This window comes from Streptomyces sp. CBMA291 (assembly GCF_014596525.1).
Lineage (GTDB): Bacteria > Actinomycetota > Actinomycetes > Streptomycetales > Streptomycetaceae > Streptomyces.
Window position 1 is genome coordinate 1 of sequence record NZ_MSJP01000115.1, and the last position, 191,179, is coordinate 191,179.

The following is a 191,179-nucleotide window of genomic DNA, read 5'->3' on the forward strand; positions in this document are numbered from 1 at the left end:
GGATCTGCGGTCGCGGCTGGCCCGCTGGACGCTCGCGGAGGCGGAGCTGCTGGGGCTCACGGGGCGGGGGGCGCTCTCGGGTCCGGCGCGGGCGCTGCTGAACCTGCCGTTGGCGGAGGCGGCGGCACCGGACGAGCCGGGCGGCGGGGTGGAGCTGTCGGTGGCGGCGGGCCGGGCGGCGACGCTGCTCGCGCCGCTGCTGCCGGAGGCGGTGGACGAGGTGCTGTTGCAGGCGGATCTGACGGCGGTGGCGCCGGGTCCGCTGCGGCGCCCGCTCGCGGACGCGCTCGCGGTGCTCGCGGATGTGGAGTCCAAGGGGGGCGCGACGGTCTACCGCTTCACGCCGGGGTCGGTGCGCCGGGCGCTCGACTCGGGCCGGACGGCGTCCGACCTGCATGAATTCCTGCGGACGCATTCCCGTACGCCGGTGCCGCAGCCGCTGTCGTATCTGGTGGACGATGTGGCACGGCGGCATGGGCGGCTGCGGGTGGGGGCGGCTTCGGCGTATGTCCGCTGCGACGACGACGCGCTTCTCGGGGAGATCCTGGCGGACCGCAGATCGGCCTCGCTGGGGCTGCGGCGGCTGGCGCCGACGGTCCTCGCGGCGCAGGCGGACCCGGCGTCGCTGCTCGACGGGCTGCGGGCGATGGGGTACGCGCCCGCTGCGGAGTCGGCGGACGGCGATGTGCTGATCACCCGCGCGGACGCGTACCGCACGGGCAGGCGGACGCCTCCGACCCCGGTCCCCGAAGGCCCGCCGGCCCCGGACGCGACGCTGCTCGGCGCGGCGGTCCGGGCGATCAGGGCGGGCGACCGGGCGGCGACGGCGGTACGCAAGGAACCGTCGGCCCCCACGACACCGGGCGCGCTGCCCCGCACGTCGGCGGCGGAGACCCTGGCGACGGTGCAGGCGGCGGTGATGACGGGCTCGGCGGTCTGGATCGGCTACGTGAACGCGGAGGGCGGCGCGAGCCAACGGGTCCTGGCCCCGGTCCGCGTGGAGGGCGGCTTCGTGACGGGCTACGACCACACGGCGGACGAGGTCCGCACGTATCCGCTGCACCGGATCACGGGGGTGGCGGAGCTGGCGGACGACCAGGTGTGAGGGGCTCGCCGTTCCGCGCTCGCGCGCCCGTCAGTGGCCTTCGGGGTGGCGGCGCAGGCAGGCGTTGCAGTCGGTCACGGTCGTCCCGTCGCCCACCAGACGGGAACGGTCGGGCTCGGTCACGGCATGGGCGTCCCTTTGCGGCCCGCCTGTGGCCCGTGACGTAGGGAAGAAGCGTGGCTGAGGAGGTACCGGGTTCCCCCGTTCACCTCCTGCGGGGCAGCAGATGAGCGGGGGATTCCGACGAGCCGGGGCGGCGGCAGGGGTTACGCGGCCAGAGCGGCGATTCGCTCCGAGACGTGCCGTACCTTCGGTTCACTCTTGACTGGGCGAAAGGCGCGACGGACATCCTCCAGTCGCTCCACCCCGCGACGAGAGTGAATACCGTCTTCGATGAGATCGGCCGCCTTGTGGGTGGCGTCGAGAGCGCCGTCCAGGTCGCCTGCCTCCTGATAGGCCAGCGCCAAGGTCCCATAGCGGACCGCCTTGTCCCGTGGCGCGGCTTCGGCAACGGAGCGCTCCAGGGCCGCTATGGCCTTTTCCGCCTGCCCTGCGGCGAGGAGAAAACGGCCCTCGGTGGAGCGGAGCTGAGCCTCCCCGAACCAAGCCAGGCAGGACGGCGTATCCGCAGCATCGACGTGCCCGAGGGTCTCGAACGCGCGGTTGAGCGCCTCAGCGGCTTTCCGCTTCTCACCGGCCTTGTAGTACACGGTGGTCTGGTGCGCGGCGAGCGAGGCCCGCATGATGGCGGGGACCCGGCCTCGGGCTGCTGCGGCGGTCTCCATCAGCCCGACGGCGGCGAGCTGTTCACAGTGATTGGCCGCCTGAGTGGCCATGAAGCACAGGGTGTGCGCCCCCAGCGTGTCGTCGCCGGCGGTCTTGGCCGAACGGAGAGCTGCTGTGTAGTGCTGCTGAGCGGCGCTGTGAAGGCTGGCGTCGTAGCTCATCCACCCCAGGAGACAGCACACCTCGGCGGCGAGGGCGTAGAGACTCTTCGCCGTCTGCTCCGTGTAGCGGCCGTTCTCCAGCATGCGTGTGATCAACCGAAGATCCGTCCGGGCAGACTCCAGGAATTCGCCCCCGCCCGTCACCTGCTCCATGCCGCGCAAGGATTCCACCCTGCCGCGCATGTGATCCACAGTGGCCGAGGTGACCCTGTCACCGGCCGCGGCAGCGGCGACAGCCGGATCAGCCGTCGCCCACTGGGCGCCGATGCCCACGAGCGCCATGCCGCCGATTCCGAGAAATGCCCTCCGGTCCATGGGTCCACTCCCAGCAAGTGAGGTCAGGGACTTCAGCGTAGCCTCCTGCGTCCAAGGCACAGCGAGGTCGAAGGTGTTGTCCCCCGTGAGCAACCAACGTGGCCAGGGCGCCGACCTGCGCGTGGCATCGGAGATCCGAAGCACCCGTCCAATGACCATCTGGGTGATGTCGTCCGGCGCATGGTCACCACGTTCCCACTTGAACACCGTCGAGCGAGTGGTTCCCAGGTTGTGGCCCAGTACCCGTCCTTCAAGGCGGATCAGCTGAGCGAACTTGGTCTTGCCCAGCCGGGCCTCGACCCGCGCGCAGGAAAGAGGATGGTGCAGCAGGTCAGTCGAGTGCCCGGTCATCAGGTGCTCCTGTCAGCCTGGATACGCGCTCAACATACTGCCGCAGACGCTTCCTCGCGCATGGGCGAGAGCCCTTGAAACCCCTTGAAACCTTACGAGTTGAGCGCTCGCGGGTGGATGTTTCCCCTTGTCCGGAGTCCCCGGACAGCGCTGGACAAGGGAGGTGGCGATCCACCATGCCGGGAGGGCATTCCTCGCCGATGTCGTACGGATTCCAGGTGGCACCCGCTCACGGATCGGTCACCGAAGCCCGGCGGAGAATCGCGGAAGGGATACGTCTGTGGCCCCCGATTTCGGAAAGCGGGAGAGGCATGTGGATCGTCGCGGAGTCGGCGAACGCCTGGGGCACAAAGCGGGGCCCGGTCGGAAAAGTGGTCTGGTTCGAGATCGCGGGCGGTGTTTCACCGGATAGTGCGGACCTACGGCCCTCGTCACTCGAACGCCCGGATCCCGTGCGAAGTCCGCTCGACCACGACAAGTCGACACACCGACCGGGACCCCGGGGAGGTCCGCAATAGCGGACACCCGTCCCGCCGGGCACGAGAAGGAAGGGGCCCAATGGTTCGCCAGAGCCCCTTTCCCTCTCCCCCTCCCCCTCCCATGACGAAGGACGGAGAGACACGTGATCGATCACCCCGCTTTACGGAACATCACCAGGGAAGTTCCCACCCACGTCGCAATGGACCGGACCCTCCGCATCAAGGTCATCGACGCCTGCGGCATGACCTGCACGTTCTGCCACAACGAAGGCACACCGGTCACCTCGGACAATCACGCGGACCATGTCGGAGAGTTCGTGGCGGCAGGCCGCTCCGGACGCGTCTCGATCTACCTCGCCACCAACGGTGCTCGTTTCATCACCGCCCCCGTGTTCCCGGACCACACGTTTCGTTCCGCGCTCGCACAGCTCCGAGACGCCCTGGACTTCGACGAGATCCACCTGACCGGCGGGGAACCGACGCTTCACCCCCACCTGGCCCAGATCGTGGCCGTCTCCCGGTCCGTCGGCTGCAAGGTCAGCGTCACGTCGAACGGGGAGAACGGCGCGCGTATCCTCCCCGGGTGCGCAGCAGCCGGGGAGGACCACGTGAACTTCTCCATCTTCGGAACCACAGCCGAAGAACTCGCCCAGGTCCAGAACTCCCGTTACGGATCACGCTCTTTGGCGGGACGTAAGATCGATGCGCTGGAGGATTCGATCACCCTTTCGCTCGACCTCGGACTTGACGCGCGGGCGAACGTCGTCATCCCGAACCGGCACCACGTCCGGCGCGTACACCGGCTCTTGGAGAAGCACTCACCGAAACTCTCGGTCCGCGTTCTTTCCTCCCTCGCCGACGGACAGGAGTCGCTTGACGCCATCGAACTCCTCCTGGACGAAATGCAAGCCCGGCCAACCGAGGTGAGACTGATCGCCGGTACGTCGGGGTTCAGGATCGGCTACCAACTACCGGACAGCCGCACACTGTTCGTGAAGCACATACGATCGCTGCGGCTACCGGAGACATGTGCCGGCTGCCAGTTCGGCAAGGGGACTGACTGCCACGAGGGCTACTACGGTGTGAGGCTCTACCGTGACGCTCGCGGAACGTTCCACGTTGGTGTTTGCATCCAGCGCATGGACCTGTGCCTGCCGCTTGAAGAGTTCATCACCAGCAATGTGTGCGGCGAGATCAGGAAGCTGCGCGAGCAGGACCACCGCGACCTCACTGCATAGATCACGACCAGGAGGAGAAATGGCACAGCACGAGTACGAGGCCAAGTTCCTGGGTGTCGACGTCGATACCTTGCGTGACCGTCTGAAGGGTGCCGGCGCAGAGCAGGTGTTTCCCAAGACCATGTTCACACGTCTGATCTTCGAGAACGACGCCGTTCGAGGGGAGCAGTGGCTGCGGCTGCGCGACGAGGGGGGCAAGACGACGCTGACGCTGAAGCAGGTCACCGACGCCAGCCACATCAACGGCACCACGGAGATCGAGGTCGAGGTCGACGACCTGGAGAGGACCGCCGAACTCCTCAAGGCCCTCGGCCTCCGCCAGGTGCGCTACCAGCAGAACTACCGGGAAGAATGGCAGCTCGACGGCGTCACCTACGATCTCGACACCTGGCCCGACCTGCCCACCTTCCTGGAGATCGAGGGCCCATCGGAGCAGGCGGTGCGCGAAGCGGCAGCCACGTTCGGCTTCGACTACACCGAAGCCCGCTTCGGCAGCATCGACCTGATCTACAAGAGCGAGACCGCCAGGGACATCCTCGCCGAGCCCACCCTCCTGTTCACCTGATCCTTCCTCGCCCCTCGACGTCCACGGTGTATCCGGCAAGCAGCGGGACGAGGCCGGTCTCCTCGGTCGGCGCCTCGCGTGCGCGGTGTTCCAGGTCACAGGCTCCTGGTACGCCGCGTCCACGGTAGATCGCCACTCCCCTCGGAAAACCGTCCCCCAGGCACTCCACCCCCGCATGCGGCACACTGGACGATTGGCCGTTACGGGAACGGCACGGTGTCGGAAGGACCTGATCACGTGAGTGGACCGCTCATCGTCCAGAGTGACAAGACGCTGCTCCTTGAGGTCGATCACGAGCTCGCGGAGGCGTGTCGGCGGGCGATCGCGCCCTTCGCGGAGCTGGAGCGGGCGCCGGAGCACATCCACACCTACCGGGTGACTCCGCTGGGTCTGTGGAACGCTCGGGCCGCCGGGCACGACGCCGAGCAGGTCGTCGACGCGCTCGTCGCGTACTCGCGCTACCCCGTGCCCCACGCCCTGCTCGTGGACATCGCCGAGACCATGGACCGGTACGGGCGGCTCACGCTCTCCAAGCACCCCACCCACGGGCTCGTCCTGACCTCGACCGACCGGCCGGTCCTTGAGGAGATCCTGCGGTCGAAGAAGGTGCAGCCGCTCGTCGGGGAGCGGATCGACGCCGACACCGTCGTCGTCCACCCCTCCGAGCGGGGGCAGATCAAGCAGACGCTGCTCAAGCTGGGCTGGCCCGCCGAGGACCTCGCCGGTTACGTCGACGGCGAGGCGCACCGGATCGACCTGGCCGAGGACGGCTGGTCCCTGCGCCCGTACCAGAAGCAGGCCGTCGACGGCTTCTGGCACGGCGGCTCCGGTGTCGTCGTCCTGCCCTGCGGCGCCGGAAAGACGCTGGTCGGAGCGGGTGCGATGGCGCAGGCCAAGGCCACCACCCTGATCCTCGTCACCAACACCGTCTCCGCCCGCCAGTGGAAGCACGAGCTGGTGAAGCGGACCTCCCTCACCGAGGACGAGATCGGCGAGTACAGCGGGACGAAGAAGGAGATCCGGCCCGTCACCATCGCCACCTACCAGGTGCTCACCACCCGCAGGAAGGGCGTCTACCCGCACCTGGAGCTGTTCGACTCCCGCGACTGGGGTCTGATCGTCTACGACGAAGTGCACCTGCTTCCCGCGCCCGTCTTCAAGTTCACCGCCGACCTCCAGGCCCGCCGCCGCCTCGGGCTCACCGCCACGCTCGTACGCGAGGATGGGCGCGAGTCCGACGTCTTCTCGCTCATCGGGCCCAAGCGCTTCGACGCTCCCTGGAAGGAGATCGAGGCCCAGGGGTACATCGCGCCCGCCGACTGCGTCGAGGTCCGCGTCAACCTCACCGACTCCGAGCGGCTCGCCTACGCCACCGCCGAGCCCGAGGAGAAGTACCGCTTCTGCGCCACCACCGCGACGAAGCGGAAGGTCACCGAGGCGCTGGTGAAGAAGTTCGAGGGCCAGCAGATCCTCGTCATCGGCCAGTACATCGACCAGCTCGACGAGCTGGGCGAGCACCTGGACGCCCCCGTCATCAAGGGCGAGACCTCGAACGCGCAGCGGGAGAAGCTCTTCGACGCCTTCCGCAGCGGCGAGATCAGCGTGCTCGTCGTGTCGAAGGTCGCCAACTTCTCCATCGACCTGCCCGAGGCCACCGTCGCCATCCAGGTGTCGGGCACCTTCGGCTCCCGCCAGGAGGAGGCGCAGCGCCTCGGCCGGGTCCTGCGGCCCAAGGCCGACGGGCACCAGGCGCACTTCTACTCGGTCGTCGCCCGCGACACCATCGACCAGGACTTCGCCGCCCACCGGCAGCGGTTCCTGGCCGAGCAGGGATACGCGTACCGGATCGTCGACGCGGACGAGCTGCTGGCGCCGTAGGGGGCGGGGGCGGAGGCCGGGGGAAAGGTCCCTTTGGGGCCCTAGGGGTCCTTAGGCTAGGGGTCCTTAGGGGCCTTCCCCCGCTTCCGCAGTCGCCGACGCGTCTACCAGGGGCGCGGGTCGCCGATCCGGTAACCGACCGCGTTGGCGAAGCAGTTGGCCAGCCGGAGGTTGCCGATGTTGCGTGCGGCCTGGGTGACGACCGCGGGCACGAACGGCTTGGCGTTCTCCGCCAGGTCGCCTTCCAGCTCCGCGCACACCTGGTAGGGGGAGTGGAACAGCAGGTGGCCGGGGTTGGTGTCGTAGCGGTCGAACTGGCCGAACTCGTACGCGCTCACTCCGTGGAAGTAGTAGTAGTCGCACTGGCCATTGCTACAGCCGCCGATGTGGCCGGTCTGGAAATTGTGCTTGTACTGCCAGTGGTGCCAGGACTCGTGGAGCATGACCGAGGCGCGGTTGCCTGCCGAGTCCGAGGGGGAACCGAGATTGAACAGCGGGCAGTGCAGATTCGTCCGGTCCCTGGCCGCGAAGCGTCCGGTCTCAGAATCCGCTTCGCTGGATCCGTTGTACTGGATGAATCGCTGATAGAAAGGACCGTGGAAGCGATTGTCCGCCGCCCGGGACGAACTCTGATAGTCCTCTGTGGAATGCCACTGAGAATTATAGTTGTCCGTGAGGCAGTAATTGATCAGATAGGCACTGTTGACGACCTTGCCGAAAGGAAGCGTCACATTGCAGGCATCGCTGATGCCCGCGGGATTCCAGGAGTCGTCCGTCAGCGCGTACGCCTGCCACACCCAGTTGAAGAGATCCGGCCAGCAGCCGTAGAGGGACTGTGTCGCCGTTTCCTCCGCGTTGGCTCCGTCGTTGCACATCGGGCCCGCCTCCTAGGTCCCCTGGTTGCTCTCGTGCCCGCGAGGTGAGGGGGGTTCCTCGCGCGCACCGGCCTCGGGGCCGCCGTGGGGCACCGGTGGGCGCTCCTCCGGATAGCGTTCGTAGAAGGCGTTCACACGCCGTTCGAACTCGGCGGGGTCCATGTCCCCCTTGAGCCGCGTCAGACCGACCAGCTGCCGGTCCTCGGGCCGCACGACCGCCATCACCTCCTGCACCGCCTCGGCACTGTCGCCGTGGTTGAACAGGTGCGCGTCGATCGCGGCGGCGCGCACCGCGCGCTCCGGATGATCGGCCGCGATACGGAGGGTGGCGCGCGCGGCCTCCTCGGTGTCCAGATACGAGAGCATCTCCGCCGCCCGCGCCTGGAGCAGGGCGTCGAAGTTCAGCAGCGAGTCCTCACCCTCGGCCTCGTTCGCCCGTGGGAACAGCTTCGCCCGCGACCAGACGAACGACTCCAGGCGAGGAGCCGCGCTCGCGTCGCCCAGCTCGCCGATCGTCGACAGCAGCATGAGATGCCGTCCGACATCGGGCACCGGCTGTTCCTCCAACGCCCTGAACAGGCCGTCGGTCAGAGCCTTGTCCTTCACGCGCGACCTCGTTCCGGAAATGCAGCGGCGTATCTCTCCCGCCTCGGCGTGGGGAACCTGCGCGGCCCATTCCAGGAATTCGTTGATATTTCCACTGTCAAGAGCCATGGGCTCGGCGGCTGCGCGCGGAGCCAGGCTACGCCGGAATGGAGCTCTTCCGGGGGGTGGAGAATCGGCACTCTTCGGTGAACCGTCTTCGTTATAATTCCTCATACTCATGAGCCTAGGGCCGATTTGCCGCCCTCGCACATCAGGGTGACAATGCGGGACCGATCTCCATTCACGGGGGTGCGGGATCGGCGGCCCCGGGGCCTCACACCGGTGATCGCCCGCCCCCGGGCCGGAGGCGTTCGCCTTCCTCCCCCCTCCGGAGCTACACTCGCCAGCTTCCCCGCCTCCCTCCGTGGAGAGCCGCCGTCCGGTCGGAAACCGGGCGGTCATCTCGACGTGTCCGCGCATCCACGCATCCGCGTGTCCGACCCGGAGGCTTCACCGTGTCCTTGCCCGTATCCGACGATCCCCTCGCGCGCGAACGCGCCCATCTGGCCGCCTCGCGCTCCGCCCTGCGTGCGATGCGCGAGGACGTGGAGGCGCTCGACATCAAGGACGTCACCGCCAACTGGGTCAACTCCGTCGTCCTCGAACGTCAGATCGAGGACCGGATCAAGGCGCTGGCCGACCTCTCGCACACGCCGTTGTTCTTCGGCAGGCTCGACTATCTGCACACCACGCAGGAGGGGCAGCGGTTCTACATCGGGCGGCGGCACGTGCACGACGCCGGTGGCGACCCGATGGTGATCGACTGGCGTGCGCCGGTCTCCCAGCCGTACTACCAGGCGTCCCGGAAGGACCCCCGGGACGTCGGGCTGCGGCGCCGCTTCGGCTACACGGGCGGCGAGCTGACCGCGTACGAGGACGAGCACCTGTCCGACCCGGCGGAGGCGGAGACCACCAGCCGACTGCTCCAGGCGGAGATCGAACGGCCCCGTGTCGGTCCCATGCGGGACATCGTCGCCACCATCCAGCCGGAGCAGGACGGCATCGTCCGCTCCGACCTGTCGGGGACGGTCTGTGTGCAGGGCGGGCCCGGCACCGGCAAGACCGCCGTGGGTCTGCACCGTGTCGCCTATCTGCTCTACGCCCACCGGGAGCGGCTGGCCAGGACCGGCGCCCTCGTCATCGGGCCGAACCGCTCCTTCCTCCACTACATCGAGCAGGTGCTGCCCGCGCTCGGCGAGCTGGAGGTGAAGCAGGCGACCGTCGACGACCTCGTCGCCCATGTCGAGGTGCGGGGCACCGACGAGGCGGCGACCGCCGTGGTCAAGGGCGACGCCAGGATGGCGGAGCTGCTGCGACGGGCGCTGCGCTCGCACATCGCGCTGCCGACCGAGCCCCTGATGGTGATCCGCGGCTCGCGCCGCTGGCGGGTTCCGGTGCACGAACTAGAGGAGATCGTACGGGAGTTGACGGCCCGTGAGATCCGTTACGGGGCGGCCCGAGAGGCGCTTCCGCAGCGGGTCGCGCACGCCGTCCTGGTCCGGATGGAGCAGGCGGGCGAGTCGCCCGACGACCGGGTGCAGAACGCCGTCGCCCGCAACACCGCCGTGAAGGCGCTCGTCAACGCCTGCTGGCCCGCCGTGGACCCGGCGAAGCTGGTGCTGCGGCTCCTCGGCGACGCGGAGTTCCTCGCCGAGCACGCCGAGGGCCTGTTCTCCGAGGACGAGCGGAAGCTGCTCCTGTGGGCGAAGCCCGCCCGCAGCGTGAAGACGGCGAAGTGGTCGGCGGCGGACGCGGTCCTCGTCGACGAGGCGCGGGACCTGGTGGAGCGGACGCACTCGCTCGGCCATGTCGTCATCGACGAGGCGCAGGACCTGTCCCCCATGCAGTACCGGGCGGTGGGCCGCCGCTGCACGACCGGTTCGGCGACGGTCCTCGGCGACCTCGCGCAGGGCACCACCCCGTGGGCGACGGAGAGCTGGGCGCAGGCGCTCGCGCACCTGGGCAAGCCGGAGGCGCACGTGGAGGAGCTGACCGCCGGTTTCCGTGTGCCGCGCGAGGTCATCGCGTACGCCTCCCGGCTCCTTCCGCACATGTCGCCGGGGCTCGCCCCGGTGGAGTCCGTACGGGAGAACCCCGGTTCCCTTGAGGTGCGCCCCGGCTCCGACCTGGACGCGGACGTGGTCGCCGCCTGCCGGGAGTCCCTCGCGTTCGAGGGGTCGATCGGGCTGATCGCGGCGGACGCGCGGATCGAGCCGCTCGCGCGGGCGCTGACGGACGCCGGGCTCGCGTATCTCGCCCCCGGCGAGGAGACGACCGCCGAGTCCCGCCTGACGCTGGTCCCCGCCTCGCTGGCGAAGGGCCTGGAGTACGACTACGTGGTCCTGGACGAACCGGCGGCGGTCGTCGACGGCGAGCCCGACGAGCGGACCGGTCTGCGGCGCCTCTACGTGGCCCTGACCCGCGCCGTCTCCGGGCTGACGGTCGTTCACTCCGCCCCCGTGCCACACCAGTTGGGGGAGCTTTGAGCCCCGCCGTCGGCAGTCTGCACCACATCGAGGTGTGGGTGGCGGACCTGGCGCGCGCCGAGGAGAGCTTCGGCCGGCTGCTCGGCGCGCTCGGCTACCGCCCGTTCCAGCGCTGGGAGGGCGGCCGGAGCTGGGCCCTCGGCTCCTGCTACCTCGTCGTCGAGCAGTCCCCCGCGCTCTCCTCCGACCGTCACGACCGGCTGCGGCCCGGCGTCAACCACCTGGCCTTCCACGCCGGGGACCGGGCCGCCGTCGACGCCCTGACGGCCGACGCCCAGGCGCACGGCTGGCGGCTCATGTACGCCGACCGGCATCCGTACGCGGGCGGCGAGGGCGTCTACGCGGCCTATCTGGAGAACGCGGACGGCTTCGAGGTGGAGCTGGTGGCCGACGCGCCAGGCGAGGAGCGATGATTTTCCGGGCGGGGGCCCGTCTGTCAGGGTGAGGTGCTGCGGCACGCAGCGCTCGTGAACCCGACGGGAGAACCCGGATGCGCACCCTGATCAGTACGGCCTTCGTCTCGCTCGACGGCGTCATGGAAGCCCCCGGCGGCGAGCCCGGCTACCGGAACGCGGGCTGGACCTTCAAGGACGTCGAGTTCGTCCCGGAGGCGTACACGATCAAGGGCGCGGAGCAGGAGGAGGCCACCGCGCTGCTCCTCGGCCGGGTCAGCTACGAGGCGTTCGCCGAGGTCTGGCCCGACATGGCGGACTTCACGGGCTACAAGGCCATGCCGAAGTACGTCGTGTCGACCACGCTCACCGAGGACGACCTGGTGGACGGCTGGGGCGAGACCACGATCCTGCGCTCGCTCGACGAGGTCGCCGCGCTGAAGGAGACCGAGGGCGGGCCGATCATCGTGCACGGCAGCGCGAGCCTGAACCATGCGCTGTCGGACGCCGGGCTGATCGACCGCTACCACCTGCTCGTCTTCCCGCTGCTCCTCGGCGCGGGCAAGCGCCTGTTCTCCACGTCGGACGTCGACGCGCGCAAGCTGCGGCTCGTGGAGCACGAGGCGTACGCGAACGGCATCCAGAAGAACGTGTTCGAGGTCGTGCGCTGAGCGCCTGAACGGTTCGCTCGGGGGGCCGCTCAGGAGACCGCGTACTCCTTGAGCGCCTCGACGCGGGTGCGGCGGGCGACGGAGGCGAGGATCCGGTTCGTGTCCCGGTAGTACGCCTCGGTGACCAGGCCCCAGGCCAGGGCCCAGCCGCGCCCGCGCGCCCAGCTCGCGTCGTCGGCGCGGGACGCCTCGCGGAAGAGCGGGCGGGTCTCCGGGGTGAGCAGGGTCCAGGCGGGCATCAGGTCGCAGGCGGGGTCGCCGGTGCCGAGACCGCCGAAGTCGATGACGGCGGTGAGCCTGCCCGCGCGGCCCAGGAGGTTGCCGGGGAGCAGGTCGCCGTGGACCCAGACGGGCGGCCCGTCCCACGCCGGAAGCCGCAGGACCCGCTCCCACGCCTCGGTCGCGAGGTCCGCGTCGTCCGCGTCGGCCAGACCGTGGGCCGCGAGGGCCCGTACGGCGCCCGGGAGGTGCCCCTCCTCCCAGTCGGTGACGGGCCCGCCCCGGAAGGAGGGGGGTCCGCCGCTCGCGTCGACGGCGCGCAGGGCGGTGCCGAAGCGGCCCAGGGCCTCGGCGGCGTGGGCGAGGTCGGTGAGCGGCACGGTGTGGGCGTCGTCGCCGTCGAGCCAGCGGTAGACCGACCAGGGCAGCGGAAAGTCGTCGTCGGCCTCGGCCCGGCCGACCGGGACGGGCACGTCGAGCGGCAGATGCGGGGCGAGCCGGGGCAGCCAGCGCTGCTCCTTCTCGACGTGGTGCGCGGCGTACGCGACCCGGGGCAGCCGGACGACCAGCTCATCACCCAGCCGGAACATCAGATTGTCGGTCCCGGCCGACGGCACGGCCCGCACGGAAAGCCCGCCCCACTCAGGAAACCGCCGGGAGACGAGCCGCCGGACGAGGGTGGTGTCGGGGTGAGCCGGGATGGTGTCGGGCTGTTCGGGGGTGGTGTCGGTCTCCGCCATGCGCTTCAGGCTAACGAAGGGGGCGGTTCCGGACGAAGGAGTTTCGGGGGGGGGTACGGGGCCTGCCGCCGGGCGCGGCGGAAGGCGAGGACACCAGACCCGGCCGCGGGTGAAGACGCCGGGCCCGGCGGAAGGCGAAGGCACCCGCACCGGGCCCGTACCGAAGAACCGGGCCCGTGCCGAAGAACCAGCCCGCGCCCAAGAACCGGCCCCGCGGCGAAATACCAGGCCCCTCCCCCACCCCGCCCACGGAAGAGCCCCCCGGTGGGCACCAAGCGGGCGGGCCCCGTGTTTCGCCCCGTACGGTCGCCGTCAGCTCGGCCGTACCCCGTCCCGTGGTGCCCCCGGAGGGCGGTTTCTCGGGTGGCCTCAGGCGTCCAGGGCTTCGCGCCAGGTGCGGACGGCGTCCGCCGAGACCGGGGCGGTCCAGCCCTGGGGGCGGGCCGCGCCGCCGATGTGGAAGGCGTCGAGGCCCGCCGCGCGCAGTTCGGGGAGGTGGTCGAGGCGCAGTCCGCCGCCGACCAGGATCGTGGCCTCGTAGCCGGGCTCGCCCTTGCGGGCGGCTTCGGCCTTGAGGGTGGCCAGGCCGTCGTCGACGCCGCCCGCCGCGCCCGCGGTGAGGTAGGTGTCGAGGCCGGGCAGGTCGGCGAGGTTCTTGCGGAGTCCGTCGCGGTCGGCGGCGCGGTCGATGGCCCGGTGGAAGGTCCACCGGCAGCCGTCGAGGACGGCGATGAGCCGTTCGACGGCGACCAGGTCGGGCCGGCCGTCGGCGGTGAGGAAGCCGAGAACGAATTCGTCCGCCCCGGCCTCGCGGAGTTCGGTGGCGCGGGCCACCAGGGCTTCGGTGCCCTCGGGGCCGCCCGCCGAGAATCCGTCGGCGAGGCGGAGCATGACGCGCAACGGGATGTCGACGGCGGCGCGGATGGCGGCGAAGTCGGCCCGGGACGGGGTGAGTCCGTCGGCCGCCATGTCGGTGACGAGTTCGAGCCTGTCGGCTCCACCGGTCTGGGCGGCGACCGCGTCTTCCTGGTCGAGGGCGATCACCTCAAGGACTGCACGGTTGCTCATCGAGCCCATTCCTCCATGAATGACGGCTATAGGTCTAGTCCAATGACCAGCCTAGCCGTGCGCGTGCCCTCCCGCATCGTGCACGGCATCACCCGTGACAGGCGGTTGCGACACGGCGGGCGCGCCCGAGCCGCCCGCCGTGACGGTGAAGGAGGCCGTGCGGACCTTGCCCTCGTGCTGGAAGTCCAGGAAGAGACGGTACGTCCCCGCGCTGGGTGCCGTCGCGGTGAAGGAGATGTCCGGCCCCGCCGCGCCCTCGTTGGGGTGCACATGGAGGTAGGCGAGGTCGCCGTCGCGGAGGGCGACGAGGTGCCCGTACGCGCCGAGGTAGGGCTGGAGGTCGGTGACGGGCTTGCCGCCCTTGGTGACGGTGAGCCGCAGTTCACCGGCCTTGCCGGGGTCGAGGGTGCCGCCGAGTCGGACCTGGTAGCCGTCGACGGTGGAGGTCGGGACGGCGGCGGGCAGCGGCTTCGGCGCGTACGCCCCCGGCACCGCGAGGTCGGCGCCGAGGGTGACGCCCTGGGCGCCGGGCGCGGCGGGCCTGAAGTCGGCGAAGACCTTGTAGCCGCCGGCGGCGGGCAGGTCGACGGGGGTCGTCCAGGTGCCGTCGGCCGCCCTCACGGGGTGCAGATGACGGAAGGTGCCGAGGTCGCGGGAGGCGACGATGAAGTGCAGTTCCTTGCCGTGCTCGGTGCTGAAGGCGGTGACCTTGCGGCCCTGCGCGTCCTTGACGGAGAACTTGAGGACGCTCTTCCCCGCGGGGGTGACGGGGGTCTCCAGGGCGAGGGTGTAGCCGCCTTGGGAGATCTGGAGGCCGCCGGGGAGGTTCGCACCGGCTCCCGCGCCCGCGCCTTCCCCGTGACCCGCGCCTTCCCCGTGCCCCGCGTGCCCGCCGGGCGCCCGCTCGTCCCCCGGCGCCGGGTCGGCGGTCGCGTGGTCGCCGTGCTCGGTCTTCTTCGGCTCCTCGACGGGGCCGATGCCCTTGCCGACCCCGTACGCGGTCCCGAAGGTCGCGGCGAGCGCGGCGGCAAAGGCGGTGATCTTCACTCCGGTGTTCATGGCTGCTCTCCCGTACATGGGGTGGGTGGTGGGCCGTCCAACGTCTTCACCATACCCCTGGGGGGTATCAAGTCAAGAAGGGGTCCCTGCTTGCGTCCGATACCACAGGGGGGTATACATGGACTCACAACCGAATACCCCCCGAGGGTATCCCGGGACCGGAACCGACCAAGGAGGAAGCCATGGGCTCCTGCTGCACCCCCGACCACAGCTGCTCGACCACCGACGCCACCGAGTCCACCGAGACCGCCGGATCCACCGCCGTCGCCGTCGCCGTCGCCGAAAGCACCGCCACCGTCTACGCCGTCTCCGGCATGACCTGCGGCCACTGCGAGAGCGCGATCACCCAGGCCGTCGGCGCCCTGGACGGGGTCCTCGCCGTGGACGTCGACCTCGCCGGCGGTCTGGTGACCGTCACCACGGGCGGCGAGCCCGACGACGCCGCCGTCACCGCGGCGGTCGACGACGCGGGCTACGAGCTGACCGGCCGCGCCTGACCTCAAGCCCCCTCGGCCGCCGGGGCCCGCCCGAACCGACTCGGGCCCCGGCCCCCGAAACCCCCCGCCAGATACCCAGGCCCCACCCCGTACGCACGAGGAGCGGACGCATGACAACGACGACACCGGGCACCGCCCAGGTCGAGCTCGCCATCGGCGGCATGACCTGCGCCTCGTGTGCGGCCCGCATCGAGAAGAAGCTCAACCGGATGGACGGGGTCGAGGCCACCGTCAACTACGCCACCGAGAAGGCGAAGGTCACCTTCGGCGCGGACGTCGACGTCGCCGACCTGATCGCCACCGTCGAGGCCACCGGCTACACCGCCGCCGAGCCCGCGCCCCCGAAGTCCGCGGCCCCGGGCGCCGAGGGCCCCTCCGACGAGGAGAAGGCCGACGAGGAGCTGCGGCCGCTGCGGCAGCGCCTGATCACCGCCGTCTCGCTCGCCGTACCGGTCATCGCGATGGCGATGGTCCCCGCGTTCCAGTTCGAGTACTGGCAGTGGCTGAGCCTCACGCTCGCCGCGCCGGTCGTCGTCTACGCCGCCTGGCCCTTCCACAAGGCCGCCTGGACCAACGCCAGGCACGGCGCGGCCACCATGGACACCCTGATCTCGGTCGGCACGATCGCCGCCTTCCTCTGGTCCCTGTGGGCGCTGTTCTTCGGCACCGCCGGTACGCCCGGCATGACGCACCCCTTCGAGTTCACCATCGCCCGTACCGACGGCGCCGGGAACATCTACCTGGAGGCCGCGGCGGGCGTCACCGCCTTCATCCTCGCGGGCCGCTACTTCGAGGCCCGCTCGAAGCGGAAGGCGGGCGCGGCGCTCAAGGCGCTGATGCAGCTCGGCGCCAAGGAGGTCACCGTGCTGCGCGGCGGCCGGGAGGTCACCGTGCCGACGGCCGACCTCCAGGTCGGCGACCGTTTCCTGGTCCGCCCCGGCGAGAAGATCGCCACCGACGGCACCGTCGTCGAGGGCTCCTCCGCCGTGGACGCCTCCATGCTCACCGGCGAGTCCGTCCCGGTCGAGGTCGCCGTCGGCGACTCCGTCACCGGCGCCACCCTCAACGCGGGCGGCCGGCTCGTCGTCGAGGCCACCCGGGTCGGCTCGGACACCCAGCTCGCCCGGATGGCGAAGCTCGTCGAGGACGCCCAGAACGGCAAGGCCGCCGCCCAGCGCCTCGCCGACCGGATCTCCGCCGTCTTCGTCCCCGTGGTGATCGCCCTCGCGCTCGGCACCCTCGGCTTCTGGCTCGGCACCGGGCAGGGCCTCACCGCCGCCTTCACCGCCGCCGTCGCCGTACTGATCATCGCCTGCCCCTGCGCCCTGGGCCTGGCCACCCCGACCGCCCTCATGGTCGGCACCGGCCGGGGCGCGCAGCTCGGCATCCTGATCAAGGGGCCCGAGGTCCTGGAGACCACCCGCAAGGTCGACACGATCGTCCTCGACAAGACCGGCACCGTCACCACCGGCCGGATGACCCTCCTCCGTACGCACACGGCGCCGGGCGTCGACGAGCGGGACGTCCTGCGGCTCGCGGGCGCCCTCGAACACTCCTCGGAGCACCCGATCGCCCAGGCGGTCGCGACCGGCGCCGCCGCCAAGGTCGGGACGCTGCCGACCCCCGAGGACTTCGCCAACGTCCCCGGTCTCGGCGTCCAGGGCGTCGTCGAAGGACACGCCGTCCTCGTCGGCCGGGAGAAGCTCCTCGAAGAGTGGGCGATGGAGCTTCCGGCCTCGCTCAAGTCCGCGAAGGAGACCGCCGAGGCGGCGGGCAGGACGGCCATCGCGGTGGCCTGGGACGGCGAGGCCCGCGCCGTCCTCGAAGTCGCCGACGCCGTCAAGGAGACCAGCGCCGAGGCCATCCGGCGGCTGCGCGCCCTCGGGCTCACGCCGATCCTGCTGACCGGCGACAACAAGGCGGTCGCCGAGGCCGTCGCCGCCGAGGTCGGCATCGACGAGGTCATCGCGGAGGTCATGCCGCAGGACAAGGTCGACGTCGTCAAGAGGCTCCAGGGCGAGGGCCGTTCGGTCGCCATGGTCGGCGACGGGGTCAACGACGCCGCCGCGCTCGCCCAGGCCGATCTGGGGCTCGCGATGGGCACCGGCACGGACGCCGCCATCGAGGCGGGCGATCTGACCCTGGTCCGGGGCGACCTGCGGGCCGCCGCCGACGCCATCCGGCTCTCCCGCCGGACGCTCGGCACGATCCGGTCCAACCTCTTCTGGGCCTTCGCCTACAACGTGGCCGCGCTGCCGCTGGCCGCCGCCGGACTGCTCAACCCGATGATCGCGGGCGCGGCCATGGCCTTCTCCTCGGTCTTCGTGGTCGGCAACAGCCTGCGGCTCCGCGGCTTCCAGCCCCTCGACCGCTGACCCTCCCCCCTTCCCTTCCCTCCGAGGAGCCTGTCGTGGCCGGTTACGGACAGCACAAGGAAGACATCATCAGGCGGCTGCGCCGGATCGAGGGGCAGGTCAGGGGGGTGCAGCGGATGGTGGACGAGGACGTCTACTGCATCGACGTCCTCACCCAGGTCTCGGCGATCAACGCGGCCCTCCAGTCCTGCGCGGTGGCCCTGCTCGACGAGCACCTGAGCTGCTGCGTCACCGAGGCCATCGCCCAGGGCGGGGACCAGGCGAAGGAGAAGGTGAGCGAGGCGTCGAAGGCCATCGCCCGACTGATCAGGACGTGAGGGACCCGGAAGGGGAGATACGAGGACGGGGAGGGGGACGGGTACGGGTACGGACGCCGGAACAGGTACGGGTGCGGGTACGGGTGCGGGTGCGGGTAAGCGATCCGCACCCGCGCCCTTTTCTCGCGTACGGACCCGCTCGGCCCACCGGACCGCGTACGGCATCGCCAGTCCCGCGAGGACGAGGACGCGGCCGAGGGTCCACCGGCCGGGAACACCCCAGGTGATGCAGAGCGGGCCCGGAACCGGCGGGGCCAGGGAACGGGCCACGCCGACGCCGGTGGCGTTCGGGCCGGAGTACCGGCCGTTCGGGCCGGAGCACCGGCCCTGCGCGTCGGCGGGTGCCGGTCCGGGGCCCAGCTCGAACGAGGCCCCGCGCGCCTCCCCGTACCGGCCGCCCCTGCGAGCGCCCCCGCACGCCTCCCGCCTCCCCGTACCGGCGCATGCGAACGACCCGCCCCGGAGGCGGTGGCCTCCGAAGCGGGTCGCGGTGATTCAGCCGATGGGACTCGGCCGGTGCCGGTCAGGCTGGGTCAGCAGGCGCCCAGGTCCTGCCAGACGCCCCACTCGCCGGTGGTGCCGGGCTCCTCGCCCGTCGTCCACCACTTGGCCTTCCAGGTGTGGCCCTTGTGGGAGACGGTCTGGCCGCCGGTGTAGACCGAGGAGGAGGCCCACGCGCCGGCGGTGCACTGGGTGGCGCCGCCGTTGACCGTCAGGGAGATGACCGCCGCGTGACCCGCGGAGGCGCTCGCGCCGTTGACGGCGATCTGGTAAGTGCCGGAGACCGTGGTCGTCGCGGTGTTCAGGGTGAGCGTGGAGGAACCGCCGGCCGTCACCGAGGTGGGGCTGAGGGTGGCGGTGACGCCCGCGGGCAGGCCGCTGACCGAGAGGTTCACCGTCTCGGCGGAACCGGCGGTGACGGCGGTGCTGACCGTGGCGGTGGTGGAGCCGCCGGCCGTGACGGTCGCGGCGGCCGGGGTGGCCTTCACCGAGAAGTCGTTGGCGGGGGCGGTGGTGCCGCTGGTGAACGGCGCGAAGATGTGGGAGAAGTCCCAGGTGTTCTGCGCGATGCCGGAGCAGTTGTCGGCGGCGGCGCCACCGGCGCAGCTGCCGTTGTCACGCTGGAGCGCCCAGAAGGAAAGGGTGTTGATGCCCTTCGAGACCGCCCAGTCGTAGACCGTACGGGCGTTGGCCAGGCTGAAGGTCTCGGCGGGGCCGAAGTCGTCGACGCCGATCATCTCGATGATGCCGACCATCGCCCACAGCTGCTGCTGCGTCTTCGTGGGGTAGATCTTGGCGAGCTGGTCGACCAGACCCTGGGCCGCGGTCTTGGTGTCGTTGGCCATGTCGTGGGCCGCGTTGTCGTAGTAGTCGAAGGTCATCAGGTTGACGACATCGACACGAACGCCGTTGGCCGCGGCGTTCTTGAGCAGCGCGGTGCCGTTGGCGGCCGGGCCCCGGGTGGTCGTCGGCAGGGTGTACGAGATCTCGATGTTGCGCCCGTTGGCGGCGCCCCAGTCCTGGACGATCTTGATCGCCTTGTTGCGGCGGTCGATGCCCGCGGTGTTGTCGAGCGAGTCGATCTCGATGTCCATGTCGAGACGGCTGACGTCGTAGGTCGTGATGACCTTCTGGTAGACGGCAGCGATCTGGTTGACATCGGTACAGCTGTCGGCGATCTCGGTGCCGGTGGTGTCGGCCGTGTAGCCGCCGAAGGACGGGATGGCGTCCCCGCCGCGCTGCTGCATGGTCTTGATGTCGGCGCCGAAGGTCGACTGCGCGAGCGGCATGCTCGTGTCGCCGTTCCAGTACGCCGTGCACGAGCCCTTCGTGGCGGTCTGGATGAACCCCATCGTCAGGTGCTTGGCACCCGACGCGGCGCTGAGGGCGGCGGGGCTCTCGCCGGTCCAGGCCTCGAAGTAGGGGGCGAAGACGTGGGCGGGGGTGGGGGTGGCCGCCTGGGCGGGGGCGGTGGTGGTGGCCGCCAGGCCCAGCGCGGCGACGGCGGTCGCGGCAGCGGTGAGGGCGGAGCGGAGCGTCCTCATGCGTCTCATCATGGCCATCCAATGAGTGTGGGGGGGTGCGGGGGTGCGGCAACGCCGTTGTCGCGCACGGCTGTCGGGATACGGAAACCCCCAGGCCCCGGCCGCGTCAACGTCTTGGACGGCACTTGAACAAAAGTTGGACTAGACCAATTACGGGCACCCGCGCGTGTCATGCCCACTGAAGGCGGGCCCTTCCTGGGGCGTTGCGGAGCGTGCTTGGACTGGTCCAATCGCCGCGAGAGGGAGGGAGGTTGGGGCTACCGGAGGAGAGGAACGGATTACTCCTTCGGCGCGTCGGGCACGTAACGGACATGTCAAAAGGGTGGCGTTGGTTTCTGCTTGCGGCGTTCGTCGTCTGGACCGTCTTCGCACTCCAGTGGACCCATGTCGGCTGCGACTACCCGGAGGCGTACCTCGCCGTCCTCCGCTTCGGCACCCCCGAGGGACTGGAGTTCCTTCCGGCGTGTGCGGGGTAGCGGACGGGAACGGAAGGGCCGGCCGACGCCGTCGGCACGGGGCGGCACCCCCTCGCTCCTCCGGAGCCGGGAGTTCGACGGCGGTAGGCTCGCCGTTCAACCGGCCCAAGGAAGCAGCGATGAACGTGACCCGGCCCCGGATGGGGGTCGCCGTGCTGACGCAGGGCGACCGGATGCCCGAACTGCTGGCCCTGCTCGCCTCGGTGGCCGCGCAGGACGAGGCCGCGACCAGGATCGTGGTGGTCGGGAACGGGACGCCCCTGACCGGTCTGCCCGAGGGCGTGACCACGGTGGAACTGCCGGAGAACCGGGGGGTCTCCGGCGGCCGGAACGTCGCCTGGCGGCACCTGCGGGAGTTCGGGGACGTGGACGTCCTGGTGGACCTGGACGACGACGGGCTGCTCCCCGGCACCGACGTCTTCCGGCGGCTCGCCGACCTGTACGAGGCCGACCGGCGCCTCGGCATCGTCTCCTTCCGCATCGCGGACGAGACGGGGGCCACCCAGCGGCGGCACATCCCGCGCCTGCGGGGCGACGGTCCGCTGCGGCGGGGTCTGGTGACGACGTTCCTCGGCGGCGGGCACGCCCTGGCGATGCCGATGCTGGAGGAGACCGGCGGGTGGCCCGAAGCCTTCTTCTTTACCCACGAGGAGACCGACCTGGCCTGGCGGGCCCTCGACCGAGGCTGGGACATCCGCTACGAGCCACGGCTGGTGCTCCAGCACCCGAAGACCTCCCCCGCCCGGCACGCGGTGTACTACCGGATGACGGCCCGCAACCGGGTCTGGCTGGCGAAGCGGCACCTGCCCGCCGCCCTGATCCCGGTGTACCTGACGTCCTGGGCGGCGTACACCCTGCTCCAACGCCCGCCGCTGACCGGGCTGCGAGCCTGGTGGGCGGGCTTCTTCGAGGGCGTACGGGTCCCTTGCCCGCCGCGCCGCCCCCTGCGGTGGAGCACGGTCTGGCGTATGACACGGCTGGGCAGACCACCCGTCGTCTAGGCCGTCTCGCGAGGAGCGCGTACGCCCCGTAGGCCGTGGCGACGCCGAGGGCCGCGCCCGCTCTGGTACGCCACCCGGCCCGCGCCGTGACGGCCACCGGATGCGCGCCGACCGCGCCGACCGGGATCGCGATGCCGTAGCCCGCGAGCAGCCCGGCAGCCACCGCCCCGGTCACGCGACGGAGGTGATCGCGCCTCCGGGGACGTCGGGCCGCTGCTGTCGGCGGTACGCGGAGCCGTCCTTCGTACGGGTCAGGAAACCGCCGACGACGAGGGCCCTGCGGAGCGCGGGGAAGTCCTCGTGCACGCCCTTGAGCGCCTCGTTCACCTCGGGTTCGCGATAGTCGCGCCCGGTCTCGAAGAGGGTCGCGGTCAGGTGCGCGAGCAGCGCCTCCCGACGGGCCGGGCGGCGCGGGATCGCCCGCAGCCGCCCGTCGGCGGCGAAGAGGTCGGCGACGGAGCGGTCCGGGCGCGCGGCGGGGGCGGGGAGATCCGGGCTCGCGGCAGGGGCGGCAGGCGCGGCGGGGGCCGGTGGATGACTGGTCATGGCCGAGTAGCCTGACGCCCACGAACCGGCCCCCGCAAAGGGTTTTCGGCGCGGAGGGGCTTCGGTACGGAGGGGCTTCGGCGCGCCGAGGGTGCCGCGCGGAGGGGCTTCGGCGCGGAGGGGTGCCGTGCGGTGACGGGCCCGGACGGGCGAGGTCTCCCGCCGTCGCGCCTCGCGCGGGCCCCCTCCCGCCTCACCCGGCCGTCGTCACTCCCCCTCCGCCACCCGGCGTACGAAGGACACCGCGAGCCCCATCGGCTCCTCATGCCAACTCTTCTTCTCCGCCCCCGGGTTGAAGAAGCCGTGCGGCGCCCCCTCGTACGTGACGAGTTCGCACCCGTTGCCCGACGCCCGCATCGCGTCCCGGAAGCGCCGGGCGTCCCCGATGAGGACGATCGTGTCGGCCGTGCCGTGGAAGACGATCGCGGGCGGCGCCCCCGGGCGTACCAGATGGAGGGGGCACACGGCCTCGGCGCGGGCCGCGTCCAGACCGGCCGTCTCCCGCAGCAGCTCTCCCGCCGGGCCGGCCGCGCAGAGATCCACGACGGGGTTGAACAGCAGAAGGCCTGCGATCCGGAGACCGCCGTCCAGGGCTTCCCTCAGGGCGAGTTGGCCGCCCGCCGAGCCACCGCCCACGAACAGCGGTACTCCGGGCGCGAGTCGCCTTACGTGCTCCACGGCGGCGCGGGCGTCGGCCGCGCACCCCTCGATGCCGGTGGAGTCCCGGCCGATCAGCCCGTAGCCCGCGCTCGCCGCGAGGACTCCCGCCGAGGCGAGGCGACGGCACTGGGGCACGAGCTGCTCGGGGAAGCCCGCACGCCAGCCACCTCCGTGGAAGAGGACCACGGCGGCGGACGGCACGCCGACGGGCCGATGCAGCAGCAGCGCCCGATCCCCCCGGCCAGGGCTCTCGTAGGCGGCGCTCTCCTCGACGTACTCCACGGCGTGCTTCCCTGCGTACTCCACGACGCTCTCCTCGGACGGGTGGCTCACGGGTATTCCTCTCGACTGACGTCACCGCGTCTCACCGGTTCATCTCCACCCGTCGCAGCTCCAGTTCGCTCCGCATGCGTTCGGCGTCCCGCCCGTACGTGCGGTGCAGGAGGGACAGGAAGAGGCCGTTGACCAGCATGAGCAGGACGAGGGCCACGAGGAAGACCGGGCGCAGGCCGATCCTGTCTCCGAGGAACCCGGCGCCGAGGCCGAAGACCGCCCACGCGGCTGCCTCGAAGTAGGACACGTAGATCGTGAAGGCGGCGGACCTCAGCCCCGGCGGCACCACGGCCATCACCATCGGCCGGTTGATCCCCGGGTTGAGGCCCTGCGCCAGCCCCATGAACCCGAAGAACAGCGCGTACAAGCCGATCCCGCCGTACGAGAACTGCGTGCCGAAGAAGGCGAAGACGGCGAAGAGGATCTGCGCGATCTGGAGCAGCGCGGGCAGTCCGTGGGCGGGGCTGCGGCGGGTGGCGCGGTCGCCGAGGAAGCCGCCGAGGAGGTTGCCCGTGAAGATGCCGACGCCGCCGGGCAGCAGCACCAGGGACGCGGTCTGCGTGGTGAAGCCGTACACGTCCACCAGGTAGACCACGCCGAACGACAGGACCAGCAGGTGTCCCGAGAGGAGCCGGGAGACCAGCAGCACCCGGAACGTCGGGATCTTCAGGAGGGCCATGGCCTTCCCCCAGGTCAGCCGGGACGCGGCTTCCCGTTCGGCCCGGTCGAGCCCGGCCAGTTCGGGCTCGGATGCGCCGCGCCCCGGGTCGCGCAGACCCCGCCACAGGACGAGCCCGTAACCGATGCCGAGGACGCCGAGCACCCACAGGCCCCAGCGCCAGCCGTCCTCCACGCCCGCGAGCTGCCCCTTGAGGACGGCGACCAGGGACGAGGCCAGCGCGATCACCCCGTAGAACAGTCCGACCGCCCGTCCCCGGCTGCGGGTGTCGAAGAGGTCGCTGATGATTTCGGTGACGATCGGGGTCGCGCCGACGAATCCGGCGGAGAGGATCGTCGAGAAGATCAGAAGCTGGGCGAAGTTCTGGGAGAAGCCGAGGGCGATGCTCCAGACGCCCCACAGTCCGGCGCAGATCACGAGGACGCCCTTGCGCGACCAGCGCGTGGCCGCCCACACCCACAGCGGGGTGGTGACCACGCCGACGAGCTTGCCCGCCGCCGTCAGGACGCCGAGCGCGCCGAGCGAGAGGCCGAGGGCCTGCTTGATCACCGGGAAGAGCCCGGAGATGATCCCGGCCTCGGTGTTGTCCACGAGCTGGGACCCGCCGAGGAGGGAGAGCTGCCGCCAGCGCCCCTCGACCTTCGGAGGGTGGGCTGTGGGGGTGGTCGCGGGACCGTCGATAAGCTCGGACATCGCGCCGTCCTTTCATCGCGTCGTTTCTTCGCGGGAGCCGTGCGGGAAGGGCAGGTGTGCGGGCCGGTGACGGGGCGGCCACCCTGTCACCGGCCGAACTGCGTGCCGGGGTGAGGCCGGAATGAGGCCGGGATGCGGCCGAACACTGTGCTGGGACCGGGGCCGGGGTGCGGCTGGGTAGCCCGGAGGGGGCCGGGTGCGGCCTGAGTGAAGAGGGGAAGGAAGACGGAGGGGTCCGGGGAGGACCGGCGAGGACCGGGAAGTCCTGGGGAGTCCTGGGGAGGGGAACGGGAAGGGGTTCCCTTCGAGGTTCGAAGAGATCCGAAGGAGGCCAGGTCAGGTCAGGGGTACGCCTGACGGAGACCGGAAGGATCCAAGAGGGTTCAAGAGGGTCCTAGAAGGCCCAGGAGGGTCCGGGCGAAGCCCGGGAGATCCCAGGTGGGGGCCTGGCGGGACCCCCGAAGCGGACGACGCTCATGACACCGACGGCAACGCCGACAGCGGCGACACCGGCAGCACCGGGACCGGGGCCAACACCGACACCGACACCGGCGAGGTCAAGTCGGCTGGAGGCACGGCGGGTTGCGCCGTACGGCCCCAACCAGCCTCAGACCGTGGCGAGTTCGTCCGCGATCGAGCGGAGCGCGGTCGCCGGGACCTGGCCGCCCGAGATGCCGGCGACGTCGATGAGGGACATTCCGGCGAGGAACTGGAGGAGTTCGGTGGCGAGGAGCGCGGGCAGGTGCTTGCGCAGGATCTCCCCGGCGACCGGGTCGGCGATCAGGGTGCGGACGGGTGTCCGCAGGGACAGGCGGCCGGTCGGGTAGTCCTCCGGGCGCGGCAGCGGCTCGGCGAAGGACTCGGCGCGTTCGCGCTGGGCGCGGACGAGGAGGTGTTCCTCGGTGACGGGTCCGGTCTCGGGAAGGCCGAGGCGGGCGTACTGGCTCGGCGGGGCCTCGGAGGCGCGGAGGGTGTCGACGAGGAGGGTCGCCATGCGCAGTTCGGCGGCGTCGTCGACGAGCGGGGACAGCTGGTGGGGGTCGTTCTCCAGATCGAAGAGGAGGGTGCCCTGGTGGTAGGGGTTGAGGAGGGGGCGGGCGGGGGTGCGGAGGGTCTGGATGCCCTTGGTGAAGCCGAAGGGTCCGGCGAGTTCGGCGTGGGCGAGTTCGGCGGGTGAGAAGCGGCCGCGCATATGGGTGGGCATGAGGGTGTGCTCGTACAACGGAGAGTTGTCGGTGGTGAGGGGCGCGCGCATATAGACGTACCGGCCGTCGGTGACGTTGACGTGTCCGCCGTGGGCGCCGAAGAGTCCGGCTTCGCGGACGGGGGTGTCGTCGGCGACGGGCAGCGGAGAGCCCTGCATGTCGGCGGGGCGGGCGACGCCGAAGTGGTCGAGGAGGGTGGGGGCGATGTCGATGGTCTGGACGAGGGATGCGCGCCGTTCGCCTGCGGTCCCGGGGTGGCGGGGGTCCCAGACGAAGAGGGGGAGGTGGACGAGTTCGTTGAACCAGGGCTGGACCGCCTTGGCCCACCAGCCCTTCTCGCCGAGGAGGAAGCCGTGGTCGGTGTTGACGATGAGGAGGGTGTCGTCCCAGAGCCCGTGCTCGTCCATGGCGTCGAGGACCCGGCCGAGGGAGCGGTCGCACATGGAGAGCAGGGCGGCGTACTCGAAGCGGGCGTGGGCCACCTGGTCGTCGGTCTCGGTGACGCGGGTGTAGTCGGGCCAGTCGAAGTGCGGCCCTTCGTAGTCGTGCGGGTAGAGGTCCTTGTACCGCTGGTGGGTGAAGAAGGGCTCGTGCGGGTCGAAGGTCTCTATCTGGAGGAACCAGCGGTCGGAGTCCTTGTTGGTACGGATGAAGTCGAGGCCCGCGTCGAAGGTGAGGGTCTGCGGGTGCCGGTCCTCGGTGGCCATGTACTGGCGGTTGATCCAGTCCTGCCGGTAGCTCTCGTGGCGCATGCGGCGGAGGGACTCGGGGGTCTCGGGGTCGGCGACGTGCCCCTTCCAGGGATCACCCTCCTGGCCCCGGGAGAACTCCCAGGTGTTGTAGCGGCCGTGGTAGGTGGCGCCGCCGTCCTCCCAGTAGTGCGGGTGGTCGCTGGACAGGTGGGTGTAGACGCCGTTCTGCTTGAGCAGCTCGGGGGTGGAGTCGTCGAAGGGTTCGAGGGGACCCCAGCTGCGGTGCAGGAAGTTGTAGCGGCCGGTGTGCAGTTCGCGGCGGGCCGGCATGCAGGGCATGGAACCGGCGTAGGCGTTGTCGAAGGTGACGGCCCGCTCGGCGAGCCGGGCGAAGTTGGGGGCGTGGGTCCAGTCGGCGCCGTAGGGCGGCAGCATGTGCCGGTTGAGGCTGTCGAACATGACCATGATGGCCTTCATACGGGATTACCCTTCCCTGCTCGGACGGTCTTCCAGGCGGTGCAGCATCTGCTCAAGCCAGGCGATCCACTCGTCGAGTCCATCGGCTCCTCGCTGGTGGAGCTCGTCGAAGACCTCTTGCGCGAAGGCGGTGTCCATCTCGGGGATCGGGTCCTCGAAGACGAGCGTGCGGTCGCGGTGGCGGTTGCGGGCGATGTGGTCGCGGCGGAAGGCGATCTCGGTCCGGATGAGCCGGGCGGCCGCCTCCGGGTCGAGCGGAGCGGCGAAGGCGAACCGGGCGAGGAAGTCCGGGTCGTGGTAGCGGCTGGTCGGCTGGTACGGCGACCGCACCCAGACGAGCAGGGCGTCCCGCCCGTCGGGCGTGATCCGGTACACCTTGGCGTCGGGCCGCCCGTCGCGCGGGTCGACCTCGTACTCGGCCCAGCCGTTCCCTTCCAGACGGGCCAGGAGCCGGTAGATCTGACTGTGGTGCGCCCGGGAGCGCAGGAACTGCCCCTCGGTCTCCAGCCACCGCCCGAGATCGAACCCACTCCGGGGACGCCCGGCGAGCAGCGCGAGGAGCACGTACTCGAACTTGACCATGACGAGCCGCCTTGCCTATGTGCACTTTCACCTATGTCATCAGTGTTATAGGTCGGGCGCGGGGCGGAGTCAATGGTTCCGGGGGTGGGGGGTTTGGGCGGAGAGGGGGGAGAACGGCCGCGCGCTGCTACGGTCGGGCGCCATGAGCTGGCTTCCCGACGACTTCGTCCACCCCGTCCTGGTACCGCTGCCGGGCGGTGGTCATCATCTGCGGCCGGTCCGGGAGACGGACGCCCCGCTCGACTATCCGGCCGTGATGGGTTCGCGCGAACGGCTGTGGTCCCTCTTCGGCCCGGCCTGGGGCTGGCCTGCGGACACCATGACCTACGAGGCCGACCAGGCCGACCTTCTGCGGCACGAGAAGGAGATCGCCGCGCACCAGTCCTTCAACTACGCGCTGTTCGACGCGGCGGAAACGGTTCTGCTCGGCTGCGTCTACATCGACCCGCCGGAGAGGGCCGGCGCGGACGGCGAGATCGCCTGGTGGGTGGTGGACGAACTGGTGGGTACCGAGGTCGAGCAGGCCTTCGACACGCTGGTGCCGCAGTGGATCGCCGCCGACTGGCCGTTCGAGCAGCCGCGCTTCCTCGGCCGTGAGATCTCCTGGCCGGACTGGCTTGCCCTGCCCCGGCATCCCGACAGGTAGGCGGTGGTCACCCGCACTGGTCTCGAAGGCGTGGAGGCGGAGCCTTCCGGCAGTGCGGGTGATCCCCGGAGGCCGTGGTGCCGGTGGCCGTGGTGCCGGTGGCACGCTTGTTCTGCGGGGCGACGAGACCGGCGCCCTGCATCGGCCGCAGCCACCCGGTACGGAAAGGCTCAGACCCCCCGCGCCCCCGCGAACGCGGTGAACTCCGACCACGCCCCCCGCGCCGCCGTCAGCTCGCCCTTCGCGTGGTCCTTCGTGTCCCGGATGCGGATGGTCGCGAGGTTGACGGCGACCTCCACGCAGGCGTCGTTGGTGTTGCCGCTGTACGAGCTCTTGTGCCAGTGGGGAACTGTCTCAGTCATCGTGTTCCTTCGCGATCGAACGCATCAGTTCCAGGGACGCCCGGACACCCAACGCACCCTGCTGGAGCAGATCATAGACACGCTGAAACCGCATGACCTCTGACGGTTCCTCCGTGTACTTGCCCGTCTCGTACCCCTCCGTATACGCCCCACGCTGGCCTTTCGGAAGCGTCAGGAGAGACACGGAACCGGCTACCGGCGCTCCCTTCATGGGAAGTACCTGGATGTTCACGTTGGGCCGCTCGCACATGGCCACCAAGTGCTCGATCTGCTCTCTCATCACCTGGCCACCGCCCATGTCCCGACGCAGACACGCCTCGTCGAGCACGGTCACCATCCAGGGCGGATCAGGCTGGTCCAGCACCGCTTGGCGTTCCAGTCGCCGCCGTACGTATTCGCCTATCTGGGTCGCGTCGCCCGCGAGACCCGCTTCCATCGCCGCGCGTGCGTAACCGGCCGTCTGCAACAGACCCGGCACCACGATGGAGAACTCGTGAATGGCCGTCGCGTCGAGCTGCCGTCGCATGTACGTCTGCGCGTAGTCCCGCACGTTCTGCACCGTCAGGATCTTGACCAGATCCGTCAACGTGCCGGACGGGAGGCTCAGTACGATCTCCAGCTTCTCCGCCAAGCGGCGGTCCGGCGGGTCCTCCCCCCGCTCGATCTCCGAGATCCGCGACTTGCTGCTGAACGTCTTCGTCGCCACGAGTGTCTGGGTCCACTCGCGGCCCAGCGCCAGGCGCGCCTCGCGCACCTTGTTTCCGAGGTACTGCTCGATGCTGTCCCCGGGGTCCAGCTCCTTTGCCCCTGGCATATGCCCCGTTCCTCACCTGCTGCTGGGAACACAACTACTGGTGAGCGTAGGTCCGTCCCCGTCATCGTGAAGTCGATCCGGAGCAGATCCATCAGAAGGAGTTCTCCATGCGTCCGCCCCTCCACACACCCCCCGTCCGCCCCGTCTCCGAGCCCGAAGCCGCGCGGGTCTTCCGGGAACTCAAGGCGGCCATGGACCGCGCCGGGCTGCCCACCAGCGGGCTCTACCGGGATGTGATCCGCTCCCGTGGCGGGGACGTGCACCGGTACGGGCTCGGGGTCGTCGGGGTCGCCGGGGCCAAGCGGCTCACCGTGATCCTGGCGTCCGACCCGGCGCGGACCGGCCGATGAGGTACCGCGTCGGGGACATCGTCACGGACGGGCAGCGGGCGCTGACCGGGCAGGTCAGGGACGTTCACGGGAATCTGCTCAGCCTGGTCCGGCCCAGCGGGTACCTGTGGGAGGCGCCCGTCGACCAGTGCTGGGCGGCGAGCCCCGAGGAGCGCGAGGCGCTGACCCCGCGCGGAGCCCTCCGCATCATCAGTACGACGCCCGACCGGCCCTCGTACTGATACCGGCACCGGAACCGGCGTGCGTACCGGTACCCATACCCGTGCTCGTACCGTCAGGTCGGCTGGACCTCGTCGAAGACCGCGAGGGCTTGGGCCGGGTCCGGGCCGACCAGACGGTTCAAGCCGTCGAGGGTGGTCTGCGCCCGTCGGGCGGCCCTCGCCCACATCCGTTCCTCGAAGGCGGGGGCTCGACCCAACGGGAGGGGAATGGGGGGGGCGGTCAGGCCTCGATGGGGTGCCAGACCGAGCGGCCGGCCTCGTCGCGGACCGTGCCGAAGGGGTGGGGGAAGTGGATGCCGAAGCCGATCGTGTCGGGTTCGGCGAGTTCGCCGACGAGGTCGCGGCGGAGGGCGGTGGCCTGCCGGTGGTCGTGGTCGATGACGTTCTCCCACAGCGGGTGGGTGATCTGGAGCGGGGTGTGGAAGGCGTCGCCGAAGGCGATCACCCGCTTCCCGCCCGCGTGGATGACATAGGCGGCGTGCCCGTGGCTGTGGCCCGGGGAGAACCTGACCCGGACGCCGGGGAAGATCTCCTCGCCGTCGGCCACCGTGCGCACCTGCGGCTCCATGGGCTTGACCAGGTCGCCCAGCGTGACCCGCTCGGCCAGGCCCGGGATCTCGTGGTCGTGACGGCCCCGCCACTCGGATTCGGTGAGCACGACGGACGCCTCGGTGAAGGGGGGCCGGTCGCCGCCGGGGGCGGGGTGCCAGGCCCACCCGGAATGGTCGGGGTGCAGATGGGTGAGGGCGACGACCTCGATGTCCTCGGGGCTGCGGCCGAGCGCGGCGAGGTTGTCCAGCATCGTGCCGCCGGTGATGACGCCCACGTGCGGCAGCGTCACCTCCGTGGGGCCCATTCCGGCGTCGATCAGCATCGCGCGCCCGTCGCGTTCCACGAGCAGCGCCCCGAGCCCGGCCACCAGGTGCCCGTCGTCGTCGAGGTACGCGGCGTGCTCCGCCCAGTACGCCTCGGTGGCCGCCGCGAGCAGGACTCGGGCGGTGAGGTTGGCCTGACCATCGGGTACGTAGGTGAGCCTGGTGTCGCCAAGGGTGAGGGTCCGGATGCCGGAGGGGGTCCGGAACCGCTCGTCCAGGGGTGATGCCGTGTCTGTCACGGGTGTGATCTCCATGCGCGGTGCTCAGCGCCTAGTGCCTAGTGCCTGCTGTACTTACATGCTTAGTACTTACACCTTGAAAGGTTATTTACATAACTATCATGGGTTTAAGGGCGTTGATAATCTGGAGGCATGACGACATCGGGCGCGGAGACTCCAGGCCAGTGGTGGGAGCTGGCCGCGCTGGTGCACGGGCTGGACATCCACAACAACGCGCTTCTGCGGGAGCGGGCGACCAAGGTGGGGCTCACGGTCATGCAGGCTTCGACGCTGCGTGCGCTGACCGGCCCGATGACGCTGAGTGAACTGGCCGGGCTGATGAGCTGCGAGCCGTCGAACGTCATCGTCGTGATCGACAAGCTGGAGAAGCAGGGCCTGATCGAGCGCCGCCCCCACCCCACCGACCGCCGGGCCAAGCAGCTGCACCTCACCCCCGAGGGCACCGAACGCCGAGCCAAGCTGCTGGAGACCCTGAACGAGAAGCCCTTCTCGACGGGCCTGACCGAGCAGGAGCAGGACGCACTCCGCAGCCTGCTGCGTCAGGCCATCGCCGCCGCCGGATCCGCCGAGGCGTAGGGGCGCGGGGGCACCGGAGCCACCGTCCACGGCGGGGAGGATCAGCGACGGCGATGGCCAACCGCCTTTCCATAAGGCGTCGTTGCTCACGTTCCTCCCGCACCCGCCCCGACGGCAGGCGCAGAAGGGCAGGGCTTGAGGCGCGGGGATAGAATCGACCCAGGAGAACACCACCCTTCCGGGGTCCGTGACTCTCCCGCCCCCGACGGGCTGGGGCGGTCCTACCGCTCCGCGTCGGCATTCCTCCCGGACCGGCCCGGACATCCGGTCCGCGAGACCTCGCCGGACGGGCCGGAGCGGCTCCGATGCCCAACTCGCCGCCGTACGTACGCACATCGGCCGCGCGGGACCCACCGCGTACGGAGAACATCCGAGTCCACACGCTCCGAAGAGGTCTCGCCATGACCAACCCGCAGCAAACGGAACCCTCCCCAGCCGTACGCCTCATCTTCGAATACGAGGGCGATACCGTACGCCTCGTCTCGCAGCAATCGGTCGACACCGTCGTCAGCGACGTCGACACCGGAGAAAGCGGCATCGAAACCGACCTCAGGGCGCGCCCCGGCGACTACGTCGTGGAGACGCGGGACGGCCACGGGAACCGCCTCGCCCGCGTTCCCGCACGGGGTGCCTTCCAGGAAAGCGCCGAGGTCTTTCCCGAGGACCATACGGAGCCGATCGTCCGGATGAACGTGCCCATGCGCGGCGCCTTCACCGTGCTCGTTCCCGCGCCGCTCGATGCCGCCGAGGTCGCCGTGGTCCGCGTCGAACCTCCGGAATTCGAGGCATTGCCCGAGGAGACCGCCGGTCCGCCCGCAGGAGCGAGACGCGATCTCGACCTCGCCACCTTCCGGCTTGAGCGATAAGCACCAGGGGACCGCGATGACCACCTCCGACGGCTCTGTCCAAGGCCATACACAGATACACGGAACAGCGCCGCGCAACCGGGCTTTCACCCTCGTGCTGCTCGGCGACGGATTCACCACCACACAGCAGACCGCTTTCAACACCGCCTGCACCGACTTCGTCAGCGCACTGACGAGCACCCCGCCGTTCGACCGGAGCGGGCGGTCGGTCAACATCTGGCGGGTCAACGTCACGTCCACCGACTCGGGCGCGGACGACCCGGCCAGCGCCGGCGGCACGGGGGCGACGGCGCGCACCTACTTCGACTCGACGTTCGGCGCCAACGGCATCAGACGACTCCTCGTCTGCGACAACACGACGGTCCTCCAGACCGCAGCCGCGCAGGTCCCGGAGTTCACCGCCGCGATCGTCGTCGTGAATTCCACGGTCTACGGGGGGAGCGGCGGCTCGGTCGGCACGTACTCCCTCGCGAGCGGGGCGACCGAGATCGCCATTCACGAACTCGGCCACACCGCTTACGGATTCGCCGACGAGTACCCGTACTACGCGGGCGGCAACGAGACCGGGCACGACCACCACCCTGCGGGCGAACCGGGCGAGCCGAACGTCACGCTGAACTCCAACAGGGCGACCCTGAAGTGGGGTTGGGCGGTCGATCCGGCCACCGCCCTGCCGACCATGTCCAACCCGAACTGTGCGACGGTGGACGCCCGGCCGAGCACGGCTCCCGACGGAACGGTCGGCTGTTTCGAAGGCGCCCACTACTACCACTGCGGGGCCTTCCGTCCCGAATACGACTGCAAGATGCGGGAGTTGGGAGTTCCCTTCTGCCATGTGTGCCGCCAGGTGATCCGGGCCCGGACGAAGGTCACCAGGAACATCTGCGCGCTGACTCCGTCGAGGAACGCCGTGTACCGGTACGACGGTTCGGGCACGGCATGGACGAAGATCGGTGGCCCGGCAGGGCAGTTGTACGCGGGCGGCTGGGGTCTCGTCGCCACGAATCCCAGTTCCGGCGACCTCTACCGCTTCCTCGGCACGCCCGAAAGCTGGCAGCTCATCGGCAGCGCGGGCGCCGAGTTCGCCGTCACCAACGACACCGTCTACGGACTGACTCCCTCGCGGAACGCCGTCTACCGCTACGACGGCACGGGAACCTCCTGGACGAGGATCGGCGGCGCTGCTGGACATGTGTACGCGGGTGCCTGGGGGCTCGTCGCCACGAATCCCAGTTCCGGCGACCTCTACCGCTTCCTCGGCACACCCGACAACTGGCAGCACATCGGCAGCGCGGGCGCGGAATTCGCCGTCACCAACGACACCGTCTACGGACTGACTCCCTCGCGGAACGCCGTCTACCGCTACGACGGCACCGGAACCTCCTGGACGAAGATCGGCGGACCGGCAGGACACCTCTACGCCGGGGACTGGGGGTACGGGCTCCTCGCCACGAATCCCAGCTCAGGCGATCTGTACGCCTACCTCGGCAAGCCCGACAGCTGGCGCCTCACCGGAAGCGCCGGCGCGTCGTTCGCCGTCGCCACCGACACGGTCTACGGGCTGACCCCGTCGCGTAACGCCGTCTACCGCTTCGACGGCTTCGGAACCGCCTGGACCAGAATCGGCGACGCCGCGTACTCCTTCGCCGCGGGTGACATCTAGCCTGGTCAGGCTGGTTTACGGCAGGGCCTCCGAGGGGGAGCCTGACGGCGTTTCGAAACGCTCAGCTCTCTTCGTACGCGTGCGCGGAAAGCGTCAACTCCGCTCCCACTCCGCAACACCGGGGGAACCGTCTACCAACTCCCCCTCATCCTCCCTCACTTCACCCATCCGAGCGTATTTCACCCACTTCACCCGGGTGGCCAGGTTTAAAGCCGGTAGCGTCAAGAAAAACGGCCCTCGGGGTGACTGCAATCACCGATCCGAGGGCCTCAACCACTAGTGGAAAGCCGCCGTCCACCGTGATCTGCCGCCACTTTATCGCGCCCTCGCGCGGCTTCTCACAGTTCTCCAACGAACTGATCCGGCACCCCCGGCTCACCTCCGACGCCACCCGACTGCTGACCTGGCAGCTCTCGCTGACCGGCGACGCCGAAGAAACCCTCTCCCGTACGGCTGAACGGGCCGGGATCAAGGCGACCGCCTTCACCCGCGCCAAGCGACAGCTCATCGCGGAGGGGTATGTCCACGTGCGGCGCGTCCAGGGACCCGACGGCCACTGGAACACCCAACACCTCGTCTCCAGCGTCCCGTTGCGCCCTGCGGAGGCCGCCGCGATCCTCGGCAAGGCACCCACCGCCCCCACCAGCACTTCTTCCGGATCGCCGCAGGTCGCACCGAGTACCCCGAATCCGACGGTCGGTGAGCCGACCCCCCGGCTCACCGACGGCTATCCAAAACACCCCCGAAGGGAAACACCTTCCAACCTTCCGCCGCACTCGGCGGAGGGGGCAGAGGCTGGGGCTGGGGCGGGCGAGGCCCGCCTGCCGGTGGCGGGAAGGACGGGCGACGGCCCGCCGGGGGCGGGGGCGAGGGCCCAGGTGCGGGCAGAGGGGTGGGCCCAGATGGGAGCCCGGGTGGGGGCCGAGGGGGGAGCCGAGGCGGGGGCGCAGGTGAGGGCCGAGGCGGGGGCCCAGGCAGGGGCCCAGCCGGGGACCGAGGCGGGGGCCGAGGGGGGAGCCCAGGCAGGGGCCCAGCCGGGGACCGAGGCGGGAGCCCAGGCGTGGGCCCAGGCAGGGGCCGAAGCGGGCGGTGGCGTACCGGCTACGTCCACCGGCGCCGCCCTCACCCTCATCCGGTCCCTCCCCGACCTCTCGCCCCTCCTCCGGAACATCCCGCCCGGCATGCGCGACGAGCTGACCCGACTCGCCGCCGCCTGGCTCGACGCCGGACACACCCCCGCCGACATCCGCGCCCACGTCCTGCGCGGACTGCCCTCCAACGGCACCCCCGTCCACCGGCCCGGCGGACTCGTCCGGTACCTGCTCCGCGAGGTCGCGCCCCGGGAGCTGCCTTCGCCGCCGGTCGCCGCGCCGAAGGCGGGGAAGACCCTCTCCACCCGCCTGAAGGGCACCCGGGAGTGCGCCAACGAGGCGGCACACGCCCACCCGATGCTGTTCCGGCCCGCAGGCGACGAGACGCTGTGCCCCAAGTGCGCGGAGGCGCCACCCGCCTCGGCCGATCCGCCGCCAGCCTCGGAGGATCCGCCGTCTCCCGCCACCATCCGCCAAGCGCTCGCATCGGCCGATCTGCCGCCCGCCTCGGAGGATCCACTGCCGACCTCGGACGATCCGCCGTCCTCCGTCACCATCCGCCAAGCGCTCGCGTCGGCCCGTGAGGCCGCCCGTAGCCGCGCAGCCGCGTACCGTCGGCCATCGCTCACGGAAGCCCCGGCGCTCTCGGCGTACCTGGCACCCCCGGTGCCACCGGCATCCTCGGCACCCCCGGCGCCGTCGGCACACCCGGCGCACCCGGTACCCCCGGCGCCACCGGACGAGAGCCGGGCCGGGGCCGGGGTCCGTCGCTCCCCCGTCGCCGACGGGCAGAATGCCCTCATGACCGCAGACCAGGACCCCGGCCAGGACCCCGCGCTGCTCCGGCGCTGGAACGCCACCCTGCTCGCTGCCCGCGCCGGCCGCGAGGGACCCGACCCCGCCCCGTACGGCCACAACCTCCTCGAACGCTGGGCCGAACCGCAGCGCCGCTACCACACGGTCGAGCATCTGCGCGCGGTCCTCGACCGCATCGACGAACTGGCGGACCAGGGCGGGGAGGGCGGAGAGCTGGAACTCGTACGGCTCGCCGCCTGGTTCCACGACGCGGTCTACCGTCCCGACCGCTCGGAGAACGAGGAACGCTCGGCGGCACTGTCCGAGAAGGCGCTCACGGAGGCGGGCCTCACCCCGCACGAGGTCGCCGAAGTGGCCCGGCTCGTACGCCTGACCACGACACACGACCCCGCGGAAGGCGACCTCAACGGCGAAACCCTCTGCGACGCGGACCTCGCGATCCTGGCGAGCGACCCGGACACGTACCAGCGGTACACGGTGGCGATCCGCGAGGAGTACGCCTTCGTCCCGCCCGCCGACTTCCGCGAAGGGCGTACGAAGGTCCTCCGGCACCTCCTCGCCCTCCCCCGCCTCTTCCGCACCCCCTACGGGGCGGCCGTGTGGGAGGAGAAGGCGAGGGAGAACGTGGAGCGGGAACTGAGGGAACTGAGGGAACTGGGAGAGCTGGGAGAGCTGGGGGAATCCGCGCGGGAGACGGCGTAGCCCCCCCGGCCCCTTCCCTCGGCCTCTCCCCCGGCCCCTCCCCGGACTCAGACGGCGAGCCTGCCGAACAGGTGGTTGGCAGGCGCGCCCGGGTCGTCGCCGTAGAAGAACTCCGCTACGGCCTGGTGGAATTCCGCACGGTCCAGCGCTCCGGAGCCGTCCCGGTCCAAGGCGGCGAAGACGTCGGCGCATTCCTCGCCGGGAACGCCCGCGATGGAGCCAAACATCTGCTCGAACTCGCTTTGGTCGATCTTGCCGTCCCCGTTGAGGTCGACCAGCTCGAAGAAGCAGTCGGTCAGCGGCTCGATCTGCCTCGGATAGAGGGCGGGGTCGACCAGGGCTCGTGTGAACCCTTCGGTCATCTCCCGCAGATCGACCTTGCCGTCACCGTCCTGATCCATCGGGGCGATCACATTCGCCCAGAACGCGTCCATCCCCTCGGTGAGCAGACGGGCGGTCGCGGAGTCCGGCGCGGCGCCACGGGCGGCGATATAGCGCTCGCTCATCAGCCGGACATCCCGCCGGGTGATGAATCCGTCGCCGTCGACGTCGGCTCCCCTGAACCACTGGCCGTATTTGAGGTCTTGAAGTGCAGTCACAGCTACGCACGGTATTCATGTCATTACGCAGACGCAAAGGGCACAGGAATCCTCCGCATCAACGTTCGAGGTCGGGCGGGGTGAAAGCGAGCACCTCGGGAAGGGGACCGTCGTACGGCTCGATCTCGACCAGGGCGCTCAGAGCGCTCGGTCCCTGGGACAGGCGCGAACACGGCCGGTCCGCCGTGAGGGCGTTCGGATTGCCGTGCCGGTCCAAGGTCCCGCTCAGACCCGGCTCGACCGGATCCCACCACGCGCCCGTGGCCAACTGCACGACGCCCGGCATGACGTCATCCGACAGGACCGCGCCCGCGAGACAGCTGCCCCGGTCGTTGTGGACGCGTACGACCATGCCGTTCCCGATACCGCGCGAAGCGGCGTCCGACGGGTTGATCGTCACGGGCTCCCGGCCACGGATCTTCGAGCCGAGGCTGCGGTCACCATTGTCGTACTGGCTGTGCAGACGCGAGGCGGGCTGGTTCGAGATCAGGTGCAGCGGGAACCGGTCCGCGAGATCGGCACCGAGCCACTCCACCGGTTCGAACCACGTCGGATGCCCGGCGCAGTCGTCGTAACCGAACGAATCGATCTCCTCGGAGAAGATCTCTATTCGGCCCGAAGGTGTCGGCAGCGGAAATCGTCGCGGATCCGAGCGGAGCGCCTCGAAACCGCCGGGAACCGGCCCGCTCGACGCGGGCAGCTCGACGGTGGAGTCACGCCAGAACGCGTCGAATCCCGGTAAGGCGGCATCGGCGCCGAGTTCGGCCCTGGTCCGCTCGTAAAGGTGCCGTATCCAGGCGAACTCGGAACGCGACTCGGTGAATTCCCGCTCGTATCCGAGCCGGGCGGCCAACGCGGCGAAAATCCGGTGATCGGTGCGGGACTCACCCGCCGGCTCGCGGACCTTCGGCATCGCGACGAGGTGCGGATCCGAGAACCCGGCGGCGAAGTCGTCGCGCTCCAGACTGGTCGCGACGGGGAGGACGATGTCCGCGAACTTGGCCGTGGTGTTCCACCAGGCTTCGTGCACCACCACCGTGTCGGGGGTCTGCCAGGCTCGCGTCAGCCGGTGCAGATCCTGATGGTGGTGGAACGGGTTCCCGCCACACCAGTAGACCAGGCGAAGCTCGGGCAGGGTGAGACGCCGACCGTCGTAGTCGATGGTCCGCCCCGGACCCAGCAGGGTGTCGGCGATCCTGGCCACCGGGATGAAGTCCGGGACCGGGTTGGGAACCCCGGGAACCGACGCCACGGGAGGGCGCCCCCGGGCCACGCCGGTCGCGTCCATCGTCGCGTAGCCCGCGCCCCAGCCGCAGCCGGGCCGACCCATCGAGCCCGCCATCGCGGCCAGCACGACGGACATCCAGATCGGCTGTTCGCCGTGGTCCGCCCGCTGCACCGCGTAGTTGACCATGACGAGGGAACGCTGTGAGCTGAGACGGCGAGCGAGGTCGACGATCGTTTCACGGCTGATTCCCGTGATCCTCGCCGCCCAGGCGGCGTCCTTGGGGACACCGTCGATTTCGCCGGTCACGTAGGAGGCGAAGCGGTCGAACCCCACGCAGCACCGGCTCAGGAAGTCCTCGTCGTGCCACCCGTTGACCAGCATCGTGTGGGCCATGCCGAGCATCGCGGCGGTGTCGGTGTTGGGGACGACCGGCAGCCACTCGGCGTCGAGGAAACCGGCGACGTCGCTGCGGAGGGGGCTGACGTTCACGAACCGCACCCCCGCTTCACGGCACTCGCGCTGGAGATCCCGCGTCTGGTGCCTGGCCAGGCCACCGGGGTTGATCTGGCTGTTCTTCAAGGCCAACCCGCCGAACGCCACCACGAGTTCACAGCCCTCGGCGATCTCGTCCCACATCGGCATCCGGGACTGATAGCTCCACGGATGCCCGCCGATCACATGCGGCAGGATGACCTCCAACGCCGCTGTGCTGTACGTGTTACGGGAGTCGGTGTACCCCCCGCCCAACGCCAGGAACCGGTGCAGCTGCCCCTGCGCGTTGTGGAACCCGCCCGCACTCGCCCACCCGTAGGACCCGCCGAACACCGCGCTGTCCCCATGCCGAGAACGTACCCGCCGAAGCTCATCGCTCACCAGCGTGATCGCGTCGTCCCAGCCCACCTCCACGAAGGCGTCCGAGCCTCTGGCCCTGCCACCGACACGCGGCAGACCGTCCAGCCACCCCCTGCGCACCGCCGGACGCAACACACGGGCACCGTCCTCGGCGGCGGCCACCATCCCGGGACCGATGGGCGAAGGCGCGGGATCATCCCCCCTCGGCTCGATACGCACCAACCGCCCGGAGTCCACCACGGCGACGAAACTGCCCCAATGCGTCGCGACCGACATACGACGCTCCACCATGCGTCGACTCCCTTCCGTCCCCCGAGCCCTTCCGTGCCCTCGAACCCCTCTGCCTGCCGATTGCCGACTGCCGGCTGCCGATTGCTGGCTGCTGGCTGCTGGCTGCTGGCTGCTGGCTGCCGTCGCCACGGGGGCTCCGCTTCAGCCGACGGCCGGAGGGACCGAGGGACTGAGACTGCCCTTATGGGGCGGAGGGCAATCCTGGTGGTGAGTGTGACGGGGGCGCGGCGTTCGCAGGGGGCCTCGGGGGCTCGACTCAGGGGCCCGGTTGAGGCGCTCGGCTCGGGAGGGCGATCAGGGATCCGGCTCGGGGATCCGGCTCAGGCGCTTGGCTCGGGGGCTCGGCTCAGGGGCTCGGCTCGGGCGCTTGGCTCAGGGGCTTGGCTCGGGCGCTTGGCTCAGGGGCTTGGCTCGGGCGCTCGCGAGCAGTTCGTACTCGATCATCCCGTCCCGTGGCCCGAGCCGGGTGAACCCCGCCTTGGCGAGGACCCGGCCGGACGCCGGATCGCCGGGGCGTCCTCGGGCGTCAGCTCCCGGAGCCGGGTCATCGGGTGAGCAGCCCAACGAGGGCGGCGGCCGTGGGGCGGTCGCCCGGCGCGGGCTCCAGACACGCGGCGATCACGTCCTCGAACTCCGGGAACGGCCAAGGCCGGGCCTCCGGCAGTGACACGGTCCCGCCCCGGGCGATGGCGGCCAGTTTCTCCCGGCGGTCCTCGCCGTCCTCGTAGAAGACGGGGCGGCGGCCCGTCCAGCACCAGAAGAGCGAGGCGCCGAGACCCCAGACGTCCGCTTCCGGCCCTGCCTGGAGATGGACGTCGGCGGGGGTGGAGAGGAGCGCGTCGGCGATCTCGGGGGCCGTGGTGTGGGTGAGCGCGCCCCGGTAGGGCAGCCGCCGACCACCACCGGGACCACAGGCGAGGGCGTAGTCGACGAGCACCGCCCGGCCGTCGTCGGTGACCAGCGTGTTCGTGGGCTGGACGTCCGCGTGCACCCACCCGACGGCATGCATACGGGCCAGATGCCCGGCCCAGGTACGGGCCACGCCCAGGATCCAGGGTCGACGAAGCGGGTCGCCGGGACGCGGGTCGCCGGGGTGGGTGCCGGGTGGGGCCGGTTGCGGGGAGGCGGGGTGGGCACCGTGTGGAGCCGGGTGCGGGGAGGCGGGGTGGTTCGGTAGCGCGGAGGTGTCCGCGACCGGGTGCCCGGCGGTCCGTGGGGCCGGATGCCCGCCCCCACGGACCGCCGGGCCTCCCCCACCCCGTACTCCCTCGTCCCGTACTCCTCCGAACGCGTTCCACACCGGACGCCCGTCCACCCATCGCACCGCGAGCCACCGGCCGCCCCGCCATGCTCCCGCTCCGACCCGGTACCCGGGGTCCAGCGCGCCCGCGTCGACGAGCCGGACGAGGTGTTCGTCCTCCTGCGCCATCTCGGCGGCCTTGTACCGCGCGGCCTCAACGGTCCCAGCGGCCTCAGTGATCCCGGCGGTCCCGGCGTGGGGCGCGTTCGTCTTCAGTGCGACGGTGCCCCGGGGGCCCTGGACCCGCCAGGCCCGCGAGCCGCGCCGGTCGCTCAGGAGGCGGGTCGTGAGGGGGTCGCCGATCCGGCTGCCGAGCCACTCGACGGCTTCGCCGGGGGGAGGGAGCGCTTCGTCCATGTGCGGATCTCCTGCCAGTCGTGGGGGGCGTGCGCGAGAACGTCACGGCCGTCGTCGACGGCGACGGCGAGCGCGGCGGCCAGACCGGGAGTGGCCTGAAGGAGCCGTGGATCGCGCCGACGGACGGCGGCCCGCACCGCGAGGAACGAGACGGGAGCGGGCGGTACGGGCACCCCCGCCCGCGTGGCCTCCTCCTCGCCCGCGTGGAACTTGCCGACCATGATCCCCACCGGGCCGTACAGGTTCTTGAGGGCCCAGTGCGGCCACTCCAGCAGTTCGGGGTGCCCGACACCGGGGACGGCACCGAGAAGTGCGACGTTCTCGCAGTGCAGAAGGCCATGGGGCCGGGAGAGCAGGGCCGCAGCCGCTCGGCGGCCCGGACCCCCGCGTGGAACAGTTCGGCCTCCACCGCGTCCGGGTCGCCGTCCGCGTGGTAGACGGTCCAGGTGGTCAGCCCTCGCGCGACGGAGGGGGCCAGATGGGGGCAGAGCGCCGTCATCCGCTCCACGTACCCGACGGTGTCGACGGACCGGGGCCTGACGGTGGCGGCCTCGACGAGGCGGAGCGCCCCGGCGGTCGGCCGGGACGGTCCGCCGGGGCAGGCGGGGGTCACCGGCCGCCGGGCACGGCGTCGTCGCCGTCGGCATCACCGGTGGTCGGAACGCAGTCCCACTCGGCCACGACCGTGCCGGTCTCCCGGTAGCGGGCGAACGCGGCCCGGTCCACGACACCTCTCTCGTCGGCGAACCAGACCTCGGGCAGCGGCCCGTACGCCTCTTCGTACGCGCCCACCCAGCCGACCACGCCGGAGCCCCTCACCGCCCGGTGCCCGAGAACGGCTCCCGCGTGCTCGACGCCGAACGCCACGCCCTCGGAGGTCCCGAGCATCCGATGCCACACGGCGTCCACGGCCCGCGAGAACATCCCGGAAACCCCTTCCCCCCGCTCCAACCGCCGCCCCGCGACAGCCAGAAACCGGCCGAGTTCACGACGCTCGACGGGGAGGGCGGGGAGGGTGGGGGTGTTCACGGTGGGGGCGTTCGTGGCAGGGGCGTTCGTGGCGGAGGTGCTCATGGTGGTACTCCTCTCGACGGTGTTCCGGGTCTTTGAAGCCGCCTCCGGCAGAGGTCTCCCGAAGAACCCCGGGCTTCGGACGGGCACTCGCCAAGCTAGGGAATCCGGTATGCGCCGCTCAACGCGATTGCGATTTATTGCGCGGGTTCATCCCAGTGCGCTGATCGCCGTGTGAATCAGCGCCCGCGCTTGGTCGCCATGGACCGCCATCCTCGAAAGGCGCTCGAACGCTCTTGCGTAGTCGTTGATTTCGCGGGGCTGGACGATGCCTATCCTGGCGGTGAGCGTCTCCACAGCGACGTACTCATCGTCGTAGAGGTAGAACGCCTCAAGAGGCCATACCGTCCGGCTCGCGGTGAAGGGGATCACACCGAGGGAGACGCTCGCCAACGGCATCACAGTGAGCAGATGCCGGAGTTGGCCGACCATCGCCTCGGGATCTCCGACACGATGACGCAGAACCGCCTCCTCAAGCACGACGGCGAAGCGGTGGCCGCCTTCGTACAGGAAGCGCGAGCGGGCGATCCGTGATGCGACGGCTTCGGAAACATCGTCGGGCGTACCCTGGAATGCCGTGATGGATTCCAGAAGCGCCGTGGCGTATCCCGGGGTCTGGAAGAAGCCCGGCACGACATTGGAGGCGTACACCCGCTGGTGTGCCGCTCCCGCAGCAGTCGAGTTCACCCTTTCCTGAAGCCGCCGCATGCCGTTGCGGTGCAGGCTGCGCCATTCCTGGTACATCGAGTCGACCGCTCGGGCGGTCGCGATCAGATCCGCAGCCTGTTCTTCTGCCGAGCAGGCAGCACACCACGCACGGATGTCGGCCTCGCTCGGCATCACCTTGGCGCCCTGGATACGGGAGGTCTTGGCCGGATGCCAGCCGCACCGGGCAGACAGCTCGTCCCCCGTGAGTCCCGCGTCCCTGCGCAGATGGGAGAGGCGCACGGCGAGAGCCTCGCGGGCGGCCTGGGCGCTGGATGAAGGGGAGACGGTCATGGGCTGGCTGTCCGGCAGGGGTCAGACGGAGTACTTCTCGTGGTCGACGGCGCGCTCCCACACGGTCTCGAATGCAGAACCGCACAGCGCGACGACTGCGGGGTCCTCGCTGAACTCCTTCGGCGAATCGGCCCAGGCCCCGTCACCCGTAAAGATGTTGAACTGCACGAGGCGGTCGTCGAAAAGCCAGAAATCGGCCCCCGGCAGGGCGATATCCACCGCCTGCCTCCGTGGCAGCCAGCGGACCAGCTCGCCTGCCCCGAGGTTCAGCGCGGTCGAGGCGTGCTCCCACCGGATGTAGTCCGTCACCGGTTCGGAGACGATGCGGGCCCTGCGCATCACGACACCCCGGCCGACGGCTTCGCGCACCATACCCAGCCAGCCAGGCCACCACCGGGCGGTCGGGTCGAGCTCAAGGCTTCCGGTGTGCTTGAACCGCTCGAACTCCTCGGCCTCGTCGACGACGGCGTACAGGTCGCGCATCTCCAGGTGCACCGCGCTGTGGTGTGTACCGGCCAGGAGATCAGCGAAGCTCGGCACGGGCTTCTGCGACATCGCACGCCTTCCTCAGGAGGGGAATCATGCGGGTCGGGATACGGATCACGGTCTCGTGCTCCGGGACGCCGACCCTGTGGCCGACGACCCACTCCGTACCCCCGATGAGCTCCTCCAGATCGCCTTCCGCCTTGATGCCCTGGAGCACCAGGTCGGCCGTCTCTTCCTCGACCCAGATCGTCGGCGATCCCTCGCCACCCGTCTCCGGGTCGATCCCTACGAACTGTAATCCCACAACACGCTCCCCAAGTAACTTGGTTGCGGTTTCTTGCCGTTGACGTTCCTCTCCCTCCCTCCAAGGGTCAAGAGCGCATCCACCGTCGGCGGATCCCCCACCCCTGAAACCCTCCGGCGACTCCCCGGAGCCCGCGAGGTGACGCGCCCCCGTCCCCATCTCGTATCCCGAAAAGTTCCCACCCCCCGGAATGACAGGGACAAACCCCCCGTTGACGCATGTCATGTCGTCGACCCCCGCCGAACCCTCCCCGGCCCCCGCCCAGCCCTCCCCAGCCCCAGCCTCTGCCCCAGCCGCCTCTGCCTCTGCCTCGGCCTCCGTCGAGTCCTCCCCGGCCACCGTCGCCCCCACCGTCGCCCCGGACCCCACCGACCCCGCTCCCACCGCCCCCGCCGCTCCCCGTATGCCCCTCGCCGTCTACATCCTCGGGCTATCCGTCTTCGCGCTCGGGACCAGTGAGTTCATGCTCTCCGGGCTGCTGCCGCCCATCGCCGAGGACATGGGGGTCTCCATTCCCCGGGCCGGGCTGCTCATCTCCGCGTTCGCCGTCGGGATGGTCGTCGGGGCGCCGCTGCTCGCCGTCGCCACCCTTCGGCTGCCCCGGAAGACCACCCTCATCGCGCTCATCACCGTCTTCGGGATCGGGCAGGTCGCGGGAGCGCTCGCGCCCGACTACGCCGTGCTCTTCGTCTCCCGGGTCGTGAGCGCCCTCGCCTGCGCCGGGTTCTGGGCCGTCGGCGCCGCCGTCGCCATCGCCATGGTCCCGGTCGGCTCCCGGGCCCGCGCCATGGCCGTGATGATCGGCGGGCTCTCCATAGCCAACGTCCTCGGCGTCCCCGCCGGTGCCTTCCTCGGCGAGCACCTCGGCTGGCGTTCCGCCTTCTGGGCCGTCGCGGTGGCCTCCGCCTTCGCCCTCGTCGGCGTGCTGACCCGTATCCCGCACATCCCGCTCCCCGCGGCCAGACCCCGCCTCAAGAACGAACTCGGCATCTACCGCGACCGTCAGGTCCTGCTCTCCATCGCCGTCACCGCGCTCGCCGCGGGCGGCGTCTTCTGCGCCTTCTCCTACCTCGCCCCGCTCCTCACCGACGTCTCCGGGCTCGGCGAAAGCTGGGTCTCCGGCGTCCTCGCCCTCTTCGGCATCGGCGCCGTCATCGGCACCACCATCGGCGGGCGGGTCGCCGACGCACACCCCTTCGGCGTCCTCCTCGGCGGCATCACCGCCTCCACCGTCTTCCTCGTCGCCCTCGCCCTCCTCGCGTCGAGCCCCGCCGCCACCATCGCCCTGGCCTTCCTCCTCGGCGTCTCCTCCTTCTTCACCGCCCCCGCCCTCAACGCCCGTATGTTCAACGTCGCCGGAGCCGCCCCCACCCTCGCGGGCGCCACCACCACCGCCGCCTTCAACCTCGGCAACACCAGCGGCCCCTGGCTCGGCGGCGCCGTCATCGACGCGGACCTCGGCTACGCCTCCACCGCCTGGGCGGGCGCCGCCATGACCGCCCTCGGCCTGGCCGCGGTGGTCCTCTCCCTCCGGCTGACCAGGAGCGAGTCCCGTGTCGTCGCCCGGGGCACCCGCCCCGCCGACCTCCCCGCCCGCCCCGCCGACCGCGACGAGTGCGCCTCAAGCCGGTGACGCCCGAAACCCGCTTCCCGGTGCCTGGCCCCGCCTCTAGAGTGACCCGGATGACCCCACGGATGATCATCCTCAACGGCGCTTCCAGCTCCGGGAAGTCCGGGATCGCACGGTGTCTCCAGACCGTGCTGCCCGAGCCGTGGCTGACCTTCGGGATCGACTCGCTCATCGACGCCATGCCCGCCTCGATGCAGTCCGCCGACGACGGCATCGGTCTCGGCGACGACGGCGGCGTCCACATCGGCGACACCTTCCGCCGACTCGAAGCCGCCTGGGCCGAAGGTCTCGTCACCATGGCCCGCGCCGGCGCCCGGATCATCGTCGACGACGTGTTCCTCGGCGCCGCCACCGCGCAGGAACGGTGGCGCACCCACCTCGGCGACCTCGACGTCCTCTGGGCCGGAGTCCACTGCGACCCCGCCGTCGCCACCTCCCGCGAGACCGCCCGGGGCGACCGGATCCCCGGCATGGCCGCCCGCCAGGCCCACCTCGTCCACCAGGGCGTCCGCTACGACATCGAGGTCGACACCACCCGTACGGAAGCACTCGACTGCGCCCGCGCCATCGCCGCGCGCGTCCGCTGAGCCGGGGCTCCGAGATCCCGCTCAGTACGCCGGGCGGCCCTTCGGGCGGCGCAGACCCGCTTCCGTGAGGCGGCGCAGCAGTTCCTTGGAGCCGACCTCGACCGCGCCGCCCGCCACCGCGTCCGCGTACCGGTCCGACGGGACGTCGTAGTGGTCGCGCTCGAAGGCGCGCGGCGGGGCGCCGATGCCGGCGGCGAACGCGTGCAGCTCCTCGAACGAGACATCGCTGACCAGGTGGGACCACATACGCCCATGGCCGGGCCAGGTCGGCGGGTCGATGTAGAGGGTCATGTGAGACCGCCGACCGGCGCCACGACCACGCCCTGCTTGCCGCAGACCCAGTGCGGGTCCGGGCCCAGCTCGGGCTCGACGTCGAGGGCGTGCGGGTCGCCGGTGGAGCAGACCGGGCAGAGCGGCCAGCGTCCGTACCGTTCCAGCAGGGCGTCCTGGACGTCCTGGGCGACGAGACCGGCGACGTACGAGACCCCGTCCGGCCACTGCTCGACCCACCAGCGCCGGTGGGTCACCGCGTCCTCCACCATCGACACGACCTCGGCGGCGGCGACGTCCCTGGCCACCAGATCGGCCAGTACCAGCGCCCGAGCGGTGTGCAGCGCCTGTTCCACGGAGTCGATGTCGTCCATGCACTCATTGTCGCCCGTCTGCCGGGGAAGGCGGAGACCGGAACGGAGGTCCGTGCTCCTCCCGGGGCTCCGGAGACGCCGGGGGTCTTGTCGAGCCACCCGGCCGAAAGTATCTTTCACGGGTGACCAATGATGTGAAGGAAAGTTTCACAACTGAGGTGTCCCCAGCCTCGGCCACCTCCGCCACCCCCACGACGCCGGGCCTCCCCAGCCCGGCCACCCCCGCTCCCACCCCCGCTCCCACCCCCGGCTCCCGCACCACCCCGGCCATCCCCGCACAGGCCCCCGCCCCCCTCTCCCCCGCCCCCGCCGCCCTCGCCGCCAAGGTCAGGACCCTCGCGCCCTCCATGACCCGCTCCATGCAGCGGGTCGCCGAAGCCGTCGCCGGAGACCCCGCCGGGTGCGCCGCGCTCACCGTCACCGGGCTCGCCGAGCTGACCGGCACCAGCGAGGCGACCGTCGTCCGCACCGCCCGGCTCCTCGGCTACCCCGGCTACCGCGATCTGCGGCTCGCCCTCGCCGGACTCGCCGCCCAGCAGCAGTCGGGGCGCGCGCCCGTCGTCACCGCCGACATCGCCGTCGACGACCCCATCGCCGACGTCGTCGCCAAGCTCGCCTACGACGAACAGCAGACCCTCGCCGACACCGCCGCCGGACTCGACACCATCCAGCTCGGCGCCGCCGTCGCCGCCCTCGCCACCGCCCGCCGCATCGACATCTACGGCGTCGGCGCCTCCGGACTCGTCGCCCAGGACCTCGGCCAGAAACTCCTGCGCATAGGGCTTCTCGCCCACGCCCACAGCGATCCGCACCTCGCCGTCACCAACGCCGTACAGCTGCGCTCCGGCGACGTCGCCATCGCCATCACCCACTCCGGCTCCACCGGCGACGTCATCGAGCCGCTCCGGGTGGCCTTCGACCACGGCGCCACCACCGTCGCCGTCACCGGGCGCCCCGACGGGCCCGTCACCCAGTACGCCGACCACGTCCTGACCACCTCGACCGCCCGCGAGAGCGAACTGCGCCCCGCGGCCATGTCCTCCCGGACCAGTCAACTCCTGGTCGTGGACTGCCTGTTCACCTGCGTCACCCAGCGTACGTACGAGACGGCGGCGCCCGCCCTCGCCGCCTCGTACGAAGCACTCGCCCACCGGCACTCGCCCCGCAGCCGCTGAACCACGAAAGAGCCGCACCGTGTCGACCACGTACGACGAACTCCGCGCCCAGCTGGCCACCCTCACCACCGAGGCGTTCCGTCCGGAACTGGCCGAGATCGACCGGCTTCCCACCGCCGAACTCGCCGCGCTCATGAACGGCGAGGACGCCACCGTGCCCGCCGCCGTCGCCCGGCAGCTGCCCGCCATCGCCGCCGCGATCGACGCGACCGCCGCCCGGATGGCCCGCGGCGGCCGGCTCGTCTACATGGGGGCGGGCACGGCGGGGCGCCTCGGCGTCCTCGACGCCAGCGAGTGCCCGCCCACCTTCAACACCGACCCCTCCCGGGTCGTCGGCCTCATCGCGGGCGGCCCCTCCGCCATGGTCGAAGCCGTCGAGGGCGCCGAGGACTCCAGGGAACTGGCCGCCGCCGACCTCGACGCCCTCGGCATCACCCCCGACGACACCGTCGTCGGCATCTCCGCCTCCGGCCGCACCCCGTACGCCGTCGGCGCCGTCGTACACGCCCGCGCCGCCGGAGCCCTCACCATCGGCCTCTCCTGCAACCCGGACAGCGCGCTCGCCGCCGCCGCCGAACACGGCATCGAGGTCGTCCCCGGGCCCGAACTGCTCACCGGCTCCACCCGCTTGAAGGCGGGCACCGCCCAGAAGCTCGTCCTCAACATGATCTCGACCATCACCATGATCCGGCTGGGCAAGACCTACGGAAACCTCATGGTCGACGTCCGCGCCTCCAACGAGAAGCTCCAGGCCCGCTCCCGGCGGATCGTCGCCCTCGCCACCGGCGCCCCGGACGAGCAGATCGAGAACGCCCTCAGCGCCGCCGACGGCGAGGTGAAGAACGCGATCCTGATGATCCTCGCCGGGATCGACGCCCCCACAGCCGCCGACCGCCTCACCACCTCCCGGGGCCACCTCCGCGCCGCCCTCCACCCGAGCGACCTGAGCGACGCGAGTGACGTGAGTGACCCGAGCGATGTGAGCGACGCGAGTGACGTGAGCGACCCGAGTGATGTGAGTGGTTCCGCGTGACCCGGTGGCCTGAGTGCCCCATGCCCCCAGTGGGCTGAACGGGCCGAGTGACCCGGTGGGCCGACCGCCGCCCTCGTGGGCTGCGTACGGCGCCGAACGCGCCGGTGAAACGCCCGAGGGCGGCACCCCCAGTGGGAGTGCCGCCCTCGGTCTCGTTCTTCGCGTCAGCGACGAACCACCGATCCCGGAGGATCAGAAGTCCATGTCGCCGCCCGGCATGCCGCCACCGGCGGGCGCGGCGGCCTTCTCCGGCTTGTCGGCGATGACGGCCTCGGTGGTGAGGAACAGCGCGGCGATCGACGCGGCGTTCTGGAGCGCGGAGCGCGTCACCTTCGCCGGGTCGATGATGCCCTCGGCGATGAGGTCGACGTACTCGTTGGTCGCGGCGTTCAGACCGTGGCCGACGGGCAGGTTGCGGACCTTCTCCGCCACGACGCCACCCTCAAGGCCGGCGTTGACGGCGATCTGCTTCAGCGGGGCCTCAAGGGCCAGCTTCACGATGTTCGCACCCGTGGCCTCGTCACCCGCGAGGTCGGCCTCAAGCTTCTCGAAGACCGAGGAAGCCTGGAGCAGGGCCACGCCACCACCGGCGACGATGCCCTCCTCGACGGCGGCCTTCGCGTTGCGGACGGCGTCCTCGATGCGGTGCTTGCGCTCCTTCAGCTCGACCTCGGTGGCGGCACCGGCCTTGATGACGGCCACGCCGCCGGCCAGCTTCGCCAGACGCTCCTGGAGCTTCTCGCGGTCGTAGTCCGAGTCGCTGTTCTCGATCTCGGCGCGGATCTGGTTCACGCGACCGGCGACCTGGTCGCTGTCACCGGCACCGTCGACGATGGTCGTCTCGTCCTTGGTGATGACGACCTTGCGGGCGCGGCCGAGCAGGTCGAGGCCCGCGTTCTCCAGCTTGAGGCCGACCTCCTCGGAGATGACCGTGCCGCCGGTGAGGATGGCGATGTCGTTCAGCATGGCCTTGCGGCGGTCGCCGAAGCCCGGAGCCTTGACCGCGACGGACTTGAAGGTGCCGCGGATCTTGTTGACGACCAGGGTCGACAGGGCCTCGCCCTCGACGTCCTCGGCGATGATCAGCAGCGGCTTGCCCGACTGCATGACCTTCTCCAGGAGCGGGAGGAGGTCCTTCACCGAGGAGATCTTCGAGTTGACGATGAGGAGGTAGGGGTCGTCGAGCGACGCCTCCATGCGCTCCATGTCGGTGGCGAAGTACGCCGAGATGTAGCCCTTGTCGAAGCGCATGCCCTCGGTGAGCTCAAGCTCAAGACCGAAGGTCTGCGACTCCTCGACGGTGATGACGCCTTCCTTGCCGACCTTGTCCATCGCCTCGGCGATCAGCTCGCCGATCTGGGTGTCGGCGGCGGAGATGGAGGCCGTGGAAGCGATCTGCTCCTTGGTCTCGACATCCTTCGCCTGCTCGAGGAGGGCGCCGGAGACGGCCTCGACGGCCTTCTCGATGCCGCGCTTGAGGGCCATCGGGTTGGCACCCGCGGCGACGTTGCGCAGACCCTCGCGGACGAGCGCCTGGGCGAGAACGGTGGCGGTGGTCGTACCGTCGCCGGCGACGTCGTCCGTCTTCTTGGCGACTTCCTTGACCAGCTCGGCGCCGATCTTCTCGTACGGGTCCTCGAGCTCGATCTCCTTGGCGATGGAGACACCATCGTTGGTGATCGTGGGGGCGCCCCACTTCTTCTCGAGGACGACGTTGCGGCCCTTGGGGCCGAGGGTGACCTTGACGGCGTCAGCGAGCTGGTTCATGCCGCGCTCGAGACCGCGCCGGGCCTCCTCGTCGAACGCGATGATCTTGGCCATGTGAAGTGGTCCTCCCGGACATGGGGTGGATAACGCTCCAGGACCGCGCCGACGCCCGCGACGGACGGCCTCCGCAGCTCCGAGCGGTTCCTTGCCCCACCCGGACGGCGACCTCGTCTGCCCGATCCTCGTAGCACTCTCACCTTCCGAGTGCTAACGCCAATGATTAGCACTCGCCCTATGAGAGTGCAAGCCGTTCCGGAGGAACGGGGGTGTCTTCAGGGGTGTCCCCGCGGACTCTCCGGGGGCGTCTCCGGGGCGTCTACGGGGATGCCGTACGGGGGCGCCTCGGGGATGCGTACAGGGATGCCGTACGGGGATGCGTACGAGAGTCGCCCCAGGAGCGTCCGCGGGGCGCCGGGGAACGGCCGAGGGGGCCGCATCCCCTGGGGATGCGGCCCCCTCGACGGCGTTGCGTCGTTGGCCGATCGCGCCGCGCTCAGACGGCGAGCTTGACCATGTCAGCCTGCGGACCCTTCTGGCCCTGCGAGATCTCGAACTCGACTCGCTGTCCCTCTTCGAGGCTGCGGTAGCCATCCATCTGGATCGCGCTGTAGTGGACGAAAACATCCGCACCACCGTCGACCGCGATGAAGCCGTAGCCCTTCTCCGCGTTGAACCACTTGACGGTGCCCTGAGCCATGCCTAACTCCCCTATTACTGGCCCTTGCGCGGGCCCGCACTTCACGGACCCGGGTCAGACCCTGCGTTGGAACGCGTCGACCGCGGCTGAATGTATCTGTCCAACTGCCCTCTGCAACAGGTCAATCGAGCGAGAATTCTGGGCGCGGCTGAAAGGAGAATTAGGGATATCCACCCGGGTTACGGGGCAAGTCGGGCCCGGCAAAGTGCGCAGAAGGTGCACATCGCACACACACTTTGGCTGTTTCTTGTCGCGCGGGGACGCATTCTCGTATGCGTTCGGCGGGAACGAGGGCGGGGACTTCCCCAACTCTACCCCGTTCAACCATACAGAATTACCCCTTCCGCTTATGGGCGCGGAAGGGGCAATTCGAGAAAATGGGATCAGCGGATCGACGGGCGTACGGATCGACGCGTGCGCGGCTCGATGGACGTACGGATCCGGCGGCGCGCGGAGTCGGCGATCAGCCGCCCGCGACGGCCGGAATGATCGAGATGCCGGCGCCCTCGGGGGTGGCGGTCTCCAGACCCTGCTCGAAGCGCACGTCGTCGTCGTTGACGTAGACGTTGACGAAGCGGCGCAGCTTGCCCTGGTCGTCCAGGACGCGGGCGGCGATGCCCGTGTGGTTCTTCTCCAGGTCCGCGATGACCTCGGCGAGGGTCGCGCCCTCCGCCTGGACCTCGGACTGCCCGCCCGTGTAGGTGCGGAGGATGGTGGGGATGCGGACGTTCACGGCCATGTCTTCGTAACCTTTCAGAGCGCCAGACCGGCGTCGCGGAACGCGTCCAGGCTGGGGCGGATGGTGGCGGTCGCCTGAGAGGTGTCGGCCACCGCGTCCAGGGTCTTGAGCCCGTCACCGGTGTTGAGGACGACGGTGGTCAGGTTCGGGTCGATCAGGCCGTTCTCGACGAGCTTGCGGGCCACGCCGACGGTCACGCCGCCCGCGGTCTCCGCGAAGATGCCCTCGGTGCGGGCGAGCAGCTTGATGGCGTCCACGACCTGCTCGTCGTTCACGTCCTCCACGGCGCCGCCGGTGCGGCGGGCGATGTCGAGGACATAGGGGCCGTCCGCCGGGTTGCCGATGGCGAGGGACTTGGCGATCGTGTTCGGCTTCTGTGGGCGGACGACGTCGTGGCCCGCCTTGAAGGCGGCGGAGACCGGGGAGCAGCCCTCTGCCTGGGCGCCGAAGATCTTGTACGGCTTGTCCTCGACGAGGCCCAGCTTGATCAGCTCCTGGAGACCCTTGTCGATCTTCGTGAGCTGGGAGCCGGAGGCGATCGGGATGACCAGCTGGTCGGGGATGACCCAGCCGAGCTGCTCGCAGATCTCGTACGCGAGCGTCTTGGAGCCCTCGCCGTAGTAGGGGCGCAGGTTGACGTTGACGAAGCCCCAGCCCTCGCCGAGCGGGTCGCCGATCAGCTCCGAGCAGAAGCGGTTCACGTCGTCGTAGTTGCCCTCGATGGCGACGAGGTCACCGCCGTAGACACCGGCCATGACGACCTTGCCCTGCTCCAGGTCGTGCGGGATGAAGACGCAGGAGCGGAATCCGGCGCGGGCGGCGGCGGCGCCGACGGCGCCGGCCAGGTTGCCCGTGGAGGAGCAGGAGAGGGTGGTGAAGCCGAAGGCGCGGGCGGCTTCGATGGCCTGGGCGACGACCCGGTCCTTGAAGGAGTGGGTCGGGTTGCCCGAGTCGTCCTTGACGAAGAGCTTGCCGGGGGCGACGCCGATCTCGCGGGCGAGGTTGTCCGCCTTCACGAGTGCGGTCCAGCCCGGGTTCAGGTTGGGCTTCTCGGCGACGTCGGCGGGGACGGGCAGCAGCGGAGCGTAACGCCAGATGCTGGCGGGGCCGGCCTCGATCTGCTTGCGCAGCGCCTCGGGGTCGCCGGCGGGGAGGTCGTACGCCACTTCGAGCGGTCCGAAACACAGCTCGCAGGCGAAGATGGGGCCGAGTGCGAAGACTTCACCACATTCGCGACACGAGAGTCCGGAAGCGGGACCGAGGTCGACGGTGGTGGGGGTAACGGTCTGTACAGCCATGGAGGCGAGGCCCTTTCTCCTCATCTTTCCCATGACGAATTTTTCGCCATGAGACGGATTTGGCACCTTCCCTAGTCGGGGACCTCGCTTGAGAACGAGAACCGACTGGAGGGTTGCCGGGGCTTCAACGGGCCGTTTCCCTCTGCCCCTCTGGATGAGCGGTATTCGATTGTGAGGCGCGGGAAGCTTCGTTCCTGCGCTCCAACGCGGGCGGCACCCCGACGTGCATCGGGCATCCGCGTTGTTCAAGACTGTAACCGAAGGCCCGGACGCTTGGACCGGCCGTCCGTACCGCGAGATGGAGATCACGTGCTGGAAGAAGTGGAGCGGTGGCTGGACCGGCGGTCCTGGTCCCTGGCGGACCGGCCGCTGGAACGGATCCTCGCCGCGAAGCGCGGGACGCGGGTCAGCGTGGTGCTGCCGGCGCTGAACGAGGAGGCGACGGTCGGTGACATCGTCGCGGTCATCCGGCGCGAGTTGATGTCGGAGGCGGTGCCGCTGGTCGACGAGCTGGTGGTGCTCGACTCGGGCTCCACGGACCGCACGGCGGAGGTGGCGGCGGCGGCCGGGGCGCGGGTGGTCGCGCGGGACGAGGTGCTGCCCCGGATACCGGCGGCGCCGGGCAAGGGCGAGGTCCTGTGGCGGTCACTGATGGTGACGAGCGGGGACGTGATCTGTTTCGTGGACGCGGATCTGCGGGACTTCTCGGCGGACTTCGTGACGGGGATCGTGGGCCCGCTGCTCACCGACCCCGAGGTGGACTTCGTGAAGGCGATGTACGACCGCCCGCTGGGCGACGCGCCCGGTCAGGGCGGCCGGGTGACGGAGCTGGTGGCCCGGCCGCTGCTGAATCTGCACTGGCCGCAGCTGGCCGGTTTCGTACAGCCCCTGGGCGGCGAGTACGCGGCCCGGCGCTCGCTCCTGGAGCGGCTACCCTTCCCGGTCGGTTACGGAGTGGAGCTGGGGCTCCTCGTGGACGCCCTGCACACGGTGGGCCTGGACGCCCTCGCGCAGGTCGACGTGGGGGTGCGCAAGCACCGGCACCAGGACGGTCTGGCCCTCGGCCGGATGGCGGCGGCGATCTACCGCACGGCTCAACTGCGCCTCTCCCGTGGGCACTTGGTACGGCCGAGGCTGACGCAGTTCGAGCGGGGGGAGGCGGGCTTCGAGCCGCGGACGTACGCGGTCGACACCGAGGAACGGCCGCCGATGGCGGAGATCGAGGAGTACCGGACCCGCCGGGTGGCGTAACCGCCCGTCATCACCACGTCCTCGGGTCCCTCCACCCCGACAACCCTCGGTGGCCGAATCCCTCCGTCTCGTATACGTACGTTTGAGCGTTTACGGGACGGGCTAGGTACGCCCCATGGCTACTGTGCTTGTGGCATCCAATCGGGGCCCCGTCTCGTACGCGCGCGGCGAGGACGGCGGGCTCACGGCCCGCAGGGGCGGCGGTGGCCTGATCAGCGGGCTGAGCGCCGTCGCCTCGCCGGACAGCCGGTGGGTCTGCGCGGCGCTCGGCGAAGGCGACCGGGAGGCCGTACGGCGCGGGATCGCCGAGCCGGGCGTCAGGATGCTGGACATCGACCCGGAGGTGTACGCCGACGCGTACAACGGCATCGCCAACTCCGTGCTGTGGTTCCTCCACCACCATCTGTACGACGTGCCGCGCGCGCCCGTCTTCGACGCGGAGTTCCGGCGCTGCTGGGACGCGTACCGCGCCTACAACCGGACGTTCGCGGAAGCCCTCGCGCAGGAGGCGGACCCCGGGGCGGCGGTCCTCGTGCAGGACTACCACCTGGCGCTCGTCCCCGGTCTGCTCCGCGCGCTCCGCCCCGACCTGCGGATCGCCCACTTCACGCACACCCCGTGGGCCGACCCTTCGTACTTCCGGATGCTCCCCGGGGACCCGCGCGAGGAGCTGCTGCGGGGGATGCTCGGCGCCGACGAACTGGGCTTCCACACGCGCGCGTGGGCGACGGCGTTCGAGGAGTGCGCGGGCGGACCCGCCGCCCTCGGCCGCACCCGGATCGCACTGCACCCGCTCGGCGTCGACGGCGAGGAACTGCGGTCGCTCGCGTACCGCCCGGAGGTCGACGAGAAACTGGCCCGGCTGCGGGAGGAGACCGGCGGTCGCAGGACCATCGTCCGCGTCGACCGTACGGAACTCTCCAAGAACATCCTGCGCGGCCTGCTCGCCTACCGCGAACTCCTCACCGCCCACCCCGAATGGCGGGACCGCGTCGTCCACCTGGCCTCGGCGTACCCCTCCCGGCAGGACCTGGAGTCGTACCGCGCGTACACCGCGTCCGTACGGGAGCTGGCAGAGGCGATCAACACCGAATTCGGCACCCCCGACTGGCAGCCGGTCCTGGTCTCGCTCGAAGACGACTTCCCCCGCTCCCTCGCCGCCTACCGCCTCGCGGACGTGGCCCTGGTCAACCCGGTCCGCGACGGCATGAACCTGGTCGCGAAGGAGATACCGGTGGTCTCGGAGGAAGGCTGCGCCCTGGTCCTCTCGACGGGCGCGGGCGCGTACGAGGAACTGAAGGCGGACGCGCTGACGGTGAACCCGTACGACGTGACGGAAACAGCGGAGGCCCTCCACCAGGCGCTGACGATGCCCCCCTCGGAACGCGCGGACCGCACGAAACACCTGGCGGAGGCGGCGACGGCCCTTCCGCCGAGGGAGTGGTTCCTGGGGCAGTTGGACTCGTTGAGGGGGTAGGGGTCAGCGTCTTCCAATCCCTGGACCAGCTCAACTCCCGGAAGGAGCAAGCAAGTCGACACGGAGCGAGCCGATGAACCGGAGACGGCCCCCGAGGCACCCGCACGCCCCCGGCTCCAGCGCTACACCGGCGCCCCCGAAGACCTCGCGCGGGTCGTCGCGCCCCTGCTCGCCGTGTACGCGCGCGTGCGCGAGCCGCTGCTGCATCTGCCGAACTACGCCTTGTCGGTCTTCGCCGAGCGGCTCGAACGGCACGGTGGGGAGCCGGGGTTCGAGGCGGTCCTCGCGTTCGACGGCGAGGAGCGGGCGGTGGGGTACGCGTACGGCAACACCGTCGAGAGCGGGGACCGGTGGTGGCGGCGGATGGACGACGTGGACCCTGTCTTCACCCGCGCTCCGGCCCTGGCCCTCAAGGAGATCGGCGTGACACCGGCCCACCGGGGCACGGGGCTCGCCCGGCGCGTCCACGACACGCTCCTCGCCGGGCGCCCCGAACCGTACGTCTCCCTCATGGTCAACGCCTCCGCCGGTGACGGCAAGGTCCGGCGGGTCTACGAGTCCTGGGGCTACGAACCCATCGGCACCAGCCGCCCGTCGCCGGAGTCACCCCTGCTCACCGCGATGATCCGCCCGATCGGAGGCGGGGGCGCCTGACGGCTACGCGTTTCCGTCGTTTCCGTCTTCCTTCGATGACGGTCGGGCCGGCGCCCAGGGCTGCCGTCCGCCCCCGTCGCTCCGTCTTCGACAGGTTGGCGCACCCGGCGTACGGGAGTCCCTGGCCCCGTCCCGGTCGGCCGGCCCGCCGTCTGGGCCGGCTTTCGGGGGCCGGGGGCCAGTGGGGGCCGGTGTCCGTCGGGGCCGGTGTCCGTCGGGCAGGGGCTAGCCGTTGAGTGACCTCGCCGGGAAGCCGTGCGCGCGGGCTCCGACCGTGGCCGTCAGCGCGGCGGCCAGCAGGACGAGCGCGGTCCACGGAAGCCAGGAGGCGCCGGTCGTGCCGAGCAGGAGGCCGCCGAACAGTCCACCGGCGGCGATCCCCAGGTTCCAGCAGGTCACGATCAGCGACTGGGCGACGTCGCCCGCCTCTCCCGCGGCTTCCGCCGAGGCGGTCTGGAGGAGCGTGGCCGCCCCGCCGAACGCGAGACCCCAGACCGCGGCGCTGACGTACACCAGCACCGGCGCGTCGGTGACCAGACCGAGCAGCAGAACAGCCGCCGCGAACAGGGCGCAGCTGGTGATCATCAGCACCCGCAGGCGCCGGTCGATCAGGGCGCCCGTGACCCAGATGCTCACCAGCGAGAGCAGCCCGAAGGTGAGCAGGACCGCGTCGACCTGCCCGTCCATGCCCAGCCGGTCGAGGATCGGGGCGATGTAGGTGTACAGAAGGCTGTGCGCGAGGACGTAGACCAGCGTCACGAACAGGATCGGGGCGACTCCGGGTATGCGGAACGTGCGCGCCAGCGGCAGTCGCTCCTCCTTGCCCTGGCCGGGGAAGTCGGGCACGGCGGCGAGCACCCAGACGATCAGCAGGAGGGTGAGTGCCGTCATGATCCCGAACGCGATCCGCCACTGGAGGACGCGGGCGAGGAAGGCTCCCGCCGGGACGCCGATCGACAGGGCGATCGGCGCGCCCGCCATGGCGACGGCCATCGCCCGGCCACGCTGGTGCGCCGGGACCATGCGCGTGGCGTATCCGGCGAGGATCGCCCAGAGCAGACCGGAGACCACACCCGCAAGAAGCCGGGAGCCGAGGGTGAGGACGTAATTGTCCGAGATCGCGGTGACGGTGTTCGCCACGGCGAAGCCCGCGATGGCGAGGAGCAGCAGGCGCCGCCGCGGCCAGCCCATCGTGGCCTTGGTCAGGGGTACCGCCGCGATCACCGATCCGATCGCGTACACGGTGACGGTCTGCCCCACGGCCGACTCCGTGACCCCGAGGTCACGGCTCATCGCGGGAAGGACTCCCGCGGGAAGGGTCTCCGTCAGAAGCGTGATGAAGCCGGCCGTCGCGAGGGCCAGAAGCCCGGCCAGGGGGAACCTGTCCTGCTTCCGGGTGCGTGGTTGTGTCTCGTCGAGCTGAGTCATAGCCTTCACACTGATGGTTGACATCAGTGTGAAGGTCAAGTCGGCTCCGACGAGAGGCGTCCTGTGAGGATCGGCGAACTGTCCCGGCGTACGAACGCCCCCGCGCGCCTTCTGCGGTACTACGAGGAGCAGGGGCTGATCGAACCGGAGCGCCTGCCCAACGGTTACCGCGACTACGACGAGTACCTCGTCGACCGGGTCATCCAGATCCGGGGGCTGCTCGACGTGGGCCTGCCGACCCGGATCATCAAGCAGATCCTCCCGTGCCTGGACAAGCCGCGCACCATCCACATGCCCTACGCGACCCCCGACATGATCGCCACGCTCGAACACGAGCGGGACCTGATGAACGAGAAGATCGGGTGCCTGACGAAGAACCGCGACGCGATCGACGCCTATCTGGCCCTGGTGCCGCTCGGTCCTCCGGAGCCGGGGTCGGGGTCGGGGTCGGGGCCGGTCTCAGAGCCGGAGCCGGAGCCGGGGCCGGTCTCGGAGCCGGGGCCAGGACCGGTCTCAGGGCCGAGGTCGGCGCCGGGGCCGGTCGCGGAGCCGGTCACAGCCACGGTCACGGAGTCAGAGCCTGTCCCGGTTCCCGAGGGTGACCGGGAAGCGGCGGGCATCGGCGCCTGAGTCCGGACTGAGGGTCCGGCTGGGATCCGGCCGGGGCCCGGCTAAGGCACGGCCGGGGCCCAGCTATGGCACGGCCAGGGCACGGCTAAGGCCCGGCCGAACGATGTGGCGCTCACGCTCCCCGTATCGCCTCCGCCAGGGACGTCAGCAGGGCCACCACCCCTCCCGGGCCGTCCACCGACAGGTCCGCCCGGTCGGACAGTTCCGGGACTTCCGTGGAGCCGCTGCACACCAGGAGGCCCGGGACGCCGTCGGAGCGGAGTTTCTCGACGGCGGCGAAGGCCGGCAGGTCGCCCAGGTCGTCGCCCGCGTACAGGACCGAGCCCGCGCCCGTCTCCCGTACGTACTCCGCGAGCGCGACCCCCTTGTCCATGCCCGGCGGGCGCAGCTCCAGGACCATCCGGCCCGGCTCCAGGACGAGGCCGTGATCGGCCGCCAGCTCCCCCAGCGGGCCCTTCAGTGCTTCGAAGGCGGTCTCGGGGTCCTGGGCGCGGCGCGTGTGGACCGCCACCGCCCGGCCCTTCTCCTCTATCCAGACGCCCGGCCAGGCTCCGGCCCGGTCGAGGAAGCCGGGAAGCTCGGCCCGTACGGAGGCGACCCCGGGGTGCGGTGCGGGCGCCCGCACCGTGCCGGTCACCGCGTCCCAGCGCTCGGCGCCGTAGTGGCCGAGGACCACGAGGTGTTCCAGTCCGGGGACCCCGGCGAAGCCGCCGTAGCGGACCGCGACCCCGGCGGGGCGGCCGGTCACGACGGCGATCGAGGCGACCTCGGGGGCGAGCGCGGCGAGCGCGGCGACGGCGTCGGGGTGGGCGCGGGCCCGCTCGGGGTCGGGGACGATCTCGGCGAGCGTGCCGTCGAAGTCGAGGGCGACGACGGCTTGCGCGGGCCGCGCGAGGAGCGCGGCCAGACCGTCGCGGCCGGCGGGTGTGGTCGGGTGCGGGAGGCTGCTGACCATGTCCCCGACCCTACCGACGCGGGACGCCCGCGTCAGGGGGGCGAGCACCCTCGGTCTTCCCTGGTTCCCCCCTGACCTCTCCCCTGATATCCCCGTCGACCTCTCCCGTACGGGACGGTCGCGTTCCTTGTCTCACGGGACGGCCGCGTCCCTTGTCTCGTGGGGCGGCCTCACCATCCATGCCTCATGGGACGGCCTCGCCCCTCAGCGCTTCCCCCGGCGCTCCGTCCTGATCCTGCGCAGGCGGTTGACCGTCACCGGGTCGTGGACGAGGGCGCGCGGGTCGTCCAGGAGGGCGTTGAGCAGTTGGTAGTAGCGGGTCGGGGAGAGGCCGAGGCGCTCGCGGACCGCTCGTTCCTTCGCGCCTGGGCCAGGCCAGGAGCGGCGCTCGACGGCGAGGACGGCCCGTTCACGCGCGCCGAGACCACTCGCGTCCTCGGGCGGCGTGTCCACGTCGGGGGGCGTGCCCTCGTCAGGCGGCGTGTCCACGTCGGGGGGCGAGTCGACCTCCGGCGACGCGCCCTCGGCCGTCATGTCGGCCCCCGCCCCCGCGTCGTCCCCCGCCCCCTCGTTCTCCGTCATCCCGCCAACCTAGCCAACCGGCGGCCTACTCCGCGCTCTCCGCCGCCGTCGCCACCCGGCCGATCTTCGCGAGGATGTCGGCCGGGTGGCCGTCCGGGGTGACCGCCTTGCCGATGTTCTGCTTGACGTTCTCGCTGACCTTCGCCCAGGACGTCTTGCCGACCGGCGGGAGCTGGCTGTCCGGGAGCGTCTTGAGGAAGACGCGCAGGTTGGCGTGGTCGGGCTCGGTCTCCATGCGGGTGGAGGCGGTGACGGTGACGGGCAGGAGGTCGTTGTCCCCGGCGAACTTCAGGACGTTCTCGTCGCTGAAGACGAAGTTGAGGAAGTCGCCGATCTCCTTGCGGTGCCCGTTCTGCTTGAAGCCCATGATCCAGTCGGCGACACCCATCGCCGCCTTCGCCGGGCCCTCGGAGCCGGGCAGCGGGACCTGGCCGACCTCGACGCCCTTCTTCGCGGCTTCCTTCAGGAGCGAGGGGTGGCCGTTGAGCATGCCGACCTCCCCGCGCGCGAAGGCGGCGAACGCGGCCTTGCGGTTGAGCTTGCCGGGGGCGATGGGGCCGGTGAGTCCCTTGCCGACGAGCTTCTTCTTGAGCCACTCGAAGGTACGGATGTTGGCCTCGGAGTCCACCGTGTAGTGGTCGGTGCCGTCGGTCCAGCCCCCGCCGCCGCTGAGCAGCCACATCAGCGCCTCCGCCTGGGCCTCCTCGGGGCCGAGGGGCAGGGCGAAGGGGGTGCGGACGCCGTTCTCCTTGAGCTTCTCCGCCGCCTCCGCCAGCTCGTCCCAGCTGGTGGGGGGCTTGACGTCGGCCTCTTCGAAGAGCTTGGTGTTGTAGAAGAGCGGGCGGGTGGAGGCGACGAACGGCAGCCCGTACTGGGTGCGCTTGTGCTCTCCCGCGGCGACGAGCGGAGCGAGGAAGTTGGCCTGGACGGGGATGGAGAGCAGCTCGTCGGCGGCGTAGAGCTGTCCGGCGGCGGCGTAGTCGGCGTAGGCGCCGATCTGGGCGATATCGGGGGACTTGCCCGCCTTGACCATCTCGGCGACCTTGCGGTCGACGTCGTCCCAGGACTCGACCCGCAACTCGACCTTGACCCCGGGGTGCTTCGCCTCGAAGGCGGCGACGAGGTTCTTCCAGTACTTCTTGGTGGTGTCCCCGCCGGTGAGGTCGTAGTCGGCGGCGACCAGCCGGAGTGTGACGTTCCCGGGTTCCCCGCCGAGGGAGTCGCAGCCGGTGACCGCGGCGGTCATACCGAGGGCTGCGGCCGTGGTCAGTCCAAGGAATCGTCGCCGCTGCACGGATTCATCCACCTTTGGCTCGTCGTTTGCGCTGCGCCGAGCCCCACGTTCGCTCTGAGCAGGGCCGTAAGTCTCCCGTGATGGCAGGCATGAGGTCTACACCACCTGGGTATCACTTCCGCAACGCCACAGGGACCTTGGACCTCAGAAGCCTTCGAATTTGTATCCGTACGCAACAATCCTGCCCAGTGGACTAGACCTTTTGGGTGCTCGCGCGCCAAACTGTCCCTCGTGAGACACGTCATCGCCCTGGATGTGGGCGGCACCGGCATGAAAGCCGCCCTCGTCGGGGCGGACGGCACACTGCTCCACGAGACCCGCCGCGCCACCGGGCGCGACCGCGGCCCCGAGGCCGTGGTGGAGACGATCCTCGACTTCGCCGAGGAGCTGCACACCCTCGGCGTCGAGCGGTTCGGACAACCCGCCGCGGCCGCCGGAGTAGCCGTCCCCGGAATCGTCGACGCGGAGAACGGCGTCGCCGTCTACGCCGCCAACCTGGGCTGGCGTGATGTTCCCTTGCGCGAACTGCTCAGCCGACGGCTCGACGGCATCCCCGTCGCCCTCGGCCACGACGTGCGCACCGGCGGCCTCGCCGAAGGCCGGATCGGCGCGGGCAACGGCGCCGACCGCTTCCTCTTCGTGCCCCTCGGCACCGGCATCGCGGGCGCCATCGGCATCGGCGACCGCATCGAGGCGGGCGCCCACGGCTACGCGGGCGAGATAGGGCACATCGTCGTCCGCCCCGGCGGCACCGCCTGCGGCTGCGGCCAGCGCGGCTGCCTTGAGCGGTACGCCTCCGCCTCCGCCGTCTCCCAGGCCTGGGCCGAGGCCAGCGGCGACCGCAAGGCCGACGCCGCCGACTGCGCCAAGGCCGTCGAATCCGGCGACCCCACGGCCCGCAGGATCTGGCAGGACGCCGTCGACGCCCTCGCCGACGGTCTGGTCACCGCGCTCACCCTGCTGGACCCCCGCACGCTCATCATCGGTGGCGGACTCGCCGAGGCCGGGGAAACCTTGTTCACACCACTTCGGGCCGCGGTGGAGGAGCGAGTCACGTTCCAGAAGCTGCCCGCCATCGTCCCGGCGGCCCTCGGGGACACCGCCGGTTGCCTGGGCGCGGGCCTCCTCGCCTGGGACCTGCTCGCCGAACAGCGCCCCACCGACTCGGAGGTATCCGCCTGATGGCCGATCACAAGGTTCTCGCCGGCGCACGCGTCGTGCTGCCCACCGGGATCGTCGAGAACGGACGCGTGATCGTCGACGGCGACCGCATCGCGGGCAGCACCCCCGAGGGCGCCCCCACCGTCGACCTGAGCGGGCACTGGATCGTCCCCGGCTTCGTCGACATGCACAACCACGGCGGCGGCGGCGCCTCCTTCACCTCCGGCACGGTCGACGACGTCCTCAAGGGCGTCCACACCCACCGGCTGCACGGCACCACCACCGTCGTCGCCTCCTTCGTCACCGGCGAGATGGACTTCCTGACCCAGCGGGCCGGGCTCCTCTCCGAGCTGGCCGAGCAGGGCGACCTGGCCGGTCTGCACTTCGAGGGCCCGTTCATCTCCCCCTGCCGCAAGGGCGCCCACGACGAGACGCTGCTGCGCGACCCCGACCCGGCCGAGGTCCGCAAGCTCATCGACGCGGCGCGCGGCCAGGCCAAGATGGTCACCCTCGCCACCGAGCTGCCCGGCGGCCTGGACTCCGTACGACTGCTTGCCGAGCACGGTGTGATCGCCGCGATCGGGCACACCGACGCCAGCTACGAGCAGACCGTCGAGGCCATCGACGCGGGCGCCACCGTCGCCACCCACCTCTACAACGCGATGCCCGCCCTCGGCCACCGCGCCCCCGGGCCGATCGCCGCCCTCCTGGAGGACGAGCGGATCACCGTCGAGCTGATCAACGACGGCACCCATCTGCACCCGGCCGCCCTGGAACTGGCCTTCCACCACGCGGGTCCCGAGCGGGTCGCCTTCATCACCGACGCGATGGACGCGGCGGGCTTCGGCGACGGCCTCTACATGCTCGGCCCGCTGGAGGTCGAGGTGAAGGACAGCGTCGCCCGGCTCGTCGAGGGCGGCTCCATCGCCGGTTCCACGCTCACCCTGGACCGGGCGTTCAAGCGTGCCGCCACGATCGACGGCCTCCCCGTCGAGTCGGTCGTGGCGGCCATCTCCGCCAACCCGGCGCGGCTGCTCGGCGTGTACGACCGCGTCGGCTCCCTCGAACCCGGCAAGGACGCCGACCTCGTCGTCCTCGACGCCGACTTCGACGTCAAGGGCGTCATGCGCAAGGGCGAGTGGATCGTCGACCCGACGGCGACGACCTCCGCCTGACCGGAGAGCACCGGTCAACACCGGTCTCCGCCGGTCAACACCGGTCGGCGCCAGTCAACACCGGTCGGCACCGGCATCGGCACCGGCATACGCACCGGCACAAGCACCAGCCGGTACGGGCACGAACCGGGCGCACCGGGCACACACCCGGTACGCGCCGGAGAGCACACGAGAAGGCGGCGGGCCGGGGTCTGGGCCTGCCGCCTTTCGTTTGGCATGATCAGGCCCCGTCGGAGTGTGTTCCACAGGACTTCACACGGAGTACGGAGTACGGGGGTCGGTCGGATGATTCTCACGGTCACCCTCAACACGGCGCTCGACCTGACCTACCGGGTCCCCGCCCTCGTCCCGCACGCCAGCCACCGGGTCACCCAGGTGGTAGAGCGGCCCGGCGGCAAGGGCCTGAACGTGGCCCGGGTCCTCGCCGCCCTCGGACACGAGGCCGTCGCCACCGGCTTCGCGGGCGGCACGACCGGCGCCGACCTGCGGGTCCGGCTCGCCGCCACCCCGGTACGGGACGAACTCGTGGAGACCGCGGGCGCCACCCGCAGGACCGTCGCCGTCGTCGACGCGGCCAGCGGGGACACCACCCAGCTCAACGAACCGGGGCCGACCGTCACCCCCGCCGAGTGGGTCGCCTTCCGCACCCGTTTCCTCGCGCTCCTCGACGGCGCTGCGGCGGTCGCCCTCTGCGGCAGCCTCCCGCCGGGCATCCATGTGGGGGCGTACGCGGAACTCGTCCGGCTGGCCCGCGCCGCCGGGGTCCCGGTCCTCCTCGACACCAGCGGCGAACCGCTCCGGCGGGGCATCGCCGCCCGCCCGGACCTGGTCAAGCCCAACGCCGACGAACTCGCGCAGCTCACCGGCGCCCGCGACCCGGGGCGCGCGACCCGCGAGACCCGCAGGCGCGGCGCCCGCGCGGTCGTCGCCTCGCTCGGCCCTGACGGTCTGCTCGCCGCGACCCCGGAGGGCCTGTGGCGGGCGACCCCGCCCGCCGCCGTGCGGGGCAACCCGACGGGCGCGGGCGACTCGGCGGTGGCGGGCCTCCTGTCGGCCCTCGCGGAGGGCGCGCCCTGGCCGGACCGCCTGAGACGAGCGGTGGCCCTGTCGGCGGCGACGGTGCTCTCCCCCGTGGCGGGCGAGTTCGACGCGACGGCTTACGCGGAACTGCTGCCGAGGGTGACGGTCACGGAGATCCCGGCCGGCTCGTAGCTTTCCCCGGAAGGACGATCAGCCCGGAACCTGGGTGACTTCCAGCCAGTCGAGCAGCACGTCGCACTGATTGCCGTCCTCGCACGAGATCTTGATCTCGTTCTCGCCCTTCTGGAGGGTGACCGGCGCCCAGGTGGTCTGCCAGTTCTTCTCCAGGTTCGGGTCCGAGGAGTGGATGAAGTTCTTCAGGCCTATCGGCAGCGAGTTCGGCTTGCCGTTGACGGTGAGGGTGGCGAAGGCGTCCACGGCGGGGATGGCGTAGCGCACGGTCAGCCGGTACTTGCCGTCGCCCGGCATGTCCGCCTTCCAGGTCACCGAGGAGCCGACCTGGTTGAAGCCCGAGACGTACGTGCCGTCCGAGCCCTCGGCGCCCTGGACGTCCTTGGCGAGTGCCGCCGTGCCGCCCAGCTTCAGCGTCGCCGCGTCCTGCTTGGGGAGTTCCGCCGGGGTCTTCTCGGTGGTCGGTTCACCGGTGGGCTCTTGCGAGGGCTTCGCGGTGGCCGTCGCGGGCGCGCCGGTGCCCGCCTGCGGGTCCTTGTCCTTCTCGCTGCCCGCGTTGTTGATCACGGCGGCGGCGATGCCGGCGACGACGACCGCCACGATCGCGACCGCGCCGATCAGCAGGCCCTTGGTGTTGGGCCCGCGTCCGCCGCCCCGCTGCTGCTGCGGCGGCGGGGGCACCCGGGTGGGCGGGCCGCCGTACGTCTCGGGGGCCGCGTACTGCGCCTGCGGCTGACCGTACGGGGCCTGCTGCTGCTGCGGCGGTACGTAGGGCTGCTGCTGGCCGTACTGGCGCTCGCCGACGGTCCTGACCTGGTTGTACGAGGTGCGGGGCACGCCCGGCTGAGCGGGTGCGGGGCCCGGGTAGCCGTAACCGCCGCCTTGCGGAGCCTGGGCACCGGCCGCCTGTCCGTCCGCGTACAGGTAGCCGAACGGATCGTCGTTCTCGGGCGTGTTCGCGCCGTCGTTACCGGCAGCCATCCGGGTTCCTCTCCATGCTCGCCAGCCGTCGCCGACCCGGCGAGCCTACCCCGAACGGCTCAGCCCCCGAAGCGGGACCGGACGCCTCGCGCGCCTCACCCGGCGCGGCGGTGAACCTTGGCCCGGGAGCGCTTCTCCACGTACATCCGCTGGTCAGCGGAGTTCAGGACCTCTTCCACCGTCATCCCGCACTCCGCCCAGCCGATGCCGAAACTCGCCCCGACACGCACGGCCCGCCCGTCCACCCGGATCGGCGGAATGATCGCGTTGCGCAGCCGTACGGCCAGATCGGCGGCGTCGGCGGCGCCCAGACCGTCGGCGAGGACGACGAACTCGTCACCGCCGAGCCGGGCCACGGTGTCCCCGTCGCGGACGCCGGTGGTGAGTCTGCGGGCCACCTCGATGAGGACCGCGTCCCCGGTGTGGTGCCCGAAGCGGTCGTTGATCGACTTGAAGCCGTCGAGGTCGCAGAAGAGGACCGCGAGCCCCTTCGTACCGTCGTCGACGTCCCCGCCCGAGGGCGCCACGATGTGCACATGGTGGTCGTACGGGCCCGCCCCGGCCGGCTCGAAGCCGAAGCCGTGCTCGTGTTCGTGCTCGTACGGCGACTCGTAGCCGCCGCCCGCCGCGGGACCCCCGGGTTGGGCGGCCGTGCCGTCGCCGGAGTCGTACCCCTCGTAGGCCGGGGCGCCGTAGCCCTCGTAGCCCGGCCGGTCGCTCTCGTAACCGAAACCGGCGTACTCCGTGCCCTGCCCCTCCCCCGCGTACGCCGTCGGGCGCTCGCAGATCCGGGCGGAGAGCCGGGAGCGCAGCTCGGCACTGTTGGGGAGGCCGGTGAGGGCGTCGTGGGAGGCGCGGTGGGCGAGTTGCAGCTCATGCCGCTTGCGCTCCTCGATGTCCTCCACATGAGTGAGGAGGAACCGGGGGCCGTCGGCGGTGTCGGCGACCACCGAGTTGCGCAGCGACACCCAGACGTACGTGCCGTCCCGGCGGCCCAGGCGCAGCTCGGCCCGCCCGCCCTCGGCGGAGGTCCGCAGCAGCGTCCCGATGTCCTCGGGGTGGACGAGGTCGGCGAAGGAGTAGCGCCGCATGACGGAGGCGGGGCGGCCGAGCAGCCGGCACAGGGCGTCGTTGGTGCGGAGCAGCCGCCCGTGCTGGTCGCCGCCCATCTCGGCGATGGCCATGCCGGACGGCGCGTACTCGAACGCCTGCCGGAACGACTCCTCGCTGGCGCGCAGTGCCTGCTGTTCGCGTTCGAGCCGGACCAGGGCCCGCTGCATGTTGGCCCGCAGACGTGCGTTGCTGATGGCGATGGCCGACTGGGAGGCGTACATCTGGAGCGCCTCCTGACCCCACGGGCCGGGGTGCCGTCCGTTGCGCGGGCGGTCGACGGATATGACGCCGAGCAGCTCCCGGACCGGGCCCGCCGGGTCGCCTCCCGCGCGCGCGGACGCGGGCGTGGGCGCGTACATGGGGGCGTAGAGGCGGTCGTGGGGGTGCCACTCGTCCTCGAAGCGGGGCGCGGGGCCGTCGGTGTACCACTGGGGGACGTCGTCCTCCATGAGGACCCAGCCCTCGGTGTGCGGGATGAACCGCAGGTCGCCCCAGGCCGTGCCCATGTTCAGGCGCCGGTCCCAGGAGGCGCGGGAGCCGACCCTGCCGGTGATCAGCGCCTCGGCGGCGGAGCTTCCGGCGAAGGCGGCGACGACCAGGTCACCATCGGGGCGTACGAGGTTGACGCAGGCCAGCTCGTAGTTGAGACCGGCGACCACACCGTCGGCGACGGTCTGGAGGGTGTCCGCCAGGCTGCGCGCGGTACTGAGGTCCGCCACGACCTGGTGCAGCTGCCGCAGGGTCGAGAGACGGACGTACGGCTCCGACTCGGTCTCCATCGCTCGCTCTCCCCGAGACCTCGACAGCAAACTCCAGGGTTCTCATCGGCTTCGCGTTGCACGTTCACCATTCAATGTGCACTGTCCTCGCCACTGAATCACAGCGAGCTGCGCACCCGGTACACAGGGTCAGCAAATACTCGCCTCTGTGACTCAAGTCACAGTTGTGCGTGGCGGGTCGTGTACAGGGGGGAACCCAGGGGAGTCCAGGGCCTGCGGGTACCCCTGAGGGGGGTCCTAGGACCCCCGGGGGGTGGCGGACTGGTCCCCCCGCCCGATGCGGCGCGCCGAAGGCCCGGACTAGCGTGCGGGTGTGCTTCAGAAGACCCCCGACTCTCCCCCTGTGACCGATTTGACGATCCCCCATGCTGAGGGGGTGAGCAACGACGAGTTCCGGGCGGCGATGTCCCGCTTCGCCGCCGGGGTGGTCCTGGTGACCGCGCACGATCCCGACGACGGGCCGCGCGGCGAGGACGTCGGCATGACCGCCACGGCCTTCATGTCGGTCTCCCTCGATCCGCCCCTGGTCCTGATCGGTCTCCGCGCCGGCTCCCGTATGGACGACCTGCTCGCCGAGGTGCCGGTGTGGGCGGTGTCGCTGCTCGCGGAGGACCAGCGGCAGGTGGCGGGGCGCTTCGCGATGAAGAACCGGGTCAGCGACCGGCTGCTCTTCGCCGACCTGCCGCACACCCGGGGCGCGGAGAGCGGCGCCCCGCTGGTGGACGACGCGCTCGCGGTCCTGGAATGCCGTACGGAGAACAGGGTGGTGGCCGGTGACCACACGCTCGTGGTGGGCCGCGTCCTGACCGCCGCGAGCCGCACGACGGAGGACGGCCCCCTGACGTACTTCCGGGGGAGGTACCGGGGGCTGGACTGACCTTGAGGGGTCTCTGCGGGGGGGCCTCACTGGGGGGCCCTCACAGGGGGGTTGCCCTTACGGGGAGGGTTGCCCCGTAAGGGGAAAGGTGCCCCGTAGGGGGAGGGCTGCCCCTTACGGGTAGGGGTGCCTTTACGGGGAGGGACACCCTTGCGAGTAGGGGCGCCATCTACGGCGGGGGTGTGTCCTCGCGGCCAGGGGGTGCCCCCCTACGGCTGGGGTTGCCCCTACGGGTAGCGGTGCCCCTACGGCTGGGGGGCTTGCCCGTACGGGCGAGGAGCCTCGGCCGTACGGGCCAAGAACCTCGGCCGTACGGGCGGAGAGCCCCGGTCAGCTCCAGTCGCGGGAGTTGCGGGTGCGCTTCGTCTCCGAGCGCTGTTTCTTCTCCCGCAGCCGACGCTCGTTGATGCCACGCGGGATCTTCGTCGCCCTGCGCGGCTTCGGCGGCGGGGCCGTCGCCTCGGCGAGGAGGGCGGCGAGCCGGACCGCCGCCGTCTCCCGGTTACGCCACTGGGAGCGGTGCTCCGAAGCCCGTACCGACACGACCCCGCCGACCAGACGGCTCGCGAGCCGCTCAAGGGCCCGCGCCTTCCACACCTCGGGAAGCGCCTCCGTCGCGGCGAGGTCGAACCGCAGCTCGACCTGCGAATCCGAGGTGTTGACATGCTGTCCGCCCGGACCTGACGAACGCGAGAAACGCCACTGGAGCTCGGCCTCGGGAAGCGAGACGGAGCCACGGATGGGATAAGGACCGGACATGCCCACCATTTTCCCTGGGATGGGCCATCGGAGTCATCCTGATTTTCAACCGGGCCCGACGGGGAACCCCTGACGACAAGCGACGGGAACCGTCGGAGGCGCACACGCGTTTCTCCAGGCGAAGACATCACGATGAAAGGGACTTTCCATGGCTGTGAGCCTGTCCAAGGGCGGCAACGTCTCCCTGACCAAGGAGGCCCCGGGCCTCGCCGCCGTCACTGTGGGCCTCGGCTGGGACGTCCGCTCGACCACCGGCACGGACTTCGACCTCGACGCCTCCGCGATCGGCGTGGACGCCGCCGGAAAGGTCGCCTCCGACGCGCACTTCGTCTTCTTCAACAACAAGTCGACGCCCGACCAGACCATCGTCCACACCGGTGACAACCGCACCGGCGAGGGCGGCGGCGACGACGAGCAGATCAACGTCAACCTGGCGGCCCTCCCGCCGCACGTCGACAAGATCGTCTTCCCGGTCTCCATCTACGACGCGGTGAACCGCTCGCAGAACTTCGGCCAGGTGCGCAACGCGTACATCCGCATCGTCAACCAGTCGGGCGGCACCGAGCTGGCCCGCTACGACCTCTCCGAGGACGCCGCCGTCGAGACCGCCATGGTCTTCGGCGAGCTGTACCGCAACGGCGCCGAGTGGAAGTTCCGTGCCGTCGGCCAGGGCTACGCCTCGGGCCTCGAAGGCATCGCCCGCGACTTCGGCGTGAGCATCTGATCGGACCGGCACCGGGTGCCGACCGGCACCCGAGCCCGCCGGCCCTCACGGGTCGGCGGCGTGTCCTCGGAGCCCCGGCGGGGAAACCCCGCCGGGGCTCTACCCTTTCCGCGTGATCGTCGAAGCCCTCACGCCCAAGGCCCTGGAGGACGGTGCGGCCCTCCCCGGCCCACTGCTCACCGAACTCACCGCGCTGTACGCGTCCGACGAGGAGTTCCAGCAGCTCAGCGGGGACTTCCCGGACCCCGCCGACATCCGGCCCGCGCAGGTCGCCGCCGCGCTCGCCGAGGAGTTCGCGCGGCCCGGCGTGGAGGTGCTGCTCGCCCGCTCGGGCGGCCGGCTCGTCGCCGTGGCCGTGACCCTCGACCGCCATCCCGACCCGGCCGACCCCGATCCCTGGCTGGGACTTCTGCTGGTCCACGCGGACGCGCGGCGCGCGGGCCACGGGCGTCGCCTCGCCGCGTACGTCGAGGACCGCTTCCGGGCCGGGGGACGCACCGGGCTCCGGCTCGCCGTCCTGGAGAACAACCCGAAGGCGCTGGCCTTCTGGACCTCCCTCGGTTACGGGGAGATCGCGCGCCGCCCGGACCTCGCGCACGGACGCCCGTGCCTGGTGCTGCGGAAACCGCTGGCCCCTCAGGGGGAGTCCGGTCTGCCGTCGCCGTAGAGCCACACCTTCCACAGGGGGCCGAGGTCGCGACCTGCCACGCTCTCGGCGTACTCCGTGAAGTCGGCGGTGGTGGCGTTGCCGTACCGGTACTTCGTGGGCCAGCCGCGCAGGATCTCGTCGAAGACGCGGTCCCCGACGGTCTGGCGCAGCTTGTACAGGACCATCGCGCCGCGCTGGTAGACGGGCGCGTCGAAGAGATGGGCGGCGGCGGGCGGACGCGCGGGCGGGAAGGCCCAGTTGGCGTCCTGGGCGAAGGCCTCGTCGAAGCGCGTCCGCGCGGGAACGTGCTCGGTCTCCTCCGCGTAGAGCCACTCGGCGTAGGTGGCGAAGCCCTCGCTCAGCCAGAGATCGCCCCAGGTCGCGGGCGTCACCGAGTTCCCGAACCACTGGTGGGCCAGCTCGTGGACGAGGGTCCTCCGGTCGAAGGCGGCGGCAGGGAAGACGGGCCGGGTCTGGGTCTCCAGGGCGTAGCCGAGGGTGTCCCCGGCGGTGACGATCGCCCCGGCGGCGGAGAAGGGATACGGCCCGAACCGACGCGCCTGCCGCCCGAGAACGGCCGCCACCTCACCCCGGAGCCCGGCGGTACTCGCGGCGAGGGACCGCTCGGCGGCGGTGAGGAGCCGGGGGGAGACGGTGGGGGCGGGGGAACCGGTGGGGGCGGGGGGACCCGTAGGGGCCGTAGGGCCAGTAGGGGATGGGGTGCCCGTAGGGCCAGTACGGGCCGTAGGGGTCACGGGGCCCGTAGGGGACGGGGAGCCCGTAGGGGACGGGCTTCCCGTACGGGGCGTAGGGGCCCTGGGGACCGGCGGAGTCAACGGGGTCGCCGGGTCCGTAGGGGTCGCCGGGTCCGTCGTGTAGTGGCCGATCACCACCGTGGCCAGATAGCTCGCCATCGGTTCCGGTACGTGCCAGACGCTGGTGACGTGGCCGCCCGGGGCCGTCCTGCGGGCGGTCCTGACCCCGTTCGAGAGGGCTTCGAGACCGGCGGGGACGGTGACGGTGATGTCGTACGCGGCCTTGTCGGAGGGGTGGTGGTTGCCCGGGAACCAGGTCATGGAGCCGACGGGTTCGCCGACCGCGACCGCCCCGTCGGCGGTCCGCAGCCAGCCCTCCCGGGAGCCGTCCGCGTCGACGACCGGCTCGGGCACCCCCGCGTACACGACGACCGCGCGGAACTCGGCGCCCTTCCGGATCTCCTCGCGCGGACGGATCGTCAGCTCGTTGCCCGCCCGGTTGAAGGCGGCGGGCGCGCCGTCGACGCTCGTGGTGCCGACGCCGAGCCCGGCCAGATCGAGGTTGAAGGCGCTCAGGTCCTGGGTGGCGCGGGCGGTGATCGCGGCGGTGCCGGAGAGCCGCCCGGTCGCCGGGTCGTACGCGAGGTCCAGGGCGTAGTGCCGTACGTCGTAACCGCCGTTGCCGAGCCGGGGGAAGTACGGGTCGCGCAGCCCGGCCGCGCCGGGGGTGCCCCGGACTCCGCCGCCGGTCCCCGTACAACCCCCGGCGAGCAGGGCGAGGGCGGTGAGGGCGGCGGCGAGACCGCCCGCTGCGGCTCCGGTCCGGTGGCGCTGTGTCACGAACCGATCCTAAGCAGGACGGAGGGAGAATCCCGTAAGGGCAGACCCCCGGAGGGATCCCGTAAGGGCAGACCCCGGGACGACGGTGAGGGCGCCCGGCGGGGGATCCGGGCGCCCTCACCTGCCTGAGGAGGCGTCAGCGGCCGAGCGAGGCCACGCCTGCCTGGGCGAACTTCTCGTCGAGGTCGCCGGAGGGGGCGCCCGCGACGCCGATGCCCGCGATGGGCGCGCCCTTGGCGGTCACGGGGGCGCCACCGGCGAGGAAGAGGGTGCCGGGGATGTCCTTCAGGGTCGGGGCGTTGGCGAGGCGGCCCGCGAGGACGGAGGTCGGGGCGTTCCAGGAGACGGCGGTGTACGCCTTGCGGACGGCCGACTCGTAGGACTGCGGGCCCGCGCCGTCGCCACGGAGGGTGACGATGGTGGTGCCGTTGCGGTCGACGACGGCGACGGAGACGCGCTGGTTCTCCTTCTCGGCGGCCTTCAGGGTCGCCTGCGCGGCCTTGGTCGCGGCCTCGACCGTCAGGTGCGTCGACTGCTGGAGGTGGTGGTTTCCGGCGTCGGCGCGGACGGCGACGGCGGGGGCGGCGGCCGGGGCGGAGGCCGGGGCGGAGGCGTTCGCGGAGACCACGCCGAAGGTGCCGGCGGCGAGGACGGCGGCGGCGGTGGCGCCGAGGAAGATCTTCTTCTTCATGGGGAACTCCGTGGGATGAGGTACGGGAGGAAGCGGCCGAGCCGTCGGGGCGGTGGGCCGCTCCCGCGCTCTGCCTCCATCCTGGGAGCGGAACCCGCGCCTCCCGGTCCACGGACCGGCTGCCCTCCTCGCGCACACTGGAGGACGCCGGGGTCATCCGATCGGCCGATGCCGGGATGGCCCTCCCGGGTCAGGATGGAGAGATATCCCCAGGTCAGACAGGGCCGAACGGAACGGGGACCAGGGAGCGAGACGAGGAGGACGGGACGGTGACCCACCCGGAGCCCCTGAACCACGAGGGCCACCCGAACCGCTCGGAGCCCCCAGGCCACCGGGGCCACCCGAACCGCTCGGAGCCCCCAGGCCACCGGGACCACCCGGGCCGTCTGGACCCCGGCGCCGGCCCGGAGCCCTTGGCCCCCGGCACCCATCCGGAGCCTCTGGCCCACTCCGGCCACTCCACCCACTCCGGCCACCCCGGCCACTCCGAACCCTCGGAGCCCTCGGAGCCCTCGGGGCCCTCCGACCACTCCGCCTACTCCGACCGCTCAGGGCCCTCGGGCCGCCGGGACCGCCTGGACCCGGCGGAGCCCCGGGACCGCCGGGACCACCCGGGAGACCGCCCGGCCCCTGGCACCCGCCCGGACCACCCCGCAGGGGGCACCCGCCCGGACCACCCCGCAAGGGGCGCCCGCCCGGACCCCGAGCGCCCCTCACAGGGTCGGCCCCCGGAGACGGCGTCCTCCCCCGACCAGGACCCCGACGCCCCCTGGCTCGCGCGGGTCATGCACATCGCGTTCTTCCTGCTGCTCGGGTCCTCCCTCGCGCGGTTTCTGCTGCGTCACTCCTGGGAGGGCCGCAGCCCCTGGATCATCGCGCTCTCCGGGGCCCTCGCCTCCCTGTATCTCCTCGGGCCCGTCGTCGGGACGCGGGCCGCGCCGCGCCGGACCGCCTGGCTCGGCACCGTCGTCGCCGTCTGGATGCTGCTCGTCGTCCTCGCGCCCAGCTTCGCGTGGTGCGCGGTGCCGCTCTTCTACACGGGCCTGCGCACGCTCCCCGCGCGCGCCGCGCTCGGGCTGGTCACGCTGCTCACCGCGTTCGTGGTCTTCGCGCAGGTGCAGCTCGCGCACGGCGGCTGGGACCCGAACCTGATCGTCGCCCCGCCCGCCGTCGCCGCCCTCGCGACCGGGGTCTCCGTCTACGCCGACCGGCAGGCGGCCCGGCAGCGGGCCCTCATCGACGACCTCCTGCGCACCCGGCGCGAACTCGCCGCGACCGAGCGCCGCGAAGGCACCCTCGCCGAACGCCAGCGGCTCGCCATGGAGATCCACGACACCCTGGCACAGGGCCTCTCCAGCCAGCAGATGCTGCTCCAGGCGGCCGACCGCACCTGGGACGCCGACCCGGACACCGCCCGCCGCCATGTCCGTACGGCCGCGTCCATCGCGGAGCGCGACCTCGCCGAGGCGCGCCGCTTCGTCCACGATCTGGCGCCCGCCGACCTCGCCGAGGGCGGCGGTCTTGAGGAGGCGCTGCGGGGGCTCGCGGCCCGGGAGTCGGCGGCGTTCCGGGTCGACGGGACGGCCGTGCCGCTGCCCGAGCGGGTGCAGTCGGCGCTGCTGCGGATCGCGCAGGGCGCCCTCGCGAACATCCGCGAGCACGCCGGAGCCGACTCCGCCGCCCTCACCCTGACGTACCTCGACGACCAGGTCGTCCTGGACGTCGCCGACGACGGCCGGGGCTTCGACCCGGTGGAGAAGCCGGGCGGGGTGCGCGGTCACGGACTGCCCGCGATGCGCGTACGGGCGCGGCAGCTCGGCGGCACCCTGACCGTCGAGTCCGCCCCGGGCGAGGGCACCGTGCTCTCGGCCGCGATCCCGCTCTCCCTGGAGTCCTGATGTCCGTACGGATCCTCCTCTGCGACGACCACGCCGTCGTCCGCGCCGGACTGCTGGCCCTGCTCGGCAGCACCCCCGACATCGAGGTCGTCGGCGAGGCGGGCAGCGGCGAGGAGGCGGTGGCGATGGCGGCGAAGCTGACGCCGGACGTCGTCCTGATGGACCTCCAGCTGGGCGCGGGCATCGACGGGGTGGAGGCGACCCGGCGGATCGCGCCCACGGGCGTCCACGTCCTCGTCCTCACCACGTACGACACGGACGCGGACATCACTCGGGCGATCGAGGCGGGCGCCACCGGCTATCTGCTGAAGGCAGAGCGGCCGGAGGAGCTGTTCGCCGCGATCCACGCGGCGGCGCAGGGCCGCACGGCGCTCTCCCCACCGGTCGCCAGCCGGGTGATGGACCGGATGCGGGGCGCGGCGGGCCCCACCCTCACCGACCGGGAACGGGACATCCTGGGCCAGCTGGGACGCGGTCTCGGCAACCGGGAGATCGCGCGGGCGCTGTTCATCAGCGAGGCGACGGTGAAGACGCACCTGGGCCGCATCTACGCGAAGCTCGGCGTCGACACCAGGGCTGGCGCGGTGTCGGTGGCGAAGGAACGACGACTGCTGCCGTAAGGGCACTGCCCTGGGGATGCTGCCGTAGGGGCGCTGCCGTAAGGCCACTAGCCGTAGGGGCCGCTGCCCTAGGTGCGCTGCCGTAGGGGCGCTGCCCTAGGTGCGCCCCCCGTAGGTGCGGCGTTCTCGGGGCAGATCCCGAGGCCCCTAAGGGACGGGACCTCAGGGCCCTGAGATCCGGCGAGATCCCGCTTCCCCACCCCCCACGCTGCTACTGTGCGCTACCATCCGACCGCGCGGCGTCACGTCGTGCCGTCCGTTGCAGTCAGCCCCGTGGGAGCGCACGTGAAGCTCGCGATCGTCGGCGGCGGTCCCGCCGGCCTCTACCTCTCGATCCTGCTGAAGCGGCAGGACCCGGGCCATGACGTCACGGTCTACGAGCGGAACCCGGCCGGTTCCACCTACGGCTGGGGCGTGACGTACTGGGCCGGGCTCCTCGACAAGCTGCGCGAGGGCGACCCCGAGTCCGCGAGGGCGATCGCGGAGGCCTCGGTGACCTGGACCGACGGCGTCGCCATCGTCCGCGAGGAGCGGACCGTCCACCGGGGCGACCCCGGGTTCGGCATCGGCCGGCGCCGGATGCTGACGCTGCTCGCCGAGCGGGCGGCGGAACTCGGCGTACGGGTCGCGTACGAGCACGACATCCCCGGGCCCGACGCGCCCGAACTCGCCGGGGCCGATCTGGTCGTCGCCGCCGACGGAGTCAACAGCGCACTGCGCGAGGCGTACGCCGACCACTTCGGCGGTACGGTCACCAGCGGCCGCAATCCGTACGTCTGGCTCGGCACGACCAAGGTCTTCGACTCCTTCAGCTTCGCCTTCAAGGAGACCGGGCACGGCTGGATCTGGTGCTACGCGTACGGCTTCAGCGGCGAGCGCTCCACCTGTGTCGTCGAGTGCTCCCCCGAGACCTGGACCGGCCTCGGACTCGACGCGCGCGGCGAGGCGGACAGCCTGCGGTTCCTGGAGAAGCTCTTCGCCGACCTGCTCGACGGGCACGAGCTGATCGGCCGCGACCGGGCCGACGAGCCCGCCCGGTGGCTCACCTTCCGCACCCTCGCCAACCGGGTCTGGCACCGGGGCAGCCTCGTCCTCCTCGGCGACGCGGCCCACACCACCCACTACTCGATCGGCGCGGGCACCACCCTGGCCCTGGAGGACGCCCTCGCCCTCGCCGAAGCCCTGCGGACCTCCGCCGACCTGGAGACGGCCCTCACCACGTACGGCGAGCGGCGCCGCGCAGAACTCGTCCCGGCGCAGAGCGCGGCCCGGTACAGCGCGCGGTGGTACGAGAACCTGCCCCGGTACATGCGCCTGGAACCGGCCAGGATGTTCGCGCTCCTCGGCCAGCGCCACTCCCCGCTGCTCCCGTACGTCCCGCCGCAGCTGTACTACCGCCTCGACCGGGCCGCCGGGCAGCTGGAACCGCTCCGCCGCCTCAAGCGCTGGCTCGGCCCCAGGGTGGCCCGCGCGGTCCACGGCCGCCGCTGATCCGAACGGGAGCGGACCCCGCCGGGACGAGCGGGAGCGGGAGTGTTATCGGGAGCCGGAGCGGGAGTGTGAGCGGTGGGGCACGACACCCCACCCTCCCCAGGCACGCCGCCCCACCCCGTACGCCCTGGGCACCCCAGGCACTCCGGGCACCCCTGACATCCCACCTTCCCCAGAGGCCCCGCCCTCCTCGCGTATCCCATCGCCCCCGCGCCGTGACACCATCGGTCCGTGCTCGACATCGGCTACTCCCTCTCGCGTCGCTTTCCCGACCCGCCGCAGACCGACTACCGCCACGCGGACGTCCACGCCCTGCGACACGACCTGTTCTGCGGGGACGTGTATCTCGCCGACACCGAGACGGACCGCGAGGTGTCCACAGCCTGGGGATGGGTGCCGGTACTCGACTTCGCCTGGGCCCTCTGCGACATCGTCGAGCAGCTCGACCAGGACCCGCGCGGCAGCCGCGCCGCCCAGCCGCAGTACGCGGAGCTGGACTTCACCGAGTCCAGCGACCGCATGCTCTTCGAGCGCCGCTTCGGCTGGGTGGACGTCGAGGCCGACTGGATGCCGGGCGACGAGCCGCCGGTCACCTTCGGCCACGCGTCGCTGCGCCGCGAAGCCCGCGACTTCCTGCACGACCTGATCGCCGACCTCACCGACATGCACGAGGGCCTCGCGGACAACCCGGCCATCTGGTCCCTCCAGGCCCGCTTCCCCCGCCTGCCCTGACCCGGCCGCACCCTCTTCGCCGCGCTCCTCGCGCCGCACCCTCGCGCCGTACGCCTCGCCGCACTCCTCCCCGTACGGGGAAACCCGGCCCCAGGCACGCCCCGGACCGCCCCCGAGGCAACGAGGCAACGAGGCAACGAGGCAACAGCACCCTAGTCCTCCACCCGCACCCCCCACTGCGCCGCGAACGCGGGCGCCAGATCGAAGAGTTGGGGCGTCGAGATCACCGCACCGGCCAGCGAGTCGAGCCCCCGGGTGATCTCAAGGCGCTGCGCCCCTCTCAGGTCCACGTTCCTCAGCCGCGCCCGGCTGAAGTCCGCGCCCGTGAGCGCGCAGTCCACGAACTCGACCCGCTCCAGCTCCGCGCCCCCGAAATCGGGCTCGCTCAGCACGCATCCCTCGAAGACGACGTCTCTCAGCTTCGCCCCGCGCAGGTTCAGATAGTCGATCTTCCCGCCCCGCACCACGACCCGCTCAAGGACCGCTCCGTGCAGCTGCGTCCCGCCGAGCCGCGCCTCCACCAGCTCCACGTCCCTGAGCTGCGCCCCCGCCAGGCCCGTGCCCACTCCCCGTACGCCCGTGAGCACCGAGTCCAGGAACCGGGCCCCCGCGAGTCTCGTCTCGTCGAGCCCGCACTCGCGCAGCGCGCAGTCCAGGAACCGCGCGCCCTCCCCCGACTGCCCGGCCAGGTCGAGCCCGGCCAGTTCGAGGCCGTCGTAGTCCCCGTCCGGTTCGAGCCCGCCCCCGTAACCCGCCAGGGGAGGCAGCCGCACCTCCGGCCGCCGCGCCCCCGCCACGGCCGCCTTCTTCTTCCGAGTCGTCGCCATGGATCCATCGTGACCCACGCCACTGACAATGCCGGGATGTCGCCCGGGGTCCTGCCGGGGAATCAGACCCCGAGCACGTCCCAGGAGTGCGCCTTGTACTCCTTCAGGAACTCGGGGTGGTCCTCCCACATCCGGGCCACGGAACGCAGCACGTCCCAGTTGTGCTCCAGGGCCTGGTCCACGACCTGCCGCAGCTCGGGCGCGGATTCCCGCTTCTCCACGAGCCCGTTGACGGCCGAGGCGGCCTGCACGGTGTAGCGGGTGGCGCGCAGGGCCCGGGAGGTGTCGTCCATGCCGAAACCGTGGTCGCTGCCGTTGGTGGGGTCGAAGAGGGGGGTCAGCCGCGCCTCGATGAAGGCGGTGATCCGCTGGAAGCGCTGCTCGATGTCCGTGTCCATGGCACCTTCCTACACCCTGCCGGTGCCGGTGCCGCCCGCGCCCAGGGTCGCGAGGGCCCCGTCCGTGAGCCGGTAGACCGTCCACTCGTCCTGGGGGCGGGCGCCGAGGGCCTCGTAGAAGTCGATGGACGGCTTGTTCCAGTTCAGTACGGACCATTCGAGGCGTTCGTACCCGCGCTCGACGCAGATCCGGGCCAGCTCGGTGAGGAGCGCCTTGCCGTGGCCGCCGCCGCGCGCCTCGGGACGCACGTACAGGTCCTCCAGGTAGATGCCGTGGACCCCGCGCCAGGTGGAGAAGTTGAGGAACCAGAGCGCGAAGCCGACGGTCTCCCCCTCGTCGTTCTCGGCGATGTGCGCGTACGCGGCGGGCCGGGCACCGAAGAGGGCTTCGCGCAGGTGCTCGGGGGTGGCACGGACCTCGTGGAGGGCCTTCTCGTACTCGGCGAGGTCCTCGATCATGCGGTGGATGACGGGGACGTCGGCGGGAAGGGCGTTACGGATCATGGCCCAAGACTGCCGGTTCGCCCCCGGACCTGGCCAGTGGGAACCGGACCTGACCGGCGGGACCCGGGCGAGACCGGCGGGAGCCTGGCCTGACCGACGGGACCCGGACGAGACCCCCGGGACCCTGGCCTGACCCCCGGAACCCTGGCCTGACCGACGGGACCCGGACGAGACCGCCGGGAACTCCCGGGCGAGGCGCCCGTAGGGCAAGGGGCGCGGCCTACCCCCGTCGCTCCCTCAGCACCCGCGCGATCGCGACCTGCTCCGGATTCAGCCCCGGTTCGCCGTCCTCCACGTCCCACAGGCCGTTCTGGAGCACCCGGCCCAGCGTCCAGGTCACCGCGCGGTGCCGGTCGCCGACGACCTCCGCCAGCAGGTCGAAGCGCCACAGGATCTCGCCGGGGTCGGGGTCGAAGCGGTCCGTGAGCGCCGGGAGCAGGTCGAAGCCGGGGTCGCCCGCGAGCGGCTTCGGGTCGATCGCCAGCCAGGGCTCGCGCCCGCCGGCCAGGACGTTCCCCAGGTGCAGGTCCCAGTGGAGGAGCCGGTCGCCCGGTTCCGCCAGCACGTCCCGTACGGCCGCCGCGCAGTCCCGCAGGACCGCCGCGTCCTGCGGTCCGAGCCGTGCCGAGGCCGCCGGGACCTCGTCCAGCATGGCGCCCGCGAGAGCCCCCAGCGTCCGCAGCCCCTCGGGCGCGGGGACCGCCGTCAGCCGGGCGAGCAGCCCGGCGACGATGCCGAGGGCGGCCCGGGTGTCGGCGAGGGAGGACAGCGGCCGGGCCTCTTCGAGCCGTTCCAGGAGCATGGTGCCGGTGGCCGAATCGTGGTCGAGGAGGCGTACCGCACCGGCCCCGCCCCAGATGCGCAGGGCGACCGGTTCGCCCTCGGTCTCCTCGTCGAGGATCTGCATCTTGAGCGCGGCGGGGACCCCGTCGGTGATCCGTTCGACGGGCAGGACGAGAGAGGCCACACCGTGCATCGAGGGGCCCGTGATCCGCAGCCCCCAGTGGCCGAGGAACTCCTCCGCCCGTCCGGGAAGCCCGGCGACGAACGCCCGCCCGGCCTCCCCGTTGTACTTCGCCTGCGCCGCCGCCAGCTCTTCGGGTACGTGGATCATTCCCCCGACCCTAGGGGGCATCCCCCAGCCCCCGCCAACCTCTTTCCCCGGTGCCGGGGCGAGCCCCTACGGGACGACGAAATCCGCACGTGAAGCGCCGTGTCGGCCCCTGAGACCGCCCCCGGGGCGGATCCCTTCCCGAGGCCCTATCCACAAGGCCGAACGCCCGGGTAACCTCCCGCCCACGCACCCGGAAGAGGGATACACATGAGCACGGTCAACGGCGGCATCTCGTTCTGGTACGCGCAGGAGGGCGCCCCCGCACCCCGCGAGCCGCTCCCCGGCGACACCACCGCCGACGTCTGCATCGTCGGCGGCGGCTACACGGGCCTGTGGACCGCGTACTACCTCAAGAAGGCCGTCCCCTTCCTGAACATCACCGTCCTCGAAGCCAAGTTCTGCGGATACGGCGCCTCCGGGCGCAACGGCGGCTGGCTCTACAACGGCATCGCGGGCCGCGACCGCTACGCGCGACTGCACGGCCACGACGCCGCCGTCCGCCTCCAGCAGGCCATGAACGACACCGTCGGCGAGGTCGTCGACGTCTGCGAGCGGGAGGGGATAGCCGCCGACGTGCACCGGGGCGGAGTCCTCGAAGTCGCCCTCTCCCCCGCCCAGCTCGCCCGTCTCAAGGAGTTCCACGCCGCCGAACTCGCGTACGGCGAAACGGACCGCGAGCTGTACGGGGCCCGCGAGACCGCCGAGCGGATCCGTGTCACCGGCGCCGTCGGCTCCTCCTGGACCCCGCACGGGGCGCGGCTGCACCCGGTGAAGCTGGTGAAGGGCCTGGCGGCGGCCGTCGAGGCGCTCGGCGTCACCCTCCACGAGTCGACGCCGGTCACGGAGATCAAACCGAAGCACGCGCTCACCCCCTACGGGACCGTCCGCGCCCCCTACGTGCTGCGCTGCACCGAGGGCTTCACCGCCTCCCTCTCGGGCCAGCGCCGTACCTGGCTCCCCATGAACTCCTCGATGATCGCCACCGAGCCGCTCACCGAAGCGCAGTGGGACTCCCTCGGCTGGGAGGGCCGCGAGACCCTCGGCGACATGGCCCACGCCTATGTGTACGCCCAGCGCACCGCCGACGGCCGCATCGCGCTCGGCGGCCGGGGGGTTCCGTACCGCTTCGGCTCGAAGACCGACAACGACGGGCGCACCCAGCCCCAGACCGTCGAGGCCCTGCGCGAGATCCTGGTCCGCTTCTTCCCCCAGCTGGCCGGGGTACGGGTGGACCACGCCTGGTCCGGTGTGCTCGGCGTGCCCCGCGACTGGTGCGCCACGGTCACCCTGGACCGCTCCACCGGCCTCGGCTGGGCGGGCGGCTACGTCGGCTCGGGCGTCGCCACCGCCAACCTCGCCGCCCGCACCCTGCGCGACCTCATCCAGCAGGACTCGGGCCAGTCGGGCCCCACGGACCTGACGGCCCTCCCCTGGGTCGGCCACAAGGTCCGCAAATGGGAACCGGAGCCGCTGCGCTGGCTGGGCGTCCAGACCATGTACGCGGCCTTCCGGGGCGCGGACCGCCGCGAGACGACGGGCCACACGGCGAAGACGGACCCGGTGGCGACGGTGGCAAACCGCTTGAGCGGGCGGTGAGCAGGGACGGGAGGTACGGACGGTGACCACGGGTGGTGGGTACGGGCGGTGAGCAGGGGCGGTGGCTGCGGGCGGTCAGTACGGCCGGTGAGCGCGGGCGGACCCGGAATCGCCCGTACGGTCCTCCGGTCCGGACGTCCCGTACCCCCTAAGGGCAGGGCCTACGGGACTTCATGCCCTCCGCCTCACCAGTCCCGCCAGTCATCCGTGATCTCGGTGGGCGAGATACCCCGTCTGGCCGCCAGCGCGGGCACGTCGACGCCGTGCTCCGTCAACGTCTGCTCGATGTACAGGCACAGGTCCTCGCGCTCCACGGTCTCGTAACCGGCGCCCCCGTGCTCATCGTTGATCCCGTTGAGCACCAGGACGACCCGCCGGACGGCCCCGAAGACCCGCTCGTCGTCCTGGCCGCCGAGCCCCCGCGCCTCCGACTCGAAGGCGAGCAGGGCGTTCTCGGTCGCCACGAGCAGCGATTCCGGGAACAGCTCCGCCAGGAAGGCGTCCTCGGGGGCGCGCGTCCCGGCGGCCAGTTCCCGCGCCTGCTCCTCGACGTTGGCCCGCCATGTCACCGATGGTCTGATCGTCATGCCGGGACCGTAGCCGCCGCCTCTGACAGTGCCGCCAGGGCGCCCGGTCGCGAGCGCCTCTGGTCTCGGTGCGGCTGCCGCCCCGCCTCGGGCCCTTCCCTCACTCCACGTCGATGCCGAAGTCCCCCACCAGTTCCTCAAGTCCGCCCCGGTAGCCCTTGCCGCCGAGGACGAAGTCCCAGTCGCCGCCGGAGCGGCGCCGGAACGAGCCGAGGACCAGGGCCTTCTCGCCCGGCCGCCCGTCGGAGACGACGAGCCGGTCGAGTTCGGTGCCGGAGTCGTCGCGCAGCCGGATGCCCGCGTCCGTGAACCCGCCGAGGTCCGCGTCCGGGTTGACCTCGGGGTCGACGGCGGCGACGAGGACCAGCCGGTCGGCGCCCGCCGGAAGCGCGTCGAAGCCGACCCGGACGGCGGCCCGGTCACCGGGCGGGGCCGTCACCATCGCCACCGAACCGTCCGGCGTGGCCTGGTTGTTGAAGAAGACGAACCACTCGTCGCCGAGGACCCGGTTGCCCGCGCAGACGAGGGCGCAGACATCGAGGACGGCGTCCCCCGACCAGACCATGCCGAGCAGGTTGAAGGCGTCGTCGGCCTCGTCGGAGGGGGTCGCGGGCACGGCACCGGCCCCGGGGGCCCCTGGGGCCGGGGAGGCCCCGGAGTCCCCGTAAGCCCCAGGGCCCTCACCAGCCCGCCTGCCCCCACCCGTACCACCCGTACCGCCTGAATCACCGACCACACCGGCCCCACTGGCCCCACCAACCCCACCGGCCCTGCCGCCCCCATGGCCCCCGCCGCCCCCACCCGGTCCCAACCGGCCCCGCAGACCGTGCTGGTGGAGCAGGTCGACGAGTTCGGTGCCGGGGATCAGAGTGAGGGGCTTGCCGTTGGCGAAGGTGTACGAGCCGGGCCCGAACTTGGAGGTGGTGACGAGCACGCCCTTGTTGGCACCGGCCCCCTGCACGGTCCCGAACAGATCCCGTACGGCGGTCGGCGGGACGGTGTTCCGGTACCGCTTCACCTGGACGACGATCGAGCCGCCGCTGATGGGGTCGGGATCGAGCGCCTCGACGTCGACGCCCCCGTCGTTGGAGCGGCGGGTGGTGACCGCCTGGAGCCCGCGGGCCCGGAACAGCTCGGCGACGAGCCCCTCGAAGGCGATGGGATCCATGGCCAGCAGGTCCGGCTCCTCGCCGTCCCCCTGCACGACGACCTCGGTGCCCACCTGGTCGGGGGTGCGCAGCGGCGCGACCGCGGTCCGCTCGTCGGGCTTGGCGGAGAGCCGCCCGGAGAGCGCCCCGGTCAGACAGTCGACGGCGGCGACCAGCTCCAGGTTGAGCCGGTCGAAGACCTCGCGCCCGACGCCCGCGGTGGCCACGCAGACCCGGGAGTCGAGCCCGGTGGCGGGGTCGACACCCCCGACGTACCCGTTGAGGACGACCGTCTCAAGCGCGCCGAAGCGGTCGGCGGCGAACAGTTCCCGTACGGCGAGGAGGACGCTCTGCGCGAGGACGTCCCGGTAGAGCGCGCGGCGCTGGGTGACCGGCCGGGGCACCTCCTTCTCCTGGTCGGTGCCGGGCAGGTACTTGACGCCCTTGGCCTCGGGCACGATCTCGTAACCGGGCAGCTCCCAGTCGAGGACGAGGGCGCGCCCGCCCCGGTCGTAGGCGGCGGAGACCTCGCGGGGGAAGCCCTCGGGCCAGGCGGTGGAGGCGAAGAGGACGGCGGAGAAGAACTCGACGACGGTCTCGGCCTCGCCCTCGCGGAGGGCGGCGACGGTGCCGGCGACCCCGGCGTTGTGCGTGCGGATCTCGGCCATCCGGGCGGCGGCCCAGGTGTCGTACTCGCGTCGGTACGCGGCCAGTTGCTCGGCCCTGCGGGCCTCGGCGGCCTGCGCCGCGTACCAGTCGTGCTCGAACCTGGCGCGCGCGTCCCGCTCCGCCTGGGCGCGCCCGGAGGCGGTCCAGGCACTCTGCGGCTGGTAACGCCGCTGGTCAGGCAGGGGTACGGGCTCCGCGAGCGGGCCGGGCGAGAACGGCTCGACGCTCTCCTCTCGACGCAGCGCGTCCACCGCGAAGGGCGGCGCCCCGCACCCGGCGGCGAGCAGCCCCTGGAGGGCGGCGACCCGCTCGTCCAGCTCCCGGGTGCGGCGCAGGGCGTCGGCGTCCCGCTGCTGCCGGTACGCGGCCCGCTGCTCGCGCTGCATCCTGGCCACGTCCCGCTCGTACGCCCGCTGCGCCCGCTCGGCCTCGCGCCGCTGCCGCAGCACGGCCTGTTGCTGCCCCTCACGCTGCCGCTGCGCCAGCCGTTGCTGCTCGGCCCAGATCCCGATCAGCCCACCGGAACGCCGACTCATCGACCTCACCCCTCCCCCCGGGGCCCGCGGGACACCACCGCGACCGCCCCGAAACGCCGAAGCCCCCCGTCGGGTCCGCTCCGACGACTCCCGCCTTCACAAGACCGCCAGCGTACGTGCCGTGTCGTGCCGCGTAGTGCCGGTTTGCGACCTTGCCGGGGGGCTTGTTCATGCCGTACGCCTCCCAGGACGCGCCCGGCCCGGCGATCGGGTGGCGTGACCCGCGCCCCGGGCCCCGAAATGAAGGCGCCCGCCGGGCTCACGGTCGGTTCCGTGAGCGCGGCGGGCGCCGGTCGGTGCGGCCGGGCTGAGCCGGGCCGAACCGGGCTGAGCCGGGGTCGGTCCCGGCTCAGCCTCGGGGGGGGGGACGGTCAGCCGGTACGGCGGTGGCGCTTGCCGAGGCCGATCACGAGCACGCCGACGAGCAACAGCCCACCGCCGATCCCGAGCAGGGTGAACGTCTCGGTCCCCGTGGAGGCCAGCGGTCCGGAGGCCCCGGAGTCCGTCGAGCCCGCCCCGGAGCCGGGGTCCTGGGGGTCACCGGGGTTGCCGGGGTTGCCGGGGTTGCCGGGGTTGCCGGGTCCACCAGACCCACTGGCTCCACCCGCCCCCTCGGATCCACCGGACCCACCCGTGTCACCAGGCCCACCCGGGGCGACGGATCCACTAGGGGAGGCCGACCCACTAGGGGTGACCGTTCCCGTAGGGGTCACCGGACCCGTAGGGGTGGCCGACCCACTAGGGGTCACCGAACCCGTAGGGGTAGCCGACCCACTAGGGGTCACCGGCTCCGTAGGGGTGGCCGTCCCCGTGGGCGTCACCGGCCCCGTAGGGGTGGCCGAAGCCGTGGGAGTGGCCTCCTCCGGCTCGACCTCCACCGTGACGCCGGCCTCGGGGGAGGCGACCTCCTGGTCACCGGACTTCCCGGAGGCGGTCGCCGTGTTGACGACCTGTCCGTTCGTCACGTCCTCGGCGGTGATGGTGTGCGACGGGGCGGTGCAGTCCATCGACGCCCCCGGCGCGAGGCTCGTCGCCGGGCAGGTCACCTCGCCCGCGGTGGGGTCGGAGACCTGGATGTCGGTGACGGTGCGGGTGCCCGTGTTGGACACCTTCAGGGTCCACTCGACGCGGTCGCCGAGACCGGTCTCGCCGTTCTCGTCGACGTCGACCGGCTCGGCGGTCTTGACCAGGTCGAGCCGTCCCTCGCCGGTGGCCGGGACCGTAGCCTCGGACGGAGGCGACACCAGCGGCCCGGTCCCGCCGGGCGGCGTGCCCGTGGCCGTGGCCGAGTTCCTGACGGACCCGGCGTCCACATCGGCCTGGGTCACCTCGTACGACGCCTCGCACGTCACGCTCGCACCGGGTGCGAGGGAGACGGCCCCGGCAGGACAGACGACGTCCGACAGCTCGCCGGACCCGGTGAACTCGCCTTCGTCCACGGCGACATCCGTCAGTGTCACGTTGCCCGTGTTCGTCACCGCGAAGGCGTACTCCACCTTCGTACCGGCAAGCAGCTCGCCGGGGGTCTCCGTCGCGGCCGACTTCACCACCTTCAGGGCGGGCTCGGCCGGAGCCGTGACCTTGGCCTCGGAGGGGTCCGACTCCACGGGCTCGGTCCCGCCCGGCGGAGTGCCGGTGCCGGTGGCCGTGTTCTCCAGGCCGCCCGCGTCGACGTCCGCCTGCGTGACCGTGTACGTGGCGGTGCAGGTCAGGCTCGCGCCGGGGGCCAGCGGGCCTTCCGGGCACTCGGGTACGGGCGCGGTGCCGGTTCCGGTGAACGAGGTCTCCTGGACGGCCAGGCCTTCGAGGTCCACGTTCCCGGTGTTGGTCAGCTCGAAGGAGTAGGTGATCTGCTCGCCCGCGGCCTTCACGGTCGCGGGGTCGGCCGTCTTCTTCACCGTGAGCCCGGGAATCCCCGGGGAGGCCTCGGCCGAGGACACGTCGTTGCCCGGGGTCGGGTCCTCCTCGTTGGCGAGGACCCGGGCGGTGTTGGTGACCGGGTCGGTGATCGAGGCGGGGCTGTCGGCGATGACGGTGATCACGTTCGTCGCCCCGGCGAGGGTGCGTCCGCCGACGCAGGTGACGGTGTTGCCGGCCACCGTGCAGCCGGGCGTCGTGGTCCTGACGTTGGTCAGCGGCGCCGGAACCGTGTCGCTGACGGTGTACCCGCTGGAGTTGCCGGGGCCGTTGTTCTTCACGGTCAGGGTGTAGGTGAGGGTGGCGCCGGGGGTGAAGGACCCGGGGCCGCTCTTCGCGACCGCGAGGTCGGTGGGCAGACCGGGGGAGGCCGCGCCGTCGTTGTTGCCGCTGGAGGGGCCGGGCGAGGAGGAGACGAGGGTGAACGTCGGGTTCGCCGAGGCGGGGCCGGTGACCTTGTACTGGAAGACGGTGCCGGCGCCGTTGTTGGAGAAGCCCAGGTTGCCGTTGCCGAACGTCCAGGCCGCGCCGAATCCGTCGCCGATCGCCAGGACCGGCACGTCGAAGGCGGTGACGGTCTTGCCCGCGCCGAGCAGGTCGACCCGTACGATCTGGCCGGTTCCGACGGCGCCCCAGAAGTAGCCGTCGGCGTACGCGAGGTCGGCGACCGGGACCGGCGAAGACAGCTCCATCGTGCGGGTGACGGCTCCGGTGACGGGGTCGATCCGGTGGGCCGTGCTCTGCCCGCTCCAGCCGACGTAGAGGGCGCCGTCCGGGCCGAAGGCGCCCCAGTTCGCGCCGTTCGACACGATGCTGTCGCCCACCCGGGTGAGGATGCCGCCCTGGCCGATCCGGATGACCGAGCCGACGGGCAGGGCGGCCGTCCCCGCGTTGACCACGCCGTAGAGGTAGTCGTCCGCCGGGTTGTAGCTGATGGCGTTGTAGGTGACTCCGTCGACCGCCGTGCCCTCGGGCTCGAAGGTCACGCCGCCGGATGCGCCGGTGATCGCCTTGTACAGATGGGTGGGGACCTCCTGCGCGACGAAGACCGTCGGGTCAGCCGCGTCGAAGGGGTCGCCGTCCGCCGCGTGCGAGGCGGGGGCGGTGAGCAGCGGACTCACCAGCGCGGTCGCCCCCGCCACCAGCGTCACGGCCAGAACCCCCACGAGCGGCCGCCGCCTCCTGTGCCGCCCCTGCGCTGTCGTCGTACCGGACATCAGAACCCACCCGGCTTCCGTCTGGCACGCCCCCGACGCCCCGGAGCCGTGCGCGCAGCCGTACGACCCCGCTCACTCCCCCACACCCCGAGCCCACTCCCCGCGACACACGGCCGCCTCACTCCGTCCATCCCTGACTACCCCTCACGGATCGGACACACCACCACATATGCCTCCGGATGCCGAAGGAAGCGACATAGGTGAGGATGTGATCATCAAACTTAATGATGGAGTAAAGCACCCAAACGGCGATTTGGCACTAGTTGTCACTTTTAGGTGATGTGTGGCCTTGCTTCTCGGCGCAGGGGACGCGGCGGGCACCCCAGAGCAGGGTCCGGGGGCGGTGATCAGTTCCGTGGTTTCTCACCGTCACGTCATCACGACCGCCGGCTCGAAACCGACGGTCGGCTGCCCTCCGAGCGCGATTGGCCGCCGGCTACGAGGCGAGCACGCCGACCGGACGCCTCGCCCTTCGCCCACGTCCGCGACCTGGCTGCGGCTGCGGCTGCGGGGCAGGCACCTCAGGTACATAAGTCGTCAAGCCACGCCGGTCGTTGTTCGAACGGAAGTCGTTAGCATCATGCACATGCCTGATGTGTGGATCGGCTTCAACTCCGTTGACCGCCGGAAGCTCTGGTGGCGAAACGTCCTTGGGACGCTGGCGCTTGCCGTTGCGATGGCGGCCCTGGGCCTGACCACGCATGAGCCGAACAAGTGGTGGTTCGCGGGTGGCCTCGGAGTCCTTGCTGTGGTCGCTTTCGTCGCAACGGTCAACCTGATCTACGGCCAGACTCTCCTGACCACGAAGGGGCTGGAGTTCCGCACCTTTGTCAGCAGGCGAGTCATCCCCTGGAACGAAGTCGCCGGCGTCGAATCACGGCAGCGGGTGATCCAGGGCAGAGCTTTCCGTGATCTGCGGGTCGTCAGGGTTCGCGGGCGATCGCTCACGATTCCGGGAACGGCCACCAACCGGGTGGTGGACGCCGAGCTCAAGCGGAAGCAGGCGGCCGTCCAGGAGCACTGGTCCCGCGCGGTCGGCGGCTGACGAAGCCCTTGCCGCGAGGGCCTCGGCTGCCGCAGAGAAGACGACCGCTGCGTCGATGACCCGCTCCCTCGCCCGCGAGCTGGGCCCGTACGGGATCTGCGTCGACACGGTCGTGCCCGGCGCCTTCCAGGTCGAGGCCGAGAACGTCCTCCCCGCCCGGCACCGCGCGCGGCCGGAGGACCAGATCAAGCGCCAGTGCGTCCCGCGCCGGGGCCGGCCCGAGGACGTCGCAGCCCTGGTGGCGTTCCTCGCGGCCCCCTCCGCCTCGTTCATCACGGGGCAGTCCGTCCACGTCGATGGCGGATGGCTGCTGCACTGAGACCGTCGACAAGCAAGGGGACGAACCGAAATGATCGAACGAGTCCGCGCCATCCTCGTCACCCCCGACGACACGATGCTGGTCATCCGCCGCACCCGTCCCGGCATCCCCGAGTACTGGGTCCTGCCCGGCGGAGGCGTCGAACCCAGCGACGCGTCCCGGGAGGCCGCCCTCCACCGGGAGATCCACGAGGAAATCGCGGGGAAGGCCGACATCGTCCGCCTCCTCCACACCATGGAGTCCGACGACGAGCGCCAGCTCTTCTACCTCGCCCGCATCACGACCTGGTCCTTCGAGGACCGCACCGGCCCCGAGTTCAGCGCCGAAGGCCGCGGCGCGTACGCACTGGAGGAGATCCCACTGACCGTGGAAGGACTCGACGGCATCGACCTCAAGCCCGAGGAGATCGCCCACGTCCTGCGGGGAGCCGTCAGCGCCGGAACTCTCGGAGTCGAGGCATCACTCTGAACTCTGAGCTTTCGAGTGCGTCAGCGCGCCATCAGGGCCGACTCGGAGAGGGGCCGACCCTGATGGCGTCGCTACGTGTTACCGGCTTGGCGCCCAAGCTCTTGGGCAGTGCCGATCGGCCGGGCGACGAGACGGGTTCTGCCACCCCGTCCGCTCACGCAGCGCGCACGCAAACGGCCCCGGACGAGACGTCCGAGGCCGAATAGGTCCCCTCCTGGCGAGAAACCCCAGGTCGGAGCGGAAAAACAGAGCCCCCTGTCGGGTTCGAACCGACGACCCCCGCTTTACAAGAGCGGTAGGCCCACAGTGGCGCTGAGCTGCGCACCAGCCTGCGGCCCTGCACCTGGGCAGGAACCCTGCCCACACCCCTGGTTCCCCGCGAATCCCCACCCGATCTGGCACGGATGTGGCACGGCTCCGGCACGCATCCACCGCACGGTGGGCATCGTCGACGCACGCCGGAACAGCGCCCGCTACCGACTCACCGGAACCTCGTAGACGATCTCGCAGAGCGCTGCGGGCACGACGATGTCCGCCGTCTCCACGGGCCGTCCCTCGTCGCTGTAGTAGGTCCGGCGAATGTGCGTGACCAGCGCACCCTTCTGGACGCCGAGGAGCGATGCTTCCTCGGCGGTCGCCTGCCTCGGCTCCGGCTGCTCGACCGCGTGGCTGATCGTGATCCCGATCTCGGCCATCCGGTTCACCACGCCTACCCCGGCGTGGGGGCCGCCCTCCGGGAGCACGATGAGGGTGCCGGCGGTGAGGTCGTACGGCTCCCAGCTCGTCGACAGCTGCACGGGGCGGCCGTCGGCAAGGAACTCGTACGCGGTGCGGACGCACAGATCGCCCTCGCCGATCCCGAGCCGCTGGGCGATCTCCGCCGGCGCGGGCACCTTCGCATCGGTCCGGCTCTCCCAGCCGCCCCGCTTGCCCAGCGCCCTTATGTCCGCTCGGAACGGCGAACCATCGGACTGCTCGCGCGCCGCGGAACGAACCATCCGCAGTCGCTGCCGGGGCTCGGCCACGTACGTCCCCGAGCCCGCGCGGCCCTCCAGCACGCCCTGCGAGATCAGGAGCTCTTGCGCGCGGCGGACGACGTTCTCGCCCACCCCGCACTCCTGGGCGATCTGAGCCCGGGAGGGGAGCCGTTCTCCGGGCGTCCACTCGTGCTCCGCGATCCGCCGCCGGAGCTCGTCGGCGATGCGCAGGTAAGGCGGCTGCTCAGGCATATGGAAAATCTAGTCCACTAGCCTTAATCTAGTTAACCAGCTTCACTTAAAGTGATCGCCGGTGACGGAGGCTGCCCTGTGCCTGCTCCAGAAGTACGCGCGGAGGCCATCGCCGCCGGGCTGTCCGCTGTCGGGCTCACCACGCGCGTGGAGGAACACACCCGACACACGTCGATCGAAGCGGAGGTTCCGGAAACCCTCTCTGCCGAGTCATGGCAGGAGGCCTTGGAAGTGGTGGCGCGGGCAGACCGGTTCGGTCTCCTCGCCACCGGCCTTGGCGACCGAACCTTGTGGGCCGTCGTACGCAAAGTGGTCCCCGCGACGGGCGATGTCCGGGGACCTGGCCATCAGCGATAGGAGCTGACCAGCGTGCTCAACCGTATCCGCCGTGCCATCGCGCGCACTAGATCTCGGCGCGCCCCGAACAGGGCGTCTTGCCTCCCCGTGACCCCCGCTCGCCCGATGCCCGCCGCCACCGAGCGCAGCGTCCGTGTGGACACCCTTGCCGGCGAGGACACCGTTCTCGTCCGTCCATATGTGCTGGCCGCCGAGGAGCGTGCGTTGCGGCGCTCGGCCGTCTCCCCTCAGTTCGCCGATGCGCCCGCCTGGTTCATGGCTCCGGAGGCGGTCTGATGCCTCTTTGGAAGCAGACACGTATGGCGCAGGCGAACCTCGCTTCGTATCAATCAAGTTCGTGCCGGATCGGCACCCACCTCAAGTGCGAGCACGGCTCCCCCGTGCCGGTGGAACTCGGTCTGCCCATCGTCTACGAGGTGTGCGCCTTCCCCTGTCATGCATCGAATGGCCAGGACAGGCCGAGGGAGGCGACCCGATGAGGAACACGGCATCCGGACTCGCGGTGGCTTCCCACATCGAGATCACGTCGAGCACCGTTCGGCGCGGTGACGTCATCCAGATCGGCGGCCGACTGTGCCGCGTGGTCAATCTCGTTCAGCTGCCCGGCGGAGCGAAGCAACTCCTCTTCGAATCGGGCGAACTGCTGACCATGCACTCCCGATCCAGGTTCACCGCGCTTCGGATGCGTCTGATGCAGAGGGGCGGTGATCAGTTCCGTGGCCTCTCGTCGTCACGTCATCGCCGATGACCTCCGGAACCTCATCTCGACCGGCCGGCTCAAGGCCAGAGAGCGACTGCCCTCCGAAGCGGAGTTGGCCGTTCGTTACCAGGTGAGCACGCCGACACTGCGCAACGCCCTTGCCCTACTCCAGGCCGAAGGGCTCATCGAGAAGATCCACGGCAAGGGGAACTTCGTCCGCCGCCCACTCCCCAGGGTCACGTACGTCGGCGGCGGCCTTGTACCGGCCCAACCCGTTCTGCCTGTGAGCGTCCACGTCAAGAAGCTCCGGGCTCGGGGAGACGTGGCAGCTCTCCTGCGCGTGGCCGCGGGCAGTCCCGTCACTGAGCTCCGCTTCCTGAGCCACGACGGGCAAACGCCGCACAGCCTGGCCCACGTCTACGTCCCCCGGGACCTGGCACCGACTGACGTACCGGCAGACCCACACTGGCCCCAGGAAGTCGCGAGCCTGCTGTCCGGGTCGCTCCCGCTGCTGACCGAGGTCCAGGAGAAGGTTCTCGTTCGGCTCCCCACCCCTCCAGAAGCCGCAGCCCTCCGCATCAGCTCGACCCTCGCCATCCTCGCCGTCACACGCGTGGCAACCGACACCACGGGACGAGTCATCGAAGTGGCGCTCCTGGTCCTCCCCGGCGACCGCACCGACGCCGTCTTCACCACCCGCCACACCACTGGAGAGAGGAGCGCAGAAGGATGACCCACCACGATGAACTCCGACTCCTCCCCTGGACGACCCTCGACGGCAAGCCCTGCTTCCTGAGCACCGACGAGACCGGCGGCCCACTGTCCCGCCTGGCGGACCGAACGGAATCCGCCCAACTCGAAGCTGGGACTGTCCTCCTGGACCACGCCATGGAGGTGATCGCCGACGCGGAGACAGAGCCTGAGGAACTTCTCCTCCTGGCAACGGCCCTCACGCACAACTTGAGGGACACACTCCGCATCGCCGTAAGCCGCGGCCACCGGCTGTCGACACCGAGCACCAACCTCGGCGGGGACGCCGAAGGGCCACGGCTGCCGGCGGCGGCCTTCGGCTAGCGACACCATCCCGCACGAAAACGATGCCCTGGGCCTTGGCCCGGGGCATCGATCGCACACGGCTCCGGAGGGTGCGTGAGTCTCAACCATTTCTGCAGGTCAGAGCGTGAAGAGTGACCTGATCTGACCTATCGGTCCACGAGTGGGCCGTGGATCGATCGCACCATCGCTGAGGGGCAGCGACTCTGGCGTCTCGTGGCGCTGATGTATACCCCCGGCAGGTGCTGGGTAGCCGGTGGACTACCGAGCCCCTGGCGGTAAACCCTTTAGGGTGGGTCATTTACGGGATGAGCTCATTCCGGAAGATGGACCTAATCCTTTTCAGGATGACCATGAGCACGAGCACGAAATGAGCTAGAAGATATGCCAACACCCCTGTCACCCAAGGGTTGAATTCTTCGAGGTCGAGCGATGCTCCGACTGCGAGCATAATCGTAGCCGCCAGAGCTATCACGAGACCGTATGTCGCGTTTGCTTGCAGTTGGCGGATGAGGCGAATCTTTACGCTCGTGGCGAGGCTTTCCACCTGAGAGTTCCGGACCTGAGCTGCGGCGCGAAGGGCGACATCGAACGACAGTACCAGCAGGTTGAACAGCAATCCGGACATAAGTGAGAGGGCTGTCAGTAGATCGCCGATTCCTCCGATTCGCCATTGAGTCGCCACGACTACTGCCGGCAGCACTGCAGGGAGCCCGTAGAGGGTGAGGATATCCGATTTGGATACACTCTCCTGGTCCTCATCCCCTGTGCGCAAGGTTTGGAAATGGTCGACAAATATCGGTTTAAGGTTCAGCATCCTCACTGGGCGGCACCTCCAGGCGGTATTCATTCCAACTGTCCGGCCATGTGAACTGTTGTTCCGCCACTGACTGGCGGGTCAGGCTGATGTCCTCGGCAAGATCTAGTGCCACCTTCATTGCCTCCTGGTAGAAGGCTGAATCCGAGAGGACTCCGTCGTCATCAAGGAGGTCCTCGTTGATCTCGAAGGTGACAACAGGAGTCTTACCAGACGCCACTGACACCGTACGGATGGTGCGGCCTACGCGGACCTCCACGCGCAGGTCGCTGTAGTCCACCCCCTGCCACTCGAGGAGGCTCGATACGTCCTGCTGTCCCCGCACCACCTTTTCGATCACTCTTTTGCCGAGGCTGCCGCGCCGAGGCGATGAAATTACCGTCTCCATGGTTCCGAGCTCGGTTTCGTGCTGGTTGAGCTCATATCGGTCGGCGATGTCCCGGGGGACGCTGTTTCGGACTAGGCGTATCTTTTTGACCTGCCCGCTGTCCAAGACGCGGGAGACAGCGGCCTCGGGGGACAAATTGCTGACTTCGATCACGTATTCACCGAAGCGTTTCCGAAAGGCCCTCCGTAGCCCGGTGGAGAACATGCTAAATACGCCACGGTTGTGAATGCGCTCAGTCAGGAACAGGCCAACCTCTCTTTCCTTTGGAAGGACAAGTAGGTTCCGGTACAGAAGGAACTCTACGTCGGATTGCTCTCGATTAAAGCGAGGGGTCCCGCTGCCTCTTTCTTCGAATTTGGATGTAACCCCGTACTCGCCAAGCCCTAGCGTTGCGTGTATGCGCCTGTCGCTGTGAGTGATTTCGGGGGATTTGAGTATCTGCTTGTTGTCCGGGTTGTCGAATCCGTCCTCCTTGAGGGACTGTAGGTAACCGTGCAATACCTTCAGAAGGTCGTTCCCGTTTCCGTCGAAATTATCGAATTTGAGAGGCTCCTTCTTTTGTCGTCTGTGCACGACGATCTTGTATGCCGCGATTGAGTGTTCAGCCATGAAGTGCCTCCCTTGCTGTGGCTGTTGAAGGCTCATCGTATGGCTTGTGATCGCGATCGGGCGGGCATTGGGGAAAAGGGTGTAATTCTAATACTTCTCACGATGTGGGTGGATTACTTAGTAGGTGAGTGAATGCCCCAAAGATCAGCTTTCGAGGCAACCTTCCGCCCCGCCTCCCATCCCGTCTGCCGTCGACCCACACACCGTGGAGCGGGCGCGGTGCCGGGCGTCCAGGTGGAGCGCGCCACTGTACGAACGACCTGGACGCCCGGTGCCGTGTCTGCTCGGCTCTGCCTGGGTCGACGGCAGACGGGATGGGAGTCCCCACCGCCACACCCCACCGGCCGGCACCCGCACACAGAGCCCCCGCCATCCCGGAGCCTGAGCGCCCCCGCCGGAGGCATCGCCTTGACCCGCACTCGCCAACCGCTCGGCCGCATTGTGGGTTCGTCGCCCATCAACCCGAGCTGTCAGGCGTGCGGACGGCGGCCGGGCTGGAGCGGGGCGGAGACAGGAGCGCAGGCCCGGGCGACGGGCCGCGCGCGCCGCGCCGTGCGCGGCGGGTGCCTTGATGGAGTAGAGAAAGTCTTATCGCGCTCCGGAGCTTCGCTCGGCTTCAAACTCGCTCAGCAGCTCGAAGAACAGGTCGATGCCTGACCCGCCGGATGCCTCTGCGGCCTTGGTGATCTCGACGGCCCAACCCAAGGGGCTGCCGGACGTGAGGCCGAGTCGTAGCCACAGCCACTCGGTGAAGGGCCCCTGGTGCTCGAAGTCCGTCACTGCCTGCGGGCCGTGAATCTCGGAGGCAATTCGGTAGCCGTACAACATCGCCTGGAGCTCTGCGAGCGAGCCGTCGCGAACGAACATCCCTGGCCGTAAGCGGGCTTGCTCCAGAAAGTCGTAAACGTCGCGCCACTCCCCGACCGGCTTCGCACCGGTCACGCGGACGTGCCCAGGAGCTGGCGGCCGTCATGGCTCCGCACATGCGGGCCGTTTCCGTCCAGCGCGTCCAGAAGACGGACCGCGTAGACCTCCGCCATCCGTTCCTCGACCTCGGCCGGTGTGAGCCAGTCGACCGCGGTGGACTCGTCCGAGGTTCGCTCGGTGCCGCCGGACGGCTTGCAGCGGAAGACCAGGGCGACTATGCCGCGCGTCGTGTTCTTGTAGACGCCCGTCAGCTCGTCCACCTCGACGTGAATGCCCGTCTCCTCCAGGACCTCGCGGGCGACGCCCGCTTCCGGGGCCTCGGTGAGTTCGAGGACTCCGCCCGGGAGCTCCCACCTGCCGTTGTCCGCTCGGCGGATCGCCAGGAGACGCCCATCGTCGCGCACAACCGCTCCGGCGACGGACACCGAGTGGAGTGGCGTTGACTTTGATCCAGCGCTCCCATTACTCATGTACAGGAGCATAGGAGAGTGAGTAGGACCGTGGAAACTTCGGCAGGAACCGGCAGGGCCGTACCTCGGTACGTGCAGATCGCGGACGACATCGTCCAGCAGATCCGGTCCGGGGTGCTGAAGCCCGGCGACATGGTGCCCAGCGAGTCCGAGCTCGTCGAGCGGTACGGGGTCGCGGGCGGAACGATCCGCAAGGCCATGGTGGAGGTGCGGGCCAGCGGGCTCGTCGAGACCCGGCACGGCAAGGGGTCGATCGTGAAGGACCGGCCCCCCGTACGGCTCCGCTCGTCCGATCGTTTCCACGCCTCGCATCGCCGCGGCGGCAAGGCGGCCTACCTCGCCGAGTCCGAGCAGTCCGGCGCCACGGCCAAGGTGAGCGTCCTCTTCATCGGCCCCATGGAGGCACCAACGGACATCGCCGCCCGGCTCGGCGTCGACGCGGGGGCACAGGTGCTGGCCCGGCGCCGGCTGTACTTCCGGAACGGGACACCCGTCGAGACCGCCTCGTCGTACCTGCCGTGGGACGTCGTGAAGGACATCCCCGAACTGTTCGCCGAGAACCCCGGCCCCGGCGGCATCTACGCCCGGCTCGAAGATCACGGCCACACGTTCGCCGAGTTCGTGGAGACCCTTCAGGCGCGCCCGGCCACGAAGGCGGAGTCGTCGGAGCTGGCGCTGAGCCCCGGCGCTCCCGTCGTGCACCTGCTGCGGGATGCCGTGACGAAGAAGGGGCGGGTCGTCGAGGTCTGCGACACCCTCATGGCCGCTGACCAGTTCGTCTTCCAGTACCGGATCTCCGCGTCCGACTGACACGCGCTCAACTTCCTTCGACCCGCTACGGATTCCCTTCCTAGCGGGTTGACTCATGTACAGGAGTGCGGCACTCTTCTTCATGTCACTCATGTACATGAGTGAAGGAGTCCAGCCTGTATAGAGGAGTGATCCACTGTGCGTCAGATCCCCGTCGACACTTCCGCCGCGATGGTGATGGTGGCCCAGCCCCCGACCCCCAAGGTCGCGAACCGCCAGACCGGCGAGATCGCCACCGACCGCGACACCGGCACCCCGCTGATGACGGTCGACGTCATGTTCGTCATGGACGGCAACGCCGAGATCCTGAACCTCACCGTGCCGAAGACCGGCATCTCCGAGGAGCTCTCGATGGGCACCCCCGTCGCGCTGACCGGCGTCGTCGCCCGGCCGTGGGAGAACGAGTTCAACGGCCAGAAGCGCCACGGCATCAGCTTCCGTGCCGTCGCGGTCACCTCGCTCGTCGCCGCGCGGGTGGGCTGATCCGTGACCGCGTTAACGGTCGCCCTCGCCCTGGTCGCCGCCCTCGCACTGTTGCTCCGATGGCAGCGCCCGGCCTGGTACTGGATCGGCTTCGGTGCCGCCTTCGCCGTGGTGCGGGTCCTCGTCCGCTACACGTCGGTCATGGACGCGTGCGGGCTGACCGTTCCACCCGCGCGGTGGCGCCTGGCACTCGCCCGGGTGACCGGTCGCCCCATCCCGGATTCCCGGGCACCTCGTGTCCTACTGCTCCGGATCACCCGTACCGGACTGGTCCTCCGCGTGAAGCTGCGTCCCGGCCAAGACGCCTTCGACTTCTCCGCCGCGTCGGACCGGCTCCGGCACTCGTTCGTCATACAGAACGTCACCGCCCGGGAGATCCGCTCGGGTGTGGTCGAACTGCGGATGACCGGGTACGACGTGCTCAAGCGGGTTCAGATGCCCGCGGTTGCCCGCGGCGGCGTGATGCGGGTCCCGGTCGCCCTGCGGGAGGACGGAGAGGTCTACTACCGCGACTACCGTCAGACCCCGCACGCGTTGAACGTCGGTGCCACCCAGTCCGGCAAGTCCGTCTATCAGCGCAATCTCGTCGCCGCGCTCGCCACGGTCGATGTCGCTCTGGTCGGGATCGACTGCAAGCAAGGAGTCGAACTCGGTCCGCTCGCGCGCCGGTTCACCGCTCTGGCCGACCATCCCGATGCCGCCGTCCACCTCCTCGAATCGCTGGTCGCGCATATGGAGGAGATCTACCAACTGATCCGCAGCGATCAGAGGTTGAGCGCGGATCTGCCCGACGCGGAGATCACCGCCGACATCTGGGACCTGCCCGACCATCTACGCCCGACCCCGATCGTGCTCCTGGTCGATGAGGTCGCGGAGCTGGCACTCTTCGCCACGAAGGAAGAGGAGAAGCGGCGCGATCGGATCGTCACCGCCCTCATCCGGCTCGCTCAGCTCGGCCGGGCCGCCGGCATCTATCTGGAGATCTGCGGACAGCGCTTCGGCTCCGAACTCGGCAAGGGCATCACCATGCTCCGCGCCCAGCTCACCGGCCGGACCGCCCACCGTGTCAACGACGAGACCTCCGCCACCATGGCCTTCGGCGACATCGCGCCGGACGCCGTCCTCGCCGCCATCCAGATCCGCACCGACCGCCCCGGCACCGCCGTCGTCGGTGACTCGTCCGGCGGCTGGGTCCGTATCCGTACGCCCCACCTCACGCTCCGGCGGGCCGTGAACATCGCGAACTCCCACGCTCACCGCACGCCGGAGATCCCCGCGCTGGACGCCTTCCGGCCCGTCCTTCCGCCTCGGGGCAAAGCAGTGGCGACCTCGGCCGTCACCGCTTCCGCGGCCATCTGAATCTCCTCGCTTCACGGCGGCGTGACCGCTTCACGCCGGGTCCCTGCCCCACCCATGCCCGAAACCGGAAGAAGGACCCGCGATGCCTCCTCTCCGCCGGCCGGACGCCGTCCTCGTACAAGCCGTGATCGCCGGCGCCCTGTCCTTCGCCCACCTCCACGACCTGGCCGCGGCTGCCGGACAGACCGGATGGAAAGCCTGGGCCTACCCCGTCTCCGTCGACCTCCTGCTTGTCGCCGCCTGGCGTCGGCTGCGGGCCTCGCGGGCGGCGGGCGAACCGTCTCGCTCGGCCTGGACGTGGTTCACGGTCGCCCTGGTCGCGTCCCTCGGTGCGAACGTCGCCACCGCCGGTCTCCTCGACCTCGGACGCGTACCCGCCTGGCTGCGCATTCTCGTCGCGGGCTGGCCGGCCCTCGCGTTCCTCGGCGGCACCCTCCTCGTCCACTCCCCCAGCACTTTGCCGACGGCGAAGCAGGAAGAGCCGGCACCCGCCCCCTCGGCAGTCGCCGAACCAGTCACACCAGCGGAGCCGACGGCTGAGCCTGCTCTGCCGCCCTCGCCCGCCCTCGAACCCACCTCTGAACCCGCACCGAAGGTGCCCGTGCCGGCCGCGCTCGTCGCCCACGCACGGAAGGTCGCCGACGACCACCACACCCGCACCGGCACCCGAATCGACACCGACACCCTCCGAACCCGCCTTGGCCTGCCGCCCGAACTGGCCGCCGCCATCGCCGCCCAACTCGCCTGAGAAGGAGATCGACCATGCGCGATTCGACCCGGCTCGCCCTGGAGCGCGCCGCCGAACTGACTCGGAACAACCGCCTGGTGGACGCCGTCGCCATCGCCGAGCCGGTGATCACGACCGCCGACGAATTCGAGTCGGCCGAGATCCGTCAGTGGCTCCTCGACCACGTCGACGACTTCACCAGGGAGGTCTGAACAGTGGCTGCCCGCGACCACTTCCACTCCGTGATGCGGATCGGCCCGGTGCAGACCGGCACCCGCCGCGACCGCCACGGACGCACCAAGCACGCCGCCGTGTGCACGGCCGATGGATGCGGCTGGTCCTCCGAGTACTCCAGTTCCTCGGCCGCCCAGCTCGCCGCCCGCACTCACTGCTGCAAGCCCCGCTGATCTCGAAGGAGACCCGCGTCATGGACGTCCCGCTCTGGCTCGCCCTGATCGTCGTCGGCGGCCTCGGCATCAAGCTCATCCGCCCGCCCTGGTGGCTCGTCGCCGTGATCCTCCTCGGCGGCTACCTCCTCGCCGACAGCGTCATGGCCCCGCTCATCGACCACACGATCACCAAGTAGGGAGAACCGTCATGTTCCAGCCGCGCATCCCGGTCAACCCGCTCCCCACCAGCGTCGTTGTCCCGCTCGTCCGGACGACCCCCACCGGGGACATCGAGCCCCACGCCACCGCTCACCCGCCGGTCTGCGACCACCACCATGCCCCGGCCACCGCTCCGGTCCCGGCGCGTTCCTCCGCCGTGCACCTCACCCCGGCCGGCCTGGCTGTAGTCGTCGCCGGTGGCGCCGGAGCCGTCCTGGTCGTGGGCGCGGTCCTGGTCTCCATGCTCCTCGCCGTCGCCGTCAGCGCCGCCTCGGTCGCCGTGTGCGCCGTCGTCCTGCGCTCGCTCCTCAACGGGCGCCGCCGACACCGCTAGTCGGGCCCCCGGGCGGCTCAACCGCCAAGTATCCGCCGCCCGGGAGCCCCGCCCCTGCCCAGTTCGCAGAACCAGAAGGAACCGCCCCATGATGACCGACGCGGCCACCCCGTCGGCGGGATTCGACACCACCACCCTGAGCGACATGCTCCGGGTGGCCGGGTCGCCCGACTTCGACCGCTGGCGCGAGCAGATACACCGCACCGGCGGCTGCTCCCACCCCATCCACCTCACCGGCTGGACCCTGACCCGGGACAAGACCACCGGCGAGACCCTGCACCGCTACTCCACCGACACCGAACCGGGTGGGCGCCTTCGGATCGCCTGCGGCAACCGCCGGGCCTCCCGTTGCCCCGCCTGCGCGTGGACCTACGCGGGCGACACCTTCCACCTCATCCGCGCGGGCCTCGCCGGAGACGACGCCAGGGACATCCCCGCCGCCGTCCGCGAACACCCCCGCGTCTTCCTCACCCTCACCGCCCCCTCCTTCGGCCCGGTCCACAACCGCCCCGGCGTCCGGCCTTGCCGCTGCGGTACGCGCCACGCCGAGGACGACTCCGCCCTCGGCACCCCGCTCGACCCCGGCTCGTACGACTACGCCGCCGCCGTCCTCTTCAACAACCACGCCGGGCAGCTCTGGCAGCGGTTCACGACCCGCCTCCGCCGGGAGATCGCCGCCGTGGCCGGTCTCTCGCAGAGGGATGTGAAGGCGGTCGCCCGGATCTCGTACGGAAAGGTCGCCGAGTTCCAGAAGCGGGGCGCCGTCCACTTCCACGCCGTCGTCCGCGTCGACGGCCCGGACGGACCCGACTCGCCCCCGCCGCCGTGGGCGACCACCGAACTCCTCACCGACGCGGTACGCACCGCCGCGACGCACCCGTACACCACCGTCACCGTGCCCGCCGCAGGCGAGCACCCCGCCCGCCGTCTCCGCTGGGGCACCCAACTCGACGTCCGGCCGGTGAAGGCGTTCGGGGAGGGCTCCGACGTCACGGAACAGGCCGTCGCCTCCTACATCGCCAAGTACGCCACCAAGGCCGCGGAGACGACCGGCAGCCTCGACCGCCGCATAGGCAACCGGGAAGCCCTGCTCCTCCTCGGCGTCCCCGACCACACCCGCCGCCTCGTCGAAGCCTGCTTCGACCTCGATCCGCTCTACCCCGACCGAAGACTGACAGCCTGGGCCCACATGCTCGGCTTCCGGGGCCACTTCTCCACCAAGTCGCGGCGCTACTCCACCACCCTGACCGAACTCCGCCAGACCCGCGCCGACTATCGTGCCGCACAGGAACGCACCGCCCGCGGCCTCGACGTCATCGCCCCGGACACCGTCCTCGTCCTCACCTCCTGGACGTACGCCGGACAGGGCCACAGCCCCGGTGAAGCCGCCTTGGCAGCGTCCATCTCCCGGGACATCCGACTCAACCGCGAGACCGCCCGCGAAGCACTCCGCGCCGAGTCCTGCACGACCTTCGAAGGGGAGCGGTGACCATGGCCGCCCGTCTTCTCACCGTCAGTCAGGTCGCCGAACTCCTCGGAACTTCCGTCCGGTTTCCCCGCCGCCTCATCGAGGAGCGGCGCATCACCTTCGTCAAAGTCGGGCGCCATGTCCGCATCCCGGAGCCTGCCGTCGCGGCGTACATCGAGCGCCACACCGTGCAGCCCGCCCTGCGCCGCTTCGGAAGGGTGGCCTGATGGCGAACCACAAAGGCAGGCGTCGCCGGTTCGGCAGTGTGCGGCAGCTCGCGTCCGGCCGCTGGCAGGCTCGCTACCGTGATCCCCTGTCGGGCGAGACGCAATCGGCGCCGCAGACCTTCGGCACGAAGACGGACGCCGACATCTGGCTGACCACCATCGAGGCCGAGATCCTCCGGGGTGCCTACCAGTCTCCGGACGCCGGAAACGTCGCCTTCGGCGAGTACGCGGACGAGTGGCTGAAGCACCGCAAGCTGGAGGACCGCACCCGGGAGCGCAATGAGAGCGTGATCCGGCTGCACATCAAGCCGACGTTCGGCGCCGGGACCGTGGCCGCGATCACCACGCCCCGCGTACGGGCATGGCGCACCGGCCTGCTGGACGCGGGCGTGGGTGAGCCGACCGTGGTCAAGGCGTACCAACTGCTCCGGGCCATCCTGAACACGGCCGTCGACGACGAACTGATCCGGCGCAACCCCTGCCGCATCAAGGGCGCCGACCGCTACGACGTACCCGAGCGGCCCGTCCTGACCGTGCCCGAGGTGTACGCGGTCGCCAACGCCATCCAGCCGCACTTCCGGCTGCTCGTGCTACTCGCCGCGTTCACCACGCTCCGGTTCGGTGAACTGGCCTCGCTCCGGCGCCGGGATCTGGACCTGGGCCGCTGCGTCGTCCTCGTCCGTCGTGCCCAGTCCGAGTTGCAGAACGGCGCGCTGGCCGACAAGGCGCCGAAGTCCGCGGCCGGCGTCCGCTCGGTGGCCTTCCCCGCCGAGCTCCTCCCCGAGGTGACCCACCACCTGGAGCACTTCGCGGGAGCCGGGCGGGACGGCCACCTGTTCCAGGGCCCCCGTGGCGGTCTGCTGAGGCGGAGCAACTTCCGGGACGACTGGATCGCGGCCCGGAACAAGGCGGGTGTCCACCACTCCGTCCACTTCCACGACCTCCGGCACACCGGGAACACCCTCGCCTCCAGCGCCGGCGCCAGCACCCGGGAACTCATGACGCGGATGGGCCACAGCACGACCCGAGCCGCGCTGATCTACCAGCACATGACGAGCGACCGTGATCAGCACATCGCGGGGAAGCTCGGCGAGATGATCCGCCAGGTCCGTAAGAGCGGGCCTTCTGGCACGTAAGTGGCACGGCCGTGATCATGCGAAAGGGCCAGCGCCGGGGAATCATGTCCCAGCGCTGGCCCTTTGCTCTGAGCCCCCTGTCGGGTTCGAACCGACGACCCCCGCTTTACAAGAGCGGTGCTCTGGCCAGCTGAGCTAAGGAGGCAGCCAGAGCAGTGTAACCAACGCCGCCCCGCCGTCGGTCGGAAATCTCGTGGGCTGTCGAGTGCTGACAGATCGGGCATCGGCGGGTAGCGTCACCTGTGGTTCACCCAGGTGGACTAGACCTCCATTCTTCCTTTACTCGGATCGTCCGGCACGTTCCTGCCGGTGAAGGGGCGTATCGCCATGGCTTCCGTAACGTTCGACAAGGCCACCCGGGTCTACCCCGGTGCCACCAAGCCCTCGGTCGACCAGCTGGAGATCGAGATCGCCGATGGCGAGTTCCTCGTCCTGGTCGGTCCCTCCGGTTGTGGAAAGTCGACCTCCCTGCGCATGCTCGCGGGTCTTGAGGACGTCAACGCCGGCGCCATCCGCATCGGTGACCGCGACGTCACGCACCTGCCGCCGAAGGACCGGGACATCGCGATGGTGTTCCAGAACTACGCGCTCTACCCGCACATGACCGTCGCCGACAACATGGGCTTCGCCCTGAAGATCGCCGGCGTCAGCAAGACCGAGATCCGCGCCAAGGTCGAGGAAGCGGCCAAGATGCTGGACCTCACCGAGTACCTCGACCGCAAGCCGAAGGCGCTCTCCGGCGGTCAGCGTCAGCGTGTCGCCATGGGCCGCGCCATCGTCCGCAAGCCGCAGGTCTTCCTCATGGACGAGCCGCTGTCGAACCTCGACGCCAAGCTCCGCGTCTCGACCCGTACGCAGATCGCCGGTCTCCAGCGCCGTCTGGGCATCACCACGGTCTACGTCACCCACGACCAGACCGAGGCGCTCACCATGGGCGACCGGGTCGCGGTCCTCAAGGACGGTCTGCTCCAGCAGGTCGACTCCCCGCGCAACATGTACGACAAGCCCGCCAACCTCTTCGTCGCCGGCTTCATCGGCTCCCCCGCCATGAACCTGGTCGAGGTCCCGATCACCGACGGCGGCGTGAAGTTCGGCAACAGCGTCGTCCCGGTCTCCCGTGACGCGATCTCCGCCGCCGCCGCCAACGGCGACACCACCGTCACCGTCGGCGTCCGCCCCGAGCACTTCGACGTGCAGGGCCCGACCGGCAAGGACGGCCTGGCCGTCACCGTCAACGTCGTCGAGGAGCTGGGCTCCGACGGCTTCGTGTACGGCTCCACCCGCGTCGGCGACAAGGACCAGGACCTCGTCGTCCGCGTCGGTGGCCGTGACGTCCCCGCCAAGGGCACCACGCTGCACGTCGTGCCGCGCGCCGACGAGCTGCACGTCTTCTCCACCTCGACGGGCGCCCGCCTCAGCGACTGACCCGGTCCCCCGGGCGGAAGCCACCCGGAACACCGCCCGGAGCACCGCCCCGCACTCCTCGAACGGCCCCGCGTCCCTCCCGGACGCGGGGCCGTTCGTCTCAGCAGGGGGTTTAGTGGCCGGAAACCCCGGCATTCCGGGCCCGTACCCCATCCCGGCGTCAACACGGAATTCGAAAAGACACCTCGAACCATCCCCCGCAAGAGTGACTAAATGTCGCCATTTAACTACCGACCGCTACGCTCGCCTGCGTGACGCACACTGCCCGCCGAATCGGCCGCTCTCTCGCCCTCGTCCTCCCCGTCGTCCTGGTGCTCTCGGGAACGCTCGCGGTGTCCGCCGTTCCGTGGGCCGGTCAGGCCTCCGGGACCCAGCTCGCGGCGTCCGCCGCCGACGTCTCCGTCCGCGCCAGGACCCGCCCCCCGCAGGACGTCCTGCGCGACCAGCTCCTCACCGAACTCCAGGAGACGGACCCCGGCACGGCCCTCACCCACCTCCAGCGCGAGGTGGAGAACCGGCCCTCGCTCGCCGAGCACTGCATGTCCATCGCCCGCTCCCTCGGCCGCGCCGCCGTCCGCCAGTACGGCCCCTCCCGCGCCCAGTCCTTCTCCCGCCCGGTCTGCGACACCTCGTACGCGACCGGTGTGATGCGCGCCGGCTGAACACGACCGATCGAAGTCCTCGGTCCCGTGGCCGGCTCGTGTGCGGGGGTGGCCCCGGCCCGTGGGCGAAGACCCCCGCGCGCCCGGCCCGTCGGGCGGCACGCGGAGCGGCGCCTATCGTTCCCCGTATGCACACCTCTCCGACACAGGCCGTGGTCCTGGCGGGCGGCCAGGGCTCGCGGCTCCGCCCGTACACCGACGACCGCCCCAAGCCGATGGTCGAGATCCCGGGCACCGGGACCCCGATCATCGGCCATCAGCTTTCCTGGCTGGCCGCCGAGGGCGTCACCGACGCCGTCGTCTCCTGCGGCCACCTCGCCGAGGTGCTCCAGGAGTGGCTGGCCGAGGCAGACCTCCCGCTCAACGTGACCACGGTCGTCGAGACCGAGCCGCTGGGCCGGGGCGGCGGCCTCAAGTACGCCGCCGCGCGTCTGCCCGCGCCCGACCAGCCCTGGTACGCCACCAACGGCGACATCTGGACCCGGTTCTCGCTGCGCGAGATGGCCGCCTTCCACGAGGAGCGGGACGCCCTCGCGACCCTCGCCCTGGCCCGCCCCCGCATCCCGTGGGGCGCCGTCGAGACCGACACCTTCGGGCACATCACCGACTTCGTCGAGGCGCCGCCGTCGCCGTTCCTCATCAACGCGGGCGTGTACGTCTTCGCCGCCGCCTTCACCGAGCTGCTGCCCGATCTGGGCGACCACGAGCGCACCACCTTCCCCCGGCTCGCCCGGGAACGGCGCCTCGCGGGCTTCCCGCTGCCCCAGGGCGCGTACTGGCGGGCCATCGACACCGCCAAGGACCTCACCGAGGCGGCGAAGGAGCTGGCCACGCAGCGCGTCTGACGGCACCTCCGCACGGCCCCCTCCGTACTGCACCTCCGCACGGCGCCTCCGGGCATGCGAGAGGGCGGCGCCACCGCATCGGTGGCGCCGCCCCCTCCCCGTACTCGCCTGCCTCCGTCAGCCCAGCAGACCGCCGATCGGGTTCTGCGGGCCGCTCGGCGCCGAGCCGCTCTCGGACGGGGACTCCGAGGTGCTCCCGGTCGAGCCGCCGCCACTGCCGTCGCCGCCGCCCGGGGTCCCCGAGGAGCCGCTGGGCGTGTCGCTGGTGGACGGCGGGGCCGCGGGCCTGGACTGCGTGGGCGTACGGCCTCCGACGCCCGTCCCGACGCCCTCCGTGGAGGTCGGGCGCTGCTCCTGGGTCCTGGGCACCTCGCGGACCGGCTCGGTCGGCACCCGCTCCGGCTCCCGGGTCCGCTCGCGCTCCACCGGCACATCGCTGGTCGCGGCGGGCTCGGGGGTGTCGGACGGGGTCTTCGAGGGCGGCGGGGTCGGCTCCTCGTGGAGCGGCTCGCCGGAGAGGTGGTTGATCGGGTCGTCGTTCGGGCCCGGCACGGTGACCATCTCGGTGGAGCGGACGGCGCCGCCGAGGACGGAGCCGACGAGCAGGGTGAGACCGACGACGACGGCGGCGACGAGGGTGCTGCGGCGGGCCACCCGGCGGCGCAGCTCCCACAGCTCGGCGCGCGGCCCGAGGGTCCGCCAGGCCTCCCCGGAGAGCCGCCCGTCGACCGAGTAGACCGGCGCGCCGGCGATGATCAGCGGCGACCAGGCGGCCAGGTAGATGATGTCGGGCGCCTCGTAGACCGGGACGGACTTCCAGCTGACGGTGAGCAGCAGCGCGGCGGAGATCAGGGCGCCGAGGGCGCCCGCGAACCGCTGCCAGAGGCCGAGGACGGTGAAGACGCCGACGGCGACCTGGAGGAAGGCGACGGTGAGTCCGGCGCCCACCGGGTGCTGGAGGGCGAAGTCCCGCAGCGGTTCGGCGAGGGCCCACGGGTGCAGGGAGTTGAGCCACTTCACCATGGAGCCGCGCTCGCCGCCGTCGAAGTAGACGGGGTCGCAGAGCTTGCCCATGCCCGCGTAGAGCGAGATGAAGCCGAGGAAGACGCGGAGCGGGAGGAGGACCACGCCGAGGTTCATCCGGCGGTCCGGGTAGTAGGAGGTCCGGACGGGGTCGGGCCTTCGGCCGCTCCGCTCGTGCCCGTCCTCCTCCTCGTACGCCTCCGGTCCCCCGGGCTCGGTCCGCAGCTCGAACAGGTCGTCGTAGGCACCCTCGGCGCGCCGCATCGGCGGCAGCAGCGGGCCGCCGACCATGGGGTTCGGCATGGTGTCGTCCACCCGCGGGATGGCCTGGGTGACGCCCGCGCCGAGGCCCCCTTCGAGGAGGGGGACGGAGGACTCCCGCACGGCCTGGAGGAGACCGGTGGCGCCCGGCGCCGACTTCCCGCTCCAGACGACGGGGCGGCGGCGCGGGCCGCTCCCCGCGCCGGAGAGACTCCCGGCGCGGGCGCTGTAGCGGAACTTCGGTTGCGGGGCCGGCGCGAGCCGCACACGGAAGCTGGCGTGGTTCACGATCACCTGGGCGGGATCGGAATCCACCTTGAGCATGCTCAGCGCGGGCTGATCGTCGAACCCCGGCCGGGGCGTTCTGGTGTCCACACTCATCTAACCGAGTGATCTGGGTTTAGGACACTGCCTTGACGGGCCGCAAATGTCCGAGACCCGTCAAGATCACGCCACCGTCCGGGTGACATGGCCGGGAGCCACCGTCGGGCGCCCGGCCGGAAACAGCCGGAGTCAGGCCATCCGGCGGCGGGCCGCCTCGTAGAGCACCACACCGGCCGCGACACCGGCGTTGAGCGACTCGGCGCCGCCCGGCATCGGGATGCGGACGAGGAAGTCGCAGGTCTCGCCCACCAGGCGGGACAGGCCCTTGCCCTCGGAGCCGACGACGATGACGACCGGACCGCCCAGCTCCTCCAGCTCGTGGACCTCGCGGTCGCCGTCGGCGGCGAGCCCGACGACCGTGATCCCGGCCTTCTGGTACGCCTCAAGGCAGCGGGTCAGGTTGGTGGCGCGGGCCACCGGGGTGCGGGCCGCCGTACCGGCGGAGGTCTTCCACGCACCGGCCGTCATACCGGCGGCACGCCGCTCGGGGACGACCACGCCGTGACCGCCGAAGGCGGAGACGGAACGGACGACGGCGCCGAGGTTGCGCGGGTCGGTGACGCCGTCGAGGGCCACGATCAGCGGCTCGTCGTGGTCGTCGTAGGCCGCCGACGCCAGGTCCTCGGGGTGCGCGTACTCGTACGGCGGCACCTGGAGGACGAGACCCTGGTGGTTCAGGCCGTTCGTCATCCGGTCCAGCTCGGGGCGCGGCGCCTCCATGATGTTGATGTTGCCGCGGCCGGTGGCGAGGTTCAGGGCCTCGCGCACGCGCTCGTCGTTGTCGATGAACTGCTGCACGTAAAGGGTCGTGGCGGGCACGCCGTCGCGCAGGGCCTCGAAGACCGGGTTGCGGCCGACGACCATCTCGGACTGGCCCTTGCCGCCGCGGCGGACGACGGGCTTGCGCTTGGCCACGTTGCGGGCCATCGCGTTGGAGACGCGGTATGCCTTGTGGCCCTTGCGGGCCTCGGCCTTGGGCGTCGGGCCCTTGCCTTCCAGGCCCTTGCGCCGCTGGCCACCGCTGCCGATCGTCGCACCCTTCTTGTTGGACGTGCGACGGTTCCTGCGCTGGCTGTTCCCGGCCATGACTTACCTAATCCTCGGTGTTGCGTACGTAGGCGTACGTGGTCTGTAACTGAAGTGTGCCGCCCGGAGCCCCGGGCGGCACGTCTTCCACAGCTCTGTCAGCGGTTGCCCAGGGCCCAGCGGGGGCCGTCGGGACCGTCCTCGATGGCGAGCCCGGAGGCGTTGAGCTGGTCGCGGATCGCGTCCGCGGTCGCCCAGTCCTTCCGTTCGCGGGCCGACTCGCGCTGCTGGAGCACGAGCCGGACGAGGGTGTCGACGACGCCGTGGAGTTCCTCGCCGCCGCCGGACTCCTCGGCCCAGTGCGGGTCGAGGGGGTCCAGACCGAGGACGCCGAGCATGGCACGGACCTCGGCGAGGCGGGCGATCGCCTCGTCCTTGTCGTCCGCCGCGAGGGCGCTGTTGCCCTGTCGGACGGTGGTGTGGATGATCGCGAGCGCGTGCGGCACGCCCAGGTCGTCGTCCATCGCCTCGGCGAAGGCGGGCGGCACCTCGGCGGCGGGGACGACGGGCGCCCCGGCCTTCTCGGTGGCCCGCTGGACGAAGCCCTCGATGCGGGCGAACGCCGCCTCGGCCTCGCGCAGGGACTCCTCGCTGTACTCGATCATCGAGCGGTAGTGCGGGGTGCCCAGGTAGTAGCGCAGGACGATGGGGCGCCAGTTCTTCACCATCTCGGAGACCAGCACGCTGTTGCCGAGCGACTTCGACATCTTCTCGCCGCTCATGGTGACCCAGGCGTTGTGCACCCAGTACCGCGCGAAGTCGTCGCCGAAGGCCTTGGCCTGGGCGATCTCGTTCTCGTGGTGCGGGAAGATCAGGTCGAGACCGCCGCCGTGGATGTCGAAGGCGGAGCCCAGGTACTTGTGCGCCATGGCCGAGCACTCCAGGTGCCAGCCGGGACGGCCGCGGCCCCACGGGGTCTCCCAGTCGGGCTCGCCCGGCTTGGTCGCCTTCCACATCGCGAAGTCGCGCGGGTCGCGCTTGCCGGTGATGCCGTCCTCGGGGGGCTGTCGGAGATCGTCGATGTCCTGGTTGGACAGCTCCAGATAGCCCGGGAAGGACCGCACGTCGAAGTAGACGCTGCCGTCCGCCTCGTAGGCGTGGCCGCGCTCGATCAGACCGCGCATCATCTCGATCATCTCGGGGACGTGCCCGGTGGCGCGCGGCTCGTAGCTGGGCGGGAGGCAGCCGAGCGCCTCGTAGCCCGCGTTGAACGCGCGCTCGTTCTCGTAACCGATGGACCACCAGGGGCGGCGCTGCTCGGCGCCCTTGTTGATGATCTTGTCGTCGATGTCGGTGACGTTGCGGATGAACGTGACGTCGTAGCCGCGGTACGCGAACCAGCGGCGCATGATGTCGAAGTTCAGCCCCGAACGGATGTGGCCGATGTGCGGGGCCGCCTGGACGGTGGCACCACAGAGGTAGATCGAGACGTGGCCCGGCGTGAGCGGGGTGAAGTCGCGGATCTGCCGGGAGCTGGTGTCGTACAGGCGAATGGTCACCACCCCAGGGTAGTGGGCGCCCGGCGGTGCCCCGATACCCGATCCTGCTCTCGGATGACGTTTTTCACCGGGTACCGGGCGCCCCCGGCGCCGGACACCCCCCGATCCACCCGCCCGGCGCACCGGGGGACGCCCGCGCACGGGGGTGTCGGGGCTGGTCGGAAGGGGTGCGTCGCCGGGCGTGGCCAGGGGTGTTCCCGGGTGTCGGGGGTACGCGGGCCGGGGCGGGCGGCCCGCGTGCCCCCGGGGTGTCAGGCCTGGTCGACCCGGTAGACGAGGGCCGTCGCGAGGGCCGCGAGGCCTTCCGCGCGGCCCGTCAGGCCGAGGCCGTCCGTCGTCGTGCCGGAGACGGAGACCGGGGCCCCGGCCGCCTCGCCGAGCGCCTTCTGCGCCTCGGCGCGCCGCTTGCCGACCTTCGGCCGGACGCCGACGACCTGGACGGCGATGTTGCCGATCTCGTATCCCTCGGCGCGTACGATCCGCGCGGCCTCGGCGAGCAGGGTGACACCGGAGGCGCCGGACCACTCGGGGCGGGAGGTGCCGAAGTGGGCGCCGAGGTCGCCGATGCCGGCGGCGGAGAAGAGCGCGTCGCAGGCGGCGTGGGCGGCGACGTCGCCGTCCGAGTGCCCGGCGAGGCCGTATCCCTCGGAGTCCTCCCAGAGGAGCCCCGCGCACCAGAGTTCCCGGCCCTGCTCGAAGGCGTGGACGTCGGTGCCGATGCCGACGAGCGGGATCACCGGGCGGGCGCCGGGGGGCGTGCCCGGGGCCGGGGTGCCCGGGGTGGGGGTCGGGTCGGGGGTGGGGGTCGGGTCAGAAGCCATCGTTGGCCCTCCTGCGGGCGAGTACGGCCTCGGCGAGGACGAGGTCGAGGGGGCGGGTCACCTTGAAGGCCTCCTCGTGGCCCGGCACGACGACGACGGGTGCGCCGAGCCGCTCGACCATGCCGGCGTCGTCGGTGGCGCCCTCTCCGCTCAGGGCGATGGTGGCGTGCGCGTTGACGAGGGTCTCGCGGTCGAAGCCCTGCGGGGTCTGGACGGCGCGGAGCCGGGCCCGTACGGGGGTGGCGACGACCTGTTCGGGCTCGCCGGGCGTCCCGGCCGGTTCGACCTCCTTGACCGTGTCCGCGACGGGCAGCGCGGGGACGACGGCGACGGCCCCGGCCCGGACGGCCTCGATCACGGCGTCCACGGTGTCGACGGGGACGAGGGGGCGGGCGGCGTCGTGGACGAGGACGGTGGTGACGTCGTCGGGCACGGCCTTGAGGCCGAGGTGGACGGATTCCTGACGGGTGTCGCCGCCGGGGACGACCACGTAGTCCGTGCGCTCGGGCAGGGCGTGGGCGTCGAGGAGGTTCTTCACCTCGGCGGCGCCGTCGGGGGGTGCGACCACGACGACGAGCGAGACCGCGCGGGAGGCGGCCATCGCGCGGACGGCGTGGACGAGCATGGGGGTGCCGCTCAGCGCACGCAGCGCCTTGGGGGCGCCCGGACCGAGGCGTACGCCCCGTCCGGCCGCCGGGATCACCACAGCGGTACGAGGAGGACGCGCATCGTCTGACATCGGTTGCACTCCGGCAGGTTTGTTTCCGCGGCCGACATGGGTATGGCCTCACCGTGCCCGACGCTCCGCCTTGACCGGGCCCTTTCCGTGACGACGGTCGAGGCGTTGCCGTCCGGGCACAGGAGTCCGGACGTAACGGGGGGTGCGGGGAGTCTCTCAGCCGTGCGCGCACAGGGTCGTGCCGCACAGGGCCGTGCGTACGCTCCCGCGGGCGTACGCGGACATGCCGCAGCGCCCGGCGGCAGCACTGTGTGGATCACAGCGCGCCAACGGGCACCACGGCATCGCTTCACTTGGGAGCGGGCTCGAATGTCTTCAGAGCACCGCTCAGGACGCGAGGACCTCGTCGAGGAGAGCCTCGGCCTTGTCCTCGTTCGTGTTCTCCGCGAGGGCCAGCTCGCTGACCAGGATCTGCCGGGCCTTGGCGAGCATGCGCTTCTCACCGGCGGAGAGACCGCGCTCGCGCTCGCGCCGCCACAGGTCGCGGACTACTTCGGCGACCTTGATGACATCGCCGGAGGCGAGCTTCTCGAGATTTGCCTTGTAGCGACGGGACCAGTTCGTCGGCTCCTCGGCGTACGGCGCGCGCAGCACCTCGAAGACCCGGTCCAGCCCGTCCTGACCGACCACGTCGCGGACTCCGACGAACTCCGCGTTGTCCGCCGGTACGCGAACCGTCAGGTCGCCCTGCGCGACCTTGAGCACCAAGTAGGTCTTGTCCACGCCTTTGATCTGGCGAGTTTCGATGGCCTCGATCAGCGCGGCCCCGTGATGGGGATAGACCACGGTGTCGCCAACCTTGAACGTCATGTGACAGGTACCCCTTCCGTGGCTATCCAGGGTAACACGGATACGGCTTCTTCTGAATGGCGTTTTCGCAGGTCAGGGCATATCTCGGGGCTTGACAACAGCGACAGGGACGTGCTGCGGAGGGCTTCCGGAAGGCGGTATTCGCAGGTCGGAGCGGCTGTGTCGACGCAGAGAAACACCGACGTTACACCTACCCGGAACCTCTCCCCGATGGGCCGATGCCCCGATTTGTCGGGTTCGGAGTGGCCTTCTTCACGTACTCCGTTCGAGGATCGCCCTCACGTACGGATACCCCACGGGGTGATTCCGTAATTGATCAGTCGGGCCGGGTCCATGATTTTCCGGAGGTACGGCTCGGGTAATGCGGGGCGCTCCTCGAATTGATCAAGGCGGTTATGTGAACAACAGGTCAATGGGGAGAGATCCAGCCAGGAGACCCCCGGTCGGCGGGCGACCGCGAGGGGCCGGCCGCCGGTTAGAGGCGGGTCGGGTGCGGGACGGAGAGGACGGCTCGGTAACCTAAGCGCGCTGACAGGCTTTTAGTTGGCTTTTGGTCCCCCCGTCCGTCCGTACGTCCAAGGAGATGCCGCCGCCGTGAGCCGCAGCCTTCGACGCGGCGCCCTCGCCGCCACCGCCATCGTGTTCTCCATCGCCGCCCTGTCCGCCTGTGGCGCGGGCAACAACGCGCAGACGCTCGGAATCCGGCCGGACAACGCCGCCGTCTCGGTGGGCGAAGTCAAGATCCAGAACGCGCTGGTGATCACCCAGCCCGAGCCCGGTGTCAAGGGCCCGGCCGCCGTCTCGGCCACCCTCTTCAACAACGGGCGCGAGGCGCAGGTCCTCCAGTCGATCAGCCTGCCGGGCAGCAGCGCCGCCGTGACGCTGAAGCCCGCCGGGGGCTCCGGCCAGATCACCGTCCCGGCCGGCGGCTACGTCGTCATCGGCGGCGAGGGCAACGCCTCCGCCGTCATCGAGAACGGCAACGAGTCCGCCCGCGACGGCGACGCCCAGCGGGTCGTCTTCAAGCTGAGCACGACCGGCGACGTGGGCATCGACGCCTTCGTCGTCCCGGCCAGGCACTACTTCAAGGACTTCGGCCCGTCCGCCGTCCCGGCCGTCCCCGCCGCCACGCCGACCACCACCGCGTCGGCCGAGCCGACGGGCGAGGCGACGCACTCCGCCGGTCACTGACCACGGCAGCCGTACGCGGCAGACATGTGAAAGGCGCCCCTCCCGGCCGGGAGGGGCGCCTTTCACATGAGCGGCGGGGCGGGCGGGGCCGGACGGGAGCGGGCCGCGCAGGACCCGGCCCCGTGGGGCCGTACGGCTGCCGAGGCCACGGCGCCCCCGTGGCCTACGGCTCGCACGGAACGGGACTCGCACGGAACGGGACTCGCACGGAGCAAGGCCCGCTTTCCGGGCCTGCTCCGAGCGCTGCTCCGCCCGGTCCCGGTCCCGCTCCGGTCCACAGCCTCCGCCGTCCGAAGGCCGCTCGCGGTCTGTCTACGGCTCGAACTTGTAGCCCAGGCCCCGGACCGTGACCAGGTAGCGCGGGGCGCCCGGGTCCGGCTCGATCTTGGCCCGGAGGCGCTTCACGTGCACGTCGAGGGTCTTGGTGTCGCCGACGTAGTCCGCGCCCCACACCCGGTCGATGAGCTGCATACGGGTGAGGACCCGGCCCGCGTTGCGCAGGAGCATCTCCAGGAGGTCGAACTCCTTCAGCGGCAGGTCGACCTTGCCGCCGCCGACCGTCACCACGTGCCGGTCGACGTCCATCCGGACCGGACCCGCTTCGAGGGCCGCCGGGGTGACCTCCTCCGGCTCGCCCCGGCGCCGCAGCACCGCGCGGATGCGGGCGACCAGCTCCCGCGAGGAGAACGGCTTCGTCACGTAGTCGTCGGCCCCTATCTCCAGGCCGACGACCTTGTCGATCTCGCTGTCCTTGGCGGTCACCATGATGACCGGGACGTTCGAGCGGCCGCGCAGCTGACGGCAGACCTCGGTGCCGGGCAGTCCGGGAAGCATCAGGTCGAGGAGGACGAGGTCGGCCCCGTTGCGCTCGAACTCGTCGAGGCCGTCGGGTCCGGTGGCCGCGACGGCGACCTCGAAACCCTCCTTGCGAAGCATGTAGGACAGGGCGTCGCTGAAGGATTCCTCATCCTCGACGACGAGCACTCGGGTCACGGAAGGACCTCCGGGGCTGGAAGCGGTTCGGTCATGAGATCGGGAGTGGGGGCGGAGGCGTGTCGGCGGTCCCGTACGGAGCCCGCCTCGGGCAGCCGCAGGGTGAAGGTGGAGCCCTGGCCCTCGGTGCTCCAGACGGTGACCTCACCGCCGTGCGAGGCGGCCACGTGCTTGACGATGGCCAGACCGAGTCCCGTACCGCCGGTGGCACGGGAGCGGGCCGGGTCGACCCGGTAGAAGCGCTCGAAGATCCGCTCGCGGTCCTTCTCGGAGATGCCGATGCCCTGGTCGGTCACGGCTATCTCGATGAGGTCCCCGCCCGGCACCGCGATGTGGCGGGCGGCGATGCCCACCCGCGTACGGGCCGGCGAGTAGTTCACCGCGTTCTCCACGAGGTTGCCCAGGGCCGCGGCGAGCTGGCCGCGGCTGCCCCAGACGTACAGGTCGGCGGAGCCTCCGGAGACCATGGTGATCTGCTTGGTGGAGGCGGTGTGCCGGGAGCGGTCGATCGCCTCGGCGACCAGCTCGTCCACGGACACCGGCTCGGAGTCCTCCAGCGGGTCGTCGTTCTGCACCCGGGAGAGGTCGATGAGCTCCTGCACCAGATTGGTCAGTCGGGTCGCCTCGATCTGCATCCGGCCGGCGAAGCGGGTGACCGCCTCGGGGTCGTCCGAGGCGTCCATGACCGCCTCGGAGAGCAGCGAGAGCGCCCCCGTGGGCGTCTTGAGCTCATGGCTCACGTTCGCCACGAAGTCACGCCGCACCGCTTCGATGCGACGGGCCTCGGTGAGGTCCTCGACCAGCAGCAGCACCAGACGGGACCCCAGCGGCGCCACCCGGGCGGAGACGGCGAGAGCCTCGCCGCGACCGGTGCCGCGCCTCGGCAGGTCCAGCTCGACCTGCCGTATCTCGCCGTCCCGGCGGGTGTCACGGGCCATGTTGAGCATGGGCTCGACGGCCAGTTTCCCGCCGCGGACCAGTCCGAGGGCGTACGCCGCCGAGCTGGCCTTCACCACCGAGTCGCTCTCGTCGAGAACGACCGCGGAGGAGCGCAGTACGGACAGCACCGTGTCGACGCCGGGCGGAAGCACGGCGTCGGTGTGCAGGGAAGTCCGCGTGGGTCTCGTCTGGTCGCGCTCGCTCCAGCGGAACGCCAGCATGGCGATCACGCCGGTGCACATGCCGGCGATCGCGGCCAATGCGGCGACCGCCGCGTTCACGTCCATGCCCCAAGGTTATGCGGGCTCACCGACACTCTCCCAGCCGTCCGGGTGGCTGCTCGAACACTCGTCGCTCAGAGTTCACCGTGAGGTCCCGGCTGGTTCACTTGCCCCGAAGCCCAAGGTGGCGCGCGTCGCCCAGAGTTCACCTTGGGGAAAGAGGTGGTTCATGTGAGGGGGTGGAACCGGACGCGTACGGGCCCGAACGTGGGAGCGTGGGTCCTAAGCCCCACCCGGACCCCGGAGCACTGCGGAGAGAGGGACATCCATGCGGGACGCGTACCACGAGGAACTTGACTCGATCGGCGAGGGCCTGGTCGAAATGGCCCGACTCGTCGGGTCGGCGATCGGGCGCGCCACGACGGCGATGCTCGACGCGGATCTGAAGCTCGCGGAGAGCGTGATCGCCGCCGACCAGAAGGTCGACGACCTCCAGCACGACCTGGAGGCGCGGGCCATAGCGCTGCTCGCGCGGCAGCAGCCGGTGGCGACGGATCTTCGGATCGTGGTGACCTCGCTGCGCATGAGCGCCGACCTGGAGCGCTCGGGCGACCTGGCGCAGCACGTGGCGAAGCTGGCGCGGCTGCGGTTCCCCGCCACGGCGGTGCCCCGGGACCTGCACGCGACCATCCTGGAGATGGGGCAGCTGGCGCAGCGCCTGATGGCGAAGGCGGCGGAGGTCATCATCACCAAGGACGTCGATCTGGCGCTTCAGCTGGAGCAGGACGACGACGAGATGGACCTGCTGCACCGGACGCTGTTCCAGCACCTGATGGACGACCGCTGGCGGCACGGCATCGAGACGGCGGTCGACGTGACGCTGCTCGGCCGGTACTACGAGCGGTTCGCGGACCACGCGGTGTCGGTGGCGAAGCGGGTCGTGTACCTGGTGACGGGTGAGCACGCGGACGAGCTCCAGGCGGCGGACGCGCCGGTGGAAGGCGCGTAGGCCCACGGGCTCCGATGCGCCGTTGATGCGCCGGTCCGGGCGGGTTCCAATGGGGAGAGGCGACGTGCGCCTCGAAAAGGGAGGGACCCCCATGGCCGATTCCCCCACGATGACCGAATCCCCGGTGGAGGCGCCGCGCGACGCGGCGCACCTGACCGTCCTGGGCAACTGCGGCTGCGGCTCGGGCTGCGGCTGCGGCTGCCAGTCGGGCTCGCCGTGCCAGTGCGGCGGCTGCTCGGGCTGACCCGAGCGACACCCCGGGAGGGAGGGGCGGGACGCGACCAGCGATATCGCGCCCCGCCCCTCCCGCCTGTCCGTCCTGCGGGTCCCTCTGCCCGTCCCGCAGGTCCCTTTATCCGTCCAGCGGGGCCCTTTATCCGTTTATCCGTCGCGCAGGCCCTTCTATCCGTCCTGCGGGTCCGTCGTGTCGATCACGCCGACGGTCTGGTCACCGCTGACCTCCCCGGTCGTACGGAATCCGAGCCGGCGGTAGAAGGCGCCGGGGCCGTCCTCGCCGGGATGCCAGGTGACGTACAGCCGGTCGGCACCGCGCCGCCGCAGTTCCTCGCGTACGGCGGCGACGGCGAAGCCGCCGTATCCCCTGCCCTGGGCGTCGGCGGAGATGTTGAGCCGCCAGAGACCGCTGCGCCGGTCGGCGGGGTCCCGCTCCTCGTCCCAGGGCAGGTCGAGGAAGGCCATCAGGAAGCCGACGGGCCGGTCGCCGTCGACGATCAGCCTCGGCCAGGCGGCCTCTCCGAAGGCGTACGCCTCGGCGAGCGAGGTGGCGACGGGGGCCACGTTCCGCTCCTGGTGCGCGTGGACGCGCAGCGCGAGGGCCGCGTCGACGTTCGCGGGGGTGATCTTCTCCAGCCGGAGCCCGGTGCGGGACGGGGGTGCGGTCATGGCGAGGACGGTAGTGGCCTGAGAGGGCCGGCGCCTGGTGATTATCGGACCGGCAGGGTTCGGGGCTCCGCCGGGATACGGGCACATGACAGGGCGCCAGGAACCGTGCCGGTCCTGACGCCCTGTCGTACTACTCGTACTTCTCTTGCTTCTCGTACTGCTACTTCTTCTTGCCCTGGTTCTTGACCGCCTCGATGGCCGCCGCCGCGGCCTCCGGGTCGAGGTAGGTGCCGCCGGGGTTGAGGGGCTTGAAGTTCTCGTCGAGTTCGTACGAGAGCGGGATGCCCGTGGGGATGTTGAGGCCCGCGATGTCCGCGTCCGAGACGCCGTCGAGGTGCTTGACCAGGGCGCGGAGGCTGTTGCCGTGGGCGGCGACCAGGACCGTGCGGCCGGTGAGGAGGTCCGGGACGATGGCGTCGTACCAGTACGGGAGCATGCGCTCCACGACGTCCTTCAGGCACTCGGTGCGCGGGCGCAGCTCCGGCGGGATGGTCGCGTAACGGGCGTCGTTCGCCTGCGAGAACTCGCTGTCGTCGGCGAGCGCCGGCGGCGGGGTGTCGTACGAGCGGCGCCACAGCATGAACTGCTCCTCGCCGAACTCGGCGAGCGTCTGGGCCTTGTCCTTGCCCTGGAGGGCGCCGTAGTGACGCTCGTTGAGGCGCCAGGAGCGGTGGACCGGGATCCAGTGGCGGTCCGCGGACTCCAGCGCGAGCTGGGCGGTGCGGATGGCGCGCTTCTGGAGGGAGGTGTGCAGGACGTCGGGGAGCAGACCGGCGTCCTTGAGCAGCTCGCCGCCGCGCGTCGCCTCCTTCTCACCCTTCGCGGTGAGGTTCACGTCCACCCAACCGGTGAACAGATTCTTCTCGTTCCACTCGCTCTCGCCGTGGCGGAGGAGGATCAGCTTGTACGGTGCGTCGGCCATGCGCCCGAGCCTAATCGACCTCGGACGATTGACGCGCGTCGTCAATCCGGTGGCGTCCGGCACCTGAGATACGTAAGTTACGACTGCCGTCAGTGGGACTTACATATTTCAAGGGGCCTGCCACACATGTCCATCGACTCGCTCAGAAGATCAGCCCGTGCGACGGTCTCGGGACTTCCGCCCGGGTTCTGGTGGCTCTGGCTGTCGACCTTGGTCAACCGGACCGGGGCCTTCGTCCTGACTTTCCTCTCCCTCTATCTGACGCTCGAACTCGGCCACTCGGCCTGGTTCGCCGGGCTCGTCGTCGCCCTGCACGGTCTCGGCGGCGTCGTCGGCTCCCCGCTCGGCGGCACCCTCACCGACCGCTGGGGCCGCCGCCCCACCATGGTCGCGACCCATCTCGGGGGCGCCGCCTGCGCCGCCGCCCTCTCCGTCGTCACCAGCGCCTGGGCCATCGCCGTCGTCGTCCTCCTCATGGGCGTCGCCATGCAGGCGGTCCGTCCCGCCATCAACGCCACGATCGCGGACATGGTCCCCGCCCACGACGTGCGCCGGGCGTACTCCCTCAACTACTGGGCCATCAACCTCGGCTTCGCCATCGCCTCCATCGGCGGCGGCGCCGCGATCGCCCTCGGCTACCGCACCCTCTTCCTCGTCGAGGCCGTCGCCACCGTCCTGTGCGCCCTCATCGTCTTCCTCCGCCTCCCGGAGACCCGTCCCGAGGCGGGGACCGGGGCGGGGACCGGGGCGGGAACCGGGGCCGGGACCGACCCGGCGGGCGCCCCGGTCGCCGTGGAGAAGGTCGGCATGCTCACCGTGCTGCGGGACGCCCCCTTCCGCACCCTGGTGCTGCTCAACCTCCTCGTCTGCCTGGTCTTCACCGCCCCCTGGATCGGTCTGCCGCTGACCATGGCGGACGAGGGCCTCTCCCCCTCCTCGTACGGCCCCGTCATCGCCGTCAACGGCATCGTGATCGTCGGCTTCCAGCTGATCGTCAACAGGCTGACCGAGAAGCGTTCGCCGGTCCTCCTGCTGAGCCTGTCCTCGCTGCTCTTCGCCGTCGGCACGGGCGCCACCGCCCTCGCGGGATCCTCCGTCGCCTTCGCCGCGACCGTCATCGTGTGGACCGTCGGCGAGATGATCCACATCCCGACCAACGCCGCCGCCACCGCCCGGCTGGCCCCCGCGCACGCCCGGGGCCGCTACCAGGGCGTCATGGGCATGTCCTGGGCCGTGGCCGGTTTCGTCGCCCCGATCGGTGCCGGTGCGATCGTCGACGGGCCCGGTCCCGACGTCCTGTGGGCCGTGACCGCCGCGATCGGCGTCGCCGCCGCCGTCGGCTACTCCCTGCGGCTGCGGCGCGCGCTCGGGGAGGACCCGGCCGAAACGCCCGGGGCCCCTGCCGAGCCGTCCGGGGAGGGGATCGCCGGGGAGACCGCCGGAGAGACCGCCGCCGGCTCCGCCGATGCGGCCGTCGCCACTGGTGCGGCCACCGCCGCCTCCTCCGGTGCCGCCAAGGCCGTCGGCACCACCGTCGGCACCTGACCCCTCCCGACCTCTGCGCCGGGAGGGAGGCCGACAGCCGTACGCGCGGGCCCGCCGCGACCCGACGAGCGCTCCGCCCGTCAGGTCGCCGCGGGCCTGCTCGTCAGGTTCTTGAACGCGTCGAGGTTCCGGGTCGACTCGCCGCGCGCGACCCGCCACTCGTACTCCCGCCGGATCGCCGACGCGAACCCCAGCTCAAGGAGCGTGTTGAAGTCGCCGTCCGCCGCTTCGAGGACCGAGCCGAGCAGCCGGTCCAGCTCCTCGGGCGTGGCGGCGGAGAGCGGCAGTCTGCCCGCGAGGTAGATGTCCCCGAGGCTGTCGATCGCGTACCCGACCCCGTACAGCTTGAGGTTCCGTTCGAGCAGCCAGCGGTGGACGCCGGCCTCGTTCTCGTCGGGGTGGCGGATGACGAAGGCGTTCAGGGAGAGCGAGTGGCGGCCGGCGCGCAGCGACAGCGTCGTGAAGAGCTTGCGGGTGCCGGGGAGCTTGACGACGTACGCGCCGGGCTCGGGCGACTCCCACTCCAGCTCCGCGTCCCGGAAGGCGGACTCGATGGTCCGCCGTACGTCTCCGCCCGGGGTCCCGTCCGGCTCCCCGTCCACGTCCCCGCTCAGGTCCCCGTCCAGGTCTCCGTCCACGTCCTCAGCCATGGTGGGAGCGTACGCGACGCCGGGTCTCCCGCTGGCGGTGCTCCTGCACGGCAGCCGTGTACACATCGGCCGTCGCCGCCGCCGCCCTGTCCCAGCCGAACGAGCCCGCGTGCACCGCCGCCGCCGCGCCCATCCGGGCCGACAGCGCGGGGTCGGCCACCAGACGGCCGAGCGCGCGGGCGTAGTCCGCCGGGTCGTGCCCCCGGACCAGGAAGCCCGTCTCCTCGTCCCGTACGGCCACCGGAAGACCGCCGACCGAGGCCGCCACGACCGGGGTGCCGGCCGCCTGCGCCTCGACCGCGACCAGGCCGAAGGACTCGCTGTACGAGGGCATGACGAGGACGCTCGCCGCGCGGAACCAGTCGGCGAGCCGGTCCTGGCCCACCGGCGGGTGGAAGCGCACGAGGTCCGCGATGCCGAGCCGGGCGGCCAGCTTCTGCAACCCCTCGGGCTTCGCGAGGCCGCTGCCGGAGGGGCCGCCGACCACCGGCACCACCATGCGCGAGCGCAGCGACGGGTCCTGGTCGACCAGGAGCGCGGCGGCGCGCAGCAGGATGTCGGGGGCCTTCAGCGGCTGGATCCGCCCGGCGAAGACCGGTATGAACGCGTCCTGCGGCAGCCCGAGCCGGGCGCGGGCGGCGGCGCGGCCGTCGGCGGGGCGGAAGCGGTCGAGGTTGACGCCCGGGTGGACGACCGCGATCTTGCCGGGGTCGGCCTCGTAGAAGCGGGCCAGCTCGTCGGCTTCCTCCGCCGTGTTGGCGATCAGCCGGTCGGCGGCCGAGACGATCTGCGTCTCGCCGATCACCCGCGCGGCGGGCTCGGGCGTGTCGCCCTCGGCGAGCGCCGCGTTCTTGACCTTCGCCATGGTGTGCATGGCGTGGACCAGGGGGACGCCCCAGCGTTCGGCGGCGAGCCAGCCGACGTGGCCGGAGAGCCAGTAGTGGGAGTGGACGAGGTCGTAGTAGCCGGGGTGGTGACCCGCCCAGGCCTGCATCACGCCGTGCGTGAAGGCGCAGAGCTGGGCGGGCAGCTCCTCCTTGGCCAGTCCCTCGTACGGGCCCGCGTCGACGTGCCGGACGAGGACGCCGGGGGTCAGCTCGACCACCGGGGGGAGGCCGCCGGTGGTGGCCCGGGTGAAGATCTCGACCTCGATGTCGATGGCGGCGAGCCGCTTCGCCAGCTCGACGATGTAGACGTTCATGCCGCCCGCGTCGCCCGTGCCCGGCTGGTGCAGCGGGGAGGTGTGGACGCTGAGCATGGCCACGCGGCGCGGGGTGCGGTTCCGGCCGGGCAGCCGGAGCCTGGCCGGTGCCGGGTGCCGGTGCCGGGTGCCGGCGAACCGGGACACGTACTGGCTCACGTCGGCGGTCCTTCCGCTGGGGGCGTCGGGCATGACAGAGGCAGGACGATGACGCCCTCCGGCCCCGACAACGCCGTCACGCGGGCTTTCATTTCCGCTGGTGACGGCACTTTGCCAAGTCATTACCCGGGGCGGGTGGGCAGGTGCTTGCACCTTATGCCCGAGTCGCCACACCCCCACCCCCTCACTCCGCTCCCCCGATCCCCCTGCTCGCCCTGCCCCCGCTCCCCACGTCTCCCCCTCCCCCACCCCGTACGCTCTTGCCATGGCCCCGCGCACCACCCGCCCCGTCGGCACCCCGACCCGTGGGACCACCAACCCCAATCGGCTGCGCCGTATGGACCGCTGGATCGCCGCCGTCCACGGGCCCGCACTGCGCCGCTCCCCCGAGCCGCCGATCGCCGTCGACCTCGGTTACGGCGCCGCCCCCTGGACCGCCGTCGAACTCCTCGCCCGGCTGCGCACCGCCGAGCCCCGCACCCGTCTCTACGGCATCGAGATCGAGCCCGCCCGCGTCGAGGCGGCGAAGCCGTACGAACACGACGGGCTCTCCTTCCTGCACGGCGGCTTCGAGGTGCCCGTGCCCGGCCCCGTCTCGCTGATCCGGGCGGCGAACGTGCTGCGCCAGTACGACGAGGAGCAGGTCGCGGCCGTCTGGCGGCGTCTGTGCGGGCGGCTCGCACCCGGCGGGCTGCTCGTCGAGGGCACCTGTGACGAGATCGGGCGCCGGCACGTCTGGGTCGCGCTCGACGCCACCGGGCCGCTGACGGTGACCTTCGCGACCCGGCTCGGTTCGCTCGACCGCCCCTCGGACCTGGCGGAGCGGCTGCCGAAGGCGCTCATCCATCGCAACGTCCCCGGCGAACCGGTCCACGCCTTCCTCCGGGACTTCGACCGGGCGTGGGCGGCGGCGGCTCCGTACGTCTCGCTCGGCGCACGGCAGCGGTGGATCCGCGCGGTCCGCGACCTGGCGGCGGACTGGCCCCTGACGGACGGTCCCCGGCGGTGGCGCCAGGGCGAGGTGACGGTCCGTTGGGAGGCGCTGGCGCCTCGCGGGTGAGCGGAGACCCCGAACGGCGGGCCCGGAACCGGCAAGCCGGGGAACCGGGACCCGGGCGGCGGGTCCGGATTCGGTGCGGTCGGCATCCTGGATGAAGCGGAATCCCCGGCCCCGCCCCAACTCCCGCTGAATTTCCCGTACGCCGGGAACGCCCCGCCCGTATCTCTCGTCACTCGTGTTGAGAATGGGCCTGTCAGGACATGGTTTCCCCTGTCGCTTTCCGGCCCCGCGTGGCACTATCGCCAAGGTTACCGGCGAGTTACTGACGGTATATCAGATTCGCTACGTACCCGAGTTCGGCTCGACAGAGGGGGAAGCTCGTGAACCGACGCCGCCACGCCACCGCCGCGATGACCGTGATCTGCGCCCTGACCGTGCTGGCCTCGCCCGCGCTGACCCTCCAGGCCTCCGCCGCGCCCCTCCCGCCGCCGCCGCCGAAGAAGAGCCTGGAGGAGGTACGCCAGGAGATCGACGGCCTCTACCGGCAGGCCGCCGCCGCCACCGACGCGTACAACCTCGCCGAGGAGCGCAGCAAGGAGCAGTCATCCGAGCTGGTCCGGGTCGCCCGGATGATCGTCGAGGGCCGCGAGAAGATCGAGGACCTCAAGGCCAAGGCCGGTGCCGCCGCCCGCGCCCAGTACCGCAACGGCGGACTGCCCGAGGGCGCGCAGCTCGTCCTCACCAACGATCCGCAGCTCTTCCTCGACAACGCCGGACGCCTCAAGGCCGGGGCGAAGGCCACCAACGACCTCCTCGGCGACATGACCCGCACCCAGGCACAGCTGGACCTGTACGCCGAGGAAGCCGGCGAGAACTGGACCAAGCTGGAGGCCCACCGGGTCAAGCAGGCCCGCGCCAGGACCGAGATCAACGGCAGGATCACCGAGGCGAAGAAGCTGGAGTCCGAGCTGGCGGCCGAGGAGCGCGAGCGGCTGCGGCGCCTGGAGGAGCTGGCGCAGCGCCAGGCCCAGGCCACCTGGGTCGGCACGGGCGTCCTCGCCGGGCTGAAGGCGGACACGACCCCCGAGGCGAAGAGGGCGATCGCGTTCGCGACGGCGCAGATCGGCAAGCCGTACGAGTGGGGGGCGGAGGGCCCGTCCACGTACGACTGCTCGGGTCTGACCCAGCTGGCCTGGGTCACGGCGGGCCGGCCGATCCCGCGCACCTCGCAGGAGCAGTGGCGACTGCTGCCGCACGTGGCGATCGAGGACATGCGCCCGGGTGACCTGATCGTCTACTTCAAGGACGCGAGCCACATCGGGATGTACGTCGGCGACGGCACGATCGTCCACGCCCCCCGACCGGGCCGGAACGTGACCCTGGCGGGCGCGGGCTCGATGGAGATCCTCGGGGTCGTACGACCGGGGTGAGGCAGGAGTGGGACCGGGGTGAGACGGAGGTCGTACGGGGCTGGGCCCGGGGACGTACGGGGGCCGGTTCCGGGGACGTACGGGTCCGGCTCCGGGGACGTACGGGGGCGTACGGGCCCTGACCGGAGGCGTACGGGATCGCCCCTACGGGCCCGACCCCCGGTGGGAGAGGGGCGTGACCTTTCTCATTGGTCCCGAGGTGTCGGGGACCCCGTGCCGGGGCAGGTACCTCCCTTTCCGCGGCATATGCCAAGCCCCGCGCGGACGGGTGGCCGATGGTCGCCGTTCCGCTGCGGACCGCCCTACCGCTAGGGTCCGGGACGGGCGGGGCGCCGGTCGGCGTTCCGCGCACCCTCGGGGGGAGGGAAAGGAAACCCGGACCGATGCCCGCACCCGTACCGCGTCAGAGAAACGTCTCTGCCGTCGCGGATCCCGGCGACGTCACCCCTATGGACGCCACCGCCCTGGACGCCACCGTTATGACAGGCACAGTCACCGGCACCGACCGCACCGATCTCACCCTCCTGGTCGTCGAGGACGACCCGGCGGGTGCCCTCGCCGTACCCGAGCTGCTCGACGCGGCCGGTTCCGGCGGCACCCGGGTCCGCATCCGGACCGCCCGCAACCTCACCGAGGCCGAGCGGCTCCTCACCGACGACGTCCACTGCGTCCTCGTCGACCTCTCCCTGCCGGGCCCCCGCGCCGCCGCGGGCGACGATCCGCTCGCCCCGCTGCGGCACATCCTGCGTCTGGCCCCGCGCCACGCCGTCCTCGCGCTGGCCGCCTCGGCGGACGCGGAGCTGGCCTCCGAGGCCGTACGGGTCGGGGCGCAGGACCACCTCTTCCGCGAGGAACTCGACGGGCGGCTGCTGACCCGGGCCATCCGGTACGCGGTCGAGCGCAAGCGGGCCGACGCCGTGCAGGTGAAGCTGGCCGAATCGCGCCTCAGGGCGCAGGAGAACGCGCGTCTGGAACGCGGGCTGCTCCCCACGCCCCTGCTCGACGGCTCCGATCTGCGGTTCGCCGCGCACTACCGGCCGGGGCGCTCGCGGGCGCTGCTCGGCGGCGACTTCTACGACGTGGTCCGTACGCCGGACGGCACCGTGCACGCCATGATCGGCGACGTCTGCGGTCACGGGCCCGACGAGGCGGCCCTCGGCGTCGAGCTGCGGATCGCCTGGCGGGCCCTGACCTTCGCGGGTCTGTGCGGGGACGAGCTGCTGTCGACGATGCAGCGGGTCCTGGAGCACGAGCGGGAGAGCGAGGAGATCTTCGCGACGCTCTGCACCGTCGACATCGCACCCGACGGGCGCCGGGCGGGCCTGTGCCTGGCCGGGCACCCGGCACCGCTGATCGCCCGGCGGGGCAAGGCCGCGCGGCTGCTCCCGTACGAGGACGGCGGTCCGGCCCTCGGGCTGCTGCCGCGCGCCCGCTGGCCCCGGCGACAGGTCGAGCTGGGCGGGACGTGGAGCCTGCTGATGTACACGGACGGCCTGATCGAGGGCCGCTCGGCGGGCCCCGGTTCGCCGAGGCTGGGCCAGGACGGGATGGTCGGCATGATCGACCGGCAGCTCTCGGCGGGACTGCGCGGCGAGGAGCTGCTCGAAGCGGCGGTGACGGAGGTCCGGTCGCTGAACGGCGGGGAGCTGACGGACGACGTGGCCGTGCTGGCGTTGGAAAGGCGCAAGGCCCGGGGATGAACTCTCCGGGCCCTGCCCGTGTGCTCCGCTACCGGCCCACCGCTCCCGGCGGGGGCGTACCGCATGCCCTGTGGCGGGAACCGTAAACCGCCGAAGGTCTGGTAGCCGACGGCGCCCGACGGCCTGGGGCGCCGGCCGTTCAGCGCCCGCCGTTGTACGGGCCGTACGGCCCGTCGCTGCTGGAACCGCCGCCCCGGCGTCCGCCCCGGCCGCCGCCCGAGACCTGCGCGAGCGCGGGCCGGACGTCCACCATGAAGACGATGGCCGCGATGAGCCCCGCGATCTGGAGGAACAGCATCGGGAGCAGCAGGTTCAGAGCGAGGTTGACGCCCAGAATGATCAGCCAGAACTTCTTGGTCTGCTTCTCGGCGGCACGGTAGGCGTCCTCGCGGGCCAACGCGGCGAAGACGAGCGCGGCGAGGGCAAAGCCGGTGAAGACGAAGAAGATCACCAGGGAGAGAAGGGAATCGAATCCCGCGCGCAACATGTCGAGCACCGCCTAGGAAAGAAAAGAGGGGAAGAGCGCCTCGCCGCCAAGGTACCCGTTTTCACGCACCGGATACCCGGTTTGGCGCCTGGGGCAGCTCCGCACCGGCGCCGGACGTACGGGAACCGGCCCGGTATTACTCCGCACCGGCGCCGGGCCCGTTCTGGAGCCACTCGGTACCGGCGGTGGACGGTCGGGAGCCGTTCTGCGACGCGGTGGAAGGCGACTCTTCGGCCACCTTCACCGCTTCCACGATCCGGGGCTCTTCCACGGCCTTGGGCTCCGCCACCGGCTCGGCCGCGGTCTCCGCCACCGGTTCGGCCACCGGCTCGGCTTCCTCCGGCTCGACGACCACGGTGATCTCGGTGAACTCCTCGGCGGGCTCGCCGCGCCAGGCCTTGACGGTCTCCTCGCCGTGGGCGGCGACTTCCTCGTACTTCTCGCGCGCCTTGACGGCGTACTCGGCGGCGACGCCGACCCCGCGCAGGGCGAGGTCCTGGGCGGTCTCGCCCAGCTTCTTGAGGTCCGTGTCGAGGACGCCGACGACGTCGGCCAGCTTGGACTGGACGGTGGCCTGGGCCTCCTTGGCCTGCGCGGTCACCTTCTCCTGCACGGCCTTCGGGTCGGCGTTCCGTACGGCGTCGATCCGCGCGGGCGCCCCGGCGGCGAGCTGCTCGATCAGACCGGGCACCTTCCTGGCCTGCTGCACGGCGAGGTCGGCGGTGCCGGCGGCGAAGTAGAGGGGGGTACGCAGTTCGTCGATGATGGCCATGCTGGTGATCCTCCCGGAAGGTGACGTACGAGCTGTCCTGCTAGCCCAAAGGTGGTTCTGCATCGGCCCGACCGGACGCGTCCCCGACGGGACCGGTCTCGGTGGAGACGGGCTCGGTCTCGGTCTCGGTCGCGGTCTCGGCGGGACCGGACCCGGCAGGGGTGGTCCCGGCGGAAGCGCGTTCGGCGGCGTCGGCGGCGTTCTCCTTGCGGAAGGAGTCGTAGATCTGGAGCAGCACCTGCTTCTGGCGCTCGTTGATCGAGGGATCGGCCAGGATGACGGCGCGCGTCTCCAGCTCGTCCCGTTCCTTCTCGTCGAGGATGCCGGCCCGCACGTACAGCGTCTCGGCGGAGATCCGCAGGGCCTTGGCGACCTCCTTGAGCACCTCGGCGCTGGGCTTGCGCAGCCCCCGCTCGATCTGGCTCAGGTAGGGATTCGACACCCCGGCGGCGTCGGCGAGCTGCCGCAGGGACAGCTGCGCGGTCCTCCGCTGCTCACGGAGGTACTCACCGAGATTGCCGACGTTGAGCGATGCCATGCCTCGACCATGCCACCCGCTGCTAACTATTGCAAGCAGGCGCTTGCAGGAGTTGCGCTGTGGGCGGCCGGGCGGCTGCGATCGAGCGCGATGGCTGTCAGCCAAGCAGGGCGACTGTCACGCAAGGTTCAGCAGCGCCCCTCAGGTCGGCGAAACAGTCGCCGACAGGGGGCCCGGGCGGCCGACGCACCAAGCGGTCATGGTCCGGCGTTGTGCCGCGCGAAGGCCTTCGGCCCCGGGGCCGGCGATGTCACTGCTCGCCTCGACCGAGCGAATGGGGCCACCTGGCGTTCGGGTCGGCGACACGCGTTGCTGTCGGTCGCGCTCGCAGCACTCCTGCGCGGCGAGCGTCCTGTTCGTCAGCAGGGTGACGTCACCAGAGGCCCCAGCCAGCAACCGTCGCTTTCCAGCCCTCTCTGCGTCTGACCTGACGAATTCATCCTCTTCACCGCTCTGCGAACTCAGCCCGTTCGCGATAGTGCAGCACGCAACCAATCGAAGGGAAATACCATGCGTATATCTGCTTCAAAGGTCATGACGACTGCCACTCTCACCTTGCTCCCCGTACTGGGAGGAGTTTCTGCCGCTAACGCTGGCAGTACTGGTGCGGAGGTGACCTCCTGCCCCAGTGATGGCTACATCACGAAGGGCGACCGATGCACCAAGCTGTCCAACGGCTATCTCTCCATCGGCCTGGGGAACGGCGGCAGTTACATCTCAGTTGATTACAACAAGACGGGCGGCAGTGCCATCACGGGGAAGCTGGGCTACCTCCGGGGAGGCAGCACGTACTACAAGGCGTCTCAGACCATCTCCACGTCGGCGCTCGCATGGGGGGAGTGGTCGGGCGTCGCCAACCCCTGCTACCCCACCAACGGCCTGCTCTACACCTCGGGGACGACCTACCAGACACCCGCAGCCATCTCCACCAGCTGCTGACGTGACGCGTCCGGCGTTCCGGCGCGCGTAGCGCCGGAACGCTACTCACCGCCATCGCACCTGAGAGAGACCCGATTTGCTGTACGCAGTTTTTCAGGGGCACGGCATGTTCGTACTCCTGGCCGTTCTTCTGGCCGGCGCTGTTGGAGCGTTGCGTTTTCGCTCAGCACAGACACGAGAGACAGAGCGCCCCGCGCTGCACGCGCTGCTCGCGGCGGCCGTAACCGCCGTGGTCTCCCTGACGCTCTGGTCGACGGGCTCGCCTGTCGACCAGACACGGTCATGCGTCGTCAATCGCGACCTGATCGAGCCATTCACCACCTCGCAGGGGCTGCTGAACGCCGGCCTTTTCGTTCCGGTCGGGCTCCTCGGGGTGCTGGCGACCCGAAATATCGCAGGAACCCTCATCGGCGGCGCCCTGCTCACCCTCACGATCGAAACGCTGCAGGGGTCACTCACCTTCCTCGGGCGCGGATGTGACACCAGCGATCTTCAGATGAATTCTCTGGGAGTCGCCGCCGGAGTCCTCCTGGGGTGGCTCACCGTGAAACTCGACCATCCGGGCTCGCCTCCTTTCTGGACATGGGGAAACCGAAAGCTCGCCGCCATTTGGGCGATTTCGACGGTCGCCTTGGGTTCGACGTGGATTGCCTTCATCCACCCTGAGGTCGTCGCCTACACCGTCGCCATCGGTCACGCGAACGGCGAACAGCAGAGTTCCGCACGCGCAGCCGTCACCGCCGCATTCGAAGATCACTTCACGATCAACGACATCCAGTTCGCTCGCGGCGTCGAAGGAGGTTCCGGGACTGTCATCGTTTCCTTCAACGAAGGGTTTGCCGAGTTGAGTTGGCCGGACAAGTCCACTTTCACGGCAGCCCTGGACATGTCCGACGGCCCGCAATCCACTGGCTACCCGGTCAGCGCCCACAGCGAACCGCCGACCACCGCCGACCAGGCTCGCGCACTGGCCTCGTCCTATGCGGAAGCCCACGCGCCATGGGGGCTGACCGGCTCGAAATCCATCACCACACCCGTCGGCATGAACGCGGAGATGGGCTGGATGACCAGCTGGAGGCGACATAACAAAGACGGTGTCATGATGCCCATGCGGCTCGACATTCAAATCGACCGCAACGGGGCACTGACCCAGCTCATCCAGCGCAAAGCCGAGGATCCACCCCTTCCCGCCCCCTCGGTTTCCAGGAACGAAGCGATCCAGAAGTTTCACCAGGCATTCCAGGAAGGCGACAGCAAGGGGAAGGTCGAAAGCGAACTGATCGCCAAGTCGGTCGACGGGATCTGGAAAATCCACTGGCTCGTCGTGGGCGCAAGTCGCAATGAAAGTGGTTTCGCAATCATCGACGCCACGTCGGGAGAAGTCATCAGTCGCACCTCACAGCCGACCGGCACCTCCCCCGGTGAAATCATGCGCGAAGCACAACGGTAGGAAGAACCGGCACGGATACCGACAGAACCTGGCGAGTCGACAGCGACGCTCCCCGCCCATCACCACGACGGCCACTGGTCCTGCGGCCCGGACGACGGCTCCCGCGCTCCGTCCCAGCCGGTGAGCCCCGCGAAGTCCTCCGCCATGAGGCCCCGCCCGGGGTCCACCCGGTGAAGGAGGGCGGGCCCGGGGTGGTGGGCGGCGACCCATGTGCGGTCCGCCGGGCCGATCTCGTCGTCGACCCAGGCGAACGGCCGGCCCTCCGCCCACGCGACCAGGACCGGGGTCTTCCAGTGCACGCCCCTCGCGGGGGCCGGGGCGTCGTCCGGCCAGGGGACGACGGGCAGCGGGGGCAGCCCGAGACGGGCGGCCACCCAGGTGTTCGCGTCGTCCCCCCAAGTCGTCGCCCACACCAGCTCGTACGGCAGCGCCGCCAGCCTCGGCCCCTGCGCGGGATCGAGCCGTGCGAGCAGGGGGCTCACGGCGGCGGGCGGCACCGGCGGGTACATCGGATGCGCGTCGCTCCCCGCCTCGCCCGCGCGCCGCTCCCCGAAGGGGATCAGCGGTCCGTCGACGTCGAGGAAGAGCAGCGGGATCGGAGGCATGTCTCCATCCTGGGCCGCTCCGGCCCGCCATGGAACCCGGAACCGGTGGGTCCGCCGGAACCCGGATCCGGTCGGCCCGCCCTCCCCCTCGGCCCACCCGAGTCGGCCCCGCAGCGGGCCCGACCCGCCCCGATCCCACCACCCCCGATCCGACCCGACCGGCCCCCCCCATCCCACTCTGCCCCGTATAGATACCGCCCCTCCCTATCCCACCCCCTCCGGCAAATCCCTCTCATGTACCAGCGTCAAGCGGGACACCGCTCGGGTGAGGACCACGTACAGGCGGTTCAGGCCGCGTTGTTCGGAGTCTGTGATCGCTGCGGGTTCCACCACCACGACGTGGTCGAACTCCAGGCCCTTGACCGCTCGTGCGGGCAGGACCGTCAGCCGGGCGGCCTCGTCCGGCGACGCCGCCTCCGTCGCCGCCTCGGCGATGCGTCCCAGGAGCGTGTCGGAGGTGATCACCCCCACCGAGCCCTCCTCCGCGAGTGCCGCGCGGACCGCCTCGCGGGTCGCGGTGTCCAGGTCCGTCGTCCGGTGGATCGTCACCTCGCCGTCCCGCCGTACGGACCGGCCCGCCGGAACGTCCGCGCCCAGCTTCGGCAGCAGCCGGTTGGCGAGGTCCACGATCGCCGCCGGGACCCGGTAGCCGAGGGTGAGGGACACCACGGGCGCCCCGGGTTTGCCCAGGTGGGCGAGGTGTTCGTGCCAGTCGGTGGCCGCCCACGGGGTGGTGCCCTGGGCCAGGTCGCCGAGGACCGTGAGCGAGCCGAAGCCGGTGCGCCGGGCGACCGCCCTGCACTCCATGGGCGAGAGGTCCTGCGCCTCGTCGACGACGACATGGCCGTACCCCTCGGGGCGCTCGATCAGCCCCGCCAACTCGTCGAGGAGGACGAGGTCGGCGGCGGTCCACCGGGCGGAACGGTACGAGCGCGGCGGCCGTTCCCAGCGGAGCGCCGCCCGCTCCTCCTCCGTCAGGGCCGGATCGGCGGGGTCCGCGAGGAAGGCCGCGAGGACCTCCTCCGGTGTCGTCCTCGGCCAGCACGCGTCGAGGAAGGCGGTGAGCGCGCGGGCCCGCTCGATCCGTCGTGCCCAGGCCGCGCCCATGGGGCCCCAGCGGCGTTCGGCCCGCAGTTGGAGGTCCCGTACGACCCGGGCGCGGACCCGCTCGCGGCCCGTCGCGTAGGGCGGGGCCTCCTCCCGTACCTCGCGGACGATCCCGGCGAGCCGGGCGGCGGGCAGCCGCCAGTGGGACGAGCCGTCCGGCACGGCGAGGTCCTCGGCGGGCGCCGGGTCGACCCTGCCGTACAGCGCCCGGTGCAGCACCCCCGCCATCCGGGGGTCGTGCTTGGTCCGGGCGGCGGTCTCGCCGTCCTCGGCCCGGACCGGGTGCCGGGCGATCTCGTCGCCGAGCGTGGCCTGCCGGACCCCGCTCTCGCCGAGCGAGGGCAGCACCTCGGAGATGTACGCGAGGAACGCCCGGTGCGGGCCGAGGACGAGGAGACCGGAGCGGCGGATCCGCTGCGGATGCGTGTAGAGGAGATACGCGGCCCGGTGCAGGCCCACGGCGGTCTTGCCGGTGCCGGGCGCGCCCTGCACGCACAGGGAGGCGGCCGGGTCGGAGCGTACGAGGTCGTCCTGCTCGGGCTGGATGGTCGCCGCGATGTCCCGCATCGGACCCACCCGGGGCCGCTCGATCTCCCCGGCGAGCAGGGCGCTGACGGTCACCTCCCCGCCCGCCGTGAGCCGTTCGTCCTCGAAGGCGGTCAGGTCCTCCGACGCGCCCGCGCCGTACGGGGCCCAGCCGAAGCGGCGGCGACGGAGGACGCCCTGCGGGTCGTGGGCGCCTGCCTGGTAGTAGGCGCGGGAGACGGGGGCGCGCCAGTCGACGACGAGCGGCGGCGCCGCGTGGTCCTCGGCGATCCGGCGCCGGCCGATGTGGTGGACCTGGCCGTCCTCTCGGTCGAGCCGCCCGAAGAACAGCGGCCCCGGCGGCTGCTCCCGCAGTTCCTTGGCGCGGCTGCGCAGATGCCTGCCGAGCGCTTCGGCGTCGGCGCCGGAGGCGGCGGTGTCCTCGCCGGTGACGACCTGCCCGGCGACGTCCTCGGTCATCCGGGCCAGGGCGGCGCGGCAGGCGTCGTGGTGGGCGCGTTCACGGGCTAGCTCAAGGTCCAGTGACGTCATTCCGGCGAGCTTAACGGAAAACGTTACTGAGTTACATTTTTTACTTGTCTACGGATCCCGGGCTTGCCTTCCGGTCGACCGCCTGGTGGCGGCCGGTCCCGCGAGGCTCAGTACGGCAGCCCCTCCCGTAGCGTCCGGAAGGCGCGTACGGCGGCGGCGGTCGCGTCCTCCTCGATCGCGTCGGCCGTCTCCCCCGCCGCGATCCGGGCGGTGTTCTCCTCCGCCAGGAGCTGGAGCACGGCCACGATCTGCCCGGCGGCGAGCCGCGCGCCGAGCCGGTCGGGGCGGCCTGCGGGCCCTGGCGCATCCCCGGCGCCGAGAAGCGCCTCCGCGAGGGCCGTCTCCGACCTCGTCCGGTACGCGTGCAGACGGGCGACCAGGGCGGGGGTGCCGTACAGGAGCCGGAGGTACGCGAGGACCGCCGGGTGGTCGCAGAGCCCGGTGACGGGATCGCGCCGGGCGAGACCGTCGAGCAGACGCGCCTCCAGCGCGTCGAGCGGCGCCCGCCCGGCGCGGATTCCGGCGGTCACCACCCGGGCCGACTCGTCCTCGTGGTCGGCGAAACGGTGCAGGACCAGGTCTTCCTTGGCCGGGAAGTACCGGAAGAGGGTCGGCTTGGAGACCTCGGCGGCGGCGGCCACCTCGGCGACCGGGACGGCGTCGAAACCCCGCTCAAGGAAGAGCGCGATGGCCGCCTCCGAGAGCGCCTGCCGGGTGCGTTCCTTCTTCCGCTCCCGCAGACCGGGGGGCCCGGAGGGCCTCTCCGGGGCCGCCCCGGAGGGCATCCCCGCGACCGCCCCGCCCTCGGCGGGCCCGGAGGCGGCGGGCTCACCCCCGCCGGGTACGCGCCCGGCGCGCTCACCCGGCGCGGATACGGGAGCCTCCGCGCCCCCCTTCCGCCGCGTCGGCGTCGGCTTCGGCTTCACGAGGCGCGCCCTTCCACGAGCACCGCGACCCCGTCGAGGATCCTGGCGAGACCGAAGCGGAACTCCGTCTCCGGCTCGTCGGGGGTGTCCATCGCGCCCGAGTCGAGCAGGCGGGCCACCTCCGGGTACCGCTCCGGGTCGGCGAGCCGCCGCAGGGTGCGGCCATAGCGTACGAGGACGTCCCGCTGGTCTCCCCCGGCGGCGGCCAGGACGGCGTCCAGGTCGGCCAGGACGAGCGCGTCGTTTCGGACGAAGCCGCTGACCAGCAGGATCACCGAGGTCTTGGAGCCCTCGTCGAGACCGGTGCCGCCCAGGGAGGCCAGCGCCTTCTCCCACCAGGCCACCATGTGCGGGGTCGCGGGCGGGCCGGAGACCGGGAGCCTCAGCGTCCAGAGGTTGCGGTGGTAGACCTCGCGCAGCGCCCAGGCCCAGGCCTCGATGCCCGCGCGCCAGCCCGCGCCGGGCGCGGCGAGCGCGGGCGGGGCGCCGATCGCGGCCTCCTGCATGAGGACGTACAGCTCGTTCTTGGCGGAGACGTACCGGTAGAGCGACATCGTCGAGACGCCCAGCTCCTTGGCGACCCGCCCCATCGAGACGGCGGCGAGCCCCTCCGCCGAGGCGAGGGTGACGGCCGTGTCGACGATCCGGTCCAGGGTCAGGCCGGGCTTGGGGCCCTTGGAGGGACGCTCCCTGAGCCCCCAGGCCGCCTCGATGCTCGGCGGGAGGAAGGTCCCGCCGTCCGCGCCGTCCCCACGGGCCGCGCCATCTCCACGGGCGCTACCGGCACCACTGGCCGCACTGGCCGCGCTGGCATCACTGGCTGTGCCAGCACCACCGACACCGCTGGCACCGCTGACTGCGCCAGCACCACCGGCACCACCGACACTGCTGGCCCCACCCGCACCACTAGCTACGCCAGCACCACCGGCACCACTGGACCCACCAACTGCACCAGCTGCACCAGCACCCCCGCCAGCCCCGCCGACACCACCCGCGCCACCCGCACCCCCCGCGCCGTCGCCGCCCGTCCGCTGCTCGCCGTCGTTCACAACCCGTCGCCTCCCGGCACCTCGCACGCTTGACGCCCATCCTAGTAATGCGTAACCCTTACGCAGTAACGCGTAGGGCATACGCAGTACGCGTTCGGCCCTCACCCCTCAGCCCAGGGAGCAGCCATGCCTCCGGCCGTAGAAGCCGTCGGTCTCACCAAGAGCTACGGGGACGTGCGCGTCCTCGACGATCTCGACCTGCGGGTCGAGGACGGCACCGTCTTCGCCCTCCTCGGCCCCAACGGCGCCGGGAAGACCACCACCGTCCGCATCCTCGCCACCCTCGCCACGCCCGACGCCGGGCACGCGCGCGTGGCCGGGCACGATGTCGTCGCCGCGCGCTCCCGGGTCCGCCGTGCGATCAGCCTCACCGGGCAGTACGCCGCCGTCGACGAGAACCAGACCGGCGCGGAGAACCTGCGGACCGCCGCCCGGCTCTCCGGGCTCTCCCGCCCGGCGGCCACCCGCCGCACCGCCGAACTGCTCGAACGGTTCCGGCTCGCCGACGCGGGCGCCCGTCTCGTCAAGACGTACTCGGGCGGCATGCGCCGCCGTCTCGACCTGGCCGCCGGGCTCGTCCGCGACCCCGGCGCGACCCGCGTGATGTTCCTCGACGAGCCGACCACCGGGCTCGACCCGCGCAGCCGCCAGGAACTCTGGGAGGTGGTCCGCGAACTCTCCGCCACCGGGACGACCGTCTTCCTCACCACCCAGTACCTGGAGGAGGCCGACCGGCTCGCCGACCGGGTCACGGTCCTCGGCGGTGGCCGTGTCCTCGCCGAGGGCACCCCCGGGGAGCTGAAGGACCGTTACGCGGCCCACCGTCTCGACCTCGTCGCGGACGGGGACGAGAGCTATCTACGGCTCACCGCCCGCCCGCACCCCGGTCCCGTCCGCCGCGACCCCGCGACCCGGACCCTGGGCATCCCCACCGACGGCAGCGCCGCCCATGTCAGGGCGCTGCTCGACGCCTACGACCCCGAGCGCCGGGACCTCGCCCGCTTCACCCTGCACACGGCGACGCTCGACGACGTCTTCCTGAACCTCACCGCACAGACCACGCCACCCACCGGAGACCTCACCGGGACCCGCGCCGAGAGCCCCACCGGAAACCCCGCCCAGAGCCCCGCCGACCACCAGGAGCCCACCCGTGTCTGACATCCTGTCCGGCGGGTTCACCGCCGCCGGAACCCTCGCCGGACGCGGTCTGCGCCTCAGCCGCCGCAATCCGGACGCCCTCATCACTTCGTTGATGATGCCGATCATGCTGATGCTGGTCTTCGTCTACTTCTTCGGCGGAGCCATCGACACCGGCACCCGGTACGTCACCTACGTGGTCCCCGGCGTCCTCGTCCTGTGCGCCGGATTCGGCGCGGCGAGCACCGCCGTCTCCGTCAGCGAGGACATGCGGCTCGGGGTCGTCGACCGGTTCCGTACGCTCGACGTCGGCGGAACGCCGTTCCTCGCCGGGCACGTCGTCGCCGTCGTCGCCCGCAACGTGCTCTCCACCACCGTCGTCCTCGGCGTCGCCTTCCTCATCGGCTTCCGGCCCACCGCCACGCCGGCCGGCTGGTTCGCCGCGATCGGCCTGCTGCTCGCCTACATCACGGCCGTCTCCTGGCTGTCGGCGGCCGTCGGTCTGGTCGCCAGGTCGACCGAGGCGGCCGGCGCGACCACCTTCTTCATGCTGTTCCTGCCCTACCCGAGCAGCGCGTTCGTCCCGATCGAGACCATGCCGAGCTGGCTGCACGGCTTCGCCGAACACCAGCCGGTGACCCCGCTGATCGAGTCGATGCGGGGGCTGCTCCTCGACCGGCCGGTGGGCGACTCGCCCTGGATCGCGCTGGCCTGGTGCGCCGGACTGCTCACCCTCGCGGTCACCGCCTCCGGCTTCCTCTTCCGGCTCCGGTCCCGCTGAACCCCCGTACACGAGGGACCGCTCGAAGGGCCGCTCGAAGGGCCGCTCGAAGGGCCGGGCGAGGGGCCGGTCGGAGGAACGCTCGAAGGGCCGGGCGGAGGAGCGCTCAGAAGATGTCGGGCGAGAAAGGCCGGAGCGCGGTGCGGAACAGGAGGTCGGCGCGGGCCGCGGCGCCGGGCGTCGGCTCCTCCAGGTGCCCGAGCCGGGCGAGCCGTACGGCCGACTCGTCGCCGAACGCGAGCGCGCCCAGCCGGTCGACCCCGAGGACCAGATCGGCGGGGCGGTTCGTCCGGACGCAGGAGACGCCGTCCGGGGAGGCGTCCAGCAGATAGCGCCCGCCGGCGAACCCGTCGCCGTCCCCGGTCCCGTAACCGTCCCGGACATCGAGCACGAGCCGGTCCGCGACCGGATACGTACGGCTCTCCAGGACGCGGACGACGTCCAGGACCCGCACCCAGAGCATGTCCGAGTGGGTCAGGACCCCCGCGGCGCGCGGATTGGGCAGCAGCGAGGGCAGCAGGTCGTCTGGGGCGCGGTAGCCGGAGCGGATCGTCGTGATCCAGTCGATCGAGCAGAGGAACCGCCACAGGGCCCGCTCGGCGCCCGCGGTGAAGGCGATGAGGTCCCGCACCCGCACGGTGTTCAGCGGCTGCTTGTTGTCGTCCCAGCGCTCGTCGACGCCGTACGCCACGAAGCCCTCGACCTCGCCGGACTCCGCCCGGTACACCGCGTAGAACGGCTCCCGCCACGGCTCGCTCTGTACGCCGAGACCGGTGCCGACCTCCCAGCCGCGCGTGTCGCGGTGGGTGACGCCCGCGCGGACGCCCATCAGGCGCCGGTGCACCTCGGGTCCGACCTTGCGGATCTCGTCGGCGTCGGTCAGGTCGATCCGCCCGCCGTCCTCCGGGCGGCCCGAGCGGCGCGGGTCGAGCCCGGCGACCCGCAGGTCCACGCTCCACTCGGTGAGCGAACTGGCCACTCCGAAGCCGAACCGGCCGTAGATCGGGTACTCGGCGGCGATCAGGGTCGCGAGCGCGTCGCCCCGCTCCTTCGCGGCGGTCAGGTCAAGGGTCATCATCCGGCTCAGAAGACCGCGCCTGCGGTGCGTCGGGGCGACGGTGACCTGGGTGATCGCATCGGCTTCGAGGACTCCGCCGCCGACCGTGCTCACCTCCTGCCGGAAGGAACGGAAGGTGGCGACGGCCCGGCCGCTGTCGAAGCAGCCGAGCGTCCGCGTCAGGTCGACGTGCGGGAGCCGGTCGGCGACTTCCTCGTCGCTGACGACGGGCGGACGGAGGAACCCGTCCCGCAGGGCACGCAGCCAGTCGGGGTACTCCGCTTCCGTCACCGCACGCATGTCCAGGGCCATACGGCGACCCTACGTACGACCCTGGCCCGGACGCATCCGACTTTTCGCCGGTCCACACGACCGTCCACACGACCGTCCGCGTGGCCGTCCACACGACCGACCACGTGGCCGTCCACGCGGTCATCCCCGCGCACGTCCCCGCGCACGTCCACGCGCACATCCCTGCGCGCACATCCCCGCACGCGCCCCCGCGCACCGCCCGCACGCCGTCCCCATGCGGGCCCCACCAGGCCCGCCAGTCCCACCACGCCCCGCCGGACCTCGTCGGGGTCCCGCCGGGCCCCCGTTCTCAGCCCAGCAGGTCGTCGACCTGTGCCTCTCCTTCGCGGTAACGGCGGGCGATCTCCCCGCTGCACCCGTCGGCCGTCCGCTGGAGGTGCTGGCGGCGCCGGGAGATCTGCTGCTCGTACCCGGCGAGCCGGCCCATCGCCGCGTCCAGTTCGGCGTCCGTACGGGCCGTCAGGTCGGACAGCTCGACCTCCGACAGCATCTCGGACGCGAGCCGTCGGTACTCCTCGTTCCGGGGCGGCGAGAGCGTCACGTGCCGGGCCGAACTGCGGTGCCGCGAGGGCACGTCGGCGAGGATCTCGGAGAGCCGGTCGAGCACCGGCGCCTCGGGGTCGGTACGCCGCGCCAACTCGGCCCGCAGGATGTCGATCCGGCCCTGGAGCATCCGGCGCAGATAGCTCAGATCGGCCTCGTCGCTCTGAGCGTCCCGGCGCAGCGCCCGCAGCTCGGGCAGCCGCAGCGCGCCGAACTCAGGCACGGACTGTTCGGAAAGGGCGGCCTCGGCGCTCCGTTGTACGGGTGGGCGGGCGACCGGGCCGTCGACCGGTCCACCGCCCCGGGGTCCGGCGCGGAACAGCGGTACGGAACCGGACGGCGTCGGCCCGGTGCCAGGTGCACTCATGAGATTCGTTCCCCTCGACCGGTGCGGAGCGCACCGCCTGACAGGCATGGTGCCACTCCTCCCCGTACGCGCGCAGACGCCCTGCACCCGTTCGGCCCCTCCGTACCCGGGCCGCGGGCCGCTGGGTAGGTTGGGGGGCATGCGTGCGGTGGTGCAGAGGGTCGACGGCGCGAGTGTCGTCGTCGCAGGGGAGACCGTCGGTGAGATCTCCGGCGAGGGCTTGTGCGTCCTGGTCGGGGTGACCCATGACGACACTCCGGAGAAGGCTGCCCAATTGGCCAGAAAACTCTGGTCCGTCCGGGTACTGGCCGACGAGAAGTCCTGCTCGGACGTGAACGCGCCGCTCCTCGTGATCTCCCAGTTCACTCTCTACGGCGACGCCCGCAAGGGCCGCCGCCCGACGTGGAACGCGGCCGCTCCCGGGCCGGTCGCCGAACCCCTCGTCGACGAGGTCGTGCGGCAGCTGCGCGCGCTGGGCGCCCACGTGGAGACGGGCCGCTTCGGGGCGGACATGCGCGTCTCGCTCACCAACAACGGCCCGTTCACGGTCCTGGTCGAGGTCTGAGAGCCGCGCACCGGCCCCACCCCGCCCCGATCCCGTAGGTCTTACGGCCTACGGGAGACGACCTACGGGATACGGACTACGGGACATGCCCCAGGGGCTACGGCTACGGCTACGGCTACGGCTACGGCTCGACGATCGTCTCCTGCGCGGCGGCGGTCGTGCCCGCGATCAGCGGCGCGTCGACCGGCACGTTCCGCTTCACCAGGGCCAGCGCGATCGGGCCCAGCTCGTGGTGGCGCACGGCGCTCGTCACGAAGCCGAGCTGACGCCCCTCCTCGCCGTCGGCGGCGAGCCGGACCGGGGTGCCGTGCCCCGGCAGCAGGACCTCGCTGCCGTCCAGGTGCAGAAAGACCAGACGGCGCGGCGGCTTGCCGAGGTTCTGCACCCGGGCGACCGTCTCCTGCCCCCGGTAGCAGCCCTTCTGGAGGTGGACGGCGCTGCCGATGAGACCGATCTCGTGCGGGATGGTCCGGTGGTCGGTCTCGAAGCCGAGCCGGGGCCGGTGCCCCTCGACGCGCAGCGCCTCGTACGCGAGGACTCCGGCGGCGGGACCGTGCGCGGCGGCGAAGGACTCCAGGTCCGCCCGGGGCAGGAACAGATCACGCCCGTACGGGGTCTCCCGTACGGCGACGCCCTCGGGAACCTCCACGACGGAACCGGCGGGGAGGTGGACGACCGCGATGTCCTCCGTACGATCGGCGACCTCGACCCGGTAGAAGAACTTCATCGACTCCAGATAGGCGACCAGCTCCTCCCGGGTGCCCGGCTCGACGTGCGCCCACAGCGTCTCGCCGTCGTCGACGAGGTACAGGGCGTGTTCGATGTGCCCGTTCGCGGAGAGGATCAGCGCCTCGGTGGCCTGGCCGGGGGCCAGATCCGTCATGTGCTGGGTGACGAGCAGATGCAGCCAGCCCAGCCGGTCGTCGCCGGTGACGGCGAGGACGCCCCGGTGGGAGAGGTCGACGAAACCGCGCCCGTCGGCGAGGGCGCGCTGTTCTCGGAACAGGTCGCCGTAGTGCGCGGCGACACCCTCGTCGTGGCCTTCGGCCGCGACGGCGCCGGGCAGGGACAACAGGGGACTGGTCGTGGAAGGTCGCTCCATGCGAAAAGCCTACGACTCGGCGGGCACGGCCTTCGCGGCGCAGTCCCCGCATCGCCCGAAGATGGCGAAGTGCTTCATGTCGGTCTCGAAGCCGAAGGTCTCCCGGAGCTTCCCGGTGAACTCGGCGGCCACCTCGACGTCCGCCTCGATCACCCCGGAGCAGTCCCGGCAGACCAGGTGCAGATGGTGGTGCCGGTCGGCGAGGTGGTAGGTGGGAGCCCCGTGCCCCAGATGGGCGTGGCTGACCAGACCCAGCTCCTCCAGGAGCTCCAGGGTCCGGTAGACGGTGGAGATGTTCACCCCGGAGGCGGTCCTGCGCACCTCGACGAGAATGTCGTCGGGCGTCGCGTGCTCCAGCGCGTCGACGGCTTCCAGGACAAGCTGGCGCTGCGGCGTGAGCCGGTAGCCGCGCTGCCGCAGATCGCTCTTCCAGTCGGTGGTCACCACGCCCCCAGTGTAGGAGGGCACGGCCGGATCGCCCCAGGGGCTTTCGGCACCGGGGCCGCACGCGGTCCGCGCACGGCCCCTCGCGCGGTCTCTAGCGGAAGAACGCGATGCCGTCGTCCGGCAGGTCGCCGAGGTTGCGGGCCATCTCCGCGACCTCTTCCGGCGAGACGACCTTCTTCAGGTGCGCCGACATGTACGGCCGCAGCGGGACCTCGGGGGTCGCCTTCTCGCCCACCCACATGAGGTCGCCCTTGACGTAGCCGTACAGACGCTTGCCGCCGGAGTACGGGCCCGAGGCGGCCGTCCGGGCGACGGCGTCCGTCACCAGGTCGATCTGCGGCTTCTGGTCGGCCAGCTCGCCGTACCAGATCTCGACGATGCCCTGGTCGCGGACCATGACGGTCTCGACCTTGCGGTCCTTGTCGATCCGCCAGTAGCCGCTCTCGCTCTCCAGCGGACGGACCTTGTTGCCGTCCTTGTCCAGGACCCAGGAGTGCGAGTGGTACTCCAGGAAGTCCCGGCCGTCGTGGCTGAAGGTCACGGCCTGGCCGAAGTTGCACTTCTCGGCGCCGGGGAAGTCGGCGACACCCGCGCCTTCCCACGTACCGAGCAGGAACGCGAGGGGGACGAGGTCCGGGTTGAGGTCGGACGGGATCTCGATCATGAGCAGCTCTGGCGTTCTCTCGGAGTGGTTAGCGCTGGCCCTGGTACAGCTTCTTCACGGCCAGACCGGTGAAGGCGAGCACGCCGACACAGACCAGGACCAGCAGAGTTTCGAAGAAAACGATCACAGGGTGCTCCTCGACTGAGCGGTGAAGGCGGAACGGGCCGGACCCCAGCTTAGTGGGCTGGGGCCCGGCCCTCTCGGTGAGGTGGGTCTCGCGCGCGCTGCCGCTTTCCCGGAAGCCGGTTCCGCGCGCTATCCCAGCAGCTGGTTCTGGAGGACGACCGTCTGCTGGTACGGCACGGTGAGCACCTCGCCCCTGCGGGTCTGGGTGATCAGCGCGAGGGTGTCCCCCGCCTGGATGTAGGCCCAGCGGACCTGGTCGGTGCCGTAGGGCTTCTTCTCCCGGTAGGCGTACAGCCTGGTGTCCGGTACCCGGATCTTGTTCGCGAGGGCTTCCGGGACGGCTTTCTCGACGCCGTCCGGCAGCGCCACCGGGCCGTCAGCGCTGTCCGCCTGGAGGGTCTCGCTCTGGTACTGCTGCGCGTACGCGACGGAGCTGAACCGGAGCAGATGGACGCTGGTCCGGGTGCCGTCCGGGGTCGTCCACCCCCGGGCCGCGATGTGCCGCAGGGTGGAGTCGGCGAGGCTCTGCCGCAGCTCGGCGCGGCTCTCCTCGGCGTAGAGCGAGAGGTACGCCTCCGTGGACACGAAGCCGCCGTCCAGCTTCGGATCGGGGGTCGCGCCGACGGGCGCGGGCAGCAGCAGGTCGCGCACGTCGGCGTAGTGGATCTCGGCGTCGTTGGCGGCGGTGAACGGCCGTGGCCGGTCGACCGGCAGCGCCGGGAGGCTGAGCCTGGGGTACTCCCAGCGCCCGTCGCTCTCGGTCGCCAGACCGGGGACCTCGTCCCGGTCGAGCCCGGTGATCCCCAGCGCGGTCCCCGCGCCGACCCCGCCGAAGACGACGACGGCAGCCGTCCACCGCGCGACGGCCCACAGAACCCGACGGGCCCGCCGGGGGGCGGCGGGGGTCTTGGGGGTCTTGGGGGTCTCCTCGGCCTCGGAAGCCTCGGTGGTCACGGTGGTCCCCTCGGCGCCGGAAGCCTCAGCGGTCACCTCAGCCACGGTGACCTCGGTGGTCTCTGCGACCTCCACAGCCTCCCTAGCCTCGGCACTCTCTGCGACCTCGGCAGTCCCTGCGACCTCCCCCGGCTCCGTAACCCCACCCGGCCCCGTACCCCCGGCCATCGTCGGTTCCGGTGTCTTCTCTGCCGTCTGCTCGCTCATACGTACTCCCCCGGGGACTCGATGTGGCGGAGCTGTCGCTCGACGAGGGTCGCCACGGCCTGGGTGTCGAGGGGCGGGATGCCGTACGCCGAGACGTTGACCATGACCTCGCCGTCGTAGGCCGTGCAGTGCATCAGCCGGAGCTTCGGAGTCCGCCGCTCTCCGTCCTTCTCCCTGGGCTTCTCGGGCTTGGGGCCCAGGTAGCAGACGGCGTTCCGCTCGTGGTCCTTGATCTTCGGGCCCTTGTCGAGGTCCAGGAGTCCGGCGAGGCGCTTCTCGGAGTCGAAGTACGTCCGGACCGCCTTCCGGTCCTTCATCCTCAGGATCGACACCTCCGCGTGGAGGCTGCCGTCCACCCGCGCGTACGAACGGAACGCCATGCCCTGGACTCCGAGCCCGTCGACCGCCTCCTCGAAGGCGCGGCGCCCCTTGCCGTAGACGCCCTTCGCGGTCTGCTTGAAGAGGGCGGTGGCCTCCGCGGCCTCCAGCTCGGCGTCGTTGCCGTGGCCCTCGATCTCCGCGCCGAGCACATAGCCGTCCGGTACGGGCAGCAGGAGCTTGCTCAGCGGGGTGGAGGCCCGGCCCTTGTCGATGCCCGCGGCCGGGTCCTCGGGGGTGGCGGTCGCGGTGGGCTGTTCCCACACCACGGTGGGCGCCGACCGGTCGGCCCGGTCGACGGTGGTGGCGGTGTACGCGACCCCGCCACCGACGGCGCCGAGCACGACCAGGCCGGCCAGCGCGTTCTTCAGGAGGCGGCGGGTGCCGCCCCCGGACTTCTCGGTCACAGGCGCCCCAGCTGCCGCTCGGCCAGGGAACGGATCTCGTTCCCCGAGATCTTCCGTGTGTCGCTGATGAGGACGGTGACGGCGATGTCACCGCGCTGGATGAAGGCGCGGGCCTGGTAGAGGTCGAGGTAGCCGGGCTCGCGTTCCACCGGGAAGACGTAGTAGCGCCCGTGCGACGAGCCCTTCACCGGGTCTCCGATGGAGTCGGCTTCATCCTCCAGGGAGGCGTTGCGCTGCTGGTCCCGCACGTGTTCGAAGGCGCCCATCCAGGAAGCCGAGTGGTACTGGGCCAGTTCGATCCTCACCCACTTGTTCTCGCCCTCGTACCACGCGCGGGCGGCGATCCGCCGCACCTTCTGGTCGAGCTGGAACTTCAGCGCCGAGTCCGGAAGGGTGAAGGAGTTGGCGTACGCGTCCAGCGGCATCCAGCCGTCCTGGCCGTCGGCCCTGGCCCCCGGGGGCCGGGGCAGCAGCAGTTTCCGCAGGTCCCCGTCGGTCTTCGACCGCAGGTCCTCCTTGGCCGACAGCTCCTCCGCCTCCTGCCCGGCGGGCAGCGGCTTCGCCGGGTACGCGAGACCCGGCTGACTGAGGGCGGGCAGCGCGACCGGCGGACGGCCGGCCTGGACGCCGTATCCCACGGCGGTGCCGCCGACCAGCCCGAGGACGGCGGCGACGGCGATGAGCCCGGCGGTACGCAGCAGCCGGCGGCGCGGCCGGACGACGGGATCGGGCGGTGGCGCGTCCGCGGCACGGACGCTTTCTTCGGTGTGCACGAGTCCCCCCACGAGACCTGAAGCGCGAATTCCGTAACCCGCGCATCCAACTGACACGTGAGGGGCGCCTGGGGTTGTAGGGCCTCGCATTACAGTTCGGCTATGGCGAAGAAGCTCGTGATCAAGGTGACCGCGGGGGCCGATGCCCCCGAACGCTGCTCCCAGGCCTTCACGGTGGCCGCCGTGGCCGTGGCCAGCGGGGTGGAGGTCTCGCTCTGGCTGACCGGCGAGTCCTCGTGGTTCGCGCTTCCGGGCCGGGCCGCCGAGTTCGCGCTGCCGCACGCCGCGCCGCTGCCGGACCTGCTCGACTCGGTGCTCGCGGGCGGGCGGATCACCCTCTGCACACAGTGCGCGACCCGGCGCGAGATCACCGAGGACGACGTCCTGAAGGGCGTCCGGATCGCCGGCGCCCAGGTCTTCGTCCAGGAGGCCATGGCCGACGGCACGCAGGCGCTCGTCTACTAGGCCGGGACTGCTCCTCTACTGGGCCGGGACTACTCCTCGGGGTCGCGTCCCCGGCGCTTCCTGCCGTCGAGTTCGTCCCACCACTCGTCCGACTTCGGGTCGCCCGAGGGATCGTCCCACCAGCGGTCCTCGGGCCCCCGCCGGTTCGCGACCATCGCGGCGACCGGCGGGATGACCATGGCGACCACGCACATGCCGATGGCCGCCGGCATGGAGAAGAGCCGCACGACGGCCCAGGCGCCCACGAAGAGGACCAGGCAGGCACCCATCATCCAGAAGTAGACGTGCCGACGGCGTGCGTACACACCTTCAGGGTACGACCGAAGGGCCGTGCCTCAAGTCCTGGAAATGGCGTCCAACCCCCCAGGAGGCACGGCCCTTCGGCCGGTTCTGTGTCGCGGATCAGACCGCGATGGCGACCTCCGCGAGGCCACCCTTCTCCGCCACGACCTGACGGTCGGCGGTGCCGCCGGGCACCAGGGCGCGGACGGTCCACGTGCCCTCGGCCGCGTAGAAACGGAACTGGCCGGTGGCGGAGGTCGGGACCTCGGCCGTGAACTCGCCCGTCGAGTCCAGGAGGCGGACGTAACCGGTGACGGGCTGGCCGTCCTTGGTCACGAAGCCCTGGATGGTGGTCTCACCAGGCTTGATCGTCGAGGCGTCGGGGCCGCCGGGCTGCGCTCCACACATGTCGTTCTGTCCTTACGTCGAGGGGTCCGGAGGTCCGGGAGATTACTTGGCGGCGCCGAGCTCGATCGGCACACCGACGAGGGAGCCGTACTCGGTCCAGGAACCGTCGTAGTTGGTGACGTTCGGGACCTCAAGCAGCTCGTGCAGGACGAACCAGGTCAGCGCGGAGCGCTCACCGATGCGGCAGTAGGCGATGGTGTCCTTCGCCAGGTCGACCTGCTCGGCCTCGTAGAGGGCCTTGAGCTCGTCGTCCGACTTGAAGGTGCCGTCGTCGTTGGCGTTCTTCGACCACGGGATGTTGCGGGCGCTCGGCACGTGGCCGGGGCGCTGCGACTGCTCCTGCGGGAGGTGGGCCGGGGCCAGCAGCTTGCCGGAGAACTCGTCGGGCGACCGGACGTCGACCAGGTTCTGGGTGCCGATCGCGGCCACGACGTCGTCGCGGAAGGCGCGGATCGAGCTGTCCTGCGGCTTGGCCTTGTACTCGGTGACGGGGCGGACCGGCACGGCGGAGCCGTCGACCAGGTCACGGGAGTCCAGCTCCCACTTCTTGCGGCCGCCGTCGAGGAGCTTCACGTCCTGGTGGCCGTAGAGCTTGAAGTACCAGTAGGCGTAGGAGGCGAACCAGTTGTTGTTGCCGCCGTAGAGGACGACCGTGGTGTCGTTCGCGATGCCCTTGGCCGAGAGGAGCTTCTCGAAGCCCTCCTGGTCGATGAAGTCGCGGCGCACCGGGTCCTGGAGGTCCTGGGTCCAGTCGATCCGGATGGCGTTGCGGATGTGGTTCTTCTCGTAGGCCGAGGTGTCCTCGTCGACCTCGACGAGGGCGACCTGCGGGTTGTCGAGGTTGGCCTCGACCCAGTCCGCGTCGACCAGGACGTCGCTGCGAGCCATGTTCGTTCTCCTCCGGGGCAGTGTGCGGCGGTGTGGTGCGGGTGTGCCTGCGGTACGCGGCGTCGCGTCGGTGTTTCGGGACGTGCCTAACGGGCTTGCGTACGGCTGCACAGGGCGGCCCCGACCTTGGTCGGAGGGCCCGGGGAATACGGGAGTGGTGCGTCCCGCTCAGACGGAGCGACAGAGCATGGCGGCGACGCGGCACAGGTCTACTGCCCGCCGCTTCGTGAGATCCGCCTGTCGCTTCATGCCCTCGATCGTAGGGACGGACAGGTGGCCGTGTCACCGGCATGTCATATCGTGAGACACGATCGACCGGTATGTGGGATGCGACCGAGGCGCGGATCACCTCCGGACACCTCCGTACCGAGGAGTCCGGTTCACTTTCTACGGATCGGACAGCACTGTCTCAGCATGTGATCCATCAGGGCGTGGACCGGCCACCGGACGGCGGGAAACCGTCCCCCGGGCGACGGGAGACCGCCTGCCGGGCGACGGGAGCCGTGGCGCTCCCGCCCTTCCGGTGCGAGCGCCGCTCCCCCAGGCGACGGGAGGCCGTCCGCCGGGCGGGTCAGCCCACCAGCCGCAGATCCCGGCCGGTCACCGTGATGGCCAGGCCCTCCGGACGGGGCTCGACCGCCTCCACCTTCATCCCGGCTATCGCGCCGATCGGGCGCTCGAAGTCGGTGCGCTCCCGGACCAGGTCCTCCACGCCCGGGATGCCCTCGCCGGGCACCTCGTCGGCGCGGACCTTGATCGTGTCCCCGTTCACCACGGTCACCGTGGAGACGACCGTGCGGGTCAGGGAGCGGCCCATGACCTCCACGCTGCCGGTGACCTTCACCTTGCCGTTCCCGCCGTAGGCGACGGTGGCCCCCCGCTCGGAGGCGGCCGTGAGGTCCGCGTACGAGACGAGGGCGGAGCCGCTCGCGGAACCCGCCCGCGCGCCCGAGAAGTCACCGGTCACGGTCACGTCCCGCAGCGCCACGGTCAGCTCGCCGACCCTGAGACGCCGCTCGCCCGCCGTCGTCTGTATGCCGGTCGCCTTCACCTCGACCTCGTCGAACCGCTTCCCCGCGACCTGGGTGAGGAAGGGGAAGCCCTTGATGTCGACGTCCAGGGATTCCGTGGTCGCGCCGGAGAGCTTCACCCGGCCGGCCGCCTCCGACTCGGCGAACGACACGGCCAGCCGGTCGATCCCCACCAGGACCCCGCCCAGCACGATCGCCAAGATCAACAGAATCCGCAGTGCTCGCATGGGTAGCGCGTCCCCCCGGTTGGAATGGAAAACGGAATGATTCCGGCCCCCCGACACGAGGATCGACGTGCCGGAAGGCCGGTTGGTTCCCCCGCCGGGCCCGGCTCAGGGCCCGGTCAGGGTTGTCTCAGGGGCGCCTCAGGGGCGCTGGAGGGGCGCTTGGGACGCCCCACGGGATCAGGTCAGGACCCGGCCGAGCAGATACACGGCGGGCGCGGCGGCGGCCAGCGGCAGCGCGACCCCGGCCGTCATGTGGACGAAGCGCGACGGGTAGTCGTAGCTCGCCGCCCGCAGGCCGACCAGGGCGCAGACCCCGGCCCCGAGGCCGAGGAGCGCACCGGAGGAGCCCAGGTCGGTGAGGCCCCCGGCCACGAAGCCTGCGCCTGCCGAGGCGAGCAGCGCGGCGACCGCCGAGACGGCGCCGGGCAGCGGCAGCGCCCGGACGAGGACGGTGGCGGCCACCGCGATCCCGCCGACGACCACCGCGTCCGGGTCGGCGCCGAGGTGTCCGGTGGCGGCGACGGTGAGCGCGGCCGAGGCGACCGTGGCCATCAGGCCGTACATGCGCTCGTCCGGATCGGCGTGGCTGCGCAGCTGGAGCACGAGGCAGAGCAGCACCCAGGCGCCGAGGGTGCCCAGGATCGCGGCGGCGGCGTTCTCCCGGCCGACGGCGAGCAGGGCCGCGTCGGCGACCAGACCGCCCGCGAAGGCCAGTGCGATGCCCTGCCGGGCGGGCCACATCCCGTTGAGCCGGAACCAGCCGGCGGCGGTGAGGCCCTGGAGCAGGACGAGCGGGACGAGCAGCCCGTACGCGCCGAGCGCGGCGCCCCCGGCGAGCAGCAGGCCGAGGACGGCGGTCAGCGCGGCGGGCCGCATGCCGGGATCGATGATCGGCGACCTTCCCTCGGCCCGCGCCCGCTGGGCGTCGGTGATCCGGGTGTTCCCCGAGGTGGTCGGCGAGGACCAGGCGGGACCGCCGTCCTCGACCGCCGCGCCGTCACCCGGGGCGGGGGCGGCCGGTCCTGCGACGGACCCGGGCCCCACCGGCTCCGGAGCCGCGGGGGCCGCCGTCTGCTCCGGGTGGTAGGCGACGGGGGCGCCGTGGGAGGGCTGGGCGGCGTAGGGGGCCTGGGCGGCGGCGGGGAGCGGGGAGCCGTAGGGGCCCTGAGTGCCGGGGGCTCCCTGAGTGCCGGGGGCTCCGTGCGTGGGCTGAGCGCCGCCGTACGTCGCCTGCGCTCCGGGCGCCGCCTGCGCGGGATGCGTCAGGTGCGGGGGCTGCGCGGGCTGTGACGGGTGGGACGAGTGGGACGGCTGTGCAGACTGCGACGGCTGCTGCACGCCGTACGGGTCCTGCCCGCCGTACGCGTGACCACCGTGCGACCCGCCCCCGTACGACTGCTCTCCGTACGACGGCTGGCCCCCGTACGACAGCCGATCCCCGTAGGAAGGCTGGGCACCCTGGGACGGCTGGTCCCCGTAAGGGGGCTGAGCACCCTGGGACGGCTGAGCACCGTGCGGCGGCTGACCGCCGTAGGAAGCCTGGGCGCCCTGTGACGGCTGGGCACCAGGAAACGGCTGGGCACCCTGCGCCGGCTGCCCCCCGTACGCCTGCTGTCCTCCGTACGGTGCCTGCTCCCCGTACGGTGCCTGCTCCCCGTACCCCGGCTGTCCCCCGTACCCCGGCTGCCCTCCGTACGACGGCTGTCCCCCGTACGGCGGCGGGTACGTCTGGGGAGCGGGGGCCGGGGGCTGCGGTACGCCCGCGTGGCCGGGGGTGTCCGGCTGGGCCTGGCCGGGCCTGTCGTGCGAGACGGCGGGCTGGTACTGGGTGTCCCAGGTCTGGCCCTCCCACGTCTGCGCGACGTCGGCGGCCTCCGGCTCCGGTCCCCGGGGCTGCCCGTTCGCGTACGGGTCGTACGGCCGGCCACCGTGGTACTGGTCGTTGCTCATGCTGTGGGGTTCACCCTCCTGCGAACGGGGGGAGCACCTCGACCGTGCCGCCCTCGGCAAGCCGTACCGTCTCATGGCTCCGGGTTCCGACGGGGTCGCCGTCGACGAGGAACGAGCACCGTGTCAGGACCCTGACCAGCTCGCCCGGGTGTTTCGCGCGGACCGCGTCGAGGGCCTCCGCCAGGTGCTCGGCGGCGTACGGCTCCTCCGCGACGCCCGCCGCCGCCTTGGCCGCGGCCCAGTAGCGGATGGTTCCCGCTGCCATAGCGGCGCTCCCTTCGGTCGTGTGCGCGCCGCACCCATCATGGGCTATGCGCGCGTGAGCCAGTCTCCGAGGCGGGCCAACAGGCCGTCGTCCGCCGCGTTCTCGGCGTGCCCCATGCCCCGTTCGAGCCACAGCTCCGCGTCCCCCGCCCCGGCGAGCATCCTCGGGTGGTCGAGCGGGAAGTACGGGTCCCGGTCGCCGTGCACGATCAGCAGCGGTGTCGGCGCGATGAGCGGCACCGCGCGGACCGGGGGAAGCGGCTCGGGGTCCCAGCCCCCGCTGTCGATACGGGTGCCCAGCCCGTACCGCCCGACGAGCCGGCCCGCCGGGCGGGTGACCACCCAGTGGAGGCGGCGCATCGGGGCCGTGCCCCGGTAGTACCAGCGGGCGGGCGCCGAGACGGCGGCCACTCGGTCGGCCCGGCCTTCGGAGTCCCGGTCGAGCGCCGCGTGGCGCAGGACCACGGAGCCGCCCATGGAGAAGCCGACCGTCGCCACGCGCGCGTGACCGAGTTCACGGGCCCAGCGGACGGCGGCGGACAGGTCGTGGACCTCCCGGTCGCCGACGGTGCAGCGGCCCCCGGAGCCGCCGTGGCCCCGGAAGGAGAAGGTCACGACGGCGGCGGCGCCGCGCTCGGCGAAGGCGCGGGCGGCGCGCCGGACGGCGGGTCGCCCGGCCGAGCCGGTGAACCCGTGCGCGACGACGACGGCCGTATCGGTGACACTGGCGGGAGACGGTTCGTAAAACGCCTCGATCCGGACATCGTCATCCGTGTGCAACATGGCCTGTCGTGAGCCGGAAGTGATCGGAAAGACATCACTCACAGGAAATCCGCTCTCTTCCCTCGGAACCCATGTGGGCTATTGTGCTGGGCGGAGGATCCGGGCGAAGCAGCCCCCGGGTCCTTTTGCGTTTTCCGACCGTTGTTACGGACGGGTGAACGAAAGCTCTCAGGGCGCGAGAGCGGCAGGGATCCGTACGGAACGAAGGAAGTACGAAGCAGTGCCGCGTCCTCGCAGGCAGGGACCGAGGAGGAACCGAGTGATGCCCGAGCGAACGAAGCACCACCAACCCTTGGCGGGAGGGGTCCGATGAGCTCTCTGCTGCTCCTGACCAACTCCCTCCAGCCTTCCGCCGAGGTGCTGCCCGCCCTCGGTCTGCTGCTGCACAACGTCCGGGTCGCCCCGGCGGAGGGCCCCGCCCTCGTGGACACCCCCGGCGCGGATGTGGTCCTCGTCGACGGGCGGCGCGACCTCCCGCAGGTGCGTTCCCTCTGCCAGCTGCTGCGCTCCACCGGGCTCGGCTGTCCGCTGCTCCTCGTCGTCACCGAGGGCGGTCTCGCCGCCGTCACCGCCGACTGGGGCATCGACGACGTCCTCCTGGACACGGCGGGTCCCGCCGAGGTCGAGGCGCGGCTGCGGCTCGCGACGGGCCGTCGGCAGATCGCCGCGGACGACTCCCCGATGGAGATCCGCAACGGCGATCTGTCGGTCGACGAGGCGACGTACAGCGCCCGGCTCAAGGGCCGGGTCCTCGACCTGACGTTCAAGGAGTTCGAGCTCCTGAAGTACCTCGCCCAGCACCCCGGGCGGGTGTTCACGCGCGCGCAGCTCCTCCAGGAGGTGTGGGGGTACGACTACTTCGGCGGCACCCGGACGGTCGACGTCCACGTACGGCGACTGCGGGCCAAACTGGGTCCTGAGCACGAGTCGCTCATCGGGACCGTCCGCAACGTCGGCTACCGCTTCGTGACCCCGGAGAAGGCCGAGAGAGTCCCCGACGAGGCACGTTCCCCGGGCGGGACCCGGGCCGCCGCACGAGCCCGGAGGGATGCCGCCGTCAAGAACGACGCGGCCGGTGGCACCCGTTCGGAGGACAGGAACGTGGCGGACGCCACAGTGCGACCAGCCGGTAGGTAGATCCCCCCGCGTAGACTGCCGCGCGTGGCCAAGGTGACGCGGGATGACGTAGCTCGACTGGCGGGAACTTCGACCGCGGTCGTGAGCTACGTGATCAACAACGGACCCCGGCCGGTCGCCCCGGCCACGCGCGAGCGTGTCCTCGCCGCGATCAAGGAGCTGGGCTACCGGCCCGACCGGGTCGCCCAGGCGATGGCCTCACGGCGCACCGACCTCATAGGCATGATCGTCCCGGACGCGCGGCAGCCGTTCTTCGCGGAGATGGCGCACGCGGTCGAGCAGGCCGCCGCCGAGCGCGGGAAGATGGTCCTCGTCGGGAACTCCGACTACCGGACCGAGCGCGAGATCCACTATCTGCGTGCCTTCCTCGGGATGCGGGTCTCCGGTCTGATCCTGGTGAGCCAGGGCATGAACGAGCAGGCCGCGAGCGAGATCGAGGCCTGGGACGCGCGCGTGGTGCTGCTGCACGAGCGGCCCGAGGCGATCGACGACGTGGCCGTGGTCACCGACGACATCGGCGGCGCCCAGCTCGCCACCCGGCACCTCCTGGAGCACGGGCACCCGTACGTGGCGTGCCTCGGCGGCGTGCCGACCACCCCGGCCATAGGCGACCCGGTCGCCGACCACGTCGAGGGCTGGCGGCGGGCCATGCTGGAGGCGGGCCGCTCGGTCGAGGGCCGCCTCTTCGAGGCCCCGTACAACCGTTACGACGCCTACCGCATCGCCCTGGAGCTGCTCGCCGGTCCCGACCGGCCGCCGGCCATCTTCTGCTCCACCGACGACCAGGCGTTCGGCGTGCTCAGGGCCGCCCGCGAACTGCGCATCGAGGTGCCGACGGAGCTGGCGGTGGCGGGCTTCGACAACGTGAAGGAGGCGGCGCTCACCGATCCGCCGCTGACGACCGTCCACTCGGACCGCCCGGCGATGGCCCGCGCCGCCGTCGACCTGGTCCTCGACGACTCGATCCGGGTGTCGGGCTCGCGCCGCGAGCGCGTACGGCTCTTCCCCTCGGCGCTGATCGTCCGCCGCTCCTGCGGCTGCGACGGCGACTGAGCCTCCCCACCGCGCCCCCGCCGGGCCCTTCCCCGCGAAGGGCCCGTCCCGGTGCCGCGCGAAGGCCGCACAAGCATCACCGGGAAGACCGGTACAAGGTCCGTCTGGAAGACCGGCGCAAGGTCCGCCGGGAAGCCCCGTACACGGTCCGCCGGGAAGCCCCGTACAAGCATCGGCGGGAAGGCCCGTACAAGGTCCGCGCGGACTTTATATCGGGCATACGCCCTTCTGTCGGGCTTCTCAGCCGGTCCTCAGACGGCTCTCATCTACGGATCCGAGAGTCATAGGCATGACGGACTTCCCGGAACAGCAGCCGCAGCACCCTTCGTATCCGCCGCGCCCGCCGTACGACCCGGCGCAGCCGATCACCACCGGACCCGGCACCACGGTCTGGCCCTCCGGCGGTCCCGTACCGCCGTCCGGACCCGCCGCGCCGACCGCCGCCGCCCACTCCCCCGCCCCGCACCGCAGGTCCCGGCGCGGTGTCGGTCTGCTGGCCGCCGTGGCCATCGCCGCCGCCGTGGTCGGCGGCGGCACCGCCACCCTCGTCGGGCGCCTGGCCGCCGGCACTCCCGTGGCCGCCGCGCCCGCCGCCGTCTCCGGCACCAACGTCTCCTCCGGCACCAACGGCACCGTCGCCGGGGTCGCGCAGGCCGTCTCGCCCTCCATCGTGGAGATCTCCGCCTCCTCGAACTCCGGGCAGTCCACCGGCTCGGGCGTGATCATCACCGCCGACGGCGAGATCGTCACCAACAACCATGTGATCTCCGGCGCCTCCGAGATCACCGTCCGGCTCGCCGACGGCAGCTCCTACCCCGCCTCGATCGTCGGCACCGACCCCGCCAAGGACCTGGCCCTGATCAAGCTGAAGGGCGCCTCCGGCCTCAAGACGGCCACCCTCGGCGACTCCAAGGGCCTGCGGGTCGGCGACCAGGTCGTCGCCATCGGCTCGCCCGAGGGCCTGACCGGCACGGTCACCAGCGGCATCGTCTCCGCGCTCGACCGGGACGTGACCGTCGCCAAGGACGAGGGCGGACAGCAGGAACAGCAGCAGCAGTTCGACCCGCGCCAGGCGTGGCCGTTCGAGTTCGGCGGGCAGCGGTTCAACGGCGACACCGGCTCGTCGAAGACCACGTACAAGGCGATCCAGACCGACGCCTCGCTCAATCCGGGGAATTCCGGCGGCGCGCTCATCGATATGAACGGCGAGATCATCGGAATCAATTCCGCCATGTATTCGCCCAGTTCTCCGGGTGGTTCCGGGGCCGGAAGCATCGGTCTCGGATTCGCGATCCCGGTCGACACGGTGAAGGCCGATCTGGCCACCCTGCGCGCGGGCGGCGGCAGCTGACCGCCGATCCGGCCGCATGCGACGCTGAGTCCATGACAGGCCAACGACACGAAGCCGAACGCGTCCTCATCGTCGACGACGAACCCGCCGTCCGGGAGGCCCTGCGCCGCAGCCTCGCCTTCGAGGGGTACGGGACGCGGGACGCCGTCGACGGTCTGGACGCCCTCGCCCAGATGGAGTCGTACGCCCCCGACCTCGTCGTCCTCGACGTCCAGATGCCCCGGATGGACGGGCTCACCGCCGCCCGCCGCATCCGGGCCGCCGGCTCCACCGTGCCCATCCTGATGCTCACCGCCCGCGACACCGTCGGCGACCGCGTCACCGGGCTCGACGCGGGCGCGGACGACTACCTGGTGAAGCCCTTCGAGCTGGACGAGCTGTTCGCCCGGATCAGGGCGCTGCTGCGGCGCAGCTCGTACGCGGCTCCCACGAGCGGCCCCGCCGACGCCGACGTGCTGTCCTTCGAGGACCTGCGGATGGACCTGGCGACCCGCGAGGTGACCCGGGGCGGCCGGCCGGTGGAGCTGACCAGGACCGAGTTCACGCTCCTTGAGATGTTCCTGTCGCACCCCCGGCAGGTCCTGACCCGCGAGCAGATCCTCAAGGCCGTGTGGGGCTTCGACTTCGAGCCCAGTTCGAACTCCCTTGACGTGTACGTGATGTACCTGCGGCGCAAGACGGAGGCGGGCGGCGAACCGCGCCTCGTGCACACCGTGCGGGGCGTCGGCTACGCGCTGCGCGGAGGAGGCGGGGAGTGAGCCCCCTGTCCGGCCCCGGCGGACCCACGGCACCCGGTCCCGGCGGGCCCCTGACACCCGGTCCCGGCGGACCCACGACACCCGGCCCCGCCGCCCCCTCGTCCGCCCCCGGGTCCCGTCGCGGCACCCCCCTCGCCTGGTTCCGCTCGCGGCCGCTCCGCTCCCGGCTCGCCCTGCTCACCGCCGGTGCCGTGGCCTTCGCCGTCGCCGCCGTCTCCCTCGCCTGCTGGTTCGTGACGCGGGCGCAGCTGGAGACCGAGATGGACGCCTCGCTGCGCGGCACCCGGCTCGACGCGAACGGGGTGCAGAGCCTTCTCGCCCTCTGCCGCCAGGGCACCACCCCGCCCCCGGTGGCGGGCTCGTACACCGTGCAGGTCGTCCTCGCCACCGGCGGCGTCTGCACCTCGGGCAAGGCCGCGATCCCGGCGGGACCGGGCGATCTCGCGGTGGCGCGGGGGCAGCTCGGCGACATCCTGCACACCGTCAAGGACGACGCCGGGCGCGAGATGCGGGTCTTCACCTATCCGCAGGAGGGCTCCGTCGGGATCGCGGTCTCCGTCGCCCGCCCGCTCTCCGAGATCGACAACTCGATGTCCACCCTGCGCTGGGTGCTGATGCTGGTCTCCGGCATCGGCGTGGTCGGCGCTGGCGCCGCCGGGCTCTGGGTGGCCCGTACGGGTCTCGAACCGGTGCACCGGCTGACCGGGGCGGTCGAGCACGTGGCCGCGACCGAGGACCTGACCGTCCGTATCCCGGTCGAGGGCGAGGACGAGATCGCCCGGCTCTCCCGTTCGTTCAACGCGATGACGGCGGCGCTCGCGACCTCCCGGGACCGGCAGGCGCAGCTCATCGCCGACGCCGGGCACGAACTGCGCACCCCGCTCACCTCGCTGCGCACCAATGTCGAGCTGCTCGCCCGCAGCGAGGAGACCGGCCGGGCGATCCCGCCGGAGGACCGGCGGGCCCTGATGGCCTCGGTGAAGGCGCAGATGACGGAGCTGGCCGCGCTGATCGGCGACCTCCAGGAGCTGGCCCGCCCGGACACCGCGCAGCCGGGGCCGCTCGCGGTGGTGCCGCTGCACACGGTCCTGCGGGCGGCCCTGGACCGCGCGCGGCTGCGCGGTCCCGAGCTGACCTTCGTCACGGATCTGGCGCCCTGGTACGTACGGGCGGACCCGGCGGCCCTGGAGCGGGCCCTGGTCAACGTCCTGGACAACGCGGTGAAGTTCTCGCCGCCCCGGGGCACCGTCGGGGTGACCCTGATGCGGGGCGAGCTGACGGTGACCGACCGGGGGCCCGGCATCCCCCCGGAGGAGCTGCCGCACGTCTTCGACCGCTTCTGGCGCTCCCCTTCGGCCCGCAGTCTGCCCGGCTCGGGGCTCGGTCTGTCGATCGTGGCCCGTACGGTCCACCAGGCGGGCGGCACGGTCGCCCTCGCTCCGGCGGAGGGCGGCGGCACGGTGGCGACGATCCGGCTTCCGGGGGCGCCGACGCCGCCGCCGGAGGCGACGGGCCGCCTTTCCTGAGCGGACGACGAAGGGGGCGGCGGGCCGGGTAACCGGTCCGCCGCCCCCTTTTCGTTCACGGGACCCCTACGGGAGCGGGGCTGCTCGGGGAGCGTCGCCCCTACGGGTGCGGGTGCTACTTCACGACCGTGACGCGGTCCGCCGCCGGGACCGGCAGCGGGTTGGCCGCCGAGGAGTGGGCGGCCAGGTAGGCGTTGAAGACGTCCAGGTCGGAGGCGCCGACCAGCTTGTTCGTGCCGGTGGCCAGGGCCGCGAAGCCGTCGCCGCCGCCCGAGAGGAACTCGTTGATCGCGACCCGGTAGCTCTTCGACGGGTCGATCGGCTCGCCGTTCAGCTTGATCGTGCCGTCGACGACGCGGTCCGCGCCCGTCTTCGTCATGTCGAGCGTGTAGGTGAGGCCCTTCGAGACCTGGAGGATCTTGATGGAGTTCAGGTTGGGGCCGCTGACCTGCTGCTTGAGCGCGGTGATCAGGTTGGCGCCGGTCAGGTCGACCACGTTCATCATGTTGGTGAAGGGCTGCACGGTGAAGGACTCGCCGTAGGTCACGACGCCGTCGCCCTCGGCGCCGGACGCCGCGTACACCAGGTCGGCGCGGATGCCGCCGGGGTTCATCAGGGCCAGCTGCGCGCCGCCCTTGTCCGCCGGGGCCAGGCCCTCCAGCTGCGCGTCGGCGATGACGTCGCCGAGCGGCTTCTCGTACGCCGTGGAGCCGCGTCCGTTGATGTCGGCGGCGATGTAGCCCTGCGGGCGGTTGGCGACCGGGGCGGCGAGGGTCTGCCAGTCGGTGATCAGCCGGGTCAGGTCCTGCGCCTTCGGCACGTCACGCGAGACGACGTGGTTGGCGGAGGCGACGGCCGTACGCACGATGTCCTTGGTGGCGCGGTCGTACGTCAGCGTGGTGTCGGTGTACAGCTTGCCGAACGAGGACGCCGAGGTGACCAGGCGCGGCTTGCCCGCCGGGTCGGGGATGGTGCACACGTACGCCTGGTGGGTGTGGCCGGTGACCAGGGCGTCGACCTGCGGGGAGACGTTCCTGGCGATCTCGGCGATCGGGCCGGAGATCCCGTCGCCCGGACCGGGGCTGTCGCAGTCGTAGTCGTACGACTGGGAGACCGGGACCCCGCCCTCGTGGACGAGGGCGACGATGGACTTGACGCCCTGCCGCTCCAGGATCTTGGCGTACTTGTTGATCGTCTCGACCTCGTCGCCGAACTTCAGGCCCTTGACGCCCTCGGCGGTGACGATGTTCGGGGTGCCCTTCAGGGTCACGCCGATGAAGCCGATCCGGACGCCTTCCTTCTCCCAGACGAAGTACGGGTCGAGCAGCGGCTGCCCCGTCTTCTCCTTCGTCACGTTGGCGGTGAGGTAGGGGAAGTCGGCGCCCTTGAACTTCTTGCCCGCGACGAAGCACCCGGCGGTCGGGTGGCAGCCGCCGTTCTGCATCCGGGCCAGCTCGACGGCGCCCTCGTCGAACTCGTGGTTGCCCACCGAGGTGACGTCCAGGTCCAGCTTGTTCAGGGCTTCGACGGTCGGCTCGTCGTGGAAGAGCCCGGAGAGCAGCGGGGAGGCTCCGATGAGGTCGCCCGCCGCCGCCGTCACGGAGAACCGATTCCCCTGGCGGGCCTGGCGCAGATGGGTGGCCAGGTACTCGACGCCGCCCGCGTCGATCTTCTCGGTGGTCCCGTCCGGCTTGACCCGGGTGACCTGGCCGGAGGAGCCGGTCGGGGGCTCCAGATTGCCGTGCAGGTCGTTGAAGGACAGCAGCTGGACGTCGACCATCCGGCCCCAGCCCTTGCCGTTGCCGTTGCCGTTGCCGGCGGCGTACGGGTCCGTGCCCGCGCCGGCTGACGGCGACGCGGCGACGAGCGCGCCGACGGCGACGAGCCCCGCCCCGGCGGCCAGAACACGCCGTCCGGTCTTGTTCTTCCTCGATGTCCCTGCCATCGCTCCCACTCGTCCCTTGACCTGTTTTGCGGTGTTGACGTACTCCCCCGTCTGCGGGTTGCAGCCTAGGGTCAACGCGCGTAGCGCAACAGGGGGCTGCGGGTTACAAGACAGTTGCCGCCGCCTTTCGCCGGGGCGGCCGTACGTCGCCGTAGGCTCGTGTCCATGACTTCCGACGCGGCGCCGGCCCTTGAGCCCGGACGGCAGATCCACACCTACGACGAGCTGACACCCGAGCAGGTCCAGGACGTACTGGAGCTCCTTGAGGCCGCGTACAGCGCCGACGGGGCACACGCCGTCTCCGAGCAGGGCCGGCTCTACCTCCGCCACGGGCACCGCGAAGGCGTCCGCCACTTCCTCCTCACCGTCGGGGAGGACCTCTACGGCTACGCCCAGATGGAGGAGACCGACCCCATCGAGGCGCCCGCCGCCGAGCTGGTCGTCCACCCGGCCCACCGGGGGCGCGGCCACGGGCGGGCGCTCGGCACCGCCCTGCTCGGCACCTCCGGCAAGCGGCTGCGGGTCTGGGCGCACGGCGGCAAGTCCTCCGCCCGGCACCTCGCCCAGGTCCTCGGTCTGACGCTCTTCCGCGAACTGCGCCAGCTCCGGCGGCCACTGGCCCCGCTGGACATCGCGGAGCCGGTGCTGCCCGAGGGCGTCACCCTGCGCGCCTTCGTCCCCGGGCAGGACGACGCGGCCTGGCTCGCCGTCAATTCGGCCGCCTTCGCCCACCACCCGGAGCAGGGCTCGCTCACCCAGCGGGACCTGGCCGACCGGATGGCCGAGCCCTGGTTCGACCCGAAGGGCTTCTTCCTCGCCGAGAAGGACGGACGCCTGATCGGCTTCCACTGGACGAAGACGCACGCGGAGGAGGGCCTGGGCGAGGTGTACGTGGTCGGCGTCCTGCCCGAGGCACAGGGCGGCGGCCTCGGCAAGGCCCTCACCTCGGCCGGTCTGCACCACCTGGCGGCCCAGGGCCTGCCGACGGCGATGCTGTACGTCGACGCCGACAACACGGCGGCGGTGACGGTGTACGAGCGGCTCGGCTTCGTCACCCACGAGGTGGACCTGATGTACCGCACGGAGTCGTAGCCCGGCTTCGGGAACCAACGGGCTTTCCCAGGGGGGCGGTTGACACCGCCCCCTTCCTTCCATCACCCTTTCACTACTTCACTAGTGAAAGGGTGGTGCAGTACGTGGTCGAGTACCGCATCGACCGGCGCAGCGGCGTCGCCACCTACCTCCAGATCGTCCACCAGACGAAACAGGCCCTCCGGATGGGCCTCCTGGAGCCCGGCGACCGGCTGCCCACCGCGCGCGAGGTCGTCGAAGCGACGGCCATCAACCCCAACACGGTCCTCAAGGCCTACCGCGAACTCGAACGCGAAGGCCTCGTGGAAGCCCGCCGGGGCCTCGGCACCTTCGTCCGCACCACCCTCGGCACCGCCCCCGCCGACTCGCCCCTGCGCGGCGAACTCACCGACTGGGCCCACCGGGCCCGCGCGGCGGGCCTGGACCGGGAGGACGTGGCGGCGCTCTTCACTTCCGTACTCAAGGAACACTTCGAGGGGGACGAGGCACCATGACGCACGACACCGCCCTGGCGGCGGACCGCCTGGGCAAGAAATACGGAAGGCGCGGCGACTGGGCCCTGCGGGAGTGCGACCTTTCCCTCCCCCAGGGCCGGATCTGCGCCCTCGTCGGCCCCAACGGCGCCGGGAAGTCCACCTTCCTCGCCCTCGCCGCAGGCCTTCTGCGCCCCACCGAGGGCACCCTCACCACCCCCGGGCGGGCCCTCCTCGCGTACGTCGCCCAGGACAAGCCGCTCCACCCCCGGCTCAGCGTCGACGACACCCTGCGCATGGGCCGCGAACTCAACCCGGGACGCTGGGACGACGCCCTCGCCCGGCAGGTCCTCGAAGGCGGCGGATTCTCCTCCCGCACCCTGGTGCACCGGCTCTCCGGCGGTCAGCGCACCCGGGTCGCCCTCGCGCTCGCCCTCGGCAAACGGCCCGAACTCCTCCTCCTGGACGAACCGATGGCCGACCTCGACCCGCTCGCCCGGCGCCGGCTGATGGGTCTGCTCATGGCCGAGGCCGCCGAGAACGGCACGACCGTCGTCATGTCGTCGCACATCCTCACCGAGCTGGAGAACGCCTGCGACCACCTCCTGCTGCTCCACGGCGGCCGGATCCTCCTGGACGGCTCCATCGAGGAACTCCTCTCCACTCACACCCTGCTCACCGGCCCGGTCGCCGACCTTGCCCCGCACCACGTGGTCGAATCCCGCACGACAGGACGTCAGCTCACCGCCCTGATCCGCCGCGAAGGCCCGGTCGACGGGCCCTGGGAGACCTCGGAACCCTCTCTGGAGGAACTCCTCCTCGCCCACCTCCGTACCACCGAAGGAGTCCCGGCATGAGCACGCTCGCCCTCAAGGGCGTCTACTGGGTGACGGTCCGCCAGCACCGGCGGACCCTGTGGCTGGCGGGCGCGCTGGTCCTCCTGGCGCTGCTGGTGATCGGCGCCCTGCGGATCTGGGACGCGCGGACGCCCGACATGTATACGGACGGCGACCACCGGCTCTTCGGCGTCTACGGCAGCGGACTGGACCTGCTGCGCGGGGCCATGCAAAGCATGTCCACCGGCATGATCGCCCTGCCGCTCCTCGTCGGCCTCTTCGTCGCGGGACCCCTCATCGCGCGCGAGTTCGAATCAGGGACGTATCGGCTCTCCCTCACCCAGTCCGTGAGCCCCGCAGCCTGGTTCCGCGGCAAACTGCTCACCGCCACCGCCCTGGCCCTCGGCACGGCCCTGCTGCTCACCGCGGTCTACCTGATCGGCTGGCCCCGGGTGTCGGGCAGCTGGAAAACCAACTGGTGGAACCCCGGCCCGTACCTGGTCACCGGCACCACCCTCACCGCCTACCTCCTCCTCGCCATCGCCATCGGCGCCCTCGCCGGCCTGCTGATCCGGCGCACCCTCCTCGCCATGGCCGCCACCGGAGGCGTCACCGGCCTGATCATGGGCGTCTTCTACGCCTTCCGATGGGACATCCTGGCCCTCGAAACGGCCACCGCCGCACCCGGCGAACCCCTCGACCCCTCCGGCACCGGCATGTACGTACACCAGGGACTGATCAGCGCCTCGGGAGAACGACTGCCCGGCTGGTTCTGCTTCGACAACACCCCCGACGTCCCCTGCCGCACCGACGAGAAGGTCGTCGCCCAGTTCCTCGACTACCACCCCCGCTCCCACTTCTGGCCCACCCAGCTCATCGAAACCACCATCCTCCTCACCCTCACCGCCCTCGCCCTCCTCGCCGCCTTCCGCGTGCTGCGCGCCCGGCACGCCTGACACCCCCGGGCCCCACCAGGGGCGGGGCCCGTCACGGCCCCGCCCCCGATTCCCATACGACATGTCGTCGTTACCGGCCATTCAGACGCGCTTGCGACGCTCACGCAATGAAGCGCTCCGTGCCCACGCCCGCCAGGGCGGTCCTTCCCAAGGGAAGGCTCCCCTCCGCCACGGCCCGCTCCGACGCGCCCGACCACCCCTTCGCGCGGAAGAATGGGGCCATGAGCCAGCAGCCCGCCGAGGTCCCGGTCCCGGCCCCCGCCACGCCGTCCGTCCCGTCGTCCGCAGCGCCCGCCGCGGGCTCCCGCACCGCGCCCCGCGCCCAGGTGGTGAACGGCGCCGTCGTCACCGACCCGGACGCCCCCGCCGAGCCGCACGGCACCGACGGCGACCAGCTGCCCCAGGGGCGCTTCCTCGACCGGGAACGCAGCTGGCTCGCGTTCAACGAACGCGTCCTCGAACTGGCCGAGGACCCCGCCACCCCCCTCCTCGAACGGGCCAACTTCCTCGCGATCTTCGCGTCCAACCTCGACGAGTTCTTCATGGTCCGCGTCGCCGGGCTCAAGCGCCGCATCGCCACCGGCGTCGCCACCCGCTCCGCCTCCGGACTCCAGCCCCGCGAGGTCCTCGACCTGATCTGGACCCGCTCGCGCGAACTCATGGCCCGGCACGCCGCCTGCTTCCAGCAGGACGTCGCCCCCGCCCTCGCCGACGAAGGCATCCACCTCATCCGCTGGCCCGAACTCACCGAGAAGGAGCAGGCGCGCCTCTTCACCCTGTTCCGCCAGCGGATCTTCCCCGTCCTCACCCCCCTCGCCGTGGACCCGGCCCACCCCTTCCCGTACATCTCCGGCCTCTCCCTCAACCTGGCCGTCGTCGTCCGCAACCCCGTCAGCGGCCACCGCCACTTCGCCCGCGTCAAGGTCCCGCCGCTGCTCGCCCGCTTCCTCGAAGCCTCCCCGCAGCGCTACGTCCCCCTGGAGGACGTCATCGCGGCCCACCTGGAGGAGCTGTTCCCCGGCATGGAGGTGCTGGCGCACCACATGTTCCGGGTGACCAGGAACGAGGACCTGGAAGTCGAGGAGGACGACGCCGAGAACCTGCTCCAGGCCCTGGAGAAGGAACTGATGCGGCGCCGCTTCGGCCCCCCGGTCCGCCTGGAGGTCGAGGAGTCCATCGACCCCTACGTCCTCGACCTGCTCGTCCGCGAACTGAAGATCTCCGACGCCGAGGTCTACCCGCTGCCCGGCCCCCTCGACCTCACCGGACTCTTCGGCATCGCCGGACAGGACCGGCCCGAACTCAAGTACCCCAAGTTCGTCGCCGGGACCCACCGCGACCTCGCCGAGGTCGAATCCGCCTCCGCACCCGACATCTTCGCCGCCCTGCGCGAGCGCGACGTCCTCCTGCACCACCCGTACGACTCCTTCTCCACCTCCGTCCAGGCCTTCCTCGAACAGGCGGCGGCCGACCCCGACGTCCTCGCCATCAAGCAGACCCTCTACCGGACCTCGGGCGACTCGCCCATAGTCGACGCCCTCATAGACGCCGCCGAGTCCGGCAAGCAGGTCCTCGTCCTCGTCGAGATCAAGGCCCGCTTCGACGAACAGGCCAACATCAAGTGGGCCCGCAAGCTGGAAGAGGCCGGCTGCCACGTCGTCTACGGCCTCGTCGGCCTCAAGACCCACTGCAAGCTCTCCCTGGTCGTCCGCCAGGAAGGCGACATGCTGCGCCGCTACTCCCACGTCGGCACCGGCAACTACCACCCCAAGACCGCCCGCCTCTACGAGGACCTCGGCCTGCTCACCGCCGACCCGCAGGTCGGCGCGGACCTCTCCGACCTGTTCAACCGGCTCTCCGGCTACTCCCGCCGCGAGACCTACCGACGCCTCCTCACCGCCCCCAAGTCCCTGCGCGACGGACTCGTCTCCCGCATCACCAAGGAGATCGCCCACCACCGCGCCGGCCGGCCCGCGTACGTCCGCATCAAGGTCAACTCGATGGTCGACGAGGCCGTCATCGACGCCTGCTACCAGGCCTCGCGCGCCGGTGTCCCCGTCGACATCTGGGTCCGCGGCATATGCGCCGTACGCCCCGGCGTCACCGGCCTCTCGGAGAACATCCGGGTCCGCTCCATCCTCGGCCGCTTCCTCGAACACTCCCGGGTCTTCGCCTTCGGCAACGGCGGCGAACCCGAAGTGTGGCTCGGCAGCGCCGACATGATGCACCGCAACCTCGACCGCCGCATCGAAGCCCTCGTACGGGTCTCCGACCCGGCCCACCGCGCGGCGCTCACCCGGCTCCTGGAGACCGGGATGTCCGACACCACCTCCTCCTGGCACCTCGGCCCCGACGGCGACTGGACGCGGCACGCGACCGACGCCGAGGGCCGCCCCCTGCGGCACGTCCAGGAGATGCTCATCGACGCGCGGAGGCGCCGGCGTGCACAACCCTGACCCCACGCAGGACCGCACGGCGGGCGAGATCCTCGCCCCCTACCTGCACGCACGCGCCGCGGACTTCCTCCGCGGCCTGCGGCTCCACGGCGAGAGCGGCTCGGACACCGCCGGATCGGAGGAGGCGGCCCGCACCCTGCGCGGCGCCGCCCGCCGGATCGGCGGCACCCTCCACACCTTCCGCCCCCTCCTCGACATCGAGTGGGCGGACCGGCTGCGGACCGAACTCGTCTGGCTCTCCGGCACCCTCGCCGTCGAGCACGCCTGCACCTCCCGGCTGCTCCGCCTCGGCGACGCCCTGTCCCGCCTCTCCACCGGCACCGGCGGCCCCGGCGGCCCCGTCCCGGCCGCCAGAGGCGGCGACTCCGCCGGACTCACCGTCGGCGCGGCCCGCGCCGGCGCCCTCCTGGAACGCCAGCTGACCCTGGCCAGGACCCGCGCCCACTCGGCCTCCCTCCAGGCCCTCGGCTCGGCCCGGTTCCACGCCGTCGCCGACGCCGTCGCCCTCCTCGCCTCCGAGGTCCCCCTCGGCCCCGCGGGCACCTCCCCCGCCACCGAGGTCCTCGACGCGCCCGCCGAGGTCGCCGAGCGGCGCCTGCTCGACGCGGTGGCCGCCCTCCCCCTGACCCGCGCGGCCCGCCCGTACAACGCCGACGCCCTCGCCCTCGCCACCGGGGAAGGCCAGGACGCCCCCTGGCACCACACCCGCGCCCTGCTCCGGCTGCACCGCTACGCCGCCGAGGCCCGGCACACCGGCGGCGAACCCGACTCCGCCCTCTACGAGGCCGCCCGCGCCCTCGACCGGCACCGGGACGCCTCCGAGGCGGCGGCAGCGGCGGCGGCGGCAGCCCGCACCCCCCGCATCGCCCCCGCCACCGCCTACGCCCTCGGCGTCCTCCACGCCGACCAGCGGCACGAGGTCGAAGCCGCCCGCTACGCCTTCCAGCGCGCCTGGCGGAGAACCACGGCCCCGGTCCCATGACCACGCCCCGGGACCGCGAACCGGTCAGGGCCGCCGGGTGCGTCCTGTGGCGCCCGGCGCTTTCCGGCCACGGCATCGAGGTGGCCCTCGTCCACCGGCCCAAGTACGGCGACTGGTCGCACCCCAAGGGCAAACGCAAGCGCGCCGAGCCGGCGGACGCCTGCGCGCTGCGCGAGGTCCTGGAGGAGACCGGCCAGACCTGCGCGCTCGGCCCCCGGCTGCCCACGGTCCGCTACACCGTGGACGGACGCCCCAAGGAAGTCGACTACTGGGCCGCCCGCGCCCTCGGCGGCACCTTCGCCCCCACCCGCGAGGTCGACGCCCTGCGCTGGCTGCCGCCCTCCGCCGCCCGCACCCTGCTCACCCAGGCCCGGGACCGCGAACTCCTCGACGCCCTGACGTCCACGCCGGCCGGATAGTCCCCCCGCGCCACCGCCGCCTCCGTACGACCATGCCTTCGTACGGCCATGTCCTCACGCGGCCGGGTCCTCGCCCTCGTACGACCCCGTCCTCGTACGACCCCGTCCTCGTACGACCCCGTCGCCGTACGGCCACGCGGCCATGCCTCCGTACGGCCATGCCTCCACGCCCATGCCTCCGTGCGCCCGCGGCTCCGTGCGGTCACGTCCTCGTACGCCCCCGTTTCCCGCACGGCCCCGCTTCCGTACGGGCACGGGCTCCGCGCGCTTCCCCGTACGCGTACGTACGCGTACGAGCCCCCACGTGTCTCCCGTACCCCCGTTTCCCCCGCTCGGAGCAGCCTGCGGCGGCCCGCACCCGGGCTTCCGGCACGGTTCACTTTCCGTTCACTCTCTCCCGTTGGCCGCTTCACCTGATCTGCCTAATTTCGGCCTTACACGGTGCACAGAGCACAGCGATGCACCACCCACCGACACACGCCGCCGTAGAACTCGGACATACAGCCCGCAGCAGGGCGGCTTCTGGAAGGAACACCCGAAAGTGAAGCTTTCGCGCAAGAACGGGCTTCGCGCCTCCGCGATCGGTGCCCTCGTCGTCTCCGGTGCGCTCGTCCTCTCGGCGTGTGGCTCGGACAACAACACGGAGACCCCGGCCAAGGAGAACGGCGCCAAGACCTCCGCCGCCGCCCCGGCGTCGAGCATCGCCTGCGAAGGTGCCAAGGGCCAGCTCCTCGCCGCCGGTTCCAGCGCGCAGAAGAACGCGATGGACCTGTGGGTCAAGAACTTCCAGGCCGCGTGCTCCGGTGTCGAGATCAACTACCAGGCCATCGGCTCCGGCGGCGGCATCACCAAGTTCAACCAGGGCCAGGTCGCCTTCGCGGGCTCCGACTCCGCCCTGAAGGACGAGGAAGTCGCCGAGTCGCAGAAGATCTGCAAGACCGGCAAGGGCGTCAACCTGCCCATGGTCGGCGGCCCGATCGCGATCGGCTACAAGCTCAACGGCGTGGACAACCTGGTCCTGGACGCCTCCACCATCGCCAAGATCTTCGACAACAAGATCACCAAGTGGAACGCCCCGGAGATCGCCAAGCTGAACCCGGGCGCCAAGCTCCCCGACAGCACCATCCAGGCCTTCCACCGCTCGGACGAGTCGGGCACCACCCAGAACCTGGGCAAGTACCTCTCGACCGCCGCGGCGGCCGACTGGAAGCACGACCCGAAGTCGAAGTCGTGGCCCGCCCAGGGCGGCCAGGCCGCCAACGGCTCCTCCGGCGTCGCCACCGCGGTCAAGGACGCCGAGGGCTCCATCGGCTACTTCGAGCTGTCCTACGCCACCGCCAACAAGATCTCCACGGTCAGCATCAACACCGGTGCCGCCGCCCCCGTCGCCGCCTCCTCGGAGAACGCGTCGAAGGCCATCGCCGCCGCCAAGGTCAAGGGCACGGGCAGCGACCTCGCCCTCTCCCTCGACTACACGACGAAGGCCGAGGGTGCCTACCCGATCGTCCTCGTCACCTACGAGATCGCCTGCGACAAGGGCAACAAGGCGGAGACCCTGCCGACCCTCAAGGCCTTCCTCAACTACACCGTGAGCGAGGAGGGCCAGAAGGTCCTCGCCGACGCCGGCTACGCCCCGCTCCCGGCCGAGATCGCCGCCAAGGTCCGCACGATCGTCCCCACCCTGTCCTGACCCCCGACCGGGCCCGGCCTCCCGCCCAGGGAGGCCGGGCCCGGCATCCGGTGCACCGCCGCCAGGAGCCCCCACGTCCGTGAGGGCACCGCAGACCGGAGAAGCAGATGGCTACCACCACACCAGACACCCAGAGGAGCCGGGGCGCGAAGAGCGCCACCCGCCCCGGTGACCGCGTCTTCAGCGGCCTGTCCCGGGGATCCGGCATCACCCTCCTCGTCATCATGGCCGCGATAGCGGTCTTCCTCAGCTACCGCGCCGCCCTCGCCGTCTCGAAGGACAGCACCAACTTCTTCACCACCTTCGAGTGGAACCCGGCGAGCACCCCGCCGGTCTTCGGCATCGCCGTCCTCGCCTTCGGCACGATCGTCTCCTCGGTCGTCGCGATGGCCCTCGCCGTACCGGTCGCGATCGGCATCGCCCTCTTCATCTCGCACTACGCCCCGCGCAAGCTGGCCAAGCCGCTCGCGTACGTGGTCGACCTGCTTGCCGCCGTCCCCAGCATCATCTACGGCCTCTGGGGCGCGATCTTCCTCGTCCCGTACCTGGACGGCCTCAACAAGTGGCTCGACCAGTACCTCGGCTGGACGTACGTCTTCGACAAGTCGCAGGACGGCGTCGCCCGCAACCTCTTCACCGTGGGCATCCTCCTGGCGATCATGATCCTTCCGATCATCACCAACGTCACCCGCGAGGTCTTCCTCCAGGCCCCGAAGATGCACGAGGAAGCCGCCCTCGCCCTCGGCGCCACGCGCTGGGAGGTCATCCGCATGTCGGTGCTGCCCTTCGGCCGCTCCGGCATCATCTCCGCCTCCATGCTGGGCCTCGGCCGCGCGCTCGGCGAGACCATGGCCGTCGCCGTGGTCCTCTCCCCCAGCTTCCTGATCTCGGGTCACCTCCTCGACCCGGGCGGCGGCACCTTCGCGCAGAACATCGCCGCCAAGTTCAACGAGGCCAACGAGTTCGGCCGGGACGCCCTCATCGCCTCCGGTCTCGTCCTCTTCGTCATCACCCTGCTGGTCAACGGCGCCGCCCGCTGGATCATCGGCCGCCGCAAGGAGTACTCGGGGGCAGCGGCATGAGCCACGCCATACAGGAACGCCCGGTCACGACCACCCCGGTCACCGGTTCCCTCTCCCAGGCCCAGCTCCCCCGCTGGACCCCGGCCGCCATCGCCGCCGGATCGATCGCCGCGGCGGTCGGCCTCGGCCTCGGCGCCGGCTGGCACAGCAAGGTCCAGTGGGGCCTGATCGCCGCCCTCCTGTTCGTCCTCGTCACCTACGCGCTGACCAGCAAGGTCGAGGGCCGTCGCCAGGCCAAGGACCGCATCGCCACCAGCCTCGTCTGGGTCTGCTTCGTCCTCGCCGTCATCCCGCTGCTCTCCCTCGCCTGGGTCACGATCAGCAAGGGCGCCGCCGTCCTCGACTTCTACTTCCTGACCCACTCGATGAACGGCGTCCTCGACGCCGAAGCCGGCGGCGGTGTCTACCACGCCCTGCTCGGCACCATCGAACAGGTCGGCATCGCGACCCTGATCGCCGCCCCGATCGGCCTGCTCACCGCCGTCTACCTCGTCGAATACGGCGGCGGGAAGCTCGCCCAGGCCGTCACCTTCTTCGTCGACGTCATGACGGGCATCCCGTCGATCGTCGCCGGCCTGTTCGTCCTCTCCACCTGGACCCTGATGCTGGGCTTCGGCCCCTCGGGCTTCGCCGGTGCGCTGGCCCTCGCCATCCTGATGATGCCGGTCGTGGTCCGCTCCACCGAGGAGATGCTCAAGCTCGTCCCGAACGAGCTGCGCGAGGCCTCCCTCGCCCTCGGCATCCCCAAGTGGCGCACCATCCTGAAGGTGGTCCTGCCCACCGCGATCGGCGGCATCACCACGGGCGTCATGCTCGCGGTCGCCCGTATCACCGGCGAGACGGCCCCGGTCCTGCTCCTGGTGTTCGGCACCCGGCTCATCAACCCGAACCCCTTCGAAGGCGCCCAGTCCTCCCTGCCGCTCTACGTGTACGAGCAGTACGCGGTCGGCACCGACGCCGCCGTGGCCCGCGCCTGGGCCGCCGCGCTCGTCCTGATCGCCTTCGTCATGATCCTCAACCTGGTGGCCCGCGGCATCGCCCGCTGGAAGGCCCCCAAGACCGGCCGCTGACCAGCGACCACCTCTGGAAGTGAATTGATATGGCCAAGCGAATCGACGTCAGCGGCCTCTCCGCGTACTACGGCGCCCACAAGGCGATCGACGACATCTCCATGACCGTCGAGCCCCGCTCCGTGACCGCCTTCATCGGCCCCTCCGGCTGCGGCAAGTCCACCTTCCTGCGCACCCTGAACCGTATGCACGAGGTCACCCCCGGCGGCCGGGTCGAGGGCAAGGTGCTCCTCGACGACGAGAACCTGTACGGCAGCAACGTCGACCCCGTCGCCGTCCGCCGCACGGTCGGCATGGTCTTCCAGCGCCCCAACCCCTTCCCCACCATGTCGATCTTCGACAACGTGGCGGCCGGTCTGCGGCTCAACGGCAAGTACAAGAAGGCCGAGCTGAACGACGTCGTCGAGAAGTCCCTCAAGGGCGCCAACCTCTGGAACGAGGTCAAGGACCGCCTCAACAAGCCGGGCTCCGGCCTCTCCGGCGGCCAGCAGCAGCGCCTGTGCATCGCCCGCGCCATCGCGGTCGAGCCCGAGGTCCTGCTGATGGACGAGCCCTGCTCGGCCCTCGACCCGATCTCCACGCTCGCCGTCGAGGACCTGATCAGCGAGCTGAAGGAACGCTTCACCATCGTCATCGTGACGCACAACATGCAGCAGGCGGCCCGTGTCTCCGACCGCACCGCCTTCTTCAACCTGGCGGCCGTCGGCCAGCCCGGCAAGCTGATCGAGCTGGACGACACCGAGCGCATCTTCTCCAACCCGAGCGTCCAGGCGACCGAGGACTACATCTCCGGCCGCTTCGGATAAAGACCGTCTGCGGTGCTGCATGGCGGTGCCACCGTATGACGAAGGGCCCGGCTCCCCCGAGGGGAGCCGGGCCCGACCACATCGTCACGACCATCGACTCTCAGCCATCAGACCATCGGGCGTCAGACCGCCAGACCGCCAGACCATCGAGCCGTCAGAGCGTCAGCCGAAGAACAGTTGCACCACGTAATAGCTGAGTGCCGCCACGATCGCCGCCGCCGGCATGGTGATGAACCAGCCGAGAATGATGTTCTTGGCGACGCCCCACCGCACGGCGTTGACCCGCTTGGTGGCGCCCACGCCCATGATCGCGGACGTGATCACATGCGTCGTCGAGATCGGCGCGTGGAAGAGGAACGCGGAACCGAACATGATCGACGCACCGGTCGTCTCCGCCGCGAAGCCCTGCGGCGGGTCCAGCTCGATGATCTTCCGGCCGAGCGTCCGCATGATCCGCCAGCCACCCGCGTACGTACCGAGCGAGAGCATCAGGGCGCAGGAGATCTTCACCCACACCGGAATGTCGTCCCCGGCACCCTGCACATCGGCGATGACCAGCGCCATCACGACGATGCCCATCGTCTTCTGCGCGTCCTGGAGACCGTGACCGAGCGCCATGCCCGCCGCCGACACCGTCTGCGCGATCCGGAAACCGCGCTTGGCCTTGTGCGGATTGGACTTGCGGAACATCCACATGATCAGGCACATCACCAGATAACCGGCCACCAGGCCGATCACCGGGGAGACGAACATCGGGATGACGACCTTGTCGAGCACCCCGCTCCAGATGACCTCGGTCCCTCCGGCGAGCGCCGCGCCCACCATGCCGCCGAAGAGGGCGTGCGAGGACGAGGACGGAAGACCGAAGTACCAGGTGACCAGGTTCCAGATGATCGCGCCGACGAGAGCGGCGAAGAGGATGCCCATCCCCTTGTCGCCGTGCGGGGTGGCGATCAGCCCCTCGCTGACCGTCTTGGCGACGCCGCTGCCCAGAAAGGCACCGGCCAGGTTCATCGCCGCGGCCATCGCGAGCGCCGCCCGGGGGGTCAGCGCACGCGTCGACACCGAGGTGGCGATGGCGTTGGCGGAGTCGTGAAAGCCGTTCGTATACGTGAAGCCGAGCGCGACACCGATGGTCACGATCAGGGCGAAGGTGTCCACGAAGCTCAGGACTCCTTGACCGCGATGGTCTCCACCGTGTTCGCCACGTGCTCGAAGGCGTCGGCCGCCTCTTCCAGCACATCGACGATCTGCTTGAGCTTCAGCACCTCGATGGCGTCGTACTTGCCGTTGAAGAGATGGGCGAGCAGCTTGCGGTGGATCTGGTCCGCCTGGTTCTCCAGCCGGTTGACCTCGATCCAGTACTCGGTGAGATTGGCCATCGTCCGCAGGTTCGGCATCGCCTCTGCGGTCAGCTCCGCCGCCCGCGCGAGGACCTCGATCTGCTGCTCGACGCCCTTCGGAAGCTCCTCGACGTTGTAGAGGACGACCAGGTCGACGGCCTCCTCCATGAAGTCCATGATGTCGTCGAGGGAGGACGCGAGGGTGTAGATGTCCTCACGGTCGAACGGAGTGATGAACGAAGAGTTCAGCTGGTGGAAGATGGCATGGGTCGCGTCGTCGCCTGCGTGCTCCGCTGCCCGCATCCGCTCCGCGATCTCGGCTCGAGCGGAAGGATCCGCTCCGAGCAGTTCCATCAGGAGTTTCGAGCCCGTGACGATGTTGTCCGCGGACGCGGCGAACATGTCGTAGAAGCTCGTCTCCCTGGGGGTCAGACGAAATCGCACGTGAGGTCCTCGGGGTGCTGGGTTTCGGTCAGGCTGATGCTAGGCGCATCATCCGGCCACGGCTAACCGGCGTCTCTCAGTGTCGCCCATCAGGCACAGTGAAGTGCAGCGGGCCCCCGCACGGATCGGCGGGGATCGGTACCATATACCCACGAGGGGTATACACCCTTTAACGGACAACGGAGGACGCGATGACGACCACCGAGGCGGACCAGGTAACCCCCGAGGCCGTCGGGGCCGTCGAACCGGCCGGCCACGAGCAGGGCGTGCACGGCTACCACCACCAGAAGGACGAGCACCTCAAGCGGCTCCGCCGCATCGAGGGCCAGATCCGCGGCCTCCAGCGCATGGTCGACGAGGACGTCTACTGCATCGACATACTCACGCAGGTCTCGGCCTCGACGAAGGCGCTCCAGTCCTTCGCCCTCCAGCTCCTCGAAGAGCACCTCCGGCACTGCGTCGCCGACGCGGCCGCCAAGGGCGGCGAAGGCATCGACGCCAAGGTCGAGGAAGCCACCAAGGCCATCGGCCGCATGCTGCGCACCTGAACCGCGCACACCCCCGGCCGGCGGAAGCGGGGCCGTACCGTCAGCGGGTTTCGTCCCGTGAGCGGGGGCCGTGCCGTCAGCGGTCCTCCACGGCCCGCTCCGCCGCCACCCGCAGCACCTCGTCGATCCGGTCGTCGCTGAGCCGCTCCCCGTCCGCCGCCGAAGCCGCGATGATCAGCTCGCCGCACAGCTCGATCTCGGCGAGGGCGACGCAGTCGGGGTCTACGGGCACGATTGCTGTACCGGGCGGGGCCACGCGCATCCACCTCTTCCTGCCGGCGTCGTCTCCCAGCCCTCCCAGGGTAGGGACACGGCCCCCGTACGCGCATGACACGTCTGGACCATTTTGCCGATGGCCCCGACGGCATCCCCGCAGGTCAGGACTCGATCTTCCCCGCGTAGATATCCCGGTGATCCGGCAGCCGCACCTCGACGGGCACCCCGAAGCCGTACAGCAGGGTCGTCGACGCGACCGCGACCGTCCGCCCCTGATTGCTGAAACTGAACTGATGGCGGACCTTCCGCAGCCGCCCCTCGCCGTCGAGATACGCGTCGAACGGCACCGCGTCCTCCGTGAACCCCTTCGCCGCCGCCGTCAGCGCCCCCCGCAGATACGGCGAGGCGCTCCCCGCCGCGCGGGCGATGTCCGCGACCCCCCGGTAGTGGCTGACTTTCACCCCTGCGAGATCGACCTCGCCGAGATACGCGACCTCCCGCACCCCCCGCAGCAGCTCGGCCGCGGCGGCGGGATCGGTGGCCCCGCCGGTGACCAGGTTCCCGTCGTCGAGGGTGGTGGTGTCGACCCGGACCCACTTGTCGGCGGGCACCCCCGCCCCCCGGTTCTTCATGTAGAGCGCGCCGGGGGTGAGGAGTTCGGTGATCGGCCGGTGCGCGTCCGTCCCCGCCGGGTCCTTCGGCAGCACCACCCGCAGCCGGCCGCTACGGCGCCGGAAGTCGTAGCCGCCCTCGCCCCTGATGGTCACCCGGGTGCCGCCCGAGGCCATCTCCATCGACGTACTGGCCTTCGCGGAACCGGCCCGGGTGAGCACCTCGGCCGCACCGCGGACCGCGAGCGCGGGATCGACCGGCCGCCTCGGGGCCTCGGGGGCGGCGCACCCGGCGACCACCCCGGCCCCGACCAGGGAGCCGACCAGTACGGCGGTGACGGCGAGCGCCCCGCTCCCCCGACCGTGCGGACGCCCGTACCGCTGCACCACCATGGTCTGCCAACCCCCAACGCCTCACCGCTGCTTGCCGGGCCCGCCCCTTCCCCGGAGCCCGCGGGTCCGGGGACACCTGATCCCATAACGACGGTCCCGGCGTACCGTCACGCGCAGTACGGTGGTGGGGTGCACGAGCCTGCCTCTTCCCACACCATCACGATCACGGAGCGCGGCTCGTTCGCGCTGGCACGCTGCGGCTGCGGCTGGACCGGCCCGGCCAGACGCTCCCGGGACCGCACCCGTACGGACGCGGCGGACCACCTGAAGGCGACGGCGACGACCCTTACGGGAGCGGCGGCGGAACCCGTTACGGAACCGGCGACGGCGGCAGCGAGCCCCGAGGCACCCTAGGGGAGCCCTGACGGCCCCCGTAAGGGCCCTGGAGACACCCCGCCCCTTTCCCCCCGACTCGGCCTCGCCGGCGTCTCCGCTCAGGCCGCCAGGTCGTTGCGGCGGGTCTCCTCCGTAGGGCCGCCCGACAGCCTCGGCTCGGGCAGGCCGACGGTCTCCGCTCGCCGGGGGCCCGCCGCCCCGCGGGACCGGACCAGCCAGGCACCCCGCCCCGAGCGGGCCACGGCGGAGAGCAGCGGGGTGAGCACCCCGAGGGCGAGCGGGGCGAGCAGCAGCGCCACCGCCGTACCGAGGGCGAAACCGCCGATCACATCCGTCGGATAGTGCACGCCCATGTAGACCCGTGCGAAGCCCTCGGCGAGGGCGAGACCGATGGCGGCGAGACCGAAGCCCCGGTGGGCGATGAAGAGACCGACCGCCAGGGCCATCGCCAGGGTCGCGTGATCGCTGACGAACGAGAAGTCGGTCTTCCCCCCGACCAGGACTTCGAGCCCCTGATGGTCCCGGAAGGGACGGGGGCGCTCGACGAAGCCCCGGATGGGGACGTTGACCAGCAGCGCGATCCCGGCGGCGAGCGGCGCCCAGACCAGACCGGCGACGGCGGAGACGGAGTCGGTGAGGGTGCCCCGTCTGCGGACGGTCCACCAGCACCACAGCACGACGAGCGTGAGGAGCAGCGGAATGCCGTACTCGCCGACGAACCCCACGGCCCGGTCGAACCACGGCGGAGCCGCCTTGGCCAGCCCGTTGATGTCGTAGAGCAGCCCGACATCGGGGTTCGAACCGTCCGATGCGCGTACAGCCATCTGCCGCGAACCCCTTGCTCTCGTGTCTCGTCCCACCCCCGTGGTCAGAGCGGTCGGATCAGGAAACGAGTCGCCCGAGGCGCACGTTCCGCTCTCTCCGGTGGATCATCACGACGTTACCGAAGAGAGACGGTGCCCCGCAGCAGGGCCCCTGGACACGAGGGACGGTTCCGGCCACGTCCGACACGATCCGACGGGCCGTCTCCTTCCCTCAGGCGCCCGGGAGATGAATCCGGACAACCCGGGAAACGAGGTCAGACGCCCGGGAGATGGGTCGGAAGCGCCGCCGCGCCCTCCGCCGTGACCCGGGTCGCACCGAAGTAGTCCGCGGTGTCGACCCGGTCGAAACGGATCACCGACCCGGTACGCGGAGCGTCGATCATGAACCCGCCGCCCACATAAATGCCGACATGCCGGATGGCACGCGAGTCGGCGAGGTCGTCGGAGAAGAAGACCAGGTCCCCCGGGAGGAGTTCCTCGCGCGAGGGATGCGGACCGGCGTTGTACTGGTCGTTGGCCACCCGCGGCAGCTTGATCCCCACCTCTTCGTACGCCGCCTGCGTCAGCCCCGAACAGTCGAACCGGCCGTCCTGCTCGGCCGTTCCCGTACCGCCCCACAGATACGGCGTACCGAGCTTGCGCTGCGCCCAGTCGATCGCGGTCGCCGCCTGCCGCGACGGATCCACCCGCCCCACCGGACGGGCGAAGCTCTTGGCCAGGGACTGGATGACGCGCACGTAGTTCTGCGTCTCGCTGATCGGCGGCACCCCGCCGTGCCGGATCACCCGGTACGCGCCCGCGTTGTACGCCGCCAGCATGTTGCTCGCCGGATCACCGGGCACGTCCTTGACGTAACCGGCCAGTTGACAGTCGTACGTCGCCGCCGAGGGGATCGCGTCCGCCGGGTCCCAGATGTCCCGGTCGCCGTCCCCGTCCCCGTCCACCGCGTGCCCGGCCCAGGTGCTCGGGATGAACTGGGCGATGCCCCGGGCGTCGGCCGGGGAGACCGCCCTCGGGTTCCAGCCGCTCTCCTGGTACAGCTGCGCCGCGAGCAACGCCGGGTTGATGGCCGGGCAGAGGTTCCCCCACCGCTGGACCAGGGGCTGATAGGCCGCCGGCACCGCCCCCTTCGCCAGGGCCACCGTGCCGTTGGCCACACCGCCCGCGCCGCCCGCGATCCCGGCCGCCGCCGAGTACGTACCGACGACGAGCAGAGCGATGAAGCCGAGACAGACCCCGAAGGCCCCACCGGCCACCAGCCACGCCTTGCCGGCCCTACGCACCGTCAACCACCCCTCGGCCCATGCCAGTACGCCCCGGGGACACAGTCTAGGCCGTGAGGGGCCCCTGCGGGCCGTTTGCGCGGCCTCCGTTCCCCCCGGTCCCGACGCCGCCCCAAGAGTGCAACAACGACAATCATTGCCCGGAGTCACCCTCCGTGATACATAGAGTGACCATACGCTTCCTCGCATGGAAACCGGCCACACCACCGCAGGTCAAGACGGTCAAGTCGGACAGACGCGCGGGGATCGGGTAAAGAGAGCCGTCAAGCCGTCACACGCGAGCGGTTTCATCAGCGAAGATAGGGCGACGACCCATGCCGTCCGGCAGGGGTGAGACAACTACCCCACAGGGGCGGTGAGTTACATGTACCTGGCGGCTGAAAAGGGCGACATCACCACCATCATCGGTGGAATCGCCCCCAACTGGGGACCTTTCGGAAGCCTGGGCAACGAAGCCAAGGTGATGATCGAGGTCGTGATGGCCGTGGCCATCCTGCTCTGCCTCGGCATCGCCATCTGGGGAGCGGCCAAACAGCGCATCGGCGCGACCGCTCTCCGCGACACGTTCAGCGCGGAACAGGGCAAGGGCCTGATCGTCGCCGGCCTGACCGGAGTCTTCATCATCGGCTCCCTGGGAACGCTTTTCACCATCGTGTACGGAATGGCCGTCTGATACCCGTCGGACACCGCCCTCCCGAGAATGCGTTCCCTGATGCCCAGTCATGTTGCAGCACTGCCCGTACCGCGAACCAGTGAGGGGGCGCACCCGGCATGAGTCCCGGTGACGAGCACGACAGCTTCGGCGGCGTGGGCGGCTCGGGCCAGACCCGGACCCGCCTGCCCGAGGGCAACAGCGGCGTCTACGGCGGCGCCCGCCGCCCCGTCCGCGGTTCCCGCTCCCTCCTCACCGTCGTGGGCGTGGTGGTCCTCCTCGTGGCCGCCATCGCCTTCGCCAACCGCGGCGGAGGCGAGCGCACCGACACGACGGGCCCCGCCGGGACCGCGAAGTCCCGCACCGCCCCCACCGCCCCCACCGGCGTCCGCCCCGTCCCCGCCGAAAACGGCCGAATCCCCACCGGCCACCCCCACACCCCCCAAGGCGCCCAGAGCGCGGCGACGAACTACGCGGTGGCGCTGGGGTCGGCGGAGATGTTCCAGGACGGCCCCCGGGCGGACATCGTGCGCGCCACCCACGACCCCGCCGTCGCCGAGTCCCTGCTGAAGCGGCTCGACGACTCCTACACCGGTGACTTCCTCGCCGCCATCGGACTCGACGCCAACGGCAACGCGCCGTCCGGCCTCACCTTCGTCTCCCGCACCATCCCGGTCGGAGCCAAGGTCCGTGACTACACCGACACTTCCGCGACGGTCGAGGTCTGGTGCACCGGACTGGTCGGCCTGGCGGGCGCCGGTTCGACCAAGCCCGTCACGTCCACCTGGTTCACGCTCACGCAGAAACTCACCTGGGTCGGGGGCGACTGGCGCGTCAGCTCGTCCAGCCAGACCGAGGGCCCCACCCCGGTCAGCGGGGACAACAGGGCGTCCGTCGCCGACGAGATCGCCGAAGCCGTCGAGGGATACGGAGGCTTCACCTATGCCCGTTAACCGCAGCCTCGCGGGCCGTGCCACGGCCACGCTCACCGCCGCGTTCCTCGCCGCGCCCTTCCTTTTCTCCTCGTACGCCCAGGCGGCGCCCAGCCCGACCCCGCCGGGAACCACACCGTCCCCGACTCCCACCAACAGCGACTGCAGCCTCATCGTGGGACAGGCGAGGGACCTGTGCGAGCGTGGCAGGCCCGGCGGAGCCGACAAGGCACCCCTCACCGACCCCAGCGCCACCCTCGACCCCCTCTCCTCCCTCGCCCGCGGCTGCGCGGACGCCGCCGTAGCCACCATCGACTACCTCTCCAAAGCCGTAAAAGAAACCGCCGACGTAGACTTCACCAACCTTCAGTTCCTCGGCCGCTACGCCATCGTCTTCGCCGCCGCCACCTTCCTCACCCTCCTCATCTGGCTGCTCGCCGTAGCCAAGCGCGCCATCCGCGGCGTCCCCCTCGCCACCGCGCTCTCCGAGGCCATCGGGTTCCTCTGGCTGACGGTCCTCGCCTCCGCCTTCACCCCGCTGATCCTCTACACCGTGGTGAACGCAACCGACGCCATCACCGAGGTCATCGCCTCCGGCACCGGCCAGCAGACCGACGTCTTCTTCGGCAGCTTCAAGGAAGCCCTCCAGAAGGGGGACAGCATCGGCGGCGGCCCCATCATGCTGATCATCGTCTCCCTGGTGACCGTCCTCGCCGCAGGCGTCCTCTACCTCGAACTCTTCCTCCGCGCCGTCCTGCTGTACGTCGGCGCCCTCCTCGGCGTCGTCGTCTACTCGGGTCTCGTCGACAAGAACATGTGGGGCCACGTCCGCCGCTGGGCCGGCATCATGATCGCCGTCATCCTGGTCAAGCCGATCATCGTCATCGTGCTCGGTCTCGCCGGCGCGCTCGCCTCCGGCACCGGCCCCGACTCGTTCTCCGCCGTCGTCTCCGGCCTCGCGATCATCCTCCTCGCGATCTTCTCCTCCGCGATGATCTACCGCTTCGTCCCCGGCTTCGGCGACGAGATCGCCGCCTCCCGCAACAACCGCCTGCACCGCGCCGGCGAGAACACCGCGGCAGCCGTCATCTCCTCCCCCGCCTCCCTCGTCTCCCAGGGCATCAAGACCCACAGCTCCCGAGGCGACGGCGGCGGCGGAGCCTCCCAGCCGCCCCGCCCCGCCAACCCGGTCTCCGGCGGCATGGCCGCCCACAGCAGCCGCGGCGGAGGCACCGGAGGCGGTACGAGCGCCACACCCCCGCCCCGTAGCAGCAGCCCCACCACGAACACCCCGCACAGCAACCGCAAGAACTCTGGAGGTGGAGGGCGTTGACGACCCAGTCCCAACCGGTCGCGCCCCGCCGCACGTACCTCGTCGGCCGCGCCCGGCCGAACGCGATCGTCGGCAAGAACCGCGAGACCGGCGAGATCGCCCTGATCATCGTCGGCGCCTTCCTCGGCATGATGAGCGGACTCCTCGTCCCCCTCCTCCCCCTGCGGATCGCGCTTCTCGCGGGCCTCCCCATGCTCGCCATCGCCGCCGTGTACCTCCCGTACCGGCACCGCACGTTCTACAAGTGGTTCGAGATCAACCGCAGCTACAAGCGCATGCTCAAACGCGGCACCGCCTACCGCTCCACCACCGTCGAAGCCGGCACCCGCGCCGACGGACGCGAGGTCGAGATCGGCCCCCCGCCCGGCATCGGCCGCATCGGCTGGCTCGCCGCCCCCTTCGGCCCCGACGAGATCGCCGTCCTCCTGCACGCCGACCGCCGCACCGTCACCGCCGCCATCGAGATCGAGGGCCCCGGCGTCGGACTGCGCGACAGCGAGGACCAGGAAGCCCTCGTCGACCGCTTCGGCACCCTCCTCAAGCACGTCGCCAACGGCGACGGCTTCGTCACCCGCCTCCAGATGCTCGCCCGCACCCTCCCCGCCGACCCCGACGCCCACGCCAAGGACGTCGGCCAGCGCGGCGACCCGGGCGCCCCCGCCTGGCTCCAGGAGTCCTACGACCAGCTCCAGTCCATGGTCTCCACCTCCAGCGAGCAGCACCGCGCCTATCTCGTCGCCTGCATGCACTACACCCGCGAACTCGCCGCCGAGGCCAACGCCATGGCCCGCGCCGCCCGGCACGCCTCCGGCGCCCGCAAGCTCGACCGCGACGGCGGACTCGCCGTCGTCATGGCCCGCGAACTCACCGACATCTGCGCCCGCCTCGCCGAGGCCGACATCCGCGTCCGCCAGCCCCTCGGCCAGTCCCGCCTCGCCTCCCTCGTGCACTCCATGTACGACCCCGACCACCCCATCGACCACATCCAGGCCATGACCAAGCGCAACGCCTGGCCCGCCGAACTCGACGCGATGGAACCCACCTACCTCCAGGCCAAGACCCGCGAGTCCTCCACCCGCGCCCCCTGGTGCCACGCCACCGCCTGGGTCAAGGAGTGGCCGATGACCCCCGTCGGCGTCAACTTCCTCGCCCCGCTCCTCGTCCACACCCCCGACGTCATCCGCACGGTCGCCGTCACCATGGACCTGGAGCCCACCGAGGTCGCCATCGAGCGGATGCTCACCGAGAAGACCAACGACGAGGCCGACGCCAGCCGCGCCGCCAAGATGAACCGCACGGTCGACCCCCGCGACATCGCCGCCCACGGCCGACTCGACCAGCGGGGTGAAGATCTCGCCAGCGGCGCTGCCGGAGTCAACCTCGTCGGGTACATCACGGTGTCGTCGCGTTCACCCGAAGCCCTCGCCCGGGACAAGCGCACGATCAGGGCCTCCGCCGGCAAGTCCTACCTCAAGCTGGAGTGGTGCGACCGCGAGCACCACCGGGCCTTTGTGAACACCCTGCCGTTCGCGACCGGTATCCGCCGCTAGGACCTGTGCTCCGGGGCAGGCCAGACGCCGTGAGCCCGGCATGATCCGAGAGACAGGCCCCAGGGGCCGAAGGGACTCCGACCGATGCGTGATCCGCTGTCCGTCCTCACCGAGGCCTTCACCGGCTTCCTCTTCGGCAAGGTGGAGACGACCCGCCTGCCCGTGCGCACCTCCACCGGGCAGGCCCAGGCCGTCTATCTGCCGACCGCCGCCCCCGGTCTCGGCGACTCCGGCGTCATCATCGGCCGCGAGGTCTACAGCGGCAAGGGCTACATCTACGACCCCTTCCAGCTGTACGGCCAGCAGCTCCCCGCCCCCCACTGGCTGGTCCTCGGCGAGTCCGGCAACGGCAAGTCCGCCCTCGAGAAGACGTACGTCCTGCGCCAGCTCCGCTTCCGCGACCGGCAGGTCGTCGTCCTCGACGCCCAGGGCGAGGACGGCGTCGGCGAGTGGAACCTCATCGCCCAGGAGCTGGGGATAACCCCCATCCGACTGGACCCGATGGTCGCCAACGACTCCGGCATCCGCCTCAACCCGCTCGACCCGTCGATCACCACCACCGGCCAGCTCGCCCTGCTCCGCACCATCATCGAGGTGGCGATGGGCCACGGCCTCGACGAACGCTCCGGCTTCGCCCTCAAGGTCGCCCACGCCCACGTCACCGAACACGCCGTCGACCGCCAGCCGATCCTCACCGACATCGTCGAACGCCTCCGCCACCCCGAGGCCGAATCGGCCGAGGCGATGAACGTCGACATAGACGATGTACGCGCCTGGGGCCTCGACGTCGCCCTCGTCCTGGACCGGCTCGTCGACGGCGACCTCAGAGGCATGTTCGACGGCCCCACCACCGTCGGCATCGACCTCGACGCCCCCCTGATCGTCTTCGACCTCTCCCACATCGACCGCAACTCCATCGCCATGCCGATCCTCATGGCGATCGTCGGCGTCTGGCTGGAACACACCTGGATCCGCCCCGACCGGAAGAAGCGCATCTTCCTCGTCGAGGAGGCCTGGCACATCATCAACAGCCCCTTCGTGGCCCAGCTGTTCCAGCGCCTGCTGAAGTTCGGCCGCCGCCTCGGCCTGAGCTTCGTCGCCGTCGTCCACCACCTCTCCGACGTCGTCGACGGCGCCGCCGCGAAGGAAGCCGCCGCCATCCTCAAGATGGCCTCCACCCGCACCGTCTACGCCCAGAAGGCCGACGAGGCACGCAATACCGGCCGGGTCCTCGGCCTGCCCCGCTGGGCCGTCGAGATCATCCCGACCCTCACCCCCGGCATCGCGGTCTGGGACGTCAACGGCAACGTCCAGGTGGTCAAACACCTCATCACCGAACGCGAACGCCCCCTCGTCTACACCGACCGCGCGATGACCGAGTCCTCGGCCACCGACGCGGAACTGGAGTGGGAGACCGAACAGCGCGCCCTCCTCATCGAACGGCAGATGAACGGCACGTCCCAGTCGACGGTGGCGTAGATGGAACCGGTACGGAAGGGAGGAGGCGTCTCCGACGGGCTGCTGCTCAGCCTGTTCGGCCTCCTCCTCGGACTCACCGTCCTCGTCTGGACGGCGACCGGTCTCGCCGGGCTCTTCTCCCACGGCGCCTGGCCGGACGGGCTCGGCTTCACCGGCACCCCCTCGGCCCTGCGCTCCCTGGCCACCGCCCCCACCGACCTCCCGGCGGCCTGGCCGACCACCCCACCCGAACAGCTCTCCGGATACGGCCTGTTCTGGGGCCTGCTGATCGGCGAGGCGATGATCCTCCTCGTCCTCGCCGTCTTCGCCCTGGGCACCCTGGCCCGCTGGCGAGCCGTCCGCGCCAGCCGCAAGCAGGGCGCGTACGCCCCCCACCCCACCAGGAACCCCGCCCGGACCCCGGCCCCCGAACCCGCCGATCCCCTACGGAAGTCCCCGAAGGCACCCCATGGCTCCCCCGAGGCCATCCTGGGACACCCCGTACGGGACCCCCGCCACCCCCTGGGCACCACCCCGCCCCCCGTACGGGAAACCCCGGAGCCAAGCCCCGACCACCCCACCCCCCTAGGGGCCACCCCGACACCGGCCCCGCACTCGGCACCGGCCCCGCACTCGACACCAGGCCCCACCCCGACACCGGAAGCGACACCGACACCGCCCCCGACACCGGCACCCACACCCTCGCTCCCGATCCCGCTCCCCTCCCCAAGCCCCCCGGCCACCCCCGCCGCTCTCCCCGCCCGCACGCTCTACGGCCCCCCGGAAGCCCGCCACCCCGCCGCCGTCCAGGCGGTCCTGGACGCGGAAGGCGCGGCCCTGGTCGTCACCTCCGACCCCGCTCTCTGGTCCACGACCAAGGACGCCCGCGCCAAGCTCGGCCCGGTCCTCGTCCACGATCCCGGCCACCTGTGCGACACCCCGGCCCGACTCCACTGGTCGCCCTCGGAGCACTGCGAGGACCCGGCCGTGGCCCAGCAGCGGGCCGTCGCCCTGCTCGCCCCCGTACGCCCGCACGCCCGCCTGGACGCGGCCACCGCCGAAACCGCGGAAACGCTCCTGCGCTGCTGGCTGCACGCCGCCGCCGTCGACGGACGCCCCTTCCGCCAGGTCCACCGCTGGGCCCAGGGCACGGGCGCCCACGAGCCGGTACGGATCCTCCGCAGCCACCCCAAGGCCGCCTCGGGCCACGCGGGACTCCTCGAAGCCGCCCTCACCGCCCACCCCGAAAGCCGCCGCCTCGCCCAGCAGCTGACGGCCCGCGCGCTCGCCGCGCTCTCCTCGGTCCACATCAGGAACGCCTACACGGCCCACCGGGCGGACTCGCTGTCCCTGACATCGTTCATCCCCGAGGGAGGCACCCTCTACGTGGTCGGGGAACCCATCGAGGATCCCCGCACCCGCCCCGGCGGAATGCCGCTCCTCACCGCCCTCGCCGCACACGTCGTCGAGCTGGGGCGCCGCATGGCCGCCCGCTCACCCGCCGGCCGGCTCGACCCGCCGCTGACACTCGTCCTCGACGACATCGCCGCCGTGGCCCCGCTCCCCCAGCTCCCCGAACTCCTCGCGTCCGGCCACGAACAGGGCCTCCCCACCCTGGCCCTGCTCCGCTCCCGCGAACAGGCCCGCGCCCGCTGGCCGGAAACCACCCTCAGCCACTGACCGCCCCGCCCCCGCCACCCCGCCGCATCTCGTACTCCACCTCCATCGCCGTGGTGTGCCCCGGCACCGGCACCCGCGCCCCCGAGGGAACGAACCCGAAACGCCGGTAGAAGGCGGCGGCCCGCCCGTTCTCCCCGTGCACGTACAACCGCACCCGCTCGACCCGCTCCGGGTGCGCCCAGGACCACTCAAGGGCCGTCCGGAACAGCTCGTCGATCACCCCCGAACCCCGCGCCTCGGGACGCACGTACACCCCCACGAGATGCGTCTGCGCGGTCTCCGGCGACGCCCCGAACGGCAGCTCCTGCCCCGCCAGTTCCAGCAGAACCGTCACCGCGCCGACCCAGCGCCCGTCGGACTCCTCGGCCACGAACTGCCGGATCTTCCCCTCGCCGCTCTCCGCCGCCCGCGCGGTGTTCTCCCGCCAGACGGAATCCGGCCGCTCGACCGCCGCCTCGTACGTGTCGAGGTACGCCAGGTGCGCCACCGGGTCCCGAAGCGCCGCGAGCCGCAGCTCACGCGCCTTCTCCCACTCGTCGGCACGGACGGCACGCACGGTTCGGACGGTACGGGAGGTTCGGGCGGTACGGCTCTCAGGATTCATGTCCGGAATCCTCACCCGCCCCGGCCCCGCCCACAAGGGAATTCCGCCCGCGCCCACCCCACCCCCGGGAACCCTCGCCCCCAGGGAACCCCCTGTTCACCCCTTCGCCGTCATACCCCGGTACGACACCCCACGCCCGGCCGCCGACCCCGGTCGGACGCCCGGCCCGCCCCCGCTCCGTAGCGTCGAAGACATGATCCGAGCAGAGCGACTCACCAAGCGGTACGGCTCCCGGACCGTCGTCCGGGACCTCTCCTTCACCGTCCGCCCCGGCACCGTCACCGGCTTCCTCGGCCCCAACGGCGCGGGCAAGTCCACCACCCTGCGCATGCTTCTCGGCCTCGACGCCCCCACCCACGGCACCGCCACCGTCAACGGCCGTCCCTACTCCGGCCATCCGGCCCCCCTCACCCAGGTCGGCGCCCTCCTCGAAGCCCGCTCCTGCCACCCGGGACGCACCGCCTTCCACCACCTCATGGCCCTCGCCCACACCCACGGCATCCCGCGCTCCCGCGTCGAGCACGTCCTCGGCGTCACCGGTCTCGCCGACGTCGCCGACCGCCGCGTCAAGGGCTTCTCCCTCGGCATGGGCCAGCGCCTCGGCATCGCCGCCGCCCTCCTCGGCGACCCCGCCACCGTCGTCCTCGACGAACCCGTCAACGGCCTCGACCCCGAGGGCGTCCGCTGGATCCGCACCCTCCTCACCTCCCTCGCCGCCGAAGGCCGTACGGTCCTCGTCTCCTCCCATCTGATGGCCGAAATGGCCCTCACCGCCGACCATCTGATCGTCATCGGCCGGGGCCGCCTCCTCGCCGACACCACCGTCGCCGACCTCGTACGCGACGCGGGCACCGCCTCCGTCCTCGTCGTCACGCCCGAGGCCGACCGCCTCCGCACCCTCCTGCCGCCCCCGGCCCACACCACCGCCGAAGGCCCCGAAACCCTCCGGATCACCGGCGTCGACGCCCCCTCCATCGGCCGTATCGCCGCCGCCCACGCCGTCGAACTCCACGCCCTGACCCCCGAAACCGCCTCCCTTGAGCAGGCGTTCATGGACCTCACCCACGACTCCGTCACCTACCAGGGAGCCCCGGCATGACCGCCACACCCGCCACCCCCACACCCGCACTCGCACCCGCCGTCCGGCTCACCCCCGCCCGTGTCCTGCGCGCCGAGTGGCACAAGCTGTGGACGCTCCGCTCCACCTGGATCACCCTCCTCTGCGCCACCGTCCTCGTCCTCGGCGTCGGCCTCCTCATGGGCACCACCTACACCTCCGACGGCGGCGACTCCGACGTCGACACCGTCGTCCTCACCCTCTACGGCTCCCAGCTCAGCGGCGTCTGCCTCGCCGTCCTCGGCATCCTCGTCACCGCGGGCGAGTACGCCACCGGCCTCGCCCGCGCCACCTTCACCGCCGTCCCCCGCCGCCTGCCGGTCCTGTGGGCGAAGGCCACCGCCCTCGGCGCCACCGTCCTCGTCCTCTCCCTCCTCACCAACACGCTCACGTTCCTCGCCGCCCAGCTCTTCCTCGACGACACCGACCAGGCCGCCTCCCTCGCCGACGACGGCGTCCTCACCGCCCTCCTCGGCAACGCCACCGGCCAGACCCTGCTCTCCCTGATCGCCCTCGGCCTCGGCGCCGCCCTCCGCTCGGTCCCCGGCGCGCTCGGCGCGTTCATCGGTGGCGTCCTCGTCCTCCCCCAGGTCGCCGGGATGATCCCGTACGAGGCCGTCGACACCGCCCTGCGGTACTTCCCCGCCCGGTCCGCCGCCGTCCTCGGCTCCGCGACCCCGCTCCCGGACGCCCCCGCAGCGGGAGCCGCCCTGCTGGCCCTCGCCCTGTGGGCGGTCGCCGCACTCGCGGTACCCGCGCTCTTGCTCCGCCGCCGGGACGTATGAGGATGATGGCCGGGTGACGACCCAGACCACGGCCCCCAGCCGGTACGCGGACCGGCTCATCACCCGGATACGGTCGGCCGACGCGGCCCGCCCCTGGCTCTGGGACGGCACCCTCACGTCCGTCCTGACCTGCGCCGCCCTGGTGGACGCCTCGGCCGGCTGGCGGACCGAGGCCCGCGACCCGACCCTTCCCCCGGTCCTGATCGTCACCCTCAGCCTCGCGCTCGCCCTTCCCCTCCTCGCCCGCCGCCGTCGGCCCACCACGGTCCTCGCCGTGATGGCCGTCCCGGCGCTCGTCAGCGAGGCCTCGGGCGCTTTCCTCCAGGCCGGTTTCCTCCAGCTGCTTCCTCTGTTCCAGATCGTCCTGAGCCGCCCGCCGCGCCGCCTCGCCTGGGCTTTCGGGCTCCTCGCGGTCCCTCTCGTGACGGGCGCGGTCCGTTTCGACGGCGCCCGCTGGGACCTTCATGTCCTCCCCATGCTGTGGGCGGCCGTCCTCGTCACCCTGGCCGGCATCACGGTCCGCTCCCGCCGCGACCGTACGGCGGGCCTCGTCGACCGGGCCCGCCGTCTGGAGGTGGAACGCGACCAGGAGGTACGTCTCGCGGCCGCCGCCGAACGGGCCCGTATCGCCCGGGAGATGCACGACATCATCGGCCACAACCTGGCGGTCATCACGGGCCTCGCGGACGGCGGCCGGTACGCGGCCGCCCGCAGTCCCGAGCGCGCCGCCCAGGCCCTGGACGCCATCGGTACGACGAGCCGCCAGGCCCTCGACGAACTCCGCCGCCTCCTGGACGTCCTCTCCACCCCCGACGACACGGACGACGACACCGCGGGGCCCACCCGTACCCCTCAGCCGACCCTGGCCGACCTCCCCGCCCTGCTGGAGGGCGTACGGAAGGCGGGCCTGCCGGTCACGGCTGAGCTGCCCGACCCGCTTCCCGCCCTGCCGCCGGGCGCCCAACTCACCGTCTACCGCGTGGTGCAGGAGTCCCTGACCAACACCCTGAAGCACGCGGGCCCCGGCGCGACGGCCACCGTCCTTCTCTCCCGCACCCCGGACGGGCTCCTGACCAGCGTCACCGATACGGGTACCCCGTCAGGGCTTCCCGGTCAGGGGCAGGGTCTCACCGGAATGCGCGAGCGCGCGGCCCTCTACGACGGCACACTCGACTCCGGCCCCCTGCCGGCCGGCACGGGCTGGCGGGTACGGCTCCACCTTCCCGCCGCCCCGGAGGATCCCCGCTCGTGACGACCGTCCTCATCGCCGACGACCAGCCGATGCAGCGCTTCGGTTTCCGCATGCTCCTGGAGAGCCAGGACGACCTGGCGGTCGTCGGCGAGGCCGCGAACGGCACCGAGGCCGTCCGCCAGGTCTCCGCCCTCCACCCTGACGTGGTCCTCATGGACGTCCGGATGCCGGGCCTCGACGGCATCGAGGCCACCCGCCGGATCATCGCTACGGGCGCCCGTACCCGCGTCCTCATCATCACGACCTTCGACCTGGACGAGTACGCGTACGACGGTCTCCGTGCCGGCGCGAGCGGCTTCCTGGTGAAGGACGCCCAGCCCGAGGAGCTGCTCGCGGGCATCCGCGCGGTCGCGGCGGGCGACGCGGTCGTGGCCCCGAGTCTCACCCGCCGCCTCCTGGACACCTACGTCCACCATCTCCCGACGTCACCGTCCGTCCCGGTCCCCGATCCCCGGGAGGACCCACGCCTGTCGTCTCTCACGGAACGCGAGCTGGAAGTCCTTACGGTCATCGGCCGGGGCTGGACGAACACGGAGATCTCCACCCGCCTCCACCTCGCGGAATCCACGGTGAAAACGCACGTGGGCCGAATCCTGGCGAAGACGAAGGCGAGGGACCGCGTCCAGGCGGTGATCCTGGCGTACGACACCCAGCTGGTGAAACCGGCCGACTGACGCGGTCTTAAAAGGTCCTTAAACGCAGGAAAGCCCCGCACCAGAAGGTGCGGGGCTTTCCCACAATGATTGTTCGGCGGCGTCCTACTCTCCCACAGGGTCCCCCCTGCAGTACCATCGGCGCTGAAAGGCTTAGCTTCCGGGTTCGGAATGTAACCGGGCGTTTCCCTAACGCTATGACCACCGAAACACTATGAAGATATGAACCGCCGCACCACCCACAACAAGGGGGGCGTGTTCGTTACTTCAGAACTAACACAGTGGACGCGAGCAACTGAGGACAAGCCCTCGGCCTATTAGTACCGGTCAGCTCCACCCATTACTGGGCTTCCACATCCGGCCTATCAACCCAGTCGTCTACT

The 191,179-nt window shown here is 71.2% G+C and carries 193 protein-coding genes, 1 tRNA gene, 2 rRNA genes, 4 pseudogenes and 1 riboswitch; of the genes and pseudogenes, 101 read left to right on the top strand and 99 right to left on the bottom strand.

Going from position 1 to position 191,179, the window contains the following annotated elements:
- The coding region (locus BU197_RS29080) for a helicase C-terminal domain-containing protein (RefSeq protein WP_188271318.1) at positions 1-1,105 on the top strand (1,105 nt) is incomplete at its 5' end.
- 266 nt (positions 1,106-1,371) lie between these two features.
- On the opposite strand, the gene BU197_RS29085 is transcribed toward BU197_RS29080, so the two are convergent.
- Entirely contained in the window at positions 1,372-2,718 is a 1,347-nt protein-coding gene (locus BU197_RS29085; protein WP_188271319.1) for a transcriptional regulator, read from the bottom strand.
- Positions 2,719-3,340: 622 nt separating this feature from the next.
- On the opposite strand from BU197_RS29085, the gene BU197_RS29090 reads away from it, so the two are divergent.
- On the top strand, positions 3,341-4,435 hold the full coding sequence (locus BU197_RS29090) for a radical SAM protein (RefSeq protein ID WP_188271320.1): 1,095 nt from the start codon (positions 3,341-3,343) through the stop codon (positions 4,433-4,435).
- A gap of 19 nt (positions 4,436-4,454) precedes the next feature.
- The gene (locus BU197_RS29095; protein ID WP_188271321.1) at positions 4,455-5,000 is read left to right on the top strand and encodes a class IV adenylate cyclase; all 546 of its coding nucleotides are present in this window, start codon (positions 4,455-4,457) and stop codon (positions 4,998-5,000) included.
- Here the strand turns inward: BU197_RS29095 and BU197_RS29100 are convergent.
- Positions 4,993-5,136, bottom strand: a complete 144-nt coding sequence (locus BU197_RS29100) for a hypothetical protein (RefSeq protein ID WP_188271322.1) — start codon at positions 5,134-5,136, stop codon at positions 4,993-4,995. The two genes, BU197_RS29095 and BU197_RS29100, sit on opposite strands and share 8 nt — an antisense overlap.
- Before the next feature lie 101 nt (positions 5,137-5,237).
- Here BU197_RS29100 and BU197_RS29105 point away from each other — a divergent pair, with 101 nt between their 5' ends.
- Entirely contained in the window at positions 5,238-6,878 is a 1,641-nt protein-coding gene (locus tag BU197_RS29105) for a DNA repair helicase XPB (protein WP_188271323.1), read from the top strand.
- 104 nt (positions 6,879-6,982) lie between these two features.
- On the opposite strand, the gene BU197_RS29110 is transcribed toward BU197_RS29105, so the two are convergent.
- Together BU197_RS29110 and BU197_RS29115 are read right to left on the bottom strand one after the other, a co-directional pair.
- The gene (locus BU197_RS29110; RefSeq protein ID WP_188271324.1) at positions 6,983-7,753 is read right to left on the bottom strand and encodes a hypothetical protein; all 771 of its coding nucleotides are present in this window, start codon (positions 7,751-7,753) and stop codon (positions 6,983-6,985) included.
- A gap of 12 nt (positions 7,754-7,765) precedes the next feature.
- A complete protein-coding gene (locus tag BU197_RS29115; RefSeq protein WP_188271325.1) occupies positions 7,766-8,359 on the bottom strand; it encodes a hypothetical protein in 594 nt (197 codons plus the stop codon).
- Positions 8,360-8,859: 500 nt separating this feature from the next.
- Between BU197_RS29115 and BU197_RS29120 the strand changes: the two genes are divergently transcribed.
- The 3 genes from BU197_RS29120 to BU197_RS29130 all read left to right on the top strand — a co-directional run bounded on the left by BU197_RS29120 (position 8,860) and on the right by BU197_RS29130 (position 11,947).
- Positions 8,860-10,884, top strand: coding sequence for a HelD family protein (locus BU197_RS29120; RefSeq protein WP_188271475.1), 2,025 nt, complete (start codon positions 8,860-8,862; stop codon positions 10,882-10,884).
- The gene (locus BU197_RS29125) at positions 10,881-11,297 is read left to right on the top strand and encodes a VOC family protein (RefSeq protein WP_188271326.1); all 417 of its coding nucleotides are present in this window, start codon (positions 10,881-10,883) and stop codon (positions 11,295-11,297) included. Before BU197_RS29120 ends, BU197_RS29125 begins: the two co-directional genes overlap by 4 nt.
- A gap of 77 nt (positions 11,298-11,374) precedes the next feature.
- The gene (locus tag BU197_RS29130) at positions 11,375-11,947 is read left to right on the top strand and encodes a dihydrofolate reductase family protein (protein WP_188271327.1); all 573 of its coding nucleotides are present in this window, start codon (positions 11,375-11,377) and stop codon (positions 11,945-11,947) included.
- A gap of 29 nt (positions 11,948-11,976) precedes the next feature.
- Here the strand turns inward: BU197_RS29130 and BU197_RS29135 are convergent, their stop codons facing one another.
- The 3 genes from BU197_RS29135 to BU197_RS29145 all read right to left on the bottom strand — a co-directional run bounded on the left by BU197_RS29135 (position 11,977) and on the right by BU197_RS29145 (position 15,033).
- A complete protein-coding gene (locus BU197_RS29135; RefSeq protein ID WP_188271328.1) occupies positions 11,977-12,906 on the bottom strand; it encodes an aminoglycoside phosphotransferase family protein in 930 nt (309 codons plus the stop codon).
- Positions 12,907-13,275: 369 nt separating this feature from the next.
- Positions 13,276-13,974, bottom strand: a complete 699-nt coding sequence (locus tag BU197_RS29140; RefSeq protein WP_188271329.1) for a copper homeostasis protein CutC — start codon at positions 13,972-13,974, stop codon at positions 13,276-13,278.
- A gap of 51 nt (positions 13,975-14,025) precedes the next feature.
- Positions 14,026-15,033, bottom strand: coding sequence for a hypothetical protein (locus BU197_RS29145; RefSeq protein ID WP_188271330.1), 1,008 nt, complete (start codon positions 15,031-15,033; stop codon positions 14,026-14,028).
- 182 nt (positions 15,034-15,215) lie between these two features.
- On the opposite strand from BU197_RS29145, the gene BU197_RS29150 reads away from it, so the two are divergent.
- The 3 genes from BU197_RS29150 to BU197_RS29160 all read left to right on the top strand — a co-directional run bounded on the left by BU197_RS29150 (position 15,216) and on the right by BU197_RS29160 (position 18,222).
- A complete protein-coding gene (locus tag BU197_RS29150) occupies positions 15,216-15,530 on the top strand; it encodes a cation transporter (RefSeq protein WP_188271331.1) in 315 nt (104 codons plus the stop codon).
- A 110-nt stretch (positions 15,531-15,640) separates the two neighbouring features.
- Entirely contained in the window at positions 15,641-17,905 is a 2,265-nt protein-coding gene (locus BU197_RS29155; protein ID WP_188271332.1) for a heavy metal translocating P-type ATPase, read from the top strand.
- Positions 17,906-17,940: 35 nt separating this feature from the next.
- The gene (locus BU197_RS29160; RefSeq protein WP_188271333.1) at positions 17,941-18,222 is read left to right on the top strand and encodes a metal-sensitive transcriptional regulator; all 282 of its coding nucleotides are present in this window, start codon (positions 17,941-17,943) and stop codon (positions 18,220-18,222) included.
- 533 nt (positions 18,223-18,755) lie between these two features.
- On the opposite strand, the gene BU197_RS29165 is transcribed toward BU197_RS29160, so the two are convergent.
- The gene (locus tag BU197_RS29165; RefSeq protein WP_188271476.1) at positions 18,756-20,276 is read right to left on the bottom strand and encodes a chitinase; all 1,521 of its coding nucleotides are present in this window, start codon (positions 20,274-20,276) and stop codon (positions 18,756-18,758) included.
- Between the two features lie 302 nt (positions 20,277-20,578).
- On the opposite strand from BU197_RS29165, the gene BU197_RS29170 reads away from it, so the two are divergent.
- Both BU197_RS29170 and BU197_RS29175 read left to right on the top strand, forming a co-directional pair.
- Positions 20,579-20,743 carry a hypothetical protein gene (locus BU197_RS29170; RefSeq protein WP_188271334.1) on the top strand — a complete coding sequence of 55 codons (165 nt, stop codon included), beginning with the start codon at positions 20,579-20,581 and terminating at the stop codon, positions 20,741-20,743.
- A 119-nt stretch (positions 20,744-20,862) separates the two neighbouring features.
- A complete protein-coding gene (locus BU197_RS29175; protein ID WP_223183577.1) occupies positions 20,863-21,744 on the top strand; it encodes a glycosyltransferase family 2 protein in 882 nt (293 codons plus the stop codon).
- 7 nt (positions 21,745-21,751) lie between these two features.
- On the opposite strand, the pseudogene BU197_RS30865 reads toward BU197_RS29175, so the two are convergent.
- The 6 genes and pseudogenes from BU197_RS30865 to BU197_RS29200 form a co-directional block, all read right to left on the bottom strand.
- A pseudogene (locus tag BU197_RS30865) lies at positions 21,752-21,919 on the bottom strand (lysine transporter LysE); the annotation flags it as partial.
- Entirely contained in the window at positions 21,916-22,290 is a 375-nt protein-coding gene (locus BU197_RS29180; protein ID WP_188271335.1) for a DUF2087 domain-containing protein, read from the bottom strand. The gene BU197_RS29180 and the pseudogene BU197_RS30865, both read right to left, overlap by 4 nt.
- Positions 22,291-22,497: 207 nt before the next feature.
- Complete coding sequence (locus tag BU197_RS29185) at positions 22,498-23,283, bottom strand: alpha/beta hydrolase (protein ID WP_188271336.1); 786 nt, start codon at positions 23,281-23,283, stop codon at positions 22,498-22,500.
- 31 nt (positions 23,284-23,314) lie between these two features.
- On the bottom strand, positions 23,315-24,655 hold the full coding sequence (locus tag BU197_RS29190) for an MFS transporter (protein ID WP_188271337.1): 1,341 nt from the start codon (positions 24,653-24,655) through the stop codon (positions 23,315-23,317).
- Positions 24,656-25,262: 607 nt separating this feature from the next.
- A complete protein-coding gene (locus BU197_RS29195) occupies positions 25,263-27,029 on the bottom strand; it encodes a sulfatase (protein ID WP_188271338.1) in 1,767 nt (588 codons plus the stop codon).
- 6 nt (positions 27,030-27,035) lie between these two features.
- Entirely contained in the window at positions 27,036-27,611 is a 576-nt protein-coding gene (locus BU197_RS29200; protein WP_188271339.1) for a PadR family transcriptional regulator, read from the bottom strand.
- 142 nt (positions 27,612-27,753) lie between these two features.
- Here BU197_RS29200 and BU197_RS29205 point away from each other — a divergent pair, with 142 nt between their 5' ends.
- Positions 27,754-28,257: a GNAT family N-acetyltransferase gene (locus BU197_RS29205; protein ID WP_188271340.1), complete on the top strand. Its 504-nt coding sequence runs from the start codon at positions 27,754-27,756 to the stop codon at positions 28,255-28,257.
- Between the two features lie 170 nt (positions 28,258-28,427).
- Here the strand turns inward: BU197_RS29205 and BU197_RS29210 are convergent, their stop codons facing one another.
- Together BU197_RS29210 and BU197_RS29215 are read right to left on the bottom strand one after the other, a co-directional pair.
- Positions 28,428-28,619, bottom strand: coding sequence for a DUF397 domain-containing protein (locus tag BU197_RS29210; RefSeq protein WP_188271341.1), 192 nt, complete (start codon positions 28,617-28,619; stop codon positions 28,428-28,430).
- Positions 28,612-29,433: a helix-turn-helix domain-containing protein gene (locus BU197_RS29215; protein ID WP_188271342.1), complete on the bottom strand. Its 822-nt coding sequence runs from the start codon at positions 29,431-29,433 to the stop codon at positions 28,612-28,614. The genes BU197_RS29210 and BU197_RS29215 overlap by 8 nt, the downstream gene beginning before the upstream one ends.
- A gap of 107 nt (positions 29,434-29,540) precedes the next feature.
- Here BU197_RS29215 and BU197_RS29220 point away from each other — a divergent pair, with 107 nt between their 5' ends.
- Complete coding sequence (locus BU197_RS29220; RefSeq protein ID WP_188271343.1) at positions 29,541-29,783, top strand: hypothetical protein; 243 nt, start codon at positions 29,541-29,543, stop codon at positions 29,781-29,783.
- The gene (locus tag BU197_RS29225; RefSeq protein ID WP_188271344.1) at positions 29,780-30,004 is read left to right on the top strand and encodes a hypothetical protein; all 225 of its coding nucleotides are present in this window, start codon (positions 29,780-29,782) and stop codon (positions 30,002-30,004) included. The genes BU197_RS29220 and BU197_RS29225 overlap by 4 nt, the downstream gene beginning before the upstream one ends.
- A gap of 53 nt (positions 30,005-30,057) precedes the next feature.
- On the opposite strand, the gene BU197_RS29230 is transcribed toward BU197_RS29225, so the two are convergent.
- Both BU197_RS29230 and BU197_RS29235 read right to left on the bottom strand, forming a co-directional pair.
- On the bottom strand, positions 30,058-30,201 hold the full coding sequence (locus BU197_RS29230; protein WP_411158552.1) for a hypothetical protein: 144 nt from the start codon (positions 30,199-30,201) through the stop codon (positions 30,058-30,060).
- 23 nt (positions 30,202-30,224) lie between these two features.
- The gene (locus tag BU197_RS29235; RefSeq protein WP_317452245.1) at positions 30,225-31,118 is read right to left on the bottom strand and encodes an MBL fold metallo-hydrolase; all 894 of its coding nucleotides are present in this window, start codon (positions 31,116-31,118) and stop codon (positions 30,225-30,227) included.
- Positions 31,119-31,250: 132 nt separating this feature from the next.
- Between BU197_RS29235 and BU197_RS29240 the strand changes: the two genes are divergently transcribed.
- The 4 genes from BU197_RS29240 (at position 31,251) to BU197_RS29260 (ending at position 36,832) form a co-directional block, all read left to right on the top strand.
- Complete coding sequence (locus tag BU197_RS29240) at positions 31,251-31,694, top strand: MarR family winged helix-turn-helix transcriptional regulator (protein WP_188271346.1); 444 nt, start codon at positions 31,251-31,253, stop codon at positions 31,692-31,694.
- Positions 31,695-32,095: 401 nt separating this feature from the next.
- Complete coding sequence (locus BU197_RS29245) at positions 32,096-32,560, top strand: hypothetical protein (RefSeq protein WP_188271347.1); 465 nt, start codon at positions 32,096-32,098, stop codon at positions 32,558-32,560.
- Positions 32,561-32,576: 16 nt separating this feature from the next.
- Positions 32,577-34,223: a M64 family metallopeptidase gene (locus tag BU197_RS30870; RefSeq protein WP_223183578.1), complete on the top strand. Its 1,647-nt coding sequence runs from the start codon at positions 32,577-32,579 to the stop codon at positions 34,221-34,223.
- Positions 34,224-36,115: 1,892 nt separating this feature from the next.
- Positions 36,116-36,832 carry a hypothetical protein gene (locus tag BU197_RS29260; protein ID WP_188271479.1) on the top strand — a complete coding sequence of 239 codons (717 nt, stop codon included), beginning with the start codon at positions 36,116-36,118 and terminating at the stop codon, positions 36,830-36,832.
- 47 nt (positions 36,833-36,879) lie between these two features.
- On the opposite strand, the gene BU197_RS31395 is transcribed toward BU197_RS29260, so the two are convergent.
- The 8 genes from BU197_RS31395 to BU197_RS29300 all read right to left on the bottom strand — a co-directional run bounded on the left by BU197_RS31395 (position 36,880) and on the right by BU197_RS29300 (position 44,319).
- Positions 36,880-37,431, bottom strand: coding sequence for an EF-hand domain-containing protein (locus BU197_RS31395; protein WP_188271348.1), 552 nt, complete (start codon positions 37,429-37,431; stop codon positions 36,880-36,882).
- A gap of 58 nt (positions 37,432-37,489) precedes the next feature.
- Entirely contained in the window at positions 37,490-39,931 is a 2,442-nt protein-coding gene (locus tag BU197_RS29270; RefSeq protein ID WP_317452246.1) for a molybdopterin-dependent oxidoreductase, read from the bottom strand.
- Between the two features lie 415 nt (positions 39,932-40,346).
- Entirely contained in the window at positions 40,347-41,459 is a 1,113-nt protein-coding gene (locus BU197_RS29275) for a protein kinase domain-containing protein (protein WP_188271349.1), read from the bottom strand.
- Positions 41,375-41,680, bottom strand: coding sequence for a hypothetical protein (locus tag BU197_RS31400; protein ID WP_317452247.1), 306 nt, complete (start codon positions 41,678-41,680; stop codon positions 41,375-41,377). The genes BU197_RS29275 and BU197_RS31400 overlap by 85 nt, the downstream gene beginning before the upstream one ends.
- 388 nt (positions 41,681-42,068) lie before the next feature.
- A complete protein-coding gene (locus BU197_RS29285) occupies positions 42,069-42,533 on the bottom strand; it encodes a hypothetical protein (protein ID WP_223183579.1) in 465 nt (154 codons plus the stop codon).
- Between the two features lie 147 nt (positions 42,534-42,680).
- Positions 42,681-43,529: a helix-turn-helix domain-containing protein gene (locus BU197_RS29290; protein WP_188271350.1), complete on the bottom strand. Its 849-nt coding sequence runs from the start codon at positions 43,527-43,529 to the stop codon at positions 42,681-42,683.
- A gap of 21 nt (positions 43,530-43,550) precedes the next feature.
- Entirely contained in the window at positions 43,551-44,084 is a 534-nt protein-coding gene (locus BU197_RS29295) for a DUF6879 family protein (protein WP_188271351.1), read from the bottom strand.
- Positions 44,053-44,319, bottom strand: a complete 267-nt coding sequence (locus tag BU197_RS29300; protein WP_188271482.1) for a hypothetical protein — start codon at positions 44,317-44,319, stop codon at positions 44,053-44,055. The genes BU197_RS29295 and BU197_RS29300 overlap by 32 nt, the downstream gene beginning before the upstream one ends.
- Positions 44,320-44,722: 403 nt before the next feature.
- On the opposite strand from BU197_RS29300, the gene BU197_RS29305 reads away from it, so the two are divergent.
- Both BU197_RS29305 and cpt read left to right on the top strand, forming a co-directional pair.
- Positions 44,723-45,952, top strand: coding sequence for a Cmx/CmrA family chloramphenicol efflux MFS transporter (locus BU197_RS29305; RefSeq protein ID WP_188271352.1), 1,230 nt, complete (start codon positions 44,723-44,725; stop codon positions 45,950-45,952).
- 50 nt (positions 45,953-46,002) lie between these two features.
- Positions 46,003-46,536, top strand: a complete 534-nt coding sequence (gene cpt / locus BU197_RS29310; protein WP_223183580.1) for a chloramphenicol phosphotransferase CPT — start codon at positions 46,003-46,005, stop codon at positions 46,534-46,536.
- A gap of 21 nt (positions 46,537-46,557) precedes the next feature.
- Here cpt and BU197_RS29315 read toward each other — a convergent pair whose 3' ends face one another.
- Positions 46,558-46,827, bottom strand: a complete 270-nt coding sequence (locus BU197_RS29315) for a DUF4031 domain-containing protein (protein ID WP_188271353.1) — start codon at positions 46,825-46,827, stop codon at positions 46,558-46,560.
- Positions 46,824-47,180 carry a hypothetical protein gene (locus BU197_RS29320; RefSeq protein ID WP_188271354.1) on the bottom strand — a complete coding sequence of 119 codons (357 nt, stop codon included), beginning with the start codon at positions 47,178-47,180 and terminating at the stop codon, positions 46,824-46,826. The genes BU197_RS29315 and BU197_RS29320 overlap by 4 nt, the downstream gene beginning before the upstream one ends.
- A gap of 269 nt (positions 47,181-47,449) precedes the next feature.
- On the opposite strand from BU197_RS29320, the gene BU197_RS29325 reads away from it, so the two are divergent.
- Both BU197_RS29325 and murQ read left to right on the top strand, forming a co-directional pair.
- A complete protein-coding gene (locus tag BU197_RS29325) occupies positions 47,450-48,355 on the top strand; it encodes a MurR/RpiR family transcriptional regulator (protein ID WP_188271484.1) in 906 nt (301 codons plus the stop codon).
- Between the two features lie 19 nt (positions 48,356-48,374).
- Positions 48,375-49,286: pseudogene (murQ, locus tag BU197_RS29330) on the top strand (N-acetylmuramic acid 6-phosphate etherase); the annotation flags it as partial.
- Between the two features lie 294 nt (positions 49,287-49,580).
- Here the strand turns inward: murQ and groL are convergent.
- The 4 genes from groL to thrC form a co-directional block, all read right to left on the bottom strand.
- Positions 49,581-51,209 (bottom strand): chaperonin GroEL, encoded by a 1,629-nt coding sequence (gene groL, locus BU197_RS29335; RefSeq protein WP_188271355.1) that lies wholly within the window; start codon positions 51,207-51,209, stop codon positions 49,581-49,583.
- A 439-nt stretch (positions 51,210-51,648) separates the two neighbouring features.
- The gene (locus BU197_RS29340) at positions 51,649-51,852 is read right to left on the bottom strand and encodes a cold-shock protein (protein ID WP_015035246.1); all 204 of its coding nucleotides are present in this window, start codon (positions 51,850-51,852) and stop codon (positions 51,649-51,651) included.
- 463 nt (positions 51,853-52,315) lie between these two features.
- Complete coding sequence (locus BU197_RS29345; RefSeq protein WP_188271356.1) at positions 52,316-52,591, bottom strand: MoaD/ThiS family protein; 276 nt, start codon at positions 52,589-52,591, stop codon at positions 52,316-52,318.
- Positions 52,592-52,605: 14 nt separating this feature from the next.
- Complete coding sequence (thrC, locus tag BU197_RS29350) at positions 52,606-53,913, bottom strand: threonine synthase (protein WP_188271485.1); 1,308 nt, start codon at positions 53,911-53,913, stop codon at positions 52,606-52,608.
- A riboswitch (SAM riboswitch) is annotated at positions 53,907-54,050 on the bottom strand. (Overlaps the previous gene by 7 nt.)
- A gap of 148 nt (positions 54,051-54,198) precedes the next feature.
- Here thrC and BU197_RS29355 point away from each other — a divergent pair.
- From BU197_RS29355 to BU197_RS29365, 3 genes are all read left to right on the top strand, one after another.
- Positions 54,199-55,140: a glucosyl-3-phosphoglycerate synthase gene (locus BU197_RS29355; protein ID WP_188271357.1), complete on the top strand. Its 942-nt coding sequence runs from the start codon at positions 54,199-54,201 to the stop codon at positions 55,138-55,140.
- Between the two features lie 115 nt (positions 55,141-55,255).
- Positions 55,256-56,617: a trehalose-6-phosphate synthase gene (locus tag BU197_RS29360; RefSeq protein WP_188271358.1), complete on the top strand. Its 1,362-nt coding sequence runs from the start codon at positions 55,256-55,258 to the stop codon at positions 56,615-56,617.
- 165 nt (positions 56,618-56,782) lie between these two features.
- Positions 56,783-57,271: a GNAT family N-acetyltransferase gene (locus tag BU197_RS29365; protein WP_411158556.1), complete on the top strand. Its 489-nt coding sequence runs from the start codon at positions 56,783-56,785 to the stop codon at positions 57,269-57,271.
- Between the two features lie 225 nt (positions 57,272-57,496).
- Here BU197_RS29365 and BU197_RS29370 read toward each other — a convergent pair whose 3' ends face one another.
- Positions 57,497-58,699 carry an MFS transporter gene (locus tag BU197_RS29370; RefSeq protein WP_188271359.1) on the bottom strand — a complete coding sequence of 401 codons (1,203 nt, stop codon included), beginning with the start codon at positions 58,697-58,699 and terminating at the stop codon, positions 57,497-57,499.
- A gap of 63 nt (positions 58,700-58,762) precedes the next feature.
- Here BU197_RS29370 and BU197_RS30880 point away from each other — a divergent pair.
- Positions 58,763-59,110: pseudogene (locus BU197_RS30880) on the top strand (MerR family transcriptional regulator); the annotation flags it as partial.
- A gap of 331 nt (positions 59,111-59,441) precedes the next feature.
- Here BU197_RS30880 and otsB read toward each other — a convergent pair.
- The 3 genes from otsB to BU197_RS29390 form a co-directional block, all read right to left on the bottom strand.
- Positions 59,442-60,284 carry a trehalose-phosphatase gene (gene otsB / locus BU197_RS29380; RefSeq protein ID WP_188271361.1) on the bottom strand — a complete coding sequence of 281 codons (843 nt, stop codon included), beginning with the start codon at positions 60,282-60,284 and terminating at the stop codon, positions 59,442-59,444.
- A gap of 204 nt (positions 60,285-60,488) precedes the next feature.
- The gene (locus BU197_RS29385; RefSeq protein ID WP_188271486.1) at positions 60,489-60,818 is read right to left on the bottom strand and encodes a DUF3263 domain-containing protein; all 330 of its coding nucleotides are present in this window, start codon (positions 60,816-60,818) and stop codon (positions 60,489-60,491) included.
- Between the two features lie 73 nt (positions 60,819-60,891).
- A complete protein-coding gene (locus BU197_RS29390) occupies positions 60,892-62,112 on the bottom strand; it encodes an ABC transporter substrate-binding protein (protein ID WP_188271487.1) in 1,221 nt (406 codons plus the stop codon).
- Between the two features lie 279 nt (positions 62,113-62,391).
- On the opposite strand from BU197_RS29390, the gene BU197_RS29395 reads away from it, so the two are divergent.
- The 3 genes from BU197_RS29395 (at position 62,392) to BU197_RS29405 (ending at position 65,708) form a co-directional block, all read left to right on the top strand.
- Entirely contained in the window at positions 62,392-63,342 is a 951-nt protein-coding gene (locus BU197_RS29395; RefSeq protein WP_188271362.1) for an ROK family protein, read from the top strand.
- Positions 63,342-64,496 carry an N-acetylglucosamine-6-phosphate deacetylase gene (gene nagA, locus BU197_RS29400; protein WP_188271363.1) on the top strand — a complete coding sequence of 385 codons (1,155 nt, stop codon included), beginning with the start codon at positions 63,342-63,344 and terminating at the stop codon, positions 64,494-64,496. The genes BU197_RS29395 and nagA overlap by 1 nt, the downstream gene beginning before the upstream one ends.
- 285 nt (positions 64,497-64,781) lie before the next feature.
- Positions 64,782-65,708, top strand: coding sequence for a 1-phosphofructokinase family hexose kinase (locus BU197_RS29405; RefSeq protein WP_188271364.1), 927 nt, complete (start codon positions 64,782-64,784; stop codon positions 65,706-65,708).
- Between the two features lie 18 nt (positions 65,709-65,726).
- Here BU197_RS29405 and BU197_RS29410 read toward each other — a convergent pair whose 3' ends face one another.
- Positions 65,727-66,689: a CBM35 domain-containing protein gene (locus tag BU197_RS29410; protein ID WP_188271365.1), complete on the bottom strand. Its 963-nt coding sequence runs from the start codon at positions 66,687-66,689 to the stop codon at positions 65,727-65,729.
- A gap of 95 nt (positions 66,690-66,784) precedes the next feature.
- Positions 66,785-68,581, bottom strand: a complete 1,797-nt coding sequence (cdgB, locus tag BU197_RS29415; RefSeq protein ID WP_188271366.1) for a diguanylate cyclase CdgB — start codon at positions 68,579-68,581, stop codon at positions 66,785-66,787.
- Between the two features lie 313 nt (positions 68,582-68,894).
- Between cdgB and BU197_RS29420 the strand changes: the two genes are divergently transcribed.
- Positions 68,895-69,458 carry a flavin reductase family protein gene (locus BU197_RS29420; protein WP_411158553.1) on the top strand — a complete coding sequence of 188 codons (564 nt, stop codon included), beginning with the start codon at positions 68,895-68,897 and terminating at the stop codon, positions 69,456-69,458.
- 330 nt (positions 69,459-69,788) lie between these two features.
- On the opposite strand, the gene arfB is transcribed toward BU197_RS29420, so the two are convergent.
- Positions 69,789-70,217: an alternative ribosome rescue aminoacyl-tRNA hydrolase ArfB gene (gene arfB / locus BU197_RS29425; protein ID WP_411158554.1), complete on the bottom strand. Its 429-nt coding sequence runs from the start codon at positions 70,215-70,217 to the stop codon at positions 69,789-69,791.
- Between the two features lie 148 nt (positions 70,218-70,365).
- Between arfB and BU197_RS29430 the strand changes: the two genes are divergently transcribed.
- Together BU197_RS29430 and BU197_RS29435 are read left to right on the top strand one after the other, a co-directional pair.
- Entirely contained in the window at positions 70,366-70,941 is a 576-nt protein-coding gene (locus BU197_RS29430) for a TerD family protein (RefSeq protein ID WP_188271368.1), read from the top strand.
- A gap of 112 nt (positions 70,942-71,053) precedes the next feature.
- Complete coding sequence (locus tag BU197_RS29435; protein ID WP_188271369.1) at positions 71,054-71,608, top strand: GNAT family N-acetyltransferase; 555 nt, start codon at positions 71,054-71,056, stop codon at positions 71,606-71,608.
- On the opposite strand, the gene BU197_RS29440 is transcribed toward BU197_RS29435, so the two are convergent.
- Positions 71,578-73,185, bottom strand: a complete 1,608-nt coding sequence (locus BU197_RS29440) for a M1 family metallopeptidase (RefSeq protein ID WP_188271370.1) — start codon at positions 73,183-73,185, stop codon at positions 71,578-71,580. The genes BU197_RS29435 and BU197_RS29440 overlap by 31 nt on opposite strands.
- A 136-nt stretch (positions 73,186-73,321) precedes the next feature.
- A complete protein-coding gene (locus tag BU197_RS29445) occupies positions 73,322-73,876 on the bottom strand; it encodes a GlcG/HbpS family heme-binding protein (protein ID WP_188271371.1) in 555 nt (184 codons plus the stop codon).
- A 785-nt stretch (positions 73,877-74,661) separates the two neighbouring features.
- Between BU197_RS29445 and BU197_RS29450 the strand changes: the two genes are divergently transcribed.
- The 4 genes from BU197_RS29450 (at position 74,662) to BU197_RS29465 (ending at position 78,617) form a co-directional block, all read left to right on the top strand.
- Positions 74,662-75,774: a sensor histidine kinase gene (locus BU197_RS29450; RefSeq protein ID WP_188271489.1), complete on the top strand. Its 1,113-nt coding sequence runs from the start codon at positions 74,662-74,664 to the stop codon at positions 75,772-75,774.
- The gene (locus tag BU197_RS29455) at positions 75,774-76,394 is read left to right on the top strand and encodes a response regulator (RefSeq protein ID WP_188271372.1); all 621 of its coding nucleotides are present in this window, start codon (positions 75,774-75,776) and stop codon (positions 76,392-76,394) included. Before BU197_RS29450 ends, BU197_RS29455 begins: the two co-directional genes overlap by 1 nt.
- Before the next feature lie 285 nt (positions 76,395-76,679).
- The gene (locus tag BU197_RS29460; protein WP_188271490.1) at positions 76,680-77,885 is read left to right on the top strand and encodes an FAD-dependent monooxygenase; all 1,206 of its coding nucleotides are present in this window, start codon (positions 76,680-76,682) and stop codon (positions 77,883-77,885) included.
- A gap of 231 nt (positions 77,886-78,116) precedes the next feature.
- Complete coding sequence (locus BU197_RS29465) at positions 78,117-78,617, top strand: hypothetical protein (RefSeq protein ID WP_188271373.1); 501 nt, start codon at positions 78,117-78,119, stop codon at positions 78,615-78,617.
- 152 nt (positions 78,618-78,769) lie between these two features.
- Here the strand turns inward: BU197_RS29465 and BU197_RS29470 are convergent, their stop codons facing one another.
- The 4 genes from BU197_RS29470 to BU197_RS29485 form a co-directional block, all read right to left on the bottom strand.
- Entirely contained in the window at positions 78,770-79,444 is a 675-nt protein-coding gene (locus BU197_RS29470; RefSeq protein ID WP_188271374.1) for a pentapeptide repeat-containing protein, read from the bottom strand.
- A gap of 62 nt (positions 79,445-79,506) precedes the next feature.
- Positions 79,507-79,842: a hypothetical protein gene (locus tag BU197_RS29475; protein WP_188271375.1), complete on the bottom strand. Its 336-nt coding sequence runs from the start codon at positions 79,840-79,842 to the stop codon at positions 79,507-79,509.
- A gap of 9 nt (positions 79,843-79,851) precedes the next feature.
- The gene (locus BU197_RS29480; RefSeq protein WP_188271376.1) at positions 79,852-80,346 is read right to left on the bottom strand and encodes a GNAT family N-acetyltransferase; all 495 of its coding nucleotides are present in this window, start codon (positions 80,344-80,346) and stop codon (positions 79,852-79,854) included.
- Between the two features lie 220 nt (positions 80,347-80,566).
- Positions 80,567-81,460 carry an aminoglycoside phosphotransferase family protein gene (locus BU197_RS29485; protein WP_188271377.1) on the bottom strand — a complete coding sequence of 298 codons (894 nt, stop codon included), beginning with the start codon at positions 81,458-81,460 and terminating at the stop codon, positions 80,567-80,569.
- 207 nt (positions 81,461-81,667) lie between these two features.
- Between BU197_RS29485 and BU197_RS29490 the strand changes: the two genes are divergently transcribed.
- Entirely contained in the window at positions 81,668-83,056 is a 1,389-nt protein-coding gene (locus BU197_RS29490; RefSeq protein ID WP_188271378.1) for an NAD(P)/FAD-dependent oxidoreductase, read from the top strand.
- 185 nt (positions 83,057-83,241) lie between these two features.
- Here BU197_RS29490 and BU197_RS29495 read toward each other — a convergent pair whose 3' ends face one another.
- The 3 genes from BU197_RS29495 to BU197_RS29505 form a co-directional block, all read right to left on the bottom strand.
- Positions 83,242-83,643 carry a hypothetical protein gene (locus tag BU197_RS29495; RefSeq protein WP_188271379.1) on the bottom strand — a complete coding sequence of 134 codons (402 nt, stop codon included), beginning with the start codon at positions 83,641-83,643 and terminating at the stop codon, positions 83,242-83,244.
- Between the two features lie 100 nt (positions 83,644-83,743).
- Complete coding sequence (locus BU197_RS29500) at positions 83,744-85,996, bottom strand: restriction endonuclease (protein WP_188271380.1); 2,253 nt, start codon at positions 85,994-85,996, stop codon at positions 83,744-83,746.
- 371 nt (positions 85,997-86,367) lie between these two features.
- On the bottom strand, positions 86,368-89,079 hold the full coding sequence (locus tag BU197_RS29505; protein WP_188271381.1) for a DUF6923 family protein: 2,712 nt from the start codon (positions 89,077-89,079) through the stop codon (positions 86,368-86,370).
- A gap of 637 nt (positions 89,080-89,716) precedes the next feature.
- Between BU197_RS29505 and BU197_RS29510 the strand changes: the two genes are divergently transcribed.
- The 3 genes and pseudogenes from BU197_RS29510 to BU197_RS29520 all read left to right on the top strand — a co-directional run bounded on the left by BU197_RS29510 (position 89,717) and on the right by BU197_RS29520 (position 90,962).
- Entirely contained in the window at positions 89,717-90,175 is a 459-nt protein-coding gene (locus BU197_RS29510) for a hypothetical protein (RefSeq protein ID WP_188271382.1), read from the top strand.
- A 52-nt stretch (positions 90,176-90,227) separates the two neighbouring features.
- Positions 90,228-90,494: pseudogene (locus tag BU197_RS29515) on the top strand (SDR family oxidoreductase); the annotation flags it as partial.
- Positions 90,495-90,524: 30 nt separating this feature from the next.
- Positions 90,525-90,962: an NUDIX hydrolase gene (locus tag BU197_RS29520; RefSeq protein WP_188271383.1), complete on the top strand. Its 438-nt coding sequence runs from the start codon at positions 90,525-90,527 to the stop codon at positions 90,960-90,962.
- A gap of 473 nt (positions 90,963-91,435) precedes the next feature.
- On the opposite strand, the gene BU197_RS29525 is transcribed toward BU197_RS29520, so the two are convergent.
- Positions 91,436-92,191 (bottom strand): GntR family transcriptional regulator, encoded by a 756-nt coding sequence (locus BU197_RS29525; protein ID WP_188271384.1) that lies wholly within the window; start codon positions 92,189-92,191, stop codon positions 91,436-91,438.
- Positions 92,192-92,269: 78 nt separating this feature from the next.
- Here BU197_RS29525 and BU197_RS30885 point away from each other — a divergent pair, with 78 nt between their 5' ends.
- The 5 genes from BU197_RS30885 to BU197_RS29545 all read left to right on the top strand — a co-directional run bounded on the left by BU197_RS30885 (position 92,270) and on the right by BU197_RS29545 (position 94,322).
- Positions 92,270-92,548, top strand: a complete 279-nt coding sequence (locus BU197_RS30885; protein WP_317452255.1) for a hypothetical protein — start codon at positions 92,270-92,272, stop codon at positions 92,546-92,548.
- 87 nt (positions 92,549-92,635) lie between these two features.
- Entirely contained in the window at positions 92,636-92,824 is a 189-nt protein-coding gene (locus BU197_RS29530; RefSeq protein ID WP_223183582.1) for a hypothetical protein, read from the top strand.
- Positions 92,825-93,023: 199 nt separating this feature from the next.
- Positions 93,024-93,296 (top strand): hypothetical protein, encoded by a 273-nt coding sequence (locus BU197_RS29535; protein WP_188271386.1) that lies wholly within the window; start codon positions 93,024-93,026, stop codon positions 93,294-93,296.
- Entirely contained in the window at positions 93,253-93,981 is a 729-nt protein-coding gene (locus BU197_RS29540; RefSeq protein ID WP_317452249.1) for a GntR family transcriptional regulator, read from the top strand. The genes BU197_RS29535 and BU197_RS29540 overlap by 44 nt, the downstream gene beginning before the upstream one ends.
- Positions 93,978-94,322 (top strand): hypothetical protein, encoded by a 345-nt coding sequence (locus BU197_RS29545; protein WP_188271387.1) that lies wholly within the window; start codon positions 93,978-93,980, stop codon positions 94,320-94,322. Before BU197_RS29540 ends, BU197_RS29545 begins: the two co-directional genes overlap by 4 nt.
- Positions 94,323-94,602: 280 nt before the next feature.
- Here BU197_RS29545 and BU197_RS29550 read toward each other — a convergent pair whose 3' ends face one another.
- From BU197_RS29550 to BU197_RS29565, 4 genes are all read right to left on the bottom strand, one after another.
- Positions 94,603-95,124: a hypothetical protein gene (locus tag BU197_RS29550; RefSeq protein ID WP_188271388.1), complete on the bottom strand. Its 522-nt coding sequence runs from the start codon at positions 95,122-95,124 to the stop codon at positions 94,603-94,605.
- Positions 95,105-96,115, bottom strand: a complete 1,011-nt coding sequence (locus BU197_RS29555) for a hypothetical protein (protein ID WP_188271389.1) — start codon at positions 96,113-96,115, stop codon at positions 95,105-95,107. The genes BU197_RS29550 and BU197_RS29555 overlap by 20 nt, the downstream gene beginning before the upstream one ends.
- Positions 96,116-96,703: 588 nt before the next feature.
- Positions 96,704-97,057, bottom strand: a complete 354-nt coding sequence (locus BU197_RS29560) for a hypothetical protein (RefSeq protein ID WP_188271390.1) — start codon at positions 97,055-97,057, stop codon at positions 96,704-96,706.
- Positions 97,054-97,524, bottom strand: coding sequence for an NUDIX hydrolase (locus BU197_RS29565; RefSeq protein WP_188271391.1), 471 nt, complete (start codon positions 97,522-97,524; stop codon positions 97,054-97,056). The genes BU197_RS29560 and BU197_RS29565 overlap by 4 nt, the downstream gene beginning before the upstream one ends.
- Positions 97,525-97,584: 60 nt before the next feature.
- On the opposite strand from BU197_RS29565, the gene BU197_RS29570 reads away from it, so the two are divergent.
- From BU197_RS29570 to BU197_RS29620, 11 genes are all read left to right on the top strand, one after another.
- Entirely contained in the window at positions 97,585-98,322 is a 738-nt protein-coding gene (locus BU197_RS29570) for a GntR family transcriptional regulator (RefSeq protein WP_188271492.1), read from the top strand.
- Between the two features lie 138 nt (positions 98,323-98,460).
- The gene (locus BU197_RS29575) at positions 98,461-98,805 is read left to right on the top strand and encodes a hypothetical protein (protein ID WP_188271392.1); all 345 of its coding nucleotides are present in this window, start codon (positions 98,461-98,463) and stop codon (positions 98,803-98,805) included.
- Between the two features lie 3 nt (positions 98,806-98,808).
- Positions 98,809-100,164: an FtsK/SpoIIIE domain-containing protein gene (locus BU197_RS29580; RefSeq protein WP_188271393.1), complete on the top strand. Its 1,356-nt coding sequence runs from the start codon at positions 98,809-98,811 to the stop codon at positions 100,162-100,164.
- An 82-nt stretch (positions 100,165-100,246) separates the two neighbouring features.
- On the top strand, positions 100,247-100,912 hold the full coding sequence (locus tag BU197_RS29585) for a DUF2637 domain-containing protein (protein WP_188271394.1): 666 nt from the start codon (positions 100,247-100,249) through the stop codon (positions 100,910-100,912).
- Between the two features lie 14 nt (positions 100,913-100,926).
- Complete coding sequence (locus BU197_RS29590) at positions 100,927-101,103, top strand: hypothetical protein (RefSeq protein ID WP_188271395.1); 177 nt, start codon at positions 100,927-100,929, stop codon at positions 101,101-101,103.
- A gap of 3 nt (positions 101,104-101,106) precedes the next feature.
- Positions 101,107-101,298, top strand: coding sequence for a mobile element transfer protein (locus BU197_RS29595; RefSeq protein WP_188271396.1), 192 nt, complete (start codon positions 101,107-101,109; stop codon positions 101,296-101,298).
- A 20-nt stretch (positions 101,299-101,318) separates the two neighbouring features.
- Positions 101,319-101,477: a hypothetical protein gene (locus BU197_RS29600; RefSeq protein ID WP_188271397.1), complete on the top strand. Its 159-nt coding sequence runs from the start codon at positions 101,319-101,321 to the stop codon at positions 101,475-101,477.
- An 11-nt stretch (positions 101,478-101,488) separates the two neighbouring features.
- A complete protein-coding gene (locus BU197_RS29605; RefSeq protein ID WP_188271398.1) occupies positions 101,489-101,833 on the top strand; it encodes a SpdD-like protein in 345 nt (114 codons plus the stop codon).
- Between the two features lie 91 nt (positions 101,834-101,924).
- Complete coding sequence (gene repSA, locus BU197_RS29610; RefSeq protein WP_188271493.1) at positions 101,925-103,322, top strand: replication initiator protein RepSA; 1,398 nt, start codon at positions 101,925-101,927, stop codon at positions 103,320-103,322.
- Positions 103,323-103,324: 2 nt separating this feature from the next.
- Positions 103,325-103,528, top strand: coding sequence for a helix-turn-helix domain-containing protein (locus BU197_RS29615; protein WP_188271399.1), 204 nt, complete (start codon positions 103,325-103,327; stop codon positions 103,526-103,528).
- Positions 103,528-104,664, top strand: a complete 1,137-nt coding sequence (locus BU197_RS29620; RefSeq protein ID WP_188271400.1) for a tyrosine-type recombinase/integrase — start codon at positions 103,528-103,530, stop codon at positions 104,662-104,664. Before BU197_RS29615 ends, BU197_RS29620 begins: the two co-directional genes overlap by 1 nt.
- A gap of 71 nt (positions 104,665-104,735) precedes the next feature.
- On the opposite strand, the gene BU197_RS29625 is transcribed toward BU197_RS29620, so the two are convergent.
- Positions 104,736-104,809 (bottom strand) — tRNA-Thr (locus tag BU197_RS29625).
- Positions 104,810-104,991: 182 nt separating this feature from the next.
- Here BU197_RS29625 and BU197_RS29630 point away from each other — a divergent pair.
- The 3 genes from BU197_RS29630 to BU197_RS29640 all read left to right on the top strand — a co-directional run bounded on the left by BU197_RS29630 (position 104,992) and on the right by BU197_RS29640 (position 107,596).
- Positions 104,992-106,089 carry an ABC transporter ATP-binding protein gene (locus BU197_RS29630; protein WP_188271401.1) on the top strand — a complete coding sequence of 366 codons (1,098 nt, stop codon included), beginning with the start codon at positions 104,992-104,994 and terminating at the stop codon, positions 106,087-106,089.
- 251 nt (positions 106,090-106,340) lie between these two features.
- Positions 106,341-106,751: a hypothetical protein gene (locus BU197_RS29635; protein ID WP_188271402.1), complete on the top strand. Its 411-nt coding sequence runs from the start codon at positions 106,341-106,343 to the stop codon at positions 106,749-106,751.
- A 128-nt stretch (positions 106,752-106,879) separates the two neighbouring features.
- Positions 106,880-107,596: an NDP-sugar synthase gene (locus BU197_RS29640; RefSeq protein ID WP_188271403.1), complete on the top strand. Its 717-nt coding sequence runs from the start codon at positions 106,880-106,882 to the stop codon at positions 107,594-107,596.
- 117 nt (positions 107,597-107,713) lie between these two features.
- Here BU197_RS29640 and BU197_RS29645 read toward each other — a convergent pair whose 3' ends face one another.
- The 6 genes from BU197_RS29645 to BU197_RS29670 form a co-directional block, all read right to left on the bottom strand.
- Positions 107,714-109,261, bottom strand: a complete 1,548-nt coding sequence (locus BU197_RS29645) for a DoxX family protein (protein ID WP_188271404.1) — start codon at positions 109,259-109,261, stop codon at positions 107,714-107,716.
- A gap of 132 nt (positions 109,262-109,393) precedes the next feature.
- Positions 109,394-110,350, bottom strand: coding sequence for a 23S rRNA (guanosine(2251)-2'-O)-methyltransferase RlmB (gene rlmB, locus BU197_RS29650; RefSeq protein WP_188271405.1), 957 nt, complete (start codon positions 110,348-110,350; stop codon positions 109,394-109,396).
- A 98-nt stretch (positions 110,351-110,448) separates the two neighbouring features.
- Positions 110,449-111,849, bottom strand: coding sequence for a cysteine--tRNA ligase (gene cysS, locus BU197_RS29655; protein WP_188271406.1), 1,401 nt, complete (start codon positions 111,847-111,849; stop codon positions 110,449-110,451).
- 251 nt (positions 111,850-112,100) lie between these two features.
- Complete coding sequence (ispF, locus tag BU197_RS29660; protein ID WP_223183583.1) at positions 112,101-112,670, bottom strand: 2-C-methyl-D-erythritol 2,4-cyclodiphosphate synthase; 570 nt, start codon at positions 112,668-112,670, stop codon at positions 112,101-112,103.
- Positions 112,660-113,409 carry a 2-C-methyl-D-erythritol 4-phosphate cytidylyltransferase gene (gene ispD / locus BU197_RS29665; RefSeq protein ID WP_188271407.1) on the bottom strand — a complete coding sequence of 250 codons (750 nt, stop codon included), beginning with the start codon at positions 113,407-113,409 and terminating at the stop codon, positions 112,660-112,662. Before ispD ends, ispF begins: the two co-directional genes overlap by 11 nt.
- A gap of 327 nt (positions 113,410-113,736) precedes the next feature.
- Positions 113,737-114,219, bottom strand: coding sequence for a CarD family transcriptional regulator (locus BU197_RS29670; RefSeq protein WP_003953493.1), 483 nt, complete (start codon positions 114,217-114,219; stop codon positions 113,737-113,739).
- 594 nt (positions 114,220-114,813) lie between these two features.
- Here BU197_RS29670 and BU197_RS29675 point away from each other — a divergent pair.
- A complete protein-coding gene (locus tag BU197_RS29675; protein WP_188271408.1) occupies positions 114,814-115,410 on the top strand; it encodes a DUF461 domain-containing protein in 597 nt (198 codons plus the stop codon).
- Positions 115,411-115,722: 312 nt separating this feature from the next.
- On the opposite strand, the gene BU197_RS29680 is transcribed toward BU197_RS29675, so the two are convergent.
- On the bottom strand, positions 115,723-116,403 hold the full coding sequence (locus BU197_RS29680; RefSeq protein ID WP_188271409.1) for a response regulator transcription factor: 681 nt from the start codon (positions 116,401-116,403) through the stop codon (positions 115,723-115,725).
- On the bottom strand, positions 116,400-117,629 hold the full coding sequence (locus tag BU197_RS29685; protein WP_188271410.1) for a sensor histidine kinase: 1,230 nt from the start codon (positions 117,627-117,629) through the stop codon (positions 116,400-116,402). Before BU197_RS29685 ends, BU197_RS29680 begins: the two co-directional genes overlap by 4 nt.
- A gap of 262 nt (positions 117,630-117,891) precedes the next feature.
- Between BU197_RS29685 and phoU the strand changes: the two genes are divergently transcribed.
- Both phoU and BU197_RS29695 read left to right on the top strand, forming a co-directional pair.
- Complete coding sequence (phoU, locus tag BU197_RS29690; protein WP_188271411.1) at positions 117,892-118,572, top strand: phosphate signaling complex protein PhoU; 681 nt, start codon at positions 117,892-117,894, stop codon at positions 118,570-118,572.
- A gap of 91 nt (positions 118,573-118,663) precedes the next feature.
- Positions 118,664-118,816, top strand: coding sequence for a hypothetical protein (locus BU197_RS29695; RefSeq protein ID WP_188271412.1), 153 nt, complete (start codon positions 118,664-118,666; stop codon positions 118,814-118,816).
- Positions 118,817-118,974: 158 nt separating this feature from the next.
- Here the strand turns inward: BU197_RS29695 and BU197_RS29700 are convergent, their stop codons facing one another.
- Together BU197_RS29700 and BU197_RS29705 are read right to left on the bottom strand one after the other, a co-directional pair.
- Positions 118,975-119,475 carry a GNAT family N-acetyltransferase gene (locus tag BU197_RS29700; protein ID WP_188271413.1) on the bottom strand — a complete coding sequence of 167 codons (501 nt, stop codon included), beginning with the start codon at positions 119,473-119,475 and terminating at the stop codon, positions 118,975-118,977.
- Positions 119,476-119,635: 160 nt separating this feature from the next.
- On the bottom strand, positions 119,636-120,397 hold the full coding sequence (locus BU197_RS29705; protein ID WP_188271414.1) for a phosphoglyceromutase: 762 nt from the start codon (positions 120,395-120,397) through the stop codon (positions 119,636-119,638).
- Between the two features lie 126 nt (positions 120,398-120,523).
- Between BU197_RS29705 and BU197_RS29710 the strand changes: the two genes are divergently transcribed.
- Positions 120,524-121,942: an MDR family MFS transporter gene (locus BU197_RS29710; RefSeq protein ID WP_188271415.1), complete on the top strand. Its 1,419-nt coding sequence runs from the start codon at positions 120,524-120,526 to the stop codon at positions 121,940-121,942.
- Between the two features lie 80 nt (positions 121,943-122,022).
- On the opposite strand, the gene BU197_RS29715 is transcribed toward BU197_RS29710, so the two are convergent.
- Together BU197_RS29715 and mshA are read right to left on the bottom strand one after the other, a co-directional pair.
- A complete protein-coding gene (locus BU197_RS29715) occupies positions 122,023-122,592 on the bottom strand; it encodes a YbjN domain-containing protein (protein ID WP_223183585.1) in 570 nt (189 codons plus the stop codon).
- Positions 122,585-123,952 (bottom strand): D-inositol-3-phosphate glycosyltransferase, encoded by a 1,368-nt coding sequence (gene mshA, locus BU197_RS29720; RefSeq protein ID WP_188271416.1) that lies wholly within the window; start codon positions 123,950-123,952, stop codon positions 122,585-122,587. The genes BU197_RS29715 and mshA overlap by 8 nt, the downstream gene beginning before the upstream one ends.
- Before the next feature lie 265 nt (positions 123,953-124,217).
- Here mshA and BU197_RS29725 point away from each other — a divergent pair, with 265 nt between their 5' ends.
- From BU197_RS29725 to BU197_RS29735, 3 genes are all read left to right on the top strand, one after another.
- Entirely contained in the window at positions 124,218-125,012 is a 795-nt protein-coding gene (locus BU197_RS29725; protein ID WP_188271417.1) for a class I SAM-dependent methyltransferase, read from the top strand.
- Positions 125,013-125,332: 320 nt separating this feature from the next.
- Positions 125,333-126,382, top strand: a complete 1,050-nt coding sequence (locus BU197_RS29730) for an NlpC/P60 family protein (RefSeq protein ID WP_188271418.1) — start codon at positions 125,333-125,335, stop codon at positions 126,380-126,382.
- A gap of 479 nt (positions 126,383-126,861) precedes the next feature.
- Positions 126,862-128,082 (top strand): PP2C family protein-serine/threonine phosphatase, encoded by a 1,221-nt coding sequence (locus tag BU197_RS29735; RefSeq protein ID WP_223183613.1) that lies wholly within the window; start codon positions 126,862-126,864, stop codon positions 128,080-128,082.
- Positions 128,083-128,221: 139 nt separating this feature from the next.
- Here BU197_RS29735 and BU197_RS29740 read toward each other — a convergent pair whose 3' ends face one another.
- The 3 genes from BU197_RS29740 to BU197_RS29750 all read right to left on the bottom strand — a co-directional run bounded on the left by BU197_RS29740 (position 128,222) and on the right by BU197_RS29750 (position 129,879).
- Positions 128,222-128,569 (bottom strand): DUF2516 family protein, encoded by a 348-nt coding sequence (locus tag BU197_RS29740; protein ID WP_188271420.1) that lies wholly within the window; start codon positions 128,567-128,569, stop codon positions 128,222-128,224.
- Positions 128,570-128,705: 136 nt separating this feature from the next.
- Positions 128,706-129,341, bottom strand: a complete 636-nt coding sequence (locus BU197_RS29745; RefSeq protein WP_188271421.1) for a hypothetical protein — start codon at positions 129,339-129,341, stop codon at positions 128,706-128,708.
- Positions 129,342-129,381: 40 nt separating this feature from the next.
- On the bottom strand, positions 129,382-129,879 hold the full coding sequence (locus BU197_RS29750; RefSeq protein ID WP_188271422.1) for a helix-turn-helix domain-containing protein: 498 nt from the start codon (positions 129,877-129,879) through the stop codon (positions 129,382-129,384).
- 612 nt (positions 129,880-130,491) lie between these two features.
- On the opposite strand from BU197_RS29750, the gene BU197_RS29755 reads away from it, so the two are divergent.
- Positions 130,492-130,818, top strand: a complete 327-nt coding sequence (locus BU197_RS29755) for a hypothetical protein (RefSeq protein ID WP_188271423.1) — start codon at positions 130,492-130,494, stop codon at positions 130,816-130,818.
- Between the two features lie 106 nt (positions 130,819-130,924).
- Positions 130,925-132,268 (top strand): VanZ family protein, encoded by a 1,344-nt coding sequence (locus BU197_RS29760; protein WP_188271424.1) that lies wholly within the window; start codon positions 130,925-130,927, stop codon positions 132,266-132,268.
- Between the two features lie 59 nt (positions 132,269-132,327).
- Here BU197_RS29760 and BU197_RS29765 read toward each other — a convergent pair whose 3' ends face one another.
- From BU197_RS29765 to BU197_RS29780, 4 genes are all read right to left on the bottom strand, one after another.
- Positions 132,328-132,873: a hypothetical protein gene (locus tag BU197_RS29765; RefSeq protein ID WP_188271425.1), complete on the bottom strand. Its 546-nt coding sequence runs from the start codon at positions 132,871-132,873 to the stop codon at positions 132,328-132,330.
- 204 nt (positions 132,874-133,077) lie between these two features.
- Positions 133,078-135,057 carry a HelD family protein gene (locus BU197_RS29770; protein ID WP_188271426.1) on the bottom strand — a complete coding sequence of 660 codons (1,980 nt, stop codon included), beginning with the start codon at positions 135,055-135,057 and terminating at the stop codon, positions 133,078-133,080.
- A gap of 107 nt (positions 135,058-135,164) precedes the next feature.
- On the bottom strand, positions 135,165-135,842 hold the full coding sequence (locus tag BU197_RS29775) for a TetR/AcrR family transcriptional regulator (RefSeq protein ID WP_188271427.1): 678 nt from the start codon (positions 135,840-135,842) through the stop codon (positions 135,165-135,167).
- Between the two features lie 137 nt (positions 135,843-135,979).
- Positions 135,980-137,032, bottom strand: a complete 1,053-nt coding sequence (locus BU197_RS29780; RefSeq protein WP_411158555.1) for a TetR/AcrR family transcriptional regulator — start codon at positions 137,030-137,032, stop codon at positions 135,980-135,982.
- Positions 137,033-137,158: 126 nt separating this feature from the next.
- On the opposite strand from BU197_RS29780, the gene BU197_RS29785 reads away from it, so the two are divergent.
- A complete protein-coding gene (locus BU197_RS29785; protein WP_188271428.1) occupies positions 137,159-138,190 on the top strand; it encodes an ABC transporter ATP-binding protein in 1,032 nt (343 codons plus the stop codon).
- Positions 138,183-138,950 carry an ABC transporter permease gene (locus tag BU197_RS29790; RefSeq protein WP_317452251.1) on the top strand — a complete coding sequence of 256 codons (768 nt, stop codon included), beginning with the start codon at positions 138,183-138,185 and terminating at the stop codon, positions 138,948-138,950. Before BU197_RS29785 ends, BU197_RS29790 begins: the two co-directional genes overlap by 8 nt.
- Before the next feature lie 106 nt (positions 138,951-139,056).
- On the opposite strand, the gene BU197_RS29795 is transcribed toward BU197_RS29790, so the two are convergent.
- Entirely contained in the window at positions 139,057-140,319 is a 1,263-nt protein-coding gene (locus BU197_RS29795; RefSeq protein WP_188271429.1) for a GNAT family N-acetyltransferase, read from the bottom strand.
- A gap of 289 nt (positions 140,320-140,608) precedes the next feature.
- Entirely contained in the window at positions 140,609-141,229 is a 621-nt protein-coding gene (locus tag BU197_RS29800) for an ABC transporter substrate-binding protein (protein WP_188271430.1), read from the bottom strand.
- 139 nt (positions 141,230-141,368) lie between these two features.
- On the opposite strand from BU197_RS29800, the gene dtd reads away from it, so the two are divergent.
- Complete coding sequence (gene dtd / locus BU197_RS29805; RefSeq protein WP_188271431.1) at positions 141,369-141,794, top strand: D-aminoacyl-tRNA deacylase; 426 nt, start codon at positions 141,369-141,371, stop codon at positions 141,792-141,794.
- A gap of 121 nt (positions 141,795-141,915) precedes the next feature.
- Here dtd and BU197_RS29810 read toward each other — a convergent pair whose 3' ends face one another.
- From BU197_RS29810 to BU197_RS29835, 6 genes are all read right to left on the bottom strand, one after another.
- Positions 141,916-142,896 (bottom strand): YgfZ/GcvT domain-containing protein, encoded by a 981-nt coding sequence (locus BU197_RS29810; RefSeq protein WP_188271432.1) that lies wholly within the window; start codon positions 142,894-142,896, stop codon positions 141,916-141,918.
- 9 nt (positions 142,897-142,905) lie between these two features.
- Entirely contained in the window at positions 142,906-143,343 is a 438-nt protein-coding gene (locus tag BU197_RS29815) for a Fur family transcriptional regulator (RefSeq protein WP_188271433.1), read from the bottom strand.
- Positions 143,344-143,434: 91 nt separating this feature from the next.
- Positions 143,435-144,007, bottom strand: a complete 573-nt coding sequence (locus BU197_RS29820; RefSeq protein ID WP_188271434.1) for an FABP family protein — start codon at positions 144,005-144,007, stop codon at positions 143,435-143,437.
- Positions 144,008-144,262: 255 nt separating this feature from the next.
- Positions 144,263-145,123 carry a hypothetical protein gene (locus tag BU197_RS29825; protein ID WP_223183586.1) on the bottom strand — a complete coding sequence of 287 codons (861 nt, stop codon included), beginning with the start codon at positions 145,121-145,123 and terminating at the stop codon, positions 144,263-144,265.
- Positions 145,124-145,290: 167 nt separating this feature from the next.
- Positions 145,291-146,079, bottom strand: a complete 789-nt coding sequence (locus BU197_RS29830) for a hypothetical protein (protein ID WP_188271435.1) — start codon at positions 146,077-146,079, stop codon at positions 145,291-145,293.
- Complete coding sequence (locus BU197_RS29835; protein ID WP_317452252.1) at positions 146,076-146,852, bottom strand: hypothetical protein; 777 nt, start codon at positions 146,850-146,852, stop codon at positions 146,076-146,078. Before BU197_RS29835 ends, BU197_RS29830 begins: the two co-directional genes overlap by 4 nt.
- 102 nt (positions 146,853-146,954) lie before the next feature.
- Between BU197_RS29835 and BU197_RS29840 the strand changes: the two genes are divergently transcribed.
- The gene (locus BU197_RS29840; RefSeq protein ID WP_188271437.1) at positions 146,955-147,317 is read left to right on the top strand and encodes a DsrE family protein; all 363 of its coding nucleotides are present in this window, start codon (positions 146,955-146,957) and stop codon (positions 147,315-147,317) included.
- Between the two features lie 29 nt (positions 147,318-147,346).
- On the opposite strand, the gene BU197_RS29845 is transcribed toward BU197_RS29840, so the two are convergent.
- The 8 genes from BU197_RS29845 to BU197_RS29875 form a co-directional block, all read right to left on the bottom strand.
- Positions 147,347-147,622: a DUF3099 domain-containing protein gene (locus BU197_RS29845; RefSeq protein ID WP_188271438.1), complete on the bottom strand. Its 276-nt coding sequence runs from the start codon at positions 147,620-147,622 to the stop codon at positions 147,347-147,349.
- A gap of 97 nt (positions 147,623-147,719) precedes the next feature.
- Positions 147,720-148,007, bottom strand: a complete 288-nt coding sequence (locus BU197_RS29850) for a DUF1416 domain-containing protein (RefSeq protein ID WP_188271439.1) — start codon at positions 148,005-148,007, stop codon at positions 147,720-147,722.
- A gap of 42 nt (positions 148,008-148,049) precedes the next feature.
- Positions 148,050-148,895, bottom strand: coding sequence for a sulfurtransferase (locus BU197_RS29855; RefSeq protein WP_188271440.1), 846 nt, complete (start codon positions 148,893-148,895; stop codon positions 148,050-148,052).
- A gap of 168 nt (positions 148,896-149,063) precedes the next feature.
- Positions 149,064-149,144: a putative leader peptide gene (locus BU197_RS31550; protein ID WP_350497993.1), complete on the bottom strand. Its 81-nt coding sequence runs from the start codon at positions 149,142-149,144 to the stop codon at positions 149,064-149,066.
- Between the two features lie 322 nt (positions 149,145-149,466).
- Positions 149,467-150,153 (bottom strand): DUF2993 domain-containing protein, encoded by a 687-nt coding sequence (locus BU197_RS29860; RefSeq protein WP_188271441.1) that lies wholly within the window; start codon positions 150,151-150,153, stop codon positions 149,467-149,469.
- A 177-nt stretch (positions 150,154-150,330) separates the two neighbouring features.
- Positions 150,331-151,584, bottom strand: a complete 1,254-nt coding sequence (locus tag BU197_RS29865) for a hypothetical protein (protein WP_317452256.1) — start codon at positions 151,582-151,584, stop codon at positions 150,331-150,333.
- Positions 151,585-152,113: 529 nt separating this feature from the next.
- A complete protein-coding gene (locus BU197_RS29870) occupies positions 152,114-152,368 on the bottom strand; it encodes a MoaD/ThiS family protein (RefSeq protein WP_188271443.1) in 255 nt (84 codons plus the stop codon).
- 44 nt (positions 152,369-152,412) lie between these two features.
- Positions 152,413-153,150: an alpha/beta hydrolase gene (locus tag BU197_RS29875; RefSeq protein ID WP_188271444.1), complete on the bottom strand. Its 738-nt coding sequence runs from the start codon at positions 153,148-153,150 to the stop codon at positions 152,413-152,415.
- 309 nt (positions 153,151-153,459) lie between these two features.
- On the opposite strand from BU197_RS29875, the gene BU197_RS29880 reads away from it, so the two are divergent.
- The 5 genes from BU197_RS29880 (at position 153,460) to BU197_RS29900 (ending at position 158,975) form a co-directional block, all read left to right on the top strand.
- A complete protein-coding gene (locus tag BU197_RS29880; protein WP_188271445.1) occupies positions 153,460-154,287 on the top strand; it encodes a winged-helix domain-containing protein in 828 nt (275 codons plus the stop codon).
- A gap of 24 nt (positions 154,288-154,311) precedes the next feature.
- Positions 154,312-155,340 carry a LacI family DNA-binding transcriptional regulator gene (locus tag BU197_RS29885; RefSeq protein WP_188271446.1) on the top strand — a complete coding sequence of 343 codons (1,029 nt, stop codon included), beginning with the start codon at positions 154,312-154,314 and terminating at the stop codon, positions 155,338-155,340.
- Between the two features lie 289 nt (positions 155,341-155,629).
- The gene (locus BU197_RS29890; protein WP_188271447.1) at positions 155,630-156,691 is read left to right on the top strand and encodes a S1C family serine protease; all 1,062 of its coding nucleotides are present in this window, start codon (positions 155,630-155,632) and stop codon (positions 156,689-156,691) included.
- Positions 156,692-156,723: 32 nt separating this feature from the next.
- A complete protein-coding gene (locus BU197_RS29895; protein ID WP_188271448.1) occupies positions 156,724-157,449 on the top strand; it encodes a response regulator transcription factor in 726 nt (241 codons plus the stop codon).
- A gap of 173 nt (positions 157,450-157,622) precedes the next feature.
- Entirely contained in the window at positions 157,623-158,975 is a 1,353-nt protein-coding gene (locus BU197_RS29900; RefSeq protein WP_188271499.1) for a sensor histidine kinase, read from the top strand.
- A gap of 115 nt (positions 158,976-159,090) precedes the next feature.
- Here the strand turns inward: BU197_RS29900 and BU197_RS29905 are convergent, their stop codons facing one another.
- The gene (locus tag BU197_RS29905) at positions 159,091-160,920 is read right to left on the bottom strand and encodes a bifunctional metallophosphatase/5'-nucleotidase (protein WP_188271449.1); all 1,830 of its coding nucleotides are present in this window, start codon (positions 160,918-160,920) and stop codon (positions 159,091-159,093) included.
- Positions 160,921-161,085: 165 nt separating this feature from the next.
- On the opposite strand from BU197_RS29905, the gene mshD reads away from it, so the two are divergent.
- From mshD to pstB, 11 genes are all read left to right on the top strand, one after another.
- Entirely contained in the window at positions 161,086-162,012 is a 927-nt protein-coding gene (gene mshD, locus BU197_RS29910) for a mycothiol synthase (RefSeq protein ID WP_188271450.1), read from the top strand.
- A 104-nt stretch (positions 162,013-162,116) separates the two neighbouring features.
- Entirely contained in the window at positions 162,117-162,506 is a 390-nt protein-coding gene (locus BU197_RS29915; RefSeq protein WP_188271500.1) for a GntR family transcriptional regulator, read from the top strand.
- Positions 162,503-163,342 carry an ABC transporter ATP-binding protein gene (locus BU197_RS29920; RefSeq protein WP_188271451.1) on the top strand — a complete coding sequence of 280 codons (840 nt, stop codon included), beginning with the start codon at positions 162,503-162,505 and terminating at the stop codon, positions 163,340-163,342. The genes BU197_RS29915 and BU197_RS29920 overlap by 4 nt, the downstream gene beginning before the upstream one ends.
- Entirely contained in the window at positions 163,339-164,277 is a 939-nt protein-coding gene (locus tag BU197_RS29925; RefSeq protein ID WP_188271452.1) for an ABC transporter permease subunit, read from the top strand. Before BU197_RS29920 ends, BU197_RS29925 begins: the two co-directional genes overlap by 4 nt.
- 221 nt (positions 164,278-164,498) lie before the next feature.
- Positions 164,499-166,733 (top strand): RNA degradosome polyphosphate kinase, encoded by a 2,235-nt coding sequence (locus BU197_RS29930; RefSeq protein WP_188271453.1) that lies wholly within the window; start codon positions 164,499-164,501, stop codon positions 166,731-166,733.
- A complete protein-coding gene (locus BU197_RS29935; protein ID WP_188271454.1) occupies positions 166,720-167,715 on the top strand; it encodes a CHAD domain-containing protein in 996 nt (331 codons plus the stop codon). Before BU197_RS29930 ends, BU197_RS29935 begins: the two co-directional genes overlap by 14 nt.
- On the top strand, positions 167,712-168,134 hold the full coding sequence (locus tag BU197_RS29940; RefSeq protein ID WP_188271455.1) for an NUDIX hydrolase: 423 nt from the start codon (positions 167,712-167,714) through the stop codon (positions 168,132-168,134). The genes BU197_RS29935 and BU197_RS29940 overlap by 4 nt, the downstream gene beginning before the upstream one ends.
- Before the next feature lie 541 nt (positions 168,135-168,675).
- Complete coding sequence (pstS, locus tag BU197_RS29945; RefSeq protein ID WP_188271456.1) at positions 168,676-169,824, top strand: phosphate ABC transporter substrate-binding protein PstS; 1,149 nt, start codon at positions 168,676-168,678, stop codon at positions 169,822-169,824.
- A 107-nt stretch (positions 169,825-169,931) separates the two neighbouring features.
- Positions 169,932-170,906: a phosphate ABC transporter permease subunit PstC gene (gene pstC / locus BU197_RS29950; RefSeq protein ID WP_188271457.1), complete on the top strand. Its 975-nt coding sequence runs from the start codon at positions 169,932-169,934 to the stop codon at positions 170,904-170,906.
- Positions 170,903-171,976 carry a phosphate ABC transporter permease PstA gene (pstA, locus tag BU197_RS29955; protein WP_188271458.1) on the top strand — a complete coding sequence of 358 codons (1,074 nt, stop codon included), beginning with the start codon at positions 170,903-170,905 and terminating at the stop codon, positions 171,974-171,976. Before pstC ends, pstA begins: the two co-directional genes overlap by 4 nt.
- 29 nt (positions 171,977-172,005) lie before the next feature.
- Entirely contained in the window at positions 172,006-172,782 is a 777-nt protein-coding gene (gene pstB, locus BU197_RS29960; RefSeq protein ID WP_188271459.1) for a phosphate ABC transporter ATP-binding protein PstB, read from the top strand.
- A 162-nt stretch (positions 172,783-172,944) separates the two neighbouring features.
- Here the strand turns inward: pstB and BU197_RS29965 are convergent, their stop codons facing one another.
- Together BU197_RS29965 and BU197_RS29970 are read right to left on the bottom strand one after the other, a co-directional pair.
- Positions 172,945-173,943, bottom strand: coding sequence for an inorganic phosphate transporter (locus BU197_RS29965; RefSeq protein WP_188271460.1), 999 nt, complete (start codon positions 173,941-173,943; stop codon positions 172,945-172,947).
- A 5-nt stretch (positions 173,944-173,948) separates the two neighbouring features.
- Positions 173,949-174,569 carry a DUF47 domain-containing protein gene (locus BU197_RS29970; RefSeq protein ID WP_188271461.1) on the bottom strand — a complete coding sequence of 207 codons (621 nt, stop codon included), beginning with the start codon at positions 174,567-174,569 and terminating at the stop codon, positions 173,949-173,951.
- 191 nt (positions 174,570-174,760) lie between these two features.
- Here BU197_RS29970 and BU197_RS29975 point away from each other — a divergent pair, with 191 nt between their 5' ends.
- On the top strand, positions 174,761-175,117 hold the full coding sequence (locus BU197_RS29975) for a metal-sensitive transcriptional regulator (protein WP_223183587.1): 357 nt from the start codon (positions 174,761-174,763) through the stop codon (positions 175,115-175,117).
- A 76-nt stretch (positions 175,118-175,193) separates the two neighbouring features.
- Here BU197_RS29975 and BU197_RS29980 read toward each other — a convergent pair whose 3' ends face one another.
- Together BU197_RS29980 and BU197_RS29985 are read right to left on the bottom strand one after the other, a co-directional pair.
- Positions 175,194-175,379 carry a hypothetical protein gene (locus tag BU197_RS29980; protein WP_188271462.1) on the bottom strand — a complete coding sequence of 62 codons (186 nt, stop codon included), beginning with the start codon at positions 175,377-175,379 and terminating at the stop codon, positions 175,194-175,196.
- Between the two features lie 115 nt (positions 175,380-175,494).
- The gene (locus tag BU197_RS29985; protein ID WP_188271463.1) at positions 175,495-176,337 is read right to left on the bottom strand and encodes a hypothetical protein; all 843 of its coding nucleotides are present in this window, start codon (positions 176,335-176,337) and stop codon (positions 175,495-175,497) included.
- Positions 176,338-176,466: 129 nt separating this feature from the next.
- Between BU197_RS29985 and BU197_RS29990 the strand changes: the two genes are divergently transcribed.
- Positions 176,467-176,691, top strand: a complete 225-nt coding sequence (locus BU197_RS29990; protein ID WP_188271503.1) for a hypothetical protein — start codon at positions 176,467-176,469, stop codon at positions 176,689-176,691.
- Between the two features lie 80 nt (positions 176,692-176,771).
- Here BU197_RS29990 and BU197_RS29995 read toward each other — a convergent pair whose 3' ends face one another.
- Both BU197_RS29995 and BU197_RS30000 read right to left on the bottom strand, forming a co-directional pair.
- Entirely contained in the window at positions 176,772-177,497 is a 726-nt protein-coding gene (locus BU197_RS29995; protein WP_188271464.1) for a phosphatase PAP2 family protein, read from the bottom strand.
- A 254-nt stretch (positions 177,498-177,751) separates the two neighbouring features.
- Positions 177,752-178,780, bottom strand: a complete 1,029-nt coding sequence (locus BU197_RS30000; protein ID WP_411158557.1) for an NlpC/P60 family protein — start codon at positions 178,778-178,780, stop codon at positions 177,752-177,754.
- 364 nt (positions 178,781-179,144) lie between these two features.
- On the opposite strand from BU197_RS30000, the gene BU197_RS30005 reads away from it, so the two are divergent.
- The 6 genes from BU197_RS30005 to BU197_RS30030 all read left to right on the top strand — a co-directional run bounded on the left by BU197_RS30005 (position 179,145) and on the right by BU197_RS30030 (position 186,385).
- Positions 179,145-179,453 (top strand): hypothetical protein, encoded by a 309-nt coding sequence (locus BU197_RS30005; RefSeq protein WP_024757447.1) that lies wholly within the window; start codon positions 179,145-179,147, stop codon positions 179,451-179,453.
- Positions 179,454-179,551: 98 nt separating this feature from the next.
- Positions 179,552-180,385, top strand: coding sequence for a hypothetical protein (locus BU197_RS30010; protein ID WP_188271465.1), 834 nt, complete (start codon positions 179,552-179,554; stop codon positions 180,383-180,385).
- Positions 180,375-181,697 (top strand): hypothetical protein, encoded by a 1,323-nt coding sequence (locus BU197_RS30015; RefSeq protein ID WP_188271466.1) that lies wholly within the window; start codon positions 180,375-180,377, stop codon positions 181,695-181,697. The genes BU197_RS30010 and BU197_RS30015 overlap by 11 nt, the downstream gene beginning before the upstream one ends.
- On the top strand, positions 181,694-183,247 hold the full coding sequence (locus BU197_RS30020) for an SCO6880 family protein (protein ID WP_188271467.1): 1,554 nt from the start codon (positions 181,694-181,696) through the stop codon (positions 183,245-183,247). The genes BU197_RS30015 and BU197_RS30020 overlap by 4 nt, the downstream gene beginning before the upstream one ends.
- 84 nt (positions 183,248-183,331) lie before the next feature.
- Positions 183,332-184,726 (top strand): ATP-binding protein, encoded by a 1,395-nt coding sequence (locus BU197_RS30025; RefSeq protein WP_188271468.1) that lies wholly within the window; start codon positions 183,332-183,334, stop codon positions 184,724-184,726.
- On the top strand, positions 184,727-186,385 hold the full coding sequence (locus BU197_RS30030) for a type IV secretory system conjugative DNA transfer family protein (protein WP_188271469.1): 1,659 nt from the start codon (positions 184,727-184,729) through the stop codon (positions 186,383-186,385).
- On the opposite strand, the gene BU197_RS30035 is transcribed toward BU197_RS30030, so the two are convergent.
- Complete coding sequence (locus BU197_RS30035; RefSeq protein WP_188271470.1) at positions 186,375-186,989, bottom strand: GNAT family N-acetyltransferase; 615 nt, start codon at positions 186,987-186,989, stop codon at positions 186,375-186,377. The two genes, BU197_RS30030 and BU197_RS30035, sit on opposite strands and share 11 nt — an antisense overlap.
- 193 nt (positions 186,990-187,182) lie before the next feature.
- On the opposite strand from BU197_RS30035, the gene BU197_RS30040 reads away from it, so the two are divergent.
- From BU197_RS30040 to BU197_RS30055, 4 genes are read left to right on the top strand one after another with little or no spacing between them, the layout of a single operon-like run.
- A complete protein-coding gene (locus BU197_RS30040) occupies positions 187,183-188,088 on the top strand; it encodes an ATP-binding cassette domain-containing protein (RefSeq protein ID WP_188271471.1) in 906 nt (301 codons plus the stop codon).
- Positions 188,085-188,891 carry an ABC transporter permease gene (locus tag BU197_RS30045; protein ID WP_188271472.1) on the top strand — a complete coding sequence of 269 codons (807 nt, stop codon included), beginning with the start codon at positions 188,085-188,087 and terminating at the stop codon, positions 188,889-188,891. The genes BU197_RS30040 and BU197_RS30045 overlap by 4 nt, the downstream gene beginning before the upstream one ends.
- Before the next feature lie 13 nt (positions 188,892-188,904).
- Positions 188,905-190,143 (top strand): sensor histidine kinase, encoded by a 1,239-nt coding sequence (locus BU197_RS31405; RefSeq protein WP_188271473.1) that lies wholly within the window; start codon positions 188,905-188,907, stop codon positions 190,141-190,143.
- Complete coding sequence (locus BU197_RS30055) at positions 190,140-190,817, top strand: response regulator transcription factor (RefSeq protein WP_188271474.1); 678 nt, start codon at positions 190,140-190,142, stop codon at positions 190,815-190,817. Before BU197_RS31405 ends, BU197_RS30055 begins: the two co-directional genes overlap by 4 nt.
- Positions 190,818-190,888: 71 nt before the next feature.
- On the opposite strand, the gene rrf is transcribed toward BU197_RS30055, so the two are convergent.
- Both rrf and BU197_RS30065 read right to left on the bottom strand, forming a co-directional pair.
- Positions 190,889-191,005, bottom strand: a 5S ribosomal RNA gene (gene rrf / locus BU197_RS30060).
- 88 nt (positions 191,006-191,093) lie between these two features.
- Positions 191,094-191,179 (bottom strand): 23S ribosomal RNA (locus BU197_RS30065); the annotation flags it as partial.

Excerpts from the sequence above, each read along its gene's own strand:
- BU197_RS29215 (WP_188271342.1), bottom strand. The coding sequence starts at position 29,433 with ATGCCAGGGGCAAAGGAGCTGGACCCCGGGGACAGCATCGAGCAGTAC.
- BU197_RS29305 (WP_188271352.1), top strand. The coding sequence starts at position 44,723 with ATGCCCCTCGCCGTCTACATCCTCGGGCTATCCGTCTTCGCGCTCGGG.
- BU197_RS29405 (WP_188271364.1), top strand. The coding sequence starts at position 64,782 with ATGATTCTCACGGTCACCCTCAACACGGCGCTCGACCTGACCTACCGG.
- BU197_RS29870 (WP_188271443.1), bottom strand. The coding sequence starts at position 152,368 with ATGGCAGCGGGAACCATCCGCTACTGGGCCGCGGCCAAGGCGGCGGCG.
- thrC (WP_188271485.1), bottom strand. The coding sequence starts at position 53,913 with ATGAGGAGAAAGGGCCTCGCCTCCATGGCTGTACAGACCGTTACCCCC.
- BU197_RS29745 (WP_188271421.1), bottom strand. The coding sequence starts at position 129,341 with ATGGCCATCATCGACGAACTGCGTACCCCCCTCTACTTCGCCGCCGGC.
- BU197_RS29500 (WP_188271380.1), bottom strand. The coding sequence starts at position 85,996 with ATGAGTCGGCGTTCCGGTGGGCTGATCGGGATCTGGGCCGAGCAGCAA.
- BU197_RS29975 (WP_223183587.1), top strand. The coding sequence starts at position 174,761 with ATGACGACCACCGAGGCGGACCAGGTAACCCCCGAGGCCGTCGGGGCC.
- BU197_RS29980 (WP_188271462.1), bottom strand. The coding sequence starts at position 175,379 with ATGCGCGTGGCCCCGCCCGGTACAGCAATCGTGCCCGTAGACCCCGAC.
- cpt (WP_223183580.1), top strand. The coding sequence starts at position 46,003 with ATGACCCCACGGATGATCATCCTCAACGGCGCTTCCAGCTCCGGGAAG.
- BU197_RS29545 (WP_188271387.1), top strand. The coding sequence starts at position 93,978 with ATGACCCACCACGATGAACTCCGACTCCTCCCCTGGACGACCCTCGAC.
- BU197_RS29555 (WP_188271389.1), bottom strand. The coding sequence starts at position 96,115 with ATGGCTGAACACTCAATCGCGGCATACAAGATCGTCGTGCACAGACGA.
- BU197_RS29240 (WP_188271346.1), top strand. The coding sequence starts at position 31,251 with ATGACGACATCGGGCGCGGAGACTCCAGGCCAGTGGTGGGAGCTGGCC.
- BU197_RS29860 (WP_188271441.1), bottom strand. The coding sequence starts at position 150,153 with ATGCGAGCACTGCGGATTCTGTTGATCTTGGCGATCGTGCTGGGCGGG.
- BU197_RS29740 (WP_188271420.1), bottom strand. The coding sequence starts at position 128,569 with ATGTTGCGCGCGGGATTCGATTCCCTTCTCTCCCTGGTGATCTTCTTC.
- BU197_RS29225 (WP_188271344.1), top strand. The coding sequence starts at position 29,780 with ATGAGGTACCGCGTCGGGGACATCGTCACGGACGGGCAGCGGGCGCTG.
- BU197_RS29600 (WP_188271397.1), top strand. The coding sequence starts at position 101,319 with ATGGACGTCCCGCTCTGGCTCGCCCTGATCGTCGTCGGCGGCCTCGGC.
- dtd (WP_188271431.1), top strand. The coding sequence starts at position 141,369 with ATGCGTGCGGTGGTGCAGAGGGTCGACGGCGCGAGTGTCGTCGTCGCA.
- BU197_RS29630 (WP_188271401.1), top strand. The coding sequence starts at position 104,992 with ATGGCTTCCGTAACGTTCGACAAGGCCACCCGGGTCTACCCCGGTGCC.
- BU197_RS29750 (WP_188271422.1), bottom strand. The coding sequence starts at position 129,879 with ATGGCATCGCTCAACGTCGGCAATCTCGGTGAGTACCTCCGTGAGCAG.
- BU197_RS29095 (WP_188271321.1), top strand. The coding sequence starts at position 4,455 with ATGGCACAGCACGAGTACGAGGCCAAGTTCCTGGGTGTCGACGTCGAT.
- BU197_RS29315 (WP_188271353.1), bottom strand. The coding sequence starts at position 46,827 with ATGACCCTCTACATCGACCCGCCGACCTGGCCCGGCCATGGGCGTATG.
- BU197_RS29340 (WP_015035246.1), bottom strand. The coding sequence starts at position 51,852 with ATGGCTCAGGGCACCGTCAAGTGGTTCAACGCGGAGAAGGGCTACGGC.
- pstA (WP_188271458.1), top strand. The coding sequence starts at position 170,903 with ATGAGCCACGCCATACAGGAACGCCCGGTCACGACCACCCCGGTCACC.
- BU197_RS29275 (WP_188271349.1), bottom strand. The coding sequence starts at position 41,459 with ATGGACGAAGCGCTCCCTCCCCCCGGCGAAGCCGTCGAGTGGCTCGGC.
- BU197_RS30015 (WP_188271466.1), top strand. The coding sequence starts at position 180,375 with ATGCCCGTTAACCGCAGCCTCGCGGGCCGTGCCACGGCCACGCTCACC.
- BU197_RS29770 (WP_188271426.1), bottom strand. The coding sequence starts at position 135,057 with ATGACGTCACTGGACCTTGAGCTAGCCCGTGAACGCGCCCACCACGAC.
- BU197_RS29725 (WP_188271417.1), top strand. The coding sequence starts at position 124,218 with ATGGCCCCGCGCACCACCCGCCCCGTCGGCACCCCGACCCGTGGGACC.
- BU197_RS29430 (WP_188271368.1), top strand. The coding sequence starts at position 70,366 with ATGGCTGTGAGCCTGTCCAAGGGCGGCAACGTCTCCCTGACCAAGGAG.
- BU197_RS29455 (WP_188271372.1), top strand. The coding sequence starts at position 75,774 with ATGTCCGTACGGATCCTCCTCTGCGACGACCACGCCGTCGTCCGCGCC.
- BU197_RS29135 (WP_188271328.1), bottom strand. The coding sequence starts at position 12,906 with ATGGCGGAGACCGACACCACCCCCGAACAGCCCGACACCATCCCGGCT.
- BU197_RS29180 (WP_188271335.1), bottom strand. The coding sequence starts at position 22,290 with ATGACCAGTCATCCACCGGCCCCCGCCGCGCCTGCCGCCCCTGCCGCG.
- BU197_RS29285 (WP_223183579.1), bottom strand. The coding sequence starts at position 42,533 with ATGAGCACCTCCGCCACGAACGCCCCTGCCACGAACGCCCCCACCGTG.
- BU197_RS29710 (WP_188271415.1), top strand. The coding sequence starts at position 120,524 with ATGTCCATCGACTCGCTCAGAAGATCAGCCCGTGCGACGGTCTCGGGA.
- BU197_RS29195 (WP_188271338.1), bottom strand. The coding sequence starts at position 27,029 with ATGAAGGCCATCATGGTCATGTTCGACAGCCTCAACCGGCACATGCTG.
- BU197_RS29360 (WP_188271358.1), top strand. The coding sequence starts at position 55,256 with ATGGCTACTGTGCTTGTGGCATCCAATCGGGGCCCCGTCTCGTACGCG.
- BU197_RS29445 (WP_188271371.1), bottom strand. The coding sequence starts at position 73,876 with ATGAAGAAGAAGATCTTCCTCGGCGCCACCGCCGCCGCCGTCCTCGCC.
- BU197_RS29320 (WP_188271354.1), bottom strand. The coding sequence starts at position 47,180 with ATGGACGACATCGACTCCGTGGAACAGGCGCTGCACACCGCTCGGGCG.
- BU197_RS29470 (WP_188271374.1), bottom strand. The coding sequence starts at position 79,444 with ATGGCGACGACTCGGAAGAAGAAGGCGGCCGTGGCGGGGGCGCGGCGG.
- BU197_RS29620 (WP_188271400.1), top strand. The coding sequence starts at position 103,528 with ATGGCGAACCACAAAGGCAGGCGTCGCCGGTTCGGCAGTGTGCGGCAG.
- BU197_RS30010 (WP_188271465.1), top strand. The coding sequence starts at position 179,552 with ATGAGTCCCGGTGACGAGCACGACAGCTTCGGCGGCGTGGGCGGCTCG.
- BU197_RS29485 (WP_188271377.1), bottom strand. The coding sequence starts at position 81,460 with ATGATCCACGTACCCGAAGAGCTGGCGGCGGCGCAGGCGAAGTACAAC.
- BU197_RS29210 (WP_188271341.1), bottom strand. The coding sequence starts at position 28,619 with ATGACTGAGACAGTTCCCCACTGGCACAAGAGCTCGTACAGCGGCAAC.
- BU197_RS29155 (WP_188271332.1), top strand. The coding sequence starts at position 15,641 with ATGACAACGACGACACCGGGCACCGCCCAGGTCGAGCTCGCCATCGGC.
- BU197_RS29645 (WP_188271404.1), bottom strand. The coding sequence starts at position 109,261 with ATGAGTGTGGACACCAGAACGCCCCGGCCGGGGTTCGACGATCAGCCC.
- rlmB (WP_188271405.1), bottom strand. The coding sequence starts at position 110,350 with ATGGCCGGGAACAGCCAGCGCAGGAACCGTCGCACGTCCAACAAGAAG.
- BU197_RS29130 (WP_188271327.1), top strand. The coding sequence starts at position 11,375 with ATGCGCACCCTGATCAGTACGGCCTTCGTCTCGCTCGACGGCGTCATG.
- BU197_RS29850 (WP_188271439.1), bottom strand. The coding sequence starts at position 148,007 with ATGTGTGGAGCGCAGCCCGGCGGCCCCGACGCCTCGACGATCAAGCCT.
- BU197_RS29085 (WP_188271319.1), bottom strand. The coding sequence starts at position 2,718 with ATGACCGGGCACTCGACTGACCTGCTGCACCATCCTCTTTCCTGCGCG.
- BU197_RS29820 (WP_188271434.1), bottom strand. The coding sequence starts at position 144,007 with ATGATCGAGATCCCGTCCGACCTCAACCCGGACCTCGTCCCCCTCGCG.
- BU197_RS29110 (WP_188271324.1), bottom strand. The coding sequence starts at position 7,753 with ATGTGCAACGACGGAGCCAACGCGGAGGAAACGGCGACACAGTCCCTC.
- BU197_RS29170 (WP_188271334.1), top strand. The coding sequence starts at position 20,579 with ATGTCAAAAGGGTGGCGTTGGTTTCTGCTTGCGGCGTTCGTCGTCTGG.
- BU197_RS29490 (WP_188271378.1), top strand. The coding sequence starts at position 81,668 with ATGAGCACGGTCAACGGCGGCATCTCGTTCTGGTACGCGCAGGAGGGC.
- ispD (WP_188271407.1), bottom strand. The coding sequence starts at position 113,409 with ATGTCAGACGATGCGCGTCCTCCTCGTACCGCTGTGGTGATCCCGGCG.
- mshD (WP_188271450.1), top strand. The coding sequence starts at position 161,086 with ATGACTTCCGACGCGGCGCCGGCCCTTGAGCCCGGACGGCAGATCCAC.
- BU197_RS29510 (WP_188271382.1), top strand. The coding sequence starts at position 89,717 with ATGCCTGATGTGTGGATCGGCTTCAACTCCGTTGACCGCCGGAAGCTC.
- BU197_RS29890 (WP_188271447.1), top strand. The coding sequence starts at position 155,630 with ATGACGGACTTCCCGGAACAGCAGCCGCAGCACCCTTCGTATCCGCCG.
- BU197_RS29895 (WP_188271448.1), top strand. The coding sequence starts at position 156,724 with ATGACAGGCCAACGACACGAAGCCGAACGCGTCCTCATCGTCGACGAC.
- BU197_RS29190 (WP_188271337.1), bottom strand. The coding sequence starts at position 24,655 with ATGTCCGAGCTTATCGACGGTCCCGCGACCACCCCCACAGCCCACCCT.
- BU197_RS29390 (WP_188271487.1), bottom strand. The coding sequence starts at position 62,112 with ATGACCGCCGCGGTCACCGGCTGCGACTCCCTCGGCGGGGAACCCGGG.
- BU197_RS29940 (WP_188271455.1), top strand. The coding sequence starts at position 167,712 with ATGACCACGCCCCGGGACCGCGAACCGGTCAGGGCCGCCGGGTGCGTC.
- BU197_RS29875 (WP_188271444.1), bottom strand. The coding sequence starts at position 153,150 with ATGTTGCACACGGATGACGATGTCCGGATCGAGGCGTTTTACGAACCG.
- BU197_RS29565 (WP_188271391.1), bottom strand. The coding sequence starts at position 97,524 with ATGCTCCTGTACATGAGTAATGGGAGCGCTGGATCAAAGTCAACGCCA.
- BU197_RS29165 (WP_188271476.1), bottom strand. The coding sequence starts at position 20,276 with ATGAGACGCATGAGGACGCTCCGCTCCGCCCTCACCGCTGCCGCGACC.
- BU197_RS29715 (WP_223183585.1), bottom strand. The coding sequence starts at position 122,592 with ATGGCTGAGGACGTGGACGGAGACCTGGACGGGGACCTGAGCGGGGAC.
- BU197_RS31400 (WP_317452247.1), bottom strand. The coding sequence starts at position 41,680 with ATGGTCGGCAAGTTCCACGCGGGCGAGGAGGAGGCCACGCGGGCGGGG.
- BU197_RS29520 (WP_188271383.1), top strand. The coding sequence starts at position 90,525 with ATGATCGAACGAGTCCGCGCCATCCTCGTCACCCCCGACGACACGATG.
- BU197_RS29150 (WP_188271331.1), top strand. The coding sequence starts at position 15,216 with ATGGGCTCCTGCTGCACCCCCGACCACAGCTGCTCGACCACCGACGCC.
- BU197_RS29245 (WP_188271347.1), top strand. The coding sequence starts at position 32,096 with ATGACCAACCCGCAGCAAACGGAACCCTCCCCAGCCGTACGCCTCATC.
- BU197_RS30035 (WP_188271470.1), bottom strand. The coding sequence starts at position 186,989 with ATGAATCCTGAGAGCCGTACCGCCCGAACCTCCCGTACCGTCCGAACC.
- BU197_RS29920 (WP_188271451.1), top strand. The coding sequence starts at position 162,503 with ATGACGCACGACACCGCCCTGGCGGCGGACCGCCTGGGCAAGAAATAC.
- BU197_RS29685 (WP_188271410.1), bottom strand. The coding sequence starts at position 117,629 with ATGGACGTGAACGCGGCGGTCGCCGCATTGGCCGCGATCGCCGGCATG.
- BU197_RS29765 (WP_188271425.1), bottom strand. The coding sequence starts at position 132,873 with ATGCCTCCGATCCCGCTGCTCTTCCTCGACGTCGACGGACCGCTGATC.
- BU197_RS29775 (WP_188271427.1), bottom strand. The coding sequence starts at position 135,842 with ATGCCCTCCGGGGCGGCCCCGGAGAGGCCCTCCGGGCCCCCCGGTCTG.
- BU197_RS31550 (WP_350497993.1), bottom strand. The coding sequence starts at position 149,144 with ATGAAGCGACAGGCGGATCTCACGAAGCGGCGGGCAGTAGACCTGTGC.
- BU197_RS29880 (WP_188271445.1), top strand. The coding sequence starts at position 153,460 with ATGAGCTCTCTGCTGCTCCTGACCAACTCCCTCCAGCCTTCCGCCGAG.
- repSA (WP_188271493.1), top strand. The coding sequence starts at position 101,925 with ATGACCGACGCGGCCACCCCGTCGGCGGGATTCGACACCACCACCCTG.
- BU197_RS29705 (WP_188271414.1), bottom strand. The coding sequence starts at position 120,397 with ATGGCCGACGCACCGTACAAGCTGATCCTCCTCCGCCACGGCGAGAGC.
- BU197_RS29205 (WP_188271340.1), top strand. The coding sequence starts at position 27,754 with ATGAGCTGGCTTCCCGACGACTTCGTCCACCCCGTCCTGGTACCGCTG.
- BU197_RS29640 (WP_188271403.1), top strand. The coding sequence starts at position 106,880 with ATGCACACCTCTCCGACACAGGCCGTGGTCCTGGCGGGCGGCCAGGGC.
- arfB (WP_411158554.1), bottom strand. The coding sequence starts at position 70,217 with ATGTCCGGTCCTTATCCCATCCGTGGCTCCGTCTCGCTTCCCGAGGCC.
- BU197_RS29450 (WP_188271489.1), top strand. The coding sequence starts at position 74,662 with ATGCACATCGCGTTCTTCCTGCTGCTCGGGTCCTCCCTCGCGCGGTTT.
- BU197_RS29615 (WP_188271399.1), top strand. The coding sequence starts at position 103,325 with ATGGCCGCCCGTCTTCTCACCGTCAGTCAGGTCGCCGAACTCCTCGGA.
- BU197_RS29930 (WP_188271453.1), top strand. The coding sequence starts at position 164,499 with ATGAGCCAGCAGCCCGCCGAGGTCCCGGTCCCGGCCCCCGCCACGCCG.
- BU197_RS30870 (WP_223183578.1), top strand. The coding sequence starts at position 32,577 with ATGACCACCTCCGACGGCTCTGTCCAAGGCCATACACAGATACACGGA.
- BU197_RS29985 (WP_188271463.1), bottom strand. The coding sequence starts at position 176,337 with ATGGTGGTGCAGCGGTACGGGCGTCCGCACGGTCGGGGGAGCGGGGCG.
- BU197_RS29480 (WP_188271376.1), bottom strand. The coding sequence starts at position 80,346 with ATGATCCGTAACGCCCTTCCCGCCGACGTCCCCGTCATCCACCGCATG.
- BU197_RS29795 (WP_188271429.1), bottom strand. The coding sequence starts at position 140,319 with ATGGCCCTGGACATGCGTGCGGTGACGGAAGCGGAGTACCCCGACTGG.
- BU197_RS29175 (WP_223183577.1), top strand. The coding sequence starts at position 20,863 with ATGAACGTGACCCGGCCCCGGATGGGGGTCGCCGTGCTGACGCAGGGC.
- phoU (WP_188271411.1), top strand. The coding sequence starts at position 117,892 with ATGCGGGACGCGTACCACGAGGAACTTGACTCGATCGGCGAGGGCCTG.
- BU197_RS29140 (WP_188271329.1), bottom strand. The coding sequence starts at position 13,974 with ATGAGCAACCGTGCAGTCCTTGAGGTGATCGCCCTCGACCAGGAAGAC.
- BU197_RS29200 (WP_188271339.1), bottom strand. The coding sequence starts at position 27,611 with ATGGTCAAGTTCGAGTACGTGCTCCTCGCGCTGCTCGCCGGGCGTCCC.
- BU197_RS29535 (WP_188271386.1), top strand. The coding sequence starts at position 93,024 with ATGAGGAACACGGCATCCGGACTCGCGGTGGCTTCCCACATCGAGATC.
- BU197_RS29370 (WP_188271359.1), bottom strand. The coding sequence starts at position 58,699 with ATGACTCAGCTCGACGAGACACAACCACGCACCCGGAAGCAGGACAGG.
- otsB (WP_188271361.1), bottom strand. The coding sequence starts at position 60,284 with ATGGTCAGCAGCCTCCCGCACCCGACCACACCCGCCGGCCGCGACGGT.
- BU197_RS29760 (WP_188271424.1), top strand. The coding sequence starts at position 130,925 with ATGTTCGTACTCCTGGCCGTTCTTCTGGCCGGCGCTGTTGGAGCGTTG.
- BU197_RS30030 (WP_188271469.1), top strand. The coding sequence starts at position 184,727 with ATGGAACCGGTACGGAAGGGAGGAGGCGTCTCCGACGGGCTGCTGCTC.
- BU197_RS29785 (WP_188271428.1), top strand. The coding sequence starts at position 137,159 with ATGCCTCCGGCCGTAGAAGCCGTCGGTCTCACCAAGAGCTACGGGGAC.
- pstB (WP_188271459.1), top strand. The coding sequence starts at position 172,006 with ATGGCCAAGCGAATCGACGTCAGCGGCCTCTCCGCGTACTACGGCGCC.
- BU197_RS29525 (WP_188271384.1), bottom strand. The coding sequence starts at position 92,191 with ATGCCTGAGCAGCCGCCTTACCTGCGCATCGCCGACGAGCTCCGGCGG.
- BU197_RS30025 (WP_188271468.1), top strand. The coding sequence starts at position 183,332 with ATGCGTGATCCGCTGTCCGTCCTCACCGAGGCCTTCACCGGCTTCCTC.
- BU197_RS29260 (WP_188271479.1), top strand. The coding sequence starts at position 36,116 with ATGACCGCAGACCAGGACCCCGGCCAGGACCCCGCGCTGCTCCGGCGC.
- BU197_RS29925 (WP_188271452.1), top strand. The coding sequence starts at position 163,339 with ATGAGCACGCTCGCCCTCAAGGGCGTCTACTGGGTGACGGTCCGCCAG.
- BU197_RS29220 (WP_188271343.1), top strand. The coding sequence starts at position 29,541 with ATGCGTCCGCCCCTCCACACACCCCCCGTCCGCCCCGTCTCCGAGCCC.
- BU197_RS29295 (WP_188271351.1), bottom strand. The coding sequence starts at position 44,084 with ATGTCGCAGAAGCCCGTGCCGAGCTTCGCTGATCTCCTGGCCGGTACA.
- BU197_RS30045 (WP_188271472.1), top strand. The coding sequence starts at position 188,085 with ATGACCGCCACACCCGCCACCCCCACACCCGCACTCGCACCCGCCGTC.
- BU197_RS29855 (WP_188271440.1), bottom strand. The coding sequence starts at position 148,895 with ATGGCTCGCAGCGACGTCCTGGTCGACGCGGACTGGGTCGAGGCCAAC.
- BU197_RS29590 (WP_188271395.1), top strand. The coding sequence starts at position 100,927 with ATGCGCGATTCGACCCGGCTCGCCCTGGAGCGCGCCGCCGAACTGACT.
- cdgB (WP_188271366.1), bottom strand. The coding sequence starts at position 68,581 with ATGGAGACCGAGTCGGAGCCGTACGTCCGTCTCTCGACCCTGCGGCAG.
- pstC (WP_188271457.1), top strand. The coding sequence starts at position 169,932 with ATGGCTACCACCACACCAGACACCCAGAGGAGCCGGGGCGCGAAGAGC.
- BU197_RS29345 (WP_188271356.1), bottom strand. The coding sequence starts at position 52,591 with ATGGCCGTGAACGTCCGCATCCCCACCATCCTCCGCACCTACACGGGC.
- ispF (WP_223183583.1), bottom strand. The coding sequence starts at position 112,670 with ATGGCTTCTGACCCGACCCCCACCCCCGACCCGACCCCCACCCCGGGC.
- BU197_RS29495 (WP_188271379.1), bottom strand. The coding sequence starts at position 83,643 with ATGACGATCAGACCATCGGTGACATGGCGGGCCAACGTCGAGGAGCAG.
- BU197_RS30040 (WP_188271471.1), top strand. The coding sequence starts at position 187,183 with ATGATCCGAGCAGAGCGACTCACCAAGCGGTACGGCTCCCGGACCGTC.
- groL (WP_188271355.1), bottom strand. The coding sequence starts at position 51,209 with ATGGCCAAGATCATCGCGTTCGACGAGGAGGCCCGGCGCGGTCTCGAG.
- BU197_RS29670 (WP_003953493.1), bottom strand. The coding sequence starts at position 114,219 with ATGACGTTCAAGGTTGGCGACACCGTGGTCTATCCCCATCACGGGGCC.
- BU197_RS29410 (WP_188271365.1), bottom strand. The coding sequence starts at position 66,689 with ATGGCTGCCGGTAACGACGGCGCGAACACGCCCGAGAACGACGATCCG.
- BU197_RS29695 (WP_188271412.1), top strand. The coding sequence starts at position 118,664 with ATGGCCGATTCCCCCACGATGACCGAATCCCCGGTGGAGGCGCCGCGC.
- BU197_RS29585 (WP_188271394.1), top strand. The coding sequence starts at position 100,247 with ATGCCTCCTCTCCGCCGGCCGGACGCCGTCCTCGTACAAGCCGTGATC.
- BU197_RS29735 (WP_223183613.1), top strand. The coding sequence starts at position 126,862 with ATGACAGGCACAGTCACCGGCACCGACCGCACCGATCTCACCCTCCTG.
- nagA (WP_188271363.1), top strand. The coding sequence starts at position 63,342 with ATGGCCGATCACAAGGTTCTCGCCGGCGCACGCGTCGTGCTGCCCACC.
- BU197_RS29840 (WP_188271437.1), top strand. The coding sequence starts at position 146,955 with ATGGCGAAGAAGCTCGTGATCAAGGTGACCGCGGGGGCCGATGCCCCC.
- BU197_RS29810 (WP_188271432.1), bottom strand. The coding sequence starts at position 142,896 with ATGGAGCGACCTTCCACGACCAGTCCCCTGTTGTCCCTGCCCGGCGCC.
- BU197_RS29605 (WP_188271398.1), top strand. The coding sequence starts at position 101,489 with ATGTTCCAGCCGCGCATCCCGGTCAACCCGCTCCCCACCAGCGTCGTT.
- BU197_RS30005 (WP_024757447.1), top strand. The coding sequence starts at position 179,145 with ATGTACCTGGCGGCTGAAAAGGGCGACATCACCACCATCATCGGTGGA.
- BU197_RS29475 (WP_188271375.1), bottom strand. The coding sequence starts at position 79,842 with ATGGACACGGACATCGAGCAGCGCTTCCAGCGGATCACCGCCTTCATC.
- BU197_RS29995 (WP_188271464.1), bottom strand. The coding sequence starts at position 177,497 with ATGGCTGTACGCGCATCGGACGGTTCGAACCCCGATGTCGGGCTGCTC.
- BU197_RS29800 (WP_188271430.1), bottom strand. The coding sequence starts at position 141,229 with ATGAGTGCACCTGGCACCGGGCCGACGCCGTCCGGTTCCGTACCGCTG.
- BU197_RS29385 (WP_188271486.1), bottom strand. The coding sequence starts at position 60,818 with ATGACGGCCGAGGGCGCGTCGCCGGAGGTCGACTCGCCCCCCGACGTG.
- BU197_RS29700 (WP_188271413.1), bottom strand. The coding sequence starts at position 119,475 with ATGACCGCACCCCCGTCCCGCACCGGGCTCCGGCTGGAGAAGATCACC.
- BU197_RS29905 (WP_188271449.1), bottom strand. The coding sequence starts at position 160,920 with ATGGCAGGGACATCGAGGAAGAACAAGACCGGACGGCGTGTTCTGGCC.
- BU197_RS29145 (WP_188271330.1), bottom strand. The coding sequence starts at position 15,033 with ATGAACACCGGAGTGAAGATCACCGCCTTTGCCGCCGCGCTCGCCGCG.
- BU197_RS29290 (WP_188271350.1), bottom strand. The coding sequence starts at position 43,529 with ATGACCGTCTCCCCTTCATCCAGCGCCCAGGCCGCCCGCGAGGCTCTC.